185 protein-coding genes and 11 pseudogenes (2 of these 196 cut by a window edge) are annotated in these 230,686 nt (G+C 57.8%); 115 read left to right on the forward strand and 81 right to left on the reverse strand.

The genetic code is table 11. From position 1 onward, the window contains the following. The 3 genes in view from AX768_RS19790 to AX768_RS32855 are tightly spaced (at most 13 nt apart) and all read left to right on the forward strand, a layout consistent with a single transcriptional unit that may run on beyond the window. A protein-coding gene (locus AX768_RS19790; protein ID WP_062001762.1) for an amidohydrolase family protein crosses the window boundary here: on the forward strand, nt 1-51 show its final stretch. It extends 888 nt beyond the left edge of the window; 51 of the gene's 939 nt are visible here — the last part of the coding sequence; its start codon lies beyond the left edge, outside the window; its stop codon occupies nt 49-51. Continuing rightward, a complete protein-coding gene (locus AX768_RS34115) occupies nt 48-182 on the forward strand; it encodes a hypothetical protein (RefSeq protein WP_257722384.1) in 135 nt (44 codons plus the stop codon). The genes AX768_RS19790 and AX768_RS34115 overlap by 4 nt, the downstream gene beginning before the upstream one ends. 13 nt (nt 183-195) lie before the next feature. Next, entirely contained in the window at nt 196-420 is a 225-nt protein-coding gene (locus AX768_RS32855; RefSeq protein ID WP_144022052.1) for a hypothetical protein, read from the forward strand. Here AX768_RS32855 and AX768_RS19795 read toward each other — a convergent pair. From AX768_RS19795 to AX768_RS19810, 5 genes are all read right to left on the reverse strand, one after another. Then, nucleotides 414-1,871 (reverse strand): aspartate ammonia-lyase, encoded by a 1,458-nt coding sequence (locus AX768_RS19795; protein ID WP_062001763.1) that lies wholly within the window; start codon nt 1,869-1,871, stop codon nt 414-416. The two genes, AX768_RS32855 and AX768_RS19795, sit on opposite strands and share 7 nt — an antisense overlap. A 71-nt stretch (nt 1,872-1,942) precedes the next feature. Continuing rightward, nucleotides 1,943-3,349, reverse strand: coding sequence for an amino acid racemase (locus tag AX768_RS19800; protein WP_172811988.1), 1,407 nt, complete (start codon nt 3,347-3,349; stop codon nt 1,943-1,945). 21 nt (nt 3,350-3,370) lie between these two features. Continuing rightward, entirely contained in the window at nt 3,371-4,375 is a 1,005-nt protein-coding gene (locus tag AX768_RS19805; RefSeq protein WP_231941415.1) for an MFS transporter, read from the reverse strand. Further along, complete coding sequence (locus AX768_RS33775) at nt 4,350-4,622, reverse strand: hypothetical protein (protein ID WP_231941416.1); 273 nt, start codon at nt 4,620-4,622, stop codon at nt 4,350-4,352. Before AX768_RS33775 ends, AX768_RS19805 begins: the two co-directional genes overlap by 26 nt. Nucleotides 4,623-4,683: 61 nt before the next feature. Next, complete coding sequence (locus AX768_RS19810) at nt 4,684-6,117, reverse strand: N-acyl-D-amino-acid deacylase family protein (RefSeq protein ID WP_062001765.1); 1,434 nt, start codon at nt 6,115-6,117, stop codon at nt 4,684-4,686. Between the two features lie 176 nt (nt 6,118-6,293). On the opposite strand from AX768_RS19810, the gene AX768_RS19815 reads away from it, so the two are divergent. Further along, nucleotides 6,294-7,181, forward strand: coding sequence for a LysR family transcriptional regulator (locus AX768_RS19815; protein ID WP_062001766.1), 888 nt, complete (start codon nt 6,294-6,296; stop codon nt 7,179-7,181). Between the two features lie 368 nt (nt 7,182-7,549). After that, nucleotides 7,550-8,080, forward strand: a complete 531-nt coding sequence (locus tag AX768_RS19820) for a hypothetical protein (RefSeq protein WP_172811989.1) — start codon at nt 7,550-7,552, stop codon at nt 8,078-8,080. Between the two features lie 250 nt (nt 8,081-8,330). Here AX768_RS19820 and AX768_RS19825 read toward each other — a convergent pair whose 3' ends face one another. Both AX768_RS19825 and AX768_RS19830 read right to left on the reverse strand, forming a co-directional pair. After that, complete coding sequence (locus tag AX768_RS19825) at nt 8,331-9,080, reverse strand: sulfite exporter TauE/SafE family protein (RefSeq protein ID WP_062001768.1); 750 nt, start codon at nt 9,078-9,080, stop codon at nt 8,331-8,333. 389 nt (nt 9,081-9,469) lie between these two features. Further along, on the reverse strand, nt 9,470-10,180 hold the full coding sequence (locus AX768_RS19830) for an ArsR/SmtB family transcription factor (protein ID WP_062002352.1): 711 nt from the start codon (nt 10,178-10,180) through the stop codon (nt 9,470-9,472). 125 nt (nt 10,181-10,305) lie between these two features. Here AX768_RS19830 and AX768_RS19835 point away from each other — a divergent pair, with 125 nt between their 5' ends. Both AX768_RS19835 and AX768_RS33780 read left to right on the forward strand, forming a co-directional pair. Next, nucleotides 10,306-10,737, forward strand: coding sequence for a nuclear transport factor 2 family protein (locus tag AX768_RS19835; protein WP_062001769.1), 432 nt, complete (start codon nt 10,306-10,308; stop codon nt 10,735-10,737). A 190-nt stretch (nt 10,738-10,927) separates the two neighbouring features. Next, nucleotides 10,928-11,266 (forward strand): annotated as a pseudogene (locus AX768_RS33780) (MFS transporter); the annotation flags it as partial. 15 nt (nt 11,267-11,281) lie between these two features. Here the strand turns inward: AX768_RS33780 and AX768_RS33785 are convergent. Then, a complete protein-coding gene (locus AX768_RS33785) occupies nt 11,282-11,563 on the reverse strand; it encodes a GntR family transcriptional regulator (RefSeq protein WP_231941543.1) in 282 nt (93 codons plus the stop codon). 525 nt (nt 11,564-12,088) lie between these two features. Between AX768_RS33785 and AX768_RS33790 the strand changes: the two genes are divergently transcribed. From AX768_RS33790 to AX768_RS19860, 4 genes are all read left to right on the forward strand, one after another. Continuing rightward, on the forward strand, nt 12,089-12,235 hold the full coding sequence (locus AX768_RS33790) for a hypothetical protein (protein ID WP_155524287.1): 147 nt from the start codon (nt 12,089-12,091) through the stop codon (nt 12,233-12,235). Nucleotides 12,236-12,260: 25 nt separating this feature from the next. Continuing rightward, nucleotides 12,261-13,094: a PhzF family phenazine biosynthesis protein gene (locus AX768_RS19845; protein WP_062001771.1), complete on the forward strand. Its 834-nt coding sequence runs from the start codon at nt 12,261-12,263 to the stop codon at nt 13,092-13,094. Between the two features lie 26 nt (nt 13,095-13,120). After that, entirely contained in the window at nt 13,121-13,744 is a 624-nt protein-coding gene (locus tag AX768_RS19850) for a glutathione S-transferase family protein (protein WP_062001772.1), read from the forward strand. A 349-nt stretch (nt 13,745-14,093) separates the two neighbouring features. Then, nucleotides 14,094-14,444 carry a LysE family translocator gene (locus AX768_RS19860; RefSeq protein WP_144022051.1) on the forward strand — a complete coding sequence of 117 codons (351 nt, stop codon included), beginning with the start codon at nt 14,094-14,096 and terminating at the stop codon, nt 14,442-14,444. 213 nt (nt 14,445-14,657) lie between these two features. Here the strand turns inward: AX768_RS19860 and AX768_RS32085 are convergent, their stop codons facing one another. The 7 genes from AX768_RS32085 to AX768_RS33295 all read right to left on the reverse strand — a co-directional run bounded on the left by AX768_RS32085 (nt 14,658) and on the right by AX768_RS33295 (nt 20,808). Next, entirely contained in the window at nt 14,658-15,056 is a 399-nt protein-coding gene (locus tag AX768_RS32085; protein WP_082779029.1) for a VOC family protein, read from the reverse strand. Nucleotides 15,057-15,139: 83 nt separating this feature from the next. Next, on the reverse strand, nt 15,140-15,853 hold the full coding sequence (locus AX768_RS19865; protein ID WP_197672659.1) for a CTP synthase C-terminal region-related (seleno)protein: 714 nt from the start codon (nt 15,851-15,853) through the stop codon (nt 15,140-15,142). 257 nt (nt 15,854-16,110) lie between these two features. Beyond that, nucleotides 16,111-17,061 (reverse strand): alpha/beta hydrolase family protein, encoded by a 951-nt coding sequence (locus AX768_RS19870; RefSeq protein ID WP_062001776.1) that lies wholly within the window; start codon nt 17,059-17,061, stop codon nt 16,111-16,113. Nucleotides 17,062-17,138: 77 nt separating this feature from the next. Then, nucleotides 17,139-18,068 carry an AEC family transporter gene (locus AX768_RS19875; RefSeq protein ID WP_062001777.1) on the reverse strand — a complete coding sequence of 310 codons (930 nt, stop codon included), beginning with the start codon at nt 18,066-18,068 and terminating at the stop codon, nt 17,139-17,141. Then, nucleotides 18,065-18,952: an NAD(P)-dependent oxidoreductase gene (locus AX768_RS19880; protein ID WP_062001778.1), complete on the reverse strand. Its 888-nt coding sequence runs from the start codon at nt 18,950-18,952 to the stop codon at nt 18,065-18,067. Before AX768_RS19880 ends, AX768_RS19875 begins: the two co-directional genes overlap by 4 nt. A gap of 284 nt (nt 18,953-19,236) precedes the next feature. Continuing rightward, entirely contained in the window at nt 19,237-20,595 is a 1,359-nt protein-coding gene (locus AX768_RS19885) for a CoA transferase (RefSeq protein ID WP_062001779.1), read from the reverse strand. Between the two features lie 24 nt (nt 20,596-20,619). Next, complete coding sequence (locus AX768_RS33295) at nt 20,620-20,808, reverse strand: hypothetical protein (RefSeq protein ID WP_162916230.1); 189 nt, start codon at nt 20,806-20,808, stop codon at nt 20,620-20,622. Here AX768_RS33295 and AX768_RS19890 point away from each other — a divergent pair. Further along, nucleotides 20,807-21,946: a citrate synthase gene (locus AX768_RS19890; protein ID WP_231941417.1), complete on the forward strand. Its 1,140-nt coding sequence runs from the start codon at nt 20,807-20,809 to the stop codon at nt 21,944-21,946. The two genes, AX768_RS33295 and AX768_RS19890, sit on opposite strands and share 2 nt — an antisense overlap. A gap of 217 nt (nt 21,947-22,163) precedes the next feature. Here the strand turns inward: AX768_RS19890 and AX768_RS19895 are convergent, their stop codons facing one another. Continuing rightward, a complete protein-coding gene (locus AX768_RS19895) occupies nt 22,164-23,630 on the reverse strand; it encodes a sodium:solute symporter family protein (RefSeq protein ID WP_062001781.1) in 1,467 nt (488 codons plus the stop codon). Continuing rightward, entirely contained in the window at nt 23,627-23,842 is a 216-nt protein-coding gene (locus tag AX768_RS19900) for a DUF3311 domain-containing protein (RefSeq protein WP_062001782.1), read from the reverse strand. Before AX768_RS19900 ends, AX768_RS19895 begins: the two co-directional genes overlap by 4 nt. Nucleotides 23,843-24,655: 813 nt before the next feature. Between AX768_RS19900 and xdhA the strand changes: the two genes are divergently transcribed. The 3 genes from xdhA to xdhC are packed head-to-tail and all read left to right on the forward strand — an operon-like array spanning nt 24,656 to nt 29,119. Next, the gene (gene xdhA, locus AX768_RS19905; RefSeq protein WP_062001783.1) at nt 24,656-26,161 is read left to right on the forward strand and encodes a xanthine dehydrogenase small subunit; all 1,506 of its coding nucleotides are present in this window, start codon (nt 24,656-24,658) and stop codon (nt 26,159-26,161) included. Between the two features lie 26 nt (nt 26,162-26,187). Further along, the gene (gene xdhB / locus AX768_RS19910; RefSeq protein ID WP_062001784.1) at nt 26,188-28,566 is read left to right on the forward strand and encodes a xanthine dehydrogenase molybdopterin binding subunit; all 2,379 of its coding nucleotides are present in this window, start codon (nt 26,188-26,190) and stop codon (nt 28,564-28,566) included. 13 nt (nt 28,567-28,579) lie between these two features. Continuing rightward, entirely contained in the window at nt 28,580-29,119 is a 540-nt protein-coding gene (gene xdhC / locus AX768_RS19915; RefSeq protein WP_062001785.1) for a xanthine dehydrogenase accessory protein XdhC, read from the forward strand. A 20-nt stretch (nt 29,120-29,139) separates the two neighbouring features. On the opposite strand, the gene AX768_RS32865 is transcribed toward xdhC, so the two are convergent. Continuing rightward, entirely contained in the window at nt 29,140-29,280 is a 141-nt protein-coding gene (locus AX768_RS32865) for a hypothetical protein (protein ID WP_155524288.1), read from the reverse strand. Between the two features lie 446 nt (nt 29,281-29,726). On the opposite strand from AX768_RS32865, the gene hpnJ reads away from it, so the two are divergent. Genes hpnJ through AX768_RS19930 form a run of 3 tightly spaced genes read left to right on the forward strand, consistent with a single transcriptional unit; the run spans nt 29,727 to nt 33,434 of the window. Continuing rightward, the gene (gene hpnJ, locus AX768_RS19920) at nt 29,727-31,148 is read left to right on the forward strand and encodes a hopanoid biosynthesis associated radical SAM protein HpnJ (RefSeq protein ID WP_062001786.1); all 1,422 of its coding nucleotides are present in this window, start codon (nt 29,727-29,729) and stop codon (nt 31,146-31,148) included. A 31-nt stretch (nt 31,149-31,179) separates the two neighbouring features. Further along, nucleotides 31,180-32,415 (forward strand): bacteriohopanetetrol glucosamine biosynthesis glycosyltransferase HpnI, encoded by a 1,236-nt coding sequence (hpnI, locus tag AX768_RS19925; RefSeq protein WP_082778949.1) that lies wholly within the window; start codon nt 31,180-31,182, stop codon nt 32,413-32,415. Nucleotides 32,416-32,420: 5 nt separating this feature from the next. Continuing rightward, nucleotides 32,421-33,434 carry a lysylphosphatidylglycerol synthase domain-containing protein gene (locus tag AX768_RS19930; RefSeq protein ID WP_082779030.1) on the forward strand — a complete coding sequence of 338 codons (1,014 nt, stop codon included), beginning with the start codon at nt 32,421-32,423 and terminating at the stop codon, nt 33,432-33,434. Nucleotide 33,435: 1 nt separating this feature from the next. On the opposite strand, the gene hpnK is transcribed toward AX768_RS19930, so the two are convergent. Both hpnK and hpnI (AX768_RS19940) read right to left on the reverse strand, forming a co-directional pair. Further along, nucleotides 33,436-34,332, reverse strand: a complete 897-nt coding sequence (gene hpnK, locus AX768_RS19935; RefSeq protein WP_231941419.1) for a hopanoid biosynthesis-associated protein HpnK — start codon at nt 34,330-34,332, stop codon at nt 33,436-33,438. Nucleotides 34,333-34,353: 21 nt separating this feature from the next. Then, nucleotides 34,354-35,703: a bacteriohopanetetrol glucosamine biosynthesis glycosyltransferase HpnI gene (hpnI, locus tag AX768_RS19940; RefSeq protein ID WP_231941420.1), complete on the reverse strand. Its 1,350-nt coding sequence runs from the start codon at nt 35,701-35,703 to the stop codon at nt 34,354-34,356. 193 nt (nt 35,704-35,896) lie between these two features. On the opposite strand from hpnI (AX768_RS19940), the gene AX768_RS19945 reads away from it, so the two are divergent. The 9 genes and pseudogenes from AX768_RS19945 (at nt 35,897) to AX768_RS19985 (ending at nt 45,896) form a co-directional block, all read left to right on the forward strand. Further along, nucleotides 35,897-36,460, forward strand: coding sequence for a cytochrome b (locus AX768_RS19945; RefSeq protein ID WP_062001789.1), 564 nt, complete (start codon nt 35,897-35,899; stop codon nt 36,458-36,460). Between the two features lie 130 nt (nt 36,461-36,590). Next, a pseudogene (locus AX768_RS19950) lies at nt 36,591-37,717 on the forward strand (VIT1/CCC1 transporter family protein). Between the two features lie 235 nt (nt 37,718-37,952). Beyond that, nucleotides 37,953-38,492 carry a hypothetical protein gene (locus AX768_RS19955; protein WP_062001790.1) on the forward strand — a complete coding sequence of 180 codons (540 nt, stop codon included), beginning with the start codon at nt 37,953-37,955 and terminating at the stop codon, nt 38,490-38,492. Then, nucleotides 38,489-39,151, forward strand: a complete 663-nt coding sequence (locus AX768_RS19960) for a response regulator transcription factor (RefSeq protein ID WP_062001791.1) — start codon at nt 38,489-38,491, stop codon at nt 39,149-39,151. Before AX768_RS19955 ends, AX768_RS19960 begins: the two co-directional genes overlap by 4 nt. Beyond that, nucleotides 39,127-40,530: an ATP-binding protein gene (locus tag AX768_RS19965; RefSeq protein ID WP_062001792.1), complete on the forward strand. Its 1,404-nt coding sequence runs from the start codon at nt 39,127-39,129 to the stop codon at nt 40,528-40,530. Before AX768_RS19960 ends, AX768_RS19965 begins: the two co-directional genes overlap by 25 nt. A 1,213-nt stretch (nt 40,531-41,743) precedes the next feature. Then, nucleotides 41,744-42,373, forward strand: coding sequence for an SOS response-associated peptidase (locus AX768_RS19970; RefSeq protein ID WP_231941544.1), 630 nt, complete (start codon nt 41,744-41,746; stop codon nt 42,371-42,373). A gap of 148 nt (nt 42,374-42,521) precedes the next feature. Beyond that, nucleotides 42,522-42,728, forward strand: coding sequence for a hypothetical protein (locus AX768_RS19975; protein WP_062001794.1), 207 nt, complete (start codon nt 42,522-42,524; stop codon nt 42,726-42,728). Nucleotides 42,729-43,086: 358 nt separating this feature from the next. Next, nucleotides 43,087-44,436, forward strand: a complete 1,350-nt coding sequence (locus tag AX768_RS19980; protein ID WP_062000703.1) for an IS4 family transposase — start codon at nt 43,087-43,089, stop codon at nt 44,434-44,436. 323 nt (nt 44,437-44,759) lie between these two features. Continuing rightward, a complete protein-coding gene (locus tag AX768_RS19985; protein WP_062001795.1) occupies nt 44,760-45,896 on the forward strand; it encodes a YncE family protein in 1,137 nt (378 codons plus the stop codon). A 161-nt stretch (nt 45,897-46,057) separates the two neighbouring features. Here the strand turns inward: AX768_RS19985 and AX768_RS19990 are convergent, their stop codons facing one another. The 3 genes from AX768_RS19990 to AX768_RS20000 are packed head-to-tail and all read right to left on the reverse strand — an operon-like array spanning nt 46,058 to nt 51,554. Continuing rightward, a complete protein-coding gene (locus AX768_RS19990; RefSeq protein ID WP_062001796.1) occupies nt 46,058-49,108 on the reverse strand; it encodes an efflux RND transporter permease subunit in 3,051 nt (1,016 codons plus the stop codon). Further along, complete coding sequence (locus tag AX768_RS19995; protein WP_062001797.1) at nt 49,105-50,172, reverse strand: efflux RND transporter periplasmic adaptor subunit; 1,068 nt, start codon at nt 50,170-50,172, stop codon at nt 49,105-49,107. Before AX768_RS19995 ends, AX768_RS19990 begins: the two co-directional genes overlap by 4 nt. An 8-nt stretch (nt 50,173-50,180) precedes the next feature. Further along, the gene (locus AX768_RS20000) at nt 50,181-51,554 is read right to left on the reverse strand and encodes a TolC family protein (protein ID WP_062001798.1); all 1,374 of its coding nucleotides are present in this window, start codon (nt 51,552-51,554) and stop codon (nt 50,181-50,183) included. A gap of 154 nt (nt 51,555-51,708) precedes the next feature. Here AX768_RS20000 and AX768_RS20005 point away from each other — a divergent pair, with 154 nt between their 5' ends. The 4 genes from AX768_RS20005 to AX768_RS20020 all read left to right on the forward strand — a co-directional run bounded on the left by AX768_RS20005 (nt 51,709) and on the right by AX768_RS20020 (nt 55,582). Next, nucleotides 51,709-52,371 carry a response regulator gene (locus tag AX768_RS20005; protein ID WP_062001799.1) on the forward strand — a complete coding sequence of 221 codons (663 nt, stop codon included), beginning with the start codon at nt 51,709-51,711 and terminating at the stop codon, nt 52,369-52,371. Then, complete coding sequence (locus AX768_RS20010) at nt 52,368-53,723, forward strand: ATP-binding protein (RefSeq protein ID WP_062001800.1); 1,356 nt, start codon at nt 52,368-52,370, stop codon at nt 53,721-53,723. Before AX768_RS20005 ends, AX768_RS20010 begins: the two co-directional genes overlap by 4 nt. A gap of 216 nt (nt 53,724-53,939) precedes the next feature. Beyond that, entirely contained in the window at nt 53,940-54,707 is a 768-nt protein-coding gene (locus AX768_RS20015; RefSeq protein WP_062001801.1) for a DUF4118 domain-containing protein, read from the forward strand. 80 nt (nt 54,708-54,787) lie between these two features. Beyond that, nucleotides 54,788-55,582 (forward strand): alpha/beta hydrolase, encoded by a 795-nt coding sequence (locus AX768_RS20020; RefSeq protein ID WP_155524316.1) that lies wholly within the window; start codon nt 54,788-54,790, stop codon nt 55,580-55,582. Nucleotides 55,583-55,644: 62 nt separating this feature from the next. Here AX768_RS20020 and AX768_RS33795 read toward each other — a convergent pair. After that, nucleotides 55,645-55,851 (reverse strand): annotated as a pseudogene (locus AX768_RS33795) (RND transporter); the annotation flags it as partial. A 70-nt stretch (nt 55,852-55,921) separates the two neighbouring features. Here AX768_RS33795 and AX768_RS20030 point away from each other — a divergent pair. Further along, complete coding sequence (locus AX768_RS20030) at nt 55,922-56,518, forward strand: undecaprenyl-diphosphatase (protein ID WP_082778951.1); 597 nt, start codon at nt 55,922-55,924, stop codon at nt 56,516-56,518. A gap of 1,016 nt (nt 56,519-57,534) precedes the next feature. Here AX768_RS20030 and AX768_RS20035 read toward each other — a convergent pair. After that, the gene (locus AX768_RS20035; RefSeq protein ID WP_155524289.1) at nt 57,535-59,748 is read right to left on the reverse strand and encodes a hypothetical protein; all 2,214 of its coding nucleotides are present in this window, start codon (nt 59,746-59,748) and stop codon (nt 57,535-57,537) included. Nucleotides 59,749-60,075: 327 nt separating this feature from the next. Beyond that, on the reverse strand, nt 60,076-61,047 hold the full coding sequence (locus AX768_RS20040) for a glycosyltransferase family 2 protein (RefSeq protein WP_062001805.1): 972 nt from the start codon (nt 61,045-61,047) through the stop codon (nt 60,076-60,078). Between the two features lie 1,820 nt (nt 61,048-62,867). On the opposite strand from AX768_RS20040, the gene AX768_RS20045 reads away from it, so the two are divergent. Together AX768_RS20045 and AX768_RS20050 are read left to right on the forward strand one after the other, a co-directional pair. Further along, entirely contained in the window at nt 62,868-64,454 is a 1,587-nt protein-coding gene (locus AX768_RS20045) for a hypothetical protein (protein WP_062002355.1), read from the forward strand. Nucleotides 64,455-64,921: 467 nt separating this feature from the next. Next, nucleotides 64,922-65,485 (forward strand): acyltransferase, encoded by a 564-nt coding sequence (locus tag AX768_RS20050; RefSeq protein ID WP_062001806.1) that lies wholly within the window; start codon nt 64,922-64,924, stop codon nt 65,483-65,485. A gap of 125 nt (nt 65,486-65,610) precedes the next feature. On the opposite strand, the gene AX768_RS20055 is transcribed toward AX768_RS20050, so the two are convergent. Together AX768_RS20055 and AX768_RS20060 are read right to left on the reverse strand one after the other, a co-directional pair. Further along, complete coding sequence (locus AX768_RS20055; RefSeq protein WP_062001807.1) at nt 65,611-66,627, reverse strand: 2-hydroxyacid dehydrogenase; 1,017 nt, start codon at nt 66,625-66,627, stop codon at nt 65,611-65,613. A gap of 15 nt (nt 66,628-66,642) precedes the next feature. Next, a complete protein-coding gene (locus AX768_RS20060; protein WP_062001808.1) occupies nt 66,643-67,923 on the reverse strand; it encodes an MFS transporter in 1,281 nt (426 codons plus the stop codon). Between the two features lie 637 nt (nt 67,924-68,560). Between AX768_RS20060 and AX768_RS32870 the strand changes: the two genes are divergently transcribed. Beyond that, entirely contained in the window at nt 68,561-68,791 is a 231-nt protein-coding gene (locus AX768_RS32870; RefSeq protein ID WP_155524290.1) for a hypothetical protein, read from the forward strand. Between the two features lie 336 nt (nt 68,792-69,127). Here AX768_RS32870 and AX768_RS20065 read toward each other — a convergent pair whose 3' ends face one another. Beyond that, nucleotides 69,128-71,281 carry a xanthine dehydrogenase family protein molybdopterin-binding subunit gene (locus AX768_RS20065; RefSeq protein WP_062001809.1) on the reverse strand — a complete coding sequence of 718 codons (2,154 nt, stop codon included), beginning with the start codon at nt 71,279-71,281 and terminating at the stop codon, nt 69,128-69,130. A gap of 4 nt (nt 71,282-71,285) precedes the next feature. Between AX768_RS20065 and AX768_RS20070 the strand changes: the two are divergent. Beyond that, nucleotides 71,286-72,077, forward strand: a pseudogene (locus AX768_RS20070) (aminotransferase-like domain-containing protein); the annotation flags it as partial. Here the strand turns inward: AX768_RS20070 and AX768_RS20075 are convergent. Next, nucleotides 72,074-74,884: an EAL domain-containing protein gene (locus AX768_RS20075; protein WP_062001810.1), complete on the reverse strand. Its 2,811-nt coding sequence runs from the start codon at nt 74,882-74,884 to the stop codon at nt 72,074-72,076. The pseudogene AX768_RS20070 and the gene AX768_RS20075 sit on opposite strands and share 4 nt — an antisense overlap. 876 nt (nt 74,885-75,760) lie before the next feature. Between AX768_RS20075 and AX768_RS33800 the strand changes: the two genes are divergently transcribed. Further along, a complete protein-coding gene (locus AX768_RS33800; RefSeq protein ID WP_231941422.1) occupies nt 75,761-76,240 on the forward strand; it encodes a DUF2934 domain-containing protein in 480 nt (159 codons plus the stop codon). Nucleotides 76,241-76,642: 402 nt separating this feature from the next. On the opposite strand, the gene AX768_RS20090 is transcribed toward AX768_RS33800, so the two are convergent. The 8 genes from AX768_RS20090 to AX768_RS20125 all read right to left on the reverse strand — a co-directional run bounded on the left by AX768_RS20090 (nt 76,643) and on the right by AX768_RS20125 (nt 82,542). Beyond that, nucleotides 76,643-77,029 (reverse strand): hypothetical protein, encoded by a 387-nt coding sequence (locus AX768_RS20090; protein ID WP_062001812.1) that lies wholly within the window; start codon nt 77,027-77,029, stop codon nt 76,643-76,645. Nucleotides 77,030-77,093: 64 nt separating this feature from the next. Next, the gene (locus tag AX768_RS20095; RefSeq protein WP_062001813.1) at nt 77,094-77,501 is read right to left on the reverse strand and encodes an Hsp20/alpha crystallin family protein; all 408 of its coding nucleotides are present in this window, start codon (nt 77,499-77,501) and stop codon (nt 77,094-77,096) included. 31 nt (nt 77,502-77,532) lie between these two features. Beyond that, nucleotides 77,533-77,967, reverse strand: coding sequence for an Hsp20/alpha crystallin family protein (locus tag AX768_RS20100; RefSeq protein WP_062001814.1), 435 nt, complete (start codon nt 77,965-77,967; stop codon nt 77,533-77,535). Nucleotides 77,968-78,184: 217 nt separating this feature from the next. Then, the gene (locus tag AX768_RS20105) at nt 78,185-78,946 is read right to left on the reverse strand and encodes a DUF4410 domain-containing protein (protein ID WP_062001815.1); all 762 of its coding nucleotides are present in this window, start codon (nt 78,944-78,946) and stop codon (nt 78,185-78,187) included. 161 nt (nt 78,947-79,107) lie between these two features. After that, entirely contained in the window at nt 79,108-80,463 is a 1,356-nt protein-coding gene (locus AX768_RS20110; RefSeq protein WP_062001816.1) for an ATP-binding protein, read from the reverse strand. Next, complete coding sequence (locus AX768_RS20115) at nt 80,460-81,173, reverse strand: response regulator (RefSeq protein WP_062001817.1); 714 nt, start codon at nt 81,171-81,173, stop codon at nt 80,460-80,462. Before AX768_RS20115 ends, AX768_RS20110 begins: the two co-directional genes overlap by 4 nt. A gap of 26 nt (nt 81,174-81,199) precedes the next feature. Next, nucleotides 81,200-81,490 (reverse strand): hypothetical protein, encoded by a 291-nt coding sequence (locus AX768_RS20120; RefSeq protein ID WP_062002357.1) that lies wholly within the window; start codon nt 81,488-81,490, stop codon nt 81,200-81,202. A gap of 65 nt (nt 81,491-81,555) precedes the next feature. Then, nucleotides 81,556-82,542, reverse strand: a complete 987-nt coding sequence (locus AX768_RS20125) for a hypothetical protein (RefSeq protein ID WP_062001818.1) — start codon at nt 82,540-82,542, stop codon at nt 81,556-81,558. 289 nt (nt 82,543-82,831) lie between these two features. Here AX768_RS20125 and AX768_RS20130 point away from each other — a divergent pair, with 289 nt between their 5' ends. Next, complete coding sequence (locus AX768_RS20130) at nt 82,832-83,713, forward strand: sterol desaturase family protein (protein WP_062001819.1); 882 nt, start codon at nt 82,832-82,834, stop codon at nt 83,711-83,713. A gap of 210 nt (nt 83,714-83,923) precedes the next feature. Here the strand turns inward: AX768_RS20130 and AX768_RS20135 are convergent, their stop codons facing one another. Both AX768_RS20135 and AX768_RS20140 read right to left on the reverse strand, forming a co-directional pair. Beyond that, a complete protein-coding gene (locus AX768_RS20135) occupies nt 83,924-84,691 on the reverse strand; it encodes an oxidoreductase (protein ID WP_231941423.1) in 768 nt (255 codons plus the stop codon). Nucleotides 84,692-85,852: 1,161 nt separating this feature from the next. Continuing rightward, nucleotides 85,853-86,698: an alpha/beta fold hydrolase gene (locus tag AX768_RS20140; protein ID WP_062002359.1), complete on the reverse strand. Its 846-nt coding sequence runs from the start codon at nt 86,696-86,698 to the stop codon at nt 85,853-85,855. Between the two features lie 222 nt (nt 86,699-86,920). Between AX768_RS20140 and AX768_RS20145 the strand changes: the two genes are divergently transcribed. The 4 genes from AX768_RS20145 (at nt 86,921) to AX768_RS34285 (ending at nt 89,911) form a co-directional block, all read left to right on the forward strand. Beyond that, a complete protein-coding gene (locus tag AX768_RS20145; protein ID WP_231941424.1) occupies nt 86,921-88,033 on the forward strand; it encodes a GlxA family transcriptional regulator in 1,113 nt (370 codons plus the stop codon). 248 nt (nt 88,034-88,281) lie between these two features. Next, on the forward strand, nt 88,282-89,148 hold the full coding sequence (locus tag AX768_RS20150) for an STAS domain-containing protein (RefSeq protein ID WP_062001820.1): 867 nt from the start codon (nt 88,282-88,284) through the stop codon (nt 89,146-89,148). A 2-nt stretch (nt 89,149-89,150) separates the two neighbouring features. Further along, nucleotides 89,151-89,534, forward strand: a complete 384-nt coding sequence (locus AX768_RS20155) for an STAS domain-containing protein (protein WP_062001821.1) — start codon at nt 89,151-89,153, stop codon at nt 89,532-89,534. 80 nt (nt 89,535-89,614) lie between these two features. Next, nucleotides 89,615-89,911 (forward strand): ATP-binding protein, encoded by a 297-nt coding sequence (locus AX768_RS34285; protein WP_335340476.1) that lies wholly within the window; start codon nt 89,615-89,617, stop codon nt 89,909-89,911. A 93-nt stretch (nt 89,912-90,004) separates the two neighbouring features. Here the strand turns inward: AX768_RS34285 and AX768_RS20160 are convergent, their stop codons facing one another. Next, the gene (locus AX768_RS20160) at nt 90,005-91,330 is read right to left on the reverse strand and encodes an IS1182 family transposase (RefSeq protein ID WP_062001021.1); all 1,326 of its coding nucleotides are present in this window, start codon (nt 91,328-91,330) and stop codon (nt 90,005-90,007) included. 138 nt (nt 91,331-91,468) lie between these two features. Here AX768_RS20160 and AX768_RS20165 point away from each other — a divergent pair, with 138 nt between their 5' ends. From AX768_RS20165 to AX768_RS20175, 4 genes are all read left to right on the forward strand, one after another. Next, nucleotides 91,469-92,260 carry an ATP-binding SpoIIE family protein phosphatase gene (locus AX768_RS20165; RefSeq protein WP_231941426.1) on the forward strand — a complete coding sequence of 264 codons (792 nt, stop codon included), beginning with the start codon at nt 91,469-91,471 and terminating at the stop codon, nt 92,258-92,260. Nucleotides 92,261-92,263: 3 nt separating this feature from the next. Then, nucleotides 92,264-92,467, forward strand: coding sequence for a hypothetical protein (locus AX768_RS33805; protein ID WP_231941427.1), 204 nt, complete (start codon nt 92,264-92,266; stop codon nt 92,465-92,467). Between the two features lie 229 nt (nt 92,468-92,696). Then, a complete protein-coding gene (locus AX768_RS20170) occupies nt 92,697-94,145 on the forward strand; it encodes an ATP-binding response regulator (RefSeq protein ID WP_231941428.1) in 1,449 nt (482 codons plus the stop codon). Nucleotides 94,146-94,294: 149 nt separating this feature from the next. Continuing rightward, nucleotides 94,295-96,346 (forward strand): ATP-binding protein, encoded by a 2,052-nt coding sequence (locus AX768_RS20175; protein WP_062001823.1) that lies wholly within the window; start codon nt 94,295-94,297, stop codon nt 96,344-96,346. Nucleotides 96,347-96,474: 128 nt separating this feature from the next. Here the strand turns inward: AX768_RS20175 and AX768_RS20180 are convergent, their stop codons facing one another. Beyond that, the gene (locus AX768_RS20180; protein WP_062001824.1) at nt 96,475-97,281 is read right to left on the reverse strand and encodes a phytanoyl-CoA dioxygenase family protein; all 807 of its coding nucleotides are present in this window, start codon (nt 97,279-97,281) and stop codon (nt 96,475-96,477) included. 105 nt (nt 97,282-97,386) lie between these two features. Here AX768_RS20180 and AX768_RS20185 point away from each other — a divergent pair, with 105 nt between their 5' ends. Together AX768_RS20185 and AX768_RS20190 are read left to right on the forward strand one after the other, a co-directional pair. Next, nucleotides 97,387-98,295, forward strand: coding sequence for a LysR family transcriptional regulator (locus AX768_RS20185; protein ID WP_062001825.1), 909 nt, complete (start codon nt 97,387-97,389; stop codon nt 98,293-98,295). Nucleotides 98,296-98,660: 365 nt separating this feature from the next. Further along, nucleotides 98,661-99,932 (forward strand): glycosyl hydrolase family 28-related protein, encoded by a 1,272-nt coding sequence (locus AX768_RS20190; protein ID WP_144022212.1) that lies wholly within the window; start codon nt 98,661-98,663, stop codon nt 99,930-99,932. Nucleotides 99,933-99,941: 9 nt separating this feature from the next. On the opposite strand, the gene AX768_RS20195 is transcribed toward AX768_RS20190, so the two are convergent. Further along, entirely contained in the window at nt 99,942-101,003 is a 1,062-nt protein-coding gene (locus AX768_RS20195; protein WP_155524291.1) for a hypothetical protein, read from the reverse strand. 375 nt (nt 101,004-101,378) lie between these two features. Between AX768_RS20195 and AX768_RS20200 the strand changes: the two genes are divergently transcribed. Beyond that, entirely contained in the window at nt 101,379-102,728 is a 1,350-nt protein-coding gene (locus AX768_RS20200) for an IS4 family transposase (protein WP_062000703.1), read from the forward strand. A 462-nt stretch (nt 102,729-103,190) separates the two neighbouring features. Here AX768_RS20200 and fabZ read toward each other — a convergent pair whose 3' ends face one another. The 3 genes and pseudogenes from fabZ to AX768_RS20215 all read right to left on the reverse strand — a co-directional run bounded on the left by fabZ (nt 103,191) and on the right by AX768_RS20215 (nt 106,160). Then, nucleotides 103,191-103,649 (reverse strand): 3-hydroxyacyl-ACP dehydratase FabZ, encoded by a 459-nt coding sequence (gene fabZ / locus AX768_RS20205; protein ID WP_062002360.1) that lies wholly within the window; start codon nt 103,647-103,649, stop codon nt 103,191-103,193. A 182-nt stretch (nt 103,650-103,831) separates the two neighbouring features. Then, nucleotides 103,832-104,386 carry a general stress protein gene (locus AX768_RS20210; protein ID WP_062001828.1) on the reverse strand — a complete coding sequence of 185 codons (555 nt, stop codon included), beginning with the start codon at nt 104,384-104,386 and terminating at the stop codon, nt 103,832-103,834. Nucleotides 104,387-104,552: 166 nt separating this feature from the next. Next, nucleotides 104,553-106,160, reverse strand: a pseudogene (locus tag AX768_RS20215) (oleate hydratase). Between the two features lie 196 nt (nt 106,161-106,356). Between AX768_RS20215 and AX768_RS20220 the strand changes: the two are divergent. Genes AX768_RS20220 through AX768_RS20240 form a run of 5 tightly spaced genes read left to right on the forward strand, consistent with a single transcriptional unit; the run spans nt 106,357 to nt 113,489 of the window. After that, nucleotides 106,357-107,871, forward strand: coding sequence for a basic amino acid/polyamine antiporter (locus tag AX768_RS20220; protein WP_062001829.1), 1,515 nt, complete (start codon nt 106,357-106,359; stop codon nt 107,869-107,871). A 42-nt stretch (nt 107,872-107,913) separates the two neighbouring features. After that, a complete protein-coding gene (gene speC / locus AX768_RS20225) occupies nt 107,914-110,250 on the forward strand; it encodes an ornithine decarboxylase (RefSeq protein WP_062001830.1) in 2,337 nt (778 codons plus the stop codon). 31 nt (nt 110,251-110,281) lie between these two features. Further along, nucleotides 110,282-111,505 (forward strand): arginine deiminase, encoded by a 1,224-nt coding sequence (locus AX768_RS20230; RefSeq protein ID WP_062001831.1) that lies wholly within the window; start codon nt 110,282-110,284, stop codon nt 111,503-111,505. Nucleotides 111,506-111,544: 39 nt separating this feature from the next. Then, complete coding sequence (locus AX768_RS20235) at nt 111,545-112,549, forward strand: ornithine carbamoyltransferase (protein ID WP_062001832.1); 1,005 nt, start codon at nt 111,545-111,547, stop codon at nt 112,547-112,549. Between the two features lie 10 nt (nt 112,550-112,559). After that, on the forward strand, nt 112,560-113,489 hold the full coding sequence (locus AX768_RS20240) for a carbamate kinase (RefSeq protein WP_062001833.1): 930 nt from the start codon (nt 112,560-112,562) through the stop codon (nt 113,487-113,489). Here AX768_RS20240 and AX768_RS20245 read toward each other — a convergent pair. From AX768_RS20245 to AX768_RS20265, 8 genes and pseudogenes are all read right to left on the reverse strand, one after another. Next, nucleotides 113,473-114,345, reverse strand: a complete 873-nt coding sequence (locus AX768_RS20245; RefSeq protein ID WP_062001834.1) for a slipin family protein — start codon at nt 114,343-114,345, stop codon at nt 113,473-113,475. The genes AX768_RS20240 and AX768_RS20245 overlap by 17 nt on opposite strands. A 41-nt stretch (nt 114,346-114,386) precedes the next feature. Beyond that, a complete protein-coding gene (locus AX768_RS20250; RefSeq protein ID WP_231941429.1) occupies nt 114,387-114,971 on the reverse strand; it encodes a universal stress protein in 585 nt (194 codons plus the stop codon). 162 nt (nt 114,972-115,133) lie between these two features. After that, nucleotides 115,134-116,731, reverse strand: a pseudogene (locus tag AX768_RS20255) (bifunctional aspartate transaminase/aspartate 4-decarboxylase). Between the two features lie 19 nt (nt 116,732-116,750). Beyond that, on the reverse strand, nt 116,751-117,263 hold the full coding sequence (locus AX768_RS32105) for a hypothetical protein (RefSeq protein WP_172811990.1): 513 nt from the start codon (nt 117,261-117,263) through the stop codon (nt 116,751-116,753). A gap of 8 nt (nt 117,264-117,271) precedes the next feature. Further along, nucleotides 117,272-117,502 (reverse strand): TrkA C-terminal domain-containing protein, encoded by a 231-nt coding sequence (locus AX768_RS32110; protein WP_155524292.1) that lies wholly within the window; start codon nt 117,500-117,502, stop codon nt 117,272-117,274. A gap of 25 nt (nt 117,503-117,527) precedes the next feature. After that, on the reverse strand, nt 117,528-117,809 hold the full coding sequence (locus tag AX768_RS32115; RefSeq protein WP_082778957.1) for a hypothetical protein: 282 nt from the start codon (nt 117,807-117,809) through the stop codon (nt 117,528-117,530). Between the two features lie 183 nt (nt 117,810-117,992). Beyond that, nucleotides 117,993-118,442: a hypothetical protein gene (locus AX768_RS32120; RefSeq protein ID WP_231941430.1), complete on the reverse strand. Its 450-nt coding sequence runs from the start codon at nt 118,440-118,442 to the stop codon at nt 117,993-117,995. A 114-nt stretch (nt 118,443-118,556) separates the two neighbouring features. Further along, nucleotides 118,557-119,666 (reverse strand): asparaginase, encoded by a 1,110-nt coding sequence (locus tag AX768_RS20265; protein ID WP_062002362.1) that lies wholly within the window; start codon nt 119,664-119,666, stop codon nt 118,557-118,559. A gap of 1,039 nt (nt 119,667-120,705) precedes the next feature. Here AX768_RS20265 and AX768_RS34480 point away from each other — a divergent pair. The 24 genes from AX768_RS34480 to AX768_RS20380 all read left to right on the forward strand — a co-directional run bounded on the left by AX768_RS34480 (nt 120,706) and on the right by AX768_RS20380 (nt 149,634). After that, nucleotides 120,706-121,200, forward strand: a complete 495-nt coding sequence (locus AX768_RS34480) for a chemotaxis protein CheB (RefSeq protein ID WP_442857258.1) — start codon at nt 120,706-120,708, stop codon at nt 121,198-121,200. Continuing rightward, nucleotides 121,116-125,138 (forward strand): CheR family methyltransferase, encoded by a 4,023-nt coding sequence (locus AX768_RS20270; protein ID WP_442857269.1) that lies wholly within the window; start codon nt 121,116-121,118, stop codon nt 125,136-125,138. The genes AX768_RS34480 and AX768_RS20270 overlap by 85 nt, the downstream gene beginning before the upstream one ends. A 996-nt stretch (nt 125,139-126,134) precedes the next feature. Continuing rightward, nucleotides 126,135-126,734, forward strand: coding sequence for a hemerythrin domain-containing protein (locus AX768_RS20275; RefSeq protein ID WP_062001835.1), 600 nt, complete (start codon nt 126,135-126,137; stop codon nt 126,732-126,734). A gap of 43 nt (nt 126,735-126,777) precedes the next feature. Continuing rightward, nucleotides 126,778-127,059 carry a hypothetical protein gene (locus AX768_RS20280; RefSeq protein WP_062001836.1) on the forward strand — a complete coding sequence of 94 codons (282 nt, stop codon included), beginning with the start codon at nt 126,778-126,780 and terminating at the stop codon, nt 127,057-127,059. Nucleotides 127,060-127,413: 354 nt separating this feature from the next. Further along, on the forward strand, nt 127,414-128,796 hold the full coding sequence (locus AX768_RS20285) for an NAD-dependent succinate-semialdehyde dehydrogenase (protein WP_062001837.1): 1,383 nt from the start codon (nt 127,414-127,416) through the stop codon (nt 128,794-128,796). Between the two features lie 27 nt (nt 128,797-128,823). Continuing rightward, entirely contained in the window at nt 128,824-130,014 is a 1,191-nt protein-coding gene (locus AX768_RS20290; protein ID WP_062001838.1) for an NAD(P) transhydrogenase subunit alpha, read from the forward strand. Between the two features lie 28 nt (nt 130,015-130,042). Next, a complete protein-coding gene (locus tag AX768_RS20295; protein WP_062001839.1) occupies nt 130,043-130,405 on the forward strand; it encodes an NAD(P) transhydrogenase subunit alpha in 363 nt (120 codons plus the stop codon). Nucleotides 130,406-130,415: 10 nt separating this feature from the next. Next, complete coding sequence (locus AX768_RS20300; RefSeq protein ID WP_062001840.1) at nt 130,416-131,867, forward strand: NAD(P)(+) transhydrogenase (Re/Si-specific) subunit beta; 1,452 nt, start codon at nt 130,416-130,418, stop codon at nt 131,865-131,867. A 33-nt stretch (nt 131,868-131,900) separates the two neighbouring features. Beyond that, nucleotides 131,901-132,935: a zinc-dependent alcohol dehydrogenase gene (locus AX768_RS20305; RefSeq protein WP_062001841.1), complete on the forward strand. Its 1,035-nt coding sequence runs from the start codon at nt 131,901-131,903 to the stop codon at nt 132,933-132,935. 91 nt (nt 132,936-133,026) lie between these two features. Beyond that, a complete protein-coding gene (locus tag AX768_RS20310; protein WP_062002363.1) occupies nt 133,027-134,010 on the forward strand; it encodes a zinc-dependent alcohol dehydrogenase family protein in 984 nt (327 codons plus the stop codon). A 349-nt stretch (nt 134,011-134,359) separates the two neighbouring features. Continuing rightward, on the forward strand, nt 134,360-136,183 hold the full coding sequence (locus AX768_RS20315) for an NAD(P)H-dependent oxidoreductase subunit E (RefSeq protein WP_231941431.1): 1,824 nt from the start codon (nt 134,360-134,362) through the stop codon (nt 136,181-136,183). After that, on the forward strand, nt 136,180-136,920 hold the full coding sequence (locus AX768_RS20320; protein ID WP_062001842.1) for a 2Fe-2S iron-sulfur cluster-binding protein: 741 nt from the start codon (nt 136,180-136,182) through the stop codon (nt 136,918-136,920). The genes AX768_RS20315 and AX768_RS20320 overlap by 4 nt, the downstream gene beginning before the upstream one ends. After that, on the forward strand, nt 136,917-137,504 hold the full coding sequence (locus AX768_RS20325; RefSeq protein WP_231941432.1) for an NADP oxidoreductase: 588 nt from the start codon (nt 136,917-136,919) through the stop codon (nt 137,502-137,504). Before AX768_RS20320 ends, AX768_RS20325 begins: the two co-directional genes overlap by 4 nt. A 19-nt stretch (nt 137,505-137,523) precedes the next feature. Continuing rightward, nucleotides 137,524-139,038, forward strand: a complete 1,515-nt coding sequence (locus tag AX768_RS20330; protein ID WP_062001843.1) for a Ni/Fe hydrogenase subunit alpha — start codon at nt 137,524-137,526, stop codon at nt 139,036-139,038. Further along, nucleotides 139,035-139,529 (forward strand): hydrogenase maturation protease, encoded by a 495-nt coding sequence (locus AX768_RS20335; RefSeq protein WP_062001844.1) that lies wholly within the window; start codon nt 139,035-139,037, stop codon nt 139,527-139,529. The genes AX768_RS20330 and AX768_RS20335 overlap by 4 nt, the downstream gene beginning before the upstream one ends. Continuing rightward, entirely contained in the window at nt 139,522-139,869 is a 348-nt protein-coding gene (locus AX768_RS20340) for a hydrogenase maturation nickel metallochaperone HypA/HybF (RefSeq protein WP_062001845.1), read from the forward strand. Before AX768_RS20335 ends, AX768_RS20340 begins: the two co-directional genes overlap by 8 nt. 18 nt (nt 139,870-139,887) lie before the next feature. Then, nucleotides 139,888-140,811: a hydrogenase nickel incorporation protein HypB gene (hypB, locus tag AX768_RS20345; RefSeq protein ID WP_082778960.1), complete on the forward strand. Its 924-nt coding sequence runs from the start codon at nt 139,888-139,890 to the stop codon at nt 140,809-140,811. Continuing rightward, nucleotides 140,808-141,968, forward strand: a complete 1,161-nt coding sequence (locus tag AX768_RS20350) for a Kae1-like domain-containing protein (protein ID WP_062001846.1) — start codon at nt 140,808-140,810, stop codon at nt 141,966-141,968. The genes hypB and AX768_RS20350 overlap by 4 nt, the downstream gene beginning before the upstream one ends. Further along, complete coding sequence (locus AX768_RS20355; protein WP_062001847.1) at nt 141,959-142,174, forward strand: HypC/HybG/HupF family hydrogenase formation chaperone; 216 nt, start codon at nt 141,959-141,961, stop codon at nt 142,172-142,174. Before AX768_RS20350 ends, AX768_RS20355 begins: the two co-directional genes overlap by 10 nt. Continuing rightward, nucleotides 142,171-143,310: a hydrogenase formation protein HypD gene (gene hypD, locus AX768_RS20360; protein WP_062001848.1), complete on the forward strand. Its 1,140-nt coding sequence runs from the start codon at nt 142,171-142,173 to the stop codon at nt 143,308-143,310. The genes AX768_RS20355 and hypD overlap by 4 nt, the downstream gene beginning before the upstream one ends. A gap of 48 nt (nt 143,311-143,358) precedes the next feature. Beyond that, nucleotides 143,359-144,417, forward strand: a complete 1,059-nt coding sequence (gene hypE / locus AX768_RS20365) for a hydrogenase expression/formation protein HypE (RefSeq protein WP_062001849.1) — start codon at nt 143,359-143,361, stop codon at nt 144,415-144,417. Between the two features lie 462 nt (nt 144,418-144,879). Continuing rightward, on the forward strand, nt 144,880-145,917 hold the full coding sequence (gnd, locus tag AX768_RS20370) for a phosphogluconate dehydrogenase (NAD(+)-dependent, decarboxylating) (RefSeq protein WP_062001850.1): 1,038 nt from the start codon (nt 144,880-144,882) through the stop codon (nt 145,915-145,917). After that, complete coding sequence (gene zwf, locus AX768_RS20375; protein ID WP_231941433.1) at nt 145,823-147,319, forward strand: glucose-6-phosphate dehydrogenase; 1,497 nt, start codon at nt 145,823-145,825, stop codon at nt 147,317-147,319. Before gnd ends, zwf begins: the two co-directional genes overlap by 95 nt. A gap of 92 nt (nt 147,320-147,411) precedes the next feature. Next, on the forward strand, nt 147,412-149,634 hold the full coding sequence (locus AX768_RS20380; protein WP_082778961.1) for a copper-transporting P-type ATPase: 2,223 nt from the start codon (nt 147,412-147,414) through the stop codon (nt 149,632-149,634). A 126-nt stretch (nt 149,635-149,760) separates the two neighbouring features. On the opposite strand, the gene AX768_RS20385 is transcribed toward AX768_RS20380, so the two are convergent. Further along, nucleotides 149,761-151,143, reverse strand: a complete 1,383-nt coding sequence (locus tag AX768_RS20385) for an NAD-dependent succinate-semialdehyde dehydrogenase (RefSeq protein WP_062001852.1) — start codon at nt 151,141-151,143, stop codon at nt 149,761-149,763. Nucleotides 151,144-152,843: 1,700 nt separating this feature from the next. Here AX768_RS20385 and AX768_RS34485 point away from each other — a divergent pair. After that, on the forward strand, nt 152,844-153,149 hold the full coding sequence (locus AX768_RS34485) for a thioredoxin family protein (RefSeq protein ID WP_442857270.1): 306 nt from the start codon (nt 152,844-152,846) through the stop codon (nt 153,147-153,149). Nucleotides 153,150-153,535: 386 nt separating this feature from the next. Here the strand turns inward: AX768_RS34485 and AX768_RS20405 are convergent, their stop codons facing one another. After that, nucleotides 153,536-154,183 carry a BON domain-containing protein gene (locus tag AX768_RS20405; RefSeq protein ID WP_062001856.1) on the reverse strand — a complete coding sequence of 216 codons (648 nt, stop codon included), beginning with the start codon at nt 154,181-154,183 and terminating at the stop codon, nt 153,536-153,538. A 747-nt stretch (nt 154,184-154,930) separates the two neighbouring features. Between AX768_RS20405 and AX768_RS20410 the strand changes: the two genes are divergently transcribed. The 6 genes from AX768_RS20410 to AX768_RS20435 all read left to right on the forward strand — a co-directional run bounded on the left by AX768_RS20410 (nt 154,931) and on the right by AX768_RS20435 (nt 164,100). Further along, nucleotides 154,931-155,728, forward strand: coding sequence for a PRC-barrel domain-containing protein (locus AX768_RS20410; RefSeq protein ID WP_062001857.1), 798 nt, complete (start codon nt 154,931-154,933; stop codon nt 155,726-155,728). 166 nt (nt 155,729-155,894) lie between these two features. Continuing rightward, nucleotides 155,895-159,107: a glycosyl hydrolase family 65 protein gene (locus tag AX768_RS20415; RefSeq protein ID WP_082778962.1), complete on the forward strand. Its 3,213-nt coding sequence runs from the start codon at nt 155,895-155,897 to the stop codon at nt 159,105-159,107. Nucleotides 159,108-159,663: 556 nt separating this feature from the next. Beyond that, on the forward strand, nt 159,664-160,371 hold the full coding sequence (locus tag AX768_RS20420) for an ABC transporter ATP-binding protein (protein ID WP_062001858.1): 708 nt from the start codon (nt 159,664-159,666) through the stop codon (nt 160,369-160,371). Then, nucleotides 160,368-161,453 carry an HlyD family secretion protein gene (locus AX768_RS20425; RefSeq protein ID WP_062001859.1) on the forward strand — a complete coding sequence of 362 codons (1,086 nt, stop codon included), beginning with the start codon at nt 160,368-160,370 and terminating at the stop codon, nt 161,451-161,453. The genes AX768_RS20420 and AX768_RS20425 overlap by 4 nt, the downstream gene beginning before the upstream one ends. Continuing rightward, nucleotides 161,450-162,976: an efflux transporter outer membrane subunit gene (locus AX768_RS20430; protein WP_231941434.1), complete on the forward strand. Its 1,527-nt coding sequence runs from the start codon at nt 161,450-161,452 to the stop codon at nt 162,974-162,976. The genes AX768_RS20425 and AX768_RS20430 overlap by 4 nt, the downstream gene beginning before the upstream one ends. A gap of 2 nt (nt 162,977-162,978) precedes the next feature. Beyond that, a complete protein-coding gene (locus AX768_RS20435; protein WP_231941546.1) occupies nt 162,979-164,100 on the forward strand; it encodes an ABC transporter permease in 1,122 nt (373 codons plus the stop codon). On the opposite strand, the gene AX768_RS20440 is transcribed toward AX768_RS20435, so the two are convergent. Next, nucleotides 164,018-165,237, reverse strand: a protein-coding gene (locus AX768_RS20440) for an IS3 family transposase (protein ID WP_231941435.1) whose coding sequence is annotated in 2 segments (ribosomal slippage) — nt 164,018-164,952 and nt 164,952-165,237 — 1,221 coding nt in all. Because the reading frame shifts where the segments join, the coding sequence is not laid out codon by codon here. The two genes, AX768_RS20435 and AX768_RS20440, sit on opposite strands and share 83 nt — an antisense overlap. A 68-nt stretch (nt 165,238-165,305) precedes the next feature. Here AX768_RS20440 and AX768_RS33815 point away from each other — a divergent pair. From AX768_RS33815 to AX768_RS20465, 5 genes and pseudogenes are all read left to right on the forward strand, one after another. Beyond that, nucleotides 165,306-165,446 (forward strand): annotated as a pseudogene (locus AX768_RS33815) (ABC transporter permease); the annotation flags it as partial. A 344-nt stretch (nt 165,447-165,790) separates the two neighbouring features. Then, nucleotides 165,791-167,014 (forward strand): L,D-transpeptidase, encoded by a 1,224-nt coding sequence (locus tag AX768_RS33820; RefSeq protein ID WP_231941437.1) that lies wholly within the window; start codon nt 165,791-165,793, stop codon nt 167,012-167,014. A 715-nt stretch (nt 167,015-167,729) separates the two neighbouring features. After that, nucleotides 167,730-168,005 (forward strand): DUF1488 domain-containing protein, encoded by a 276-nt coding sequence (locus AX768_RS20455; protein WP_062001862.1) that lies wholly within the window; start codon nt 167,730-167,732, stop codon nt 168,003-168,005. Nucleotides 168,006-168,713: 708 nt separating this feature from the next. After that, the gene (locus tag AX768_RS20460) at nt 168,714-169,325 is read left to right on the forward strand and encodes a CYTH domain-containing protein (protein WP_172811991.1); all 612 of its coding nucleotides are present in this window, start codon (nt 168,714-168,716) and stop codon (nt 169,323-169,325) included. Between the two features lie 8 nt (nt 169,326-169,333). Beyond that, nucleotides 169,334-170,245: a CHAD domain-containing protein gene (locus tag AX768_RS20465; protein WP_062001864.1), complete on the forward strand. Its 912-nt coding sequence runs from the start codon at nt 169,334-169,336 to the stop codon at nt 170,243-170,245. A 102-nt stretch (nt 170,246-170,347) separates the two neighbouring features. On the opposite strand, the pseudogene AX768_RS20470 reads toward AX768_RS20465, so the two are convergent. From AX768_RS20470 to AX768_RS20485, 4 genes and pseudogenes are all read right to left on the reverse strand, one after another. Continuing rightward, nucleotides 170,348-171,449, reverse strand: a pseudogene (locus AX768_RS20470) (MMPL family transporter); the annotation flags it as partial. A gap of 302 nt (nt 171,450-171,751) precedes the next feature. Then, complete coding sequence (locus AX768_RS20475; RefSeq protein WP_062001865.1) at nt 171,752-172,294, reverse strand: hypothetical protein; 543 nt, start codon at nt 172,292-172,294, stop codon at nt 171,752-171,754. Between the two features lie 267 nt (nt 172,295-172,561). Further along, the gene (locus AX768_RS20480) at nt 172,562-173,332 is read right to left on the reverse strand and encodes a helix-turn-helix domain-containing protein (RefSeq protein WP_082778964.1); all 771 of its coding nucleotides are present in this window, start codon (nt 173,330-173,332) and stop codon (nt 172,562-172,564) included. A 110-nt stretch (nt 173,333-173,442) separates the two neighbouring features. Beyond that, nucleotides 173,443-174,102 carry a BON domain-containing protein gene (locus AX768_RS20485; protein ID WP_197672661.1) on the reverse strand — a complete coding sequence of 220 codons (660 nt, stop codon included), beginning with the start codon at nt 174,100-174,102 and terminating at the stop codon, nt 173,443-173,445. An 828-nt stretch (nt 174,103-174,930) separates the two neighbouring features. Here AX768_RS20485 and AX768_RS32880 point away from each other — a divergent pair. The 11 genes from AX768_RS32880 to AX768_RS20535 all read left to right on the forward strand — a co-directional run bounded on the left by AX768_RS32880 (nt 174,931) and on the right by AX768_RS20535 (nt 190,973). Beyond that, nucleotides 174,931-175,068, forward strand: a complete 138-nt coding sequence (locus AX768_RS32880; RefSeq protein ID WP_155524293.1) for a hypothetical protein — start codon at nt 174,931-174,933, stop codon at nt 175,066-175,068. 472 nt (nt 175,069-175,540) lie between these two features. Then, nucleotides 175,541-177,919 (forward strand): HAD-IC family P-type ATPase, encoded by a 2,379-nt coding sequence (locus AX768_RS20490; protein ID WP_062001866.1) that lies wholly within the window; start codon nt 175,541-175,543, stop codon nt 177,917-177,919. A gap of 444 nt (nt 177,920-178,363) precedes the next feature. After that, the gene (locus tag AX768_RS20495; RefSeq protein ID WP_062001867.1) at nt 178,364-180,709 is read left to right on the forward strand and encodes a PAS domain-containing hybrid sensor histidine kinase/response regulator; all 2,346 of its coding nucleotides are present in this window, start codon (nt 178,364-178,366) and stop codon (nt 180,707-180,709) included. A 705-nt stretch (nt 180,710-181,414) separates the two neighbouring features. After that, nucleotides 181,415-182,158: an HAD family hydrolase gene (locus tag AX768_RS20500; RefSeq protein ID WP_062001868.1), complete on the forward strand. Its 744-nt coding sequence runs from the start codon at nt 181,415-181,417 to the stop codon at nt 182,156-182,158. Then, complete coding sequence (locus AX768_RS20505) at nt 182,155-184,455, forward strand: glycoside hydrolase family 65 protein (RefSeq protein WP_062001869.1); 2,301 nt, start codon at nt 182,155-182,157, stop codon at nt 184,453-184,455. Before AX768_RS20500 ends, AX768_RS20505 begins: the two co-directional genes overlap by 4 nt. Before the next feature lie 349 nt (nt 184,456-184,804). After that, a complete protein-coding gene (locus tag AX768_RS20510; protein ID WP_062001870.1) occupies nt 184,805-186,433 on the forward strand; it encodes an acyl-CoA synthetase in 1,629 nt (542 codons plus the stop codon). Nucleotides 186,434-186,468: 35 nt separating this feature from the next. Continuing rightward, nucleotides 186,469-187,218, forward strand: coding sequence for an electron transfer flavoprotein subunit beta/FixA family protein (locus tag AX768_RS20515; RefSeq protein WP_062001871.1), 750 nt, complete (start codon nt 186,469-186,471; stop codon nt 187,216-187,218). Further along, nucleotides 187,219-188,160: an electron transfer flavoprotein subunit alpha/FixB family protein gene (locus tag AX768_RS20520; protein WP_062001872.1), complete on the forward strand. Its 942-nt coding sequence runs from the start codon at nt 187,219-187,221 to the stop codon at nt 188,158-188,160. It begins immediately after the preceding gene. 22 nt (nt 188,161-188,182) lie between these two features. Next, the gene (locus AX768_RS20525) at nt 188,183-189,970 is read left to right on the forward strand and encodes an acyl-CoA dehydrogenase (protein ID WP_062001873.1); all 1,788 of its coding nucleotides are present in this window, start codon (nt 188,183-188,185) and stop codon (nt 189,968-189,970) included. Nucleotides 189,971-189,997: 27 nt separating this feature from the next. Then, nucleotides 189,998-190,438 (forward strand): MaoC family dehydratase, encoded by a 441-nt coding sequence (locus AX768_RS20530; protein ID WP_062001874.1) that lies wholly within the window; start codon nt 189,998-190,000, stop codon nt 190,436-190,438. A gap of 112 nt (nt 190,439-190,550) precedes the next feature. Continuing rightward, nucleotides 190,551-190,973: a phasin family protein gene (locus AX768_RS20535; protein ID WP_062001875.1), complete on the forward strand. Its 423-nt coding sequence runs from the start codon at nt 190,551-190,553 to the stop codon at nt 190,971-190,973. A 1,436-nt stretch (nt 190,974-192,409) separates the two neighbouring features. Here the strand turns inward: AX768_RS20535 and AX768_RS20545 are convergent. Next, the gene (locus AX768_RS20545; RefSeq protein ID WP_062001877.1) at nt 192,410-193,771 is read right to left on the reverse strand and encodes an IS1182 family transposase; all 1,362 of its coding nucleotides are present in this window, start codon (nt 193,769-193,771) and stop codon (nt 192,410-192,412) included. Between the two features lie 44 nt (nt 193,772-193,815). Between AX768_RS20545 and AX768_RS20550 the strand changes: the two genes are divergently transcribed. Beyond that, entirely contained in the window at nt 193,816-194,733 is a 918-nt protein-coding gene (locus tag AX768_RS20550; protein ID WP_062001878.1) for a mechanosensitive ion channel family protein, read from the forward strand. Nucleotides 194,734-194,946: 213 nt separating this feature from the next. Here AX768_RS20550 and AX768_RS20555 read toward each other — a convergent pair whose 3' ends face one another. From AX768_RS20555 to AX768_RS34490, 3 genes are all read right to left on the reverse strand, one after another. Then, nucleotides 194,947-195,594 carry a BON domain-containing protein gene (locus tag AX768_RS20555; protein ID WP_062001879.1) on the reverse strand — a complete coding sequence of 216 codons (648 nt, stop codon included), beginning with the start codon at nt 195,592-195,594 and terminating at the stop codon, nt 194,947-194,949. A gap of 172 nt (nt 195,595-195,766) precedes the next feature. Continuing rightward, a complete protein-coding gene (locus AX768_RS20560) occupies nt 195,767-196,900 on the reverse strand; it encodes an alkene reductase (RefSeq protein WP_062001880.1) in 1,134 nt (377 codons plus the stop codon). Nucleotides 196,901-197,008: 108 nt separating this feature from the next. After that, complete coding sequence (locus AX768_RS34490; RefSeq protein ID WP_082778966.1) at nt 197,009-197,668, reverse strand: PRC-barrel domain-containing protein; 660 nt, start codon at nt 197,666-197,668, stop codon at nt 197,009-197,011. Between the two features lie 566 nt (nt 197,669-198,234). On the opposite strand from AX768_RS34490, the pseudogene grpE reads away from it, so the two are divergent. The 3 genes and pseudogenes from grpE to clpB form a co-directional block, all read left to right on the forward strand. Next, nucleotides 198,235-198,720: pseudogene (grpE, locus tag AX768_RS20570) on the forward strand (nucleotide exchange factor GrpE); the annotation flags it as partial. Between the two features lie 282 nt (nt 198,721-199,002). Beyond that, nucleotides 199,003-200,952: a molecular chaperone DnaK gene (dnaK, locus tag AX768_RS20575; RefSeq protein WP_062001882.1), complete on the forward strand. Its 1,950-nt coding sequence runs from the start codon at nt 199,003-199,005 to the stop codon at nt 200,950-200,952. A gap of 295 nt (nt 200,953-201,247) precedes the next feature. Further along, nucleotides 201,248-203,851 (forward strand): ATP-dependent chaperone ClpB, encoded by a 2,604-nt coding sequence (gene clpB / locus AX768_RS20580; RefSeq protein ID WP_062001883.1) that lies wholly within the window; start codon nt 201,248-201,250, stop codon nt 203,849-203,851. A gap of 764 nt (nt 203,852-204,615) precedes the next feature. Here the strand turns inward: clpB and AX768_RS20585 are convergent. Then, complete coding sequence (locus tag AX768_RS20585; protein ID WP_062000703.1) at nt 204,616-205,965, reverse strand: IS4 family transposase; 1,350 nt, start codon at nt 205,963-205,965, stop codon at nt 204,616-204,618. On the opposite strand from AX768_RS20585, the gene AX768_RS20590 reads away from it, so the two are divergent. Then, nucleotides 205,958-206,437 carry a hypothetical protein gene (locus AX768_RS20590; RefSeq protein ID WP_231941438.1) on the forward strand — a complete coding sequence of 160 codons (480 nt, stop codon included), beginning with the start codon at nt 205,958-205,960 and terminating at the stop codon, nt 206,435-206,437. The genes AX768_RS20585 and AX768_RS20590 overlap by 8 nt on opposite strands. 155 nt (nt 206,438-206,592) lie before the next feature. Then, complete coding sequence (locus AX768_RS20595) at nt 206,593-207,822, forward strand: CAP domain-containing protein (protein ID WP_082778967.1); 1,230 nt, start codon at nt 206,593-206,595, stop codon at nt 207,820-207,822. A 213-nt stretch (nt 207,823-208,035) separates the two neighbouring features. Here AX768_RS20595 and AX768_RS20600 read toward each other — a convergent pair whose 3' ends face one another. Continuing rightward, on the reverse strand, nt 208,036-208,380 hold the full coding sequence (locus AX768_RS20600) for a response regulator transcription factor (RefSeq protein ID WP_062001885.1): 345 nt from the start codon (nt 208,378-208,380) through the stop codon (nt 208,036-208,038). 865 nt (nt 208,381-209,245) lie between these two features. Here AX768_RS20600 and AX768_RS20605 point away from each other — a divergent pair. Further along, a complete protein-coding gene (locus tag AX768_RS20605; RefSeq protein ID WP_172811994.1) occupies nt 209,246-210,382 on the forward strand; it encodes a sensor histidine kinase in 1,137 nt (378 codons plus the stop codon). Between the two features lie 159 nt (nt 210,383-210,541). Here the strand turns inward: AX768_RS20605 and AX768_RS20610 are convergent, their stop codons facing one another. The 5 genes and pseudogenes from AX768_RS20610 to AX768_RS20630 all read right to left on the reverse strand — a co-directional run bounded on the left by AX768_RS20610 (nt 210,542) and on the right by AX768_RS20630 (nt 216,323). Then, on the reverse strand, nt 210,542-211,093 hold the full coding sequence (locus AX768_RS20610; RefSeq protein WP_197672636.1) for an IS630 family transposase: 552 nt from the start codon (nt 211,091-211,093) through the stop codon (nt 210,542-210,544). Then, nucleotides 211,090-211,596, reverse strand: coding sequence for a helix-turn-helix domain-containing protein (locus AX768_RS20615; RefSeq protein ID WP_231941265.1), 507 nt, complete (start codon nt 211,594-211,596; stop codon nt 211,090-211,092). Before AX768_RS20615 ends, AX768_RS20610 begins: the two co-directional genes overlap by 4 nt. 270 nt (nt 211,597-211,866) lie before the next feature. Next, the gene (locus AX768_RS20620) at nt 211,867-212,889 is read right to left on the reverse strand and encodes an isocitrate/isopropylmalate dehydrogenase family protein (protein WP_062001886.1); all 1,023 of its coding nucleotides are present in this window, start codon (nt 212,887-212,889) and stop codon (nt 211,867-211,869) included. A gap of 862 nt (nt 212,890-213,751) precedes the next feature. Beyond that, nucleotides 213,752-215,154: pseudogene (locus AX768_RS20625) on the reverse strand (ISNCY family transposase). 239 nt (nt 215,155-215,393) lie between these two features. Beyond that, nucleotides 215,394-216,323, reverse strand: coding sequence for a LysR substrate-binding domain-containing protein (locus AX768_RS20630; RefSeq protein ID WP_062001887.1), 930 nt, complete (start codon nt 216,321-216,323; stop codon nt 215,394-215,396). Nucleotides 216,324-216,458: 135 nt separating this feature from the next. Here AX768_RS20630 and AX768_RS20635 point away from each other — a divergent pair, with 135 nt between their 5' ends. Genes AX768_RS20635 through AX768_RS20650 form a run of 4 tightly spaced genes read left to right on the forward strand, consistent with a single transcriptional unit; the run spans nt 216,459 to nt 220,302 of the window. Next, nucleotides 216,459-217,508 carry an aromatic ring-hydroxylating dioxygenase subunit alpha gene (locus tag AX768_RS20635; RefSeq protein WP_062001888.1) on the forward strand — a complete coding sequence of 350 codons (1,050 nt, stop codon included), beginning with the start codon at nt 216,459-216,461 and terminating at the stop codon, nt 217,506-217,508. Nucleotides 217,509-217,517: 9 nt separating this feature from the next. Then, nucleotides 217,518-218,672, forward strand: coding sequence for a DUF2817 domain-containing protein (locus AX768_RS20640; RefSeq protein WP_062001889.1), 1,155 nt, complete (start codon nt 217,518-217,520; stop codon nt 218,670-218,672). Continuing rightward, nucleotides 218,669-219,448: an ABC transporter substrate-binding protein gene (locus tag AX768_RS20645; protein ID WP_062001890.1), complete on the forward strand. Its 780-nt coding sequence runs from the start codon at nt 218,669-218,671 to the stop codon at nt 219,446-219,448. Before AX768_RS20640 ends, AX768_RS20645 begins: the two co-directional genes overlap by 4 nt. A gap of 11 nt (nt 219,449-219,459) precedes the next feature. After that, entirely contained in the window at nt 219,460-220,302 is an 843-nt protein-coding gene (locus AX768_RS20650) for a phytanoyl-CoA dioxygenase family protein (protein WP_062001891.1), read from the forward strand. A gap of 51 nt (nt 220,303-220,353) precedes the next feature. Here AX768_RS20650 and AX768_RS32125 read toward each other — a convergent pair whose 3' ends face one another. The 5 genes and pseudogenes from AX768_RS32125 to AX768_RS20665 form a co-directional block, all read right to left on the reverse strand. Continuing rightward, nucleotides 220,354-220,857, reverse strand: coding sequence for a J domain-containing protein (locus AX768_RS32125; RefSeq protein ID WP_082778968.1), 504 nt, complete (start codon nt 220,855-220,857; stop codon nt 220,354-220,356). Between the two features lie 237 nt (nt 220,858-221,094). Next, on the reverse strand, nt 221,095-221,469 hold the full coding sequence (locus AX768_RS20655) for a DUF4148 domain-containing protein (protein WP_062001892.1): 375 nt from the start codon (nt 221,467-221,469) through the stop codon (nt 221,095-221,097). 189 nt (nt 221,470-221,658) lie between these two features. After that, nucleotides 221,659-222,282, reverse strand: a complete 624-nt coding sequence (locus AX768_RS33305; RefSeq protein ID WP_062001893.1) for a hypothetical protein — start codon at nt 222,280-222,282, stop codon at nt 221,659-221,661. Nucleotides 222,283-222,291: 9 nt separating this feature from the next. Continuing rightward, a pseudogene (locus AX768_RS34495) lies at nt 222,292-222,672 on the reverse strand (hypothetical protein); the annotation flags it as partial. Nucleotides 222,673-222,827: 155 nt separating this feature from the next. Next, nucleotides 222,828-223,712, reverse strand: coding sequence for a LysR substrate-binding domain-containing protein (locus AX768_RS20665; protein ID WP_062001894.1), 885 nt, complete (start codon nt 223,710-223,712; stop codon nt 222,828-222,830). A 130-nt stretch (nt 223,713-223,842) separates the two neighbouring features. On the opposite strand from AX768_RS20665, the gene AX768_RS20670 reads away from it, so the two are divergent. Next, the gene (locus AX768_RS20670; protein WP_062001895.1) at nt 223,843-224,178 is read left to right on the forward strand and encodes a cupin domain-containing protein; all 336 of its coding nucleotides are present in this window, start codon (nt 223,843-223,845) and stop codon (nt 224,176-224,178) included. Nucleotides 224,179-224,278: 100 nt separating this feature from the next. Here the strand turns inward: AX768_RS20670 and AX768_RS20675 are convergent, their stop codons facing one another. Next, complete coding sequence (locus AX768_RS20675; RefSeq protein ID WP_082778969.1) at nt 224,279-224,926, reverse strand: protein-L-isoaspartate O-methyltransferase family protein; 648 nt, start codon at nt 224,924-224,926, stop codon at nt 224,279-224,281. An 82-nt stretch (nt 224,927-225,008) separates the two neighbouring features. Beyond that, a protein-coding gene (locus AX768_RS20680; protein ID WP_231941439.1) for an IS3 family transposase occupies nt 225,009-226,228 on the reverse strand; the annotation gives its coding sequence in 2 pieces (ribosomal slippage) (nt 225,009-225,943 and nt 225,943-226,228; 1,221 coding nt in all). 274 nt (nt 226,229-226,502) lie between these two features. On the opposite strand from AX768_RS20680, the gene AX768_RS20695 reads away from it, so the two are divergent. Further along, nucleotides 226,503-227,696 (forward strand): FUSC family protein, encoded by a 1,194-nt coding sequence (locus AX768_RS20695; RefSeq protein ID WP_082778970.1) that lies wholly within the window; start codon nt 226,503-226,505, stop codon nt 227,694-227,696. Nucleotides 227,697-227,801: 105 nt separating this feature from the next. Here the strand turns inward: AX768_RS20695 and AX768_RS20700 are convergent, their stop codons facing one another. Together AX768_RS20700 and phnA are read right to left on the reverse strand one after the other, a co-directional pair. Next, on the reverse strand, nt 227,802-229,088 hold the full coding sequence (locus tag AX768_RS20700) for an MFS transporter (protein WP_062001900.1): 1,287 nt from the start codon (nt 229,086-229,088) through the stop codon (nt 227,802-227,804). Between the two features lie 51 nt (nt 229,089-229,139). Then, on the reverse strand, nt 229,140-230,363 hold the full coding sequence (gene phnA / locus AX768_RS20705; RefSeq protein ID WP_062001901.1) for a phosphonoacetate hydrolase: 1,224 nt from the start codon (nt 230,361-230,363) through the stop codon (nt 229,140-229,142). Nucleotides 230,364-230,458: 95 nt separating this feature from the next. On the opposite strand from phnA, the gene AX768_RS20710 reads away from it, so the two are divergent. Then, nucleotides 230,459-230,686, forward strand: partial view of a LysR substrate-binding domain-containing protein gene (locus AX768_RS20710; RefSeq protein ID WP_062001902.1) — the start only. The gene runs 678 nt beyond the window's last position; the window shows 228 of its 906 coding nt (coding positions 1-228); its start codon is at nt 230,459-230,461; its stop codon lies beyond the right edge, outside the window.

The raw sequence follows: 230,686 nt of genomic DNA on the forward strand, positions 1-230,686 counted from the left end.
GTGTATCGCCCGAGCGGTCTGACGGAACCGAAAACAAGGAACGCCTCATGACCTCGCAGCCGCACAACGAACTGGGCTTCGACCTTCCCATCTTCGATGCTCATCATCATTTCTGGGACCTCTCCGACGGCACGTTCCCGTGGCTTACCGACGAATACGACACGATTCCAGCGACGACCTGAATCACTGCCCAATATGTTCAAGCCTCCTCTACAAACCGAGTGGAAGGGCAAGTGGTCCTTTACCTCGACGATCGGTATGGCGGGTATCGCAAGGGCGTGGTCGCGAGATTGGCAAACTTATCAGTACCGCCAGCACGGCCGCCATCGTTATGCGTTCGACAACACTTACTCCTCGACTCGATGGACGGTGCATGGCGACACCCGCGTTCGCGAAGCGGTGGCGCTGCGCGATTACTGAACTATATCGCCGGACACAGGCGATTCGGCCCGACTGATCAGGCCCGCGTACACGCGTGGCTGGATCAACGCTTCCGGCCGCAGCGCTTCGTCGAGCTGCGCCTTGGTAAGCAGTCTTCGACGCAAAACGACTTCACGAATTGTTGTTCCCAGTGCATTCGCTTCAGCTGCGACGGACGTCGAGTTCTTGTAACCGATGTACGGATTGAGCGCCGTCGCGAGAGCAAGCGATCGATCGAGCGTTTCACGCAGTTTCTCTGGATTCGCGGTGATGCCCTTGATGCATCGCTCAGCAAGCGTCGTGCATCCGTTAGTAAGATGTTTGAAACTACGAAACAAGCTGCTCGCGATGATCGGTTCGAACGCGTTCAATTGAAGCTGACCGCCTTCGGCGGCGAATGTCACGGTAATGTCGTTGCCAAATACTTCAAATGCGATCTGATTCATGACTTCCGGAATGACCGGATTGACTTTACCGGGCATGATGGATGAGCCGGCCTGCATAGGCGGCAGATTGATTTCGCCGAATCCCGCGCGCGGTCCGCTTGATAGCAGGCGGAGGTCATTGCAGATTTTCGAGAGCTTGACCGCAATCCGCTTGAGCACGCCGGATATCTGCACGAAGGCCCCGCAATCCTGGGTCGCTTCGATGAGATTAGGCGCTGTGCTAAGTTCGAGTCCCGTGATGCGATTCAACGCAACTAGCGCCTTTTGCGCATAGTCGGGATGGGCGGTGATCCCAGTGCCAATAGCAGTCGCGCCCAGGTTGATCTCACGAATCAGCACGGACGCTTCGCCAAGGCGAGCCATGTCTTCCTCCACCATGACCGCGTAGGTCGAGAACTCCTGGCCGAGGGTCATCGGCACTGCGTCCTGCAATTGCGTCCGGCCAAGTTTGAGCATGCCCGCGAACTCGAGCGCTTTCGCGGCGAACGCTGCATGAAGTATCGTCATTGCTTCGATCAGATGCTCGATCGCAAAGAGAGTAGCGATGCGAAGCGCGGTGGGATAAACGTCGTTCGTGCTTTGCGCGAGGTTGACATGCTCGTTCGGATGAAGAAAGCCATACTCGCCGCGTTGGTGGCCCATCAGTTCGAGCGCGCGATTGCAGATGACTTCGTTCGCATTCATGTTCGTCGATGTTCCTGCACCGCCTTGAATGATGTCGACGACAAATTGGTCGTGCAGCCGTCCGTCTCTGATCTCGATGCAGGCAGCGGAAATCGAGTCGTACAAGGCCGGCGAAAGCAGACCGAGTTCTGCGTTCGCCTCGGCAACCGCCTGCTTGACGGCGGCAAGAGCAACGATCAGTTCTGGATATGACGACACGGTGCTCCCCGATATCTGGAAGTTCTCTTTTGCCCGTAGTGTATGAACGCCGTAATAAGCATCCTGAGGGACTTCCCTTTCGCCTAACAGGTCGGATTCGATGCGAAATTTCTGTGCTGCCACGATGTGTTCCTTGAGTGCTTTGGTTTGAAGCGGTCATGTGTCAGACCACCAACAGCGTTCGTTGACTATTGCTAATTGCCAAGCGCGTTAGCGATCAGAACGCAGCGTTGTGCAAGGACGTTCGTAGGATCGACGATCGTCACTGACACTCCACCAACGTCAAAAGCGTCCGCTTGCCCGATGATCAATGGCAGTTCGGTGCAGCCGAGAATCATGACCTTCGCGCCGCGGTCGCTGAGATGCTTTATCGCAGCAATCAGGTCTTCCCTGCACTTCCCTTCGGTGAAGCCGGCTTTCACACCGCAAGGCCCGTAGATCGCGGCCATAACCTTTTCCTGGAACTCAGGTTCGGGCGTGAGAACGTCGAGTTCACGTTCCGAGACGTTGTGATAGATGCGGCTTGCGACGGTTCCAGACGTCGCGAGAAGTCCGACTGTGCATCCAGCACCAAATCGATCGACGATGTAGGAAACAGTCTCTCTGAGCATGTTGATGATCGGGACGCCGAGGTATGGCTGAATCCTTTCGACAAACGCGTGTGCGGTGTTGCAGGGCAGCGCAATGGCGCTTGCTCCACCCGCCTCCAGCCGCACGCAGGTTGCGTACAGCGCGAGCGTCGGGTCTTCTGCTTGATGCAAAAGATGCGCAGTTCGATCCGGAATCTGAGGGTTATGTTCGACAAGCATTTTGATGTGATCCTGGTCTCTGCGTGCGACCGTGTTGCGTACGACCTTGTCCATGAAATCGACGGTGGCAGCAGGGCCGATACCACCGACGATTCCTAGTTTGAAACGCACCTTCCTTTGGTCGTCACAGAAGCGGATCGCGAAGTCCGCGTAGACCCGGTGAACGTCCACGACCTCAACTCCTTGAGTGGATCCGGAGCCGGCTGCCACAAGTTCAGAGAAGGTCGCAACGATGATCGAAGCACCTTGTCGCTTAAATTCAGCGCAGACTTCATCGCTGAACGTCAACGCGCTTTTCGCAGTGCCAGATCCGCCTGATTTCTGCAGCGCGCCAAATGAAGAATGTATGACGCGATATGTGTCGGACAGATATCTCTCAAACAATTCCGATTGACGAACGCAATCTGACGTCGCAATGCCGATTGAATCTCCCGGCGCGGCGACTGTCGCGAGGTGTTCGCGGATGGCAACCATCATGTCAATGACCGGCACATCAAGTTCCGACGTCAACTGATCGAGGAACGTATAAGCCTCGAAATCAGGAATTAAAATTCTGTCGACGCTTCGCGCTTCGAGCGATTGACACACCTTTAGTAGGCGAAACTTCTGGGCCGCGACCTCGGCAACAGAAGATGCCTGCCTCGAAACATCAAGAAAGAGACTCTGCTCCGTGACAAATCGGAAATCGTCACTGTTCTCTCGTACAATCGGGTTGTCCAGGAGACATGACATCAAGTCAAGGCTCCGCGAACCGCTCGAGCTGCTCGCCACACCGAGCGTTTTTGGATTCATGCCGGACCTCGCTTCCATGACTTAATGAGCCGCTGGCTTCGCGCGCCACGTGAGCGATACAAGGAGCGCGGCCAATCCGGAAACAAGAAGCGCGGAATATGCCCATACATACGAGCCTGGCCTCAGATCGACCAGCATGCCCACTAGGGCCGGCGCGATGGCGGCGGCAACCTGGCCACCAAAGTTGATAAGGCCGGCAGCCGATCCAACCGACTCGTCTGGCATGTGCTTGAGCGGAATCGCAAAGACAGTTCCGTAAATGACGGTGTAGCCCACAAGGCACAGTGTCCACAGAACAAGTAGCGAAGGCAACGAATCGGCGAAGGCCATTAGTGCAAAAAAGACCACAACCGCGCATGCGCCGCACATCATGAAGAGTCGCTCGCGTCCTTGGCCTACCTTGTCCAGCATCCAACCAACGATGTTCAGGCAGACGAACGCGACCACGTATGGTCCGGCAGACGCGAGGCCGGCGTGCAAGATATCAATGTGACGAGTTTTGACCAGGAACGAAGGCATCCACGAGATCAACGCTACATAGACGACGTTGCTGAAGAAGAAGATCAACATCGTCTTTCGAAGCATCGGCGAGCGGAATACCGTGCGGAATGCAAGCTTGCCAGCGATTTTCTGACGAGGCGGCGCACGTTTGATGGCCAACCAGAGCACAACCGCGACGACAATCCCCACGAGACCAAACACGTGATACGCGTAACGCCAGCCATGGATATGAACCAATGCGGCGATTGCGCTGGATCCGACTGCGCTGCCAAGGAACGAAGCGCCGATAACGAGCGATTTCGCCCGAGCCCGTTCGCCACGCGGAAATGCTTCGGCAACCGTCACTGTACTGGCTGGTACAAACCCGCCTTCTCCGATGCCGAACAAAACTCGGATCACTATGAGGGAGGCGAACGTTGCGGCAAAACCCGTGAGTCCTGTGAAGACCGACCAGCAAGCAACAGAAAAAACAAGAACCGTTCTTGATCCGAAGCGGTCACTAAGTTGCCCCGCGATCAATTGCATGAGCGAAGCTCACGTAGAACGCACTCAACAGTAAACCCGCAGACTGAGCATCGAGGTTGAAGTCCTTCGAGATAGGGACAATCGAGATGCTCATTGCCATGCGATCGGCATTGGCCAATATCCACGAAATCAGAAGCATTACGAGCACGAACGCTTTTCTCTTGCCAGGGTAATTCGTGATTTTTGTTGAGTCAGAATCAGTCGCTGACGAAGAGGGCATCGCGTTTTGTTCAATTGGATGGTTCATGGGCCTGGTCTCGCGAGGGGGAATGATTGCGCCGTTTAAAAAAACCTGATCGAACGTTGATCTAGGCGCCGCGTCGCCGGATAACCTGGCCGGCATGCATGTCCATCGATATTCCGTTTTCGCAAGCAAGCTGCCCGTTGACGAACACGACGTCGATCCCCACGCTCACTTGCGTCGGATGCTCAAAAGACGCGCGGTCTTCGATGCGACTTTCGTCGAACACGACGAGATCAGCGTAATGCCCTTTAGCGATCAGTCCGCGGCCCTTCAAGCCAAAGCGGCGCGCGCTCAGCCCGGTCATCTTGTAGATCGCCGTCTCAAGGGAAAACAGGCGCCGGGTACGCACGTAGTGGCCAAGCACACGCGGAAACGTGCCCCATAGGCGTGGATGCGGGCTCTGGTCGTGCGCTAAGCCGTCTGAACCTACCATCGCCATCGGGTGCGAGAGAATGCGCTCTACGTCCTCATCGCTCATCGCGAAGTACACCGCTCCCGCAGGAGACAAAGCGTCTGCCAAGGATTCGGGATCAGTGCCTCGGGCTTTCGCAAGCTTGAACAGGGATTGCCCGGCCGCGGTCGGGTCTGCTTTCGACCACGTCACGAGTACCTCATCCGACTGTCGCACGCGAGACGCCAACAACATGGTTGACGACGCGTTGTACGGATAACAGTCAAAGCAAACGGGTTGATGCCGGGACGCTTGCTCGATCATGGCGAGCGTTTGAGCTGAGCGGCCGTGGTTATCACGACCCACGAGCTTGTGATGCGAGAGCACGGTATCGATGTTCAATGCACGGCCGATATGCATTGCTTCGCGCATGGCATCGTCGATCGCATCGCCTTCGTCGCGTAAGTGCATCGTCACGATACCGCCTGCACGAGTCAGTGGAGCACCTACAGCAATGACTTCGGCGGCCGTTGCGTGTCGAGCGGGCGGATAGTAAAGCCCAGTCGACATGCCGATTGCGCCCGCCGTGAGCGCATCCTCCAAATCTTTCGACATGCGCACGGCTTCATCATGAGTGGCTTCGCGATCCAGGCGGCTCATTTGACGAACGCGCAACGTGGAATGTCCGACCAGGCACGCGGCATTCAGCGCCGGCCGAGCGCGTTCCAATTCATCCAGGTAGTCGCTGAAACGTTCAAAACGCCATGCGTCGTTGCCTAAAAGATCCAACGGTGGCGGCGGCTTTTGAAATACGAGCGGGGCGAGACTGATGCCGCAATTTCCCGTGATAACCGTCGTCACTCCTTGTGATAGCTTTGGATGTGGGCCGTCGGCCACATCAAGCAGCAGGCGGTCGTCGTGGGTATGCACATCGATAAAACCAGGCGCAACGATGCGCCCGGTCGCGTCGTAACGTTTGTCGGCAAGGAGTCCACTGAGGTCGCCAAGTTGGACAATCTCACCGGCACGAATGCCGACGTCGCACCGCCTCCGAGCGTCTCCCGTGCCATCGATAACTGTTCCGCCTTCTATAACGAGATCAAACATTCAAGTATCCAAATTAGTTCGGTAAAGCATCTTGCGAGCATCATCGATTCACCAATTTTGATTGGCAAACCACTTTTCCTCCGGTTAACATGAGGAAACCTCATGCAACGCCGCGAGCTTCACTGAACGGACGCGAAAAAGCTCGCAACATTCCTGCTTTTTCTTCATGGATAATCATGTTTCATGCACCTTCGACGCAGTCGCTGCTTTGCTTCGAGGCAAGCGCGCGGCTGCGGTCTTTCACTGCTGCGGCGAAGGAACTACACCTGACCCAAGGCGCAATAAGCCGACAGATTCAAACACTGGAGGAACGCTTGGGCGTACCACTGTTTGTCGGACGCCGCGACGCCATGGCGCTCACTGACGCCGGGCGTGAGTACCTCGCTGAGATTGCACCGCTGCTACAGCGACTCGAACGAGCCACCGTGAACGTCATGGCGCTCAAGGGACGGGGCGGCTCGTTGTCGCTGTCCGTGGGGTCATCGGTGGGAAATTATTGGCTCATTCCTCGACTGCCTGAATTCACGCGTGAGCATGGTGAAATCACGCTGAATTTGAGGACGCGCGTGGGCGCTGTCGATTTTGGAGCGACGACCGTGGATGCGTCGCTGGAATTCGGCGATGGCCAGCGACAGGGGCTGCATAACGACTTCGTGGTGCCGTTGCAACTGTCGCCGTATGCGGCACCTTCGTGGATCGCGATGCACGGTGAAAGGGTCGATGCGCGGACGCCAAAGTCAGCACTGATCCAGCATCTGACGCTTCCAGAAGCGTGGGAAGGGTGGTTCGAGCGTGAAGGCATAGCCGGCGCTGCAGGTCGGGATGGTCCGAGGTATGAGGTCATGTCGATGGCACTGAACGCCGCAGTCGCCGGAATGGGGGTCGCGCTTTTACCGTCATATATGGCCGACGATTTGGTCTCGGCGGAAAAACTGGAACGCATGTCGGACCAGATCTGGTGCTACCCCAAAGGTTACTACCTCGTATATCCGAAGGTTTCAGCGCAAATGAAATCGTTGCAGATTTTTCGGCAGTGGCTGCTCGGACAACACGAAAAGGCTTAAGCGACGCGATTCTGCTTTAAATTTACAGCGACACGCGAAACCCATGACCCGAACTAGCAGGCACTTCCAAAGCAAGTAGGTCGATTCCCGGCCAAACTCGCGGATCCCTGCTGACTGTGGTTATCTGCATGTGACAGGACTGATGCACGCGTACGGGTTTGTTGATTCAGCACTGCAGAGATCACTCACTGAAAAGAGATTTCAATTGAAAAATAAATCGCGCAGCAGAGATGCGGCGGATTTTCAACGAATCTCGGCCGGCCCTCTTCCTGGTGGGCGATCCTCAAGCGCATGCGGCCGACCATTGCCGTCTACTTCTGCATGGTCGGTCAAACACGCTGTTTTTCAGCTGGATGCCGATTTTCTTCATGCAGTCGCAGCACCTCGACATCAAGAGCTCGGCTATCTATTCATCGGGCGTGTTTCTGGCCGGCGTGCTGGGCGATGTATCGGGCGGACTGATCAGCGACTTCATTCTCAAGCGCACTGGCCGCATCACGCTGGCTCGGCAGGGCGTGATTGCGGTCAGCCTGCTTGGCGGCCTTGCGTTCTTCGTGCCGGTCCTCATCAGCCACAATGTCATGACGATCACGCTGTGCCTGAGCGCAGCATTCTTTTTCCTCGAATTGACCATCGGGCCGATCTGGGCTGTTCCAATGGACGTTGCACCGCGAGAAGCGGGCACTGCGAGCGGCATGCTTAATTTTGGCGCGGCGATTGCGACCATCATTTCGCCGATCGTGTTCGGGGCGATCATCGACAGCACCGGAAGCTGGACCTTGCCCTTTGCCGGCGCGATTGGTTTTCTTCTGGTGGGCGCGATCATGACACTCTGGATTCGCCCGGACCGGAAGGTGGCGGACCTGCAGGCATTTCATACCGTGGCGACCATGCGCTGACGGGAGTTTTAGTGGCCTACACGGTGACAGCGCAAAACCGAACAAAGCGCGAATGCTTCATTTGGTGCCCGCCTAGCTGACGAGCAAGCGCATCGAGCGCGGCCACAATCCGGGCTTGCGCGGAATCACGCTCGATCGTTCCCCTCGCGGCAAGCCCGCCATGTCGCTGCATAAAAGGTGCGGGCTCCGCTGATAGGACGGGGGCTTGGTCTGCGTCAGCTGTCTACCTGGCCGTGCAGCATCGTCGACATCAGAAAAAGGGCCGAACAACGAGTTCAAGGCCGAGGACGACGAGGAGGATCAGGAACCAGCGGCGGAAGGTGGTGATGCTTATATGCTTGCGAATTGCGGTCCCGCCCCACATGCCTAGCAGCGCCGGGACGACAGCAACTGTGGACAGCGCAATATTTCCAGGATGGAATGCTCCGCCGCGGGCCAGTCCCGCGGTAAGCGCTATGGTCGAGATCGTGAAAGATAGTCCCAGTGCCTGAATCAGGTCGTCCTTACTGAAGCCGAGTGCCTGGAGATAAGGGACAGCGGGAATGACAAATACTCCCGTTCCTCCGGTGATCACGCCTGTCATCAGCCCAATGACTGGCGATAACCAGCGCTCCGTACGCGCCGGCACCGACAATGGTTTTGCCAAGAGACTGTGTACGGCGTAGAACACCAGGGCGGCGCCCAGTCCAACGCCTGTCCATCTAGTGCTGGCGCTCGTCAGAAGCGATGAGCCGGCGATGGTGCCCACCACTATGCCAAGCATCATGAGCCACAACCTTTTGATTAGCGAAACGAAGTCCGGCCCTGTGAAGAGCTGCCAGAAATTGGTAACGAAAGACGGGATGATCAAAAGCGACGCGGCGCTGACGGGCGACATGACCACGCCGAGGATACCCATGGCAACGGTAGGCAATCCCATTCCTGTCACCCCCTTGACGCCGCCGGCGAAGAAAAAGGTCAATGCGATGATCAGGACGGTCGGAGAAAAGTAATCATTCATTTGATTCCTTGGCTTGGAATATTTCGCGTGAACAGAATTTGGTTGGTCCGATGACACTGCCAAGGTTACGGGCGCGATCAGATACGCAAGAAGCGGCTTTGACCAAAGCGTTGGCCTGTGTCCGTCTTTCTTGCGCGATTACCTAACTAAAGAGTGGTCTTGCGTGAAGTATCCTAAGTGCCATTCATGCTCTTCACAATCGGGCATTTCCGATGGCAGACTTAGACAAAGCCGAAGGCAGACTATTGCGTTTCGACTCGATCGATATGCGGTTGTTTCTGGCGGAAAAAATGCGCCGTGATGAGAACCGGGACTGCATCTAAGCCTCGGGGTATTGCAGGACCGGTGTGAGGTAGTTACAGCCGTTCGCTTGGTTGTGCTTCCAGACGTCAGGTGGCAATTGCAAGCGAGCCCGTATCAACGCCGAGCTGTTCTTTAAGGCCATTCGATCCTTTCGACGTAACCTGAACAGCGCGCGATGATTCAGAGCGCCGCAGCCAGCCGCTGGAACATAGCAAGCTCATGAATTGCGCACCCAGCGGGCCGGCGAGGTGATGCTCCCGCTCGGTCCAGTCGAGGCACTGGCGCGCAAGGCCGCGGCGGCTCGGCTTGAGTCTCGTCACATCCAGACCCATGCGGAAAAACCATTCGATGCCATCTGGCGTCATGTCGTATCGCTTGTCTGCCGAAGCAATCAGGAAGCCGCGTGCTAGCAGGCCGTGAGTGATAGCGACACCGATGCGCCCCGCCAAGTGATCGTAGCAGCAGCGCGCGAACTGAAGCCTTTGCGCCTCCTTACTTGGGGGCTTGCGTCGCATGACTTCTGTCACGCCGATAGAGGCGAGATTTTCCAGCACTGAGGCGACGTGAGAGCCGCCCAACCGGTAATAGCGGTGCCGGCCCTCCGTTTCGACTACCAGCAGGCCGCCCGCAAGAAGCTTTCCCAAATGCGAACTGGCGGTCTGTGGTGTTACGCCGGCGGCAAAGGCCAGCTCGCCGGCAGGCCGGGCACGTCCGTCGAGCAGGCTCATGAGCATGGCAGCACGGGCCGGATCGGCGATCAAGAAGGCGGCGGAAGCGATATTCGGTTGCGGGTTCATCGGCGAACTCCATGGATGTCCGGTCAAGATAGCACCGACGCTGCTCGCATGTTTCGATACGTGTCGAAACATCTTGCATCGAACCCACCTTAGACTTTCGATCATGCTCACGATGGGAGTCAACAATGACCGAAAGCTACGATGCCGAAATCCTCCACGTCTACGAACGCTGGCACGAAACGATCCTCGGGCGCGATCTCGACGGCCTGATGGCGCTCTATGCCGAAGACGCGATCCTTGAAACCCCTCTGATCCTGGCGACCCTGAAAGACAAAGCGCAGGGCATCCTGAAGGGAAAATCCGAGATCGGGGCATTTTTCGAGGCCGGCCTGAATAAGTTGCAGAACGATCTGGGTCGCTGGTATCGAACGGGAACGTTCTTCTCCAATGGCCGGCAACTCACCTGGGAGTATCCACGCAATACGCCCCAAGGCGATCAGGTCGATCTTGTAGAGGTGATGGACATCACCCACGGGCTGATCGCCCATCATCGGGTCTACTGGGGCTGGGTCGGTTTCAAGGCGCTCGTTGCCGCCCTCGACGAGCCCGCCACGTGAACGCGCCGGATTCGGAGAGTAACGGCGCTCTCCAACGTTGGGTTCTGGCGGCAACCAGCGTCAGCTACGTTGTCGTCCTTTTGGACACGTCGATCGTCAATGTCGCCCTGGATCGCATTTCAGCGCCGATGGCGACCCAGATCGCGGGTCTGCAATGGGTAATGACGCCTATACGTTGGCATTCGCCAGCATGCTGCTGACGGGTGGCACGTTAGGCGATCGCTGGGGGGCGCGAAACGTCTACTTTGCCGGCCTGGTGATGTTTACGCTCGCCTCGTCGATCTGCGGGTTAGCGCCGGGTTTGCCGAGTCTCATTGCCGCCCGTGTCCTGCAGGGAGTGGGCGCAGCCATGCTGGTGCCGTGCTCGCTGAAGCTCATCAACCATGCCTGTCCAGATCCGGAGCAGCGGGCACGCGCAGTCGGCATATGGGTTGGTTGCGGCGGGGTTGCGATGGCGGCTGGTCCTCTGATCGGCGGTGTTCTGATCCATCTGTTCGATTGGCGCAGCATCTTCTACGTGAATGTACCGATCGGATTAGTCGGCTTATGGATGACATGGCACATTGCGAGTGACGAAAGGCCAGCCGAGGTCGGCCGTTTCGATCCTCTCGGACAAGTGACTGCGATCGTCGCGCTTGGCGCGCTCATCGGGGTGCTTATCAGTGGACGCTCGATCGGGGTCGTCGGTGACGACGATTGCCCCTCGCCCCACATACCCCCGTACCAGGTCCCAGGCCTTCAACTCTTGATAGGCGGCAGTGACGGTGGTACGGCTGACGCCCAGTTGCCCGGTGTAAGAGCGGTCTGATGGCAATTGCGACCCCACTCAGATGCGGCCGGTACGGATTGCGTCAGCGAGGGCCACAGTCAATTGAACGTAGAGTGGCTGGGAAGCGTCGGGATTGGGCTGGAAACCAAGATTGTCCAGCGTTGCAGTCACCGCCATGTCGGGTTCCGTTCGTAGGTCCAATTTTGAATTGGATATTAACATTGGCCGGCAAACCATATAGATTTGCCAGACCTCTACTGCGAATGGCCTTCTGCCTGGGATTGCCGCACGCCTGAATACGCTTTTTTGCGCCGGCCAAGCGTCGCTGCGCGAGTGAGCGACCGTACGCACGCTGATCGGTGAGTGCGTCCATATGGAAAGCGTCGGCATTTGCTGCGCGGAGGTACGATAGTCATTGAAGATGGGGCGGTTGCTTGCTGCTACGGCGGCTTATTGGCTCGGATGGATACGACGATGATCACAGAATTTGCCGCCTGCGATTGCTTGCGCTAAGCGCACGGAGACGCCGCTTTAAAGAAGGCTTGGGAACACACCTTTGACGGGTTCTTCCATGGCCTCAACATGGACGTGGATCGGCTTTCCTCCAAAGGCGTCGTGCCGCGCGACCCTCGGGTAGCGTTGATCGAAGGTCAGGCCGTCGTGCTCGGAGCAAATGCAATGTTGCTGCGCCGCTCGGCGGACGCGCTTACGGCATGCTGTCTCGCTTGACACATCAGGAACCAGGGAACAACGAATGAATGTCCTCAAGATTGCTGCATTCTCAGACGGGGACGCCGGGGGGAATCCCGCAGGCGTCGTCATTGCCGATGAACTTCCGACGAGTACCGAAATGCAGCGAATCGCAGCGGAAGTTGGATTCTCCGAGACGGTTTTTGCCGCTGAGGCTGGCAGTAGCTGGCGGGTTCGCTACTTTTCACCGGCATCAGAAGTGCCGTTCTGCGGACATGCAACCATCGCCCTCGGCGCGGCGATGGCACTGAGGCATGGCGACGGTGCATTCGCCCTCGTGCTCAACCACGCTGAGATAACCGTCGAGGCACGGCGCACCGGCAACCTCATCCTGGCCACCCTGCAATCTCCGCCCACGCGCAGCAGCCCGGCGCCGGCCCTGCTCGTCTCCGCGGCGCTGCGTCTGTTCGGGTTCACGGACGACGACCTGGACCCCAGGATCCCGCCCGCCCTCATTCATGCAGGTGCAGATCATCTCGTGCTGATGCTCGAGAGCCGCCGGACATTGGCGGCGATGAAGTACAACTTCGATGCTGGTCGCGAGCTAATGATCCAGGAAGGATGGACAACCGTCCTGCTGGGGCACGCTGAGACACAGCAGCGGTTCAACACGCGCAATGCGTTCGCCTATGGTGGCGTGTACGAAGATCCGGCAACCGGCGCAGCAACGGCTGCTTTCGCCGGGTACCTGCGCGACATCCGGTGGCCGCATGCGGGTGCCATCGAGGTCGTTCAAGGTGAAGACATGGGTATGCGTTCTTGCCTGCGAGCGGAAATCACTCCGGCCTTGGGCAGTTCGATCCGCGTCTCCGGTACCGCGCGGATCATTCCATCCTGAACGGCCATGTTAAAGAGGTGACTACCATGCTCAAAATCTTCGGTAAGTCCTTGTCCATCAACGTGCGCAAAGTGCTTTGGCTGTGTGCCGAGATGGAATTGACTTATGAGCACGAGCAATGGGGTTCAGGTTTCAGGTCGACTGAAGCGCCAGAATTCGTGGCGCTGAATCCCAATGCAATGGTGCCCGTGATCAAGGATGGGTCGTTCGTGCTGTGGGAGTCGAACAGCATCTGCAGATATCTCGCGAGCCGTAACGGCCGAAGCGACCTTCTGCCGACGGATCCTGAAGGTCGGGCGCGCGTCGAGCAATGGATGGACTGGCAGGCCACGGAGTTGAACAACGCGTGGCGCTTTGCCTTTATGGCGTTGGTTCGCAAAAGTCCTGCGCACACCGATCCGCACGTGCTTGCTGCGAGCGTCGCCAACTGGAATCGACACATGCGGATGCTCGACGCGCAGCTTGAAAAAACCGGCGCATTCGCAGCGGGTCATGGCTTTACGCTTGCCGACGTGGTGCTGGGACTGTCCACGAACCGGTGGTATATGACGCCAATGGAGCGTCCGGATCTGCCCGCTGTGCACGCCTATTTCGAACGCTTGAGCCAGCGTCCGGCGTTCCTGCTGCATGGGCGAAATGGCAACCCGTGACGTCTCGCGACATCGCATTTACGACGCTGCGAACGAATCGGTGATTTCACTTCACCGCGTCATACAACTGGTTGAAGCGGATATCTCCTTACGACTCGGCGTGAAAGGGATCCGGCGGGCACGGCAGCCACCCTATGGAAGGTTGGAGTTGGAGGAATGCCATCTCGGGTTCAGCGAGGGGACGTGATTCGCCTGTGACGCGGCGACCGAATCTGGTTGATTATTGACACGGATGGATCCGCCGAAATCCGCTTGACGAACGCTTTTGATCAGAAGCGATGGGCACGTCGTCGATCGCGCGGTGTCGTTTTGGCGCGTTCCCCTCGGGGCGTTGCTGTTGCGCGGAATCATGACTAACGTAACGAATCCGAAGGTACTTCTCTTTTATGTCGCGTTTTTACCCCAGTTTGTTGAAACGAGCAGCCCGCAAAAAACCGCCGCATTTTTTGTGCTCGGCAGCGTAATGGTATTGCTGGGCTTTCTCAATGATTCCGTCGTGGCATGCTGCGCGGCCATGGTGGCGCATTCCCTCAGAAGGCGATCGATCGTCAGCCGCTGGCTTAACCGCGTCATCGGAGCGACGTTCGTGGGAATGGGTATTCGCCTTGCCGCAGCAACACGTCAAACCATTGACTGCCGGGAAAAGCCAAAACGCCGGAGTTACAACCTTGCCGGAATTCGATCGGCTCAACACAACTAGCGATTGGCTATTAAGCAGAGCAGCATATTTGATCGAGCTATTTTCGTGAGGTCGAAGCGTGGGACGCTGGAGTTCATTCCAAGGCTGGACGGCAGATCTTTTCCAGCAATAAATTCACGACGCTCATATCTTGTGTCTTGGTATAGCGCACATGAAAAAGCGGAGATGAAATATTGACGGCTGAAGCAAGTGTTTTGCAACTGCGTGTTCTCGCTATGGTTGCATTGCGTCGTGACAACAAACGCAAATCTTGTTTCTGTCCGGGTCTCGAAAGTATGCGCCGTAGTAGTGCGGGTGATACTGGGGCCTCAAGCCGGGTGCGCCTTCACATGAGCCTCCAGTCGCGAGAGCACTGGCGTGCGCGTTATTGACTGCGCTGCGATCAGGAGCAAGCAACGCGATCATGTGGCCATTTCCACTGCGTGCCGAATTGCCGTCATACGGCCGGCCGATCAGGAACAGGGGACGGGGGGTGGACTCCGCCATCCATCCCGCCCATTGTTTATCTCTCTCACAAAACTTCAACTGGAGTCGCAGATCTCCCAGAACTGCTGAGTAAAACGTAAAGGCACGGTCAAAGTCGGTAATACCCACGAATACGTGTGAAATCATTGTCATGTTCCTTGCAACAGGCGTTGGTTCCCGGCTGCGATCTCCTTAGTCCAAGGTAGCTCTGCGGTGCAATATGCGTGACGTCATGCTGCGCATGCCGATACGAACGCGTTGACGATCGGTGCAGGCTGCTCCCTGAGCGCTGCGCGCTCGGGTTGAAAAAGTGTCGCAACGAAAAACGGATGTTGAACCATTTCGATAACACGTACGTCGCCTGCCGCATCGTCTCCGGCGACCCGTAACGGGCCTGAAACCAGCGACGTTCTGAACTCGGGGTTAAGTCCATAAGGACAACGGTAGCCCTCAGCTATTTCGCTGACTCCATAGGCGGCAGCGATGTGAGTGCCTGGAAACAAACGCACGAGATCCATGGTTTCAACCAAGGCGCATTCAAGTGGTGAAATCACTGCGCGCGCGGCGCCCGGCGCCGTTTCCGCATGTTCTGCATCCGCCCAGCCAAGCACGTTGCGAGCGTACTCAATGATGGCATGCTGAAATCCCCCGCAGGTACCAAGGAACGGAGTTGCGCTTTCTCGGGCGTGGCGAATGGCAAGGAGTGCGCCTTCCATGTTTTGGTAAGGGCTCGCGGGGACACACCAGATTCCATCGAACGAAGCGATACGCGAAACCGATGCGATTTCGACAGTCGGAATCCATTCAAAATCGACTTCGATCTGCATCGTGTCGGCCGCGCGCTTTAAAGCGTGCGGAATAGCCAAGTGAGCCGGCACCGAATCATCATAGTCACCGACCAGGGCGACAGTAACTTTTGTTTGCATCCTTTTTGCTCTCTTCATTGATCTGCAGTGTGCGAGTACAGCGTGGTCTGCCCTTCGCGCCCTGCTGTGACTTCGAATTTTTCGAGACCATGCCGACGCACACATTCTAGCGGACGGCCGACTTAGAGAGTTCCCTTGATGTTCATGGAGTCTGCGCGGATAGCTACCATTATTGATGCGTTACTTCCTGAAAGGCGTGAAGCGCCGACAAGCTGCAGTAAAGGCCTCGTCTCGGTCTGCATCGCGGTTTCGTTTTTGCTCTTGCAAAGAGCAAGTCATCGGGCGCCAGTCTTGACGATAAACCCCGCAAGGTCCGTACGCACCGAGCGGGCTTTCAGCCATTCGAGCGGGATCTGCCATAGCGAAGCTTCGAAGCGGCTATGGAAAAATGCAAAGTGGCCTATCTCGGGATACCCCATCGTTTCCGGGGCAATACGCAAATGGGTAATCGGGCTGTTCCGGAAGTAGGCGAGCAAACGTTCGATTGCCGAAGCCGTGCCGAATTCGTCATCGGTTACGCTGAGTGCGAGCATGGGTCCATGAAACGTCGCAAAGCCCTCGACAAGTTTCGCCCGCTCCTCCTCCGTCAACGCATGGGGACCATTCCGGAACGCATCCTCGAAACGGGGTTCGCGCGCAGTCCAGTCGCGTACCACCCCGCGCGGCGTGTCTTCCATCCAGCCGAGCATGCCACCGGGGAAATAGCCGAGAATGGCCGTGAATGCCGGCATGACTGCGTGCCATTTTATCAGCATGCCTAATCGTTTATGACTGGCATAGTCGCGCCAGTGAGCGAATTGGGCGCCCATGGTGAAAACGCGGTCGATCAGATGATTGGATGGGGCCAGTCCTACCAGAACGCCGCCTATGCTATGCGCGACGACTTGCACGGGCTGGTGAGGAAACGTGCTGAATGCCATCTGCAATACCGCTTCGAAATCAAGACGTCCCCAGTCCAGCCATCCTGCTTGCAAGCAGCGGAGGGACGCCGGGCGCGAACCGCCTATGCCTCGATAATCATAGGTAACGACGTTGAATCCGTGCTTACACAGGAACGCGGCGAAGCGTGAGTAATAGCTGCATCGGACCGATGTGGCGGGTTTGATGATGACCACGGGCCGGGGTCCGCCAGCATCAGGCGCGTCGTGATGGAGCCATATCTGGCCCTTCAGCGGGTAGCCGTCCTCCGCATGTATCGTGATCGGCGCAGGCTGGACCTCATTCATTTTTTTCTCTTCTGTGAGGGTTTAGCGGATAGCTCGAATACCTGTTCATCGATTCGCTCTTCCAGGTCAGGCGAGTCTCAATGAAGAACGAGCCGGGCCGCACACGGAAACGTAACTACGCTGGCAATGGTAGACAGGAGAATGGCCGCCGACACCCGTGGCGGATCGGCGTCATACCGTTGCGCGAGCACGTAGATATTTCCGGCTGAGGGCAAGGACGCGATCAGAACGCCTGCCTGTACCCAGAACGGTTCAAGCTTCAAAACGTACTTGAGAACAAGCCATGTCAACAGCGGATAAAAAAATAGTTTCACGAGACTGATCAGGCATGCGGCAACGGCGGTGTTCCGGTCCAGACGCTGCAAGGCGAGGGCGCCCCCGAGCGCGAAGAGCGCCGTCGGACCGGCTGCGCCGCCCAAAAACGCGAGGAAGCGCGCGATCGCATCAGGCAGTGCGACGGCCGTGCCTGCAAGTACGGCGCCCAACACGATTGCCGCAACGACCGGATTCAACATCGTGCCCCGGAGGATCAGCGAAACGATGCCATGCCTGGCGTTGCCATTCGCGCCCATGAGCACGCCGCCGAGCGAAAGAAGCACCATGATCTCTGCGAGGATCGCCATCGCCAGCGGGCCCGCCCCACGCTCGCCGAAGAGGGCGAGCATCAGAGGCGGCCCGAGGAAACCCAGGTTGCTGACGGTGGCAGTGGTCGCATGCGCGCCCGCCGCCGCGACCGTGCGCGCAGCGGCCAAACGAGATGCGAGCAGAACCAGCACGAAGACGATTACACCAGACGCAAGGTAGCCCGCATAAAAGCTCGGATTAAATGTCTGACGCAGCGGCTGCGCCGCGATGAGCCGCAGAACCAGCGCTGGAAGCGCAAAACGAAACGAGAATACGTTGAGCGCATCCAGTGCGCCCGAGGTCAGGAGATGCGCACGCGTGGCTGCCCATCCCACTCCGATGACTCCGAAGACCGGCAAGCTGAGCAGAAAGAAGCCGATCATTCTTGCAGGCCGCTGCGCGCTTCGATTGCCGTGAGCACAGCGACCATGTCGGCCTTTCCGAGACCAAGTGCCAGTGTTTCGCCATAGAGTGCGTGGCAGACGTCCAGCAGCGGCGAGGCAATACCGTTCTCACGCGCCGCCTCGGCGATCAGGCGGTTGTTTTCCAGCACGTTGGAGATCGCGGCCTGAACCGCGAAATTCCGGTCGATGAGTTTCGGCGCCTTTACACGAGATACATCGCTTGCCATCGGCCCGGCATTCAGTACGGCGAGGAACTGGCTGAGATCTAGGCCGTTGCGCTCGGCGAAATGCACGGCTTCGGCTAGCCCGGTGACGAGTGCGATCAGGAACAGGTTGACCGACAGCTTCATCAGAAGGGCGTTGGGAACAGGTCCGCACACCATGGTCTCGCGGCAAATGGGAGCGAGCAGCGGGCGGAGCGCTTCCACGGTAACCGCGTCGCCGGCAAGCATGGCGACAAGTTGCCCCGCTTCGGCAGGTTTGCGCGATCCCGAGACGGGCGCCTCGACGTAGCGCCCGCCGGCCGAGCGGATCTCGGCCTCCAGGCCACGTGAATAGGCCGGAGAGGTCGTGCCCATGTGGACGATCGTACGGTCGCGTACGCGGGATGCGAAGTCGAGACCGCCACGGTCGAGTACCGCGTCAATGGCGGCGCCATCGACCAGCATCAGAATGACTGTCGAGGCGCGCGTAAAAACCTCCGCCGCATCTCGTGCAACCCATGCGCCGGCAGCGGCAAGCGTCCCGGTCTTCGCCTGAGTGCGATTCCAGACCACGAGCGACGTGCCGACTGTAGCCAGGTTCAGCGCCATGGCCTCTCCCATTGCGCCGAGCCCGATGAAACCGACCGTCTGTATTGTCATGGTCTTCCGTCAATCACTTAGGTGCATCGCACTGTATTCCTCACTTTCGAATTAGAAAAACGATATTTTTTGATATCGCACATTACGATACATAATACGTCCGTTCCGCGGAATCCCGACGTCAACCTTCTTTGGACTTTCGTAAGGGGCGGTGAGCCATCAGACCAAGCGGCTTGAGCGATCGTCCGATTGGTATCAATGAGGTGGCCATTCAGTCGCCGACAATTCGCCGCCAGCTCGCGAAATTTCTCAACGTCCGGGACACAAAACGACGGCTGCTCGCTTTACCAACCCGGTTCGGCAGAGCCCAGGCGCGATGCCGGAAGCCGCCAGGCCAGAGCTACGCCGTTCACTGACACAGGCGATCTGCAGCGTTTCGCCGGTCCCCATTCTGTCTGCTCGAGCGAAGCGCAAAAGTCGCCGTTGCTTATAGTCAAACCCTCAGCCGCACTTGGCGTCCGAGGCAGGTCGATCAACGACTGCGCGGTTCGCGCAAGCGATAGCCTGGCCGTCGTTGCCCGATTTTCTGTGAGGCGCCAGATGAAAGACCGGACCACAGCCGCAGCCATCAGATAGCCAGTTGCCTGGTCGATCGCTTGAACGGGCAGCGGCACCGGACGATCCGCCTGTTTCCATTGCATGCCGCCATGCGCAATTCCTGAGCTCATCTGCACCAGGCTGTCAAAGCCTCGGCGGCCACTCCACGGACCGCTCCATCCATAGGCGTCGAGTGACACATCGATGAGTCCTGGGTTGATTGCGCGGCGCGCGGCTTCTGTGTAGCCCAGTTGATCGAGGGCGTCGGGCCGATAACCATGAACCAACACATCGGCCTTCGACAATGACTGCTCGAATATCTCCCGACCATGTGGCGTTTCAAGGTCCAGTCGTGCACAGCGCTTGCCGAGCGTGACCTCGGGTATCAAAGCCGGCTCGTCCCATCCCGGTGGATCGATTCTCAAGACGTCCGCACCATATCCCGCAAGAAAGCGGGTTGCGACCGGACCCGCAAGAACGCGGGTCAGGTCGAGCACTTTCATGCCTGCAAGCGGTCTCGCTTCTTCAGGCTGCCACGCTGGCGGGTCGGTCGCAGCGGCGACGGACGACAACGCAATCAGCGGCTCAGATGCCACTGCCTTGCCTTGAGGATGGGCCTTCCATGCGTCGCTGGTTCGCATCGCGGCGGCACAGCCTTGCTGCTCGACGACCGCAGTTTCGAGTTCTTCGGCGGACCAGCCTGCGACTGCGCCTGCCACGGCAGACTTGTTGTCGGCACATTGCAGCGCACTCAGCGCCGCCGCTTTGTGATGAGGCGCGTTGGTATGCAGTCTGATCCAGCCATCGCGGGTTCGATAGTCCCCGGCGATCGTGTCCCAGGCGGCGGGCAAGGTCCAGCCAACGGGTTGAACTGACCAGCCGAACCAGAGCGAAGCAAGTCTTCGGTCGATGACGACCTCGGGCGCGCGGTCAAGCTGCATCTTGAGCAATTCCCCGATCGCGACGCCGGCTGCCGCTATTGCTTCAGCGGCAAAGTCGGCGACAGGGAACGCAGAAGTGAGTTCGCCCGAGCCTTCCGAGGTGACACGCGTCAGCGCATCGGTGGGGAATTGAAGCGCCTGTAAGGCGGTCTCCAGAAATCTCATCGATAAATTCGTCACGCTGCCCTCCTAAAAAAAACCGATTGCCGCCGCAACGGTTGTCGTCAAGCTGCCGCGAATTCCGATATCGAAAGACTGCGCAGCTGTTTCGACGCCCAGCATAAACTTGATAAAGTTGACGTCAATCTTGATTTGAATCGTCAATGTCAACACGGTGATTACGATGGGCTGGATTACGGCAGCAGAAGCACTTGGCATGTTGGGCGTCCGTCCGCAGACGCTTTACGCAAACGTAAGCAGGGGGAAAATCCGCGCGCAACCGGACAAGGCTGATAGCCGCCGCAGCCTCTACCATCGCGAGGACGTACTGCGAATGGCGAAGCGTAGCAACGGTCGAAGGAAAGTCGAGACGGTCGCCGCCCAAGCCATTGAGTGGGGTGACCCTGTGCTGCCGTCGGCCATATCCACGGTGATCGATGGACGGCTCTGGTATCGCGGTCTGGACGCTGTTGCGCTTTCAGGAACGGCCTCGCTGGAAGACGTCGCCGCTTTGCTGTGGGACTGCCCGGAGGCGCCCCGTTTGCGACCCGCGACCAGGGGCGATCGTGTCATTCATGGCCGTGGCGGTTTCGGTGGCGCCTTGCGTGCGGGACTCATTGCGTTGTCGGAGCGAAGCGCAAACGACCTGCCGTCAATAGGCCGTGCGCTGCCAGTTCTCCGCGAAGAGGCGGCAAGCGTGCTCGTGACCTTAGCCCAGGCGATGCTTGGAAACGAAGAGTCAAGCGGCGACCGCCCGCTGAGCGAACATATCTCGACCTTATGGGCACGCAGGGACGCGGAGGACATGATTCGCCGTGCGCTTGTCCTGCTTGCAGACCATGAACTGAATGCATCCACGTTTGCCGCGCGCGTGACTATTTCGACGGGCGCTTCCCTGGCGGCAGGGATGCTTGCGGGGCTTGCGTCACTGACCGGTCCACTCCACGGGAGAGCGTCGCTGTCGCTCAATGCGCTGATCGCATCGACAGAGCGTCTTGGCGTTGAGCAAGCCGTACGCGAATGGCTGGCGCAGGGACGGACGTTACCGGGGTTCGGACACCCGCTTTATCCGGACGGCGACGTCCGGGCCGCCGCGTTGCTGGAGTTGCTGCCAACGCGTAGGGCTTATACGGAACTCCTGGGCTATGTGGCGCGTTCTGTTGGTGAAGCGCCTAATATCGACTTCGCGCTCGCCGTCATTGCCGAGACATTCGACTTGCCAGCCGAGGCGCCGTTTATCCTGTTCGCGCTTGGCCGGTGCGTCGGGTGGCTCGCACACGCGCTGGAGCAAGTGGAAGCGCATCGTCTGATCCGTCCGCGGGCACGTTATGTCGGCGTCGTGCCGGACGTTGAATAGATGCAGGTTGCGTATCCGACATCCGGCGATCGAGGAGACGGGATGTGGTGACCGCAAGAGGTGCAGGGATCGCTATGGCGTCGCACAATCAGCGCATAGCGTTTTTCGGGAATCCTGCGCTCTGCCTGTCAGATGCGATGACGTGGCTTGGGAAGGCGAATATCTGTTCCGATCAACCGCGTCAGCGCCATGTCTGGTCGTCAAGCAGCCCCGAGCGTTACGCGTGCTCTTGAGCAAGCGCTCGCGACTGCGTCAGACCACTTACCAAACCGAACACCACGATATTCACGGCGAGTGCAAGCAACCCAATATTCGCATCCTTGATCGAATCGGGAAGAGAAGGGAACATCGTTCCGATGCTTAGATGCATCGTAGTGGTAACGACGACCACCGCCACCCCCGCCACGATTCCGCTCATCGCGCCATATTTTGTCGCTCGTGTCTGATGCATGAGACTCGCGATCAGCGCGGGAAACAGTTGAGTGACGAAGCTGTAGCCCATCAAAAGAAGTGACACGATCGTCGATCCGCCTTGAAGTGTGAACCAGATTGCGACCAGGGCAACGACGGGGACCAACCATCTCGCGAGCTTGCCAACCTGCGTATCGGACGCCTGGCGATTTATTGCGCCGCGGTAAATATCGTTTGCAAGAAGCGTTGAGGCGGACGTGAGAATCATGGAGCCGGGAACGAGCGCCGTCAGTACACCGGCGGCTCCGATCACGCCGACAACCCAAGGATCAAATGTCTGGATCGACAGCCGGAAAAGAGACAGGTCAATGTCACCGCCCGTCAGACCCGGAACCTTGAGTGTCGCTGCAAATCCGACGAAGAATACGAACAGAAGGATGAGCTGATAGATCGGCAGAATGATGGCATTGCGCCGGAAGGTCCTCTCCTCCCGAGCGGTAAAAACGGAACCGAAGGTGTGTGGCCACATGAAAAAACCGAGCGCCGTAAGCAGCACAGTGGATTGAAACCACGAAACGCTCGATCCTTTGGCGGGAAACGTGAGAAAGCCCGGTTTCGCAATGTCGATGGCGTGAAACATCGCGCCTATGCCGCCATAGAGGTGGTACGGAAGGTATATCCCGAGCACCAGTACTACGGTGAGGATCAGGATGTCCTTCACCACGGAATTCCATGCCGAACCCCGCACGCCGGAAAGAATCACATACGCCGTGACTACCAGAGCGCCGATCCAGACCGCAGTGGTCGAAGAGATCGCCCCATAAGACGCGGTGGCCACAATGATGCCCAACCCCTTGAGTTGCAGCACGAGATACGGAATGAGAGCAACGACGCCCACGACCGCGACAAGTACGCCGAGGGCCGGGCTGTCGTATTTGCGGGCGAAGTAGTGAGGCTGCGAGACAAGTCGATGCTGTTTCGCGTAACGCCAGATCGGTGGGAGCATCCAGTAAGAAAGAATATAGGCGAGCGTCCCGTAGGCGAGAATGTAGTAGACGGGTGCGCCCTTGCCGTACGCGAAGCCGCTCCCGCCGAGAAAAGTGAAGGTCGTATAGATCTCGCCTGCCATGAGCAGAAAAACAAACGCGGTGCCAAAGCTGCGGCCTCCAACCGTCCATTGCTCAAGATCCATGTCATGTCCGCGACGCGCGCGGACTCCGAGATAAAGCGCAAACAGGGTCGCTGCGGCAATGATGAATAATGCGCTGCTCATGACCGCACCTCGCCTACGTGATCAATCGGCCCTCGGTTTGCCGGATCAAGGCGATAAATGATCCCCATGATGACCGCGCTCAATACGATCCAGATGACGATCCATGCGAGAACGAATGGCATGCCGAGAATCAGTGGCTCAACGTGGTTCGCGAATGGAACGCCTACCAGGATGCCGATAAACGGAAGTGCAGCCATGATTCGAAAAAGCATGATGGACGGCTCCTTGAGCAAGCGCGGCCGATGCCGGCGGGCACCGCAGCGTGGCTAACTGTATGCCTGCTTCATCCATGTCGTAAAGCTAATCAAAATTATGTAGGGCGATCGAAAGGCGGTAGTACGGTCGCTGGTAGAAGGTCAGGTGTCGGATTCAAAAGACGTATTTTCGACAACTGCTTTACGCGAATGACGCCGCGATGTTATGCCGCCCAAGTTTAAAAAATACCTGCCATGTTGCGTTGCGGCTAAATCGAAATGCCGGGATGCAGGCCAATCAGCAGAGCGGCATCCTCGTGCGATTGCAGGTGCATTCTTTCCAAAGCCACGCGCAGTCAACACATGTCATTTCGCACATAGAATTGTTGCTCTCCCAAGGATGGGTTGCGCGACCGGTTCCCGATATGGTCTGGTTGCGCAGTCCGAAAGGCTGTGACGACCCAAATCGATATGGGGGGACACGCATGACTTCCGCCAACGGATCGCCTCATGCCTGCACGCGAATGGCTGACGCGAAAATATCTGAAGCGTTGATGTCCGAACCCGAAGTCATGTTGCAGCGTTTTTCATGCACCGTTGGCGCCGACATAAGGAGATTCCCGGCGCGACCGAATGCGGCCGTTATCGCCCTGGCAATATAACGCGCATTTCCCCGTGGCTATGGGTTCTGCCTTTTGATGGTGGTACTTTTCGGAGCGTCACTGCGGCGCGGTTCAGACCGACTGGTAGAAGCCGTAGCAGCGATGCAGCGATAACGCTACAACGACCCCCAAAAAAAGCCGCAGCGCAAACCAACGCGAGCACAGAGACATGAGCCAGCCCATCCGCTTCTACCACCGCGACGCGATCCGCGAAGTCAGCGACGCGCCCGTCACCCAGACCGTCCTCCAGTATCTACGCGAAGACGCGCGTTGCACGGGCACGAAAGAAGGCTGCGCCGAAGGCGATTGCGGTGCGTGCACGGTGGTATTGGGCGAGCCCGACGCCGCGGGCGGCCTCAAGTTCAAAGCTGTCAATGCGTGCATCCAGTTTCTGCCGACACTCGACGGTAAAGCGTTGTTCACCGTAGAAGATCTGCGTCAGCCGGACGGATCGCTGCATCCGGTGCAAGAAACGATGGTCGAATGCCACGGCTCGCAGTGTGGCTTCTGCACGCCTGGTTTCGTGATGTCGATGTGGTCGTTATACGAAAAGCACGGCCACGAACATTCATGCCCAAAGAAATCTGTACCGTCGCGCGCCGACATCTCCAACGCGTTGACGGGCAATTTGTGCCGATGCACCGGCTACCGTCCCATCGTCGACGCGGCGGTGCGGATGTTTGAATTGCCTGCGCCAAAAGCGCCAGTGGATATCGCTGCAATCGCTCGTACCCTCGCAACGCTTGAACGCGAAGACACATTTAGCTACCAACATGCGGGCCAACGCTTTGACGCGCCAAGCACCGTCGACGAACTCGCCCGCATCAAGGCTGCGCAACCGTCGACGCGAATCCTCGCTGGCAGCACCGACATCGGCCTGTGGGTCACGAAACTGATGCGCGATCTCGGCGACATTGTCTACGTCGGACGGATAGGCGCACTGCAGAAGATCGAAACGTCGGACAACTGGATTGAAATCGGCGCAGGAGTCTCGGTAGAACGCGCGTATGAAGAGCTCGCGAAGCACTATCCCGAGCTGACGGAAATGTGGAAGCGCTTCGCTTCGCTGCCGATTCGCAACGCAGGTACGCTCGGCGGCAACATCGCGAACGGTTCACCCATTGGCGACTCGATGCCCGGCCTGATCGCGCTGGGCGCGCATGTGGTAGTTCGCGGAAACGACGTCGAGCGCGTCATGCCGCTTGAAGACCTGTACCTCGCGTATCAGAAGAAAGACATGGCGGAACACGAGTTCGTTCTCGGACTGAAAGTGCCGACGCGCACTGGGTCGCGCGCGAATCTGCAGTTTCGCACTTACAAGTTGTCGAAGCGATTCGACTCGGATATCTCAGCCGTTTGCGCGGCGCTTTCGTTTGTCGCCGACGGCAACATGATTCGCGATCCACGCATCGCGTTCGGCGGAATGGCTGCGACCCCAAAGCGCGCGACGCACGTCGAAGCGGTGATGCGCGATGCTGAGTGGCACGAGGCCACTGCACAGGCAGCGATGGCCGCGCTCGCGAACGACTACGCGCCGTTGTCCGACATGCGCGCGTCGAGCGACTACCGGCTCGAAGCCGCGAAGAACACGTTGCATCGTTTCTGGCTCGAGACGCGACCGGACAATCCGTTGCCAAAAGCCGCGATCGACGTGCGCGCGGTCATTGCTTCCTGAACGTCAAGGACACGGAGAACAATAGAATGAACCAGCAAGCAGAACCGTTTCTGAGGGACATGAAGGAAGCACAGGACCTTCTCGAAGGAAACTTTACACAGGTCCACGTTTCCCGGCCGCACGAATCCGCGCATCTGCATGTCAGCGGGCGCGCAACCTACACTGATGACATTCCGGTGGTCGCCGGCACGCTGCACGCAGCGCTCGGGTTGTCGGCAAAGGCGCATGCGAAGATCGTATCGATGTCGTTCGATGCCGTGCGGGCGACGCCCGGCGTTGTCGCCGTCTTCACTGCCGACGACATCCCCGGCGCGAATGACGTCGGCCCGATCATTCATGGTGACGATCCGATCCTTACCGATGGAGTCGTGCAATTCGTCGGCCAGCCCATGTTCATTGTCGTCGCGATGTCGCACGACATTGCCCGGCGCGCTGCACGCCGGGCGGAGGTCGTCTACGAGGAATTGCCGGCGATCCTCACGCCGCAACAGGCACGTGCGGCCGACTCCAAGGTGCTGCCCCCGATGAAACTCGCGCGTGGTGACGCCGCCGCGAAGATCGAGTGGGCCGCGCATCGCGAAACAGGCGAAATGTTGCTCGGCGGCCAGGAGCAGTTTTACCTGGAAGGTCAGATTTCGTACGCCGTGCCGAAGGACGACGATGGCATGCATGTGTGGTGCTCGACACAGCATCCGTCGGAAATGCAACATATGGTCGCCCACATGCTCGACGTCGCGTCGCATAACGTGCTGGTCGAATGCCGGCGGATGGGCGGCGGCTTCGGCGGCAAGGAGTCGCAATCGGGTCTCTTCGCATGCTGCGCGGCGCTCGCCGCATGGAAGCTCCAGTGCCCCGTGAAATTGAGGCCCGACCGGGATGACGACATGATGGTCACCGGCAAGCGCCACGATTTTCATTACACGTATGAAGTCGGTTATGACGACACCGGTTTGATCGACGGCGTGTCTGTTGACATGACGTCGCGTTGCGGTTTTTCAGCCGACCTTTCGGGCCCGGTAATGACGCGCGCGCTGTGTCACTTCGACAATGCGTACTGGCTTCCGCACGTGTCCATTGACGGCTTCTGCGGCAAGACGAACACGCAGTCGAACACTGCGTTTCGCGGCTTCGGCGGACCGCAGGGCGCGTTCGCGATCGAATATATCGTCGATAACGTCGCGCGCTCCTTGGGGCTGGATGCGCTCGACGTACGCCGCCGCAATCTTTACGGAAAGACCGAGCACAACGTAACGCCATACGGTCAGGCGGTCGAAGACAATGTGATCCACGAATTGCTTGACGAGCTGGAAGCCACGAGCAATTACCGCGCACGTCGGGAAGCCGTTCGGGAATTCAACGCGAACAATGACGTGCTTAAAAAGGGCCTCGCGCTGACGCCGGTGAAGTTCGGCATCGCGTTCAACGTAACTCATTTCAACCAGGCTGGCGCACTGGTGCACATCTATACCGACGGCTCGGTACTCGTGAACCACGGCGGTACGGAAATGGGTCAAGGGCTTAACACGAAGGTTGCGCAGGTAGTCGCGCACGAGCTTGGCATACGTTTCAATCGTGTACGCGTTACGGCGACTGATACGAGCAAAGTTGCGAACACGTCGGCGACTGCGGCATCGACAGGAAGCGATCTGAACGGAAAAGCTGCGCAAGACGCCGCCCGGCAATTGCGCGAACGGCTGGCCGCGCTGGCCGCGGAGCACTATGGCAAAGGACAAGTCGACGCGCGCGATGTGCGTTTCGTCGACGACCGGATTGTAGTTGGCGACGCGGCGATCCCTTTCGACGAGGTAATCATGCAGGCGTACCGCGCGCGGGTGCAGCTCTGGTCCGACGGCTTCTACAAGACGCCGAAGCTCTACTGGGACCAGACGAAAATGCAAGGCCGGCCGTTCTCTTACTACTCCTACGGTGCTGCGGTCTCCGAAGTGGTAATCGATACGCTAACCGGCGAAATGCGTGTGCTGCGCGCCGATGCGTTGCATGACGTAGGCGCGTCGCTGAATCCGGCACTGGATGTGGGGCAGGTGGAGGGTGGATTTATTCAGGGAATGGGCTGGCTGACGACCGAGGAATTGTGGTGGAACGCAGGCGGCAAACTGATGACCCATGCGCCGTCGACATACAAGATCCCGACCGTCAATGATTGCCCGCCTGTATTCGATGTCCGGTTGTTCAAGAACCGCAATGCGGAGGACAGCATCCACCGGTCGAAGGCTGTCGGCGAACCGCCTTTGCTGCTGCCGTTTTCGGTGTTCTTCGCGATCCGCGACGCGGTGGCGAGCGTCGGCAATTACTCAGTGAATCCGCCGATGAACGCGCCCGCGACCAGCGAGGAAATCTTGAAAGCGGTGGGTGCCGTTCGCGCGGCAGTTGCTGCAGCGGGTTGATTGCAGGCTCGCTATGGAAATCATTCCGAGACCCGAGGTTATCAGCGGTCGCCGCGCGTGGCCGTCCGTACCACCGACCCATATCGTCCTGTTTGGCGCGGGGCACGTCGGTCATGCGCTTGTTACCTTGCTCGGAATGCTGCCTTGCGTGGTGCAATGGGTCGATGCCCGCGACGAACTGTTCCCTGATCAAGTGCCCGCCAACGTGCAAATCGAGGCGACCGATACGCCGGATGCCATTGTGGATTCGGCGCCGCCCGGCGCCTATTTCCTGGTGATGACGCATGACCATTCGCTGGATTTTTCTTTGGCGTATCGGATCATGCGTCGCACCGATTTCGCTTACTTCGGCATGATCGGGTCGAACACGAAACGCGTGAAGTTCGAGCGGAGGTTGATTGATCGTGGTGTGGACGCCGAGCGATTGACGGAGATGATTTGCCCGATCGGCGTTGAAGGAATCGTCGATAAAGCGCCTGGGTCCATTGCGGTCTCGGTCTGTGCGCAGTTGATGCAGGTCAGGTCGGCGGTTAATTCTTGTTCGGGGTCTTAGCGGTCACTTGAACCAATTCATCAGTTGGCGTTGAGGCCAAGCTGGCGCGACAGTGTGCTACCGACCTCGCCGAGCCGATCGGCGGCATCGAGATAGTGCTCGTCGCGCTGGCCGACAACGCGCGCATCAAGGCTGTAATTGTTCAGCCGTTGCGAATTCATATTGGAAGCGGGGCACGACCGATGCCCAAGCCCGCGACTTCCCCTGACTATTCGAGCCGGAGCCGTCGGACGGACATCCAGGTGTTAGGACACGGCCGCCTACCCTGACCACATTACCGTCATCAAACTAAGAAGCTGGCTGGGAGTTGATGCGCACTGTCCAATCTACATTTCAAATGTTCGACCAAGCCTTCTCCTGATTCGCAACCGTACGACTCCCAGCTTTCGGTTTGATCAGGGTCGTAATCTGCCCCTAAGTTACGGGGGCAATTGTTCGAGTATTCTGCATTCCACAATTCGCGCGTCCCTAGCCGGTGGCGCCGTGCTTGACCACCGGCTAGAAATCCAGTTTCGGTATCAAATGAAATACGTCCTGCTAAGCAGTTGGGGACGACGTCATTTTGACTGCTGCAAACACGCATATCATCGGCAAGTCCGGAGTGTTCATGAAAACACTTTTTCTGCAAGCGCCTTCGTACGATGGTTTCGATGGCGGAGCCGGATCGCGCTATCAGGCCAAGCGGGAAGTGCGATCATTCTGGTATCCCACGTGGCTTGCGCAGCCCGCGGCGCTGGTACCGGACAGCCGCGTACTCGATGCGCCCGCCGACGGTTTGTCGGTCGCAGACACGCTTGAAATTGCTGCCGGCTATGAACTCGTTGTCATCCATACCAGCACGCCCTCGTTCCCCACCGACGCGCTCTTTTCCGAAGACCTGAAAAGGAAGAACCCGACTGTCTTGATCGGCATGGTGGGTGCGAAGGTCGCAGTCGATCCGCACAACTCGCTGGCGGCGAGCGATGCTATCGACTTTGTGTGCCGGGAAGAATTCGATTTCACTTGCCGCGATGTTGCGCAGGGTATTCCCTTGGCCAATATCCAGGGCCTGAGCTATCGCGCAGCGGATGGTTCGCTTGAACACAACGAAGCGCGTCCAATCCTGGAAAACATGGACGAACTGCCATTCGTCGCGCCGATCTATAAACGCGATCTGAAGATCAAAAATTATTTCATCGGATATTTGAAACATCCGTATGTATCAATCTATACCGGTCGCGGCTGCCGGTCAAAATGCACGTTCTGCTTGTGGCCGCAGACCGTTGGCGGCCACCGGTACCGCACACGGTCGGTTGATAACGTGCTGGATGAAGTGAGGTGGATTCGCGACAACATGCCTGAAGTAAAGGAGATCATGTTCGACGACGACACTTTCACCGACTTCAAGCCGCGCGTTGAAGAGATCGCGCGGGGGCTCGGCAAGCTCGGCGTGACATGGTCGTGCAACGCAAAAGCGAACGTCCCTTTTTCCACGCTGAAGATCATGAAGGAAAATGGTCTTCGCCTCTTACTGGTGGGTTATGAATCAGGCGATGACCAGATTCTTCTCAACATCAAGAAAGGATTGCGCACGGATATCGCGAGGCGGTTCAGTGAGGACTGTCGCAAGCTCGGCATCAAGATCCACGGCACGTTCATCCTCGGCCTGCCAGGCGAGACGCGCGACACAATCGAAAAGACCATCGAATACGCAAAGCAAATCAATCCGCATACCATCCAGGTGTCGCTTGCCGCGCCATACCCGGGCACGACGCTTTATAGACAAGCCATAGAAAACGGCTGGATGCAGGAAAACAAGGTCATCAACCTCGTCAGTTCAAAGGGTGTGCAGCTGGCGGCGATTGGCTATCCGCATCTGTCGCGCGATGAGATTTATCACGGGCTTGAGACCTTTTATAAGCGCTTCTATTTCCGTCCATCGAAAATTTGGGAAATCGTGCGGGAAATGCTGGTGAGCTGGGAAATGATGTGTCGGCGCTTGCGCGAAGGCGTTGAATTCTTCAGCTTCCTCAGAGCCCACAAGGCATGAGGGTTCGTGTAACCCGGCGCGGCATTGGGCGATGAAGCATTCCCTCTGGATTGCCTGCGTTGTTGCGATCCTTTGTTCGACGGCATTGCTCGCCTATCTGCTTCCGGGCGATTTTGCGCAATGGGTGCAGGGCCCCGCTATGTGGATCACCGCGTCATGCGTGGTCTTCGGCGTTAGCTACACCGTAGTCGCTACCTTACTCGTGCGGCGCTTTTTCTCGCGGCCGGTGGTCGAGGCCACGACGTTTCCCGCAGTGACCATCGTAAAGCCGCTGCATGGCGCGGAACTCGCGCTGATGCAAAACCTCGTTTCGTTCTGTGAGCAAGACTACCCGGGGCCTATCCAGTTTCTGTTTGGCGTGCATGATTCGCGCGACGTTGCGCTCGACGTGGTCCGCCACGTACGCGGGCTTTTTCCGGATGCGGACATCACCGTAGTGTCCGACGCCCGCTTGTACGGGCCGAACCGCAAGATGAGCAACGTCCTCAACATGCTGCCCGAGGCCCGTCACGATATCCTTGTCTTCGCGGACAGCGACGTGGCTGTGGAGCAGAACTATCTGCGACGCGTGCTCGGGGAGCTGCATCAACCTGGGGTGGGTCTTGTAACGTGCTTGTACTGGGGGAAACCCGACGCCGGTTTCTGGGGCAGTCTTTCCGCCGATGCCAGCAATTATCAGTTTCTGCCGGGCGTTGTACTTGGCCTGGCGTCCGGTATGGCGCGGCCGTGTTTCGGACAGACGCTCGCCATGCGCCGCGCTACACTCGAGAAAATTGGCGGCTTTTCGCAGTTCGTCCGTCATCTTGCCGAAGACCATGCCATTGGCGAGGCGGTACGTCTTGCCGGGGAGAAAGTCGTCGTGCCTGCATTTGCGGTGACCCATGCGTGCGCGGAAAAAAACGCGGCCGAGTTTGTCGCGCACGAGTTGCGATGGAGCCGAACGATCCGCACTATCGATCCTGCCGGACACCTGGGTTCGGTGCTGACGCATCCGCTGGCCTTTGCCTTGCTGAGTGTGGTGGTGTCGGGCGGCGCAATGTGGGCGTGGACCACCGTCGGTACGGCAATCATCGCGCGGCTTGCGCTCAAGCTTCAGATGAACAAGGCGCTAGGACGACCGGCTGCGAGCATCGCGCTGTTGCCGATCTGGGATATTGTGCTGTTCGCGGTCTACCTGCTGAGTTTTGTCTCATCGCGTGTGGTTTGGCGCGGTTTCAATTTCACGGTGGGACGGGATGGCTTGCTGGTTCCGGTCACCGAGGAATGAATGTGGTGAAGCGTTATTTGGGAGGTGCGGCGGCGCTCGCCGGATTGATCACCGCGGTATGGCTGGTCGCGCACGAGAACCCCGGCGCGGTGGTCGCGCTCATGCGCACGGCCGGGTGGGGATTGTCTATCGCGGCGATGGCGCATGTGCTGTCCATGATCGCAAACTCGCGCGACTGGCAAACGCTGATTCGCGGGGCAAACCGGCCCACGCTGTGCCGCATGCTGCACCTGGTATGGATTCGCGAGTCGGTCAACAGCATGCTGCCCGTCGCGCGGATTGGCGGCGAAGTCGTGTCGTTCCGATTGATGGCGCGCCGTGGGCTGCGCCCAGCGACAGCAGCGGCGAGCATCATTGTCGATATGCAGTTGACCGTCATCAGCCAACTCGCGTTCACGCTTGGCAGCATCGGGTATCTGGCGGCGCAGTCGAGTTCGAGCATGCTGCGACTGTCCGCCGAACTCGCGCTTGGCGCGGCCGTGCTCGCGCCATTTCTCATTCTCTTCGCACTGGTTCAGCACGCGCGTCCGTTTGAACGCATGGCACGGTTCGTCAACCGCATGTGCGGCGGTCAGCTTGCCGAACTCGTTGGGCACTCTGGCCGTATCGATCAATCGATGAAACTGATTTGGCGCCGCCGCGGCGTCATACTCCGTTATGTCTTTTTCTGGCAGCCGGTTCAGTGCCTGCTGACTGCACTCGAGTTATGGCTTGCGCTGCATTTTCTCGGTGTCACGGCGGGTTTCGGGAAAGCGGTCGTGCTGGAACTGCTCATTCAGGCTGTGAGCAGCGCTGCGTTTTTCGTACCCGGCGCGCTCGGGGTGCAGGAAGGCGGGTTCGTGCTGATCGGTGGCGCATTGGGGTTCGATCCGGCAACAAGTCTCGCGCTTGCGGGCTCACGGCGCATCCGCGACCTCATCATGTTCCTGCCCGGACTGGTCGCGTGGCAAGTCGCCGAAGCAACCGGCGCATCCTATCCTCCCGAAAGCCGTCCCGCCGGCGCGCGCATCAGTCCCTGACTTACGACCTGTGCGCGACGCGTGCGGTATGTGCGAAGACATCGGCGAAACCGCCGCGCAAAGCGCCGGTGGTGCGCACCGCTGCCGCCACGCGCGGTGAGAGCAAAGCGGCGAGTTCATCGGCCGGGCGATAGCCGGCCATCGATGGCGTTACGGGCGCAGCGCTTTCGTCGGCGCTTGCGGGGTGCAAATAGATCTCTGTGACGCCATCGTGCAAGTGTTCCAGCGCCTCGATCAGCGCTGCTTCGTCCATCCGGCCGCTTTGGGTGATACCAATGACCCGATCGTTGTGCGCAATGCCGTGACGGTCGAGCCGTGCATTGACCAGCGATATCCATGGAACCAGCGCGGCGGGGATGTTATTTTCGCGAGGAAGCCGCATTGCACGCATGCCAAACTCGCGGCCAACCTTTAGGATGATCGTAAGCACTGTCGGATGGAGGTGAAAGTGCTTGTGGGTGTTCACGTGGTCGAGCGCAAGGCCGGTCGCAGCAAACGCCTCGAATTGCGCGCGAATCTCGCGTTCAAGCTGAGCGCGTACATGCGCCAGGAAGAAGAACCGTATGCCGTCCCGGACCATCGCGTCGCCGAAGCGCCCGTTGCGATTGACCAAGGAGGGTATCTCCGATGCCGCCAGGGTTGCCTGTCCGTCCGCCAGGACCAGATGCAAACCCACGCGCAGATCCGGCATCCGCCGCGCGCGCTCGATGGCGTCTGCCGCTGCATCTGCGCCGACCATGAGGCTTGCCGCGCTTAGCACGCCTTCTTTGTGCGCACGCTCCACGGCGACGTTGACGCGTTGGTGCAAGCCGAAGTCGTCGGCGGTGATGATAAGCGCACGGGATACGCGGCTCGTGTTTGCGAGGCGGGTGGCCAATGGCATGCGCAATATTTTCATGCGGACCTTTTTTTCGCGATGCTAGGTTCGATCAAAGGCTTCGGGACCATCCGGCTGGTTTTTGGCCGGAGCATTCTCGTCAATGCGAATCCGGCTCCCACGCCACATCACGTGCGATCCGAAGGCCGCGACTACCCACTCGGCCCAGAAGAGCAAGTCGCGCAGGGGAATCAGTGGCAAGTCGCGCAGAAACGCACGCCAGTCACGCGCCCGGCGCCAGTGCAACAAGACGCGCGCGCTGACGCCGAACGACGTGCAGAGGTCCGCCAGCATGTCTGCCATCCCTGCTGAGATCGAGCCGCCGTTTGCGTCATAACCGAGGCCGAGAATGAAACTCGTCAGCAGCCAAGGAGATGCAAACGAGATAAGAATAAATGCAAAGCCGAGTGGATGAACTGTTCGGATCGTGCGAAGCCAGCGGGTCTCGCGTTGCCAGAGCGAGACGAAATCGCGCTCGGTCACGTCGGTCGAAACAACGACTTCAGACAAATAAGTGCATAGCCCCTGTTGGCGGATTTCGTGAGCGATCGAATAGTCGTCGGCGACGCAGTTTTTCACCGCCGCCAGTCCGCCAATAGTATCCAGGGTCTCCCGGCGCATGGCGAGCGTCGCGCCGAAACCAAAGCGCTGCGAACCGGTGGCATGGGCGAGATAAACGGACGGCACAAACCATTCATCGATAAAAAGCGCACCCAGGCGCGTCCAGAAGTTTCCAACCCGGCGCGCGCGATACAGGCAGGTCACAATGCCGACGCCCGGTTGTTCAAGCGGCGCAGTGACTTTTACCAGGTAATCCGGCTGAACCGCGATGTCGCTGTCGGCCATGACAAACACTTCATGGCGCGCGTGCTGCTCCATGTTGATCAGGTTGCTGACCTTGTGGTTCGCTCCGTGGAGTGTTGCGTCCACAACCAGCATGATGTCGACGTCGGGATAGGTGGCCCGCAAGCGTTCCACCACTGCGACAGCAGGGTCGCTATGCGAAGACACACCGAAAATGAGCTGAAAGCAGGGATGGGTTTGTTCGCAGAAAGTTTCGAGGTTCGCGTAAAGGCGAGGCTCGAATCCACATAACGGTTTAAGCACGCTGACCGGTCGCGGCTTTGCCGGAACGGCGCTATTCACCATTGGAGGGGCGTATCCGTGTCGAACGAGTGCGACCACGGTGATGTAGCACGCCGAAAGACAGCATAGCGCAATCAGAATCCATTCCGTCGCGGGCAGCGGCGTCCAAGTCATCGCGATCCCCGTCAATCGTTGCGGCCCCCGCTCATTTGCACCGGCAGGCACGAATGACCGGGAATCCGGGATGTCATCAGGTCGTGAGGCGACTCGCCAACACCTCGATTGAACCTGGCTGCGTCCGATCATAGACAGACATTCAACGAATACAATTAGCGAGCGCTTACATAGGTTTGCATGAACGTAAGCATTGCTATGTGAAATGGATCGATGCCTGGATATTGCAAGCGGAACCTCAGAATCCCGTGCGCGCCACTATGCCTTCCCTAAGTATCCGGGCGCAGGCTTGCGGGTCCAGCCAGACCTTTAAGGACATACCGATATGCGGCAGAGCTCCTCGACCACCCCCTCTGCGTATGGCCGCCCCGCACGTTTTTTTCACTCGGCCACCGTGCTGCTTCTTACCGGCCAATTTGCGATTGCGTGGACCATGCCGGATGTTCATCGCGGCACCCAGCCGGTCGGGCTGATCGCTTGGCATTTGTCTGTGGGCATGTCCATCCTGCTGCTGGTGGCCGTGCGAATCGTTTGGCGCTTCACGCATCCGGCGCCCCGCGAATTGCCAGGCATTCCCCGTCCATTAGCGGTGGTTGCGCGCCTCACACACTGGATGCTTTATCTCCTACTGATAGCACTGCCGCTCATGGGATGGGCCAACGCCTCGTCCAGAGGGTGGCCGAGCTTCCTGGGCACTCTCTTGCCGTTGCCGGCGCTGTCACCGGAAGGCTCGCCATTCGGACACGTGCTTGGCGACTGGCATAAGGTTTTTGCCTGGGTTCTGCTCGCGCTTGTCGCATTGCACGCGGCCGCTGCGGTTTTCCATCATTTTGTTCTTCGCGACGCGACTCTTCGACGCATGTTCCCCACATCGCGTGATAGCGCATAGCAAGCCGCCGAGTGCGTGATGAGAAATACTTACATTCGCACTCAAGCGTGGTCAAAGGGTTATAGGGCCTCAATGCATACATGACCGTTATTCTGCGAATCTTTCAATCACGGAACTGCGGAGTTTCAGCATGGCATCGAAATCCGAGCTCAGACGATTTCGCAGCAACTTGTCCGGTGAACTCGATAGCGCCGCGCTCTATGAAACACTTGCCGGCGCTGAGCACGATAGCGAACGCAAGCAGGTTTATGCGGAACTTGCGGCATCGGAGCGCGACCATGCGCGCGTCTGGTCCGAGAAACTGCGCGCCAACGGCGTGAACGTGCGCACGCATCGGGCAAGCGTCAAGACGCAAATGATGCGTGCGCTCGTGCGGGTGTTCGGCCCGAACTTCGTGCTCAAGACGGTCGCAGCGTCGGAATACGCCGATCGGGACAAATACGCCGGTCAGCCGGATGCCGCGGGTATGTCGGAGGAAGAGCATCGTCATGCGGGCATCGTGCAGGAGGTCGCTAATCGCGGGGCGCCCGGACAGTCGCGTGGCAAACAGATCGCAGCGGCTGAGTCGTGGCACCGGGGGTATCGTCGGGAAACGATTTGCGTGCGGCCGTGCTTGGCGCGAACGACGGACTAGTGTCGAATTTTTGCCTGATCATGGGCGTTGCCGGGGCGGGCGCACCTGCCAGGACCATTTTGCTGACTGCGTTTGCCGGACTCGTGGCCGGCGCTTGTTCCATGGCGCTTGGGGAATGGCTGTCCGTCACGAACGCACGCGAACTCGCGCGTACCCAGATCGCGAAAGAAGCTGACGAACTCGAACACACGCCCGACGCCGAGCGACACGAACTCGCGCTGATCTATCAGTCGAAGGGGCTCGACGCAGCAGAGGCGCGTCGCGTCGCAGCGCAAATCATGCGCGACAAGGATAAGGCGCTCGATACATTGACCCGCGAAGAACTTGGACTCGACCCGGCTGAATTGGGCGGTAATCCGTGGACTGCCGGCCTTGTCTCGTTCTTTCTGTTTTCGATTGGTGCGGTGTTTCCCGCACTGCCGTTCGTCTGGGCGCATGGCGTGAGCGGGATTATTCAGTGCATCGTGCTCAGCAGCGTGGGACTGGCTGCCATCGGCGTGTTCACGTCGCTTTTCAATGGCCGCGGGGCGGTGTATTCAGCAGTAAGGCAAATTCTGATCGGCATGGTGGCGGCAGGGTTTACGTTCGGTGTTGGCAAGCTGCTGGGCGTGTCGATGTCCTGAGATCAACTTACCCAGGCCCGGCTGCTTTCGCATGCTATGTAAGCCTCTGCTAATTATTGTTTCGCCTTCTGAACCTATGATGAAGCGTGGGTCGGCTTCGAAGCGGGGAGGCCAACAAATGAATACAAACCCCGACTGTTAAGGTAAGACTGGCCGGCCCACCCATCTACGCCGACGCGTCTCGCGCCGGCGTGTTGCAAGCACAATGTTCCAACAGGTTCGAAGGTACGGCGTCATGTCAAACGGTTGGCTGGATGGGGTAGGGGCCGTTGCCGGGATTTTGCTCGGCGTCGCGATTCCTGCACAGGAGGCCATACGCGCGCGTAAAGCAATCGGCGCGCACCTGGCTGAGCGCATCCGCGAAACTACGGATGCTTTCGATGCTGCAGAAGCGCTCGCACGGCAAGCGTTGTACGCTATAAGCGGGCCGGCGCGCGAACGCGCCCGCTTCGCTGCGGCTTACAACCGTTCGTATATCGAGCATATCTTGAGACGCGTGGATGCCGCCGCCAATAACGCCGTGAAAAACATACCCGAAGACGCAACCGGTTTCATCATTGCGACGGCGCACGCTCGAGCCAGCATGCGCGATTTCTTCGACAACCTTTCGGCCGCGAATTTGACTACGTCCTCGCCGTCCGCGCTGCGCGCCTTGTTCGATCGCCTTGGCGGCGACCTGCGCGAGCTCCACACTGCAGGTGACCGTATGCTGAAGATGCGGCATGTCGGACTGGCGGCTATCGGCATGTGCCGCGCATTCTGGGATCCCCGATGAGAGTGCTGCTGGTTGAAGACGACTGGATGATCGGCGAGGTGGTCAGGGACGCGTTGAAGGACGCGTCATGCGGGGTGGACTGGGTGCGCGACGGACATCAGGCGCTAAGCGCGGTCAAGGTTCACTCCTACGAAGCCGTCCTGCTCGACCTTGGCTTGCCGAGGGCCGACGGCATGAGCGTCCTGAGTGCCATTCGCTCCAGCGACAATGCCACCCCAGTCCTGATCATCACGGCGCGTGACGGGGTCGCCGACCGCATTCGCGGGCTGGACAGCGGGGCCGACGATTACGTTCTCAAGCCGTTTGAAATGTCCGAAGTGCTCGCGCGCTTGCGTGCGATTGTGCGGCGGCGTGCGGGCGTCGCTGCGCCCGTGCTGACCAATGGCATCATGTCGCTGGATCCTGCCACCCATGAAGCGTGCTCGCCAGGGATAACGTTACGGCTTTCAGGACGCGAATTTGCGTTGCTGCATGCGTTGATGATTCGTCCCGGTGCGATCCTGTCGCGCACGGAACTCGAGGACCGCATCTACGGCTGGAACGAAGAGGTTGAAAGCAATGCAGTTGAATTTCTGATTCACTCGCTGCGACGAAAACTCGGCAGCGATACGATCAAAAATGTCAGGGGTGTCGGATGGATGGTATCGAAAGGCGGGTAGGGCAGTCGCTCCAGTTGCGCTTGTCCATGTGGCTCGCAATTGCCGTTCTTTTGAGTGCCGTCGCGGCAGGCATTTTTTCGTTCAAGGCCGCGTTCCACGAAGCCAACGAGATCCAGGATCAGCAGCTCAAGGAAGTGGCTACGCTCGTCACGGCGGAAAATGTGGACTCCATGGCGGAAGGCTCCGTGCATTATGTGCCGGAGTTCGAGCCGGAGGCGAAGGTCGTAGTGCAAAAGCTAGGCAACGTCAACACGCAGCGCCTGCTCAACTTGCCCCCTACGCTGTCTGATGGCATGAGGACGCTGACTCTCGGCAACCGCGAATGGCGCGTTGTGGTCCGCACACTGGCGCCGGGTACCCGCGTAGCCGTTGGCCAGCAGACTTCCGATAGAAATGAAATCGCCCGCAATAGTGCGGTCGCCACGTTAATTCCGTTTCTTGTACTGGCGCCGGTGTTGGTCGGGGTCGTGTTCCTGTTGGTCAGGCATATGTTCAAGCCCCTCGCGCGGCTTGCCGCAGAACTCGATGTCCGTCCTGATCACGATCTTTCAGAAATACGGGTTACCGGCGACCCGCAGCTTCCGGCCGAGATCGTGCCATTTCTTGTTGCCAATAACCGCATGCTCGCGCGCGTTGCCCAGTCGGTTGCGCTCCAGCGGCGTTTCATAGCCGACGCAGCGCATGAATTGCGCTCGCCGCTTACCGTGCTTTTGCTGCAGGCAGAGCGGCTGGATGTGTCGGAAATGTCCACGCAGGCGCGCGAACGCTTCACTGCCTTGAGCAATGGCCTCACGCGCACGCGCGCGCTCGTCGAGCAGTTGCTGACGCTCGCGCACGCGCAGGAGGGCAACGGCATTGAGGCGAATCTCAGCCCGGTCGCGCCGGCATTTCGCCGCGTGCTCGAAGACCTTATTCCGCTTGCGCAGGCGCGCCAGATCGATATTGGCGTGACCGGAGATTCAGACGTTTGGGTCCCCGCCAATGAAGCGGACCTGGGCACGGTGCTAAAGAACCTCGTCGATAACGCCATCCGCTATACGCCGGCGGGCGGGCGCGTGGACTTGTCGGTGCATACGAAGCACGGTCGTACGTCGATCGTTGTCGAAGACAACGGTCCGGGCATTCCCGAGGAAGAACGCGCGCGGGTGTTCGACCGGTTTTATCGTGTGCTTGGATCGGGGCAGAGCGGGTCAGGGCTTGGATTGTCAATCGTACAGACGATCGCGACCCGAATAGGCGCGTCACTCACACTAGGCGACGCGGTCTGGAGTGAGCGCGGCGGCCTTCGCGTCACATTGACTTTTCCGATAGTGGATCAGCCCAGTGCATCTCTTGAACCAGGTCACAAACGCCCAATGAGCCGGGAGCCTGTAGCGTAGTGTCAAACCGTCACCCTTGCGGGACAGGGCTGCAAGAGGATCGGTGACGTTTTGAGCGCCGCGCATTACGGGGTAGAGAACGGATGTCAATTTTCGATTGAGGGGCCAAAAGGAATGTCGACAAGGGAAAGAGGGCTTGTTCCTGTCAAGACGTTGGCTGACGCCATTCAGCGGAGATAGGCTGCATGCGCGAGAGGGTCGCTCCGGAAGGGGAGAAATTAAGCTTGTACCGTCGTGCCGTCCGCGGCCTTCATAGGCGTGAGTGTAAATTCGAAAAGTCGCTCGTCGCTGGAAAAGCTGAAAGCCGGATCCTTCCCGGGAGGTGAGTGGCCTTGTCGGGCAAGGAGCACAGGGGAAAGAATGAAAGCGGTGATAGAGTCGTATTGCTGTGTCCCCGACCTTCCAGATAATCGTGTGGAAGCATTCCATTATTGCTTGTATGGAGACTGTGGCATGTTGCACCGAGGTACGGTGACGATTCGTACCGCGAATGTCCTGGCAACGGAGATCCGCTCCGGTACCGCATTTTCAGCAATGATGCGCGCCATTTCGGAGGCGAACCCACGCAACCATGATTCGCTGGTTGGCGCGACGTTCTTTGATTAGCATCCCAAAGCAGTTCTCCGAAATCTGGCATGATGATGCTGGCTGGCTGGCCAAACGCAAATTTTCGCACTATCTGCCAAAGCGGTTGATTGAGATCGACTCAGGTCACGGTCATATGAGCGCTGCCCGACGGACTGATTGCAGCTTCGAGCCCAGGGACGTGCAAGTGGACCAGGGCTGGAACGGCTCCAACGTAAGATTTCCCGGCGGGCGTGTAGGGACGTAAGCGCCCCCTAAGTCTGAATCGCTAGACTTGGTGTCTCTCAGTTGTCCGTGCCCCTCGGTTCGGCCAACACTTTGCGGCGTGGAAATTTCACGCCGTTTTTTCTGTTCCTTCTGCTGCCGGTGGGTATATTTCCCGGCCCTAAGCATTCACTACGTCGAGTGTGCTTGATCGTCGAATCCTGCATGGGCAAGTCGAACAAGTAATGAGCAACTCGGAATCCGATGAATCACTTCAACGGACCTTCGGCGTTAAGGACTACGCGCGGTGTGCCACATCCGATACGTGAGAACTTGACTAGCATGGAATAACAAATGAGACATTGAGGTTCAAATGGTTTTGCGGTATTCGCGTGCCCGAGATGCAGCAATTTATACGCTCCCGATGTTTGGTGAAAGCCTTTTCGCGAAGGTGCCGTTTCCTCAATCCTGGAACATTGCTCCCGGAACGGTTCAACCCGTAATTTATTGCGGCGGACCGACGTCCGCCCGCTGGGGGTTCGTACCTGTCTTTGCAGGTACGAGACGACCTATGCTAACAAGCTCTCGTCTTGACGACAAAAACTCAGAGACATGGAAAACGATGTGTCGGATTGCACGTCTCATCGTTCCGGCAGATGGTTGGTACGAATGGTTGGCGACGGATGGTGTCGAACAGCCCTACTTCATAAAACCAAAAGATGGCGGCCCCGTGTTCTTGGCGGCGTTGAGTAGTTTTTCATTCGACGAAGAAGCCCAGGCGACCGACGGATTCGTAATGGTGTCGAGCAGTACGGACGTCGGGATTGTCAACAGTCGTTCGCATCGGCCCGTCGTCCTGAATGCATTCGATGCCGTCCGATGGTTGCATCCAAAGACTACGTTTGGCCTCGCGAAGAAGATAGCGGCTGATTCAATAATGCCAAGGCAAATGTTCCGGTCATTTCAGGTGAGCGTTGGCGTGAACAGTGTTCGCAACGATGAGCCTGCATTTAATGATCCGCTGCCCGATGGCATCGTTATGTCCCTTAAATAATATTTGAACGTGCAGGCCGAAGTACATCAAGCGTGATGGCGTTCGATGCCGCAACGCTGATTTAAAACTTTAAAAAATGAAGAATTCGACACTATTGGAATTGCGTTCGAGAGCGAGAGCGCTTCAGAACAGATCAAGAATAAGCGCGATGGATGACGTTGATTTTTTCGTTTCTGTGATGCGGCTTATCAATGACACGCAGCGAGCGTTCGAGGGGATTGAGCAGGCGACTTGTTTGTTATCTCAAGCCTCGTCGTATGCGACGAGTGCGCATGTGGAACTGGCACTCGCGGCGATTCAGGCTCTGTTCGTGACCATCGGTTGCTCAGGGGATGATCCGGAGGCGCATCTTTAGACTCGAGTCATGGCGCTGCGTCGAAGGTGGTGTGTGTAGCGTTACAACAAGAGAGCACGCGCCTCCATATCCCACTGGCGAAAGGCCGTGACGGGCATCGATGATGCAAGCGTCGACGTCGTGTGCTCACCGGGAATCAGGGACATCCGGTTACGTATGCGAGCCGCGTTCTTTCAGCTTGATTATTGCAACATTAACGCCCCGTATCGAGCTAAGCGTCCCTTAAGGCATTGCGTTATACACATCTCTGATCGGTGGTCGCTGAGCGCAGAGAAACATGTTTACTTTCAATGACATGGAGTGGGGGCTTGTAAACTTTCGGCAAATCGCGTTTACTTTCGCTTTTTGAGTGAACGTATTGGTCACCGAAACGACGCCCTGGACCCAGACGGAATTCGAGCAACTCGAGCTCGGCGATGCGCGCCTGAACAAGCGAGCGAGGCTTTTGATGCAACGATTGGCGGCCGACCCGATGGCCAGTGTCCCCAAGGCATGCCAGGGTTGGGGCGAGACGATGGCGGCGTACCGCTTCTTCGACAACGAGAACGTCGACTGGCACGCGATTCTCGAGCCCCATTGGCAGCACACGCAAAAGCGGATGGAAGCGCATCGTGTGGTGCTGTGCCTGCAAGACACCACGGAGCTGGACTTTAACGGTCAAGGCACGTTCGGACTCGGACCACTGAGCTATGAGGCCCAGCGCGGCATGTATCTGCATCCGACCTACGCGGTCACGCCGCAGCGCGAGCCCTTGGGTATTTTGGACGCGTGGATGTGGGCGCGCGAGAAGAAGGACGAATCGGGCAAGCGCGGCGGGCTGAAGGAAAGTCTGCGTTGGATCGAGGGGTATGAACGCATTGCCGAGATGGCACCGAGCCTGCCATCCACGCGCCTGGTGTACGTGGCGGACCGCGAAGCGGACCTGATGGCGCTCATGGAGCGCGCCCAAGCACTGGGTACGCCGGCCGACTGGCTGGTACGTGCCACGCATAACCGCTGCTTGCCGGAGGGAGACAAGCTGTGGGACCGCGCGACCCGTGGCGAATCCATCGGGCAGATCAGCTTCACAATGGCCTCGCGTCATGGTGTCAAGGCACGCACGGTGCGCCAGCACCTGTGGATGCAGCGCGTAGAGTTGCCCACAGGCCGAGGCAAGTGCGTGGCGGCCACCTGTCTGGTCGCGCGCGAGTTTGATGCGCCCGCGGGAGTCAAGCCGATCGAATGGCGCTTGCTGACCAACCGCGTGGCGACGACCTCGGAAGAGGCGATCGAATTGATCGACTGGTATCGAGCGCGCTGGGAAATTGAGATGTTGTTCAACATCTTGAAGAATGCTTGCCGCGTCGAGGCGCTTCAGCTCGGCTCGATCGAACAGCTCGAGCGCGCATTGGCGCTGTTCCTGGTAGTGGCTTGGCGCGTGGCCTATCTGATGCGGCTGGGACGCACTTGCCCCGATCTGGACGCGCATCTTTTCTTTGATCCAGACGAAATTCGCAGTGCCTACCTGTTCACGAAAGTACCCCGTCCGACCCAGCCCAAGCTCAATGAAGTATTGCGCCTGATCGCACGCCTGGGGGGATTCCTCGGACGCAAAAGCGACGGCGAACCCGGCGCGAAAACGATCTGGCTCGGACTCAGGGAAGTTCATATTGCCGCAAAAACACTGCGCCTATTACGCGAAGCCGACGGCGACGACACTTGTGTATAACGCGATGCCCTTAAGGGAGCCTCAAGCATCGTACGTCGGCGCACTGTCTATTGCGCTGCTTCAACATTCCCGATCCGATCAACTTGCGTGATTCCTATCAGATGGTCTTTCCGGACAACCAGGAGATTGTCCCGGATTTTTAATTGTCGGGTCTGATCGGCGATAAGCAATTGATGTATTAAACGCATTAACGTCGCGAAGTTTTTAAATAACCATGAGCATTTTTTCTGAGTGTTGATCCAATGCTTCCCGTTGATCGATTTGACGGCAGGCGCGCATGCCGGTCAGCTGGGAATACCCAATTGCCATTTCAGGAGACAAAAATGAAAAGACGGATAAAGCAATACGGCGCATTAGTCGCCGCCGGATCGATGGTCGCTCTGCTGCTCGCCGCGTGCGGTGGCTCGGACAACGGCGGCGGTTCGACGCCCCATCTGATAACCAACATTGCGGTGCCCAACTCAGCAAGCCCTGCTTTCAGTTTCGACATCAGCTACGCAGACCAAGGCAAATACTTCTTGGCGGACCGGAACAACAAGGCCATCGATGTCGTGGATACGACCACCAACAAGCTCATCGCACAGATACCGGGTGGTTTTGCCGGCAATGGCGCAACAACCACCGAGTCTGGGCCGGATGGCCTGATAGGCTTGCCAGGGACGAGCACGCTGTATGCGGGTGACGTCAATGGCGTCAAGGTTTTCAATACTTCTAGTCAGACTCTTACGAAGTCCATCCCGATCGCGACCACGGGTAATCGCACCGATGAAGGGTGCTTCGATCCGGACGACCACCTCGTTGCAGTGGCGAATCCGGCAGACACGCCACCATTCCTTACGTTCATCAACACGGACACGCAGGCTGTCGTGTCGAAGCTGAACTTCAACGGTTCGTCGGGCCTCGAGGCATGCGAGTACGACGCCAGCACGAAGAGCTTCCTGATCAACAACGACGGTACGGCAGTCGATCCGGACGGCGAGCTTGACCTCATCCCCGCGAGCTCGGTGACCGCGGGACAACCAGCTGTGACGAAAGCTTTTCCCCTCGGCGCGTGCGCACCAGCCGGACTTGCACTCGGACCGAATCAGGACGTCATGGTGGGCTGCGATCCTGGCGCCGGCGATCCGCTGATAACACTGATCCTCGACCGCACGAGTGGCGCTGTGCTGGCCAAATTACCGTTTGGCGGCGTCGACCAGATCGCCTATGACAAAACATCGAATCGCTATTTCCTGCCCGCGCGACATTGGGTGACGAGCGGCACGGCGGCGGCATCGGGATTCACCCCGGAGATGGCAATTGTAGATGGCACTAGTCGGACGATCGTCGCTCAGGTCGCTGTTGGCACAGGTGCACATTCGGTCGCGGTCGATGGTCCGTCAGGCCAGGTCTATGTGCCGTTCCAAGCGGGCAGCGCGGCGTTCCCGAACGGCGGTATCTCAGTGTTCTCTGTGCATTGAATGCAACGTGAGTGCGTCGCGTCGTGCTGCATGCCGGCGACGCACTTGACCGACCCGTCACCACACGGTCTTATCTCCAAACCAAGCGTCGGTGAATCCTGCGGCTGAACGACTCGGCTTCTTCCAGCTTTGAAAGATCCGTTCGACATCGCAGATTCACTTTAGAAGGCAGTCTTCTCTTTTAAAAACAGCTTCAGCAACGCCGGTAGCAGCAACAGCACAAGCGGCATCTGGATGATCAGCCCCGAGATGATCGCAATCGCGAGCGGCTGTTGCATGGCCGAGCCCTGGCCGAGTGCAAACGCAAGCGGCAGCAGCGCGAGGATTGCTGCGATCGTTGTCATGGCGATCGGGCGCAAACGGTTGCCGCCTGCCGTCACGATGGCGTAACTCAGGGGCATGCCTTCCTTGAGTAATCCCTCCAGCTCCGAGACATAAAAAATCGCAACCTCGGTCACGATGCCGATGATCATCGTCATCCCCATCATGGCCGAGATATTCAAGTCGATGCCTGTCAGCCACAAGCCGATGAACACCGCGCCCATCGCAAGCAGAGGCATGGCGAGCACGCAGAGCGCAATCACGAAACGCTCGTAGAGAAATAGAAGCAGGGCGAACACCAGCGCCACGGCAGCGCCGAACACGGTCATCAGACCCTTGAACGCGATCTGTTGCTGCTGATAAAGCCCGCCCAGTTCGTAATACACGCCAGCGGGCAATAGTTGTTTGCCATCGAGCAGCTTTTGCACGTCGGCGACGGTCGAGCCCAGATCACGTCCATCGATACGAGCCGTCACCGCGACCATGCGCTTGAGGTTGTCGCGGCTGATCTCGGGCTGACCCGTGACCACCACTTGCTCGGCCACGCGCGACAGCGCGAAGAGATGACCATCGGGCGCACGGATCTGTAGCTCGCCGAGCGCGGTATCGGTCATGTACAGAGCACCCGCCACGCGCACGCGGATACCAATGGTCTTCGGTCCAACCTGGTATCGCGTTGCCAGGTTCCCTTCCACCATGTCCGACACAGCCTGCGCAATGCTCTGGATGTCCATGCCCTCGGCGGCCGCAGCTTCGGGCAGGATATGCAATTCCAGCGCGTCCCCGGCCGGATTGATGCCGTCGTTGACGTCCACGATTCCCTGTACTTTGCCGATGGCCGCGGCGACCTTCGTGGCCGTGGCATCAAGCGTAGTCTGGTCATCGGAAAAGATCTTGATCTGCACTGGCTGAGGCACGGCGGTGAGGTCGCCGATCAGGTCGTCCATGAGTTGCGCCAGTTCAAACGAAACGCCGGGAACGTGTGATTCGATGGACGTACGAATTTCTTCCATGACCGTATCAATAGGCTCCCGCTTGCCCGGCTTCAGCTTTACGAAGAAATCGCCCTTGTTGGGTTCCTGCAGGTCGCCGCCAAGCCCGGCGCCGGTCCGGCGCGAGTAAGTTGCAACGTTGGGGTTCGCGCTGATGATTGCCTCGACCTGTTTTATCAGCCGGTCCGACTCGGTGATCGAGGTCCCGGGTTCGGTGTGATAGTCAAGCACGAATCCGCCTTCATCCATGGACGGCATAAAACCGCTGCCGACCCGCGTAAAGGCCAATACAGCCACGACCACAAGCGGGATCAATCCGGCGAGAACAAACAAAGGGCGCGTCGTCACGCGTTTCACGAGCTTGTCGTATCGCAGGTTTATCCATCGTGCAAAAGGGGTTTCGCGATGTTCTTTCGCGTCTTTTGCCGTGAGCCAGTGATCGCATAGTATCGGCACGGCAAGCCAAGTGACGAGGAAAGAAATGAACAGGGCGCTTGCCATGGTGACCGAGAGCGCCTTGAAAAATGCCCCGGTTACGCCCGACAAAAACGCGAGTGGAACAAAAATGACCAGCGTAGCCGACGACGATCCCGCGAGCGGGCGCGTGAACTCCGTCGCGGCGGCCATCACGCGGCCCTGGAACGGACGTCCGCCGCCTTCGCGCATCCGCCGCACGATATGCTCGATCATCACAATCGCGTCGTCGATCACAAGCCCGACCGCCGCAGCCATTCCACCGAGCGTCATGATGTTGAAGCCCATGCCGAAAACGTCGAGCAACAGGATGGTCGACGCCATCACGACCGGTACGAGGGCCACCGCGATGACCGTGATCTTCCAGTTGCGCAGGAAGGCGAATAGCGTGAGCGCCGCCAGCACCACACCGATCAGGATCGCGTCGCGCACGCTGGTTGCCGAGGCCACCACGAGTTCACTCTGGTCGTACCAGTTTGCCAGCTTGACACCGGGCGGCATCTGTTGCCGAAATGATCGAAGACGGGCGCGGACTGCGGCGGCCATCGCAACGCTGTTCGCCCCGGGTTGCTGATAGATGTTGAGCAGCACTGCATCATGGCCGTCCGCGGTCACGCGCAGCCATTGCGGCAACGTGCCCTGCGTGACGGATGCGATCTCACCGAGACGGATCTGGCTGGCGCCGGGGCTCGACACGACCACATTGCGCAACGCGGCCACGCTTGTGACGGTCGAGTTTGCAATGACGAGATATAGCTTGTCGTGGTCCTCGATACGGCCGGTCGCCATCAGCACGTTGCTCGCGCCAATCGCCCGGGCGACGTCCGCTGCAGATAACTTGTAGACCGCCAGCCGCGCCGGATCGATGGCGACTTCGAGTTCGTCTTGCGCACCACCTGTGACTTCCACGCGCGCGACGCCCGTAACCGACGACAACATGGGGCGCATCTGGAATTGCGCCACGTCGTGCAACACGGTCAGCGACTGCTGGGCCGAGGTCAGGCTGTATGCCAGCACCGGGAACACGGTCGGGTCCATCCTGCGAACCTGCATCGAAGTGCCTGGGGGCAGCGTCGCGAGGATTTCACTGATCGCCGATTGCGACTGCAGGGTCGCCTGGGCCATATCCGTCCCCCAGTCGAAGTTGATCGAGATTTCGGCTGCGCCGCGACTCGTTTTCGATGTGACATCGCGCACGTTGGGCACGCGTCGCAATGCTTCTTCTACCGGCGTGGTGACTAGCGTGGCCATCTGTTCGGCGGGACGGTCGCCGGCATCGAGTGAAACCACCGCGCGCGGAAACGCAACGTTGGGAAAGAGCGAGGTGGGCAACTGCAACCCCGTCAATGTGCCCGCAATAGCAAGGAGGGCGATCACGAACAGCAGCGAACGCCTATGAGCTTGCATCCAGGAGCCGAACGTCATTGGGCGGCGCCCCCGGCAGCGTGGACGGTCATACCGTCCTTCAACTCATAGTTGCCGCTGACAACGAGCGGCAGTGTGGCGTCGAGTGCGCCGTCAACGCCGTATCGATCGCCGTTTTCAATCACCGTCGCGACGTCGATCCGGTGCGCCTTGTTGTTTCTCGCGAGCTGGTAGACATACGCGTGTTTGTCGTCCTTCAGCACGGCAGCGCGCGGAACGATCCAGTGGACGCCCGTGCGAGTCGCGATATCGGCGGAAACCTTCGTGCCCGGGATCAGCGGCGTACCGCTGACCGGCACGGCCGCGCCGATATCGAGCAACTGCGTCTGGGTATCGATGGCCGCGCCAACCAGCACCACGCGGCCGGTCACGGCGGTGTCCGCGAGGGATGCTGACAGGGCATGCAGCGTCACGGCGTCGCCGGCACGGACCGACGTGGCGCCAGATGGCTCCACGCCGAGCGTAACGTTCAAACGCATTGCGTCCCGGCTATTCGATGCCGCCAGTTGCAAAACAGGCGCGCCCGCTGCAACCTGCTCGCCCTGCCCGGCGGTGACCTGGATGACCACACCGTCCACCGGCGACTTCACGGTCGCATTGCCATTGCCAATGCCCGTGCCCATCTGCGCGGCGAGCGCTTGCCGGGCGTCGTCCAACGCTTTTCTTGCCATGGCGAGTTGCGAGGTGGTGGCAAGCGATTGGTCGTACAACGCTTGCGTGCGCGCGAGCTCACCCTGGGCGAGTGTCGCTGCGCTTTTCGCCTGCGTGGCCGCAAGTGTGGCAGCAGGATCGGCGTGCACCACGAAAAGCGGATCGCCGCGTGTCACTTTTTGTCCTGCCTGGACGCGAAGCTGCACGATCCGCGCGACATAAGAAACGCTGACCGATGTCAGGTTCGCTGCCGTGGCGGCAACGACGCCGTAGCCGCGAACCGGCTGGGCAATCGAGCCACGCTGCACCGGGATGGTCTGCACCTGGACGGTGACGTCATCAGCGTGCGCGCCGAGCGAGACGCCAAGCGCGCAAATCAGGGCCCGCCGGACGGCGGAGGAAATTGTCTGCATGAGTGCGCTCACGAATGATCGTTTGAGAATGCGTCGGGAATGGCGCCGCCCAGCAGCGCCTGCAGGCCGATGCGCTGCTCGGTCAGGGACTCGCGCAAGGTGGCGATATCGACTTGCTTCGTTATGGCGGCGGCTTGCGCGTCGGTGTAGGCGCTCAGCGCCAGGTTGTGTTGGGCAAAGGCCGCGCTTGCGTGCCGCGCTGCGTGCTCGGCATCCGGCAATGCAGCTTCGGCCTCTGCGAGCTGGCGGGAAAGGATGACGCCGTCGGCGCGCAGGTGGTCCACGTCGGCGAACGCCTGGTTGAGGCGGACCTGGTATTCGTCCTTCATCCGTTGCCGGGTGCTTCGCTCGATCGCCACATTGCCGCGATTGCGATTGAAGATGGGCAGGCTCAGGTTGATCTGAAAGCCGGTCGTGTAGATGTTCGAGGTGTCGCGCGCCCGGTTGAAGCCGACCGTCAGCGTTGGAAACTGGCTCATGATCGCCGCACGGTACTTCTGTTCCTGCGCGTCGTAGCCCGCGCGCAGCGCAAGCAGATCGGGCCGGCGTTGTGGCAATGCCTCCAGCGCGTCGTCGAGGGTCGAGTCGGTGAGGGTGGTGTCGTTGAAATCTCCGACGAGCTGCAGTTGCACCGTCTGCGACAATCCCAGCAGCGCATTCAGGTCGTGGTGGGTCTGTTCGGCTGCACGTTCAGCGTTCGTAAAAAGTTTTCTTGCATCGGAGTAAGAGGTCAGCGCCGCCGTGAGCGTGTCCTCGGTCAGGTTACCTTCGCGTTGCGCGGCAGCCATGCGTTCGTAACGCATGCGGGAGAGGTCGCGTTGCTGCTGGAGAAGGGGGAGCGTGCTTTGTGCAAAACGTGCTTTGACAAATAACTGGCGTGCTTGCGCCACGACCTGCCACTCTTGCCATAGCAGGCCGAGATCCGTCTTCGCCACGGTTGCATCGGCGGACTGCTTGTTGGCGCTGCGCGTGAGGATCGCAAGCACATCCATGCTCAGCCCATAGTTGAATGCGCGGGTTGCACCTGCCGCGCCCGGATAATCGCTGGAAACAGCCAGTTGCGGGTCGGGCAGCAAGCCTGCAGAGAACGCTTGCGCCCGGGCAATTCCCAAGTCGTCGCGCGCAAGTTTCAGGTCAGGGTTGTTGGCGACTGCAAGCATTGCGACTTCGCCGATGTCGAGACCGTCCGATGGGTCAAAGGTATGCGCGGCAAGCTCCGGGAGCGGCATGCTGGCGGGATCGATACGGACCCGCTCGACGCTGTCCTGGCTGGTCGAGGTGTTGACAGGTTTGAGAGGATCCGCGTGATACCACGTACAAGCGGCGAATGACGCCACGACCACGGCAGATCCGCACAGGCGCAATGATCGAAGAACAAGCATGAAGATAGAATCGCCAAGTAGGATCCCGATGCAGAAGAACAACGCGCCGCAGTGGCGCGCCGACGAGTCAGACGGGGCGAGTCTACGAATCGCGTGCTTAAGGAACGCTTAAGTTAAAAGCCCGGACAATGCGTGCCTTAAAAGGAGAAATCCGATGCGTTTGCTACTGGTTGAGGACGACGACATGATTGCGGAGACGGTTGTCGACTTCATGCGCCGGGCGGGCTACGCCATCGATCACGCCGCTGACGGGCGGGCCGCTGACCTGTCCCTTGCCAATGGCGTGTATGACCTCGTCCTGCTCGACCTCGGCTTGCCCAAACGCGACGGCATCGAGGTGCTGAACACCTATCGCCGCGCCGGCGGGGCGGCGCCAGTGATCATCCTCACTGCGCGCGATGCTGTCGACGAACGCATCCGCGGCCTCGACGCAGGCGCGGACGATTACCTGATGAAACCGTTCGATATCGATGAACTCGCGGCACGGGTTCGTGCCTTGTTGCGCCGGCGCACAGGACAAAAGCAGCCGGTCTATACGCATGGCGACCTGGCGCTGGATCCGGCTGCGCACGAAGCCACGAAAGCAGGCGTGAAGCTGCCGCTCGTGCCGCGTGAATTTGCGTTGTTGCAGGCATTGATCGAAGAGCCGACGCGTGTGTTTCGCCGCCCGGAGCTCGAGGAAAAACTCTATGGATGGGGCGAGGAAGTCGGCAGCAACACCATCGAGGTACACGTCCATAGCCTGCGTAAAAAGATCGGCACGGACGAGATCATGACAATTCGCGGCGTGGGCTACCGCTTGAAGAGGCTTGGATGAAGTCCATCCGGCGATGGTTGCTCGGCTGGCTGATCTTCGGCCTCGCCGTCGCGTGTCTGATCGCAGGCTACGGCATCTTCCATTCCGCGCGTCATGAAGCGGGCGAGCTGTTCGACTATGAACTGCGAACGGTGGCGTTGTCGATGCCCGCGAACATCGCGACAACCAGCGGCGCCGAGCAGCGCGAGCACGATTTCAAGGACCTGGCCGACGACCGGATTGCCATCGATATCTGGGATGCGGCCGGCGCGCTCGTCTATCACTCGGCGAAGGAGCCGGTGCTGCCGAAGCTCTCTGAAGGATTCCGGACGATCGAGCGCAATGAATATCGCTGGCGTGTTTTTGGCGTGCAACAAGCGGGCCGCTATGTGCAGGTTGCACAACCTTATTCAGTGCGTGACAACCTCGCGGCGCGTCTTGCGCTACGCACGTTGTGGCCGCTCGCGTTGCTCGTGCCCGTCACCATTGCTCTCGTGCTTCTGATCGTGGCCCGCGGACTTGCGCCAATCGGTGGCTTGTCACGGGCGCTGGCCAATCGCTCGATCGAGTCGCTTGATCCGGTGGTGATCGACAACCGGGTGCCGGTCGAGATCCGACCGCTCGTCGACGCCCTGAATGATCTGCTTGAGCGGCTCAACGTGGCGTCGAAGGCGCAGCGCACCTTCGTGGCCGATGCCGCGCACGAGTTGCGCACGCCGCTGACCGCGCTCAAATTGCAGTTGCAGGCCGCGAAACGCGATGCACTCGCCAGCTCCGACGCGCGCGTGATCGAGCGTCTCGAGGGGCGCGTCAACCGCATCATTCACCTGGCGCAACAACTGCTGAGCATGGCGCGCGAGGACGCGTCGCATGAGAAGTCCATGGTCCCCGTGAGCCTGCGCTGTGTCGCCGAGCAATCGGTATCCGATCTGTCGTTGCTGGCCGAGGCCAAGCAGATTGACCTCGGTCTTGACGCGCATGGACCGGCAGGGCCGGACAGCGGGAATGATGCGTATTGCGTGCTTGGCGACGAACAGGCGCTGAGCATCCTTCTGAACAATCTCGTCGACAACGCCATCCGCTATACGCCGAGGGGCGGCCGGGTCGATGTCGTGCTAAAGCGCGACACGCAGACCGGAGGGGTGTCGCTGGAGGTGGCCGACACCGGCCCCGGCATTGCCGACGACGAAATCAAACGCGTCTTCGACCGGTTTTATCGCGGGGCTTCGGTGAAGGAGCAAGGCAGTGGTCTGGGGCTCGCAATTGCATCGAGCATCGCGGTGCGTCACCGCGCGGAGCTCTGCGTGAGCAACCGGACCGACGGATCAGGACTGAGCATCCGGCTGAGCCGGTTGCCGACATTGCCGGCCTGACGCGTCTGCGTCGTCCCGTCTTTTCTTTCGTCGACACGATCCGACCAATCATCACACGCGATCAACACATTTCCGACTTTCCAATGTTTTGCTTACTTAAGCGTTCCTTAAGCAACGCGACGCTATGCTCGTGCGGGACTTGATGGACTTCGTCAACAGCAGTTTCTTCCGTTTCACCGGTCGAGGTTCGTGAAAGCGCAACCCATACATCGCATCATGAGAATAAGAAATGCAAGGCGCTGGGCGCGGGGAGGTGTGCTGCCATGGCTCTACGCGGCGTTGTCGCTCGTGGTTGCCAGTGGCGTGCGCTGGCTGCTTCACCCGATCGTCGGCCCCATCATGCCCGGCACGGCGTTCTGTATCGCAGCAGCGTTGATTGGATATTATTTCGGCATTGCACCCGCATGCGTGGTCATGCTACTGGGGCTCGGCATCGCTGATTACCTGTTCGTACCGCCGTATGGACAGTTCGACGTACTCGATCAATCTGATCTTGCGCTGATCATTTCCTACCCGGTGGTCACCATCCTCGTCACTTGCCTGATCGAGCGCTTACGGCGAGCGCAATTTCAGGCGGAGCTGCTTGGGCAGGTTGCGCAGTCGCGCTACGAAATGCTGCTGCGTCTGGACAACGAGCGTGCCATCGCGATCCGCGGCAACGACGAAACGCACCGGCTGCTGCGGCATTTGCCGCATTATCACCATGACATTGTGCTGATCAAGGCGCTCGATCGCAAGCACAGCGCGGTGTTGGGCGATAACGGCGATGGCGCCGGCATCCCGGCGGCCGTTGCACCCGGCTTCCTGTACGAGAAGGTCGCAACTGAAGATCTCAGGCGACTGGCAGCAATCATGCATGCGGGCACATACCGCGTGCGTCTTGCCCTGGCAGGGGGCGCCGAAAAAGCGGTCGACTGCGCGTGCGAGCGTTTCAACACGCACGTTGGCGATTTCATCGTCTGCCGCGTCGGGGAGCCCGTTTGACTGAAGGCAAACCTGTCCATCTCGAAGCCGGCAATCACGCCGTTCTCCTGCTGCATGGCCTGTCGAGTTCACCGCTGGAAATGCGTTTCCTCGCCCGTGCACTGCATCGCGAAGGCTTCACCACGGTCGCGCCGGTGCTGCCGGGCTATAGCGCCGGCACGCGTGAACAGCGCATGGAAGCCTGGGTCGCCGCCGCTGTAAGTGAATTCGACGCGCTGAGTTGCCGGTACACGCACGTCTCTGTCTGCGGCTTGTCGATCGGAGCGGCGCTCGCAATGGCCCTGGTCAGCAAGCGGCCGTCGGCAAAGTCCGTTGCTCTGCTTTCGGTGACGCTTGACTACGACGGCTGGGCGATTCCCTGGTACCGGTTCTTGTTGGGCTGGGCCTATTTCACGCCGCTTCGAAACAGATGGCGGTATCGCGAGCAGGAGCCCTTCGGTCTTCGCAACGAGGCGTTACGCTCGAAAGTGGCTCGCGCAATGCTCAAAGGCGATCTCAGCGAAGTCGGTCCGGCGACCATCTCTTTGAATGCACTGCACGAAGCCAGCCGCCTCGCGCGGAGCGTTCGCCGGATCGTGCCGGGCGTGAGCACCGACTGCCTGATCGTCCATGCCATCGACGATGAAACCTCCAGTCCCGCTAATGCGAGATTTGTCAGTTCGCATCTGGCGTCGACGTTCATCCGCACGATCTATCTCGACGATTCGTATCACATGATTACATCGGACAACGAGCGGGAAACGGTGGCGCGTGAAGTAGTCATGTTCTTGCGCGAGAGTGAAGCGGCGGCTGAAGCGGGTGAGGGCGGCAAGGCGCCTGTGGTTTCAAAGGCGCTCGCCCGCCGGCTCAGGCAGATCGCAGCGTTAGCGAAGTAGACATGCAAAAAGGGATGTCGTACGGCCAACGTTGCCATCCGCTGCTTGAGGGGTGTCCGGGATCAGTGGCTGCTGCCGGCGCCGGATTGGCGGGTACCTCCCAGAGCGCGGATAAGGGACACGCTGGCATCGAGCCGGCGTGCGTCGATCTGTTCACGTGCGCGCTCGTTGTTCAACGCGATGGTATGCGCTGTGACGACATCCAGATAGCTGACGGTGCCCGCGTAGAAGCGGTTTGTCGTCAGCTTTAGTGCACGCGTGGCGGCGGATTAGGGCACCCAAGCGTTCGATAAGTTTCGGTCCGTACCATGCCACCGTTCCCCTTACTTCTTACATGCGATGAACACGTTGAATCTAGCGCTGTTTCACTTGCTTAACGCCTCGTCCCGTCCAATTCCATTTGTCGTTGGGATGGCGCACATATTTGCCGTATATGCCATATGGACGGCGCCGCTTGCATTGGTTGCGGGATGGCTTCGCGGAAACGACGTGTTGCGTCACCACATGGTGGAGGCTGCGTTGTCGACGGGTGTGGCGCTGGTGGCCGCACAAATCATCGGGATTGCGTGGCCGCAACAGAGGCCGTTCGTGCTTGGTCTCGGCACCAATTTGATGGCGCATTCGCCTGATGCGTCTTTCCCAAGCGATCATCTAACCTGTTTGTGGGGCGCAGCCTTCAGCCTCCTGGCATATAAACGCACGTGTCCAATTGGAACTGCGCTTGCATTGCTCGGAATACCGATGTCGTGGTCGCGGATCTATCTTGGCGTGCATTTCCCGATGGACATAGTCGGCGCGGCTGTCGTGTCGGGCTTGAGCGCCTGGGTTCTGGCAAACACAGGGCGGCGTCCTGTTCAATTCATCGTGGCGGTGACTTCTCATGTGTATCGACCGATGTTTAAAATTCTCATCCAGCGGGGCCGGGTATCGCCATAAGAGAAAATACGCAGCGCCCAGCTAGCAAGAATTCGACTCGATAAGCTCAAGGCTCACTTAGCATCATTCAGATTGATCCGGCTGGGAACGGGCGGGTTTCGAGCAGCACATGTCGTTGTACACGCCATTCAAAAGAACTTCGAGCCGAAGCGCTTGAATTAGAAAACCGACGCTTGATGACTTCAAAGCCGTTTCGAGCGCCATGCTGACAGTGAATCACAGCAAGTCCTGGCTCCGAACGCTAACTACCGGCTCCGGTCTCGCCGCATCAGTTCAATGGATCTGCGGCAACTACTGCTGCCGGCCAACCCCTGAAAAGTTCGTCACGCGTTGCATCAATTTGTTGCTCGTTCGCTTAACCTGATCAATGTCTGTGTGCGTCCGCACACACTACTGCTACTTAATCTTTTCGAGCTAGTGCAATCTCGGCGAGAGTAGAGTGTAATGAGCCGCGTAATTCAACTATTGGAGACAGATATTGGTGGTGCTTTCTTTCATCGGACACTGGTATTGGGTGTCGGTCAAGACGTTCTTTTGTGTTGCGAGCGTTATGTTCGTACTGCAACGATTTAGCTCGAATACTACACGGGCGATGCTTGTTCCGGTCCTGGGCTTCGTTCCAATATTGAATGTACTCGCCGCATTAATTCTCGTCGTGTACATGCCGCCGCCAACAATTGCGGAGTTATTTGGACACGAAGATTAGTCGGCGGTTACGGACGTGAAAGCGTTCAATGACTACCGCACGCTTGGCTTCGTGCTTCATCGGTCGAGGCCGTTAAACAAGAGAACGCGTTCACCTCGGATTCGAAGGCTTCCAAGAGGGCGCCGTTCAATCCTTCCAGTGTTAAAGGCAATTAAGCGCTGTGCAAAGGTTGTGACAATGCCGCCATCAAACGGTCAGTTAGGTGCTGTGCTTCACGTGACAGCGCAACAGGGGTAAGTCACCAACACCGCAGACAAAACGTCATGACACTTCGTTAGTTTGTGAACTTGGTCTCGGCTCTTCAACGCCGCTAATATCTGGCAGTTCCTGTCGCAACCCACACGTTGCCCGAAGCGCAAGTGACGTTGCAGATTGTCGACCCGCCGCCGACGTAGTTCGTCCCAAGACTACAAGACTCAGCATCCGAAACCGTTGCTGTCGCGTGGGCTGTAATGGAACTATTCAAGTTACATGCGGGCAAGGCGACGCCATTTGCAGAGAACGTGAGCGGTGAAAATGCGCTCTGCGGAGTGTAGTAATTGTCGCCTGTCACATGTAGACCGAGCATGCCGGCCACATTGTTGAAGATCTTATTGCTTTGTGATCCGATGTTGCCATCGGCTTCGAAATAGTTTGATGAAACCACACCACCAACAACGGTCCCCGTCGTGAAAACCTCCGCACCAGGCGCCATCACGTTGTTCCATTGAACCGTCGAATCCGACAACCGGAGGCCTTGAATGTTATCGCCGGCCAAGATGACGCCAGGTCCGCCATTTCCCTCGATGATGCAATAGACGCACTGAGTGTTTTCGATGTTGTAGACCGCGCGGGCGCTACCGACTTTAAGACCGCCACCACCGTTGTATGCCGCATAGAAATGTTTGAACAGCACGTTTTCGCTGTAGTCTCGATAGTCTTTCGCTGACAAAGCATCCACGTAGCCGCCGTATCGGACGAAGTTGAAAACAAAAACGTTGTCAACAACCGCGTTTTGCCAATTCAAAACATCGATTCCATCCTGGCCGCCCCCGTCAAGCGCAGTGCCGACGCCGCCAACGATGGAGAAGTTACTCAGCCTATCAGCTGCGGCCGTGCTCGTTACATGGAGGGATCCAGTGATTGAAACTGCAGGACCAGTCAGTGCCTGTGTAAGATAATGAAGCTGCGAACCGTTGTTCGCGTTGACGAGAACATTTCCGTTGATCAACGTGTTCGGGGTATTCGCAGCACTTGGTCCGACTCCAACAAGACTGATCGGGATATTGGCCGGTAGGATCAATTCTTCGGTCAGTATGTAATGCTTTGCCCCAAGTTCGATCCTGCAACCTTTAGTGCTACAAGGCGCGCTCGAAAGCATCGTTGTAAAAGCGGCGCTGTCATCTGTTCCGTAGGCAAATTGCAGATTGCCACCGGTTAGTTCAGTCGCAAAATCTACGGCAATCGAACTCTCGGTTTCGACGTTGATGATCTTGCCGCATTTTTGCTTGTTGAACGGTAAAGCCGCTTGTATGTTCGCAACGCAAATTTTTTTACCGACATCGTCAGAGGTGAAATGTGCCGTCGCCGAGTGCAGGGTGCTGCTCGTCTCGCCAAACTTAGTAGGATCAACTCCGCTAACATTGCGGTAATCAAGCATAAGCCCTGCGGCGCTACTCGAGCCGTTCCCGCTGAGGATGAAAGTGTAGGTCGATGGCTCATACTCACCGGTCACTTTGGTGAAGCAAGTCAAGCGATCTGCCGCATTTGAGCCAGTTGCAATGGGCTTGAATCCGATCGGGGGCGTTATGGTCCGAGTACCGTCGTGGTCAATGACAGTACAGGCTAATAAATAATCACCAGTGCGATGTCCGAGTGGCTTGGGGAGAGCGACATCGGCGGTACTCGCAGAGTAGTATGTCGTGCTGGCAATGAAGGAAGGCGTTCCGATCGATGCGAGCGCAATGGAAACTGTCTGCCATCCAGATGCAAACGGTGTGATTCCCGAGACTGCAGTTGTAAGAGCAGGCCTCGCAACAGTTTCATCCAGCGCCATGATGCCAAGGCTGCCATTTTCTGAAGACTGGTTGGCCCGGACCACCCCGAGCGATGGCGTAACTGAGTAAGCCTGCGCATTCGCAATCACGTGCACAACCATGTCGTTCGATGCACCGGTCGAAACCGGTGGCGCCGTCGGGTTCGCGTCATTTGCCGCATGCGAAGTTGCAATTGTCGCTGTCCCGCCAACTTGCATGCTGCCGTCGAAGTAGGTATTACCGTCACCGACTGCTCCATATGTTTCCGGCAGCACAACTCCATTAGTTAAACCCGCTTTAGACTGATCGAAGGGGCCAGCGTCAGCCTGATCGCGTCGAACATGTGCTTGGGACTGTCCGAGATGTACAGTGCGGGCTCCGGGAGCGTTGGCCGAATGCCTTGTTTTTCGATTCACTGCATCTGCACATGCGACGTTCGACAGCATTACGCACGCCAGAACAATAAGGTTTTTCAGCATATTCTTCGTTGGCTTATAGTTCAGGTGCATTGACCGATTCTGCGCATGCCGATCTTCTCTCCGCTTGTTCACTTGCTCGGCGCACGTGACATTCCAGCATGACGGACCTAGCGGCCGTGATGGTCAAACCATCCGCTTTAGGAACAAGTTCATATCTATGAGGAAATAATTTACCTTCACTGCATCGTTGCGGTTTTGTTGGGCGTGTTCTCGAAGCGAGACCGGCAGTCACGAAGACTTTGTCGATCCGCTTCGGACAACAACAATAAGCTGAAGCCAAGCGTCTTCAGTTCACTTGGCCGCCTGCGCGTCCGGAGATCTTTGCCATGCCCGGTCGCTCACCCACCCAACCCAATCTTAACGGTGCAACCTTGCCTCCGCTTTGAGACTGTACAGTTCGGGAACCAACGCGAGCAGGAGACGTTTTGGCGCAAACAGGCGCGGCGAAACATGCCGCGCGACGTGCCACATGGCGGTGATGTTCCTTCTTCGGAGGTTGATGCTGGCGCCAACGAGGGAACTAACGAAGTGCAGATCTCCGAGCGCGTTGCCGACGATCTCTTCTTTGATTGCTGATCTCTCAGGCGGCTTGAGAGCGAAGAACGATAGCTTCGATAATTCCCGGACCATGCGATTCATGCTGTCGTAATGGTGTTTCGTCTTCGATGAAAACATGATTGAGCCCGACCTCAACCGTCGTTTGTAGAGTTTTTCATGAAGTATTGCCACCTTGCGCTTTTTCTCCAGTAAGAGCGAGACAAAAAAGTGGTTGTCCTCGAACAACATGCCTTCGATAAACCGGAGTTCTCCTATCGCTGATTTGCGCGCAACGAAGCAGCACGCCTGCACGCAGTAGTGTCCTTGACGAAGTGACTCAACGATAAAATCGTCAGACCATAAAGGCGACTTTCCTACCGGCCGTTTATAATAGTTTTCTTCGATCTTATAAACAGGCGAGTCAACCGGAAAAACTTCGGCCTCAAACATTACAACGTCGATCTCATTATTTTGGAACTCTCGGTAGCATGAAGCTAGCGCCTCCGCATCGATGACATCGTCACTATCAAAATAATAAATATACGTGCCAATCGCGACATCTGTGCCTGAGTTTCGTGCAGCCGAAAGACCTCCGTTTCGCTGATGAAGATATTTGAACCGTGTATCTGTCGAACAAAACTTCTTAGCAATATCCCCAGTGCCGTCGGTTGATCCGTCGTCCACAACGATAGCCTCGAAGTCAGCAAACGACTGTCTTGCAATGCTTTCCAGCGCTTCCTCAATAAAATCCTGCACATTGTAGGCCGGGACAATAATCGAAAAAACAGGCACGTGTAGTCCTTAAGATTTAGTAAGAAGGAAACGTGCGAACGTCATCGGGAGCAACTTGGATGGGAATCAAACGCAGACGGGGCAACCTGTTCCGAGCTTTTGCTGCCTTCGGAACTATCGGTCGCAGCCCCAGTAGCACGCACTCATATCCGACGTTACCGTATCCGCGCCCCAACTCAGCTAGCTAATTCAACTGAGGATTATGGAAGAGGTGTTCACTTACATATCGGATATTGCATTACCGCGCTTACTCAATTAAGGACAGCGGGAAGCTCCAGTAACCGCTCATTAATCACACAATTGATATTAAATGATGACTTCAGCTGAAGCTTACACTTATTGCAAGGTGGATTAGTGAAACGGCTAAAACTCGTGTGCTATTGGCCGAAAGCGTCGATCAGACGATATGCCGGATTTCACTCGCGACTTCGCATTGTTTGCGAAGAGCGTGCAACCGACATTATGTTAAAGCCTTAGTGTTCAAATCGGATTGGGCCGCTAGGTTGCTGGCACGTCGCTTCTTCTGAAATAAGTAACGATCAACACGTCACACGAATGATATAGGAATGAATAGTCAGTTACGACCACGCGACGCGCGTAGCTTCCAGCTAATTTTTCTAGGCTTCTTGATCGTCTGGGTTGTGAATCACATATGGTTTCTCACCCTGCCATTGCGCCCCTGGCGGGGCCAGGAAAATATCGCTCGCGGAGCAGGCGCGGTCTCGGTTGCCCATTCGCCCTGAAATGAGCTCTTCAAATTTTGCCAACTACTCAACGTCTTCAAACGCACGAGACTCGCCGATGCGCCGGGCATTCTGAACCAAGCATCGACGTGCGATCCGTTAATAACACGGTGCTGGCTGGACCGTCGCACAGATGTTCACTGCAGGTGACATGTGGACCTGAAGGCCGATCTGATCGAGAGCGAGTCGGGCCACGCAAATGCTTGGCGACAAGGATTTCTTTCCAGTTGACCTGCATGGTGGCCAGCAAGGCTGACGCCTTTAAGTCTTCTTTGGTTCCCGAGCAAGCGGGGGATTTGGCAACAGTTCTGCTGCATCTACAGTGAATTTGGGTGTGCCTCCTAAAGCTCACGGCCACGCTACGGATCTTTTCGCGATCAGATCAACGACCAGAATCGGTAATATATATTCGTAGTATAAATTAGGAGCGCGGACTTTACCCGCATTTCTGACTCATATTATTTGTCAGGGTAGAATCTACGACCGAATTTTTAATTAATTTATAGATTAAATATAATATTGACCGAAATCTTTCGATTAATGTCAGGCACCTTTGAGCAGTTCTTTTTGCATCGCAACAGCGCCTAGGGAAAATTTCACTATTTAACAGAATATTACTTATTCGTTTGTGGTCTACCGCACATTCCGGGTACATTTACACCCGTGGTCAGACGAAAAGGTAGACTTTGCCGAATCGCTGAAGTATGCGGCATTCTCGGTTAAACGTTTGCGTAATAGACGATAAGGCGACTGTCTCGGCAAGTCGCGATACCGGGGTCGGGGTTCGCACGCAAGCGTTCCGAATACACGACGAAGGCATGTGGTCGCTTCTGTGACCGCATCGGGAAGGTGTGCCTTCGCGTTCGTGTTCCCAGGTCGCACGCCGTCCCAATCGTTTAAAGCGCCATCCGGTACTGAGCACGGAATGGGTCAATAATTCATTGGGTTAGTTAGATATACGAAGTAAAGAAAAAGCGGTTCGGGTGCCCACGCTCCCAACAGCATTTCGTGTGTCGAAGACTAAAAATCATTTGCTTATTTTCTGTCGGGCTTTTCTCGACAGTGGACGAACTCGCCATGATCAAACGACGTCAATTTCTCGGTTGCCTTACCGCGTTCGGCGGTAGCTATCTTCTGACCGCCTGCGGCGGTGGCTCCAGCGATGGAATCGGCAATGCCGCCGGTGCAGTCGCAAATAGCGCAACAAACAATGCCGCAGTTGGAAATGCAGTTGTCAACGCCGCTACGACTGCGTCGGCCGATGGAACGAGTCTGCCTTCGTCTGCAAAGATCGTCGATAACTCAGGCAATGTCTGGACGCTTTCCGGGGGCGTGGTGTACAGGAACGGCGCAGTCGCAGGCGTGAACTACAACGTCGCCTTGGCGCTGTGGTACGCCGGCACCGTGTACCATCAGAATACCGGGGGCCAGTTCTACTCGTGGAATGGTTCTGGGTGGACGGCATGCCTCGATCCACGCACCGCAGGAATCTCTCCCGACGGCGCCACGATTCCGTCGGGTACTGTCCTCATCGACAAGCAGGGTCGTAAATGGACAGTGAATGCCGGTGTTATCTATAGAGACGGTGCCGTTGTCGGTGTCAACTACAACGTCGCCTTGTTGCTCTGGTACGGCGGCATGATGTGGCACAAAAACACAAGTGGTCAGTTCTACGTATGGGCCAACGCGGGGGGATGGCTTGCTTCCACCGATCCGCGTATCTCTGGTTCCGCTGCCGCAGGCAGTTTCTTCGGCGTCAACGGACATTGGGACTACACCTATACCCCGGCCCAGATCGTTTCAATTCTCAAAAGCATGGGTTGCACCAGCTACCGCGTGGGCTGCAGCTCCGATCCGTCGCAGATTGCTGCAGTGGCCAAGCTGGCCGCTGCTTTCCAGTCTGCCGGCATGACCCTCTTGGTGTTGATCAACCAGGGCATGAACGACAACAATGGCAACTTGCTGAGCAGCGAGGGCGTTGCCTATAATCAAGCATATTCGGTTGGATCGGCGGTCGCAAACGCACTTAAGCAGTACGGGGTCACGATGTACGAATGCGGCAATGAGCTGACTCGTCAGAGTTCGACCGTCGTAGACTCGACTCAGGCGGGCTGCAAGGTTGCAGACTTCAATAACGCAAACTGGCCAGCCATGCGCGGCGTGATGCGCGGAATGATCGATGGCGTGAAGTCGGTCCAGCCTGGCGCCAAGTGCGGCATCAATTTCTGCGTGGCAGATGTGGGCGCGTCAGATGCCTTATGGGACGGCATACAACCAGATGGATCGCAGGGGCATCCTAAGGTTCGCTGGGACATCACGACATGGCACAACTACGAAGTGTATGGCGACATCTTTAATATAGGCATCGACGGCGCCGGACCAGGCTTTGATTTGCCAACGTACTGCAAGGCTCGCTATGGAGTTCCGTTCATGATCACGGAATGGAACACGGGCCCTGAGCAGACGCAAGCGTACAGGGCAAACTACGTCACGACTCAGTTGTCCAATTTCTACGCAAACAGAAAGAGCCACAACATTCAGTCTGTGATGTACTACGTGCTCGATAGTGGAAACAGTACGTACGGCATCATGATCAACGGCGCTCCCTTAAGCGCTCCTTACGCAGCGTTCACGGGATTCACGGCGTCACATGCGGACGTCTGAATCTAAGCCTTGATGTGATAGAGAGCTGGAAAAGCGGGGGTAGCGTTTGCTACCCCGTTTGCTTATTAGCTGCGCGTAATGTGGTTAGACGCACCCGTACGGTAACGCTCATTGTATTGGCTTAGCGTCGATGATGCCGACAGGGGTGGTTGCATCGATGGTAAAACTATCTCCGTCGTGGAAATCATTCGATTTCTGCGATGTCTTGTCAGGCGTCTTCGTCTTTACTTGTTCGCGTCCCAAAACAAACCCGTTTGATTGAACCCGATCAGGCAAACTTGCCGATGCGGTAATTCTTTTGTGACGCTCGCAAAAGTTTTGCTGTCACACTGATGGGTGTTTACGGCGGGTTATTCATCATATGTATTGTTCGTTGATTGGCTAATCTGAAAACACGTATCACTGCCTTGCCCGATAGTCGACGATTCAAGCTAACCAGCCAGCGACCTACTTATTTGGACTAATGCATGAAGAGAGCGATTCTTAGAAGTTTGTCCAGCGTGAAGAGCGTCTTCATCCGAGTAGCTCTTACGGCAAAAAACGTACGCTTCGATGGTCCACCGGCCTTTTCGGGCAAGTGGCCGAGAATCAGCAACAAGGGGTACATCCACTTGGCTAAAAACTGTTCCTTCCGCTCTTACCGGACGCGCCCGTTCATCTGGGTTTCAGAGGGCGCGAGTTTAGAGATCGGGCAGAACGCGTTTTTTAACGATGGTGCGAATCTTTGCGCGACAACTTCAGTGAAAATAGGTAGCAATTGCAAGATTGGAGACATGACTTTTATTTTCGACACCGACTATCACCAAGTAACGCCCGAGCGCCCTACGAAGCAAGCGCCTGTAGAAATCGGCGACAACGTCTGGATTGGCGCGCGGTCGACGATCTTGGCGGGAGCTAAAATTGGCAGCCATTCTGTAATCGCTGCAGGGTCGACAGTTGTAGGAGAAATCCCTCCCAAGAGTTTAGCCGCAGGCTCACCGGCGCGGGTCATACGTCAGCTCAACGTACCTGACGACTGGGTCAGAGCTTAATCAAAGTCGCATGCGTCGCGACGCGGCCACAATGCCAGCAGATTTTTCTCAGTCGTTGCGCTACCTGCTTCCTTAAAGCATCCGTCTCCAAAGTCGAAGTTCCACAGTTAGAAAGCGCGTGCCTCTCATTCGGTCGTGATCTGGGCTGGCGCTGCAATACGGCAACTCAGTGCGCGGCCTGTATCCGCCTCGGAAAGACTGTTGAGTGTCGTCTGAGCGATTGAGGCCATGGCCTCGGCTGTGAAGAACGCCTGATGTCCGGTTACGAGGACGTTCGGGAACGTAAGAAGGCGCTGGAAAACGTCGTCTTGCACAACGTCCAGCGACAGGTCTTCGAAAAACAGCGCTTCTTCCTGCTCGTAGACGTCGAGCGCGACGCCGCCGAGCTGTCCTGACTTGAGCGCCGTGATCAACGCCGGCGTATCGACGAGCGCGCCGCGGCTCGTATTGATCAGCAGCATACCCGGCTTGCTTGCAGCGAGCGCCGCTGTGTCGATGAGATGCAGCGTGTCGCGTGTCAGGGGGCAGTGCAGGGAGATGACATCGGACGCTTCGACTAGCGCGCGCATCGTGACATAGCGCACGCCGATGTCCACGAGCGCAGCGTCCTCCACGACATCGCAGGCAAGCACGTCGCACCCAAATCCGAGTTTGAGTGCACGCGCGACGAGCATGCCGATACGCCCGGTACCCACCACACCGACCGTCTTGCCGTGCATGTCGTGTCCAAGCAAACCGTCGAGCGAGAAGTTGTCCTCGCGAACACGCGCATAAGCATGGTGGATCTTCCGGTTAAGAGAAAGGAGCAGGCCTATCGTGAACTCAGCCACTGCGTAAGGCGAATAAGCGGGCACGCGCACTACCTCGATACCCCGCTCTTCAGCCGCCGTCAGGTCGACGTTGTTGAAGCCCGCGCAGCGCAACGCAATCACGCGGGTGCCCCCATCGGCCAAGATCCGGATTGCTGCGGCATCGACTCGGTCGTTCACGAATACGCAGACCGCCGCGAACCCCTTCGCCAGACTTGCGGTGGTGGCGTCGAGTCGCGGCTCGAAGTAGGTCGGCGAATGCAGGCCGTGTGCATTGGCTGCGTCGAGCGCTGCACGGTCGTAAGGTTTGGTACTGAAGATTGCAACTCGCATGACGTGGTCTACCGGTTAGTTAGCTGGAACAGCGGTGCGCACGGCCGTACCCGTTTCACGCAGGAAAAACGATAGGACGACCGCGATTACCACACCGAACACGAGTGGAATGAAAGCATGCTGAAACGCCTGCAGGTTCATGGTTCTGCCTGGCTGTGCCACCATCAGGCGCGAAATGAACGGCGCAAGCAGGCCCGTTGTCAGGAACACGAGGAAGTTCATCACGCCCGCCGCGGTACCTTTCACCTCGTGCGGATTGACCTCCTTCATGGTCGAAAACGGAATCATTGCGGCACCGGATGCAATGCCGAATAACAGCGCCACTGAATATCGCGGGAAAGTGCCTGCTGGAATGAAGACCGCGACGAGTCCGAGCGCGAGTACTGCCAGTGCGCCGCCAATCAGCACTGGCTTCCTGCGTCCCGAGCGGTCCGAGAGATAACCGAGCAGAGGACACCCGATTACCCAGCCGATCGGCACCATGGATGCGTCGGCAGCGGCTTGCGCCATGTCCATATGCTGGCCATCGTGCAGGAATGAGGTCACCCAGACGAGGGCGCCGATGGTGGTCGGCGCGAACAAAAGGCCGCCGATCACACCGGCGAGCCAGCTCTGCGGGTTCGACAATACGATTCGGTATGGCCGCAGCACGTTGGCGATGCCAAGCGTGCCGTGATGACTGTCCGCTCCTTCATCGGGCATCGCGAACCATGTGCCCACCGCGAGCAGCGCGCCGATCACCGCAAAGGCGATCCACACGTGCTGCCAGGGCATCTGCAAGCTGCCGGCGGGATCGATCAGCATGTGCACGGGCTTTGAGCCAAACGCGGCACCCGCCATGCCGAGACACTGCGTAAGTCCGATGAACATTGCCAGCATGCCTGCCGGCAGGTAGCGCGCAGCGACGTAAGACGAGCCAATGAACGCGAAGATGGCGCCCACGCCCTGCAGGATGAAGCCGGCCATGCCTGCCGCGCGGCTACCCTGTGCAAACACGAGGCATCCGATCGCGACGATCGCGATGCCATATGGAATCGTCCGGCGCGCGCCGTACCGGTCGAGCAGGACGCCTGCGACCAGCGCCATTAGTGCGTACACCATGTAGTAGGCCGAAACGATCGATCCAATATGGTTTCCGCCCCAGGCTTGTGCCAGTTCATTCTGCATTACGCCGGGCGCGGAGCGGACCGCGTACTGGTAGAAGTAAAAGATTGCGCAAAGGAGCCAGGGCAACACGCCGGCTATGGCGAGTCGATTAGCTGCGGGGGCGGCCGGCAAGACGGTTGAGGTGGACATGATAGGTTCCAGGCGCGGGCGCGCCGCTTATGTCAGTGAGACAGCAGAATCGGCAGCGTGGCCGGAGGGAGGCTTTCGGCGAGATGTTCGCTCAAAAAGTTTCAGGGTTGTCGGGCTTGACTTGGCCGGTCACGAGCAATCGACGCAGCGCATTGGTCGTGAGCCGGGAAAAGTCTTCGTCCAATGCACATAGGGTCCATTCGTCCTCAACGTCCGGGGTGCAAGCTCGGACTCGAAATCCTCGCGCACGACGCGCGCTCGCTGCGAGCGCATCTTTCTGATGCATTGCGTAATATTCAGCCAAATCTGCCTACACTTAGAACGTTCGCGGGTACCGATAGAACGCGGCATAGACCGCGTCGAGATGCGCGCTGGATTGCCTGGCAAAGCTCATCTCAATAGAGGTTCTGGCACGGGACTATCAGGTTGTATCGACATATACGGCGATACTTTCCAGCTCATGATGAGCCCTTGGTAAAGAAGGACGAATCGATCGGAGTTCGAGGCAATCCGGGCAATGAGTCAACGAACATGACTAGGCTATCCGCTAGCGCTCTTCGTTGAGATGATCTAGATCATGCCGGGCCCCGACAGCCCTCCGATGCTGGCTTGTCATGCAAAGTAAGGAGAGACTCCGATGTCTGAAGATCAAATCGTCTACCGCGAACGGGGTAAGTTGAATACGCCCGGCGCACTGTTGAACCTTCTCGAGATAGATGCCACGGGCCTGCACAGCGTAGTCCTCGAAGGTGACAGCCGGTTGATCCGGTCACCGCACAAGCGAGTCGATGCCGTCAGCACTGTCCAACCTTTCATCGGCTCCGCATCTGCTGCTGTCCGGCATGCCCGTACCGGCAAAACTTCGTGATAGCAATTCCTCGATGCGATCAATGGATGATCAGCAGGGCGGCTGTGCACAGCACAGCTGCGGCTTCACGATGATCAGCTGAGTTTGATGCCACAACACCGGCTGGAGAAAGCCGGGCTTAGCTTGGGTAAGCTGCTCATGGCGAGGGCTTCCCACGCTTCGGTTTCTGAGCTGTCATCCGGGGAATCCAGGTCTTAGACGCATCGAACTCGGTGCCTCATCACTCGATATGCGTATTCCGCCATTGAAGGCTATCGTCGCCTTCGAAAGTCGCGGGAACGAAAGTGTAGGTATCGTGGCGCACTTAAGTTCAACCGCTGCCGAAGCGGTCCCCTATCAGGATTTCAGAGGGTCGCCAGCGATCGGCAGGTCCCTCACACGTCTGCCGGTAGCGTCGGCAACCGCGTTGGCAAGCGCTGCGGCGGCCGGGCCTTGTGACGCTTCGCCCACGCCGAGGAACGGTGTGCCGGGACGGTCGATCAGGTCGACATCAATGCGTCCCGGCAATGATGAAAACCGCAGGATTGGATAAGTGCTCCAGTCGAAGCTTGTGATGCCGTGAGGTTCAAAGGTCGTCTGCTCAAAAAGCGTCCAGCTCAGGGACTGCACGATTCCACCTTCAACCTGATTGCGTGCCCCGTCGGGATTCACGATCTGCCCGCAATCCACCGCGCACGCGACGCGGTCAACCCTCACGGCGCCGGAGTTGCGCTCCACCGTGACTTCCATGGCAATGGCGCAGTAGGCCATCAAATTCTTGTACTTCGCGAAAGCGAAGCCCACCCCGTGATCCGGCCTGCGAGCAACAGCTCGCGCCGCTGCCCAGCCGAAGCGGGTACTGGCTCTCTGGATGACATCGCGTGCACGCGGATCGTCCAGATGGCGCAAGCGAAACTCGACCGGGTCGAGCTGTGCCTCGGCCGCCAGTTCATCGATGAAACTTTCTATCGCGAATACATTCAGATACGCGCCGAGTGAGCGCATGGCGGAGCCACGGATCGGCATGTCGAGCAGGAAATGCTCGTGCACATGCAGGTTCGGCACGCGATAAATCGGCACGCTGTTGCGGTCGCCGCCGCCTTCCGGCATCGGAATTTCCTTCGACGGCGCGGGCGTCATCGGTGTGGCGAGCGACCACGTGGGCATCAGGCGACCGGCGTTCTCGATGCGCTGGTTATGCGAGTTGCTCCAGATCTCACAGGTCCAATCGACGATCTGGCCGCTTGCATCGAGCGATCCAGTCAGGTCGGTCGTCATCGCCGGGCCGAAAGGTTCCCACATGTGCTCCTGTTCGCGCATCCATTGAACCCGAACGGGCCGCCCGGGGACTGCACGGGCGATCAGCGCGGCGTCGGCGGCGACATCGTCCGCGCCGTTGTGACCGTAGCATCCCGAACCTTCCACGTGCACGCAACGGACGTTGTCCGGCGGCATCGACAGCATGTCGGCCAAACCGTGGCGCAGCGGAAAAACGCCCTGAGTGTGGGTCCAGACCGTCAGTCGATCGCCGTCCATCAGTCCCACCGCGCACGAAGGCCCGATAGAGCCGTGGGTGAGGAAAGGCTTCGTGAAGCGCCGCTGCAAAGTCTGCACGGCAGGCGCGGCAGGCGCCGAGCGGTCGGCAACCGCGATGTCCTGCGCGGGCAGCGCGCGCAAGGCCGCATGAATGGTTGCCTGCGCGGGCAGGGGCGGACCGGCGTTCCAGCGGGCCCCTGCCGATAACGCGCGCATGGCTAGGATCGCGCGCCATTCGTCGTCGGCGACAACAGCGAGATAGCTGCCGTCGCGCACGACCTTGACCACGCCGGGCATGGCCTGCACGGATGCAATGTCGACCGAGGCGAGGGTTGCGCCGTAAGCGGGCGGGCGCACAGCGCGTGCGTGAAGCATGCCCGGCAGATGCAGGTCCTGCACGTAGCTCGCGCCGCCGGTGACCTTGCCCGGAAGATCGACGCGCTGCATCGGACGACCGATGCTCTCATACGTGCGCGGATCTCGGCGCGGCAGTCCCGGCTGCGCCTGCTGATGCAGATTCACGCCGCTGACGGCTTCGCCAAATCCAAGGCGGCGGCCATCGGCGGCCATCACCGCACCATCCCGGACCGTCAGTGTCGCCGCATCTACGCCGAGCTTGGTCGCCGCCGATTGCAGCAGCAGAGCGCGCACTTGCGCTGCTGCGTTTGCAATCGCGGTGCCGCTGTCGGCGACCGAGTGGCTGCCAGCCGTGTAGCCTTCGTTCGGGGTGGCGGCGGTATCGGCGGTGATCAGTGTGAGCGACGACGGCGCAATGCCTAGTTCGTCGGCCGCGATCTGCATGAATGCGGTGCGGATGCCAGTGCCAAGCTCCGCTTTTCCGGTGAATGCCGTGATGTGACCCTGCTCGTCGATACGGATCCAGGCGTCGAGCATGGGCGAGGTCTTGAGGCTGCCAGGCAGATCCGGCGCGGCGGATGTGAACGTGCCTGCCTCCGTGGTCGAGGTCTGCGCCACCGCCCCGGTTCATCCTGTGGAAGGTCACGACATGGAGGCATTGACGCGTGCGCTCGACCGGCGTGCGATCCGCGCTTGCTGGTTCATGACCTCGTTTCAGAACCCTACAGGCGCGACGCTCTCCGACACGAAAAAGCAGGCCCTGGTCGAATTACTCGCGAAGTATGAAGTGCCGCTTATAGAAGACGACGTGTACAGCGAGCTGCGATTTGGATTGGCGCCGATACGCCCGGCAAAGTTTTTCGACCGGCAGGGACTGGTGCTGCATTGTGGTTCGTTCGCGAAGTGCCTCGCACCCGGTTACCGGATCGGCTGGGCGGCGGGGGGACGATTCACGGAACAACTGGAGCGAGCAAAGTGGATGACGACGCTATCGGCCAGCGCCCCGGCGCAACGCGCGATAGCTGATTACCTCGAACATGGCCGCTACGACCGGTTTCTGCGCAAGCTTCGCCGGGAGCTGGCGGCCCAGCAGGCGCACATGCTGAGCGCCATCGACCGGTATTTCCCCGCGCAAAGCACTGCGACGCGGCCAGACGGCGGTTACTTCACGTGGGTAGAGCTGCCACGCCACGTCGATTCACTACGCCTGTTCGAAGCGTCGCTCGAGCGGGGGATCAGCTTCGCGCCCGGCCCGATCTTTTCCGCCAGCGGCGAGTTCCGCCACCACATCCGGTTGAACTATGGATATCCGTGGACCCAGGAGACAGAGCGCGCAATGGCAACCCTTGGTGCGCTCGCTCGGGACGAATCGCTCGTCTCGGCTAATCTGGCAGGACCCATGCGGCCGTTCTAACGGGCAGACGCTGCGGCTTGGGGCGCCGTGTCGGGCGCGGGAATCTCATGCAAGACGAAACGTCCTTTACCTGCCTGCTTGGCGCGATACATCGCGTCGTCCGCGGCCTTCAACAGGACTTCGCTCGACAGCGGCGCGCCCGCTCCGGGCACCAGGACGCCAATGCTGGCTGACAATTGGATGACGGCCCCATCGATTCGCATCGGCTGGCTGAGTGTTTGCAAAATGACTTGTGCTATGCCCGCGACCGAGTGTTCTTCGAGCCCGCTGCCGCTCAGCAGGACGGTGAACTCATCGCCGGCAAGACGCGCGACGACATCGCTGTTACGCACGCAGTGGCGAATGCGCGCCGCGACTTCGACAAGCACATTGTCGCCGGAAAGGTGCCCGTAGGTGTCGTTGACCGCCTTGAAGCCGTCGAGGTCGATGAACATCACGGCGGCAAAACTGTCACGGGACTCGCGCAAGGCGGTATCGAGCTTCGACAGGAACGCACGCCGATTGGGTAGTCCGGTCAGCGCATCATGGAAGGCGAGATCCCGGAGGCGATCGATCAAGGCCTGGCGCTCGGTGACGTCCTGCACAAGCAAGTAATAGCCGCCGGCGGAGCGGCCGTGGATGTGGCTCGGGACCAGCAGTCCGCGCAACACGCGCCGGCCTGTTTTGATAGCAGCGCTGATTTCATACTCGACGCGTTCTCCCGCGAGCGCGCGCCGCACGTATGGCTCTACGGACGCCACATAGTCCGGATCGAGCACTTCATGCGTGAGGCGTCCGAGGATCGCCTCGGAATCCGGCCCGAACCAGTCGCGGTAGGTGGAGTTCGCAAACCGAAAGCGTCGCTCGCTGTCGACGTAGGCTACCAGCACCGGTAAATTAACAGCAATAGCGCGCAGGTCGACGCGGGTAGTGACAAGCTGATGCGCAGTTTCGGCGAGTTGCCCATAAGATTTGCGCAGATCTTCCGAGGCCGATTGCGCGGCCTGTTGAAGTTCAGCTTCACGCGCATCGCGCGCAGATTTTTCCTGTTGCTCAGCGTGGGTGTCGTGAAAGACGAATAGAAGCTCGTCGTCGCGGACTTGGCGTTCACGCTGCAGTGCGATCTGCACGCGCGCACCCTTCTGGCGCCCGTCAGGGAGCCGCAGCGTGATTTCCATCACAGTCGAGCCAGCGTGATACGGTTTTCCGAGGTCGTTCACAGCTTGCTGCAGCGCGTTGCGTTCCGTTTCATCGAGGAGCTCGGGCAACTTCGTCCTTGTCAGGCTTTCACGCGAGCTGCCAAACAGTCTGAGGCAGGCCGCGTTCATGCGCCTCCATGTCCAGTCGCGTCCAATATGAGCAATGGCGACCGGGGTCTGGTAAAACGTATCGAAATAGAGCGCGTGCTGGTTTTTGAGCCGCTCGATAGTCTGTTGGATTGGCAGCCCCGAAGGGGCTTCCAATTCCCGCAGCCGTAGTTCGTGTTCAATCATTCTGCCGAGATCCATTAATATCTCACGCTGTTCGAAAGAGAAGCGGCGCGGCACCCGGTCCATCACGCACAGCGTACCAATTGCGATGCCAGATAGCGTCCGTAACGGAATGCCCGCGTAAAAGCGGATTTGCGGCGCACCCGTCACCAGCGGATTGGCTGTAAAGTCCGGGTGAGCGGATGCGTCGCGAACGACCAGCAGGCGATCGAGGTCAAGCGCACGCTGGCAAAACGCGATATGACGCGGCGTGCTCTGAATGTCGAGTCCGACCGATGCCTTGAAGGTCTGCGTATGCTCGTGCAGAACCGACACTGCGGCAATCGGCATTTTCAGCGCGCGCGCTGCAATGCGCGTGATTCTGTCCAGGACCTCCTCCGCGCCACTCTCGAGCAGTCGCGTCGCATCGATGGCCGACTCACGATATCGTTCGTCGGCGGCGCTTGCGGTATCTTCCGACACGACGGGCGTGGCGTTCTGCTGCGTCGCCACGAGCTGACGCTGCATCCTTTCGACGGATGCAAACTCTCGCAGTTGTTCAATTGTCATTGGCATCCCATACCGATATCCTTGTGCCAGATCGATGCCCGATTGTTCTACGGAGCGATGTTGTTCGACGGTCTCCACGCCTTCCGCAACCACCTTTGCACCGAGTGCGTGGACGAGGGTAGCGACTGCCTTGAGAAAAACTGGGCGATTCTCGTCATCGGTCACGAGGAACCGGCGGTCCACCTTGACTAGATCGAAATCAAGATCGCCGAGCAGGTCCAGGTTACTAAAACCGGTCCCGAAATCGTCGAGAGACAGGAGTACACCGTCCTGCTTGAGACTGCGTAATGCCGCGCGAACTTGTGGCGTGCGCGCGGTACAACTGCGCTCGGTGATCTCCAGAACGGTGCGGTCAAGCATCGTTCCCGCTGCCTGCCGGATATCATCCACAAAACGCTTGCTCGTCAGATGTCGCGCGCAAATATTCACGGAAACATGCCAGTGATCAACGTCCGGCGTCTGCCTGATATCAATGCTTGCCTGGCGCAGTACAAACCGGGTCAACGGGCCTATCAGCGAGGTGCGCTCGAGATGCACGATGAAATAATCAGGGCCTTCTCCACCGAAGGTTTCGTTGCGCCATCGGACCAATGTCTCGACGCCAACGCATGCGGAGGTGCCGACATCGAAGATGGGCTGGTATACGACGCGGAACTCGCCGCGAAGAAGGCCTCTTCGTGCGGCCCGCAGGAGCTTTGCCCCCAAGACGAAATGGGCCGCCCGCGCGAGAGCGGAGTGGTACACGCCAGATCCTGCTGCGAGCGTCGCAATGAGGCGTCTCATGAACATGACGAAGATGTGTTCAAACGAAATCGAGCGTTCAGGACAATACGATCACCTAGCCGAGGCGGATTCCTCGCACCGGGCGCTTGGCGCTGTTGCCTTGTCCACGCAGCGCACGGGGCAAATGAACTGCGCAAGCCGATCAAGCCGTATGGAAGCGTTAGCGCGATCGTCGCCTCGGCTGATAGTGGGCAAGTCCCGTCGAACTGAATCTGGCGAACGACGACCGTGGCCGTGCTCGCGAGAATGACGGTAATCGTTCCGTTTGCTGGTTTGATGAACTTGCCGGTATCCGTGACTGGCCCGAACTGTCGTTGTGTCTCGGGGAACTGCTTAAAGCGCATATTTGTCCTGTTGCGGGAAACGAGCAGGAACGCGCCTGCGCTGCAGCGACTGTTTGCGGCCCAAGGTCATGCCGATGCAGCGCACGGTTCGCAGAGGGAGTGACTATGACTGAGATCTTGTCCAGAAACGAGTATCACATGCACCCAAAAAAAACCGGATCAGTGCGCGCCGTCGCTGAAATGTGCCCTCGTTGCTGCTCCCGGATGCTTTGACGCACGCTCCATTCGACAACCGCCCAGCCAGGGAAGTCTTACTGCGCAATCTTCGAGAAAAGAACGCTGAAACCGATCAGGCCATCCCGAAGGGACGGAGGATCAAGCGGAGTTTCGCCGTGACGGATCTCTCCGGTCATTCAGTGATTGGTCGGTTTGAGTCATTCACCGTTCACCCCGAAGGGACGGTTTTGGAAGAAAATCAATGCACGAAGATTCATTGCACAATCGACATAGCGGGTAAATATTTGACGTTTTTGCGGGGTCCGATCGGAAACCACGTATGCTGTAACCGGGCCAAATGAGCATTCCTATAGGACAAGGAATGATCAACCAATGGGGTGGTGAGATGACCGAACGACTAGTCGACATTCTGGATCGCAGCGGATCTGTGCTTCACACATATCCGATCACGCTTGAGGAGCTTGGAGATTCCGCGGATGACGCCGCTTACGAAAAAAAAGCGCTAGAAGCCGCGGCGAGCGGGCGACTCGTACCCAATGACGAACTCGGCGATCTGACTGCCCGGATCCACGTCAGTCGAGGCGGCCAGATGTCGTCTTATGGAGATGACTTGCAAGGCAACTCGGAGACCAAGCTCGGGCTCGAGCAGGCGGTCCGACTGCGCGCCTACGCACTTTGGGAACAGGACGGCGGTCCGGAAGGCCGCGAGGATGAATACTGGCATCAAGCTTTTGACCAGCACCTGCGCGAACGAGCCTATGTACTGTGGCAACAGGATGGGAGCCCCGAAGGACGTGCCGATGAATACTGGAACCGGGTAATCAAGTTTCAGGCGCAGTGAGCGAGTACTACGCGGCCCCGGTAGCGCCAACGCTGGTTAGGGCCTTGTCCGCCGTTTCGGCCGGGTTTGAAGTCCGGGACCAGCGCCTGCCCGGTGTGCGCACATCGGGCGGCGACGCTAGCCTGTTCGATCCGGCGGCTGCAAGAAAACTGCAACGCACCACTCCCATGGCGGAGATGACCGACGCCGCGCTGCTATTCGAATCTCAGCTCGTTGCAGGCCGTCCAGAGCGCTGGCGAGCGCCCGGCGATTTTCATAAAGATGATCGACACCAACATTGCAGACCCGAAATCAGCGTGGGCATCACGATGCCGCCACCGCGCGTTTGGCGTGCGCGGCGTCATTTCGCACGCCGCTTCACACACTTGCGATCCTAAGCATCTCCACGCGGCGCGGTAGCGCTCACTGGATGGGTGGCACGGAGCCGATCTTCTGTGCAAGCAGTCGTTCGTAAATACCAAAATTCAAGTCGACTTCTGCCTGTTCGACCGTGTTGACCGTCATCGTAATCTGCTCAGGCAGCAAGCCGAGCACCGTCGCGATTGCAACTTCCAATTGCGCCGCACAACGCCGGTCGTCGGGTACGGTGGTCCCAACGAAGACGTCGTATGCCTTGTCTTGGTCCCGACAAACGATCTCAACAAGCCGTGCACGCGCGCTCATGTTGTTCTCGATCGAAAGACGTGCGAGCTCAGCCACGGTGTGAAGCGTTTCGGTCGGAAACCCACGAGTCGCATGCAGGCGCACCCGGTGTTTGCCGAAGGTTTTCCAATCAGTCTCAAATTCCACAGGCTTCTCCCGATTCGTTGGGCGCTCGCTGTTGCTACTATCGCCGGCGAGCGCCCCCTCATGCTTATCCAACACTCACTTCTACCCGGCGCGGTTTCGCTTCCTCGCGGCGCGGGATGCTCAGCTTCAACACGCCGTCGTTCAGGTTGGCTTCAATTTTCGACGTGTCGAAATCGGTGCTCAACGAAAAGGCACGCGCGAACCGCGGTTCACGGATCTCTGCATGGTGCAGGCGGAGCCCGTCCGGCGTATCGATCAAAGCCTCGCCTTCGATGAAAAGCGTCCCGTCCTGCACATGCACGTTCAAACGATCACGCGACACCCCGGGAAGATCGGCCCACAGCGTAATGCCATGAGCGTCTTCATGGATATCGACGGCCGGGGCGATCGTGGGTCCCTTTCGAGCGTTTTCTTCGTTGGTCCGCGCAAGAGCGTTGAGCTTGCGCTCTGCGAGTTGAGTTTGCGTATTCATGTTTTCCTCCTCGAATGTTGTGACAGGCTGATTACTGAATCGCGATGGTGCGCGGCCGTGACGTTTCGCGTTTGCCCACGCTGATGGCAAGGCAGCCATTTACATAGCGCGCCTTCACTTTGTCGGGATCTGCATCGCGCGGCAACTCGATGGCCCGACGAAAACTTCCCGCGAAGCGCTCCTGCGCATAAGCGCGGCCTTCGGATGGAGATTCGACGCCTGCACGCTCACCGCTGATGGTGAGCAGCCCCTTGTCTACGGTCACTTCGATCTTTGCCGGATCGATGCCTGGGGCGAATGCAACGATCTCGACCGAATCGTCGGTGCTGCCGAGGTTGATCTGGGGAAAGGCGCTGAAACGCGATGCCCGGATGCTCGTTGGCAGGCCACCAAACACCGACGACATCTGGCGTTGCAGACGGTCGAACTCATCGAACAGGCTGGTATTGAAAAGAACATCACTCATGGCTGCAATCTCCTATAGGTGGCAGGAGACGAACCGGCATACGCGCTCCAGTTCGTCTGCCAAGTCTCTGACAAACCAATCGAAACACGCAGCGCGAAAACCGCGGCTGCTTTCGAATCCAAAATAGGAAACAGCCAAAAAATTTCAAGGGGGGATCGAGAGATTTTTTTTGTCATCGAACTGAAAAGATGCATGCGTCCGTGTTGCACGGCACAAATCAGTCTGTCCGTCCGATTGACATCCATCCATTCCCGACACTTGCCGCTCCAAGCTGCGTCGCGATCAAGTCACCCAGCTTTTTCGCGTCACCGGCGACGCCGTTGTGTTTTGCCTCGGACACGCCATGCAGGGACCCGCCGGTCGCGGCCGCCGTTGCAACATTGCCGGCAACCGCGCCAACCCCCACTGTTTCTGCGACACCTGGCATGTGGCCGCTGTCGGCTTCGAGGGTGAAACTTCGAAGTGGCATGAGTGCGCCATCGGCGGACTTGTAGAGGATCTGGATCGACGCACTCACTTCGCTTTTGCCTGCGCCAAGACCGATCAGGACGCGGCGGCGTCGCTTGCCTTCGTCGATGGTTTGAAAGTTGCCCTCCACAATTAGCGCGTTCTGACTGGGCGGTGCAGCGCAGTCTGCGCGTACTGCACGCAATCCTGTTGATTGCAGCTTGCGCACGATTTCGTCCGCGACCTGCTCACGTGTATCGGTTGCTGTTTGATCTTGTTCTTGAGCCAACGATCCGCCGCTGATGAGCGATTTGCCTTCGTGTGCCAGCCCGCTATCCATTTTCACCTGGCTGGACGTGGCGCCGAAAGAACATACGTATATAACGTCTGCGTGAACGTTCGGCGCGGGGTCGATCTTCATGGTCTCGGTGGCGGCCGAGGCGCACCCACCCAGGATTAGCGACCCCGTCACGAGCGCGGCGGCCGTCAAATGCTTGGCATTACGAATGAAAAATTTGAGTGTGATTTGCATGGTGGTGTGTTACGGCACTGTCGTGCCGAGATGTCGGAAGATAGGTGTGCCGTAGCACGCGAACGTGAGTATGGAAGGAGGCGGCTGTGCGCGCCATTCAGGAATTATGTCGCGCGATGTCGCCGTGATCTGACACGTGCGAACGGCAGCGACCCGCGTCCTTATGAGGAATGCCGGTTCATTGACAAGGTCACGCACGCCTCGAGACCGCCGCCTTCACGCGCGCGAAACACCAGGGCGCCGCCGTGCAGACGCGCGATGCGCTCAACGATGGCAAGCCCCAGACCCGAGCCACCCGAATGCGTCCGGGCGTTCGTACCCCGGCTGAACGGCGTCTTCAGGTTTTCCATTTCCGAGGCGGCGACTCCCGTGCCGCGATCGCACACGGCGACGCACGCGGCGTTGCCTTCCGTCCATGTTCGGACGGCGAGACCGGCGCGCCCATAGACGATTGCGTTCTGCATCAGGTTCATGAGGAGCCGCATCAGGCTCACGGGCCGGTATGCGAACACGGGAACGTCTCCGAGCGACAATTCGAATTCGTGCCCCAGCCCGGCAAAATCCGCGGCGAGCTGGCCGATTAGCGCGTTGAGTTCACCGGCTTGCGGCAGCTCGCGTTCACCGCTGCCGGCGTAGTCCATGAACTGCTGAAGAATCGTGTCGATGTGGTCGATATAGCTCTCTGCCGACGCCACGAATGTATCGTCGGCACCGCGCGGAATCGCCATCGCCATTGCGAGACGAAGCTTGGTGAGTGGCGTGCGGATGTCGTGCGAAACGCCCGCCAGCATCAGCGCGCGTGTTGATTCGGCCTGCCTCAGCGCTTGGGTCATCTGGTTGAACGCGCTGCTGACCTGGGCGATTTCAGTTGGCCCGTCGGTTGGGAGCGTGACCGACGCTTCACCGGCGCTCACGTGGCGCGCGGCGCGCGCGAGATCCTTGAGGGGACGGTTGATGTGCAACTGGATCAGATATCCCGTCAGAGCGGCCAGCAAAGCGAGACCCGCGCAGAGCGCGAGTGTCGTCACGATGCCGCCTGCTTGCGCATCCTCGGTCATCGGCAACGCGATCCAGCGGGGCTCTCCTGCGACGTGCACACGAATCCAGAGCCGCTCGCCGTCGCTGGTCTGCCAGCGGACCTGCATGTCGGGCGGCAGGTGGCGCTGCAGCGCACCCACGAAGACATCGCGTTGCCAAGTGCGAAACAAGCGGACCGGGCTCGGCTGCGGTTCGCGTTCGAGATGTTCGGGCAAGTCAGTCTGGCCACCCAGGCGCGCGGCCGCGGCGCGGCCTTCTTCGGGCGGCATGGCGGACAGCACGCCATCGAGCGTCTTCACGTAATCGGAAAAGATGATCGCGGCGCGGTCAATGCGCGGGCGCTGCACGAAATTCAGCAGCACCGCGAACGAGCACGCCTGGGTCAGCGCGACAAGCGCCACCAGCAGTGTGATATTGCGGGCCAGCAGCGAACGTGGCAACCATCCGGCGAACCGGTTCGAGAGCGATGACGTGCTCACGGCTCGATGCCCGCAACGAGCATGTAGCCGACACCCCATACGGTCTTGATGAAGAGCGGTTTGGCCGGATCTTCTTCGACGATCTGGCGAAGCCGGAGGATTTGCACGTCAATGCTGCGACCGAGTGCTTCATGATCTCGGCCGCGCGCCCGCGCAAGCAAGTTTTCCCGGCTGACCGGCCGATTCGGCGACGAACCGAGCGCATGCAACAGCAACATCTGCGCCGAGTGAATCTCGACGGGCTCGCCGCGAAGCAACAAGGTCTGCTTTGAGACATCGAACTGGTACTCGCCGAAGCGCAGCGTCTGCGAGGTCACAGTCGGCACGCCGGCGGCCATTTTTTGGCGGCGCAAGAGCGCACGGATTCGCGCGATGAGTTCATCGGGGAGAAAGGGCTTGGCGAGGTAGTCGTCGGCGCCGGTTTCGAGGCCAACGACGCGGTCGACCGCATCGCCCTTCGCGGTCAGCATGAGAATGGGAAGCGTCTGTCCTTCGGCGCGCAACCGCGTGCACACCGTCAGCCCGTCTTCCGGTTCCATCATCAGGTCCAGCACCAGCACGTCATACGGTTCGCGCTGCAAGTAGCGGTCGAGTTGCTTGCCGTCGGCGACGACGCGCACGTAGAAGCCGTGGCTTGTCAGGAACCGTTGCAGCATGTTGCGCAGCTCGGCTTCGTCGTCCAGCACGATAACCCTGTTCACTTGCTCCATGACGCGTCTCCCACGGTCACTTACATTCAGCGTGCCATTGCTTTTTGCTTCATCAGGTCCTCGATCTGCGGCAGCGTGACATAGCCGACCCGCTGTGTATCGATTTCGTCGAAGTGCTTCGCCACCATTGGCATGCCGGCCGCTGCCTGGTCCCGAGTCAGCTTGCCGTCGCTTGTGGTGTTGGCGCTGGCAAAGCGAGCCTGCAATTGCTGCGTTGCACGCTCGCCGCGCGCGGGTTCGCCAAGCGGCAGCGCGACCTGGGCGGAAGCCGTTGCCGAAACAATACACAAGACAAGGACCGCGATCATCTTTTTCATCATTTGCTCCGTGGTGTAGCCGACGCTCATGGGCGGCAGGTTGATTCATTAATCTGACGTTTTCGCTACGCCCAGTGTGCCGGAACCCAGACTCGGCCGGCCCAGTGCCCCGGCACCATCACTGCGGCACGCGGGACGGGTGCGACATACACCGGACGCGGCGTGAGATACAGCGTTCGTACTTGTGGCGCGATGTACACAAGGCGCGGCGGAGGTGGCGGCGCGACGTAGACGACCTTGGGCGCGGGCGGCGCAATGTATACGGTCTTCGGCGGAGGAGGCGCGACGTAGACAGCAGGTGGCGGCGGGGCAACGTACGCGGCCGCCGGCGTCACCACCACCGGTACCGGCGCCGACACAACGGCAACCGGCGGCGCGACAACGACCGGTGCTGTGCCCACCGCAACCGTCGCGCCCACTGCGGTGACGGTGCCGCCCGTGGTCACCGCACCGCTGTGTACAACCGTCGTGCCGCTGCCGGTTGTCACCACGCCTGCGGCTACGCGCGTCGCGCTGCTGGAATGAGTAACGGTTCCGCCGTCGCTGCCCGTCACGGTGCCGGAACGCACGCAGGTCGAACCCACGCAGTCGGTCGATGCCGAGTGATTAGTCGTGTTGCCGTTCGCGCCGGTGATCGATCCCGAAGACGAGTATTGACCCGGCGCGTTGCGCGTCAAGCTGCCTGATGTGGTGGCGCTGTGGCCGTCGGAGCCGGTCAGGCTGCCAGTGTGGTCACACGTGCCGCCGGCGCAGCTCGTGTCGCCCGAGTGCTGGACCTGACGGCCGTTGGGACCCGTGGCCGTGCCGGAATTCGAGAACTGGCCGGGTGCGGTGCGGGTCACTGAGCCGGTGTTCGTGGCTATGCCGCCGTAGGGGTTCTGGACGCCGCCAGCGTGCGTGCACGTGCCGCTCGCGCAGGAGCCGTAGTGCGCTCCGTTATAGGTGCCGTGCGGCGTGTAGGCCGTGCCGTGGCCTGCCCATCCGGCGAAAGCGGGCGTGCTGACGGCAATGAGCAGCGAAGCGGTGGCTGAGGTGAGGTAGCGGAGTTTCATCAGTGATCCTTCAAGATTCGATTCAGTCACGCTCTGCGGCGTGGCAACGGGACGAACTATAAAAGGAGTCCGCGAAATAATCGCGCTCGGAAAGATGTCGCGGTGTTACACCGCCGTGGCAAGGTTCCCGCGCCTGGCGTGCGCCGGTGCGGGACGAATTTCGTGACATCCGGCGACATGGTTTTCGCATGGTTTTTTGCCGGACAGCCCACTACATTAGCTTCAGCCGAAGCGACAGCGGCCGTTACCCGCCGACCACGCGTCCCCTCTCACCCATAAGCTGACCATCATGCTTACCACTGAAAAAATCGCACTCTTTGTGTTGTTGTTCGTTGTTGGCGTCTCGTTGATCGAGGCGTGTGTGCTCACCCGCAAACAGCGCAATAGCGACACGCCATTCGACTGGTATGAAGTGTGGATTTCGCTGGCCGACGTGGCCGGCCGCAAACTGCTCGCACTCCTTCCGCTCTCGCTTGCAGCGCCGGTTTTCGCCCTTGCCTGGGATCACAGGATCTTTACCGTCACGCTCAACAGCGCGCTGATGGTGTTCCTGCTTTTTATCGGCCAGGAATTCTGCTACTACTGGTACCACCGCGCGTCGCACCGTATCCGCTTTTTCTGGGCAACGCACGCTGTTCATCACTCGCCGAACCAGTTGACGCTTTCGTCTGCTTATCGGCTTGGGCTGACAGGCAAGTTGACGGGCTCGGCAGTATTTTTCACGCCTCTCGTCTGGCTCGGCGTGCGTCCGGAAATCGTGCTCGCAACACTGAGCTTCAATCTGCTCTATCAGTTTTGGCTGCACAACACGTGGACGCCGAAATTGGGCTGGCTCGAATGGGTGTTCAATACGCCATCCGCGCACCGGGTGCACCACGCATCGAACGTCGATTATCTCGATGCGAACTTTGGTGGCGTGCTCGTCATATTCGACCGGCTGTTCGGCACGTATGTAGAAGAGCACGCAGATGAGCCGTGCCGCTACGGTCTCACCACTCCAACGCGCTCGCGCAATCCGCTTGTCGTCGAATTCGAGCACTGGATCAGTCTTGCACGCGACATTGCGTCGGCGGGCAACGTCTGGACTGCCATTCGCTACGTGATCCTGCCGCCGGGTTGGCGCGCGGATGGTTCAGGCGAGACCACCGAAGCGCTGCGTCAGCGCATCTGACCGCGGTGCGCGAATGACGCGATAGGCTTTCGGCGTAGCGTGAATAGCAACTGCCCGATCGCCACCGCTATCCGGGTCCACGAAAATCAGTCATGCGAGCCCAGCCCAGCCCAGCTCTACGCCGCGGGGTGCGTGTGCTGCCGGGAGGTCGTCGATTTCCGCAAAGCCGTCGCTGCAGTAGTAATTCCGCCCGTCCCACCGATTGCTAGCTCATCTAAATCCAGTGAACGAACTGTTTTTTCCACCACCTAAGACGATTCGGTGAATGTTATCTGGATACACCCAGTGGCGAGCTTGGCGCTCGATGAGGTCCATAAAAGCAGGAGGGCCACTGCAGTAGATCTGAGTGTTCGCATGTGCCGGGCTCATCGCGTGAGAAATTGTCTGCGCTACTTGGTCAGCATCCAAACCAAAATGGTGATTGACCTTGCCGTCGCTTCCAAGCGCTTCAAGTTCTTCCCGGAAGACTGCGCGTCCAGGTGATCTAGCAAAGTTGTGCAGCTCGAAAATTTGACCTGCCTTGGCGAGTTGATTCGCAATCCCCGCGATAGATGCAACCCCTACGCCATCAGAAAAAAGTATCGATCGTGTGCAACTGTTCAAAACAACAGTAGGGTTCCGTAACGCTCCAATAAACATCTCGTTTCCTTGGTTTAATAGAAGGTCCGCTGTTTTTGTGTTCGCGCCACAATCATCTTGTTTCACCGCGATTACATATGCACATGGCTGGGAGCGAAAACAGCACAGAGGATAAATCCTCTCCTTATAAGTGACGTTGTCGAGAACTATCGTGACGCAAGCTCCATCGTCAAACGAGGGAAGCTCCAATCGGGTCTTAGTCTGTAGTTCAACGGCATGGTAAATCTCAGCAAGTTGCCATTTTCGCGTAACGATGACGGAGAGGAGGTTGTCACGCATGTCTTCCCCAACGGAAGTTTGGTCTTCCGAAATCGGACTTTTGAGGAGTATGGATTGCATGAGATAGCCGGTACGGAAACTATTGGAAGGATAGCTGAACGTCAAATACAGGTTAGGGCGGAAGATATCCCCAGAGCAAGGCGTTCAAGGCGAATACTGCGTATATAACGACTCTGATAGTCCCCTGCACCACAGTGCAAACGCCTTAGCACTTGTCTCAATGACATTAACGGACTGATACACGCCAGTCGCTGCTAACGGACCATGAAAACAGGAAATTGGGCCTCTTAAATCTCTCCATGCATTTGTCCAGGCTGATTGCCGAGGCTGTACATCGCGCTGCCCGACAGGCCGCTGAAGTCGGGCGTCTTGTATCAAACGGATTTGTCCCGCCTTGAGTCACCTACTGCGCCCTGATTGTTGTCTATGTCAGGAACATGCTGTCGAGCCCGGCGGTCACTTCGGCTATCGCCAATGCCATTTATGGTCTGACGGGGCAACGCAAGCGTTCGACTCCGTTTGATTTGCGGAAAGAGAACACTAGCGCAAGAAGCACATAACGACGATTGGGGCGCTGCTTGCCTGGTGATACCACGCTCATTCTTTGTAGACAATGCGCCGGCTGCGATCGACCAGTTTAGAAGCGCCTGATCAACCCAACACTCCAACCTGGAATCTCACTTACATCAATGCAAAGCGCATTTTCGATGACCGAGTGCTACTCTCACTGTAAGGATCGCCTTCCTTTTTGGATCTTGTTTTTGCGATGCAGCGGTCGCTAATTCACGGAACCTGTTGAGACATGAGGTGTCCATGTTGACGCCATGTAACTGTAAGCGCAGTCGTTCCTGGCTTGTTCAATACCGAATCGACGTGTAACTGGAGCCGCTATACCCAGGCGCTGATGGAAGCGCGAAAGGCGGCAAGATTCCCGAACCGCCGCTTGAGCTGAAGTTGGTGGAGGCACTCACGCAGAAAACGCCGCTCGACGTGCACCGGATCGACCCGCAGATGTCGCCCTCGCCTACGCATACCTTGCAGCAGTGCTTTCCCAGCAGGGAAGTCATTCTGGAACGCCGTGACCCAGTCTTCGATCGAAGGCGGGGTCACGGCGTGTTTGTTTAGTGTCGGCGACGCCGTTCCTGTACGCTGCTTCGCCGGTCAACGAGGTGGCAATATTGCCTTGACGAGCGGTGAGGGGAGCGGGGCAACCGTCACCAATCAGGACCTGATAAAAGCGAGCAAGTCGGCGTTGATCTGCTCCGCATGGGTGGTCGGCATCCCGTGCGGCAATCCTGGATACGATTTAAGTGTCCCGTGCTTCAAAAGCTTTACCGACTTTGCGCCCGTGGTCGGAAACGGGCAGATCTGATCGTCCTCGCCGTGCATCACAAGTACTGGGACATTGATTATTGCCAGATCGTCGTAAAACTCGGTTTCCGACAGTACCTTGACGCAATCGTATTGAGCCTTGATACCGCCCATCATGCCCTGCCGCCACCAGTTCTCGCGGATTCCTTCGGACACCAAAGCGCCAGGCCGGTTGAAACCATAGAACGGAATCGTGATGTCCTGGTAAAACTGCGATCGATGATTCGCCGTGCCATTGCGTATCTCGTCGACAACTTGCCGTGGAACGCCATCAGGGTTCTTTTCCGATTGAATGAAAAGTGGCGGAATTGCGCTGATCAGCACCGCCTTCGCTACGCGACCGTTTCCGGTGCCGTGTCGGGCGACATCCCGTGTCACTTCGCCTCCGCCTGTTGAATGACCGATATGCACCGCGTTCTTAAGGTCGAGCGCCTTGGCAAGCTCGGCGACGTCTGCCGCGTAGGTGTCCATGTCGTTACCACGAATGGTTTGGGTGGACCGGCCATGACCTCGGCGATCGTGAGCGATTACCCGGTATCCATGGTCCAGGAAAAACATGAGCTGCGCGTCCCAATCATCTGCGGAAAGAGGCCATCCGTGATGAAAGACCAATGGATCGCCTGTGCCCCAGTCCTTGTAGAAGATTTGCGTTCCGTCTGCGGTCGTGATGTATGAACTTCCAGAATTCGCTTCCATTTCGTATCCTTGAAAAACGGTGTTGACGAAGAGATAACTGTTGTTCAAGCGCAGACGCTACTTCAAGAAGCTGGGTACTAAGCATTGAGTCGTAAAGTGGACGACAGCGTTGGCCCAAGCATCTGGGCGCACCAGCCGCGCTGCCCACGCCTCGCTTTTTGTTGAAATCTGGTCTGCCGTCGTCAGGGTATTCGGCGTGCCTCAACAACACAACGGACGAAAATGACAGAAAACATGGCAAAAACGGCACTGACTTCGAGTCCCTGGGTTGAGATTGGACTTGCTTGCGATGCGGGTACATCGAACACAGGTATCTATGGTCTGACAGACTTGTTCACCTATGCTGGCGAGTTCGCTGCGAAACGGCATGGCGGCTGTGCAGGGTCAGCTGTCCGCATTACGCACTGGCGGGCGGACGACGAGGACGCAACTGAGGTCCGCTGTGCATACGACAGTTGCCCGAGTTCAACTCATACGCTGTCACTGCTGGTGATTCCGGGAAACGTGCAAGCTCCGGAAAAGACCGGACGAATTAGCCCGCTGTTGCATTGGCTTCGTGAAAAACATGCTGAAGGGGTGGTCCTCGCAGCGGTATGTGGTGGTGTCTTCATCTTGGCAAGAACGGGGCTTCTTGCTGGCCGGCAAGCGACGACGCACTGGTCCTTCAATGAAGTATTTGCTGAGCAGTTTCCTGACGTCTTAACGGAAACCGATCACATGGTCATTGACAATGGAGACGTAGTCACGGCCGGAGGCGTGCTCGCCTGGGCGGACCTCGGGCTGAGACTCACTGAAAGATTCCTGGGTACAGCAGTCATGTTGGAGACAGCGCGTTTTATGCTCGTCGATCCTCCTGGACGCGAGCAACGTTTCTATTGCGAGTTCGATCCAAAAACGAAACATGGGGACAGAGCAATATTGAAGGCACAGCTATGGCTTCTCACTCAACGCGAGCGTCACGTCAGCGTTGCTGACCTGGCACGGCATGCAGAACTCGAGCAGCGGACATTTCTGCGTCGTTTCGCTGCAGCCACCGGTATGAAGCCAAATAAGTATCAGCAGCGGCTGCGGATTACTCGAGCCCGCGAAATGCTTGAGTTCTCGCAAGCTTCCGTTGAAGACATATCCTGGAGTCTTGGCTACGGTGACGCCACTGGGTTTCGTCGCGTGTTCCGCAAGGTCATGGGACTTACGCCATCCGATTATCGGAGACGGTTTTGCCAACCGGCGCCGCAGCGAGCCCTATCTCCACATAGTCGTCTCATGTCGACTTCACAGCCGTCGCCTGAAGAAGGGGCGCAATCGGCCGTGCAGGGGCGAACCCGCGACGAATGAAAGCGCAAGACGAAGCCGCCGGCGCTTGTTTGAACTGCCCTTCCCGACAAGAAGGAATGCCGACGTTGAGCGTCACATTGGCGCTGCTGCCTTCGTCAATGCGAGCGGTCAATGCGGTCCCGCCCGCGGCGTTGAATCCCGTGTATGCAGGGAGCTACGGCGCCCGACCGCCTTAAATTGGGGTCCGAGGAGATGTCCCATATAATCACATTCTGAAAAAATCCGCAAAACAAGATTAGGAGAGTGACTTGAGTAAGCACGCAGGGTTAGCAGGCATTTTCGAAAAAGACGAAGCAAAAATTCTTTCAAGCTGGGTAGCGGAGCAACTTTCCGGCGAAACGCGCCAGGGTGCGTTGTCAGAGGCAGACGTCAAGGAGGCATCGCGGGCATTCCTGTCGGTATTGGCAAATGCAGTAAAAAATGGATACGACGAGCAGCTTAGCGGTGCGCATTGGGACGACGTCAAAGCCCATCTTTCGAGATTTTCGCGAGAACGTGTGGTGCAAGGGTTTTCCCCGGAAGAAACCGCAACCTTCATTTTCTCGCTGAAAAAGCCGTTGTTTGACGGCTTGCGCGATTCGGGCGAGGACGTCGATCGTCTGAACGACGAGTTCTGGAAGCTGACGCAGATGATGGACAAGCTGGGTCTCGTCACGATCTCCGAATATCAGAAGAGCCGTCAACAGATCATCGAGCGGCAGCAGCAGGAATTGCTCGATCTCACTACGCCAGTCGTCAAGCTGTGGGATTCAATCGTTGCATTGCCGCTGATTGGCACGCTCGACAGCGAGCGCACCCAGGTCGTGATGGAGAGCCTGCTCGATTCGATCGTTGAGAACGAAGCCGCGATTGCGATCATCGACATCACGGGCGTACCGACCGTTGACACGCTGGTCGCGCAGCACCTGCTCAAGACCGTCGCCGCCGCGCGGCTGATGGGCGCAGAGTGCATCATCAGCGGCATTCGACCGCAGATCGCACAAACGATCGTGCACCTGGGTGTCGATCTTGGCGATGTCGTGACCAAGGCCACCTTGGCCGAAGCGCTCAAGATCGCGTTGCGCAGGGTAGGTTTGGTAGTCGGCAAGCTGGGCAGCGTCAAGACAGGCGAATAAGTATGGAGCAAATTCCGGTTCTCAAGCTCGGCGACTTCCTGCTGGTATCGATTCAGGTCGAGCTACACGACGAGTTGGTATTGAATCTGCAGGACGACCTGACCTCGCGCATCGAAAAGACGAGGGCGCGCGGTGTGCTGATCGACATCTCTGCGCTCGAGATCGTCGACTCCTTTATCGGACGGACGCTGGGGCATATTGCTGCCATGGCGCGCGTGCTGGACGCCACCACGGTCCTTGTCGGCATGCGCCCGGCCGTGGCGATCACGCTGGTCGAACTCGGCATGTCGTTAAAAGGAATTCGCACGGCGCTCGACGTTGACAAGGGCATGGCGCTGCTGCGGCGGGCGCTCGACGCGTCGGACGGGACGGGAGAATCCTCATAATTGCACTGAGCCCTGCCGTTCTTGAAATACGCACGTCCGACCAGGTCAACGGTGCGCGTAAATTCATACAGGAACTCGCAATAAAACTTGCTTTCGGGACGCTCGAACGAACCAAGTTCGTCACAGCGGCGAGCGAGCTTGCGCGCAATACGCTTGTACACGGCAAAGGGGGCACGGTCACGATCACCGAGGTCGAACGCGACGGGCGCACCGGAATCAAGCTCGTGTTTGCGGACGAGGGGCCAGGGATCCCGGATATCGAACGGGCGCTGGAAGACGGTTACAGCACGGCGAAAAGCATGGGGCTGGGACTAGGAGTCTGCGCGGCAGATAGAAATTGGGATGGTGAGCGACTGACATCGAATGCATACGTGTGAGCGCCGCCGATTTTCACCCGGGGACGGCGAGCGATGCGGCCGATTTGATCACGTTTCGATCCGAACGTTGAAGCAATCGCCGCTTTGGCACGCTTATGCAGCCATCATATTGGCCATTCTTCGCAGGTTGAGCGCAGCGCAGACGAGTTTCCATTCGGCCTGGGCCTTGGTCAGACCGCGCATGCTGAATTGTCGGAACCCCAGAACTTGTTTCACCCAACCGTTGGGCGGTTCGGACAACCATTTTCGCCGACGGTAAGCCTCCTGCGTGGCCATTGACTTAAATCGTTCTGCCATCGCGGCGCACAGCGGCCGTTTCTTCGGATCAATTGCTACGTTCTCCTTTCCTTCCTTTCCAAGAGCGACGATCAACTCGGCGGGGTGCTCGCGCAGCGCCTCAAACACGTCCTCCGAGCAATAGCCAGCATCGGCGAGAACCTGGCGCGGATCGGCTCCGGTGTTGTGCTTGAGCGCCGCGAGCACGCCCGGCAATTGACGGCTGTCGGCGGCGCTGTTGGTCAGTTCGGCCGCGACGATGATGTGCGCCGTGTCGTCCACCGCAGCCTGGGCGTTGTAGCTGTAGTCGAAGCCACCGCCGGCACGCGGCATAATCCGGCTGTCCGGATCCGTGAAATTCTCCTGCGCCGTCGGCTTCGGTTCGCCAAATTTGTATTTGAAGCGGGACTTCTTCTTTGGCTTGCCTGCGCCACCCGGCGGGGTGTCATCGTCGGATGAACGTCCGCGTGCAGTGTCCGCTTCGCGCTGGCGTTCTTCCAGCCGTGCGCGCGCAGCCGCAATCACGGCGAGCCGATCTTCGCGCCGCTTGATCTCGGCCGGAATGTCCAGCTCCAGCTCGTTCTTCTCGCGATCGTCGGTCGCCTGCGCCTGGGCCAGCAAGGCATCGATTTGCGCCTTCAGTTCCAATTGCGCCTTCTGCATGCGCTCAAAGCTCATCGCCTTGTGGCGCGAGGCGTTGGCCTTGATCTTAGTGCCATCGACGGCGATGGTCCCCAGCTTGACCAGTCCACATTCCTGCGCCAACTTCACCACCTGAACGAACAGATCGGACAATGCCTTCAGATGCAACGCACGGAAATCACAGAGGGTTCGGTGCGCCGGAAAATTGTTCGCCGCCAGAACACGAAACGCGACGTCCTCATGCAGTTTCCTGGCCAGTTTGCGCGACGAGAATACGCCCGTCGCATAGCCGTACATCAGCACCTTGACCATCATCAACGGATGAAACGGCTGATTGCGTGACCCGCCACCGGCATACCGAGCGTGAAATGCGCTCAGGTCCAGCGTATCAACCGTATCGCTAATGAAATAGGCAAGATGCCCTTCAGGAAGCCACTCCTGCAGGGCCTGAGGCAGAAGCATCTGCTGCTGCGGATTGTAGGGGAGATAGCTGGTCGTCATCATTCAACAACGTTTACCCCATCCATTTGGATGACATATCGTTCTGCCGCGCAGACTCCTAGGGGGCGCGCGCCGCCTGGTCAACGAATTCGAAATAACATCGACCGTCAATGGCGGCACTAGAGTGAGCATTACGCAATGGAAGAGGCGCTGAGTCTCACGGATCAAAGCGGGGTGGCGCAAGCGCGGCGCGCAACGATCAAGCTTGCGCAAAGCCTCGGATTTTCCGAGCGTTATCAGGCTGACGCCGCGCTGGTCGCAACCGAGGCCGCAACCAACATCATCAAGTACGCCGGGAGCGGTGAGATCCTGCTGCGGCGCTATGCAAGCGGCGACGTCCTGGGCCTCGAATTGCTCGCTCTCGACCGTGGGCCAGGTATCGCGAACCTCGACGCGGCCCGGCGTGACGGATTCTCGACAGGCGGTAGTCTGGGTGCGGGATTCGGCACAATGTCGCGTCACTCGCACTTGTTCGACATCTATTCCGTTGCAGGGGCCGGCACCGCCGTCCTGGCACGCATCCAGAACTCGAAATCGCATGCGGCCGACACGTCGTCACATGCCGTCGGGGCACGGTCGACTCCGAAGGCTGGCCAGGAAATTTGCGGTGACGCCTGGGGGGCCGACGAGCGGGGCGGTCTAATGCGCGCAGTACTTCTGGATGGCCTGGGTCATGGTCCCCTCGCGTCCGTTGCATCAAGTTGTGCAGTGGACATCTTCCGTCAGTCCGACCGGAACGACACTCCGGAAAGCATTCTCCGTCGCTCGCATGAAGCCCTCAAATCGACTCGCGGCGCTGTGATGGCGGTGGTGCAAATCGATACATCAGCCGGCTCGATCAAGTTTGCCGGAGTAGGCAATATCGTGGGGATCGTGGCTTCTGGCGAAAGCATTCAGCATCTGCTTTCCACCGATGGAACAGTAGGCTAGAACATGCGCCTTGTCCGCCAGTCTTCGATCGATTGGACGCCCCGAAGCGTCATCATCCTGACAACGGATGGCTTGTCGACCCGCTGGAACCTGAACCGCCATCCCGGTCTGATTCAACATCATCCAAGCCTGATTGCCGCAGTCCTGCATCGCGACTTCGCGCGCGACACGGACGATGCGACCGTTGTCGTCGTCAAGGCGGTTTGAGATGCTTCATCGAATTCTTTCCACGCCGATCAGCACCAATCTGAGCCTCGTCGCGATCCGCGACCGGTCGCGCCAGGTGGGCGAACTATTCGGGCTCGACAATCTGCAACGCACGCGGTTCATCACGGCTATCTCTGAAATCGCACGCAATGCCGTGCAGTTTGCTGGTGGAGGTACGCTGACATTCCTTGTCGGCGACGCCAGCGAAGCAATCAACATGCAGTGCGTGGTGGCGCAGATTTCGGACAAAGGGCCGGGTATTACGAACATCGACGAACTGCTTGCCGAGGGGGCACGCCCCGAAAGGACGTCGACCATCGGGATTCCGGGCAGCCGACGTATGGCCGATGGATTCTTTATCCATTCGCAACCGGGTCAGGGGACGACGGTATCGTTGGAAATGTTCCTTCCTCGCGATACGCCTCGACTTACCACCATCCAGTTGAATCGATTGGTCGAGCAGCTGATGCGCAGGAAGGCACAGACGCCTGTCGAGGAGCTCGAGCGGCAGAATCGTGAGATGCTCCTTGCGCTCGAGGAACTGCGCCGCAACAAGGCCGAGCTTGAAGATGCGGATGCTCGCAAGAACGAGTTTCTTGCCATGCTCGCGCACGAGTTGCGCAATCCGCTCTCGGCAATCTCGTTATCGCTTGAAGTCGCGCAGCGCAGCGCCGAGCCGCTCAGCGCGAATCAGACAAAGACCCTGGCGGTGATCGGCCGCCAGACGCAGCATCTTTCCCACATGGTCAACGACCTCCTTGATGTATCTCGGCTTACACGCGGCAAGGTCGAGTTGAGGACTGAAATTTCGCGTGTTGATACGCTGATCGATGGAGCAGTAGAAATGACTGCTGCTGAGGTGGCACGCCATGGACATCGCGTAATCACCGAGTATCCGCCTGAGCCTGTCATGGTCCGGGTCGATGTCGGCAGGTTGAAGCAAGTGTTCGGCAACATCATTCACAACGCTGCGCGCTATACGTCACAAGCGGATGCGATCACCATTCGAGTCGATTTCGACGACCATAGCGTGCGCGTGGAGATCGTTGACCGAGGAATCGGCATCGATGCCAACATGCTTCCGCGCGTGTTCGATTTGTTTGCTCAAGCGTCCATGGGCCTTGGGCGTCAGGAAGCCGGCCTCGGCATCGGGCTGACGGTCGTGCAGCGCCTGGTGAGCGATCATGGTGGCACCGTGCGGGTACATAGCGCGGGCATTGGGCAGGGCAGCGCCTTTGTAGTCGAGTTGCCGCGTGTTCACAACCTTGCGCCCGACGTACCGGACCACTTCGCATCAACATACGGAGGGCAACCGCAGAGAGTGCTGCTCGTGGATGACAACGAAGACTCGCTCAGTTCACTGGAAGCATTGTTGAACATGAATGGTCACGAATGTCGCATCGCCCTTAGTGGGAAAGCCGCGCTGAGCCTGGATGCGGGATTTCGACCAACATTTGCAATAGTCGATATCGGGTTGCCGGACATGTCTGGTTTCGATGTTGCGATCAGTTTGCGGGAACGATTCAATAACGAGCCGCTGACATTGATTGCCTTAAGCGGGTACACGACGGCTGAATTTCATAAGGAAGCGATCGAAGCCGGTTTCGACTACTATTTTGCAAAGCCGGTGCCGATCAGCAAGATATTTGAATTGATGGAGGCGTTACCGCCCAAGTGAATCGCGTGTTCGCACAAGTGGGTTTTTATCGTTGCTACATACGAACTCACGGCTGGGTGCATGGCGCCCTTGGATAGCCATCCGTGTCGGTAGCTTTTGATTCCCGTAACGCTGATAACGAAAAGCCGGTGAACCTTATATACGTCAGAATGATGACCCGATCCGCGCAGGTTCTAGCCGCGCTGACGCTGTTGGTCGTCTCAGCTGTCTTCATTGGGTATGTCACCCACTCTGCGCTGCTCATTACGTTCGCACCTTCGTTGCAGGGCATGTCGCTGTTGACGGCCCTCGGTATAGGATGCGCCGCCCTTGCGTTCTTCGTCCGGCACCGGGCAGCGTTGGTCGCCGGCTGGGCTGCACTCCTGGCCGCCATTGCCGCACTGGCTTCCCATGCGGCTTTCGGGCGAGACGTCATCAGTCCAAACCTGGCACACGCTGTTTTTGGCCTGCCGCCGGGGCAGAGTGGGCGTACATCGATCGCTACCGCGATCGCAATTGCGCTTGTCGGGCTCGCGCAAAATCAGCGGCTCCTGCGACGGCATCTCCTGGCCGATATGCTCGCGAGTGCAGCGTTGTTGCTCTCAGGCACGGCGCTGCTAGGCTACGCGTACGGCATTCGAGACCCGCACGGCGTTCGAGACCTCTACGCGCTCTTTCTTTTCAACACGATGGCGGTCCACACTGCCGCCGCGCTATTCGCGCTTGGACTCGCCACGGTGTTTGCGCAAGCAGACCACGGCTGGGCGCGGATGATTGCATCTTCGCGCACGGGCGGCGCGGCAACCCGGCATCAGCTTGCATTCACGCTGCTGCCGCCAGTCGTGGGCGGTGCGCTGCTAGAAGCCATGCACAGTGGCAGGCTAGGGACGGCCGTCGCGATGGCACTGCTTGTCATGATCACGATTGCCCCTTTGATTGCGCTGATCTTGCACGACGGCAAGACGCTTGACACGCTCGACCTCGAACGCGAGTTGTCAGATCGACTGAAGCAGCAGACTGCAGACAGTCTCACCGCCCGCCTTGCCGAGCAGGCGGCGGCACTCAATCATGAGAGCGCCGAGCGCGCAAAGGCCGAATCTGCAATGTACGGCGCGCAAAGGCTGGAGGCGGTGGGGCAATTAACCGGCGGTATCGCGCACGATTTCAACAACTTGCTCATGGCTGTCTCGGGCAACCTCCACCTTGCCAGAAGCCGGCTGGGTGCAGAGCATCCAGCACGTACCTACGTGGACAATGCTGTAGTCGCCACTCAGCGTGGAACGAAACTGACCGCCCAATTGCTCGCGTTTTCACGTACGCAGCGGCTCGACATGCGGCCAGTCGAACTCGACGCGGTCGTGCAAGATGCGCGAGGTTTGCTGGATCATGCGTTTGGACCAACAGTTGCGATCGACATCGAGTTGCTCGCGCCCGGTGCCTGGATCCGCGCCGATGCCGACCAGCTTCACCTCGCCATCTTGAATCTCGCGCTCAATGCGCGCGATGCCATGCCTGCCGGCGGCACGTTCAGCATCCTTACACTGGACAACACTTCGCCACGTCACGACCCAGGCGATGCAGGCTTTGCCATGATCCGCGTGAGCGACAGCGGCGTGGGCATGACGCCCGAGGTCATCGAGCGGGCGATCGACCCGTTTTTCACCACGAAAGAGCGTGGCAGGGGCACGGGCCTCGGCTTGGCGCAAGTGTACGGGGTGGTGAAGCAGTGTGGTGGCGATCTGCGCATTCGAAGCGCGCCGGGAGGGGGCACCACGATTGATCTGCTGTTGCCGCTCACTGCCGAGCGGGCAACAGCGGGGCCGCGTACTCTCGAACCGGGTGCGCCACCTGTTCTCGCAACATCGCGCCCTGGGCCACTTCTTGTGATCGACGACGACGACCATGTACGTATTGCGCTCGCGGAAATGTTCCGTAGCGCCGGTTACGACGTGACCGAAGCAGAAAACGGCGCGGACGGACTACGCGTGCTCGACGAGATCAAACCGGTGCTGGCTGTCATCGACTTCATCATGCCGGGGCTGAACGGGGTGCAAGTCGCGCGCCTTGCTCGCCTGAAGCAACCTTCGCTTCCGATCATATTCGTGAGCGGCTACGCAGATACGCTCGCGCTGGATGAAATTGGCAATGCCATCATTCTACGAAAGCCGGTCGGGCCGGAAGCGTTGCTCAACGCAGTCGATAATGCTTTGCGAGCGGCATAACCTATTGCGCATGGCGTGCGTCGGCTTAAGTCAGTGCAGACACCGTCGACCCAGCTCGGTGAAAAAATTCTTGCAGATGTCGACTTGTGCTGGCAAGTTCGCTTAGACCTTCGCAGCCCCAAAACGGGTTATGGCGAGTGCGGATGGTTCAGAATGTCGTCGCTACCTAGTTGCAATGGCACGAAGTTAGTCGAACGCACATAATCCGGGCGTGGCTTCTCCACGTCGGCGGGACGATTTGCGACCTGGTTGTACACGATATATGCCTGCCAGCGGTCGTCCCCCGAAAGATTATGGCCAGACGAATGCACGATATTGGCATCGAAAAATACGACCGTTCCCGGCGCGCCGATGATCGGTACCGCTTTCGGATGAGTTGATAAAACTTCGAGCATTTTCGGCTTTGGCACGACGTAAAAGCGGTATCCAGTCGCGTCGTCGAAAGCGGGTTGCAGCGAGCCGAGCTTGTGGCTTCCTGGAATGAAATACAGACAGCCCCCCATTTCAGTGGGTTCATCCAGCATGACTAGCGCGGTGGTCATCGCCGGGTTTGGCACACCGTCTATGTGCCATGTTCCGAAGTCCTGATGCCATTGCCATACAGACCCATCGATTGCGGTTTTCAGATTGCACTTCGTGTGATGAATGTAGAGCGCCGGATCATCCAACAACTGTTGTGCCGGTTCGAGCAGTCGCGGCGCGCGCGACACTGCATGAAACACGGGCGACGCCGTTGGACTCTCTGTTTCATGCACCTTGTAGATCGTCTTCGCAATGCCACCGGTTTTTTCGCGAACCAGATGGTCGGTATCGATTTGCTGGATGCGTTTCAGATCGCGCTTCATCTCCTGAACTTCAACGTCGGACAGCAACGACGGCAGCACGACAAAGCCGTCGCGCGCATACGCGGTCAGTTGTACATCACTGAGCTTCATGATGAATCTCTCCTGAGTTGGTCTCTTTCAAGCCGGATCGTAGCGGCATCGGGAAGTGTTGTAAAAGATATAATAAGTTCGTTTTCAGTACCTTAAAGGTATGACATGGAACTTCGTCATCTGCGCTATTTCCTGGCTGTCGCGCAAACCCTGAACTTCACCAAAGCCGCCGCGCATCTGCATATGGCGCAGCCGCCGCTGAGTCGGCAGATTCGTGAACTCGAAGATGAACTCGGCGTGGAACTATTCGACCGGCGGGGCAAGCGTGTGACATTGTCGTCGGCGGGAATGGTGTTTGCGGACCGCGCCCAGCGCATCCTGGCATCGGCAGATGCTGCCGTCATTGACTCACAACGCGCGGCGCGCGGTGAGATTGGGCGACTTGCGGTCGGCTTCTTCGAACACATCGCGTACACGCTGTTGCCTGCGCTCATTCGCGAGTTCCAGCAGAGCTTTCCTGATGTATCTGTTGAGTTGCGCTGGTTCACGGCCGCGGAGCAGTTCAACGCGCTTGCGCGCGGTGAAGTCGATGTCGCGTTCGTGCGCGCCGTGCCGCCCGACACGGAACTAAGATCCACGATGATCCTGCGTGAGCCGTTCGTCGTTGCCTTGGCGAAAGATAATCCGCTTGCCACTGAACGCACCATTTCGATCGTCGATTGCGCGAGCATGCGCGTGATCAACTACCGCAAGGATGTCGCGCCTGACTATCACGCGATCATCAATCAACTCTGCGCGCTGGGCGGCTTTTCGCCATCGCCGTTATTCGAAATGGGGCAGATCTATGCATCGCTCGGACTTGTCAGCTCGGGTTTCGGCATTGCGCTGGTGCCCGCCTCGGTGCAGCACGTGCACATGGATAACGTGGTGTACCGGCCGCTTCGCGAACGCCAGGCGGTGAGCGAGTTACAGCTCGCATGGACGAACCCATCGCCGCCTGCGGTGTTGAGCGCGTTCGTGGAACTCGCACGCGAAATCGCCGCGCGGCCGGGCAAGCGCGTCACTCATCATTGAGCAAATCCCATTCACAGCATGGATGCTGGCCCGCATGACACTGCGCGCCTACTCACCATAAAAGGCTTGAGGCTGTCGATGGTGCCCCATACCGCTCACACAATCATGCTGGATGCGCCGCGCGCCGCTTGGATTGAACGTGCGGCTAACCCGAAACGGTGATCATGCTGAAAATTCGCGATCGTCAGGCTTCAACTCTAGTTGCAAGTGGACAGAGAGCAACAACTTTGATTGGCGACTTGTCCATGTAAGACAAATTCGAGCGCTTTGAAGAGTAGAGATTGTTGGAGGATTAACTACAATCGGCTGCATATTCATCGCATAATCGAACGCCCGCGAACGTCCTGTCTTGTCAATGTCTCTCAATGAAGCGTCCACGAAACCCACGCCGCCTTTTTTGTACCAACGCCGTGCTGAGCGGCATGTTCCTCGCGACTCGGCACATTGCGCATGCGGCAACACGAACGCCGCAAACCGGAACGTTTTCCCACGAAGTGGCCGTGCGAAACGCTTCCATTGTCACGCCGATGAGTTTCGGCGCGAAAGGAGACGGTGTATCTGACGACACCGCCGCGTTGAATGCTATGTATGCGCACGTCCGGGGCACTTCGCTTCGCACGGTGTTCTTGCGTGGACGCACTTATCTTGTCAAGGGAAGCATCTACGCTCGCGATGTCACGACTGTCGGTGAAGGGGCGATCCTGACTTGTAAAGTCGACAGTGCGAAAGCGAGTTGCGCCTTTGAATGGGGTGGATCCGATACGTTTGTCACGGAGGTGGTCTTTGATCTCTCCAACATCGGCAAGGACACAATGCAGGGCGTGCTCAACGCGGTCAACGACGCTTCCAACCAGCGTTTCTTTCGAAACCGTGTCTTCTCGCGTACAACGGAAGCGTCGAAGTTACAGTCAAACATCTTTGGCCCGTGGTTCCTCGGCACCGGGCTCAACGGTCTGTATGTACAGGACAATCTGTTTGAAAAATGCTCATATGGGGTTCAAATCAACAATCAAGACGGCATGGAAAGGCGGGTCAGGGAGAACCCGCTGGGCAAACCATCCCGGCATCTGCACATCAGCGGCAACAGCTGCGTGGACGCGAGCATCGGCGTCAACACGCCTCATATCATGTGCTCCAACGTTGTCATTGAAGGAAATACGATCGCGCCTGGCAGCCTGCAGCTCGATCTGCCGCTCAATGTAGCGCACGTGACGGATCTCGTCATTCGCGGCAACACGGTCGCTTCGAACAGCGCGAGCGCGAATGGTACGCTTCATGTCGAAGATGCGAGCGGCGCGATCACCATAACCGGGAACGTGGTGACCGCGATGGGGGCGAACAATGGGATTCAATTCGGCGTGGATCCGAGCGTCAGTCACGACGTGCGGGCGGTCACCCGGGCGGTCATTGCCAATAATCATGTGCAAGGATCCACGACTCGCGGCGGTAACACTGGCATCCTGCTGCCTGACCCCGGGACCACCGACACGATCATTACCGGCAACTACATTTCAGGATTTGCACAAGGCATCAACGCAGTAGCGGAAAGCTCGGTTTCTGGAAATACGATTATTGATTGCCCAACGCCGCTGCGCCTCTCAAAGCGCAGCGCAGTCGGGCAGAACGTCGTCAAATAAATGGTGCGATCACTGATTAACCATCGTAGACGCCGGCAAAGGCAGTTCCAATGACGTTTGTTTAGCTGCAAGCGCCGCGGACATGCCAGGCTTCTTCAGGCGATGCACTACGCGACCCTTTCGATTGACGACGCGTGGAACAAACGCCATGCCGATCACAAGCATAACCGGCGCTCCTGCGATTGGCTGCGACACGAGCGCCGTGATCAACAATGGCGCGCAAGTCGCGACTTTCTTCCAGTTCAGACCAGGGCCCAGTCTCAATCCGGAGAGAAGCAGGACCTTGCACGCGAAACCAAACAGTCCGATCATTCCCAGCTCCGCGAGCAGGCAGATCCCATCGTTCTTGCCAAGGCTCGAATAAAGGCCATTGCCAAATGGATTGCGCCGCACATCCTGGAGACCCCGCTCGATTGAACTCGAGCGGTCGGAGAGTGAGGCGCCGTGCGTGAGTGCCTTGTCTTCCAGTCCGATATAAGGCGTGTACATCGACACTGGGTACACTAGCCCAATCATGACCGCTGTGATCACTACACGCCATGACGCGACTCGCGAACCCGAGAATAGAAAGATGGTTCCAATGCTCATTGCAAGCAGAGCGATCCCTAGAGACGAAAACGCACAGATCGTCCCGCCAACAAGCCCAAACATAACAAGTTTGGACCGTCGCGTGAACGCTTCATACGCAAGGCAAAAACATGCAACTGCCTGATAGATGCCCGCTTCGCGGAAGAAGGCACAATATCGGTCGAGCTTGACGGTGCCCGACACGTAATCGCCGTAGAGCATTGAAAAGGGAAAATAGATAGCGCCTGTCGATGTCTCCTGGTGCAGGGTGATCTCGGTATATCCTTTCACGTTCAACGAGAAAAGAAACAACGCATCCTTGCTACCGAGTATTGCCGTCAATACGACAGTAATGACACTGGAAAGACCGAGCACGGAAATAACCGTACACAAAGTCCTAAAGAATCTGCGGTTGGCTTCCACATCGATAAGAAACATGCCATAGACAAGCGCGATCATGAGAGTGGTGACGAACTCTTTTAATACCCAGTCGAGTTGCGACATTTCGAAAACTATCGAGATCGGACAAATGTACACCCAATACACACCTAGCAGGCTCAGCAGCGAGGCAATGTCCCATCGGATCACGGCATTCGAATAACGGGTCCGTTTTGTGTTGTGCCATATATGAAGGTATACAAGCGGAACCGCCAATACCATGCCCAGAGACGTATATGTTTCACCAAGCGCCATCGGGCGCATCAAGAATAAGTTGAGAACCAAGCCCAGGCTCACGACCCCGGTAAAGTCATTGCGTTATACACATCTCTGATCGGTGGTCGCTGAGCGCAGAGAAACATGTTTACTTTCAATGACATGGAGTGGGGGCTTGTAAACTTTCGGCAAATCGCGTTTACTTTCGCTTTTTGAGTGAACGTATTGGTCACCGAAACGACGCCCTGGACCCAGACGGAATTCGAGCAACTCGAGCTCGGCGATGCGCGCCTGAACAAGCGAGCGAGGCTTTTGATGCAACGATTGGCGGCCGACCCGATGGCCAGTGTCCCCAAGGCATGCCAGGGTTGGGGCGAGACGATGGCGGCGTACCGCTTCTTCGACAACGAGAACGTCGACTGGCACGCGATTCTCGAGCCCCATTGGCAGCACACGCAAAAGCGGATGGAAGCGCATCGTGTGGTGCTGTGCCTGCAAGACACCACGGAGCTGGACTTTAACGGTCAAGGCACGTTCGGACTCGGACCACTGAGCTATGAGGCCCAGCGCGGCATGTATCTGCATCCGACCTACGCGGTCACGCCGCAGCGCGAGCCCTTGGGTATTTTGGACGCGTGGATGTGGGCGCGCGAGAAGAAGGACGAATCGGGCAAGCGCGGCGGGCTGAAGGAAAGTCTGCGTTGGATCGAGGGGTATGAACGCATTGCCGAGATGGCACCGAGCCTGCCATCCACGCGCCTGGTGTACGTGGCGGACCGCGAAGCGGACCTGATGGCGCTCATGGAGCGCGCCCAAGCACTGGGTACGCCGGCCGACTGGCTGGTACGTGCCACGCATAACCGCTGCTTGCCGGAGGGAGACAAGCTGTGGGACCGCGCGACCCGTGGCGAATCCATCGGGCAGATCAGCTTCACAATGGCCTCGCGTCATGGTGTCAAGGCACGCACGGTGCGCCAGCACCTGTGGATGCAGCGCGTAGAGTTGCCCACAGGCCGAGGCAAGTGCGTGGCGGCCACCTGTCTGGTCGCGCGCGAGTTTGATGCGCCCGCGGGAGTCAAGCCGATCGAATGGCGCTTGCTGACCAACCGCGTGGCGACGACCTCGGAAGAGGCGATCGAATTGATCGACTGGTATCGAGCGCGCTGGGAAATTGAGATGTTGTTCAACATCTTGAAGAATGCTTGCCGCGTCGAGGCGCTTCAGCTCGGCTCGATCGAACAGCTCGAGCGCGCATTGGCGCTGTTCCTGGTAGTGGCTTGGCGCGTGGCCTATCTGATGCGGCTGGGACGCACTTGCCCCGATCTGGACGCGCATCTTTTCTTTGATCCAGACGAAATTCGCAGTGCCTACCTGTTCACGAAAGTACCCCGTCCGACCCAGCCCAAGCTCAATGAAGTATTGCGCCTGATCGCACGCCTGGGGGGATTCCTCGGACGCAAAAGCGACGGCGAACCCGGCGCGAAAACGATCTGGCTCGGACTCAGGGAAGTTCATATTGCCGCAAAAACACTGCGCCTATTACGCGAAGCCGACGGCGACGACACTTGTGTATAACGCGATGCGGTAAAGTCCGGGCCCTTCACTGAATATCTCCGCATCCACATTTTTATTATCACCAATGCCAGTTTTGAAGGATGAATGACGGCGGCCACCTGCACCGGTTGAATTCGGTAATGGTCGCGGGCGTCCTCCGCGCAGCAACTGGGGCCGCACGATGCACTTTTATAATATTAGTAAGCTTCCGACAGGATTACCGTATGCTTCCGTACATTGGAAATTGGAAGTGATTTGTTACCTGTATCGAGCAAGCGTCGCTCGACTGGCGCGCTGCTGGTCTCTCGGTCCTCCTAGACCGGCGGTAGGTTGGGGTAAGTCTGGTTCAAAACTGATAGCTTATTACAGGGATCGTGTTAATCCGTTCGAACGTAATCCGGGTGCAGACGGCAGTGTTGACTCGAGCGTTGATCGTTTGCGCGGCCGGTGGCTAGGCGGGTGTTGGTGAGTTGCCTTTTGGCGTTACACCGCGACGTCGGTCACCGAACATATGGGCTTCGCTTTTGCGGCGACGACGCCATCTACCTCGGCGTGTGCGTCAAATTTCCAAACTCCTCGCATGTTTCGACCCGCACTTACATAAAGAATCAACTGGTCGCCTGGTTCGACGACGCGTTTGAAGTGCGCGTTGTCAATACCCAAAAAGTAGTATTGCTTGCTCTCCGGATTGCGAGGCTCTCGCGCAATAGTGAGCAACGCGGCCGCCTGAGCAAGCGCCTCAAGGATCAAGACCGCGGGCATGATGGGATGTCGTGGGAATTGACCTGTCAAGAATGGATCGCTGATCGAGACATTCTTTAGCGCCTTGATCCTCTTTGCCGGAACGAGCTCAAGCACGCGGTCCACCAGCGAAAATGGATATCGATGGGGCATGAACGCGAGAATGTCGCGAATTTCCAAAGAAGCTGAGACGGTGTGCATTTTTTGACGCAAGGTGGCCGTTGTTAGGATCGTGTAGACGGCTTGAAAGGGCCGATACTAGTTGGTCGGCGCGTTGCCCGCATGCACCTGTATGACAGTACCGAAAGCATCGAAGCGAGGCTCTTCGTCATTCGGTCTTGCGATTAACGGCATGTCCAACGTGCCAATACGGGCGAGTTACATCAGAGGGCTGATGCGACTGGAACTTCGTTCGCAGGCGTGGCGCCTTCATGAAGATCTAACCGCGCTGGCTTATGCGCTTGCAGGATTGCACGGGCGCGCGCCATCTCTTCGGCAGGGCCGTTCGCCATGACGATAAAACCGTTTGCCTGCAGCGCTGTCTCGTAATGGATAACATGATCCTTCGGAACGCCCGCGTTGAAGAGCGCCGCGCTTAAGGCACTGACCCCGCCTACTACAACCGCGCCTTCGACAGCGGAGACCACGATGGATGCGAGATAACCCACCACGACGACCGGTCCGATGATCGGCAACGTCAGAAAAACACTACCGAACAGAGCGCCCCAAAGTGCTCCCCAGAACGCACCGTATTTGCCCCATATCTTCATGCGGTCGCCGATGTTGTAGAAACCGACTACTTTTTCTTCAGTGTGATAGCCCTTGCCGACCACACTGAAATGTTTCATATCGAAGCCGTTTTCAATGAGCTTTCGGACGGCCGCATCGGCTTCGGTGTGGTCATTGAAGGTGGCGATCAGAACGTCATTGCCAGTCATATGCTTCTCCTTTTAACGCGTTGAATAGGGAGCAGAAGGGGCGCGGCTGCAAACCCTTTTTGCTCCAGTGTGTTTCATGGTACCCACATAGACCGCGCACGCGCAGGCTCGGAAACTACTCAGCGCGTGCCGTGCGTAGTAGAGCAACAGGCGTGTTTCCCGATCTTTACAGGTCGTGCAAAGCCTCGAACGCCTTGAACAGGACACGCGGATTGAACTTTCCCTTATAGACGGCTGGCGGCGTTTTATCGATATCAAGTAGCTGATAGACCGCTGCCTGCGCCGAGCGAATCGAATACTCGACGGTGAAGACAACGTCATCCGGCAGTTCGCAAAACTGGCCGGTAAACGCAAGATTCACCGATCCCTGCGGCACGACTTCCGGCCGGTCGCCGTGTTCGCGCGGCATGAACTGGCTGGTAATGAAGGGCATCAGGCACGGGATACACACGGCGTGGTCGAGAACCGGAGCCGTATTGCCGGCCCGCAGATGCCCCAGTACCTCGGTCATGATCTCCCGACCTGAGCATTCTGCCATCGGTTTCTTTACGAAGTCGCCGGGCCGATCAATATGGAGGCCGTATCCCCAGAATACTTGCACGTCGCTTGGCTGATCGATGAAATGCGGTTGATGCGGAAGGACGATCGACATGAGCCAGTTCGAATCCGCGAAGGTGATGAGCCCACCTTCTCAAGGCACATTGCCGGTGAAATCCCGGACCAGGTTGAAGAATGCGGGATCATGCAAGGTGGTTGTGAACGACAGCCACTTCGATTCATCGATGTGGTCAGTGAACACGTTCGGGCGGCCGAAAGCTGGGCGGTTCACGGCGATCTTGTTCCAGAGCGCCCAGGAACCGGTGTTGGCGCCGCTGTCCAGTGCGACGGCGCGATCCATACCGCCGAGCGTCGAGCCTTCGGTCATCGATCCCAGCGTGACGATCACCGCATCGCAAGGCCCCACCGGGATCGATTCGCTGTGCCCCTCTCGCTCGCAGACGATTCCCTCCACGCGCGTTTCGCTGTCGGCTTCGTTAAACACCAGATCGCTCACACGTGTGCCGAACTGGAACTGGAAGCCGCGGTCGTCGAGCCATTTTCTCAGCGGTCGGACCATCGAGTCGTATTGGTTGTAGACCGTGCGCATGATCCCGTGCAACTGATTGAATCCCGATACCATGTGCACGAAGCGCAGCAGATAGCGCTTGAATTCAACCGCGCTATGCCATGGCTGGAACGCGAAGGTAGTGCACCACATCAGCCAGAAGTCGGTCTTGAAGAAGGCCGGGGCGAAGTGGTCCGCTATGCGGCTGCGGCCGAGCAGGCGCTCCGGTTCGATTGCGAGCCGTTCGAGCGTGAGGATGTCTTTTTCGGCGAGCCCGAACTCGGGTTTGTCGATCCGACGACCGATGCGTACCAGACGAGACTTCGACGAAGTCTTCATCGTTTCATTCCAGTCCAGGATTTCCTGCGTGACCGTCTTGCTTTCATCGAGCGTAGGGATCGATGAGAACAGGTCAAACGTACACACGTACTTGCTCTCGATCATGCGGCCGCCGCGCAGGACATAGCCGTCTTTCGCCGAGCCCGCTGCGTCCAGACTGCCTCCTGCTACATCAAGCGCTTCGAGGATCGTGATGTTGCGGCCAGGAACATCGGCATCGCGGATCAGGAAGGCGGCCGCGGCCAGCGACGCAATCCCACCACCCACCAGATAAAACTTGCTGTCTTCGGAGCAGAACGGCCCCGCAGGGCCCGGGTACGCACGATGCATGGAATCACCCTGGTTGGGATTGGGTTGAGCGGTGTTGACCAATGAACAGTGAACCACCGCTTTGAAAGGTATCGGTCCCACTTAAACCGGGGTTGATAAAGATCAACGAGCGAGCTGATGCAGTCCCTATGCTGGATCGGGTCAAACGCCGAAGGGCGCTTGCAACGGCACACCAGCAGCAGGGAGAAAACACCTTATGGACCAGACGCATAGCAGTTTGCCGCTCAAGCCCGCTGCCGCCGATACGGTCGTTGCTCAACCCGCCGCTCAACCCGGAGGCCGCAAGCTGAGCTTGCCCCTCCTCACGGGTGTTGTGATCGCCTCGATGATCGGCGGCGGCGCCTTCAATCTGCCGCAGAACATGGCACAGGGGGCAGGACTGGCGGCAATCGTGATTGCGTGGATGATCACGCTTGTCGGCATGTTCTTTCTGTCGAACACGTTCCGCACGCTGGCCGACAAACGCCCTGATCTGAAAGCGGGCATCTACTCGTATGCGAAAGAAGGCTTCGGCTCGTTCGCCGGCTTCGAGATGGCTTGGGGCTACTGGCTGTCCGCTGCTTTCGGCAATGTTGCATTCGCCGTGCTGATCATGAAGACGGTCGGCTATTTTTTTCCCGTGTTCGCGGCGGGCAACACCTGGCCGTCGATTGCCGGCGCGTCGCTGCTGATCTGGGTCATGCATTTTGTCGTGCTTTATGGTGTTAAGCGGGCAGCCATCCTGAGCGTCATCTCGAGCGTACTAAATATTGGCACCATCACTGTGGCCCTGTGCGCGATGGCGGTGGCGATCAAGGGCGGCATGTTCTCCTACGACTTCTGGGGCGCTCAGGAGCATTTGGGCAGCCTCCTGGCGCAAGTCAAGAGCACGATGCTTGTCACCTTATGGGTGTTCATTGGCATCGAGGGTGCGGTAGTGGTTTCGGACCGCGCCAGCAAAACCTCGCAAGTGGGGATCGCGACCTTTCTCGGCCTGACGGTCTGCACGATCCTCTATTTCCTGCTTTCGGCGCTGCCGTTCGGTGTGATGCATCAGGCGCAATTGGCGGGGCTCGCTTCACCGTCGGCAGCTTATGTGCTGAAGGCAGCGGTGGGCGACTGGGGTGCGGTGTTTATCGTTGTCTCGCTGCTGGTGTCGCTGCTGGTGTCGCTGCTGAGTTGCTGGCTTGCCTGGACCATCCTTGTTGCGGAGTTGCCGTTCGAAGGGGCGAAGGACGGTGTATTCCCCAAGTTCCTGGCCAAAGAAAACCGTCACCATGCCGCGGCGCCGTCGCTGTGGGTATCGAGCGCAATCATGCAGCTCGTGATCTTCGTGGTGCTGTTCGCCCACGACGCCTGGATGTGGCTGATCTCGATCACCGGGATCATGATTCTGCCGCCGTATCTGGCGAGCACGGTCTTCCTGTGGCGCTACGCGACGCAGTCGAAGTACGCACCGACCGCCGGCGAAACCTCGAAAGAATCGATCTGGACCGGCGTGTTGGCGACTGTCTATTCCCTCTGGCTCGTCTATGCCGCGGGACTGCAGTTCCTTCTGATGTCCACAATTCTGTTCGCACTCGGCTTCCCCGTCTTCTGGTGGGCACGGCGTGAACATGCAGCCGCCGAGCGTGTGTTCACGGGGCGTGAGGCATCGGTCGCGGGCGTGCTCGTGGTCGTGGCGAGTGTGGCTGTCGTCCTGTTCAGCAGGGGCTTGGTGAAGATCAGTTGAGGTCGTGAATGACGCAATACGATTGCCAATACAAGGATCAAGATGATGTACGACCAGATGTTCGGTTTCCTGTTTTGCTGTGCGTTGCCCTTGCCACCCGCGTTGCCGCCGTCACGCTTGCAGCGCCTTGTCGATGAACTCGGACGCCTGGGGTATGCCAGCACGGTCACCGTCACGGTGGCAGAAGCGTCCTCCGCCATCCGGAGCGAGGCCGCGGTTGGCTGTGTGATCGTGGAATGGTCGCTGACCGAATCTGAGACGGACGTTGAGGCTTTCGTGCGCTTTGTACGCGAGCGGGGTCTTGACGTACCCATCTTTATTTTGGTCGAGCGCCATCTGCTCGCGGAGATTCCGGTTGCGGTGCTGGGGCATGTGACGGGTTATGTGTTCATCGAAGAGGATACGCCTGAGTTCGTCGCCCGCAATCTGGTGAGCCATTTGCGGACATACGCGGACTCGCTCAAGACGCCGTTCTTTGGCGCGATGGTCGATTACGCGGAACAGGCGAACCAGATGTGGACCTGTCCGGGCCACAACGGCGGCGTGTTTTACCAGAAGAGTCCGATCGGCCGTGCGTTCGTCAAGCATCTGGGCGAAGCAGTATTTCGTAACGACCTGGATAACTCCGTCGTCGAACTAGGTGACCTGCTAGTTCATGAAGGCCCCGCGCTCGCTGCGCAAAAAGCGGCGGCGCGGATCTTCGGCGCGGAGCGGACTTACTTCGTGCTGAACGGTACGTCCACGTCCAACAAGATTGCATTGACTGCACTCGTGACACCGGGTGACCTGGTGCTTTTCGATCGCAACAATCACAAGGCGGCACATCACGGCGCGCTGCTGCTCGGCGGGGGCATCCCCGTCTATTTGCAGACGCAGCGCAATGCGCACGGGATGATCGGTCCGATCGACTTCGACGCGCTCGACGAAGACCGCATCCGCGACGGCATCCGTTACAACAAGCTCATCAACGATCCTAAGGCGTGGCAGCGCGAGCGGCCATTTCGTGTTGCGGTGATCGAGCAATGCACCTACGACGGCACGATCTATGACGCGCGAATGCTGATCGAGAAGATCGGGCACCTGTGCGAATACATTCTCTTCGACGAAGCCTGGGCGGGTTTCATGAAGTTCCATCCGCTATTCAAGGGACGTTTCGCGATGGGCATCGAGGGACTGGATGCCAACGCGCCGGGCATCCTTGCCACGCAGTCGACGCACAAGCAGCTCGCCGGCTTCTCGCAAGCGTCGCAGATTCACGTAAAGGACGCGCATCTTGACGGTCAGCGCCGTCAGGTAAGCCACCGGCGCTTCAACGAGACTTTCATGCAGCACTCATCCACGTCACCGTTCTATCCGTTGTTCGCCTCGCTCGATGTGGGCGCGCAAATGATGAAGGGCCGCTCCGGCGAAGTGCTGTGGGACGACACGATCAAGCTCGGGATCGAGATGCGCAAGAAGATCCGTGCGCTGAAACACGACTACGAAGCCACCGAGACGGACCCCGCACGGCAATGGTTCTTCGATCCGTTTGTTCCTGACAAGGTCACGGCCACGAGCGGCATGCAACGCTGGGAAGACCTGTCAACGGACGAACTCGCGAGCGATCCGCGTTACTGGGAGCTTGCGCCGGACGCGAAATGGCATGGCTTCGGCCACCTCGCGCCCGGCTACGCGATGACGGACCCGAACAAGCTGACGCTCATCACGCCCGGGTTCGATCGAAGCACCGGCGAATACGCGGAGCACGGTGTTCCGGCAGCGGTGCTCGCCGAGTTTCTGCGCGAACGGCGCATCGTGCCCGAGAAGAATGACCTCAATAGCATTCTGTTCCTGCTGACACCGGGGCTGGAGTCGAGCAAGGCGGGCACGCTCCTTTCGGCACTGGTGCGCTTCAAGCAATTGCACGACGAGAACGCGCTTCTCGACGATGTCATCCCGACCTTCGTCGCGGCGCATAGCGAGCGTTACGCGGGAATCGGCCTGCGCGATCTTTGCGCCGACATGCATGCGTTCTATCGTGAGCGCAATGCAAGCCGCCTGCAACGCGAGCAATTCCGCGCAGCTCACTTTCCCGAGATGGCGATGACCCCGCAAGCCGCCATGCACGAACTTGTGCGCAACAACGTGGAGCTGTTGCCGATCGACCAGATCGAGGGACGAATCGCGGCAACACTCGGGCTTGTTTATCCGCCGGGCATTGCGGTGGTGGTATCCGGCGAGCGCTACACCGAGCGCGCGATGCCTACGCTCGATTACTTCCGGATGTTCGAGGAAGGCGGCAACCGCTTTCCCGGTTTCGAGAACGAGATCCAGGGAATTTATCGAAAGAAGGCGACCGACGGCAGCGTGCGGCTCTATACCTACGTCGTTAGTTCATGAAGAGCGGGAAGACATTGAGGGGGAATCGCTGATGGCTCTGGGTGTTCATTCGGAAGCGGGGAAGCTGCGCACGGTGATGGTCTGCCGTCCGGGTCTTGCACACCGGCGGCTGACTCCCGCCAACGCGGCATCCCTTTTGTTCGACGATGTCATCTGGGTCGACAAGGCAATCGAAGACCACGATGTTTTCACGGCAGCGATGCGCGAGCGCGGTATCGAAGTACTGGAGTTTCACGACCTGCTTGCAACCATCTGCGGCGACCCGGTCGCGCGTGACTGGATTTTGGATCGACGGATTGTCGAGGAGGAAGTGGGCACCGGGATGCTCAAGGAATTGCGTGCGTGGCTCGAACAGATGCCGGCCGTACAACTGGCCGAGGTGCTGGTCGGCGGTGTGGCAAAGGCTGAAATGCCTTTCGACGCCCGTGGCCTTTTTGGCGGCTATCTGGAGCAATCTGACTTTGTGATCCAGCCGCTCGTCAACCTGATCTTCCAGCGCGACACAAGCGCGTGGATATACGGCGGTGTCACGGTTCACCCCATGTATTGGCCAGCGCGCCGCAAGGAAGCATTGCTGGTCGCGGCCGTTTATCGTTTCCATCCACGCTTTGCCGGAAAGGTGAACACGTGGTGGGGTGACCCGGATCGCAACTTCGGCGTGGAGACAATGGAAGGCGGTGACGTCATGTCCATCGGCAACGGTGTGGTGCTGATCGGCATGGGCGAGCGCTCGAGTCCGCAAGCGGTCACGCAGGTCGCGCGGCATTTGTTTGCGGGCGGCGGCGCCAAGCGGGTGATCGCGTGTGAGTTCCCGAAGCGGCGCGCCTCGATGCACCTGGACACGGTGTTTTCATTTCTCGATATCGACTTTGTCAGCATCTATCCCGAGGTTGCCGACGAGATCCGATGCACCAGCCTGTATCCGGGCGATGCACCCGGCGAAATTCACTATGAGCGCCATAACGCCAAGTTCCTGACGGTCGTGAGCAATGCCCTCGGGGTGGGGTCACTGCGTATCCTGACGACTGGCGGAGACGCATATGAAACCCAGCGTGAACAATGGGACGATGGCAACAACGTGCTGGCACTCGACCGGCGCGTGGTGGTCGCGTATGACCGCAACACTTACACCAATCGCAAGATGCGGCAGGCGGGCGTGGAGGTCATCGAGATCCCGGGCGGGGAACTCGGACGTGGACGGGGTGGCACGCATTGCCTCAGTTGCCCGATCGAGCGCGACGCTGTCGACGCCTAAAACACTCACCCGCCTTTCACCCATTCTCAACCGGATCTCATCGTGTTCAATGTACATAACCGCAGTTTCCTGACGCTGATCGAATACACGCCGCGTCAGATTCGGTACCTGCTGGATCTGTCGCGGGATCTTAAACGCGCCAAATATGCCGGCACGGAAATCGCGCGGCTGGTGGGCAAGAACATTGCGCTGATCTTCGAAAAGACCTCGACTCGTACGCGTTGCGCATTCGAAGTTGCGGCTCATGATCAGGGCGCCCATGTCACCTATATCGACCCAGGCGCTTCCCAGATCGGTCATAAGGAGTCGATGAAAGATACTGCCCGCGTACTCGGCCGCATGTACGACGCAATCGAATACCGGGGCTACGGGCAGGAGATCGTGGACGAACTCGCCAAGTACGCAGGGGTACCCGTGTATAACGGGCTCACTGATGAGTTCCACCCGACGCAGATGCTCGCCGACGTGCTGACCATGCACGAATTCAGCGACAAGCCCATTCACGAAATCAGCTATTGCTATATAGGCGATGCCCATAACAACACGGGCAATTCGTTGATGATCGTGGGCACGAAGCTTGGCATGGACGTACGCCTGTGTGCCCCGCGCCGGTTGTGGCCGCACGACGACCTGATCGCGCAGTGCCGCACGTTCGCGGCGGCTAGCGGAGGTCGTGTGACGCTGACGGAAACACCGGCGGAAGCGGTGAAGGGTGTCGATTTCATTTATACCGACGTCTGGGTATCGATGGGTGAGCCGTTCGAGAAATGGGGTGAACGGATTGAGGAGTTACTGCCTTTCCAGGTGAACGCTGCCTTACTTGCGGCCAGCGGCAATCCGCGTGTGAAGTTCATGCATTGCCTGCCCGCGCTTCACGACACCAAGACGGAGATCGGCAAGCAGATCAGCGATAAATACGGCTTGCTGAATGGCGTGGAAGTGACAGACGACGTATTCGAGTCGGACGCATCGATTGTCTTTGAACAGGCTGAAAACCGCCTTCATACGATCAAGGCTATTCTCGTCGCCACGCTGGCCGAGTGAGGAGAGCACAATGTTAATGGTAATCGCATTGGGCGGCAACGCGTTGCTCAAGCATGGCGAAGCGGTAAGCGCGGAAGCACAGCGCAACAACGTGCGGATCGCTGCGGCACAACTCGCGAAGGCAGCGGCCGGCAACGACCTCGTGATCGTGCACGGCAACGGACCACAGGTTGGCATGCTCGCGCTGCAGGCGGGCAGCTTCCCGCTCGATGTCCTCGATGCGGAAACGGAAGGCATGATCGGTTACATGATCGAGCAGGAAATGCGCAACCTGCTGCCTGCAGGACGGGCTTGCGTGACCTTGCTGACCATGGTTGAAGTGAGCGTGTCCGATCCGGCTTTCGAACACCCCGACAAACCGATCGGGTCCAGGTACACGGTGGCCGAAGCGGCGGTGGCGTCGCAGGGGAAAGGCTGGACCCTGGCGGCACAGGGAGACAAGTTACAGCGTGTCGTACCGAGTCCAAAGCCGGTGCGCATGCTCGAGATAGAGCCTGTACGCTGGTTGCTCGAACACAGTTGTGTGGTGATCTGCGCCGGAGGTGGTGGGATTCCGGTAGTCGCTGACGCACAAGGGCGGCATCGGGGTGTCGAGGCAGTGGTCGACAAAGACCGCAGCGCCGCGATGCTCGCGGCGGAACTCAAGGCAGATCTGTTCGTCATCGCGACAGACGTGCAAGGGGTTTATCTCGACTGGGGCAAGCCCTCGTTGCGCTTGGTCGCGCGTGCGAATCCAGCAGCGCTTGGCGAGCTGGCCTTCTCGGCAGGATCAATGGCGCCAAAGGTCGAAGCGGCGTGTGATTTTGCAAGCCGCACGGGTCGGCGCTCGGTCATTGGTGCGTTGAGCGACATCGAGGCAATGATCGCCGGCAATGCCGGGACATCTATCGATGCAACGGCGGCCGGCATTGAAGAGGCACTTGCTACGCAGCGGTCTTGATGAGCGGCTTGACTTCGGCGCCGGGCAGATCACGTCCGGCGATCGCAAGCGCGAGCGGCGGATTCAGACTGTCGACCATTGACGTTGGCATGAGGATGGTCGCCCCGCGCTCTTTGGTCGTTTCGTAAATGATGTTCATCGCGCGCAACTGCAGCGCTCCCTGTTGAGTCTCGTACACCTTTGCCGCCTCGACAAACTTCGCCGCAATTTCCGCTTCCGCCGAACCCAAAATTACGCGAGCTTGCTTTTCGCGCTCGGCTTGCGCCTGGCGCGACATGGCGTCCTGCAATGCCACCGGGATCGCCACATCACGAATCTCGACAGAGCCAACGGTCACGCCCCATGCAGCCGTCTTGGCGCCGATCTCGTCCCGCAACTGGGCATCCGCTGCTCGTCGGTCCGACAGAAGCGCCGACAGCATCGATGAACCGATCATTTCCCGTAGCGATGTCTGTGCTACCCGGTCGATCGCCTGCCGATAGTCGGTGATGGCCAATGCCGCCTTTTGCGCATCGTGGATGTGCCAGAAAATGATCGCGTCGACGTTCACCGGCACCGTGTCTTTCGTGAGCGCCTGCTCGGCATTAAACGAGGTGGTTTGGATACGCTCGTCAATGACGGCAACTACGGTATCGATTACCGGGATGATCATGAAGAACCCCGGTCCCCTGACGCCCTGCAATTTGCCAACGCGCAACACCACGAATTTTTCCCAGACGTTCGCGACCCTCACGGACAGGAAGATGAGCACGGCTGCGACAAAGAACAGCGGAGCCAGCCACACGCTTACAAATTCGCCGGTCGCCAGCCCGGCAAGTACCAGTACCAACGCAAGGAACAGGGTGATGGGATTCATGATGGTCACTTCCTGAAAGGCTGCCGGCCACGATTACTCAATCAGACCGGATGTTCGATGGATTTCGCAGCAGCAGGCGCTGCGGTGTCGAGGGCGCCCGGATGGGGGGCAGGAACGAGCAGGACTGGGCACGTTGCCATTCGGACGAAACGCTCGGCAACGCTTCCTAGCAAGAGCCGCTGGAAACCTCGGCGCCCGTGGGTACCCATGACAACAAGATCGGCTTTCAGTTCGTCCGCCGCGACCAGCAGGCGTTGTGCAATGCCGTCGCCATACAGATCGACCTCAGCGATCCGCGCGACGCCTCTGGTTTTTTGCAAATGCATCTTCTCGAGCGCCGCGTTCGTTACTCGTGTTCCATCTTTGGTCAACGCGTCACGCAGGATCGACGGGTCGTAGCCTGGGGCGTCGTAGGCCATCAAGGGTGCGTCGATGATGTAGACGGGCTGCAGTTCGGCATCGGCTTCCCGAGCGATCTGCAGGGCTGAGTCGAGCGCCAGGAGCGACGTCTCGCTTCCATCTATTGCGACCAGAATGCGCTTATACACGGTGTTCTCGCTTCGGTAATACACAACGCTTGCGGCCGCGGCGGTCGATGCATGCGGGCGTTGCGTGACGGTTTCCATAGACGAGCGTAGCGCTTGAACGCGCCGCAACGCCAGCCTCGGAAACTACTCAGGCAGCGGCCCGCGACGACTTGCGACCATGTCGCTCGCCGGCCGCAAATCGTGTGACGAAGTGAACCGCCGTCTGGTGGTTCCGGGAAAAACATGCCAATCCGCGGTGTACTAGCGCTTCACTGCCTTTTCGTAGTCTTCGCGGTATTCATTCAAGATCTGTCGGGTAAACTTCCCGATCGCGGCATATTCGATATCGGTCAAATTTGCGAGCGATACCCTGGCCGATGTATCGACAACTTCAAAGCCGTTCCCAGGTAATAAGACTACGCCTGTCTCTTCTGCGAGACGGAACAAGAAGTTAGTTCCGAGATTGCTCTTGATAAACCAGGCCTCGAAGGCGGGTCCGTAGAGCTTGCCGCCGATCTCCTGGAGGTCGATCAAGCTGTAATAATTGACGTCGTTAGCATCCCGTTCCACCTTCACTCCCATCTCGCGGTAAAGCGTTTGATGCCTCTTGCGTATGAGTTGTTTGGCCGAATTCTTGTAGTGATGGTCCCGGTCCATAAGTCCGTTCAGCGCGAACAGAGCCATCTGCAACTGTTGCGGCACAGAGAGCCCCGCTGTGTGGTTCAATGCGACGGCGCGACTGTCGGCGACCAGACGATCAATGAAACGCAGTGCCCGAGGTTCAGTCGTAAGCGTGGAATAACGCTTGTCGAGCAGTTGTTTCTGCGGTTCTGGCAGCTTTGCAAGCGATGCGTCGAAGACATTGTCGTCATGTACGCCAATGGTGCCCAGGCGCCAACCCGTCGCGCCAAAGAACTTGGAAAACGAGTACACACAAAGCGTGTTGTGTGGGCATTTGGCAAACAGGGAAACGAAGTCATCTGCAAACGTCCGTAGACGTCGTCGGTGATAATCATCAGATCCGGGCGATGACTGGCGACAAGCCCCGCTAACTGATCCAGCGAGGCATCCGATAGCTTTGTCGACGGTGGGTTGCTCGGATTGACGAGGCAGAAGAGCTTGACAGCCGGGTCCTTCAGTTTGGCGACCTCGGCTTCCGGGAATTGCCAGTCAGCGTGTTCGTCCATCCGGATGTCGACTACCTCTAGCTGGTAATCGCTTAAGACGGGAATCTCCAGGTACGGCGAGAAAATCGGCGTTGCGATAGCGATCTTGTCTCCAGCCTGAATCAGGCCATTCTCGTGAAGCGTCTGGAAGATATAGGCCATCGCGGCCGTTCCACCCTCTGTGGCGAACAGGGAGAAGTCCCCGCTCTTCGGCTGTGCACCGAACATTTCCTGAGTGAGATACGCCTTGACGATCTGTTCCGTGTGTTCAAGCATGCGCGGCGGCGTGGGATAGTTGCAGCCGAGGAATGCACTCACCATTTCATAGAGAAACGAATCACGGTCGAGGCCGAGCTGATCTCTGACATAGGAAATTGCGGAGCGCAAGAAGATAACGCCGTCACTCTGTCGATGATCGTTAGCGTAGGCTTCGAACCTTTGCACGATACCGTCATGTTCGGGAAGACCGCCGAAGCCGCTGTTTAAATAGGAATATGACCGTTCCGATTCTCGCAGGGAAAAGTCACCCAGGCTCAGGAACGCCCAACGCGGCAATGTTGCGAGGAAATTCGGATTCCCCCGGCCCGCGTTCAGCATGATTCGCTGTGCATCGGATGAAGCAATTTCGATGAGCCGGTCCTTAAGTTCGAACGGGCTCAGACCAGAAAATTTACTATAGTCTTGCTCTGCCATGATGGTCTCGCTAAAAGTTTTAGCCTGCGTTTTTCGAAATAATGCCGACAATGACCGGTCCCCACAGCGTGAGGAAGACGTTGGCAACGGCGTAGGTGACGGTGAAGGAAACGACCGGCGTGGCATTGCCCGCCTTGGATAGCAATGCCGCAAACGCGGGATTCGCGCTGCGACCGCCTGCGACGCACGCCAGTGCTTCAATTGGATTCCGAATGCGTAGAACGAAGTAGGAGAAAAAGAACGTGACGATCTGAGGGATAAGGGTGACGGCGACGCCGAGCAGCAGCAGGGTCAAACCATATTGCCGAATCGCGACCAGTGCTTGGGGACCTGCCGCAATTCCGACAATTCCGACAAAGACGGCAAGCCCAAAGTCGCGTAAAAAGTTCGAGGCCCCGATTGGCAACGCCGCGAACTTCGGATGGACACTGCGAAGCCACCCGAAGAGCAAGCCTGACAGCAGGCAGCCGCCACCGCTTCCGATCGACACGGGCACGCTCCAGAGCTTGAACTGGATCAGTCCGATCAGCATTCCAAGTATCATGCCGAGGCCAAAGAATACGAAGTCGGTAACGGATGCAGCCGTAATTTTGTAGCCGATTTCGGCTGCACGCGGTTGAGATCGGCAGAGCTGCCGACGAAATGCAATTCATCGCCCGTTTTCAACTGAAGGTTGCTCAGCAAGGGCAGGTCGCGTCCCATGCGCTTGGCCGCGGTCAGGAAAACACCGTGACGGGTGGCGACATTTATGTCGTCATGCATTTTGCCCACTTCCGGCCAGTCATTTCACGATTGGTCAGGATGATCTCTCGCTCTCAAGCACGACGGTCATATCGGGGCGCGACGACTTCGGACCAAGCATGCTGGAAGCAGCGTCCATGACTCCCACCGCGCCGCTGATCGCGACGTTATCGCCAACCTGGACCAATGCCGTGTCGGTGACATCGAGCGCTTTGCCCCCGCGATAGATTGCTTCAACCGCTGCATCGAAAGCTCGGTATCGATCGTAGCGCAGTTTTCCCGACGCGGTACTTGCTTTGGAGATTGCAAAGAAGCGTGTATTACCGGGTAATAGCATTGAATTGCCCCGGGTCGAGTTCGGCCTTGCCGCCCGACAAGAGTTGGCGAGCTTCACCGCTCTTGCCGGATATCCCACTTCATCACCATGGCAAGAACCATGTCACCATGATGATTGGGCCAAGCGAGCCAAAAATGTAGCAGACGGCGTATCCGACCGCGACGTTGGTTTGCATGGTTTTTATCACTGCCGGCGCCAGTCCAGCCGGCTGATGGCGTCACCAGCTGTTCCAATGATTGCAGACTGCGTCAGGCCGCCGGCAGCCAGTCCCGCGGCCATTCCCCGGTCGAGCCCAAAAGCCCACGCTGCGACGAGAACGCAAAGGAGTCCTGTAACACACATGACGACTGCAGACGCCAACTGGTTCAACGACCGTCTGTTCAGCGCGTGAAAGAATTGAGGACCGCCCTGAAAGCCGACCGCATAGATGAACAATGCAAAGAAGATTGCCTTGATCCCTGGGTCAATCTGAATGTTCATTTGGCCGATGACCACGCCCACCAGAAGCGTTCCGGCGACACCGCCCAGCACGAAGCTTCCGATTTTGATCTTGCCGACCAGGTAGCCAAGCGCGATCGTCGCAAATAGCGCGAGAAGCGGCTCCTCTGTGAACAGGTGTTTTAGGATTTCCATTGATATTTTTCCGAAGGGTCGTAGCTGCCGTTGATCGTTTGGGGGAGGACGAGTCGCTATCGTGACTCGCCGCTGCGGCTGTCCGGCTGCCGCTGATGGTGCCCTGAGCAGGCGTTACCAGGTGGCTGAAAATCGCTGCTGCATTTGAGCGGCGGACGTTACCCCGTTAGCGATGAGAAGCTGCGTAAGAATGCGCGCCTTCTGAGGATTCAAGTCCAGTGAGACGATGAAACCGCTTTTGTCGTCGTCAACCTCGACATTGCGATTCACGAATCCGGATCCAACGCGCGTCGAGCGGACGACGACCACGCCCTTTTTGACTGCTCGTTCAAGTGCGGAAAGCGCTGCTATCGATGTGTTTCCATCGCCGACACCCGCTAAAACTATGCCCTTCGCGTTGTTGGCGACGGCGTCGTCTATCTGCATGCCGTCCATATTGCTATGCCCGTAGATGATCTCGACCCGTGGCAACGTTCCCGCTGCAGGCAGGGCTAGCCCGGCATAGTGAGGCGCATGCTGGCTGGTCATGAATCGCACACTCGCCGGGTCGACATAGCCTATCGATCCGCTGTCCGGAGACCGAAACGTTTGCACGCTCGTGGTGTTCGTCTTCGTTGCCCACCTTGCACCTTCGATCCTGTCGTTGAGGACAATCATGACGCCTCGACCGCTCGCCTTGTTGCAGGCGGCAACTTCGACGGCTTCATAGAGATTGTTTGGTCCATCGGCACTAATGGCGTTGGACGGGCGCATCGATCCGACAAGAATGACGGGCTTGTCAGTATGGAGAACCTTGTCGAGGAAGAAGGCAGTTTCCTCGAGTGTGTCGGTGCCGTGCGTGATGACCACCGCATCTGCCTCGTTCTTATCAGAAACCTGTTGAATGCGTCGTGCAAGCTGAAACCAGACCGTGTCGTTCATATCCTGCGAACCAATCGATGCGACTTGCTCGGTCGAGAGACGGGCTAACTTTTCAATCCCCGGAACAGCCTTGATGAGCTGTTGGGCGCCGACACTGCCTGCGTTGTATGCGTCGGCGGCGCGAGGGTCGGATTGGCCTGCGATCGTTCCTCCTGTTGCTAAAACGATGACGCGAGGCAATGTGGACAATCCACCTGAACCCACCTTGGCGTCGACCGGACACGTTGTGGCTGGTTCCTCTGCGTGGGCACAAGTCGAAAGAAGGGCCGCTGCTGTGCAACTCACCGCTACGAGCGCTTTCACTATGCGATGGTGCGCCTTCAATGTAAGGGGGCTTACTAACGAGCGCATTTTCCGGGATCCTAAAGAGCATAAAATTGGTGGTGCGCGATTCCGCATCTCGGGCAACTATGGGGTGGCCGTGTTCGGAATGATCACGCTTGGATAAAGAAAACGGTAGGTCGGAAAGTACTCAGAACCGTTAGCGGGAGCGCATTGTCATTGGCAGAATGGAAGCCCGTCGGTGTGGGCCCTTGAATGCCAGTGGCGCGGGGAGTTCGCGGTGGCGTCGCGAGCTTGGAGGCAGCGCGCCAGAGATAGGGCATCCGCAAATCTGTCGTCACATGTATGGCGACAAACGTTGGATCTGACCGATAAAAATGCGCCTGAGTAGTTTCCGACCCTTTCGACTCGACGGGACCGGATCATCATAGCTGCGGTATGGGAAGCGGCATTTCCGTCGTCAGATAGCGCTGAGAGATTGCGATACTTGCGGCACATTCGCGCGTCGATCTTGCGATCAGCTAATCTGTCGATCTTTTTGCTCCCAACGGGATATTTCTTCTAGAGCATTCTTCAATTGTGAATGAAGCACAAAAAAAATAGCATCTGTCGCATTGAGTTTAAGAGTGAACGAGCAGTCTGTTGATCGGCGCAAGAATGAAGCGGCGCACAGCCGCGTGATTTTCGACCCGTCACGCTAACCTGACCCTAAGCGACAGCAGTGAGATAGGCGAGTACGATGAATGAATTGAATGCAGGGGCTGCTCCGCGGGTACCCATCTGCATTCGCTCCTGAATCCGCAAACATACGCTGATGTAGCCTGGTTTATGCGTTACAATGGGAATCCCGATTGGTTTTTGCAATCGCGTGATTATTCTCCGATCCCGCATATCTGCGCATATCGACGTGTTTGTCACTGCAAGGTCGCTACGGCTTTCTGCCTGGGATGTTCGTCGAATGCCAGAGATCTGCACTTACGCCACTGACGGCTTGCATTTGTGAGTCTGAAGGCTCGAGGAGCGCAGGCCGCTTCGAAACAATTCTCTCCGGATGCACAAGATGCCTGCAAGTATCGTTCGTCAGGCTAGCCTCTCTCGACCCAGGTCGAAGCGCAAGCCACTTTCAAACGCTGGTCCTGCTGCTAGGAGCGACGAGCTTTTTGTCGTCGGGATCGGCGCATCGGCAGGCGGGCTCGACGCGTGCCGTAAGCTTGTCGAAGCGTTGCCGCCGAGAACCGCGACAGCGTGGATCTTTGTACAGCATCTGGATCCGGCTCACGAAAGCTTGTTGGTGAGCTTGCTTACCGGTCATACACGGATGACCGTCATGCAAGCGGCAGACGGTATGCTGGTTGAGCCGGAACACCTCTACATTATTGCCCCGGGTACGTATTATCCGTCGCCAACGGAGTGTTACGCAGTTCCATTCCACAAGCACGTCACGGCGCGCGGCTGCCCTTTGACTTCCTGCTGCATTCACTCGCGAAAGAGTATGGCCCACAGGCTGCGTGCGTTGTCCTGTCGGGAACCGGCGCGGATGGAAGTCTCGGCCTGAAGGCGATCAAGGAGCAAGGCGGAATGATCATTGCCCAGGATCCGCACGAAGCGGGATCCGACGGAATGCCACTGAGCGCGATTGCCACCGGGGCAGTGGACCGGGTGCTGCCGCTAGCAAAAATTCCGGAAGCGCTCATGGAATACCGGCGGCGAACTCCAGGCAGAGAGCGGGCTGACGAAGATTCAAACGAGGGCGCCGGGCCGGCTTGGCTGGCTCCGATAATTGAGTTGTTACGCACGAGAACCGATCACGATTTCACGCTCTACAAGCGCGGCACGCTGGAACGTCGAATAGAGCGCCGCCGCGCAATGGCGGCAGTCGAGACGCGCGACATGGCGGGCTACATTGAGGTTCTCGCTAACGACCCTGCCGAACTGGAACTTCTCGCCAAAGACATCCTGATTAACGTCACGCAATTTTTTCGCGATCCGAAGGTTTTTGATTTGCTGGCGAAAACCGTTGTGCCCGAGCTTGTCCGTAATCATGCGCCAGGTCAGGACATTCGCATCTGGATCGCAGGGTGCAGTACCGGAGAGGAAACCTATTCGCTCGCCATGCTTTTTCTCGAGGAGATCGCGGCATCGAGGCGAAGCATCAAGCTGCAGGTCTTTGCTTCAGATGCCGATCCGGATGTGCTTATCAAGGCCCGCGAAGGCCTGTATCCGGAAACCATTGAGACGAATGTATCTCCAACTCGACTGGCTAATTTTTTTATGAAGGAAGGTAACACCTATAGGGTGTTGGCCGAGCTGAGGTCGTTGGTGGTGTTCACCGCTCATGATGTGCTTGTGGATCCGCCATTTTCCCGGCTTGACATGGTCTCGTGCCGCAACCTGCTCATTTATCTGAATCCCGAGGCCCAGACGAAGGTCGTATCCCTTTTCCACTTCGCGTTGCGCGACGGCGGCGTTCTTCTCCTCGGCAGTGCAGAGACAGTCGGAAAACCTGACGGCCGTTTCGAGATTCTTTCAAAGTCAGAGCGAATTTATCGGCATACCGGTCGCGGCCGATCGCACGACGTCGGCTTTTCGATGAATTCTACCAATGCGGTCCGTATTGCCTCCCGGCAACAGCAGGGCCACGGTGTCTCGCGCCAATCCGCCATGGCAGAGCTGTGTCGACGACTGGTCATCCAGTCGCATGCACCTGCGACCGTCCTGATCAACGGGGACCATGAATGCATCCATTCTGTCGGACCCACCGACCGGTATCTGCATGTCGCGTCGGGCCCTCCCACGCAAGATATCTTGGCAATGGCGTCCCAGGACGTGCGAAGCAGGCTCCGGCTCGCCATCCAGCGCGCGAAGCAATCCAATGCGCGCGTGGTCATCACCGGGGGCACGACGGAGCGGAACGGCCAAGTTGTGGGCTTCAAACTCGACGTCGAGCCTGTCTCGAACGACGGAGAGGAAATGTTTCTGGTTTGCTTTGTCGACGAGCCGCATCATGACCATCATGACAGGAAGGCCGTCACTACGTCGCCGGAGGACGTGCCTCGAATTACAGAGCTTGAGAGCGAGCTTGAGGCAACCAAAGGGGAACTGGCGAGTGCAATCCACAGCCTTGAGATAATCAGCGAGGACCATAAGGTGGTCAACGAAGAGGCGTTGTCGGTCAACGAAGAATACCAATCGACCAACGAGGAGTTGCTGACCTCCAAAGAGGAATTGCAAGCGCTGAACGAAGAGCTGACTGCGCTCAACAGCCAGCTACAAGAGACGCTGGAGCGGCAGCGCACGACGTCCAACGATCTCCAGAACGTCCTGTATAGCACCGAGGTAGCGACGCTGTTCCTGGACGTGCAACTCAATATTCGTTTCTTCACGCCGGCGACGAGATCGCTGTTTAAGGTCCTCCCGGGTGACATAGGCCGGCCACTGGGAGATCTCAGGTCGTTGGCTCCGGATGACGATCTGCTAGCCGACACACGCACGGTACTGCGCACGTCGGTCCCCTCCGAACGTGAGATACAGACGCAAACCGGTGTCTGGTTTATTCGTCGGATCTTGCCGTATAGAACGGAGGACGGCCGGGTGGAGGGCGTCGTCATTACGTTTGCGGACATTACCGAACGTAAGTTGGTAAAGACCTCGTTGAGGGAAGCCAAACGGCTTGCAGACCAGGCCAATAATGCGAAGTCGCGATTCCTGGCTGCGGCGAGCCATGACCTGCGCCAGCCGCTGCAAGCGCTTGTCCTGCTGCAAGGTTCCCTCGCGAACGCAGTGCAAGGCGACGCCGCCAAGAAGATGGTCGAGCGTTTCGAGCATATCCTGAGCTCAATGTCCGGTATGTTGAACGCGTTGCTGGACATCAACCAGATCGAAGCCGGAACCGTTCATGCGGAGCTGGCCAGTTTTCCAATTGGCGAGCTTCTTGATCAAATGAAGGATGAGTTCAACGACCGCGCTCTCCCGTCGAACCTCACTTTCCGCGTTGCCCCATGTAGTCTTTTGATTCGAAGCGATCCGCATTTGCTGATGCAGGTGATTCGTAATCTGCTGTCCAACGCCTTCAAGTACACCAAGCGGGGGCGCGTGTTGTTAGGTTGCCGCCGCAAAGGCGATAGACTGCGCATCGAAATCTGGGATACAGGTATTGGTATTCCGAACGATGAGCTAAAGGCAATATTCGATGAATACCATCAGTTGGACAACGCGGCGCGTGAACGCAGCCGGGGTTTGGGTCTTGGCCTGTCTATAGCGAATCGTCTGGCTGATCTTCTCGGCGATCAAGTGACGGTGCGCTCTCAGCCTGGCAAGGGCTCCGTTTTCTCGATTGAAGTCGCGCTTGTGCCGCCCGAAACGAGCGGGCCTCCAAAGCACGATGGCGAGCCCGTTGCGGAGGTCGCAACCCCGGAGCCGAACGCGCACAATGGCTCGATACTCGTTATCGAGGACGACCCTGAAGTACGAGACCTAATAGGGTCGATGCTCAAGGCAGAGGGTTATAACGCGAGGACGGCATCCGACGGTGTCGAGGGTTTGGAACTCGTGTTACAGAACGTCATCCGACCCAACCTCATCCTGGCGGACTACAACCTGCCCGGAGGCATGAATGGGCTCCAGGTTGTTGCCAGCGTTCGCAAGATCGCCCGTTGGGAGATTCCGGCGATCATCTTGACGGGTGACATATCGCTGGAGACTCTGCGCGACATTGCTCAAGGGAAATGCCTGCACCTTAACAAGCCGGTGAAGGTAGGGGACCTCATCAAGGCGATCGAAGGTCTCATGGATACTTCGCGTCATTCAGTTCCGCTGCGGGCTTCAGAGCCTGTCGCGCGGTTGACGGGGCAGACATCGTCCGTCGTGTACATAGTCGATGACGACCAATATGTCCGCACGGAAATTCGGCAGGCGCTTGAAGACGACGACCGCACCGTCGAAGATTACGAGTCCTGTGAGGCGTTCCTGGAAGCCTACAAGCCGGGACGAGAGGCATGCCTGCTTGTGGATGCCTACTTGCCCGGTATGAAAGGTGTCGACCTGCTCAAGCTATTGCACGACCGGGGAGACCGGTTACCCGCAATCATGATCACGGGAAACAGCGACGTACGAGTGGCGGTGCAGGCCATGAAGGAAGGCGCTTCAGACTTCATTGAAAAGCCGATCGGCACTACCGAGTTACTCGAAAGCGTCGGGCGTGCGTTTGAACAGTCACTGAATTCGCAAAAGCTCTTTGCTTGGCGTGAAGCTGCGGCCAGTCACATCTCGGGCCTGACACCGAGACAACACCAGATAATGGATCTCGTGCTTGCGGGATGCCCTAGCAAAATCATCGCAGCGGACCTTGGCATCAGCCAGCGTACGGTCGAGAATCACCGGGCGTTGATCATGAAGAAAACCGGCTCGAGGTCTCTGCCGGCTTTGACTTGCCTGGCACTTGCGGCACAGTTGGTGCATGCCAATAGTGTCGACGACCCGTCTTCCAGTAGTTAGTAGGGGCCTGCGTCGCAGATAGCGGAGAGGGCGGTAGCGACTACGTTCTCTCAGTCTGCGCGGCATTGCTCAGCCGTTTCCCGAACGGTTGAGTACATCGAGCGACATTGACGAAGGAGGCTCGCGGACCATCCCCGGTACGAATTCCGCTTTGTAGATTGAGGGAATTTCATGCTCCGCATAGTCGGTCTTATTTTGTGCCGTTACGCTTGGACACCGCTCTGCGAGGTTCGAGCATTTTCTGCCCGCGCAAAAAAAGAGCCGAGAAGAATAATGCTGTCATACCACCCAAGATGCCCCAAATTGGTAGTGCCATGGTTGTACTCCTAGTTTTATGATTATAGGTTGACGCGTTTGCACTGTGCAGGACAGCGCCTCCCGCGACCAAACGATGAAGCCTTCGCGGTGCTATCTGACCAATGTAATCCCCAAAGAATTGCTTAGGCAGGATCGGAAACTACTTAGTTTGCCGAATCCGACGTGACGAAGTCATACGACCTCGCAACCGGAGACGGCCAGATCATCCGCTGTCTTGCAAAGATCCAGCAATCAAACCTGCGCTTATGTCGCAGGCCCCGAGCCGGGGAATCGCTCGTGCCGATGGTGCTGGAAAAGCTGTGAATCACGATGCTGTACGGTCTTACGCAGGCCGAAAACTGTTCATTCAAAAGTATTGTGGGACGGCGGCCTGAGTAGTTTCCGAATCTGCCTTTGTTGCGCACTCGGCGCTATTGTGAGGGCGAGTACAGAGACATTTATGAGCTCGTGTTCACACTGCGGCTTCGAGCGAGTGCAACGCTTACGGCAACACAGGCGATGTCTCGGTCGACCGTTTGTCGAGGACTGATACCTGATGCCCTATCCGATGCGTAACGTGAGGGGGCGTACCCGTCCGATGAAAACAATCAAACATGTTGCTGGAATTGTTGGCTACGTGCGGGCGAAGCTTCCATTGTCGTACCAAGACAGAAAACGAAGAATAGGGGATGGCGCGCCATGTCCAATGTTATTGAAAGGCTGATTACGGAACATTCGAGGCTCACACAAGTGGTGCGCCTGCTCAACGACCAATCAAATCTCCGGACTGATGCAACTGCGCCAAATATCGGATTGCTGGTCGATGCGCTTTGTTATCTGACGCGTTTTCCCGACGTGACCCATCACGTGCTGGAGGATCGTATGGTCGAGAGGTTGCTGGCAAAGAAGGCGCTCCCGGTCGAGTTCGGGCATGAGATCGAGGCACAACATACGAAGTTGATCCGGGATGGACTCGATTTGCTGAGGGATTTGGAGGCGGCAACCCGGGGAGAGAATATGTCGCAGGAGCTCGTCGACATCCGGGTCCGGCTTTATGCCGAGCGACTCCGGCACAACATGGCCATCGAGGAGTTGACGCTGTTCCCGGCAGCCAGAAAGAGCCTCGACGAAGAAGACTGGCACGCGATCGAAGACATTGGTCTGCAAGGGCAGGCGGACCCGCTTTTTGATGGCGAGGTGGACGAACAATTTTCTCAACTGTATCGGGTCATTACAGAGGAAGCGACGAGCGAGCACGCTGATCCCGCTTCTGGGCGGGGTTCTCGGCCCAATGCTTGAATCGGCTCCGTCTTACTCATTGCGTGAATCTCGGGAGACTGTCATGTCAAAGCAAGTTTTTACTGCCGAACAAATTCGAGAGGAAGTGCTCAGACGCTTGATTCAAGAGTCTCCCGCGCCCGGAGACGGTTCGCAGATTTTCGTCTCGTTGCCAACAGCTCATTCGCCCGACGCTGAAGCGCGGAACTGGGATATGAAGAATGAGGATCACGACCCTCAAGATACCTACGCGAGACGAGTGATTGAGGAGGCCCGACGAGACTTTTTGTTATCGGATTCCGCAGAACGAGACGAAATATTAGGCGACTCTTTCGCGCACAGCTGAGCGGGCAAGGATGGGCGATTTTTTGAATAAGCTCTACGGCTTAAATGGTACGGTGCCGCGCCCAAATTCACGTCGTTGCGCATTGCCGGTAAGCCCGCAATTGTACTGAGTAGTTTCCGAGGCTGGTTTCGGTGTCGACACAGCCTATGATTGATCATCAATTCAAAAGTCGACGTCGAAAGATGCCGCTTTGTTGAAGCGGCTACGCCGTGCGTAGCGTGGCTTCACTAAGCCCGGATTTAACATCCCAATAACTAATAATTAGTATTACGTATTTAATTATTAAAATTGTTTAAGCACACTTGATGTCATCTCCCTGACCTCCGGAACACTTCTACCTGAAGAGAGCAAGACATGGCCTACCAAAGCGTTAACCCGAGCAACGGTGAAGTCCTGAAGAGTTTTGACCAACTGAACAACTCGCAGCTGGAACAGTCGCTCGCTGCGGCCGAATCATGCTTCCAGACCTGGAAGCACACCACCTACGCGGAGCGCGCTGCGATCGTAGGGAAGGCCGCCGCACTGATGCGCGGCCACGTCGATGATTTCGCGAAGCTGGCGACGCTGGAGATGGGCAAGCGGATTGACGAAGCACGTGGTGAGGTGAAGTTCAGCGCCGACATCCTTGCTTACTACGCCGAGCATGCTGAAAAGTTCCTGGCACCAACCAAACTACATCCTAAAGTCGGCGCAGCCCACATGGAAAGCAGCCCGTTTGGTGTGCTCTTTTGCGTGGAGCCGTGGAACTTTCCGTTCTATCAGCTTGCACGTGTCGCCGGACCGCAACTAATGGCGGGCAACACGTTGGTGGTCAAGCACGCGGGCTGTGTGCCGCAATGCGCCATTGCGTTCGAAAAGCTCTGGATCGACGCAGGCGCACCTAAAGGCGCTTACACCAACCTGCTGATCTCGCATGAACAGTCCGAGAAAATTATCGACGATCCGCGGATCAAGGGTGTGGCGTTGACCGGCAGTGTCGCGGCAGGCAAAAGTATTGCGGCCCAAGCCGGACAGAACCTCAAGAAGACTTCGATGGAACTGGGCGGCAGCGACGCGTTTATCGTGCTCGACGATGCTGACCTCGAGAAGACCATTCCATGGGCGGTATGGGGGCGGATGTACAACGCCGGCCAAACCTGTTGCGCGGCAAAGCGATTCATTGTTCTCGATTCCATCGCCGACAAGTTCCTGGAGAGGTTCAAGCTCGCTCTCTCGGCCCTGACACCAGGCGATCCAATGGACGAGAAGACCACGCACGGTCCCTTGTCGACCGAAGCGGCGCTGGTACAACTGCTCAAGCAAGTTGACGACGCAGTGGCCAGCGGCGCGAAACTGGTGATGGGCGGCAAGCGCATCGACAGGCCCGGCTCGTTCATGGAAACGACGATCCTCACCGATATCAAGCCTGACAACCCGGCCTTTCGTGACGAGTTCTTCGGCCCGGTCGTCTCGTTCTTCCGCGTCAAAGACGAGGCCGCCGCGATTGCTCTTGCGAACGACTCCGACTTCGGATTGGGCGGCTCCGTCTTCACCAAGGACGAGGCGCGCGGTAAGCGTGTGGCCAGCCAGGTCGACACCGGGATGATGTTCATCAACAACATTGACTGGTCCGACGCCGAACTGCCGTTCGGAGGCATCAAGTATTCCGGCTACGGGCGGGAGCTTGGCAACATGGGAATTCAGGAGTTCGTCAATAAGAAGCTGGTTCGCACCGCTGATCTGAACGCTCCGGCCTGACCACGACTCGCCACGGGAAACTCCGACATGTACATCAACGTTGCCGTGCTAAAGGAAACACACGCACACGAGCGCCGGGTGGCGCTCGTTCCCGCCGTCATTCCTAAACTGATCAAGCTGGGTGCGAAACTGCACATGCAAACCGGCGCAGGGGCGGCCATCGACCTGGACGATGCGGCCTTCGAGAACGTGGTCTTCATGGCTGACCGGAGCGCATTGGTCAAGGATGCGGACGTTGTACTTGCCGTTCAACCACCCGCGCTTGAGGTGATCAATGCGATGAAGGAGGGCTCGATCCTGGTTTCCTTCATCTATGCGCACAACGAGCCTGCACTGGTGAAGCGTTTGATCGAGAAAAAGATCACCTGCTTCGCGATGGAGCGAGTGCCGCGCATTACCCGCGCGCAAGCAATGGACGCGCTCTCAAGCCAGGCGGCGCTCGCCGGATACTACGCGGTACAGCTTGGCTCCACACATCTGGCGCGCGTGCTGCCGAAAATCACGAGTGCGGCAGGTTCTCTCGGGCCTGCCCATGTACTCGTGATGGGAATGGGCGTGGCGGGACTTGAAGCCATCGCCACGGCTCACCGGCTAGGTGCGATCGTGGAAGGCTACGACGTGCGCCCCGAAACCGAAGAGCAGGCACTGTCATTAGGCGCCACGTTCGTGAACACCGGCGTCGATGCACGCGGAAAAGGCGGTTATGCGCGCGAGCTGAGTGCGGAGGAAAAGACCAAGGTCGCAGCAGTACTCACAAAACATATTCAGGCAGCGGACCTGATCATTACGACGGCGGCCATTCCAGGTAAGGCTTCGCCCAAGCTGATCAGCCACGAGCAGGTTGCTGGCATGAAGGCCGGCGCCGTGATTGTGGACCTGTCAGCCGAGGGCGGCGGTAATTGCGAAGACACGCGCCCCGGCGAGACGGTGAAATTGGGAGGGGTGACGATTGTCGCTCCGCTCAACGTGCCTTCAATGCTCGGTGAGGACGCGAGTGAACTGTATGCGAAGAATCAGTACAACCTCCTTGCGTTGATCATGAAAGACAACGTGATCGAAATCGACTGGAGCGACGAAATCCTCGCCAAGACGGTTCTCACGCATGCGGGCGAGAACAAAGCTTCCGCGAGCAAAAAAGAAGACAAAGGAGACAAAGCCGCAAGCCCGGACGCGCCGGCCGCACGGCCGACAAAATCGACACCGGCCACATCCAGGTAGACATCACGAGCCGACAGAGGACACACGCATGGACTTCCAGATCAGTATCTCAGGCTTCGTCGCCCTTTATATCTTCATGCTTGCCGCGTTCGCGGGCTGGGTGATCATCGGGCACGTGCCGGCTATCCTCCATACGCCCTTGATGTCGGGCTCGAACTTCGTGCACGGTATCGTGGTGGTGGGCGGGATCTATGCGCTGCTGAATGCATCAACGGTGCAGCAGCAGGTGATTGGTTTTTTCGCCGTGCTGCTGGGTGCGGGCAATGCCGCGGGTGGCTACGCCGTTACCGACCGCATGCTTGCGATGTTCAAGACAAGCGGCCCTCCCGCGAAGCATGCCGCCCACGGCAAGACCGCTCGCGTGAAGTCTATCCACGCAAAGAAGCAGTGAGGACGCCGCCATGCTAACTCTCATTGAACAACTCGGCATTGGTACGGCTGATCTGGCGGCGGCCTTCCTCTTCCTGTATGGCCTGCATCGTATGTCATCGCCAGTGACGGCGCCTTCGGGCATCTTCGTCGCCGGTATCGGCATGGCCGTGGCTGTGCTCGCGAGCTTTCTCTACGCCTTCGGCGTCGGCACTGCTGCGCGGTCGAACCTGCCGGTGAACATCGGCCTTGCTGTCGTCGCGCTGGGCCTTGGCGGAGGCGCGGCTTGGTGGAGCGGCCGTCAAGTCGCAATGACGGCCATGCCGCAGATGGTTGCGATCTACAACGGCATGGGCGGCGGTGCGGCCGGCGCTATTGCCGCTGTGGAGCTGTTCGGCATTAAGGCCCAAGGCAAGACTGAGCTCATCGTCACTTTGCTGGGAGCGTTAATTGGCGCCGTGTCGCTGTCGGGCTCGCTGATCGCATGGGCCAAACTAGACGGGGTGATCAACAAGCCGTTTCGTGTGAAGGGACAGCAAGCCTTCAACGCGCTGGTGATGCTCGCGACTGTCGCGGTCGGCGCATACATCGTCGTAGCGAGCGCGGACAAGGCTGTCCTGGTACTGGCCATGCCGACTACGATCTACCTGTTCTTCGGTTGTGCATTGGCGCTAGGCATCCTGATGACGTTGCCGATCGGTGGTGCCGACATGCCGGTCGTGATCTCCATCTTCAATGCCTTCACGGGCCTGGCGGTTGGGCTCGAGGGCTACGTGCTTCAGAACCCGGCGCTGATGATCGCGGGGATGGTGGTGGGCGCGGCCGGTATGCTGCTGACGCTGTTGATGGCGAAGGCGATGAACCGCTCCGTCAGCAACGTGGTCTTTACGAACTTCGGAGAAGTGGCGAAGCACAAGCAGGGGAAGATAAAAGGCAGTTTGAAGCCAATGCAGCCGGGCGACGCAGGCATCGCGATGCGCTATGCGGCGTCAGTCATCATCGTGCCGGGTTACGGCCTCGCAGTTTCGCAAGGCCAGGGCAAGCTCTTCGAGTTCGTCAAACTGCTGCAGGCAGGGGGCGTATTGGTCAAGTTCGCAATTCATCCGGTTGCCGGCCGGATGCCGGGCCAGATGGACGTGCTGCTGGCCGAGGCGGGTGTGCCCTACGACCTGATTGTTCAACTGGAGGACATCAATGACCAGTTCGCGAGCACCGATGTGGCGCTTGTGATCGGCGCGAATGACGTGGTGAATCCAGCAGCGCGTACTGATAAATCCTCCGCTATTTACGGCATGCCGATCCTCAATGCTGATCAGGCCAAGAAAGTATTCGTGATCAAGCGCGGAGAAGGCAAAGGCTATGCCGGGATTGTCAATGCCCTTTTCTATGCCGACAACTGCGACATGGTATATGGCGATGCGCAGACGGTGCTTATCAAGATGATCGAGGCGGTTAGAGGCCTGAATTTGCCCGCAGTGGCGTAAAGCGCCAGACACGTTTTAATTGAGGGAAAGATCATGAAAGGCAAGATGCAAGCCGCTTTTGTCGAAGCGTTCGGCAAGCCACTGGTACTGAAGGAAGTCGACATTCCAACGCCCGGGACGGGGCAGGTGCTGGTCAAGACCGAGGCCTGTGGCGTTTGCCATACCGATCTGCATGCGGCAAACGGAGACTGGCCCTTGAAACCCACGTTGCCATTCATCCCGGGCCATGAGGGTATCGGCATAGTCACCGCCATCGGCGCGGGTGTCACGGCCGTGAAAGAAGGGGACCGCGTTGGTGTGCCCTGGCTCTATTCCGCCTGTGGACATTGCGAATATTGCCTCGCGGCGCGCGAACCGGTGTGTGCGGAAGCGCAGTTCGGCGGCTATACGAAAAACGGTGGCTTCGCCGAGTACATCCTCGCGGACCCCAACTACGTAGCACACATACCGGCGCATCTGGCCGCCCGGGATGCGGCCCCGCTTATCTGCGCCGGCATCACGTCATACAAGGGCATCAAGGAGACGCAGGCCCGTCCGGGCGAATGGATTGTCATTTCAGGTGTCGGAGGCCTGGGTCATTTGGGTATCCAGTACGCCAAGGCCATGGGCTTGCACGTGTGCGCGGTTGACATCGACGATGGCAAGCTCGCACACGCTAAACGTCTGGGCGCGGACGCGATGGTCAACGCGAAGGACGAAGATCCGATCGCAGCTGTCAAGAAGGCCACCGGTGGCGGCGCTCATGGTGTGCTGATTACCGCACCATCGCTAGGAGCGTTCAAGCAGGGTGTAGGCATGACCCGCAAGCACGGAACCTGCGTTTTGGTGGGCTTGCCGCCGGGCGAATTTCCGACTCCCTTGTTCGACGTGGTAGCCAACTGCATCACGATCAAGGGCTCCTTCGTCGGCAATCGACGCGACATGGCCGAAGCGCTTGCCTTTGCCGCGGACGGCAAGGTGAAGGCGGATATCGAGTTGCAGCCGCTATCGGCGATCAACGACGTGTTCCATCGGCTGGCCCATGGCGACGTTCCTTCGCGCGTGGTGCTGGAGTTTGCAAGTCACTGAGTGCAGCGCTTCGGCGAGGTTCAGGCTTTGAATAGTCGTCAAACCTCGAAGCGGGCCACCTGCGCTCGAACTCATGCAAACGGAGAAATCGATGCATGCAATGGTGCTGAACAAGGTCGGCGGTGCGCTTGAATGGACCGAACTCGCCGACCGGGAACCTGGTCCGACCCAGATTCGGGTGAAGGTGGGCGCGTGCGGTGTCTGCCGCACGGACCTTCATGTTGTAGACGGTGAGCTCGAGCATCCGCAGGTACCCATCATTCCTGGCCACGAGATTGTTGGGCGCATCGACGCTCTCGGGGCGGACGTTAAAGGCCTGCAGTTGGGTGAGCGGGTCGGTATTCCATGGCTGGGTCACACCTGTGGCGTCTGCCCGTTTTGTGCCGCGCACCGGGAGAACCTGTGCGATCGGCCGCTATTCACCGGCTACACGCGCGACGGCGGTTTCGCCACCGCGACGATTGCAGATGCACGCTTTGCGTTTCCGCTAGGCGATTCCGGCACCGATGAGTCGCTCGCCCCCTTGCTCTGTGCGGGACTCATTGGCTGGCGCTCATTAACCATCGCGGGTGACGGCAAGCACTTGGGGCTTTACGGCTTCGGGGCGGCTGCGCACATTCTCGCCCAGGTCGCTAAATGGCAGGGCCGGTCGGTCTTTGCTTTCACCCGTCCGGGAGACCTGGCGACGCAAGCCTTCGCTCGTAGCCTTGGTGCAATCTGGGCAGGCGGCTCGGACGAAACGCCGCCACAAGCGCTCGACGCAGCCATCATCTTTGCACCCATAGGCAACCTGGTACCGAGCGCCCTGAAGGCGGTGCGCAAAGGCGGGCGCGTGGTGTGCGCGGGCATCCATATGAGTGACATTCCTGCGTTCCCCTATAAGTTGCTTTGGGAAGAGCGGCAGTTGCTGTCGGTTGCCAACCTGACGCGTCAGGACGGGGTCGATTTCCTGCGTTTGGCACCGCAGATCGGCATTGTCACGAAGACAACGCGCTATCGCCTGCAGGAGGCTAATCAGGCTTTAGCGGATCTACGTGCGGGCCGGTTTGAAGGTGCTGCGGTTCTCCTGCCGTGAGCAAGGGTCTCAGCCCAGGCTTTAAGAGGGTACATGTGGGAGAAGAGTCAGGATTGAAGTCTGGACCGCCTGGATATGAAAAGCGGAGTGCTCGATCTTTCGGCTTGTCGATTTCTTTCAAGTCCGAAGTAGGTCCATGAATGACCCGAAATATTTGATAGATGGACGCTTCTCTCGCTGAGCGGCGTAATCGACCAGATCTGAGTATTTTCCGAGGCTATCGTTACCCGCAGATGCGGGCTACTCTGTCAGCTCAAAACGAGCGATGAAAGAGGGTGCTTTACCGTTGGCTTGAACTCCACCGCCCGAAGCGATTAGCGCATCGGTCTAGACATGGGAGCGATCAATCGTGGCCACTGCACACGGTCTTCTGTCCAAACCCGCTGAAATCCAGAACGAGGCCATCGATTCGCTCGTCTCGCGCTACGCGTGTGATCCGCACGCACTGGTGCAGATCCTCCGCGAGGCACAGGCGCAGCATACCTGGCTGCCGCGCGACATGCTGTCATACGTGGCGAGTGCGCTGGGGCTGACGCTTGCCCATGTAGAAGGCGTCGCGACGTTCTACCGCTTCTTTCACACCCAGCCGGTGGGCGAGTACCGCGTACTCTTTAGCGACAACATCACCGACCGTATGCAAGGTAACGCGGCATTGATGGCCGACTTGTGCCAACGACTGGGTGTCGAACCGGGCCGCATGCGGGCCGACGCACGCGTCAGTGTGGATTTTTGTTCTTGTACCGGTCTGTGCGATCAAGGACCGTCCTTGCTGATTAATCACCATATAGTTGTCACTCGGCTCGACGCCGAGCGCGTAGGTGCGATCGCCGACTTGATCGAATCAAGGGTGCCTGTCACTGCGTGGCCGGCCCATTGGTCTCTCGTGGACGACCATATCCGACGCGCTGATGTCCTCCTCGGCACTCCCTTTCCGCCCGGCGCAGCCATCGCTGCTGCGCTGGCGCGCGGAGCCCATGACCTGGTGGACGAGATGACGATCTCGAACCTGCGTGGACGCGGTGGCGCGGGTTTTGTCACGGGCAAGAAATGGGAACTCTGCCGTGACGCGAAAGGCAGCGAGCACTACATGGTGTGTAACGCCGACGAAGGAGAACCCGGAACGTTCAAGGACCGCGTGCTGCTGACACGCCATCCAGATATGGTGTTTGAAGGGATGACGATCGGCGCACTCGCGATAGGAGCCCGGCATGGATTGATGTATTTGCGTGGTGAATACCGCTACCTGCTGGAGCCGTTGCGCAATGTCCTGCAGCGCCGCCGCGACGCTCACTTACTGGGGACCGCGATCCAAGGGCATTCGGGATTCGATTTCGACATCGATATTCACGTAGGCGCCGGCGCTTATGTATGCGGGGAGGAGTCGTCTTTGATCGAATCCCTCGAAGGCAAGCGCGGCACTCCGCGCATCCGTCCGCCGTTTCCCGCGGAGCACGGTTATCTTGATCAGCCGACTGCGGTGGACAACGTTGAAACCTTGTGCGCCGCGACGCATATCGCATTGCAAGGCGGCGCGTGGTGGGCGGTCATCGGCACGCCTAAATCAACGGGCACAAACATACATTCTGTATCGGGCGACTGCGATCGGCCGGGTATCTATGAATATCCGATGGGTACAAGCATCGATCGCATCCTGGAAGATTGCGGGGCGCACGACGCTCAGGCGGTGCAGGTCGGCGGACCATCGGGAAAGTGCTTATCGGCGATGGAGTTTGGTCGCCGCATCGGGTTCGAGGACGTACCCACGGCAGGCGCATTCATGGTGTTCAACCGGTCGCGCGACATGTTCGAAGTGGCACGCAACTATGCGGGGTTTTTCGCCGAGGAGAGTTGCGGTTTTTGCACGCCGTGCCGTGTGGGCACGGCGCTGGTAGTCAAGAGCATGGACAAACTCGCAGCCGGTCGAGGCTCGCGTCATGACGTCGATCTGCTCAGCGGCATCGACACGCTGATGCACGGCACCACCCATTGCGGGCTGGGCGGCTCGGCCTGCAACGCCCTTCACGATACCATCGTCAAGTTCAGGCCCGCCTACGAGCGACGTCTGAAGTCGCTGCATTTCGAGCCGGCATTCGATCTCGACGCAGAGCTTGCGGACGCACGCCGCGCGACCGGGCGAGACGATGCAGCCGCGCATTTGGAAAGTACCCCATGACTACGCTCGGCAAGACCGGCAATACCAGCGATATCGGCGCCACGTTCTCGCTCGACGGTGTAGACGTGCTCTTTGAGCCGGGAGAGACCATTCTGCAGGCAGCACGGCGGGCGGGGCGTTACATCCCGCACTTATGCTGGCATCCGGATTTTCATGCGCAGGGCTCCTGCCGCGTTTGCACCGTCAAGGTCAAGGGCCGGGCTGGCTCCGCATGCACCTTGCACGCCGCAGCGGGCGAGGTAGTCGAAAGCAACACGGACGAGCTGAACGCCGAGCGCAAGATGTTGCTTCAGATGCTGTTCGTCGAAGGCAATCACTTTTGCCCCTCATGCGAAAAGAGCGGCAACTGCCTGCTGCAGGCGACGGCCTACGAGATGAAGATGGAGGACGTGCTGTTCGAGGAGTTCTATCCACTACGCCCGATCGACGCGAGCCACGCCGACGTCATGATTGACTTCAACCGCTGCATCTTGTGCGAACTGTGCGTGAGGGCAGGTCACGATGTCGACGCCAAAGACGTTTTCGCTATCGCGGGACATGGGATCGGAACACATCTTGTGGTCAACAGCATGAGCGGAAAGCTGGTCGATACCGATATGGCGCTTGCCGACCGTGCTGCGAGCATTTGCCCGGTCGGCGCGATCCTGCCCAAGCGGCGCGGCTTCGTTATCCCGATTGGTGAGCGTCGGTACGACCCGCACACGGCGGCCGACCCGGACATGCAGGAGGCTTCATGAGCCCTGTCATGAATCCGGCAATGATCGTCGATGTGCCCCCCCGGGGCGCCAAGTTAAAGGTCGCTACCGTTTCGCTGGCGGGCTGTTTCGGCTGCCACACGTCCTTCCTCGACATCGACGAGCGTCTGCTGGAGTTGATCCAGCACATTGAGTTTGACCGCTCGCCGCTGACCGACATCAAGGAAGTCGGCCAGTGCGACATCGGACTGATCGAAGGCGGTGTATGCAATTCCGAGAACGTGCTGGTACTACGCGCGTTTCGTGCCCACTGCAAGACGCTGGTGGCCATGGGGGCTTGCGCCATCAATGGCGGCTTGCCGGCAGAGCGCAATCGGTTCGACGTAGGCGTCCTGCTCAACGAGGTTTATCACGATCGCCCGGGGTTGAGCGAAGGCAGCGAGATTCCGAACGACCCCGAATTGCCGCTGTTGCTTCGGCAGGTGCGTCCGATCCATGCGATCGTGCACGTCGACTACTTCTTGCCCGGATGCCCGCCGTCGGCGGATGCATTCTGGAGTTTCCTGAACGACCTGATGGCCGGGCGCACGCCGCAACTGGGCCACGCCTTGATGCACTACGACTGAGAGCGAGGACCCAAACGCGATGAGCTTCGATCTCGAAACCGCGGCAGATTCCAAAGGCCTGCGCCGCGTGGCTATCGACCCGGTGTCACGTGTTGAAGGGCACGGCAAGGTGACGATCCTGCTCGACGAGCAGAATCGCGTGAAACAGGTGCGTCTGCACATTGTCGAGTTCCGCGGCTTCGAGAAATTTATCGAAGGGCGTCCGTACTGGGAAGTCCCGGTGATGGTGCAGCGTTTGTGCGGTATCTGCCCGGTGTCGCATCAACTCGCGGCGGCCAAGGCGATGGATCTGGTTGTAGGTGCGCAGCCCGTCACGCGAACTGCGGAGAAGATCCGCCGGCTGATGCACTACGGCCAGGTCATGCAATCGCATGCGCTGCACTTCTTTTATCTCGCGTCACCGGATCTGCTTTTCGGCTTCGACTCTGAAGCTGACCTGCGCAACATTGTTGGTGTGGCGCAGGCGCATCCGGACATCGCGAAGAAGGGCATTCTGTTGCGCAAGTTTGGCCAGGAGATTATCCGCGTTACGTCGGGCAAGCGCATTCATGGCACGGGCGCGATACCGGGCGGAATGAACAAGCACGTGAGCCAGGTCGAACGTGATGCGCTCTATCAGGACGTGGACCAGATGATCGCCTGGGCCGCCGATGCCGTGGACATCGCCAAGCAGTTGCATGCGCAAAACCCTATCCTTTACGACGGCTTTGGGAGCTTTCCCTCCAACATGATGTCACTCGTTCGAGCCGATGGCGCGATGGATCTCTACGATGGCGTGCTGCGCGTGCGCGACGCCGACGGCAAGATTATTCTCGATGGCGCGAGCGACCAGCGCTACATGGACTTGATAGAAGAGGAGAGCAGGCCCTGGACGTATATGAAGTTTCCGCACCTGCGAAGCCTCGGCCGCGACGCGGGATGGTACCGGGTCGGACCGCTCGCACGCGTTCAAAATTGCGACTTTATTCCGAGTCCACTTGCGGAAGCGCAGCGCCAGGACTTCGTCGCCTGGGGCAAAGGCGCGCCGGTGCACGCGACCCTTGCATACCACTGGGCTCGGATGATCGAGGTGTTGCACACGGTAGAGGTCATCAAGGAACTGCTCGACGACCCGGACATCCTGCAAGGCGAATTGATGGCTGGCGGTGAGCGCCGGGGAGGGGGCGTTGGCGTCATCGAAGCGCCAAGGGGAACGCTCATTCACGATTACGAAGTGGGGGCGGACGACCTCGTCACACGGTGCAATCTGATTGTCTCCACTACGCACAACAACCAGGCGATGAACGAATCCGTGCGCTCGGTCGCGCGTCAGTATCTGGATGGGCATGAGTTGACCGAAGGGCTCCTCAACCGTATTGAAGTGGCCATCCGTGCATTCGACCCTTGCCTTTCCTGCGCCACGCACGCACTGGGCCAGATGCCGCTCGATGTCGTACTGCTTGGACCCGACGGTGGGCTGGTCGATCACGTAGTGAAGTCGCCGCACGGCGAAATAGTGCGCCACGGCAAAGCGTCGATGGAGCCGTTCGCATGACTGCGCCCTTGCTGATTTTCGGGTGGGGCAACCTGAGTCGTGGCGACGATGCACTAGGCCCGTTATTCGTGCAGCAATTGTCTGCGCTGGCCGGGTCGGCGAGTGGCCATCGCGTGGAGTTTCTCGAGGACTATCAACTTCAAATCGAGCACGCGCTTGACCTCGTGTGTCGCGAGCGCGTGCTATTCGTCGATACCAGCCTGAACTGCGCCACTCCGTTCGAGGTGACCACGCTAAGTCCGGCGCGTGATGTCAGTTTCACTACGCACGCCATGTCTGCACAGTCAGTCATGCAGGTCTATTGCGACTTGTACGGCGTTGATCCGCCGCCGTGCACGCTGCTGGCGATACGAGGCATGCAATTCGAACTCGGGGAGCCGCCTGCGCCAGTTGCGCTTATAAACCTCGCGCGAGCGCTAATTTGGGGGCAGTCCTGGATGCTCGATAAAGCTGCTCCGCCCGCCATCGTGCCCGAGGCTATGGATGCATGAAGTCAGCATGGCGGCCGGCATCCTGCGCATGATCGAAGAGGCTGCTGAACGCGAACACTTCGGGCGGGTTTCATTCATGCGGCTTGAAATTGGTGCGCTGGCCGGTGTCGAACTACAGGCCCTGAGTTTCGCGCTCACGGCCATGATGCCCGGCACCTGCATGGAAGGCAGCGAGCTCGCGATAGACGTGATTCCTGGCACGGCCCGCTGTCTGCACTGCGCGGCCGGCGTGGAGATCAAAAGCCATCTTGACGCCTGTCCGTCTTGCGGCAGCTACACCTTGCAGGCCACCGGAGGCTCCGAGGTACGAATAGTCGACCTTGTGGTGTTCGACGACTGAACTTTAAAGGAGAAGGCCATGTGTGTCATCTGCGGCTGCAATGCCGAGTCGGACCCCGGGCGCACCAATGCGCGGAAAACACCCTCCGGAGCCCACCCTATTCCTGCGGTGTCGGTCGGGGGCGATCTTCACTATGGCATTGGCGCCGCGCGGGTGTCGGTGCCCGGTATCAGTCAGGCGCGCGTCATCCAGATGGAAGCCGATGTACTGGGCGAAAACAAGCGGCTGGCGAGCCATAACCGGGCTCATTTCGCGGCGCATGGCGTGAGCGCGTTCAACCTTGTCTCCAGCCCCGGTTCGGGCAAGACGACACTGCTTTGCACGAGCATCAACGCACTCAAGATCCGTCATCCCGGGTTGGGCGTGGCGGTGATCGAGGGCGACCAGCAAACCAGTATGGACGCGGACCGCATTCGCGCTACGGGTGCCCCGGCGATCCAGGTCAACACGGGCCGCGGCTGCCACCTGGATGCGCAAATGGTGGGCGACGCTTTCTCGCGCCTCGATCTGCACGCAAGGGCGCATCACGGCGACGGTGGTGAAGCGCTCTTGTTTATCGAAAACGTCGGCAACCTGGTTTGTCCGGCTCTTTGGGATCTGGGGGAGGCCGCGAAGGTCGTGGTGTTGTCGGTGACCGAAGGCGAGGACAAGCCTCTCAAGTATCCGGATATGTTCGCCGCAGCCACCCTGATGGTGATCAACAAGATCGACCTCCTGCCTTATGTCAGTTTCGACCTGTCCAGATGTATTGGCTATGCCCGTCAAGTTAACCCGGGCATCGAAGTGCTGCTCTTGTCGGCCACGACGGGTGAAGGCATCGAACCCTGGCTGGACTGGCTGTTGCCGAAGCGCGGTGACCCGGAACATGGACCGGCGGCCAATCCATTGGAACACGGCACGGCTGCACCACGAATCGCAAAGTCACCGGCCGTGACGTCATGATCCGTTCAGCCGTCTTGCCGAAACCCGCCCCCGCGCGCGTGCTGGCCTGCGGTGCGTATCTTAAGAATACCGCCTGCCTGATAGAGGGCACGAGGGTACTGTGGTCCGACCCCCATGGAGATCTGATCGGCGCAGCCAACCGCGAGGCGCTGAACGTCTCGGTCGAGGAACTGCTTCGGGAGGCATCGGGGCCGGTGCAGGCGGTGGCACACGACCTGCATCCGGACTTTCACAGTACTCACATAGCTCAGGCGGTGGCGGACCGTCTGGGCGTGCCTGCGATCGGTGTCCAACACCATCATGCGCACATTGCAGTGGCCCAGGCCGAGCAAGGCGTGGCCGGTCCCGTCATCGGCCTCGCACTGGATGGCGTGGGCCTGGGCGACGACGGCAGCGCATGGGGTGGCGAAGTACTTTGGGTGGACTCGGCCGCCAACCAGTGGCGTCGACTGAATCATTTGGCGCCTTTGATGTTGCCTGGCGGCGACGTGGCTGCGCGCGAACCCTGGCGCATGGCCGCGGCCGTATTGCAGCGTCTGGGCCGTACCGACGAAATTGAAGCAAGGTTCGCTCCGTCGGTTGGCGTGTTCGCGGCACGCCTCGTGCGCAGCCTACTGGAGCGTCAGGTCAACAGTTTTCCCACGACCAGTGCTGGCCGCTGGTTCGACGCTGCCGCGGGCGGGCTCGGGCTGTGCGTTCACCAAACTTTTGAAGCCGAAGCGGCCATCGCTCTCGAGCAACAGGCGCGAACGTGGCTGCAAGCACACCCTGAATATGTCGTGCAATGGACGTCGCTCGACCTCGCGCCTCTCGTCGCCAAATTATTTGCGATGTCCGACGAGGGCGTCGCGTCGAGCGGCGAAGGAGCAGCGCTTTTTCATCTGGGCCTGGCCGGTGGTCTGGCGCATGCGGCCACTGAAGCTGCGCGCGCACATGGCACCCGCACCGTCATTCTGGGGGGCGGCTGCTTCCTCAATCAGGTCCTTAGCGAACGTGTGAGCGCAGCACTGCACGGTGCCAGCCTGGTGGTGTTGCGACCACAAGGCGTGTGTTGCGGCGATGCAGGCCTCGCGCTGGGTCAGGCGTGGGTGGCTGGCTGCACCCTGCATGCCGGTCAAGTCATGGCATCTTCAGCGGAGGTCGCATCATGTGCCTAGCGTTACCTGCTTGCGTCATTGCGCTCGAGGGACCCGACATGGCGGTCGTCGACCTTGGCGGTGTGCGCAAACGAATCTCGATTGCGCTGGTGCCCGAGGTTCAGGTCGGCGACTACGTGATTGTTCACGTGGGTTATGCCATCGGCATGCTTGACATAGAGGAAGCGCAAGCAACACTTAAACTGTTCGCGGAGCTGACCACATGAAATACATCGATGAATTTCGTGACGGCGCGCTCGCCCGTAACATCGCCACCAACATCGCGAGAGAAGTCAAAGCGACTCGGCGATACAGCTTCATGGAGTTCTGCGGCGGTCACACACACGCCCTGGCACGCTATGGCGTCGCGGATCTGCTGCCCCCAAATTTACGCATGATCCACGGCCCCGGCTGCCCTGTGTGCGTGCTTCCCATTGGCCGTGTCGACATGGGCTTACGCCTCGCGCTCGATGCCGGCGTGATCTTGTGTACCTACGGCGACGTGATGCGCGTGCCGGCGTCGGACGGCTTGTCCTTGATGCGCGCGAAGGCTCGCGGCGCCGATATCCGCATGGTGTATTCCCCGCTCGATGCGTTGAAGCTCGCCGTCGATAACCCACGGCGCGAAGTGGTATTTCTCGCCATCGGTTTCGAGACCACTACGCCGCCGACCGCGCTCGCTATCCAGCAAGCAGCGCGTGAAGGGCTGAAAAACTTTAGCGTGTTGTGCTGCCATGTGCTGACGCCGGCGGCCATTACTCACATCCTTGAATCCCCGGAAGTGCTTCAGTACGGCACGGTCGAGATCGACGGCTTTGTCGGGCCGGCCCACGTGAGCATCGTGATTGGATCGGGCCCGTATGAAGGGTTTGCAAAGACCCATCGCAAGCCGGTGGTGATCGCCGGGTTCGAGCCACTGGACGTGATGCAGGCTATCCTGATGTTGGTGCGCCAAGTCAATGACGGCCGCGCCGAGATCCAGAATGAATTTACGCGTGCGGTGAGCCGCGAAGGCAATGCTCGCGCCCAGGCGGTGATGGCGGACGTGCTCGAAGTGCGCGATACGTTCGAGTGGCGCGGACTGGGTGAGGTGCCGATGAGTGCGCTTCAAATTCGCCCGGAATATGCGCTCTTCGACGCCGAGCAGCGCTTCGATCTGAACTATCGTGCGGTGCCCGACCATAAGCAGTGCGAGTGCGGTGCAATCCTGCGCGGGGTGAAGAAGCCGATTGACTGCAAGCTCTTTGGCACCATCTGCACGCCCGACAATCCGATGGGATCGTGCATGGTGTCGAGCGAAGGCGCGTGCGCGGCGCACTACTCATACGGACGGTTCCGGGACATTCCCGTGGTGGCTGCATGAAGTTGCCGTGCCCAGCGTGATGTAGTTGCCAATGAGATCGCCCAATCCATGAATACACCAAAAAGACACTACACCCGTCCTCTGGATCTGAGGCATGGCTGCATCGACATGAACCACGGTGCGGGTGGGCGCCTGTCGGCGCAGTTGATCGAGGAAGTATTCGCGCGCGCTTTCGACAACGAATTTCTGCGGCAGGGCAATGACGGGGCTCTGTTGCCGGTACCTGTCGGACAGCAACTCGTCATGGCGACTGACGGGCACGTGATTTCACCTCTGTTCTTTCCCGGCGGGGACATCGGCTGCCTCGCGGTGAACGGGACGCTCAATGATGTCGCGATGCTGGGAGCGACGCCGCTCTACCTCAGCGCATGCTTCATCCTCGAAGAAGGCCTGCCGTTGGCGGAGCTAAAACGCATCGTGCAATCGATGGCCAAAGCCGCACTCGATGCTAGCGTTCCCATTGTCACTGGGGACACGAAGGTAGTGGAACGCGGCAAGGGGGATGCCGTTTTCATCACTACGACAGGGATCGGCATAGTGCCCGAGGGACGCATGATTGGCGGGGCGCAGGCGCGGCCTGGCGACGCGGTGCTGCTCTCTGGAACGATCGGTGAGCACGGCGTCGCGGTGTTGTCTCAACGCGCTTCACTCGAGTTTGAGACCACGATCAAATCCGACACGGCTGCATTGCACACGCTGGTTGCGGCGATGCTGGCGGTTGCAGCGGCTGGCGAGATTCGCGTGCTTCGCGACCCCACTCGCGGCGGCCTCGCGACGACGCTTAACGAGATCGCCGGGCAGTCCAACGTGGGAATGATGCTGCAGGAGTCTGCGATTCCTATACTGCCCCAGGTCGATGCGGCCTGCGAATTACTGGGCCTGGATCCGATGTATATCGCTAACGAAGGCAAGCTGGTGGCGATCGTCGCGCCGGAGGCTGCATCCGCGGTGTTGGCGGCGATGCATGCGCACTCTTTGGGCCACGCAGCCGCGTGTATAGGTAGCGTCACAGAAGACGCGAATCGTTTTATCCAGATGGACACACGCGTTGGTGGACGGCGCGTTGTCGACTGGCTGAGCGGCGAGCCGCTGCCGCGGATCTGCTGACTGCGCGCACATCGCTGCGCCCTGACATTTTGTTCTGCTACTTCAACATAGACACTAGCGATCAATGCGCGAAAGTCGCGTTCGGCACCGTAATCGAGATTGGCGTAACGATCGATGGCTTTCAACCTTCACGCCCGGCACTCGTCTCTGTTCATCCATCCCCCAGCGAACAGTCCAAATCTCGACGCGCAACATTCTGGGATTCCTCCTCACAGCACCTGTTTTCCGCCTTGCATTTTCGCTTGATTGGCTCCAGCCGATTTACATCCGACTTAGCAGGCAGTAGCGCCAACAGTCCAAAAATGAGTAGTTTCCGAGCCTGCACAGTCCAGCACGCGACGACTATCATCAAAATCGATGGTGGTGCGATAGCGTTTCAATTTGCGTCCATCGACAACACTTCGAGACGGAACCATGTGACACCCTCTCGTTTGCTTCAACAGACCTCCAAGGAGATTCACGATGCAAGTAGGAATGATTGGACTCGGGCGTATGGGCAGTAATATGGTTCGCCGGCTTCTGCAGAAAGATCAGCAGTGTGTCGTGTACGGCTCCCACCCAGACGTAGTGAAAGAGCTTCAGGATCTGGGCGCAGTCGGCGCTGATTCTCTGAAGAATTTTGTTTCCCGGTTGACCAAGCCACGCGCGATCTGGCTAATGGTACCCGCTGCAGTAGTCGACCAAGAGCTGGCGAAACTAACCCCGTTGCTCGATTCAGGCGACATTGTGATCGATGGAGGAAATTCGTACTATCGCGACGATATTCGGCGCAGCGCCGAGCTGAAATCCAGTGGAATTCATTACGTCGATGTCGGCACGAGCGGTGGTGTCTTTGGACTCAAGCGTGGCTACTGTCTCATGATTGGCGGCGAAACAAACGTCGTGAAACACCTCACCCCAATTTTTTCCGGACTTGCACCGGGAGCAGGCGATGTCTCTGTCACGCCCGGACGAAACAGTCACCGCAGCCCCGATCGCACCGCCGAGCAAGGCTATTTGCATTGCGGACCGCATGGCGCCGGGCATTTCGTCAAGATGGTTCACAACGGCATCGAATACGGGATCATGGCGGCCTATGCCGAGGGATTGAACATCCTGCATAACGCGAACGTTGGTAAGCGCTCGGGCGACGTCGATGCTGAAACGACACCGCTGCGAAACCCGGAGTATTACCAATACACGCTTGATTTGCCGGAAATTGCCGAAGTCTGGCGCCGAGGCAGCGTCATCGGTTCCTGGTTGCTGGACCTTACCGCTGCCGCTCTCCAGGACGATCCCGCGCTAGCGAAATATGAGGGCAGGGTTTCCGATTCCGGCGAAGGACGTTGGACGATCCTGGCCGCCATTGATGAAGCGGTGCCGGCTCCCGTGTTGAGCGCTGCGCTGTTTGAGCGTTTTAGCTCGCGTGGTGACGCAGATTTTGCTTCCAAGATATTGTCCGCCATGCGAAACGAATTCGGAGGTCATCTGGAAAGATCGGCCCCGAAAGGCGGGGTATGAGATGGTCGCACCTCGGTCGGATGCATTTGTTTTTTTCGGCGCTACCGGCGATCTGGCATACAAACAGATCTTCCCGGCGTTACAAGCCATGATCCGACATGGCCACTTCGACATGCCGATAATTGGTGTGGGCAGATCGCAGTGGGATGATGATCGTTTCATCGCGCGAGCGCGTGACAGCATCGAAAAGCATGGCACGCTGGATCGTGCGGCTTTCGCAAAACTCGCTCCCCGACTGCAATACGTTGTAGGCGATTGTCGCGACGAGCAGACATATCGGAGCTTGCGTGAGGCGTTAGGCAACGCCGAGCAGCCCTTGTACTATCTTGCCCTTCCCCCTGAGATCTTCGGGGACGTGGTAGATGGCTTGTCGAAGTCAGGCAGCGCCAAAAATGCCCGCGTGATGGTCGAGAAGCCATTTGGGAGCGATCTCGCTTCGGCACATGCCCTGAATGAGTTGCTCATGAAATCGTTCTCGCCATCGGCGGTGTTCCGTGTCGATCATTACTTGGGCAAGGAACCGGTCCAGAACCTGCAGTACTTCCGTTTTGCGAATGCACTTGTCGAACCGGTATGGAATCGTCGTTATGTGGCGAGCGTTCAGGTCACCATGGCGGAATCGTTCGGCGTACAGGGCCGCGGCGGTATGTACGAAGGCGTCGGCGCGATTCGGGATGTCGTGCAGAATCATTTGCTGCAAGTTGTCTCGTTACTGGCGAGCGAGGCCCCGGTGGATGGTCATCCTGATGCGATGCGCGATGCAAAACTGCGCGTATTCGAAGCGATGCAGCCAATTTCAGCGGACGAGACAGTGCGTGGACAGTTCAGTGGATACCGCAACGAGCCGGGCGTCGCCCCTGATTCCCAGGTTGAGACGTTCGTTGCGTTGCGTCTGCGTATCGAGAACGAACGGTGGGCCGGTGTGCCGTTCTATATCCGCGCCGGCAAACAGTTGCCGGTGACCGGTACCGAGATCATGGTGAGACTTAAATCGCCGTCGCACGCAGTCTTCGATACCGCAGCATCTGGCCAGTCAAACTACTTCCGCTTCCGGATCAGCCCCGATGTGTTGATCTCCGTGGGTGCGCGCGTCAAGGTCCCTGGCGAGGTCATGGCAGGCGAAACGGTCGAACTTGTCGCGCATCGTCATCCTCGCGATGAAATGTCGCCATACGAACGCCTGTTTGGCGACGCGATTCAGGGCGACGCCTCACTTTTCGCACGCTACGACAGTATTGAAGCCGCTTGGCGCACCGTCGCTCCCATTCTTAGGAACACCGTTCCCATCAAGTATTACGGACCATCGAGCTGGGGGCCCGACGAAAGCGATCAGCTTATCTCGCGTGATGGCGGCTGGCATGAGCCCGTCGCAATCGATGCCAAAGAGGGCGATGCTGGGTGACGTGGCCGTTTGCGCCCCCGACGAGACAATGCCGTAGTGATACGCCCGGCAACCTGAGGGCGGATCGCAGGTTTATCTATCGGATATGGACTATGAAATCTGCCGCCTCAGCAGTATCCGCGATGCCCGCCTATGCGCCAAAACCTGCAGCGGTGTACACCTGCGCCATGCATCCCCAGATAAGGTTGCCGAATCCGGGTGCATGCCCGATCTGTGGCATGACGCTGGAGTTGGTTGCCCCTGTCTTGACGGAGCAGCCTTCTACCGAGCTTAGGGATATGACTCGCCGCTTCTGGATGGCGGTGGTCTTTTCCGTGCCCCTGCTGTGGCTGACCATGGGACATGAGGTCGGGCTCCCAGACCCGAACGCAGTCATCAATCACATGGCGCAAGTGTTCAAACTTCCGCATCTCCTGTCAGGCTCGTGGTCGCAATGCCTCCAGGCGTTACTCGCGACGCCGGTCGTTCTGTGGGCAGGCTGGCCTTTTCTCGCGCGGGGAGGGAGATCGTTCGTGACCTGGCAACTGAACATGTTTAGCCTTGTCGCCATAGGGGTTGGAGCGGCGTATATCTTCAGTATTTATGTCCTGTTCTTCCCTGCCAGCGTTCCCGGGGCATTTCGGCACGGCGGTGAACTGCCTTCATATTTCGAAGCTTCATCCGTCATAGTGGCGCTTATATTGCTCGGGCAGGTGCTCGAACTTCGGGCGCGGTCGAGAACCACTAGCGCAATAAAAGACCTGTTGAAGCTGGCGCCGCAAACGGCAGTCAGATTGCGTGTCGACGGTACTGAAGAAGTTGTTGCGCTCGAGAAGGTGATTGCCGGCAATACGCTGCGCGTCAAGCCCGGCTCGAAAATCCCGGTCGACGGCGTGGTCACAGACGGGGAATCAAGCGTCGACGAATCCATGATCACGGGGGAACCGATTCCCGTCGAAAAGGTAGCCGGCAACAAAGTCACAGGAGCCACCGTGAATCAGACAGGGTCGTTTCTGATGAAGGCGGAGAAGGTCGGGTCAGAGACCTTGCTCGCAAGGATCGTGCAATTGGTCTCGGAGGCCGGGCGCTCTCGCGCGCCAATTCAGAAGCTTGCCGACGAGGTTTCAGGATGGTTCGTCTCAGCGGTGCTGGCGATCGCCATCGTCTCATTCGCGGTGTGGGCGATTTTCGGACCCCATCCCGCGCTGGGAAATGCGCTCATCGTGGCCATCAGCGTACTCATTATCGCGTGTCCATGTGCACTTGGGTTGGCAACGCCCGTATCGATTATCGTAGGTGTCGGACGCGGAGCAAAACAGGGTGTCCTTATCAAAGATGCGGAGGCGCTGGAGTTGATGGAAAAGGTGGATACCCTGGTGGTCGATAAAACCGGGACACTAACGGAAGGAAGGCCGCGGGTTCGAGTGGTCGCCGCGCTTGACGGATTCACCGACTCTGTCGTGCTCGGCTATTCAGGTGGCCTTGAGGGGCAGAGCGAACACCCGCTCGCGCAGGCTATCGTCAGCGAGGCGCGCGAGCGGAATGTCACTCTTCCATCTGTGTCCGCCTTCAATTCCGTGACCGGCAAAGGGATAAGCGGAACCATCGACGGCCATGTAGTCTTGCTTGGCAACGCCCGGCTGATGGAAGATGCGAAGGTTGACTATTCTGCCTCCAAAGTAGAAGTCGACCGTCTGCGTACAGACGCACAAACGGTTATGTACTTGTCTGTCGACGGGAGGCTGGCCGGTTACCTCGGCGTGTCCGACCCGGTCAAGGCCACGACACCGGAGGCTGTCAAGCTGCTTAGAAAGTCCGGGATCAGAATAATCATGCTGACGGGCGACAATCCGGTCACGGCCAACGCTGTTGCGAAGGCACTGGCTCTGGACGGCGTGATAGCGGGGGTGCTTCCGCAGGACAAGCATAAGTATGTGCAAGAGCTGCAGCAGCAAGGACATGTCGTCGCGATGGCTGGAGATGGCGTCAACGATGCACCGGCCCTGGCGCAAGCCAACGTCGGCATAGCGATGGGAACAGGGACGGATGTGGCGATGAATAGCGCGCGAATCGTCCTTGTCAAAGGTGACTTGAGGGGCATCGCGACCGCAAGGCAACTGAGCGTAGCTACCATGAAGAACATCCGGCAAAACCTGGTCTTTGCTTTCGCTTACAACCTGGTGGGGATTCCCGTCGCGGCAGGTGTTCTTTATCCGTGGTTGGGCATCCTGCTAAGCCCTGTCATCGCGAGTGCGGCAATGGCATTCAGTTCCGTGTCGGTAATTGGAAATGCCCTGCGCCTCAAGGCTGTCAGCTTCCGGGGCGCGCCAACCTGACTCCATATCGACGCATCGGGATACCTAGCGAGTGTGCTGCCACATCCAACACCTGTGAATTCAGAAAACTGAGTGCTGGCAACTTTTGCGAGCGGTGCCAGCCAGCGGGCGAGACCAATGTGACGCCTACACCGGTGCATTGATGTCGGCGACCCTGACCAGCTTCTTGTTCACGAACTCCTGAATGCCCATCTCGGACAGTTCGTGGCCGTAACCTGAGTTTTTGACGCCACCGAAGGGCAGCTCCGGCGTCGTCCAGGTCGGTTGGTTAACAAACATCATGCCGGTGTCGATACGGCTCGCCACGCGTTTGCCCCGTGCAATATTCCTCGTGAAGATCGAACCGCCAAGACCGAAGTCCGAGTCGTTAGCGAGCGCCACAGCTTCGTCTTCGTTTTTCACGGTGAAAAACAGGGCAACTGGTCCGAAGAATTCATCACGGAACGCGGGATTGTCCGGCCGGATATGGGTGAGAATCGTGGGCTGCATGAATGCGCCCGGACGATCAACGCGTCCGCCACCCGTGACGAGCTTCGCGCCGTGAGCAACCGCTTGTTCTACCTGAGCGAGGAGCTTGACGAGAGCCGATTCGGTCGATAGCGGACCCAGGGTCGTCAGGGGATCCATTGGATCGCCTGGCCTGAGCGCCTCAAGTGCCGTTTGAAACCTGTGCAGAAAGTGGCCCGCTACTTCCTCGACAACGATAAAGCGCTTTGCAGCTACGCAGCATTGGCCCATGTTGTTCATCTTGCCCCACACAGCCCATTTGACCGTCCTTTCCAGGTCTGCATCTTCGAGCACGACGAAGGCGTCGCTGCCGCCAAGTTCCATTGTCGACTTCTTAAGGTTCATTCCAGCCCTGGCGGCCACCACTCTTCCGGCGTCCACACTCCCGGTCAGCGCTACGCCCTTGATCCGCGGATCGTCGATCACCTGATTCACCTGGTCATAGGAAATGAGAAGGTTGGTGTAGGCGCCTGCCGGTGCACCTGCGTCAAGCCATAGTTGCTCGAAAGCGATGGCACACTGCGGCACGCAGCCAGCGTGTTTTACCATCACGACATTACCGGCCATCAGATTCGGTGCGGCAAAGCGTGCGAGCTGATAGTACGGAAAATTCCACGGTTGTACGCCGAAGAGCACGCCCAATGGGCTACTTTCGACTTGCGCTTCCCCAGTAAGCGGTTGCAGGACGCGAGGCGCAAGGAACGACTCAGCATTCCTAGCGTAGTAGTCGAGGATGTCTGCACTTAGCTCCACCTCACCTCGCGCCTGCGCGATTAGCTTACCCATCTCCAGGGTTATCGGCTGGGCAAACTCATAGACGCGCGTGCGCATCAGTGCTGCGGCTCTTGCAACAATTGCCGCTCGTTCGTAAAAGCTAGTGTGCCGCCAGGTTTCAAAGCAAGCTTGCGCATGCTCGATTGCCATCTGAAGCCGCTCATCGTCAAATTCTTCGAATGTTTTCAGAATCGTGCCGTCGTACGGGTTCACGCTTTGATAGGACATGATCGGTTCTCATTGGTAAGGGTTGGCTAGCGAGGTGAAAGCTCCTATCGCTCGACCTCGAAAACAGACTCCGACGCACGTTTGATCCGTATGGTCGAATGTTTCTTGACCATCAGGAAACTGATCGGACAGGACTCGATGTGCGGTCGAACCATAGGGTCGAACTTCCTGCTTCGCAGCGTGGGGAAGATAGTTGTCTCTAAGCATGCAATACGCGAGGGCGATGGTGGACGACGATATTTTTTCGATGCATCGGTCTCGCCCGCAATACTGGCATGCGCATCTCCATGGGAGATGCGCATGCATCCCCGCTGCTTACAAGAGCAAGCATGAGGCCGGCCGATCATGTGCGATAGAGTCGGAAACTACTCAGGGCGTCTGGGCATAGGAGGCGGACCGGGACCCATGCCCGGCGAAGTATTTCACACAGCCTTTCGGTCCACCGTATCGGGCGGAGCGGATGAACGTGCCTCTAGCCGTGTGTTCCTGCGGCGACGCGCCATTTCGCTCGCTCTCATCGAATCTTGAGCCGGCACGCTCGAAGAAAGACGCGCGAATTCTTGGTCCACCATGCTGGCGAGATCGCTTTCGCTCACTTCCACTCCGGGCCGAAGCGAAAGCAACGACTCGAGAAATGTTTGCGTTGTCATGGGAGACTCCTTTGCTGGCTACGGCCAACTTGGAACGACGTTAATGAAATGCAGCTCTTATCACCGGGCGATAGTTCACGATTCTTGCCGCGGTGGAAATTGAATGCTCGGCGCAAAAGTTGTGCGCAGTTAATCAGCGCCATGAGACGAGAGTCGGGTTTCGGTGCTAGCTTCGGGCCGCCATAGGCTTAGGCCGGTAGTCGCTCGACGTGCTTTAGCGTCAAGTTGAGAGGCAACCGCCATAAAAGCGCTTAGTTTGCCACCGAGTTCTATAGTCGAAAGAAAAGCAAGGGCACGGGAGTTCGCGTATTCCGACGACACTGCAACAGCGATCACGGCTACGCTTACCAAACACAGAAAAGCAAAAGCATATCTCGCCAGGGTAATTCCCTTAAAGGAAAGAACGGCGATCGCAACCAGCAAGAGCTTCGAAGTCAGTATTGCGGAAGACTCTTCAACGCTCATCCCTCGATCCATTTCCCATGGAAGTTCGACGAAAGACCACAGCACGACAAAGCAGATTGAAATTATGGCCCACCTTTCCACGCCAGCGGATAGGTGTCGAGCAGTTCGACCGTTATTCAGGTTCATATGGATCGGCTGTACATGAATTTTACTTCTTATAAGAGCTTGCCAGGCCCAGCACCTAAGTCGTGAACAACTTAAGAATTTGTAGGGCACATTCGTGAATGATGCCGCCAAACGACCGTTAACCCTCGAATCGAACATGCCATTGCATCTAAAAGAGAACGCGTAGAAACTCACCACAGGATAGCTTCCGAAGTAGTAAAGCGAAAGACTCGGAATCTACTCAGATCAACTTGACCCGAGTAAAAAGCGCCCAAGTCCGCCAGCCTTCACTAGTTGCGTGAATTAACCGTGATTGATCTTGATCTGGCGCAAACCATTCGCGGTTGTAGGGGATATTGTTATGCGCGCTGCCGGAAGGTAAGCAACCATGGGTGGCGATTGAAATGACCAACATCGGAGTGGTGTATGAACAGGCTTTATGGATACGTCCCCGTTTTCAAGGACTACGCGCCCGAATCGATGGCGGCAACCCCTGCCCACATCGTTGCCCGCAAACGGGCGCTCCGCGGTGGTCCGATTTCACTAAGCGCGGACACGTTCGATCAGTATGTGGGTGGGGCCAATTTGCCAGTGGTGGTTAATTTCTGGGCTCGATGGTGCAGCCTATCAAAGGCGATGGCACCTCACTTTGCCACTGGCGCACGCAAGCTCGCTGGGCGCGCGATGTTCGCAACAGTGGAAAAGGACGAAGAGGCGTCACTCGCACACGCTACGGAATTGAATGTGTCCCTACACTCATTGTGCTCCGCAATGGACAGGAGATAGAGCGCCACTGCGGAGCAATGACTGCGGGGCGGCTTGCTGTTTGGCTGGCACCGCTTCTCCGAAAGACAATTTAGCGCGACTACCCAGCCAAGCCTGAAAGGTTTCTGTCGCCGCGAGACCATTGCAGGTCAGCCGTGACGGCCGACTATCTTGTCATAAGCGCCCGATCCTACTCTGATCACCGCTATCAAGAAGAGGCGATCGCGAGGAGCGCCGGGTCAACGCATAGTCCTCGATATGCTTCAGCACGGAAGCTGTACTTGACTAACCTCGAGCGAAATTGAGATCTCCGACGCGAGATTGATCCGGCAATGGATGATAGGGATGAACCTTCAGGGTGGCTGCTGCGCGCCCCGTAGGGGCGTCGGTCTTGGACTAAAGCACCGTTACAGAATGCAAACCTCATTTTCTACTGAAGTGACCCCTTTCGCGCCCCACGCGGTCGCCGTAGCCACGTCTCGATCGTGGATCGAATGAACGGTGCCAGAAAGGCGGACCACACCTCCTTCGGCTTGGACGGTAATCGTCCCGCGATCGAACCATGACCGGTGTAGCGCTCGGACAATATTATTTTGTATGTCTGTCGCGTTGACTCTTGGCCTAATAGAAATTTCGTCGATTACACCGAGCACACCGAGAAGACGTCTCACGTCTTGGGACGCGGCCTCTTTCTGAAAATAATGGTCTACTACACCTGTCAAAGTAATCCACCCCTTTTCGACTTTCACCTCGATTGTTTCGGGGGCGATGAAAACGTCCCATGCGAGACGGCTTACCGCCTCATTTGCTATCTGATCGTCGCGCCAGCTAGCCGTTAGCGGTAGCCTAACCTCGATCTCCTCGGCTACCGCCTTGACGCCCTTCACCCGGCAAGTAGCTACCTCCGCCGCGCGCTTTTGTGCGAAATTTTCGACATGTCCAGTGAGCGTCACAACGCCTTCACTCGCGGTAACGCCGATATGGCCCGATTTTATGCTTGGCTCCCAATCCAACTCAGCCAAGACAGCTTGTTGCAAGTCTTTGTCGTTCTCCATGCTCTTCCTTCATTTGTGATTCAAACTGTTGCGGTCAAGAAAGTGGCCAGTGGCGCCGTTGCAGAAGTCAGTGGGTGTTGGGACGAAGCCGAGACATTGATGGGTTAGACCGATGCCGGCCGCTCATGGCCACTCGCGGAGTCGAGTTGATTGCGCTTCTCGGGCAGAGTGCCCTTTACAACAGTTTCGAATGACATGCGGTCTCCTTTAGGACTCTGACAACGTCGGATTCCTAATAATCTACGTGATTTCCTGATGGAGAGCGAGCGATCGATTCAATTCGTGCAGTGTATTCCAAAATCACATCCTCACTACCATTCCGAGGCAGCTAGCCTCGCGGTCCACGAAAACCTTGCCTCGGGGCTCGGGGAGGCATGGATGACGGCGCTTACGATGGATCGAACAATTGGTTACGTAGACGGACAAATCGAACTCGCGTGCGGTCAGCTGGAAGATCTATTTTGCGAGACTGCGTGGCGGAGATCGCGTTGATCACAATCGGCGGCGATCAGCAGATGTTGTGTTCTTGGCGCGAAACTGAGTAGTTTCCGACCCTATCGGGAAACATTTTATCGAGTCTATCCTGCACATGTCGCTTCTCGAAACAAGTGAATGGTGCAACAGGGACGTATACATCCCGACTTTATGCGATTTAGTGCATTTCGTTGCGCGCAGCGCGCGGTACGAGCGTTGTATCAACGTACGACTGGGTTTGTAACACGCTCGAAATTTGAGGGAGTATCGAACATGTTGAGAAGCATACAAAGCCTTAAAGGTAGCGCGGTCGCTGCGAGCGATGGATTATTGGGTAGCGTTGATGAAGTCTATTTCGACGACGAGGCGTGGGGTGTGCGTTACCTCGTCGTTGATACGGGAACTTGGCTCAAAGGGCATCGTGTATTGATTTCGCCCTATTCCGTAAAGCATACGGACCCGGGGGCGAGCACCGTGTCCGTGGATTTGACGCGCGACCAGGTGAGGAACAGCCCTAGTATAGACACGCGACAGCCCGTGTCCCGTCAACATGAGGTCGACTATCTCCGTTACTACGGCTATCCAGCGTACTGGGGCGGGCGGGACTCTTGGGGAATGGGCGGTTTCCCAATACTTGCTCCAATGCAGATAGGTCCGGGTATCCAGCCGGGACTATTCGAGCCGGTCGAGCCAGACGCGGATGCGTCACCAGAGGACGTGCATCTGCGAAGTACGGATGCCGTGACGGGTTACCACATCGAAGCACGTGATGGCAGCATAGGCCACGTGTCAGGCTTCATCTTCGACGATGAGGCATGGGTCATTTGTTATCTTACAGTCGACACCCGAAACTGGTGGCCTGGAGGGAAAACGGTGCTTTTAGCGACTGCGTGGGTTGACTCTGTCGACTGGTTCGGGTCCAGCGTTTTTACAGACCTCACACGTGAGGCGATCAAGAACTGCCCGGGCTACGATGATCTGGTGCCGCTAAGTCGTACCTACGAAACGGCGCTACACACGTTCCATAGCAAAGACGGATATTGGACGAAAGGCAACAGTGCAGCGAGGTGAGGAGACTCTTGACTGGACTCCCGATGAACGGCGCGCGAGACTCGATCTCATGGAAATATCTGGACGTCGTTTGTTTTTGGGTAGCACGTGTGGGCCCGGTGCGGCAGGGGGCTAATGTCTCGGTGAAGATGCCGGGACCGTTTGAAGTTTACGTCTTCGGATCATTATGATTTCTTATCCGGTCGTAACGCTGTCGCCGCGCGACTACGACGCAGTCTTGTTCGATCTGGATGGCGTACTGGCAAAGACAGCGAACCTGCACGCCTGCGCGCGCAAGAAACTGCTTGGGATTCTCCTTGAGCAGCATGATGTTCAGACCGGTACGCCATCGGTTCCGTCTAACATTGACGCGGACTATGCCCGCTATGCGGACGGAAAATCGCGCTACGACGGTGTTGCAGCGCTCCTTGCGGCGCACGGGATTCATTTGCCGGTCGGCTCGCGTGATGACGGGCCCGAAGTGCAAGGTCAACGCTCACTGGGCAAATTAGAAAGTGGATACTTTCTTCAGAACCTGAATGCAGACGGCGTCGAGCTCTATGACGCGTCGATTCAGTTGGTGCGTAAGCTCCGTGCGCTGAACATCAGGACGGGCGCCGTATCCTTTGTTGGCAATTGCGCGGAGGTGCTCGAAGCAGCTGGTATTGCAAAACTGTTCGACACAACGATGGACTGCCCCGACCTTGATGGCGGCAGCTCGGACGCGCAACCAGAATTCGACGTTTGGCGGGAGGCGCTGCAGCGCCTCGGTGCAGACATCTCAAGAGTGGCTGTAATAACCCAGTGGGTCGCAGGAATAGAAGCGGATCATGCAGGCCGATTCGGGTGCGTGATCGGGGTTGATCGAGGTGGGCGCACACAAGAACTGCGCGACGCCGGTGCTGACGTCGTTGTTACAGACTCATCCCAGGTGCAAGCGACGGCGGAACCGCCTCCCGAATGGTCATTGGTATTCACAGGCTTCGAGCCGGCTCATGAAGGCGTTAGGGAGACGTTGTGTACCTTGGGCAACGGTTACTTCGCGACTCGTGCGGCCGCGCCATGGTGTATTGCGGACGACGTGCATTACCCTGGGACGTACCTCGCGTGTGGGTATAACCGGCTGCACACCGACATAGCCGGAAGAGTGGTCGAAAATGAAGACCTCGTTAATCTTCCCAACTGGCTGCAACTGAAGTTTCGCATCGGCACTGAGGACTGGTTCGACATGCGAGCCGTGACGCTCTCGTCGTACCGCCAGGAGCTTGATCTTCGTCGCGGCATGCTCTTGAGGTCGATATCGTTTGAGGACGACAAGGGACGCCGCAGCACGCTTAACGAGCGCCGCTTTGTTTCGATGAGAGACACGCATCTGGGCGCGCTGGAGCTTACGTTGACCGCCCACGATTGGTCAGCGCCGGTCACCGTGCGCTCAAGCATCGACGCACGCATCGTCAACAGCGGCGCCAAGCTATACCGCAAGTTCAATAATAAGCACATCGAGCCGCTAGGGGCACAGGTCATCGGGACAGATGGCGTGGTGATGAACGTTCGCACAAGTCAGTCGCACGTGGACGTATCGCAGGCCTCGCGCACCCAGGCAACGCACAACGGGATGCTATTGGACCTACCGCGGGGTGTGATCGAAGAGCCGGGATACATTGGCCATGAGTTTTGCAAGGATCTGGTCCCGGGCGATTCGCTTGTCGTCAATAAAATTGCCGCACTCTATTCGTCGCGTGATCCGGCTATTTCGGAGTGCGGATTTGAAGCGCGCAAAGCTGTATCGCGTGCAGGATCTTTCGATGAGCTCGCAGCCGCCCACGCGTTGACCTGGAAGCACTTGTGGCGGCGTTTCGACGTGCGCATTGAGCCGGCGGACCCAAGCTTCAAGTTGAATGTGTCCATGTTATTGCGCTTGAACATGTTTCATCTCTTGCAAGCCGTGTCGCCTAATTCCATCGGTCTTGACATTGGCGTACCTGCTAGAGGTTGGACCGGAGAAGGGTACCAAGGGCATATCTTTTGGGACGAGTTATTTATCTTTCCTTTCTTCAACTATCGCTTGCCGGAAATCACGCGGTCTCTGCTGATGTACCGTTACCGGCGCCTTGGGGAAGCCCGTGCGGCGGCTGCGGCGGCGGGCTACGCGGGGGCCATGTTCCCTTGGCAGAGCGGAAGCGATGGCAGCGAAGAAACCCAGGCATTCAATCTTAACCCGCGCTCGCAACATTGGGTGCTTGACAACTCTTACTTGCAGCGTCACGTAGGCAGTGCGATTGCGTATAACGTCTGGCAATACTTTCAGGTGACGCACGACGTCGAATACCTGTACGCCTACGGCGCGGAACTGATCCTCGATATCGCCAGGTTTTGGTCGAGCATTTCGAAGTTCAACCCGGCGCGCGGACGCTTCGAGATCCACTGTGTGGTTGGACCCGATGAGTTCCACGACGGTTACCCCGGGTCCAAAACGCCCGGCGTTAATAACAATGCCTACACGAACGTCATGGCGGTCTGGGTGCTGCGCCGAGCCCAGGACGTGCTCGATCTTCTGCCCGAGATACGTCGCGCCGAGCTGATGATCGACCTTGACTTGACGGCGGCCGAGATAGCCCGTTGGGACGACATCAGCCGGAAAATGGTCATTCCATTTCACGATGAAGGAATCATTAGCCAGTTCGAGGGCTATGAAAAGTTACGCGAACTTGACTGGGATGGCTACCGTGCTCGTTATTCGAATATTCAGCGGCTCGACCTGATCCTCGAAGGCGAGGGTGACAGCGCGAACGGCTACAAGCTTTCGAAACAGCCTGATACGCTGATGTTGTTCTTCCTGTTTTCCGCCGAAGAACTTACTGAACTGTTCCTCCACCTTGGCTACCCGTTTCCGAGCACTACCATTCCGCGGAACGTTGACTACTATACGGACCGGTCATCGGATGGCTCTACGTTGAGCCGGGTGGTCAACGCGTGGGTCCTCGCACGATCGGACCGGCCACGGTCCATGCGATTCTTCGCTCAGGCGCTGCAAAGCGACGTGGCTGACATCCAGAATGGCACGACCGCCGAGGGTGTCCACCTCGGGGCAATGGCGGGGACTGTCGATATCGTGCAACGGGTCTGGACCGGTATCGAAATCAAGGATGACGTCTTGCGGTTCAAACCCCAATTGCCACATGACATCGACCACCTCGAGTTGCGCATTCGTTATCGCGGGCACTCGATCGAAGTGAGGCTCGATCACGACACGCTGACGCTACATGCCCATACAGGGGCTGCAGCGCCCATATCGCTTCTCGTTGGCGGGCAAACGTATGAACTGAAAAGCGGCTCGACTCGCGTTGTTCCGCTCACCACCCAGGCAACGGACTCCACCATGCAAGCGGATGGCGCCTAGACGCACAGTTAACGTGATGTTACCCAGGGCGACAAACCTGCAAACGCTTTAGGCATTTTCTTGTGAGTTGATCTGACTTCAACGACTTTCAAGACTTCACGGATGACCCCGGCGGCGTCGCCGATTCGGTTACACCCTCAGGTCGGAGTGGGGGAAACTGTCGCGCGTCCTGGCCTTGACGATTGCTTGGTCGCCTGCGTGGCGATTTGCCGGCAAGCTTACGTCGCAATCGATAGTTGACTCGATATGCGCCCCTCTGAGTAGTTTCCGATCCTTTCGAGGAAGGCACACTCGCCTCTATGATCAGCCCGTCCGTTTCGTAACAAGTCGCGACTCGGCACGGACACCGCACGAGATCGTCGTAATATTTTCGAGGCTTCGATTCTCGCGAAGCGTTTTCCAGTCACCCGTCGCTATCTCTGGCCTTACGCACCTTCGTCGGGATGTTCGTCACCGGAGGAGATTCTCTAGCCACTGGCGGAGTCAAATGGGAGTTGGTACTTAGAGTGCATCTGGCGATTGGCCCTCAAGCGCACCGCGAAGACTGACTACAAAAATGACTGAAGAAGAAAAGCATGAGGCGATTGTCGCCGCCGGTGTTACCAAATGGTTTGGGGAGGGTGCGACACGCACGACAGCAGTGAACGGCGTCGAGTTCGTTGCCCACTTCGGCGAGATGCTGTTTATCGTCGGCCCGTCCGGTAGCGGCAAGACCACGTTGCTCAGCATGATTTCCGGCATCCTGCGTCCCAACGCTGGCACGGTGACAATCAATGGCGCCGATATCTGGAAAATGAACAACGATCAACTGGCGGATTTCAGGCTGAATACTATCGGCTTCGTCTTCCAGGACTTTCATTTGTTTCCGCGGCTTACCAGCGCCGAGAATGTAGCGATTCCGTTGATTCTCAAGCATCACGACTGGGCGGAATCTATTGCCGCGGCGACGACGTGTCTTGAGATCGTCGGGCTTAAAGAGCGCAGCGAGATCCTGCCGGTGAAGCTATCGGGGGGAGAACAACAGCGCGTAGCGATTGCCCGCGCCATCATAAGTGGGCCGCAGATTCTGATCCTCGACGAACCCACCGCGTCGCTTGATGGCGACACCGGCAAGAAGGTCATCGCATTCGTCAAGGAGAAGATACTCAATCAAGACCGCTGCGTCATCATCGTGACCCACGATGCACGCATCAACGAATATGCTGATCGGATCATACACATGGAAGACGGACGCATCACTGGGTTGGACAAGGGTACAGAATGAGAAACAAGATCATCTTTGTCCTGTCGATAACCGGCATCCTGGCCGCGCTGGTGGGCGCCTATCTGTTCGGTATCACGCGCAAAGCCGAACCCCCTGTGTTCGCGCCGACAAGCAATCCGTATGCAACCGCAATCTACGCCGACGGCATTGTCGAGAGCGAGCAGGGCGGGGGCGAGAACATCAATATTTATCCAGAAGTCTCTGGTCCGATCACCCAGGTGCTGGTGCATGAAGGCCAGCAGGTGGCGGCCGGCACGCCGCTGATGAGCATCGACGATTCGGTGCAGCGAGCGACCACCCAACAACTGCGGGCGCAGTCCGAGGCGGCGCTGGTCGTCTTGCAGGAGCTCAAGGCGGAGCCTAGAAAAGAAACCCTTGCTGTTGTCACGGCCCAGGTCGATCAGGCTCAGTCCAACCTGAAAGCAGCCCGCGATCAGTATGACAAACGCCTTGCTTCCTACAACTTCGACCAGCGATCGATCAGCAAGGACGTCGTGGACACGGCGCAGGATGCGGTCGCGCAGGCACAAACCGCGCTGGAAGTTGCCCGCAAGCAATACGAGTTGACGCGGGCGGGCGCCTGGAGATATGACATCAGCAACCAGCAGAAGCAATATGAGGCGCTTACGCAGTCGTACAACGCTTCCTATGCCTTACTGAAAAAATATTCGATTCGGGCACAGGCCAACGGCATCGTACTGGCGATCAACGGCGGGACGGGAAGCTATGTGTCGTCGCAAGGTGTCTACGACGCCTACACACAGGGACTCGATCCGTTGGTGGTAATGGGCACGCCGCAGGACTATCTGTCCGTGCGCTGTTATATCGACGAGATACTGGTTTCGCGCCTGCCTGCGCCGGAGCATATCAAGGCCGAGCTATCGGTGCGCGGCACCAGTACCAAGGTGCCCTTGGAATTCGTTCGCGTGCAGCCTTACGTCTCGCCAAAAATCGAACTGTCCAATCAACGCGAGGAGAAAGTCGATCTGAGAGTCCTGCCGGTGATTTTTCGCTTCAAGAAGACAGACTTGCCCATGATTTATCCGGGCCTGCTGGTGGATGTCTTCATAGGGACAAAATGATGCTCGTGCTCAAACGAAGCCGAGTTAAACGGCATGCACATCACACCTTGCGAACACAGGTGCTTGGTGGCGTATCCGTCAGTGTAATCGCTGCTACGGTGCTTGGCGGCTGTGCGGTGGGCCCGGATTTCGTGCGCCCGGCGGCGCCCTTAGTCAGTCAATACACGAGAGAGCCGCTACCGGTGGCAACTGTCTCAGCCGACAGTAAAGAGCAGCGCTTCATATCCGGCGCTGAAATTCCGGCTGACTGGTGGCGACTTTTCCGATCAGACTCCCTGGACGCGATCGTCCAGCAGGCTATGGCGAATAACCCGACCCTTGAGGCATCCGAAGCCAGCCTGCGGCAAGGCCAGGCTAATCTTCAGGCCGGCTACGGCGTGTTCTTTCCGCAAGTCGGTGCTGAGGCAGAGGGTGGGCGACAGCGCGTCGCTCCGTTGGAAAACGGTTTGCAGACACCGGGTACGGACTTTAATCTAATTACAGTCAGCGGTACCGTCAGCTATGTGCTGGATGCGTTCGGCGGCAAGCGCCGGGCGGTGGAAGGACTGCGGTCCCAGGCAGACTACCAGCGCTATGCCACCAAAGCGGCCTATCTGACCTTATCCGCCAATGTTGTGAACGCCGTGATTGCACGGGCGGCCTATGCGGCGCAGGTTAATGCGACCGAGACGTTGATCGAACTGGAAACCGAGCAACTCGAGGCAACTGAAGCGCAAGTTCGCGCCGGTACCGCAGCCTACGCAAACGTCCTTAGTGTTCGAAGCCTGATCGCTGCCAACCGTGCGTTGCTAGCACCGCTGAAGCAGAGGATCAGCCAGGCGGAACACCTGCTTGCGACGCTGGAGGGCGTGCTTCCATCCGAGGCGGCGTTGCCCGACATCGACCTCGGTTCACTCTCATTGCCCGTCAATCTTCCCGTGAGCCTGCCGTCCGATCTTGTGCGAAAACGCCCGGACATCCTGTCGGCCGAAGCGCAATTGCACATAGCGAGCGCAAACATCGGTATAGCGACCGCCGCGATGTTTCCGAGCATCAGCCTGAGCGGCACCTATGGCGCCGGCGGCACGAGTTTTGGCAATCTGTCGGCGGACAGCTTCAGGTTCTGGAGTTTCGGCCCGTCGATTACGGTGCCGTTATTTCAGGGGGGCAGCTTGTGGTACGGCCGCAAGGCGGCAATTGACGCATATCAACAGTCACTCGCCACCTATCGCCAAACCGTCCTGAGCGCATTCCAGCAGGTCGCAGATTGCCTCAACGCGCTCGAACACGACGCCCAGTCGCTGCAGGCGCAGGTCGGAGCGCAGAGCGATGCCAGTGCGGCGCTGTCTTTATTGCAAGCTAATTACCGCGCCGGCATGGTCGGTTACCTGGACGTGCTGACTGCCGACGTGCAGTTCCACCAAACAACAATTGCGTATGTGCAAGCGGTTGCGCAGCGCCATCAGGACACTGTCGCACTGTTCGTTGCGTTGGGTGGAGGATGGTGGAACGAGCAAGCTGGACCCCATGGCGAGGGCCAATGACAATGAAGTACTCCGGAATCATGCGCATCGGCTTCAAGCTGCTGGTCAATGATAAGGCCAAGTTCTCCGCGCTGTTGATCGGCATCACTTTCGCCGTATTTCTAATGATGCAGATGACTGCGATGTTCGCCGGTATCCTGAACCGTGCATACTCGACCGTCACCAATATCGGCGCAACAATGTGGATTATGGATCCGGCTGTCAATACGCCCACTACGCCATTTCCACTGCCGGACTATCTGCTGGACGCGGTACTCAGTATGGACGGAGTTCGCTACGCGGTTCCGCTGTTTATGGGCGGAGCGCAGGTCAAGCTCGCCAATGGCACCTTCCAATCGGTCAACGTAGTCGGCCTGGACGATGCGAGCCTGTTTGGCCGCCCTCAAATGCAACAGGGCAACATTCTCGACATCTATGCTGACGACGCCTTCATCGTGGTCGACGACCCTGAATTCTCAAAGATGGAGAATCCGAAGATCGGCACCACATTTGAGATCAATGATTATCGTGGTGTCATTGTAGGCATTGCGTCGGTTGCCGCGAACGGATTGAACGGCGTACCGACGCTTTACACCACTTACAATCGCGCCATCCAGTACATCCCAGGAACGCGTTTCACCATCTCCTATGTTCTGGTGCAGGCGAAGAACGACGCTGCGATTGTGGGTATCAAGAAGCAGGTGGCGAAGCTCGGCTACCTAGCGCTGACTAAGGATGAATTCAACCAGCGTATCGCCGACTACTATACCTATCAAACGGGCATCGGCACCAACATTCTGTTGATGACGATCATCAGCTTTATCGTAGGATTATCGATTTCGGGCCAGACTTTTTACACCTTTATCCTGGAAAACCTGGATAAATTCGGTGCGCTGAAAGCGATCGGCGCAAAGGGCCGCGAACTGGTCTACATGATCCTGTTCATGGCAACCTTTACGGCGTTGACTGGTTACGGCCTAGGGGTTGGTCTCGTGACACTGACGATCTCGATTACTCGAAGCCTAAAGTGGACCCGTCCGTCAAGACAGTTTTTGTTTGAATTTAAGCTGTACTCAGATCCGCGCTTGCAGCGGAACAGCGCTGCCCTGTTTTTTCTTTTCCAGAGCCAAACTTGTCGACGATGAGAGCGCCGCCACCATGCCCGCTCGCGTACACGATGTTAGGTGTTTGGTAGTCCAGTGACTGGTGCGGTCGTTCGCTATTGTAAAAATCGAAGTAACGCGTCATGCCGAGCGTGAGCTCGCCCATCGTTTCATATCCGTTCAAATACACGTCCTCGTGCTTGACGTTGCGCCACAGTCGCTCGACAAAGATGTTGTCGAACGCTCGGCCGCGCCCGTCCATGCTGATTGCGATTTGTTCGCGTAGCAGCACCCCCGTAAAGGCCGCACTTGTGAATTGCGACCCTTGATCGCTGTTGAAAATCATCGGCTTGCCATGCAGAATAAGAGCTTCTTCCAGGCAGTCCACGCAAAACGACACATCCATGTTGTTGCTGATACGCCAGGACAGCACGCGACGCGAATACCAGTCGATCACTGCTACCAGATACGCGAAGCCACGTGCGAGCCTGATATACGTAATATCCGTGCTCCACACATGGTTGGACCGTACGATCGGCAAACCGCGCAGCAAGTACGGATAGACCTTGTGCCTCGGATGTTTGACGCTCGTCGCGGGGCCCGGCGCCATGCCTGTCAGACCCATTGTGCGCATTAGACGCTGCGCCCGTTTTCGGTTGACCAGATGGCCCTGCCTTAGCAAAAATACCACCATGCGTCGGCTGCCATAAAACGGATGCCGCGTATATTCCTCGTCAATCAGGGCACACAATTGCAAATCGGTTTGATCAGCTTCATGCACCATGCCCAGGCGATATGCGCTCGAGCGCGCGACGCCGGCCAGCTCGCACTGCCGGACAATCGGCAGGGTCTCGTCATGATCAATCCAGCCAAGTCGGACCAGACGACTTACAAGCCGGACTTTTTTTTAAGCCAGTCCAGCTCCATCTTCAGCCGCCCGATCTCGCCATACAAACGATCCTCGCCGTCTCGTGCCGCCTCCGGTTTCGGACCGCGCTTGTTCTCAAACAACGCGCCGGCGTTAGCGAGAATTTCCTTCTTCCATTGCCCAACCATCACTGGATGCACGTCATACAGCTGCGCTATCTCGTTGATCGTCTTCACGCCGCGCACCGCTTCCAAGCCCACCTTCGCCTTGAACTCTGCGCCGTGAATCTTCCTCTTTTTGCTTTCCACCATTCGCCTTCATCCACTTTCAGACCACAGCTTAAACCGTTGTCTCAAAAGCAGGGGCCACTTTAAATCTGTTGCCTAACTACGCTGCGATCACGACGTTCTGGAACCTGGCACTGGCATTCGGCATGGTCGTTCTGATAGCCGGTATCTCCAGTTACATCGGAGTGCGTAAGATACTTAAAATAGAGCCGTTCGACATCTTCAGGGGTTAGTCAGTATCCCGGCAATTTAAATCATCTTGCGAAAAACCTTGGATCTCGCTGGAGTCGTGACGCTCATGCGAGCCCGTTTCAAAGATTTCACAAATCACAGCCTGCCTTGCGCGAATCGATGTCACCGCATCGCCGGCTTGAGGAAGCTTGGCCGAGTTCGGGCCAAGACGGTTGGCCGCCCCCGACGCAAGGCGAATGGAGTACCAAATTTAGAGGATCGTTTCTTCGCCTGACGTGAGCGCCAGTCTGCGTAGTTTCCGAACCTACCGTTCATGCCACGTTTGCCACTATGATGGCATGCCAGTGCGAACCGAGGAATAGACACAGATGTGCCGGAGCTTAAAGTGAAAAAGGCAATTGTTTGGGCTCAGATTGGCGCTACTGTCTTAGCGGCAACAGCGATTCTCATGGGTGCCCAGAAAATCGACGGGGCAAGCAGTGGTTGGCGAGACAGTTACGGAGATCAGTCGTTCAACATACGTTACCGTGCAGTGACGGGAGCCCACGACACCGCGGTGACCCACGAGCTGTATGTGCGGCACAATACCGAACGTGCCCTAAAAGTCGGGGCGATGCCAACACCGTGGGTTTTGCGAGATTCGCGTGTCTCTTACGTGGCTGGTGATATCTATTCGTTGGAGAGTGACTTTACGTCCGGTCGGGATTCGCCCAATCCGTCTATGATCCACACTTCGCTACGCAATCCCATCGGCGTTGTGGGGGCATCGGAGCTTGCAGTTTCTGGGGCTGAAAATCCCGACGCGATTTCGCCCAATGTCGCACAGTCCGAAGAGCTTGATGCTACAGGTGCGTCTGAGATGGATAAGGCTTTCACGGACGAAGTACAGAGACGACTGACCGTGCCTCCGGCTGACCAATTGCTCTACGGCTCCAGGCTGCAACAAGCTTTGCAGGAAAAGTCTCTTGGCGCGATCGCGAACGAGTATGTAGTGCTGGTCGATCGCAACCAAAATGTGCAGGCGTTGTTTATCTACTTCCGGGCTAAAGCTGATGGCACTTGGCATATGGTTGGCGCCACACCTGTGTCAACTGGTCTTCCCGGAACCTACGACCATTTCACGACGCCGCTCGGTGTTTTCGAACATACGCCGCGCAACATGGACTTTCGCTCGGAAGGGACGCTCAACGAATTCAAGATCCGCGGCTACGGAGCGCGCGATATGCGTATCTACGATCTCGGTTGGGCTCAGGGTGAACGTGGCTGGGGAAAGGGCGGTATGTCTCAGATGCGCTTTCAGATGCATGCAACCGACCCAGACAAACTAGAGCCTGTCCTCGGTACTCGCCATTCAAAGGGTTGCGTTCGGATCCCCGCAGCGCTCAATGTATTCTTTGATCATCACGGCATCCTCGACGCGGACTATGAGGCTCGCGTGGCTGCGGGTGAATCGCTATGGATATTAAAGCCCAGGCGTGAGCCGACCCCATGGGCAGGACGCTATCTTGTGGTCATTGATTCCGCGCAGAATGTCCGCCCGGCATGGTCGCCGCTTCCCGACGGAAAAGCCCGCTCGCAATTTCCGGCGCACGGGGACTCGGCAGACTAAATCGAGCCCTCAGGATGTCACATATCGTCATGGTGAAAGCCGTTGCGTACGGCGTTGTGACTGTGCGGTGTTTTCTTCGATCCTCGGTAGCGCACCATGAGGAAGCCAAATTGCTGTTGATCACCAGGAACAGGTGCTCGACTTTGGTCCGGATGATTGCTTTAAGGTAGAGGTTGCAAGGGTGAAGTGCCACAGGGGGCTAATGTTTAGAGCTTGAATTCGGCGCACCCCGAATCCGCGATAGACGCATTGCTGCCAAAGTGTTCGAACGACCGGATTCTGCAACGAGTTTCGGGTCGTATGTCGTACTTGGCGGGCAGGCAGGCTTGTGGCGTGCAAGTTGCGCGGCTGGCAAAGAAACGACTGTCCGTTCATTTTTTTTCAAAACCTCGCGATCTCCAGGCCACGCTCTTTCTCATCAAGTTGACAAATGTCACGGTGTGAGTTTCTGCCGTGCCTATGCTCAGATATGCCTGTCTGAACAAGGCTTCGTGCAACTCGCCGTGGTCGCAGATCTGTCTTCTTACCTTGCAGATGCACGAATCTCATGAATTGGCAATTGTTCGGGGTCCGACGTCTTGCTGCCTTCGCATTCGACATAAATGATTGGAGCACCGACCTTATTAAAATCGCCCGTGAAAAAATTCAAGTGTGCTTTGGAGTGTTCGAAACCAAGTTATAAAGACAATGCAGATAAATCGTTGAGTGGATCACAATGAAGATCTCTTTCCCGCCTGAAAGTCCCGCTTACTGTGCAGTTGACCCTGCCTTGGCGTTTTCCGCCGTAGTCGACGGCGTCCGCCTCAAATGTACTATTACTGCCGAGGCACTCGAAGACCATTTTGGTGCGAGGTCGGTTCTTGAAGAGGATCTCAAAAAAGCATTCGGAGCGCATATCCATGCCATCCACGTAGCGGCAAGGCGGATTTTCACCGAGCTCGGCGTGATGCCCGTAGCGCTGCACAGTGGTTATTTTAGATTCGTTGAATGAAGGTGGCCCGATATTCCGACCTGACTCGGTTGTCTCGAGGATGACTCTCACTTCGTTCGGACAGTTTCGTTTGGGCAGATCGGGATGCAAGCCTGGTTTGCGCGGGAAACCCTTGATGTCCCCACGGTCGGTCGCCGCGGGAGCGCCTAGAGTCGCTTGCAATAGAATTAAGGCGCTTTGCTAGTCAGACGCAGTCGCCCGATGATTGCAGCTTTCCGAGCAGCGCCAACGTTAGCGCTGCAGTCCAGATCACTTCCGTCTATGACCGCACTCCCGTCAAGTCACAAGCAACAATGCCGAGCATGCGAGAGCAACGTTGCCGGTCCTCGAGACATCCATGCTCCAAAATAGGCCGGTCTTGGCGCGATTAACTTAACAGCGGCAAGGCGCCAACCGATTCCAACGCTGTGCCATCAGTGTCAACTCGCTAAAACCGTTGCATGTTGCTCAGGTCGTTTCTGCCATAGCGGTTGTGGCGATCCAGGTTGCAGGGGTGCTCCGCGATGTGAGCGCCGGCATCGCCGCCGCGGCAGTTGCAAGCGGGCATAGATGGCACGATTTCTTCCTTATTCCTCGTGGTGCTGGCCGATGGCTATTCTGGTTGCAAACCCGGCGCTGCGGGCAACGCCGGGCGATCGCGAAAGCCTCTCGCGAAAGCCTCGTATTCGGCCAACAAAACAGCGGGCCTCGACAAACGGAGAGTCGTACATGGAACGCGAAATCAAGCTTCAGGCAAGTAAAGACCAACTCAATCAGATTCGTTTGCTGCCAGTGCTGGTCCCTTTACTGGATCGACCGCCTCGAACCGAGCACCTTGTCAGCACTTACTTTGATACCCAAGATCTGATCTTCCACGAACAAGGTCTTGCCCTACGCGTAAGAGCCATCAGCGATGCGTTTGTGCAGACGCTCAAGACAGAAGGCTCGACCAAAGCAGGCATGTATGTTCGAGAAGAGTACGAGACGCCCGTAGACGCGAATGCGCCCGAAATCAACGTGCTCCGAAACTGCATCCCAAAAAAATCACTTGTTGCCAGACTCCTGGCAATGACCGACGTAGGTACGGCTCTCGTTCCGCAATTCACGACCACGGTCAAGCGTACCGTCTTGTCCCTGCGATTCCCGGATGGAGATGAGGTCGAACTCGCGCTTGACGATGGCGTTATTGAAAGTGGTTCCTCGTCCGAGGTTTTGCAGGAAATCGAACTGGAGTTCAAGAATGGTAAGCCAGATCGTCTTTATCATCTCGCGTTGGACCTGTTAAGAGCGGTTCCGATGCGCATCGCTACTCTGAGCAAAGGCGAGCGCGGCTCAACTTGATCCGCCCAATGTCACACGCGGCGACGGGGGCCCAGCCAGTTGAGCTGAGAAAGAAAGATACAGCCGAGGCCGCCTTTGAATGCATCGTGCAGAATTGCCTTGCACAAATTCAGGGTAACGAACTCGGCGTCATAAAAAGCGCCGATGCCGAACCGGTTCATCAAATGCGCGTGGGCATTCGACGTCTGCGCTCAGCGCTTGACTCGGTCGAAACCCTCATAGTCTTTCCTGTTTCCCTTGAAGTGGAGCTTAAATGGATAGCTGGGAAGCTGGGCGCTGCACGTGATTGGGAAGTCCTGGTCACTTCATCGTTGTCCGGAACGTTTGGCGATGCGCACAGCGACTTTGATGCGCAATCAATGATCGGAATTGCCAGAGAAACCGCCCGGCAACATCGTACTGAGGTTGCAGCCGCGGTGGATTGCACCCGATATGCTTGTCTCATCATTGAAGTGACGCGCTGGTTTGAACAATCGCAATGGCGCGAAGGCATGGATGAAGAGCGACGTGATGCTCTGAGCCGACCCGTGAGCGAGTTCGCGGCCGAAGCGTTGCATGAACGGCACCGCAAACTAATGAAGCGGGGACGGCATCTTCCGGACCTTGACCCCAACACTCGCCATCGCGCACGGATAGCGGCGAAAAAACTCCGCTACGCGATGGAATTTTTCGCCACGCTTTATGAGAAAAAGACGCTTCGAAATTACGCCGCAACGCTCACGCAACTGCAGGATGATCTAGGGTGGCGCAATGACTTGGCGGTTGCCGACCGCTTACTTCGAGATCTGGCTGCGACCGCACCCCATGCCGTGGTTAGCGCGGCATATGCGAGGGGATTCCTAGCGTCGCGTATGGCAGAGGACTACGGCAATCTCAAGATGCTGTGGAGTGAGTTCAAGCGACTGTCTGCACCGAAATGACACTTTGACACTGGTTCGGTTCGATCGAGCAGACCCAATCTGTACCGGTCGCCGCCGGCTTTTGCTGAGCGGCTAGCTTCTCAATATTTCGGCGGTTTTAGGTTTAAAACTCAGCGAAACAGCTTCCCACGGCGGATTGAAAACCTTCAATAGTGCGGGTAGGAGAGTGATATCGGTCACATATGCGACAAGCATGCCTGTGCCAGCAATCTCGCCGAGCTCCGACACCCCCGATAGGCCGTCGGCAGAAACGAGAAGAAGCTAGCGGATACGGCCACCGCCGCAAGCGTGAGCGGCACGCCGATGCTGTGCGCGTTCTTGGCCAGCGAGGCTGCAAGCCGGTCGTCGGAATGCCGCTCCTCGCGATATTTGACGCAGAACTGTACACCGAAATCCACCCCGAGTCCGACAAACAGCACCATGAACGCGACTGAAATCATGTTCAATGAGCCGACTATCCTCAGTCCGAGTGTCGTCGTGACAGCGAGTCCGACGAACCGCGCAATGAACACCGCTGCGATCATGCTTCCCGAGCGCAACGCGAGCCACAGGATCACCAGCATGACGATAAGAGCGGCGACCCCGTGGAGTGCCGCGCCGTCCCTTACTGATGCGAACTCTTCGTCGGCGAGCGGCTGTTCGCCAGTCAATCGAGTTGTCGCGCCGTAGCGTGCAATGAGTTGCAGCGAAGCCGCGGTTGTGCGGATCGCTTGCGACGCGCGCGCCTGATTCAAGCGCGCCATAGTCGACTAGCGGCTGCACTGTGATGAACGCGCGGGCTGGTTGTATCGAGGCATCCTTGTCGACAGTGCACGCCAGGAAAACGCCGCTGGCTGGTCTGCCAGCACCCGATCGACCACAGCGGCGCTTTGCGACAACAGATAGCGCATGTCGCTGAGCTTCACCTGACCGGTCAGTAGTGGAAGCAACAGACTCGTTGTCAGCACGCCGGCCAGTCCGCTCACGCTCGAATCGTGCGCCAATGCGTTGACGAGCGGGCGCGCCTGGACGAGCTGTGTGGTGGTGGATCGGACCTCATCGAGTGGCAGGAAAAGCAGGCCGTTGCGCTCAAAGAACGGGCCACCCGCCGGCTGCATGGCGCTAACGAAGTCTTTGGGGTGCTTTTTAGTGCTGTGGTCACCAAACCCGCCGCAACATCCGCGATTTCAGGGGCTTGCGCTTCGACGACGACAAGGATGACTCGCCCCGCATGACGGACCGACCACGCTACAAGACCGACGATGGATGACTTCAGCATCTAGGCGAGGTGCGATCTGTCTCGGATAATCCATGAATATCTTCGAACATCGCTTTTCTCGTGTTGATAAGAGGGAGAAGGGATTCGCTCAGACCTGTTGGATGGTTTCGAGATTTGGGTGGTGTTGAATATGCATGGCGTCCCACAAGGTTGAACGCCTGTTTTCAGACCTGGGTGAACCTCCGGGCGGATTGCCGACGGCGCGACCGGCAGACCGCGAGCAGCCTGCAGTGAGATGCGATGAGAACCTAGGCGGCCACCGCAATTGCGCTGTTTGCGACGGGCTCGACGAGACAGCAACGCATCGCGTGATGTTTTGCTGCTTCGTTGCTGTGATCAATCGCGCAAAGCGCGATGGCATGCGCAGCTTGCACTTCATGTGCCGCTAACGCTACGTCCCCATCTTCGTAGTGTTTAGCAGCCTGGCGTAGGTATCGGGCGGCATGCTCATGTAACTCTGCTGCCGCATCATGATGCTCCACTACGTGCAGGCTGCTTTCCAGCATTTCGGAAGAGCCGAGCGACACGGGATCAGAATGCGAAATGGGCTCTTCGACGGTCGCCGTCTCGCCACTCGCCCTCTTCCGGTAACGATCGGACACTGCCTTTCCCTGGGCGAGAGCAAGCAACGCATGACCATGTGCTACGAGAGCTTGGTGTGCTGCATGCGAATAGTCTTTTCCTGCAAGGTAGTGCCTGGACGCGTCGATGTGAAGCCGTGCTGCAAGCTCATGACTCGACGGAGCCGAAGTTTCCCGCGCGTTTTCACTGTGATTCGTCTTCATCTTCATTCCACCTATGCTGTTAGCCCTCGTTGCAACACAATGCGCCGTCGGCCTCAAGCGCGATAGCCTCGGATACTACTCATCGTTGCTACTGTAAGGATAAATCTGACTGGCGTTGCTTGTAGTAGCCGATACAAGGCTCTTGGTCTTAAGGCGTGGGTGGCCGAGGGATTGTAGCGTTGCGACATATGCCAGGGTGCAGCTAAGACTGTTGCTGTCGTCGATAACTTGAGCAAGGCTGCAGCGACCGTCGAAGATACGGTGCACAGCGGATTACATGTGTGACAAACCGGGACGGTCGACAATTCGTATTCCCTTGCCTTGGACGTGAACAAGCCCTCGCTTTTGCAACTTTGAAAACATTCGGCTCACGGTTTCAAGTTCAACTCCTAAGTAGCTGCCCATTTCTTGCCGCGTCATGCGAAGGTTGAATTCTTTCGGAGAGTACCCCTGCGCTTTCATCCGGTCGGATATATCAAGAAGGAATGCGGCAACGCGTTGTTCGGCAGACATCGTTCCAAGCATCAAGAGGAGACCGGACTCTCGCACGATTTCACCGCTCATCAGGCGAATTAAATGGTTTTGCATGGAGCTGACTTCGCGGCACAGTGATACCAGAAGCGCAAAGCGGATGACGGATGCCTCACTGTCTTCGAGGGCAATTGCATCGCAGTTGTGCCGTTCGGCGAAGATGCCGTCAAGGCCCAGTGTCTCGCCCGCAAGGTGAAATCCGGTTACCTGCTCGCTGCCGTCCCGATGATTGACGACTGTCTTGAAGCAACCAACGCGAACGGTATAGATACTATTGAATTGATCGTTCGCACGGTACAGAACCTCGCCGCGTCTTACCTTTCGTGTTGTGGATAACAGTGCATCCAAACGATTGAGGTCCAGCGGGATGGAGGATTTCGCGACGTAGAAGTTCGGTGTCGGGTTGTTAACGCGATTCGTAGAAGCATGTGTAAAAATTGGGAGTTGAGCACGGAGTTGCGTGCTCGAAACCGAAGTTTCGTTGGCAGCATTTTCTAGTTGGAAGGAAGGCATGATCGACTCCTATTCTTGCATCGCACGAATGCAGGTGAATCTTTTACCGTTAGGAAAGCGATTTATCCGTCTAGAATGTTTCGCTGACCTGCGCTCACATACCGGTTTCGTCAACGCAAGATGATAAGGTCGTTCTCCACGGCGGTAGCGCCGGGAGCGGACCAAGCGGCCGCGACCGCCAGGTCACGGTCATGTGGGCAGCGGACGCTTCCGGCTAGCCTTACCGTTGCGCCGTTCGCCGTGACGGTAATGTTGCGGGAGTCCGACCACGAACGACTTAAGGCGTGCATTAGGTCTCCGCGCACTTGTAAGACATTAATAGGGGGCTTGAGCGTAATCTGGTTGCTCACGCCGATTACGCCATGAAGCCGGCCAACGTCCTGAGCGGCGGCCTCTCTCTGGAAGTTCCGGTCTACTTCTCCGCTAAGTGTTATCCACCCGTCTTCCACCTTCACCTCAACCGCGCCTCTCGGAACAGCGACATCCCACTCTAGCCGGTTCACGACTGCCGCTGCGATATCGCCGTCGCTGCGTTTTGCATCGAAGGCAAGTCGGACTTCGATATTCTCCACGACCGCCTCGACTCCCTTTACCCGTGATGCAGCAGCTTCGGCCGCGTGTTTTTCTGCGAAGGTCTCTACGCGCCCTGTCAGCGTCACGATGCCAGCAATAGCTGTAACACCGATGTGGGCAGCAATCACGCTGGGTTCCCAGGCAAGCTCAGAAAGGACTGCCTGTTGCAATTCGGTGTCGTCGTAAATAACTGCCATGATGTCTCCAGGATGAGTAAAGGTAATGCATGTGACGAGAGAATCGCTACACGTCTACATGTGGCCCCAGCGGTCAGTATTTCGTGGCCCGTCTTTCCTCGATGCGATCAATCAAAGTTGACGCTTTTGATGATAGGGGGTTGAAAGCTGCCCCGATAGACTCGGAAACTACTCAGTTTGGCGCGCTCGAACTTGGGGCCGCTGCTGTTTTACGTTGGGCGTCTCGGGCAGTCCCGGACTCGCCATGTTTTCGCACAACGGCACCACCATGCAGAGGCGATCGGCGTCAAGAGGCGGCACGCACTTGCAACATCGCAACCTTAAGTACGCCTCGAACTTCTTTTAGGGCGTAGGAAGAATGGTCCAGGCAGAGAGGGTCGGGTATCCAGATGGTAATTGTGCGAGTTGCTTAGGTTGTCGATCTGCTTGAGCTCCTCATTCCATCACGTCCTCCCGGTTCGGTTATCCGACTTATTTCCGGCGCGACAGAAAACATAAATATGAATCACCTTGAAGCTCCGATTCGCTGGCTAACAGCGTCCTGATCCGATCAAATGTCCGCTCCATCTGTGCGCGCTTCTTGAGGGTCATCATTGTTCAACCCCGTACCCGTCAGTTGGACGTCCGGTTGCATTCGCTATTACCCGAATACATTGCACGCGACCCAGCACACCAGGAACCTCTCCTGAGTAGTTTCCGAGCCTGCTCGCTCCGATGAATCATAGCTATCATGGTAGTACGGTCGAGGTATGACTAGCGGACTGTGGTCACGGATCAACCTTCGCTTTTAAGAGTCGAGGTCTGCGGCGCGCGAGGCGGGAGGTGATCGTGCAAAATGAAGTAGGCGGTTCCTGGATATTATTGAGTTATGTGATGTTGCTCCCGCTGCTGATCGGTTATTTGGCATTCATTGGTTGGGCAACGGTCATTTCAGATTTGGAAAAACGCAAGGAGCTACGAAAATAATTTCTAGTTTGCGATAGCAATAAACGTATTTCATGGCGTTTTTTCATACTGAGTTGAAGATCTAGCCGGCGTTCGAATGGGTTCATTTGGTCAGTCCGACGCACGTTTCGAGAGACGTGTCGCGAGACACGCGAAAGTCACGTCGGCCACTAAATCCGGAGTGCGGCAAACCGTAATTACGAGGCAACGACCTATGGCGTACCGTGGCTGCGTCGCAATAGACTTCTGGCCGCTGCCTCCAGAGAAGAAATTGCACATTAAGGAAAACTACGCGTCGGCTGTAATGCATTAACCCTATCGGATTCGAAGCGGGTCGCGAACACAGAAGGGTTCCCTATGAATGCACGTTTAGTACAGCAACAATCACCTGCAAGGTTCCTGAGCAGCTTGTTGAAAATACACCGCCCGTTCCTCCTAAAGTCTTAGTTGTTTGACGATTCGGCGAACGTAAGCTCGATCGACGAGATTATTTATGACGCTTAACCCCGCCGGCGCGACAGTCAGCGCCCCAAAGAACAACTCGCTTCCGTTTTCGAAGGAAGACTTACCTGCCGGTCTGACTACTGATGAGGCACAACGCCGACTGGCGACGTCCGGTCGGAACGCTATGCCGGATACGTCGGTGCATCCTGCGCGCATGGTGCTTATCAAGTTTCGGGCACCGGTCCCATGGATGCTGGAAGCCGCCGTTGTGCTCGAAATTTCACTCGGTAAGTATGTCGAAGCGGCAATCATTGGAGCGCTTTTGTTGTTCAATGCGGCCCTCGGGTTTGTCCAGGAGAGCCGTGCACAGGCGACGCTGGCTGCTCTGAAATCACGGCTCGCGCTTACCGCAACAGTCCTGCGAGACGGTAGATGGGCTAACATCCCCGCAACTGAACTGGTGACTGGCGATATAGCCAAGCTGTCACTCGGTGGTGTCGTCGCCGCTGACATGCGCCTGAGTTCTGGCGAGGTTCTCCTGGATCAATCCATGCTTACGGGAGAGTCCGTTCCGATCGAGGTTGGGCCTGGCGTGGAGACGTTCGCGGGCGCGCTGGTAAGGCGGGGTGAGGCCATGGCAGAGGTCACCGCGACTGGGGTACGTACCAAATTTGGCCGCACGGCTGAGCTGGTCCGGGGGGCTCACGTCGCGAGCTCCCAAGAGAAAGCCGTTTTGCGTGTAGTGCGCAATCTCGCCGCGTTCAACGGTATTGTGATCGCTGTGTTGATGGTCTACGCATACTTTCTTGCGCTGCCCTTGGCGGAGATTGTCCCGCTTGTATTGACTGCTGTACTGGCATCGATCCCGGTGGCGTTGCCGGCAACCTTCACGCTCGCGGGCGCACTCGGCGCGAAGGCGCTTGCGAAACGCGGTGTATTACCTACGCGTCTATCGGCGGTTGACGAAGCGGCAACGATGGATGTCCTATGCATCGACAAAACAGGAACGCTGACACTTAATGCGTTGAAGGTGACGACGGTACGTGCTATGAGCGGTTTTGACTCGCCGCACGTGTTGGCGCTCGCATCCCTAGCGAGCGCTGACGGCGGTCAAGATCCGGTTGACGCCGCGATCCGGACGGAAGCTTCGCAGAATAGTGTTTCTGATGCTCCAACCATGATCAACTTTTTACCATTTGATCCGGCCAAGAAAATGTCAGAAGCGACTGCGACCGATGCAAGCGGAGCACGCGTGCGTATTGTGAAGGGAGCATACGCGGTGGTTATCGCGCTCACGCAGCCGTCTACAAGCGCGAATGCATCTGCCGATGACCTCGAAAAACAGGGTTTCCGGGTGTTGGCCGTAGCCGTGGGGCCGCAGGGAGCCATGACGCTGGCAGGCCTTATTGCGCTCAGCGATCCACCCAGACCAGACTCGACGGCACTCATCGCCGAACTACGCGGCTTGGGTGTCCAGCCGCTAATGGTAACGGGCGACGCGCCGGCGACCGCAGCGATCGTGGCCCGCGCGGTCGGACTCAACGGCGCGGTCTGCCCCGCAGGCGCCATTCCAAGTGGCGTCGAACCTGAAAAATTTGCAATATTCGCTGGCGTCATGCCTGAGGATAAGTACAAGCTCGTCAAAGAGTTCCAGAGAGGCGGCCATACGGTCGGTATGTGCGGAGACGGCGCCAACGATGCGCCTGCTTTGCGACAGGCGCAGATCGGAATTGCGGTGTCAACTGCAACGGACGTAGCCAAATCGGCCGCAGGAATGGTACTGATCCAACCGGGGCTTGCCGGTATCGTTGCCGCCGTGAAGGAGGGCCGAGTTACATTCCAGCGCATCCTCACTTATACGTTGACATCGATTATGAAAAAAATCGTCACCGTGCTCTTCCTGGCGACCGGGTTGGTCATGACTGGGCACGCCATTCTCACTCCGCTACTCATGGTTATCGTAATGATCACCGGTGATTTCCTGTCGATGTCGTTGACCACCGACAACGTCGAACCATCCGCTAACCCTAATGCCTGGCGTATTAGCAATTTGACCATAGCGGGCGTAATCCTTGGATTTTGCTTGCTTGCCTTCTGCGTAGCAGTGCTCGGCATCGGGAAATTTAACCTTGATCTCGGCGCCGGAGCGCTGTGTACTCTGACGTTCATTGTTCTCGTATTCGGTGGCCAGGCAACGGTATATGCGGTGCGTCAACGCCAACATTTGTGGCGGGCTCGGCCGAGCCGCTGGTTAGTCGCCTCGACTTTTGCAGACGTGCTGATCGCCTCAACGTTGGCTGTCGTCGGAATAGCAATGACGCCACTACCGGTAAGCGTGGTCGCGGGTGTACTTTTGGCGTCGGTAGTTTTTTCATTTGGGTTGGACGTGGTAAAGATCCCAGTATTCGCTCGGCTGAGGATCTTGTGAGGTCTACCGGTTCTCTGCCGAACATTGTCCTGTGGACTTCGGATTTCGGTTAAAAAACGACGGCGCTGGTCAGTGCAGGGGGGAGCAGACTCGAACGTTGCAGATAAGGATTGTCCGGGACCTGGATGCGCAGCCCTCTCTCCAGGTCCAAGGGATAAGGCTAGAATTTTTTACTTAGTTTTACGTATATATTGTTCGCCGCACTCAATATCCCAAGTATTCAAGTTGGACCGTTCTTCGCTTTGCTGAACAGAGTATGTAGTGGTTTTCGTCTTAGGGGACGCCTCCGTTTGAAGAAGAGGACAGACTGCACGCGACTCGTCGCCCAACGTTCAACAGATCACCCATGGCAATCGTGGTCAGTATATTTGGTTGCGGTACTGAGCTCCGAGCTTGATGTCAAAAATGCGCTTAGCAAGCAATCGAAAAACAAAGTGGGGGAGTATGACTGCATCTAATGAAGGTCTGGCCGGCGCGTTGCCCTTTGAATTCGACCATTTTCACGCCGCGCTCGCAAACATGGGTGAAGGGATAATCACGACGGACGCGCATGGACATATCACCTTCCTGAACGCTGCGGCACAGCTATTAACCGGTTGGACGCAAGCGAAGGCGGTGGGAATGGCGGTCGAGAAGGTCTTCAATGTAGCCGATCAAGACACTTGCTTAGTGCCGGAGAATCCGATTGCAAAGGCGCAGAGTGAAAATCGGGTCGTTAGAATGAGCTTGACCTCGATAATGATCGGGAAAACGGGTGGTCGACAGCAGATCGACGGTAGTGCAGCGCCGGTTTTCAACGACGCTGGAGAACTGGCGGGAGCCGTGGTTATATTTCGAGACGCCACTGAACGTGCTCGGCAATCACGGTGCATGCAGCTTGCTCTCGATGATGCTAACGACCTGGTCAAAAGTATTCGCGCGCCATTTCTCACGCTCGATGGCAATCTTCGCGTCGTACGGGTAAATGCAGCATTCTGCGAGGCATTCGCCGTTTCAAAAGTAAGTGCGGAGGGTCTCGGGATTTATGAGCTAAACGAACAACAATGGGATACTCCAATTTTCCGAGTTGCGCTGGATGAAATCCAATCGGGCCATCGTACCACCAGAGATTGCTGCTTCGAAGTGGACTTCCCTGGGGTAGGAAGGAGGATCATCGCGCTGAATGTACGGCGTCTGGGAGCGGATGATGGCGGCGGGCACTTTATCATGGTGACCTTTGACGATATCACGGGTGGCCATCGTTCAGAAACCTCCGCTTTGGTTTCCGAGGTTCCGTACAAGCGCTTATTTGAAAGCGCCAAGGACGGAATAATCGTGCTCGACGCGAAAACGTTGAAAATCACCGACGCAAACCAATTCCTCCTTGATTTGCTTGGCTACTCTGTCGCAGAGCTACTCGGCAAGGAACTCTGGGAACTTGGCTTTGTTGCAGATAAGTCGGCGAGCCAGTCCGTTGGTCGAGAGCTGCAGGATCACGGTTATGTTCGCTACCGTCACCTGCCGCTGGAAACAAAAGACGGGAAGTGCATCGATGTAGAGGTGATCAGCAACATTTACTCGGTAAATCAGCATGCCGTGGCCCAATGCAACATTCGCGACATCAGTGTCCAATCCAGAATGGAGCGAAAACTTCAAGAGCAGACAGATGCCTTGGCCGAACTGCATAGCAGAAAAGATGAGTTTCTAGCGATGCTCAGTCATGAGCTTCGCAATCCTTTGGCGCCAATGGCCAATGCAGTGCGCCTTCTGAAGCTGCAGTGTGACGAGGACCCCGTTCAGGGGCGTGCGCGGGGAATAATCGAGCGTCAGTTGATCCAATTGACCCGACTTGTCGACGACTTGATGGAGGTGTCTCGCATCACAACCGGCAGAGTTCTCTTGCGCAACGACCTGGTCGCGGTAAGCATGATTATCGAGAATGCGGTGGAGACCGTCCGACATCTGATGGACTTGCGGCGACACCAGCTGCGGGTGTCGTTGTCCCCACAAGTCGTCTGGGTGTACGCCGACGCCGCTCGTCTGGAACAGGTTTTTGTGAACCTGCTGACTAACGCCGCCAAATATACGGAAGAAGGTGGTCATGTGACGGTGACTCTTGAGCAGGAGGGTGAAGATTGCGTGGTGCGCATCCGCGATACTGGCGTGGGAATCGGCCCAGAGCTTCTGCCACACGTCTTCGATCTCTTTACGCAAGCGGAGTTATCCCTGGATCGATCGCGAGGCGGCTTGGGGGTTGGTTTGGCTTTAGTGCGAAGTCTCGTGGAAATGCACGGAGGACGCGTCGATGTTCGAAGTGTTGAGGGCCAGGGAAGCGAATTTGTTGTCCGTATTCCGGCGGTGGCCTCTCCCGCACCGCAACCATTTTTAGCACGATCGGAGACGAACAAACAGGGCGACGCCAAGTTACGTGTCCTGGTGGTTGATGACAACCTCGACACCGCTGAAAGCATGTCGATGCTTGTAGAAACCTTGGGGCACGATGTCCTCATCGCCCATGAGGGAAACGCGGCGCTGCAGGCGTTTCGCGAGTTCAAAGCAGACGTGGTGCTATTGGATATTGGCTTGCCGGGGTTAACTGGGTACGAGGTAGCGGCCTGCATAAGGGCACAGGAAACTAGTCACAAGGCCGTGCTGGTTGCCATCACCGGGTACGGTCAAGAATCAGATCGGCAGCTAGCGTTGGCGGCCGGATTCGATCATCACCTCGTCAAGCCAGTGGATTTTGACAAAGTAATTGCAATTTTAAGAGTTGCTTCCGAAAGTGGCGTTGGAGTTGCTGCGCGAGCATAGCTATAGCAGGGTCATAGAACATCATCAGATTACGAACCTGATTCATCTGCTATAGCGAGCGGAGTTCCGCCCCGTACCATCCTCGGTAGTGCCGATCGCTCTGACATCGTTCTGGCCTTTGGAGCCCGAGCCCTTCGTCCACTAATCAGCTTTTGTGGAGGGGCTCTCGTTGGTCGATGTCCCTCGACCTAGACCAGACTGGATCGCGCGCCTCTCGACGAAGGCATGGCGGCGGACATGGGGCCACATACAGCCACATTGGCGGTCATTGCCGTAGGATTGGCCGGTCTGCCGCGTATTTTTGGGCACGCGATACGACGGTGAAAGGATTGCGCCAGGTGTCACAGCGCCGCGCCTTCCCGCCGTGTGAACGGCAAACCACCCCTTGGCGATGCAGACTGTGCGCCTCCGCGAACACTCCAGGTTTTCCAAGTGCTATTGATTTCGGTTGAGTCAGTCTGAGTATTTTCCGAACCTTTTTCTGACTGTCTTTTCGCCGGATACTATGTTTTTTTGTCGCAGCGAATTCGTGCCGGCGCTTTGAGTGGACGTGGATGTCTCCGTTTTCGCAGTACGCAGCCTGACATTCTGGAGCTTGGATATGTATTCAACTGAATATGCAAGTCGTGACGCAGTCGGCGCTGAAAGCACCTCAGATTCTGTTAGCTCAAACATCGGTATTTGCGTCTTCGGCATGGGCCGAGCATGACGCATAGCAAAGAGCCGGTTTCCGTATCACAAGGGCCTCGAACATTATCGGCGGGGATCTTTGACGTCGACGGCGTCCTCCTTGCCTCGCCTCACGAGCGCGCCTGGCGTGAAGCGCTAGGAAACTCGGGCGATGAAGCTCGCTTCACCACGGCCATGTACCAGTCTCAGGTTGCAGGCAAACCGCGGCTCGCCGGCGCTCTCGCTGCGTTGCAGGCGTTGGATCTGCCCCACGCCGGTCCACTGGCCGAAGTCTACGCCGAGCGCAAGCAAAGACGGTTGGAGGAACTGATTCATGCGGGGGCGGTGAGTGCGTTTCCCGACGCGCTGCGTTTCGTGCGGGACGTGATGGCGTTAGGTTGGCCCATGGCTGTCGCGTCGTCGTCAAAGAACGCTAACGAAATGATGAAGCGCGTTCAACTGGACACGCACCATACTCTGCTTGATGTCTTTGGATCGAATGTCTGCGGCCGGGATTTACGACAAGGTAAGCCAAACCCGGAGATATTCCTCCTGGCTGCCGCGGATTTGGCAGCAGCGCCCAGGAACTGCTTCGTGGTGGAGGATGCGCCAGCGGGTATCGAAGCCGCGTGTGCCGGTGGGATGACGGGGCTGGGCGTCGCCCGGCTTCATGATGCAGACCTGCTCTGGGCGGCAGGCGCAAGCCTCGTTGTGACCAGCCTCGACGAAGTTTCCATCGATGAACTTGCGCGAGGGCGGCTCTGCCGACGCGCGCCATGACCGTCGCTACTACCCTCAGCGGCGCGTTGACTCCAACAGACGATTGCGAATGGATCATAGAGGAAGCCGGATACGATCCATTGCGCGAAGGCAGCCGCGGGTCGCGCTTCGCAATCAGCAATGGCTTCCTCGGTGTGCGCGGAGCACGCGCCATACACCGGGGTGGGAGATGGGTTGGCGCGTCGCGTACCTTGGTAGCCGGACTGTTCGATACGGCAGACGAAGAACATGCCATTCCAGGTTTGATTGCAGCCCCTAACTGGCTTCAAGTCCGGATTCTGCGCGACGGTGTTCCATTGACGCACCGGGAGGGCGATGGGAAGTCCCAGCATCGGATACTGGATCTACGCAGGGGCTTGTTGCTGACCGATGCACGGCTCTCCAATGCAGACGTCGTCTGGGTCCGGTTACGAAGCCTGCACCTTGCTTCTCTCAGCCATCGCGCGATCGGCCTGCAGCTCATTCAGATGGAGTTCGAGCGGGGCGAAGCCGAGATCACGCTCAACGCGTCCCTTGAGGTGTCGGACACGAGTCTCTTGCCAGAGCGGGTCGAGCAGGGTTTGGGGGTATGGAATACAACCTCGTCCGGAAAACGCCTTGCAATGGCGACAACTTTGACGCTGCGCATCGACGGCGTGGATATTGATCCGACATCAAGCAGCCCATTGCAATGGTCATGGCGCTGGACGTCGCATCCTGGCCAGGTCGTTTGTCTTGCGCGGACAGTGGCCGTGACGTGCGGCGTTGCAGGAGAGGTTCATCCGGGCCAAGATGCCGTAGGGGCGCTTGATGTTGCCCGCAAACTTGGGTGGTCGGACGTCGTGGCGGCGCATGAGACAGCGTGGACCAAGCGCTGGCATTGCAGTGATGTCGAAATCGAAGGAGACGCAGCCGCGCAAAGAGCGTTGCGGTTCGCCCTCTACCATCTGAACGGGGCAGCGAACCCTGACGACGAGCATGTGTCTATTGCGGCACGGGCGTTGACCGGCGACGATTATCGCGGACACGTGTTCTGGGATACTGAGATATACCTTCTTCCGTTCTTTACCCTGACATGGCCTCTCGCGGCGCGGGCGCTGCTTATGTACCGATTTCACACGCTCGATGGTGCCCGCGCGAAAGCGGCTGAACTGGGGTGGCGTGGGGCGCTCTACGCATGGGAGTCTGCGGATACCGGCGCAGAGACGTGCCCCTTGCACGTGATCGGGCCTGACCGCAAGCTGGTGGAGGTCAAATGTGGACGGCAGGAACAGCACATCAGCGCGGACATTGCTTACGCCGTCTGGCAATACTGGCAGGCCACAGGAGACGATGGTTTCATGCGCGATGCCGGCGCTGAAATCCTGATGGAGACCGCCCGGTTCTGGTCGAGCCGTGCGCGGCCGGAGCCGGATGGTCACTGCCACGTGCGCAGCGTCATCGGTCCAGATGAATATCACGAGTCAATCGACGATAACTCCTTCACCAATGTCATGGCACGATGCAACATCCGGCGCGCGCTTGACGTGGTGGAATGGTTGCGCGCACGTTGGCCCGAACAATGGGGAAGCCTGGCAGCCCGTCTCGCCTTGAGCGATGCCGAGTTGGGGCAATGGCGTACCGTCGCCGAAACAATAATGACCGGCTTCGATCCGAAAACGGGTCTCTTTGAGCAGTTTGCGGGGTTTTTCTCGTTGGATGACGTGGATCTTTCACGTTATGCCGGTCGATCGGTGCCCATTGACGTGGTACTTGGCCCAGAACAGACGCGTCAATGCCAGATCGTCAAGCAGGCCGATGTGGTGGCGCTTCTCGCGTTGCTGCCGGACGAATTTCCCGGAGACACAGGCGCAAAAAACTTCGGCTACTACGCGCCACGCTGCGCTCATGGCAGCTCACTCAGCCTTGCGATGCACGGGGTCGTCGCAGCGAGACTGGGAGAGACAGAAGCCGCACTGGACTATTTTCGCCGCACGTCGGCCATTGACCTCGAAGACAACCATGCGGCTATTGACGGCGGCGTGCACATTGCGGCCTTGGGTGGCATTTGGTCGATGGTCGTATTCGGCTTTGCGGGGCTAGCGTTGCACGCGGACCATTTAACCTTGAATCCCCGCATCCCAGCGGCTTGGCAGAGTCTTCGTTTTGGATTGCAGTGGCGGGGGCGGTACCTGAAAATCAAGATCGAACACGCTACCGCAAGCCTTGAGGTGACGCTGGATGTGGGAGAGCCAATGACGCTTGTTGTCAATGGAAAGGCTTTCGCGTTAAGTCGAGAGCAACCGCTTTGGGTGTTGACAAACTTTAGTAGTCGATGACCCGCATGGCGTACGACACTATCCGCTGTATCTGAGCGCTGCTGGAAGGTCGTGCCAGCGATAAGACTCATTTGCGTTCTGCGTAGCGCTCTCTTATGCGGTCGCCCACAAACGTGAAGATCTCACACAGGGTTGACGTAGATCAACGCCGTGGCTCCGGATGGTGCTGGAATGAAAAGAGAGAGCGGATTCCATTCGAGCGCGCTTTCGCGTCACAAGGCGAATCTGGAACCGAAAAGACCTTAATAAAAAAACCGAAGTCGAAAATACCGTAATAAAAACCAGGTTTAATTATTCTGAAGTACTTATTAAATGTTTTTTAAAAAATACATACCGAACGGAGACCGCTGTGGCCAGCATAAACCCCTACGACTTCGGGCTCGAAAAGAACAGTGCTAACTATGTTCCCCTGTCGCCCATCAGTTTCATCGAGCGCGCCGCCTTGGTTTACCCGAACCATGTTGCCGTTATTCATGGGGATTTTCAGTTCACGTGGAAGCAATGCTATGAGCGTTGCTTGCGCCTTGCCTCCGCGCTCAAAAAACGTGGTGTCGGGGTGGGCGATACGGTGGCGCTGATGGCGCCGAACGTCCCGGCCATGTACGAGGCCCACTTCGCGGTGCCGATGATCGGTGCGGTGCTGAATACCCTGAATTTGCGCCTTGATGCAGAGGCTATTGGTTTCATGCTGCAGCATGGCGAAGCCAAGGTTGTCATCACCGACCGAGAGTACTCCGGGATTATGGCGCATGCTCTGCCAATGCTTGAAGAGCGACCGCTGGTGATCGACATCGATGACCCGGAATATGAGGGCGGAAAGCTTCTTGGTGAAAAAGACTACGAAGCATTCCTGCTGGAAGGCGATGCGAACTTCGAGTGGTCATTGCCCTCAGATGAATGGAATGCAATTGCGCTCAATTACACGTCTGGTACCACCGGTAACCCGAAGGGAGTGGTCTATCACCATCGTGGAGCGTACCTCAACGCGGTGTCGAACATCCTGTCGTTAGGCATGCCGCAACACGCAGTGTATTTGTGGACACTGCCGATGTTTCATTGCAACGGCTGGTGCTTCCCCTGGACCATGGCGGCCAATGCCGGCACCAACGTGTGCTTGCGTCGCGTGGATGCAAAGGCCATATTCCATGCAATCAAGAAGTACAAAGTAACCCATTTCTGTGCCGCACCGATCGTGCATACCATGCTGATCAACGTGCCGGAAGAGGCCCGCAGCGGTATCGAGCACAGGGTTTCGGGCTGTATCGCAGGCGCTGCACCGCCGGCTTCTGTCATCGAGGGGATGGAGCGGATCGGTTTTGACATTACGCATGTCTATGGGCTGACCGAAACCTATGGCCCCGCTGCCGTATGCGCCAAGCAGAACGGTTGGGACGAACTTCCTTTGGAGCAACGCGCCGAACTAAACGGACGTCAGGGTGTGCGAGCGCCAATGCAGGAAGACATGGTGGTCATGGATCCGGCAAGCATGGAGCCCGTTCCATGGGACGGTGAGACGATGGGCGAGATCATGTTCCGCGGCAATCTGATCATGAAGGGATATTTGAAAAACCCGCATGCGACGGAGAAGGAGTTTGCTGGCGGCTGGTTTCATAGCGGTGACCTGGCGGTGGTCGGACCAGACGGGTACGTCAAGATCAAGGACCGTTCGAAGGACATCATCATTTCAGGCGGTGAGAACATTTCGTCGCTCGAAGTGGAGGACGTACTTTATCGGCATGCCGCGGTAGTCGGCGCCGCGGTCGTGGCGCGGCCCGACGAGAAATGGGGTGAGGTCGCATGCGCCTTCGTCGAACTCAGGGATGACGGACAAGTCACTGAACTGGAACTTATCGACTTCTGTCGCGAACGCATGGCACGCTTCAAAGTGCCGAAGAAGATCATCTTCGGACCGCTGACAAGAACGGGATCCGGCAAGATTCAGAAGTTCCTGTTGCGCGAACAGGCCCAGGCGCTCTAGCAGCCTAAACTCGGCACACAAGCAGTGAGCGGACTATGAAGATACTGGTTAGCGTGAAACGCGTGCTTGACTACAACGTCAAGGTTCGCGTCAGCCCGGATGGGCGCGGTGTCGACTTGGCCAACGTCAAGATGTCGATGAACCCGTTCGACGAAATTGCGGTGGAAGAGGCGGTACGACTCAAGGAGGCCGACATTGCGACAGACGTGGTAGCGGTGTCGTGCGGCACGTCCAAGTGTCAGGAGACGCTGCGCACTGCCTTAGCGATTGGCGCTGACCGAGCGATTTTGGTTGAAAGCGATGTCGAACTTCAACCGCTGGCGGTCGCCAAACTCCTTAAGGCGATGGTAGAGAAAGAGCAGCCACAGATTGTCTTTTGCGGCAAGCAAGCCATTGATGACGATGCCAACCAGACCGGCCAGATGCTCGCTGCGCTCATGGGCTGGCCTCAAGCCACCTTCGCGTCCAAGGTGTTCGTCAAAGACAACACGGCCACCGTCACGCGCGAGGTCGATGGCGGACTAGAGACGTTAGAGCTTCGGCTTCCTGCCGTCATCACCACCGATTTGCGGCTGAACGAGCCGCGCTACGTGACGCTGCCCAACATCATGAAAGCGAAGAAAAAGCCGCTCGAGACAATTGCGCCCGAAACGCTTGGCGTGGACGTCACGCCGCGACTGGAGACCCTCGCAGTGGCGGAGCCGTCCAAGCGCACTGCCGGCATCCGCGTGGCGGACGTAAAGCAGCTTATCGATAAGCTCAAGAACGAAGCGAAGGTGATCTGAATGGCGATTCTCGTAATTGCGGAGCACGACCACATGTCGATCAAGAGTGCGACGCTGAATACCATCGCTGCTGCGAAGGAGATCGGCGGCGATATCGACGTGCTGGTTGCGGGCCACGGTTGCGATGCGGCAGCGCGGGCGGTTGCCAAGATCGACGGGGTCGTGAGGGTGCGCGTTGCGGATGCGCCGCACTATGCCGACCAGTCCGCCGAGAACGTCGCCGCGCTGGTTGTCGCCCATGCTGGCGGATACAGCCACATCGTGGCGCCGGCGACCACCTTCGGAAAGAACGTGCTGCCGCGCGTTGCAGCACTGCTGGATGTAGCGCAAATCTCCGACATAGTCGCCGTGGTGTCGAGCGACACTTTTATACGCCCGATCTACGCGGGCAATGCGCTTGCCACCGTCAAATCCCGTGACGCCGTGAAAGTAATCACGGTTCGCAGCACTGGGTTCGACGCGGCTCGCCCAGGCGGGTCCGCGGTGGTCGAAACTTTGCCAGCGGGTGCCGATTTCGCTCTGTCAAAACTGACAGGGCGCGACCTCACGAAGTCGGAGCGCCCTGAACTTGGTGACGCCAAGATCATCGTCTCCGGCGGTCGAGGACTGGGAAATGGGGAGAACTACCACAGGCTGCTCGATCCCCTGGCCGACAAACTCGGCGCCGCGCTCGGTGCTTCGCGCGCAGCCGTGGATGCCGGCTTCGTACCAAACGACTATCAGGTTGGCCAGACCGGCAAAATCGTGGCACCTGATCTGTACATCGCCGTCGGTATATCGGGCGCGATCCAGCATTTGGCCGGCATGAAGGATTCCAAGGTAATCGTCGCCATCAACAAAGATGCTGATGCACCGATCTTCCAGGTAGCGGATTACGGCCTGGTGGCTGATTTGTTCGTGGCATTGCCGGAACTTTCCGGCTTATTGACTGAAACCGGGTAGGCCCGGACCGAAGGACACAACGATGACGACGTACGTAGCACCGACACGCGACATGCTGTTCGCGATGAGCGACCTGGCAGGCCTTGCTGAGATCGCAGCGCTGCCAGGCAATGACGAGGTAACGCCGGACCTCGTGGAAGCGATCCTCGACGAGGCGGCGAAATTTGCGTCCGAAGTGCTTGCCCCTATCAATGCTCAGGGCGACCGCCAAGGCTGCCAATGCAAGGATGGAGAAGTCACGACCGCCGACGGGTTCAAGGCCGCCTACAGCAAGTTCATCGAAAGCGGCTGGAACGCCATGCCGGCAAGTCCCGACTTCGGCGGTCAGGGCTTGCCTTCACTGGTGTCCACTGCGGTGCTTGAGATGTGGAAGGCGTCCAACATGGCTTTTTCCTTGTGCCAGATGCTGACCCTCGGTGCAGTTGCAGCTATCGCGCACCACGGGCGTGAACAGGACAAGCAACTGTACTTGCCGAAGATGGTGTCGGGCGAATGGACCGGAACCATGAACCTCACTGAGTCGCAGGCGGGCTCGGATCTGTCCGCGGTTCGCTCCAAGGCGCAGCCCGAGGGGGATCACTACCGCATCTCAGGCACCAAGATCTTCATCACGTGGGGCGAGCATGATATGGCGGAGAACATCGTCCACATGGTCCTCGCACGCCTGCCAGACGCACCGGAAGGCACGAAGGGGATCTCGTTGTTTGTCGTACCCAAGTTCCTGGTGAACGCCGACGGTAGTCTGGGCGAGCGCAACGATCTCATTTGCGCTTCAATCGAGCACAAGATGGGTATCCATGGCAGTCCGACCGCGGTCATGGCCTTCGGCGAAAACGAAGGCGCGATCGGCTACCTGGTGGGCGAAGCAAATCGTGGCCTCGCGTGCATGTTCACCATGATGAACCACGCTCGCCTCAACGTCGGACTCGAAGGCGTAGCCATCTCCGAGCGCGCTTACCAGCAGGCCTTGGGGTATGCGCGTGAGCGCGTGCAGAGCAGTCCCATCGGCTCTCCAGGCGGCGCTCCCGTCGCGATCATCCGCCACCCCGACGTACGGCGCATGTTGATGAACATGAAGGCGCGTATAGAAGCCATGCGGGCGCTCGCTTATTTCACCGCTGCTCAGATGGACAAGGCGCACTCGCATCCAGACGCAGTCGAGCGCAGGAAGCGCCAAACCATCACGGATCTGCTGACGCCCGTTGTCAAAGGGTGGTGTACTGAAAATGCCATCGACATTACTTCCACTGGCATTCAGGTGCACGGCGGTGTTGGCTTCATCGAAGAGACGGGCGCTTGCCAGCACATGCGCGATGCACGCATCACCACCATCTACGAGGGTACGACCGGAATCCAGGCAAATGACCTCATCGGACGGAAGGTGGCTCGCGATAAAGGAGCCGCGGTGAAAATTCTGCTGGATGAGATGAACGCCACCTTGGCTGCTCTCGACGCTGCGGGGGACAAAGAGCTCCAAGTCATCGGTGAATCGCTGCAAGGCGGAACATTGGCGCTGGAGCAGGCAACCGAATGGCTGCTCGCGAACTACGATCGCAATCCAGCCAGCGCGGCGGCCGGAGCGGTGCCTTACCTCAAGTTATGCGGCACCGTGATGGGAGGATGGCTCATGGCGCGCGCTGCCTTGGTCGCCACAACCAGACTTTCGACGGCCGACGCCGACTTCCACCGGGCGAAGTTGGTCACCGCGCGCTTTTATGCCGAGCATGTGTTGCCTGAGGCGCAAGCCTATCGCCAGGCCATCGTCAACGGCGCCAGCTCGGTTCTCGCGTTGGAAGAATCACTGTTCTAAGCAGGCCGAACCAATAGGTGTAAGGTGATGAACGAACTCAACGGCTACGACTACGAAGATTTGAAACCGGGCATGAGCGCCACATTTGCAAAGACGATCACTGAGGCAGACATCGTGTTATTCGCCGCCGTGTCCGGCGACAACAACGCCGTGCATATCAATGAGGAGTTCGCTCAAACGACCCGGTTTAAAGGCCGAATTGCTCACGGTATGCTGACCGCCAGCGTGATCTCAGCTGCGATCGCCGGTCGGCTGCCCGGCCCGGGGACGATCTACCTGAGCCAGAATCTGCGTTTCACAGCGGCGGTGAAGCCCGGTGACACCGTCCATGCCACTGTAACCGTCAAGGAAATGTTAGCTGAGAAGCGGCGCGTAACGCTCACCACCGTCTGCCGCGTGGCCAACAAGGTGGTGATCGACGGAGACGCGCTGGTTATGCCTACTTCGAACCAGGCCCGCGAGACCTAGTGACGGATGCGAACGCTTTGACCGGCACTCGCGTCCGCCGCAACAAACCGGGCGGCCATAGCATGCCTCCTGCCTGTAAAACCGCAACGAACCTACTTACCGAGAGACGATCATGGCAACTGAAACCACCACCCCATTCGCCGACGTAACCAAGCTGATCCAGCAGTTCAAGGTCCCGGGCCTCGACATGGCGCAGATCATCGAGTCGCGTCGCAAGGATATGGAGGCCCTCGTTGAGGCCAACAAGGCCACCTATGAGGCGATGCAAGCGCTCGCACGTCGGCAAACAGAGATCCTGACCCGGGCCATGCAAGAGATTCAGGAGTCTGCTAAAGCCTTGGCCGCTGGCGGGTCCGTTGGGGCGAACCTCGCGAAGCAGACTGAGTTAGTGCGCGGCGGCTACCAGAAAGCGCTGGCCGATACGAAAAGCCTAGCGGAAATGGCACGCAAATCGCAGACCGATGCGATGGATATCATCACGCAGCGGGCCACGCAAAGCTTGGAAGAGATGAAAAAATTGATGCAGCCAAACTAAAGGCGCCCCATGGACGCGGCGGCCGAAGGTCGCCGCGTGGCCACACACCTTGAAAAAAAGATGGTATCGCATTCCAAATATTCCATAGATCGGTCGGGCAGCCCTCGCGACGCACCCGTGCCCTGGAAGGGAATGCGATAACCCGATCGAGAGGCGCACCGCAGTGGGAGCGACCCGCAACGCACACAAAAACTCCTCCCGTGCTTCGGGTCGATTCAGCAACTCTTCACACTGAAGGCGCATGTGAAACGCGCTTCACTCTATCGCGAACAACTCGTAGCCACGGTTCGTCGCATGGCGCAAATTCATCGAGCTGGCCCACCGTCGGATGCTCTCTGACCATTTAGCACACTTACCGCCATGCCGTCTCCCTCTCGGCAAGTTGATATTGACGCTTGGACCGGTGCAGTCTCACGCCAATGCACGAAATAGATTCCGACCTTTCGCACAGCCATTTCATTCGAATTAAATTCCTGCATAACCCGTTGGCGTCCACAGCTTCCGACCGTACCTCCTCTCAGTAATTTATCGACATAGCTCAATCGGCCGTTAGTCGCCCCTGCATTCGAATCCGCGAACCTGAGTAGTTTCCGAGCCTGCCGCAGGTTCGTGGCAAAGCCCATAATCGGCTGAGCGCCGCGAAATGATTGGCTGCGGCTCTATTGCTGTCGTCGCTTGAGAACCTGCTCGGCGAGGTCAGTCAGTACGTCGCCGGCTCTTGTTCTGCACCGGCCGGCTGGCGTTTCCCGATTGGGCAGCTCCCGCGAGACTTCGCTTTTGCACTTCGATGCAGCGATCTTCTTCGCGACCGTCAGGGAGGTCGTCCCCCGACGCTGAAGCCAATTCGCGCGGGGGAGGCTGCGTTTGCGCAAGCATTCACATGAGCGACGTCTAGAGCTTGCCATGAGTTTCTTTGAGAGGAGCGTCAGTTCTTGCTCGTCGCCGATCTCGCACGGCATGACTGTATTGACTTTCTGTGCCAAGTGGTAGAGATGGGCATCTTCAAACAAACGAACTATCCCGTCTACAAGGTGAACCGGGATCGAGCGGGTCTCAGTGCAGGCAGCTTCAACGGCGCTGCCGCTCCCGTACTTGGGACGGCTCTTCGAATCACATCAATTGACGCGCCGACGCCGAGGACGAAACGGCACTCCGGGGCAGGGGACTAAAGCAAGATGATTGGTTTGACAGAGATTTGCCTCCTATCGACTGCGGCCGTGCTTCTGTTGCTTCGTGCACTGCCATACCTTCGACCTTCCCACCCACTGTTTGGCGGCGGTGGTGTGCTACTGCTGATTACCGCAGTATTTCCGCGGACAGGTAATCCTCTAGCAGCGTGTCGGAGTTGAACAGGAAAAGTGCCACCCAATGGTCGACGTGCTTAAAAAACAGCAGGAAAGGTGAAATTTTGACGGGATTCCCCGTTATTTCCTTAGTTATCCAAATTCTTGATGTAATTTGGCCATGCGCTTCACATTCCAGGCCAGGCAAACCAGACTCCATTCGCCATTGACCTTTTTCAGACCGCGCAGAGAGAACTGCCGAAAGCCCATCACCGACTTGATGATGCCGAAGACGGGTTCGACCGTCTGCTTGCGCAAGGCATACAGGGCACGCCCGGCTTTTGTCTTCAGGCGATGCGCCATGCTTTGCATCGGGGTGGCCGTGTCGGGCAACGGTCCCGGCTCGCTGTGGCGCTCCCGCCAACCCGGATGGTGTTCGTCCCGAGCCAGCGCGATCAGGGGCTCGACCCGGGCTGCCTCACAGGCCTGGTGATTCTTCTCGCTGGAGAAGCCGGTGTCAGCAATCAGGCACTCGACTGCGCCCAGCATCTGCTGCGCCCTGAGTGTCTCCAGCATCGGGCTAACCTGTTCCTTGTCGTTGGGCGCCTGCGTTACCCGCGTCGCCACCACCAGCATCGTAGCGGCATCCACTGCCGCCTGGGCGTTGTACGCTTGCTCGAAGCCACCACCAGCCACTGGCATGATGCGGGATTCTTCGTCGGTGAGATTGATCTGGTCGCTATCCTTCGGCCCGGGTTCCGGTGCCTGGGGCAGCTTGCCCGCCGGCTTCTTGCCGCTGTCCTTCTCCTTGGCCGCGCGACGGGCCATCTTCTCGTCGTGCTCCGCCTTCTCCCGCTGATAGCGTTCTTCAGCCCGCGCGGCAATCTTAAGCTTGGCGGCGGCCATCACCGCCAACCGATCTTCCCGCCGCTTGATCTCCTCCGGCAGACTGACCCCGTCCGGAATATCGGCCTGATCCGCCTGCTCGGCCAGGGCCAACAGTTCCTGAACTTCGGCTTTGAGCTGGACCTCCAGCTTCTCAATGTGCCCGTGCGAGAGTGCACTGTGGCGCGAGGCGTTGGCATGAAGCTTGGTGCCGTCAAGACAGAGCGTGCCTAGCTTGAGCAGTTTCATTTCCTGGGCCAGTTCCAGCACCTGCACAAACAAGCCTTCCAGTTCGCCGAGAAAGCGCCGGCGGAAGGTGGCCAGCGTGTCATGGTCAGGATGGCTGCCGGCGGCGATATAGCGAAAGGCAACCGAATCATAGGTCGCTCGTTCAAGCCTGCGGCTGGAGAACACGCCCGTGGCATAGCCATACACCAGGATCGCCAGCAGGGTGGCCGGATGATGCGCCTTCGAGCCTCGTCCCGCGTACTGACGGGTCAGGTTCGACAGATCCAGTTGATCGACCACCTCGACCACGAACCGCGCCAGGTGACCTTCGTTCAACCAGTCGTCCAGTGACGGGGGCAGCAGATAGTCGGTGTTGCGGTCGGTGACGATGAAGTGAGACATGACAAAACTCGCTTAGTTATACGAATATAATTTTCTCATATTTCATGCTGGAATGCCCGAGAAAGCCCGACAGGCTGCTAGGACAATTTCTCTTCGGGACGACGGAAGGTGGGCTGCGCCTGCCACGCGAATTGTTCGGGATCGTGTGGTGGATTCTGGGAGCGTGGCTGTTCAAAAGCCTGCTTGATCTAGTGCTGCTCCGAACGTTTTTCCCTGATAATGACGAGCCTCACGCGCGACGCCTGTTCGCGGACCTTGCATCGGGTCTCATCTATGCCCTTGCCTTCGTCGGCATCGTCGGCACTGTGTTCAAAGAACCGGTCTCAACCTTCCTGGCCACTTCTGGCGTTCTGGCAATTGTCCTTGGCCTCGCACTGCAAAACACCTTGGGCGACGTGCTTTCCGGTCTCGCGATAAACATCGAGCGTCCGTTTGGAGCAGGAGACTGGATTACCCTCGCCGACCTGGTTTCTGGTCAGGTCATGCAGGTCAATTGGCGGGCCACCCGCCTTAAGACGTGGTCACATGACACTGTCGTCATACCGAATAGCTTCATCTCGAAGTCTATCGTGACAAATCACAGCCGTCCAAAAGGTCCTCACCGCTGCATCATTAGGCTGAAGGTCGATCTGGCTGTAGCGCCTTCGCATGTGATCGAGACTTTAATAGCGGCGGCTACCGGTAGCATGGACATCGCTCACGGCACGACACCTCAGGCCTATGCATGCGCCTTCACGGATTCTCTACTGGAGTACGAGTTGGCCTTTGCGATCGACAGTTTCGCACTGACGCCTGATGCAAAGTCGGAGATGATCGAGCGCATAGTGAAGTCCTTTAGGGATCTAGACATCCGTATTGGGAAACCGGCGATGGATGTCCGCATTGTCGCGCCGGGCGATCTCGCCGCCGCAACCGGCGTGCTACGCAGCGCAGTCTCATTACAACCGCGCGAACGCCGATGAGACCGATCGGCAAATGCAAAGGCGACAGGAAGCCAGATCGTCCCAGCGCTGTCCGTATCGTAGATGGCGAATTGGTTTCTGATGCCTTCTGGGTCGGTCCTGTAGATAGTCTTCTCTTTCATTTGACTATTAGGCTAATTTAGTCAACTCCGCGTGCCGCTGTGGTCCATTGACCCGCCGAGCCAGTGCGTCGGTCGGCAGGCGCGGGACTAGTCAGATCACGGCGATGTCGTTCTCGACATTAGTCGTGCCAGCTGCGGCCCAAGCGGCGGCGGTTGCCTCGTCCCGCTCACACCAGGACTTTACGTTCCCAGTCAACGTCACTTTTCCACCCTGTGCGGTGACGTTGATCGTCGCGGGATCAAACCACGACCTGTCCAGTGCGACGATAATATCGTCTCTGATTTCTGACGTATTTGGCCGCGGCTTGATGGTGATCTCGTTTGAGACGCCGACTACACCCCATAGTCCGCGTACATCGTACGCCGCGGCGTCTTGCTGATAATGCCAATCGACTTCGCCGGTGAGAGTAACCCAGCCTTCTTCCACTTTAGCCTTAACCGCGTCGCTGGGGATCGCTGTGTCCCATTTCATACGACTTACCGCCGCGGAAGCAATTTCTTCGTCGCCATGTTTTACGTTGAAGGGCAAACGAACCTCAAGTTCCTCGGCGACTGCCTTGACGTCCTTAAGCCGGCGCGTAACTTTCTCCGCTGCAAATTTCTCCGCATAGCTATCTACATGACCCAAGAGAGTCACGACACCAGCTTTCGCAGTTACGCCGATGTGAGCAGCGTTTACGCTCGGTTCCCACTTCAGTCCGTCAAGCACAGCTTGTTTCAATTGTTTATCGTCAGACACGATGATTCTCCTAATTTGATACAGAACTCATGACGCCCTGAATGCATGAGGCACCACCATGCAAGGGCACGCTCGGAAAACAAATACCGGCCTGTCCCTTCCGATGTAGGGGATGGCACCGCGACCGGTGACGGCTGTTCATATCCTTGGGTCGTATTCGAGCCAAGGCTTTTCACGCAAGCGCTATCGCGGCGCCGCTATCTTCAAGCGTGGGGTAGTCGATATAACCGTGGGCGCCACCACCATAGAATGTTTCCGGCCCCATCAGGTCGTTAAGCGGACCATTCACTCTAAGCCGCTTCACGAGATCGGGATTGGCCATAAATAACCGTCCGAACGAAACCAAATCAGCGCGGCCGCTCGCCACCGCATCGATCGCCATCTGTCGGTCATAGCCGTTGTTGACCATCCAGACGCCGTCAAAGCAGTCATGCAGGGCGCCATAATCAAACGCAATACTGTCCCTGGCGCCCCCAGTCTCGCCCTCCACAATGTGCACATACGCCAAACGAAGGGGATTGAGGGCTCCTACGACATGCTCAAAGAGCGCCTGCGGGTCACTGTCCCGTGAATCGCCGGCGGTCGAAACAGGGGATAGCCGAACCCCGAGGCGGTCTGCGCCAATGGCGTCAGCGCAAACCCTAGTAACTTCGAGAAGGAGTTTCGAGCGGTTCTCTATGGAGCCACCATATGCGTCGGTCCGGTGATTGGTGCCATCGCGCAGAAAAGCGTCAAGCAGGTAGCCGTGGGCTCCATGCAGTTCAACTCCATCGAATCCGGCCTCGACGGCTCGCATGGAGGCGTGACGGAAATCCTCGATGATGCCCGCGATCTCCTCTAACCGGAGAGCGCGCGGCATCGACACATCGACAAAGCCCTCTTTAGCCAAGAAAGTTTTGGTTTTCGCCCTAATCGCTGAAGGGCCTACGGGCGCCTGCCCGTCTGGCTGGAAGCTAGTGTGAGAGACACGCCCCGTATGCCACAACTGAACAACGATTTTTCCGCCTTTCGCATGCACGGCGTCAGTAATTTTCTTCCAACCTCGTACTTGATCGTCCGTATAACATCCGGGCGTACCCGCGTAGCCCTGCGCCTGTGCCGATATCTGGGTTGCTTCTGCGATGATCAGGCCTGCCGTGGCGCGTTGGACGTAATACTCGAGAGCAAACGGACCTGGCACCAAGCCTGTGCCGGCTCGGTTTCGCGTAAGGGGCGCCATGACGACGCGATTGGCGAGTTCGAAGGCACCTGCACGCATGGGCGCGAACAGGGCCTCGGCTGAGCGGGTTGGGTAGGTTTTTTTCATTCGATGGCTCACAGATTGTGGATAGCGGATTTGTGTACTTATGCCTTGACGGCAATAGGAAGCACCTAACGACCACGACGACTATCGAGTCCAGTATGCTTCTCGACCTTAGAAATTATGGAGCTGAGTCTCATACATGCGGTTCAGAGGAAGTGCGTCCACGTACGCTGGACAATGCTCAACGGCGTCTCGAGTAAGCGACGTTAAAACGGTAGAGCGGTCCGAGTCGACACTCTCGACCCAATCGGTCGAGACTAATACTTCTCTTGGGCTGTTCCACCAGTCTCGCGTATCGACAGTCAAGTAGCGCACCACCCATGCCTCATCGTCGAACACAACGTCAGCTACGTGCCCAATGATGCCGTCAGTGGTTGACACGGAAAAGCTTTCCACCTGCCGCCCGCTCAGCAAATGTATGTTCTCTCGTGAGCCTTTAACGTGAAGCGTTGGACGCAATTGCAACGATTCGAGTCCCGGCCGCGAGTCCTGAGACGCAAAGCAAGACATATAGGTCGGTGTCGCTCTGGCGGTCCAATATGGTCTGCATCCGTAATAGTTGAAGAGCCTGGTTTCCTGAAGGCGGGAGACTGGTCTTCCGGTATCGATGGGAGGGCTTTCCTTCATCTGCCGCTGTGTCAGATTGAATGTGACAACGCCTGCCTCGAAATCGACCCCCCCCAATAGAAAGAGGCGATACCCATACTTCCTGCCAGTCGTTCCATCCTGTGGCCTCAATAACGATAAAGCGGATTCCCCAAGTTTCGTCATCGAAATAGATATGCTTCACCTCGCCGAAATTGCCATCCGGGCAAATAACTCTGCAGGATTTAAGATCTTCTACACTTCGCAACATACCGGGGTCCTGTTAAAAAAGATTAGCTAATCTGCCTGCTCGCCGGAGCAACCCGCGAGGTTTATACAAGCTGTTAAATCACTGTCGTCAGCTTGTTGCATACACGCCGCCATGCCGTTGCGCGAATTGGTAAGCGTAGAGATGAAGTGCTACAGCCGCTAGAGTCGGAATCTACTCATGAAGACTTGCGGCTTGATCGAAAGGGACTGCGCACTTTCCGGCGATAAAGCAGGAGGGATATAGATCCTCTCTCAACTCGCGGACTACGAAAGAGGGTTAGACACCTTTGACTGAGTAGTTTCCGATCTCCCGTGCAGTGGACGATCACAACTAAGATAGGAGTGTTGGCTATCCGGCTCGATTTCATCGAAGCAAAGTCCCGAATGATGTGGAAACCATGCCAGAAAAGTTCGATTCTCAGTCTCCGGTGAGCAGTTCCGCCACCGACACTCACGTTGTACGGCAGTCGGACGGGCCAAGCGCGATCGGCGCACCTCAAGCCCGCGACCTCCCCGACTCTACCGCGCTACTTCTGGAAGCACAGGCCGAGGTCGCGTCATTGCAAGATGAGTTTTTACTCGCTAAAGCCGAGACGGAAAATGTGCGACGCAGGGCCCGGGAAGATGTGCAGAAGGCACGCAAATTCGCCATTGAAAGCTTCGCTGAGAACTTGCTGCCCGTACTCGATAGCTTGGAGGCAGCGCTTGCTCATTCATCCGGTGACTTTGAGAAGGTCCGCGAGGGACTTGAAATCACTCTGCGGCAGTTGATTAGCGCATTAGAAAAGGGCCGTATTGTCGAAGTGAATCCTGTCGGCGAAAAGTTTGATCCCCATATACATCAAGCGGTTTCGGTCGTGCCGGCAGATCAAAAAGCTAACACGGTAGTGAAGGTGCTGCAAAAAGGCTACGTGATAGCAGGGCGCGTGCTGCGTCCGGCGCTTGTTACGGTCACCGCCCCAACTTGAAGCTCTTCCTTGGAAAGTCTGATTTCATCTCAGACATCGCAAGGTGTGAAAGGCGGCTGCTCTTTGCCGACATGGCGCTTGTTACAGGCAGATTTTGTGAGAATGTTTCCAAATGAACAGGAACTATGTAGAGGCGCATCAGTGTTCGCAATCGGGCAAGACGCGAACGCTCAAACTTGGCGTACAGGGTTGAATATTAAGCGACCGTTTGAAGTTCAATGAGAAAGCACGGTGAAGTCCGATGCAGGACGCGCCACAATCAAAGTCAGGAGAGTGATTAACATGGGCAAGATCATTGGTATCGATCTGGGCACGACGAACTCGTGCGTCGCGATCATGGAAGGCAACACCGTCAAGGTGATCGAGAACGCGGAAGGCACGCGTACAACGCCATCGATCATTGCATATGTTGACGACAACGAGATTCTTGTCGGCGCGCCAGCGAAGCGCCAGTCGGTCACGAATCCGCAGAACACGCTCTACGCCATCAAACGGCTGATCGGACGCCGGTTTGACGAAAAGGAAGTGCAAAAGGACATCGCTTTGATGCCCTACAAGATCGTGCGCGCCGATAACGGCGACGCCTGGGTCGAAGTCCGTAGCAAAAAACTCGCACCGCCGCAAATCTCGGCCGAAGTGCTGCGCAAGATGAAGAAGACCGCCGAAGACTATCTCGGCGAAGAAGTGACGGAAGCCGTGATCACTGTTCCTGCTTACTTCAACGACAGCCAGCGTCAGGCCACGAAAGACGCCGGCCATATCGCGGGTCTTGAAGTGAAGCGCATCATCAACGAACCGACCGCAGCCGCACTGGCGTTTGGCCTGGACAAGAACCAAAAGGGCGACCGCAAAATCGCGGTGTACGACCTAGGTGGAGGCACGTTCGACGTATCAATCATCGAGATTGCAGATATCGACAAAGAAAAGCAGTTTGAAGTACTTTCCACGAATGGTGACACGTTCCTGGGCGGTGAAGACTTCGACCAGCGCATCATCGAATACATCATTGGCGAGTTCAAGAAGGAACAAGGCGTCGATCTGTCGAAGGACGTACTCGCGCTACAACGCCTGAAAGAAGCGGCGGAAAAGGCGAAGATCGAGTTGTCGTCAACTACCCAGACTGAAATCAACCTGCCGTACATCACGGCGAATGCTTCAGGTCCGAAGCACTTGAATCTGAAGATAACCCGGTCGAAGCTGGAGTCGCTGGTTGAAGACCTGATCGAGCGCACCATGGAACCGTGCCGTGTCGCTATCAAGGACGCAGGCGTGAAGGTCGGCGATATCGACGACATCATTCTGGTCGGCGGTATGACGCGTATGCCGAAGGTGCAGGACAAGGTCAAGGAATTCTTCGGCAAGGAACCGCGTCGTGACGTGAACCCGGACGAAGCCGTGGCTGTTGGCGCCGCGATCCAAGGCCAGGTTCTCTCGGGCGATCGCAAGGACGTGTTGCTGTTGGACGTGACGCCGTTGTCGCTGGGTATTGAAACCCTTGGCGGCGTGATGACGAAGATGATCAACAAGAACACGACCATCCCGACGAAGCACGCACAAGTCTATTCGACCGCCGACGACAACCAGAGCGCCGTGACCATCAAGGTGTTCCAGGGCGAGCGCGAGATGGCGGCAGGCAACAAGCTGCTGGGCGAGTTCAACCTCGAAGGCATTCCGCCGGCAGCACGCGGCACGCCGCAGATCGAAGTGAGCTTCGACATCGACGCGAACGGCATTCTCCACGTCGGCGCGAAGGACAAGGCGACCGGCAAGGAAAACAAGATCGTCATCAAGGCAAACTCGGGTCTGTCGGACGCCGAGATCGACAAGATGGTGAAGGATGCTGAAGCGAACGCTGACGAAGATCATCGTCTGCGTGAGTTGGCCGACTCGCGCAATCAGGGCGACGCGCTGGTGCACAGCACGAAGAAGGTTGTGGCTGAACACGGCGACAAGATCGAAGCGGCTGAGAAGGAACAGATCGAAGCCGCGTTGAAGGATCTTGAAGAAGCGCTCAAGAGCACGGCGAGCGACAAGGCCAGCATTGACGCGAAGATCGAAACGCTGTCCACAGCGTCGCAGAAACTTGGCGAAAAGATGTACGCCGACATGGCTGCAGCGCAAGGTGCGGCGGGCGCGGCGGCAGGTGCAGCAGGCGGTCCCGGCGCGCAGGCGGCGCCGGAGCAGCACGACGACGTTGTCGATGCCGACTTCAAGGAAGTGAAGGAAAGCTAAACGATCGAGCTGCCGTTCGAGCTTCACAACATGGCAGAAAATATACATGGCAGGTAAAGGTCTGCGTATGGACTGTGAGCGAGACTGGAAGTAGAAACCGCTGGCTTTTCTTACGGGGGGCGGTTTGCCAGTCAACGACGAGTTTCGTAGGATGACTCAAAGCACTTTACGAACGTCCATGCTTTAGGTTTGGATCGAGGTCGCTTTATTTTTTTGGATTTTAGGGAATTGGCTGTGCGCTTTATGGGTAGAACTCGAACCCAGCAACGCAGTTTAACGTTTGAGCATGGACGCTATGAGAATCGACAAGCTCACGACCAAGTTTCAGGAAGCACTGGCCGACGCGCAGAGTCTCGCCGTCGGCAACGACAATCAATACATCGAGCCGGTTCATCTGCTTGCTGCGCTGATCGCGCAACAGGACGGTTCGGCGCGCTCGCTGCTCTCGCAGGCGGGCGTTCAGGTTCAGGCGCTGGAAACCGCGTTGAAAGACGCGATGACGCGTTTGCCGCAAGTCCAGGGCACGGACGGCAACGTCCAGGTCAGCCGCGACCTTGCCGGCTTGCTGAACAGCGCGGATAAAGAAGCGCAAAAGCTCAACGATACGTTCATTGCGAGCGAGATGTTCCTGCTCGCAGTCGCCGATGACAAAGGCGACGCGGGCCGTCTTGCCAAGCAGCATGGCTTGACGCGCAAGGCGCTCGAAGCCGCGATCAACACCGTGCGCGGCGGCGGCCAGGTGCATAGTCAGGATGCCGAAAGCCAGCGCGGCGCGCTCAAGAAATACACCGTCGACCTGACCGAGCGCGCTCGCGCCGGGAAGCTCGATCCGGTGATTGGGCGTGACGACGAAATCCGCCGTTCCATCCAGATCCTGCAACGGCGGACGAAGAACAATCCGGTGCTGATCGGCGAGCCGGGCGTGGGCAAGACCGCCATCGTGGAAGGGCTTGCGCAACGGATCGTGAACGGCGAAGTGCCGGAATCGCTCAAGAGCAAGCGCGTGCTTTCGCTCGACATGGCCGCGTTGCTGGCCGGCGCGAAGTATCGCGGGGAGTTTGAGGAGCGGCTCAAGGCCGTGCTGAGCGACATCGCGAAGGACGAAGGGCAGACCATCGTCTTCATCGATGAAATCCATACCATGGTCGGCGCCGGCAAGGCCGAAGGCGCGATGGACGCGGGCAACATGCTCAAGCCGGCGCTCTCGCGCGGCGAGCTGCATTGCATCGGTGCGACCACGCTTGACGAATATCGCAAGTACATCGAAAAGGACGCGGCGCTCGAACGCCGTTTCCAGAAGGTGCTCGTCGACGAACCTTCGGTGGAAGCGACCATTGCGATCCTGCGCGGCTTGCAGGAAAAGTACGAACTGCATCACGGCGTGGAGATCACCGATCCCGCGATCGTCGCGGCGGCGGAGTTGTCGCATCGCTATATCACGGACCGTTTCCTGCCGGACAAGGCTATCGACCTGATCGATGAAGCCGCGTCGCGCATCAAGATGGAAATCGATTCGAAGCCTGAAGAGATGGACCGGCTCGACCGTCGTTTGATCCAGTTGAAGATCGAGCGCGAAGCTGTGAAGAAGGAGAAGGACGAAGCATCGCAGAAGCGCTTGCAATTGATCGAAGAGGAAATCGAGCGGCTGGATCGCGAGTATTCCGACCTCGAGGAAATCTGGATGGCGGAAAAAGCCGCCGTGCAGGGCAGCGCGACGCTGAAGGAAGAGATCGAGAAAGTGCGCGCGGATATCGTGCGTTTGCAGCGCGAAGGCAAGCTCGAGAAGGTCGCCGAATTGCAGTACGGCAAGCTGCCCGGGCTCGAGGCGCAATTGAAGCAGGTGACGCAGGCCGAGACCGCCGAGCAAAGCAATCCCACGCGGCCGCGCCTGTTGCGCACGCAAGTCGGTGCTGAAGAGATCGCGGAAGTCGTGTCGCGTTCGACCGGCATTCCTGTGTCGCGGATGATGCAGGGCGAGCGTGACAAGCTGCTGCAGATCGAAGCCAAGCTGCATGAACGCGTCATCGGTCAGGACGAAGCGATTGGCGCCGTGGCCGATGCAATCCGCCGCTCACGCGCCGGTTTGTCGGACCCGAACCGGCCGTATGGTTCGTTCCTGTTCCTCGGGCCGACGGGCGTGGGCAAGACCGAGTTGTGCAAGGCGCTCGCCGCGTTCCTGTTCGATTCGGAGGATCACCTGATTCGTATCGACATGAGCGAGTTCATGGAGAAGCACAGCGTCGCCCGTTTGATCGGCGCACCGCCGGGTTATGTCGGTTATGAAGAGGGCGGGTATCTGACCGAGCTCGTGCGGCGCAAACCGTACAGCGTGATCTTGCTCGATGAAATCGAGAAGGCGCATCCGGACGTGTTCAACGTGCTGCTGCAAGTGCTCGACGACGGTCGCATGACCGACGGGCAAGGGCGCACCGTGGACTTCAAGAATACGGTGATCGTGATGACATCGAATCTTGGATCGCACGTGATCCAGTCGATGGTCGGCGAGCCGCACGAAGCGGTGAAGGATGCCGTGTGGGAAGAGGTCAAGCTGCACTTCCGGCCGGAGTTCCTGAATCGTATCGATGACGTCGTGGTGTTCCATTCGCTCGACCGCAGCAACATCCAGTCGATCGCGAAGATCCAGCTGCAGCGGCTGCATGAGCGGCTTGCGAAGCTGGAGATGCAGCTCGATGTGTCGGACGCAGCGCTCGAGTTGGTCGGCAAGGTGGGTTACGACCCGGTGTTCGGCGCGCGGCCGTTGAAGCGCGCGATCCAGCAAGAAATCGAAAATCCGTTGGCCAAACTCATCCTCGCAGGAGCATTCGGTCCCAAGGATGAGATCCGTGTTCATATCCGAGAAGGGCAATTTGTGTTCGATCGAGGTACTTCGAAAACTTGACGAAGCAGAGGAATACATCGGTTGAATTGCTAACACGGGGGGAGGGTCTAGCTGCTCAATCAAATGAGACAACGGGACGAGCTAGTAGCCGAAAAACATGAAACAAATACTTTTATGGTGGATTGCTGTAGCGCTTCTCTGTGCGTGCACGACAGACAGGTCCCCATACGCCAGTCAGCGATACGACGTCGCCTTGGACGAAGCTCGCGATGACGCGTCAATAAAGTGTGTGGATCGTGCGGCATGCGACACCGCATGGCAAAGGACACTGGAATTCGTTGTGCGCCATTCAGCGACAAACATTCGTCGCGCAGACCAAACAAATATTGAGACAGGTCGTCCACATGAATTTGGGGTGCTTTATATGTGGGCGTCCCGCACCGCCGCGGGCGATGCCATCGGCGGTTCGACGATCCGAATAAAAGGACTATGTCGCGGTATGTACAACAGTGACGGCGCTCCCGCATGGATGTTCGCAAGGTGCGCCGGACTCATTACTCAAGCGGAGAGGGAGTACCACCTCTATCTTACTGGTGCATACCCGAATTCCAGGAGCGGGTCAAGGTAGCGGCAATTGCCTCGGTCGCCGCGAAACACGGGGAGACAGCTGTCACAACGAGTACCTCGAATGCGGCCGCGGGTTGCTACTTCTAAACGTCTAAGATCGACGCGTCGCTGGTACTCACGTGTCGAACGTTATGAGCATAAATCAAGCTATAGCGAGCTTGGACAAATATACGTGGGTGGGGGTTATATGCATCGCGTTATACACAAGTGTCGTCGCCGTCGGCTTCGCGTAATAGGCGCAGTGTTTTTGCGGCAATATGAACTTCCCTGAGTCCGAGCCAGATCGTTTTCGCGCCGGGTTCGCCGTCGCTTTTGCGTCCGAGGAATCCCCCCAGGCGTGCGATCAGGCGCAATACTTCATTGAGCTTGGGCTGGGTCGGACGGGGTACTTTCGTGAACAGGTAGGCACTGCGAATTTCGTCTGGATCAAAGAAAAGATGCGCGTCCAGATCGGGGCAAGTGCGTCCCAGCCGCATCAGATAGGCCACGCGCCAAGCCACTACCAGGAACAGCGCCAATGCGCGCTCGAGCTGTTCGATCGAGCCGAGCTGAAGCGCCTCGACGCGGCAAGCATTCTTCAAGATGTTGAACAACATCTCAATTTCCCAGCGCGCTCGATACCAGTCGATCAATTCGATCGCCTCTTCCGAGGTCGTCGCCACGCGGTTGGTCAGCAAGCGCCATTCGATCGGCTTGACTCCCGCGGGCGCATCAAACTCGCGCGCGACCAGACAGGTGGCCGCCACGCACTTGCCTCGGCCTGTGGGCAACTCTACGCGCTGCATCCACAGGTGCTGGCGCACCGTGCGTGCCTTGACACCATGACGCGAGGCCATTGTGAAGCTGATCTGCCCGATGGATTCGCCACGGGTCGCGCGGTCCCACAGCTTGTCTCCCTCCGGCAAGCAGCGGTTATGCGTGGCACGTACCAGCCAGTCGGCCGGCGTACCCAGTGCTTGGGCGCGCTCCATGAGCGCCATCAGGTCCGCTTCGCGGTCCGCCACGTACACCAGGCGCGTGGATGGCAGGCTCGGTGCCATCTCGGCAATGCGTTCATACCCCTCGATCCAACGCAGACTTTCCTTCAGCCCGCCGCGCTTGCCCGATTCGTCCTTCTTCTCGCGCGCCCACATCCACGCGTCCAAAATACCCAAGGGCTCGCGCTGCGGCGTGACCGCGTAGGTCGGATGCAGATACATGCCGCGCTGGGCCTCATAGCTCAGTGGTCCGAGTCCGAACGTGCCTTGACCGTTAAAGTCCAGCTCCGTGGTGTCTTGCAGGCACAGCACCACACGATGCGCTTCCATCCGCTTTTGCGTGTGCTGCCAATGGGGCTCGAGAATCGCGTGCCAGTCGACGTTCTCGTTGTCGAAGAAGCGGTACGCCGCCATCGTCTCGCCCCAACCCTGGCATGCCTTGGGGACACTGGCCATCGGGTCGGCCGCCAATCGTTGCATCAAAAGCCTCGCTCGCTTGTTCAGGCGCGCATCGCCGAGCTCGAGTTGCTCGAATTCCGTCTGGGTCCAGGGCGTCGTTTCGGTGACCAATACGTTCACTCAAAAAGCGAAAGTAAACGCGATTTGCCGAAAGTTTACAAGCCCCCACTCCATGTCATTGAAAGTAAACATGTTTCTCTGCGCTCAGCGACCACCGATCAGAGATGTGTATAACGCAATGGGTTATATGGCCGTTGGAATGCAAATACGATACTTGGGATTTATTGGAACTCCAGAAATTGAGTCGGACGCAGCCATTCAGTTGCTCAAGCTAGCTCCATTTGGCAAACTCATTAGAGGGTGCCATCTTGCAATTGAAGCATTTCGCGACACCGCTAAAGTCCAGCTTTACGACACGCGGCTTGACTTGATAACCCAGGACTACAGCCTTGTTCCAATCGAACACAGCACAAACAGCGATCCGCACGAGGGGATGCTGCACGCCTTCGATGGCGCAGTTCGAGTGTTGGGAAACACCAGAACTACTGCCAGACCAGTCGTCGCCGCTCGAAAATCAACTTAACCTGACCGACAAGCTGTTGACGACAATTCTTGATCGCGAAGGTTAGTTTTTTAGAGAGACGGTCCTGTCGAAAGCAACGCCTCGCTCGATCGCTATCTTCCTTCGGTGTAACCGTTGTAGCCGGGCTTTGGGCGTGCGAAAAAAACTCAAGCTCAATGAGCGGTTCCGCTTGCGACAGCGCGTGGCGCGTTTTCGTCGCTCCCAAATTTATAGACCGGTTGCCAGGCAATCTTTACCCGATGCAACAGACGAAAACAACTACAACAGCTTTGGCCATATTTTCGATCTTGCTTGCTGCGTGCACCGGGCTCGGCGAGCATGATTCGTTTCAAGCAGCAAATCAGTCCGAAAAGAATGACAATACGACCCATCAGGGGGAGCCTTTTAGCCATCGGCGCGCGCTGCAAAATAGCGTGCGGGCTCCAACCTACGAGACATCAAGCTATCAAGCGAAAGCGTTTGAGCTAGTCAACGCCTATCGTGTCTCAGTGCATGTCGGAAAGCTTCGCCAAGACCCGAGGCTCGACACGGCGGCGCAGGCCCACGCGTTGTATCTGGCTTCAAATCTCGCATCGGGCGGGCTCACCGAGTTGTCACATGACGAAGCGTCCGGATTTGCGAATTACTATGCTGACACACCGCTCTCGCGCGCCCGCAAGGCGGGCGTCGCGATGAAGGAGTGGGTAGGGGAAATCATCGCGGCGGGGCGTCACCAGATGGATCCTGCCGCTTACGCGCGCGACTGCATAGGACAAGCTATTAATTCAGTTTATCATTTAGTACCGCTTTTAAAAAACCAAGAATCCATTGGACTTGGTTTCGTTCCGGAAAGTGCTACGTATCCGATCTACGTTTGCACTACCGAGTTCGGGACTGCGGGTGGGGTAAAAGGGGCGCCGGGACCCAACACGGGCATTTATAGCGGCGGCCAGCAGATACCTCCAACTGCAGTGGTTCACGTTCCCTACGATGGCGAGACCCAGGTTTTACTCACTATGGCTCCTGAATTGCCACACTTGGGATTCGGACCCTCCGCCCTAGGTCGGCCGATCATGGTCATGGTAAATGCGCAGGATCGAAATACTTTGTCCGTCGCAAAATTCACTCTTGAAGACTCCACCCGTGGTCTCGTAATTCCCGCTCATATTTTGATCTCGAGAGGCGGGAAGCTTAATTCCGTGATGACTGCCGTCGTCGATCCAAACAACCTGCTCGCTGACGGCGTTGTCTTTTTGTTACCCTGCACTCCGCTTGTCGCAAATACGACCTACACGGCGACATTTTCTGGCGCACGTGACAAAGCTCCGATCAATTTGACTTGGAACTTCACCACGGGGAACGCGTCAGCACACCTCCAGCATGTCACTTTTGGTGCCGGCCACTGACCGCAATTTCTCAGTACCCCGGGTGAAACTGGGGAGATGGGACGCGTTGCAACGCTAAGGAACATGCAAGCCACGGCGGTCGATGCATGGAGGAAAGTAGTAAGCGGTTCAAGACGGTGGTGACAGTCTTCAAGACGTCTTCGCAGATTTCGATTCCTCGAGCGCAGGTTCCAACGTCGGCTTGGCGAATTTTGTTGTGCCGATCGGTGCGGTTTAGGAGCGATCCAGGATCCCACGTAGTTGTCGAACAGTGATCGGCTTGAGAAAGCGGTTATTGAAGACCGAAATATCGTCAAGCTTACTGAGATCGCGGTGTCCAGTAAGTGCGATCACCTGTGCTTCTTTGGATCGGCCTTTTCGGATCAGCCGGCATAGTTCTTCCCCATCAAGGTCAGGCAGGGAAATGTCCAGAACTACAACGTCAAACGCTTCGTGCGAGGTACGTTCGAGAGCAGTTGCTCCATCATAGGCGCATTGCGTCTCGTGACCAAACCCTGAGGCAAGGTCTGCCATCATATCCGCCAAATCTCTCTGGTCGTCAACGAACAGTACCTTCAACTTACTCTCCTAATGGTCTTGATACGGACTACCTAGATCATTTTCAGTTAAACAAACATCCGATGGGAGTACGACTCAAAATAGTAACACTTTCGATGAGCGATCAATAATGAGAATTCCGGGCGACCCCTATTTTTGGGCTTATGTCATGTCGCGAGCGTTTTCATCCTGGTGTCGATTTTGTAATGTCCAGACGAATGCCGCCAATCTTACATTTTCATCTTTCAGTAGGTAGTTTCCTTTAGTTCAAATCACTGATTTTCGAATGAGATGAAGGAGCCACACAAAATCGAGTAAGATTGTTGGTTTCCGGGCGTCTTTTTTTGCTGAAAAATTGCTGCACTTATCGGTGCGTTTTTTCAGGAAAAACAGTTGTGGCGTCCACCAAATCAGTTGGACACCAGTAGGCACCGGAGCAATCGGCTCAGAACATGTCTACTTTTGTTGCCTTACAGCGGTCAGAGTGAGCATTGTTGGACTAGCCCAAAAAAAATCTTTCCCCGTTAAGGGCGTGCCTAAGCAATTTATGATCGGGTTTATGTTGTAGTGACGAACGGGTGCGAAGTAGGACAGTAGAGGCGAATGTTAATCACTCCGCAGATTGAATTTAATTCTCCTTCCCGATGCGCTCGATAAACGGTTAACGTCCACCTCTGATCGCTGACGGCCCTAGAAAAGGCGTTGGGCTCGACTTGTTCGGTTGGTTCTTGTCTGAGCATGCTATGGAAGGGACCGCCGAGATGCCTATTGTCTCGGTATGCGCCACCGTTTAAAGGGGGCATACAAATTGGCGTTTGTAATATCAACGACCGGAGCCGCATGCTGGTGATGCTACGCATACAGCATTCTTTAGGAGGTGCTGCACATGATGCATGATTTCCTTACCAATAATCGAAGTGATCTGATCGATCGTTGTCGAATAAAAGTGGCGCAGAGACCCGAGCGGGCAGCGACAGCGCAGCAACTTCAGGACGGAGTCCCTACTTTTTTGGACCAATTGATTCGAACGCTTTGTATTGAGCAATCGATCGATCCAATGGAGAGCCGAAAAATTTCGGGCCCGTCGGATGGCACTTCGGCGCGGTCAGAGATGGGCGTGTCGGCAGCGCTTCACGGACGTACGCTGCTTGATCTTGGGTTCTCAGTTGACCAGGTCGTCCATGACTACGGCGATCTATGCCAGGCTATCACGGACCTTGCATACGAACGCGACGCTCCTTTCTTGGTAGATGAGTTTCGAACACTAAATCGGTGCCTTGATAATGCTATTGCTGACGCCGTTACTGAATTTAGTTACCAGCGTGATGTGGCCGTGGCAAGTGAAAAGATTATCGAAATGAACGAACGGCTAGGGTTTTTTTCACACGAACTGCGAAACTTTCTAGGTACGGCAACGCTGGCGTTCGCGGCCGCCAAAGCGGGTAACCTAACATTATCTGGTGCCACGGGGACCGTTTTGGAGCGTAGTCTTGACGCTCTTACTGATCTCATCGACCAATCGCTGGGTGAAATTAGAAATACCGCCGAAAAAAGCCTTAGACCCACCATTTTCTCGCTGGCGGACCTTATTGCTGATGTGAGGCAATCGGCAGACTTGGCGGCCACCGTGAGCGGATGCGTATTTCACGTTTCTCACGTTGACTCTCGGTTGGGTATTCGTGGAAACCGCGATCTGCTTTATGCATCAGTAATAAATCTATTGCAAAATGCATTTAAATTTACACGGTTGCATACCGAAGTTACATTAGACGCTTATGCAGAGTCCGACCGAATACTCGTAGATGTAAAGGATCATTGCGGTGGATTGCCAAGCGGATCCGCGGAAAGGATGTTTTTACCATTTGTCCAGAACGGAATTAACAAGTCTGGCCTCGGCCTCGGCCTTTCGATAGCCCGGCGTAGCATTGAGTCAATGGGTGGCACTCTCAGTGTGCGAGACGAAGCCGGTAAAGGCTGTGTCTTTACGATCAGCCTGCCTCGATACGCAATGACGCCGGAGTAGAAGGTTTTTCGGCGAAGATCCTTGTATCGTTCATCGACTCGGTCCGGTACCCGTGCATTAGGTCGGAAAAAAAAATCGATTGCTTTACAGCGTAGCTCACGGAGTGTGATGCGGTTTTATTAAATTCGAGATTGCATAGACCGGCGATAGTGTAAGTGTTCAGGCGAAACGGATTTCAAATTCTGAGCCGTAGGCGGCGAGCAGTTTGCCGATCTCAGCATCGATGGTTTCCTTGGTCCAGGTAACGAAACGTCGCCAGTGATACTTTGCATGCTTCCAAACGATTTCGATCAGGTTCAGCTCGGGACTGTAGGGCGGCAGATGGAAGAGCACCATGCGATGCTCGAGAAACCACCGGTCGATCGTTTCCTGCTCGATGTTGTGATGAATCGAGGCGTTGTCGAGGACGACCACCGTCATCAGACCGGGCGAGCCGTCCTTCGCGATCTGGTCAAGAAACTCAACGACGGCGGGGCGTTTGATGGTCGCCTTGCTGACTTCATGCTTCAGAAGGTTGGCGCCGAAATCAAATGCGCCGAGGACCGAGCGTCTGCAATGCGGCCGAGGAACAACACGGTGTGGCTCGCCGATGGGCGACCAGCCGCGTTGCACCGGCGGTGAAGCGCAGAACCCTGATTGGTCAAAGTAGACCAGGCGGCACGCCCCATCACGAGCGGCCTGCTGCAACTTTGAGAGCGTGCCTGCTTTCACGGCGAACTCCAGTTCGTCGCGCTTTTTTTGAGCGAGTAGCGGCCACGTTTGTAGGAAAACCCCGCGCGCTTGAGCGCCACCGACAGCGTTTCCAGGCGGCATGGCAAAGGCTGGCCATGCACCTCCTCAATGCGCAGCGCGATCTGCTTGAGCGTCATCGATTCGGTGCGGGCCGCTTCGATGGCAGTGGCGATCAAGGCATCAGACAACGCGCGAGGCCGCCCGCCTTTATGCCCGGTCAGCAAACCACACAGGCCCCTGTCGTTCCAGGAATGCACCCAGTTGTACACCGACTTGTCGCTCACATCGAGCTCGACGGCGATCTCATGAACCCGTCGGCCGCTGCCAAGCTCCAGCAGACCCAGCCCTCGGGTTCGAAAGTCTTGATGAGGATGCTTGCGCGAGAGTTGTTGCAAGGTCTTCGTCTCCGCTTCGGTCAGTTCAACAGCACATTTCATCGGCAGGCAGGTAATCAGGATGGGATTGCCTGTCAGACTCGCCATTCTGAAATTCGTTTACTCCGCACACTTAGATTCCCTTTTCGATGGGATGTACATCACGGTAAAATTCTTCATGCTTCGTGCGGCAGCGCAGATGCCTAGGTCATTGCGCCATAGTAAGTGACGCTGGGTACCGCAAAGCAACGTATCACCGCCCGCACGGAGACAGCGTTGCGGCTTCCAAGATATGAATCGCCGCTTGGCTGCTACAACGTTGCGGTGCGCCAACATAACGGCCTGACAGCGGAAATGAAACTTAGGCACTTACCCACGCTACGTCGTCGCAAGCCGACGAATCACTGCCTCGGAAAACTGGCCCGTCGACGCAGTGCCGTTAAGATCACGAGTCCATATCCGGTCCGTCCTTAATGTTGTGGTTATCGAGGTTCGCAATCGGCTAGCGAGTTCACCCAGCCCTACGTGCTCCAGCATCAAAGCTGAGGCCAGCAATACGGAGATTGGATTGGCAACTCCTTTGCCTGCGATGTCCGGAGCGGACCCATGAACGGCTTCAAATATTGCGATGTCGCTGCCGTAGTTGGCACCTGGAGCCATGCCAAGACCGCCTACTAGCCCCGCTAGCTGGTCCGAGAGAATATCTCCGAATAGATTTGTGCATAAGAGCATATCGAACTTCCAAGGGTTCAGCACGAGCTGCATCGCACAAGCGTCAACAATTATGTCGTCCGTTTCAACTTGATCTTTGTACTCTAAGGCGACCTCTCGAGCAGCCTCGAGAAACAACCCGGTGAGAGCCTTTAAAATATTTGCTTTATGGACAATCGTAATTTTCTTTCTGCCGTGCTTTACGGCGTATTCGAAGGCAAATCTTGCGATCTTTATGCAGGCGTCGCGTGTATTGACTCCAGTCGCAACCGCGACTGCTTTGGGATCGTCACCGACTGGGATATAGTACTCGTGCGCAACGTAGAATCCCCCCAAATTTTCCCTGACAAGCACCAAATCGACCTTATCGTAGCGTCCAGGAATGAGTGTACTTACGGGTCTGACGTTCGCAAAAAGATTAAATTCCTCACGAAGGCGTACGTTAGACGATCGGAATCCGTCTCCGATTGGCGTCGTCAACGGCCCTTTTAGTACGAGTTGGGTCTTACGTATGCTCTCGAGTGTCTTCACTGGCAGTGAGTCGCCACAATCCGTGACTCCCGCGATGCCCGCTTGTTGAATATCCCAGACGAAAGGAGAGCCGAGGGCATCCAGGACGTGGACTGTGGCTGCAACGACCTCGGGCCCGATACCATCTCCGGGGATGAGTGTAGCGGGAATGCTTTCCATTTGAGTTTGTTCCGTAGAGATGGAATTGGATGTCACGGGTGACTCTGTCAACGCGCTAGCGGTGCTTCGGCTCCGTGCTGCTTTGAGCGGAATATCGACAAAGTGTTGCGACTGCTCTGTCAGAGTTTGCAGCGTGAGTTCAGAATGGTCAGCAAGCACCTTCTGGGAATATGCTCAGCCTCACACAAGTCAGTGTCGCAGGAACAAGCGGCGAGTGTAGGCTGCCAGCGTGACAGGGTGAGCTCAGCCATGGACGAGCAGTGCCCACCCGCAGTTGCAGCGTGGACGCAGGGGGAAGGAGCGGATCCGATCAAACGAGCATATCTAATGCGGCTAGTATAGAACGGGCTGTCCCAAGGCAAGGGATCTCCGCGTTAGCGACACCTGAGATGAACGCGAGCCATCGTCCGATGGCGTCGATTGTTCTGGTCGAGACGTTTCGGCCGTATGAAGCTCCGCAGATAAGAAAAAGCTTGTCATTGCCGACATCTGTGTCCGTGTTGCGACATGACGACCGGGTGCGGCCGCGGTACCTGTCCTTCACGACACGAGCTTTCATCAAGGGTAGTATTTCTGAACCAAACCCAGCGGCTACTATGAGAGTAGCAAGATCGTGCTTTTCCCGTTTGACTAAGATCAATCAACAATCGATCCTTGGTCGTCCCATTGGTGTTCACCGCCCGCGCTCCACACGCGCTTGCCCGACAATGAAACTACGCCTAAACCCGACATTTCTATTTAGCGGAAAGGGGATATTTCTAAAAAGCCCTAACATGTGGGTGTCGAGGCTAAGTTCAGATGTCGGGGTTCAAACTTTTTAGAAATGTCGGGTTTTGACTTTATCAATCTCTCTTTAAAAAGCTCATTTCCCCACCGCGGCTGCCCGCAGTTCGGCGCTTCTTAGCATCATCGCGTTCATGTCGATTCGCTTGAGCTCGCGTTGTTTGCGCGTGTTGTTGGCCCGCATCTTCGGTTTCACCGGTTCACCCTGATTGGTCCGCGACGGTGAACCCGAGATACGTCGGTTGTCGCGCTCCATCTGCACCTGGCGCGATAGCGCCAACACATGCTCAAGGCGCTTGTTGTCGACCTCGGCACCCTGGTCCATCGCCGATAGCCTGTCGTATTGACGATACGCCAGCGCGCTGCCATGTGCCCGGATTTCGATACGCCCATCCGGGTATTCATAGACATCGATGTAGTGATGGGCGAGGGCACGTGTTTGCGGCGTGTCGTCAAGCATGTAGATGACCCGGTCGTACTGCAATGTCAGGCTGTTCGACACGCAACGCAATACCCGGTGCGTCAGAATCAGGTCGAGGTCTTCATCGCTCCTGAGCGCCCGATGCGCGTTAAATGCGCTCTTCGGGATCTTGGCGAAGCGCCCATTAAAGTCGGCCATGAGTGGGGCGCATACGCGTTGGCGGCCTCCTTCGTATCGATCTTGCGCAGCCTCAACTCTTTGACCAACCGGTCCTGCAAGGTGAGATTGGCCCGCTCCACGCGTCCCTTCGCCTGACTGCTGTTGGCACACAGCGTGTCCACGTTCAACTCGTACAAGGCCCGCCCGTATTGGGTCACGCCCTTGTCGGGCGTGCTCGCGTGCTGGTTGCAGTGAAACACGCTGGCCTTGTCGCTATAAAGTGCCACGGGCTTGCCGTGCGCCTCGATGTATTTGCGCGTGGCCTCGAAATAACTGAACGTCGATTCGGTCGCCGTAAAGTGCAACGTCATCAGTTGGCTTGTGGCATCGTCAATAAACACCAGCAGCGTGCACGCTGGCGCCCGGTCTTCAAACCATCGGTGATCGCTACCATCGATCTGGATCAGCTCGCCCAGGCACGAACGCGGGTTCCTCGGCTGATGGATCTTGGGCGGGCGCTGCTTGCGTGGAATCCACAGGCCGGCGTCGGTCATCAGGTGGCGAACCGTTTCCTTTGAAAGCGTTAAACCATGGCATTCGCGCAGCTTCTCGCAGGCAAGCGTTGGGCCAAAGTCGGCGTATCGGTCGCGAATCAAAACCAGTGCCCGGCATGCCGTTACCTCATCAAGCTTTCGATTGCCTGGACGACCTCGCGCTGCCGAGCCCACACCGGCTGCGCCCGTTTGCTTGTACCGCAGCACCAAACGCTCGACCTGGCGCACCGTCAAATTCAAACGCTCAGCCGCCAGGCCCGGTTTGAGCATCCGGTCCACGACAGCCTGAATCACTTTGAGACGATCGAGTTCGCGCATATTTAGTGTCACCAGTCCGATTGGTTTCATGGCGAACTCCCATCGTCTGATCGGAAGTTCCCAGCTTGGCACCAACAGCAGAACACGACATTTCTATATTGCTAAAACACGACATTAGGATATTGCCCCTACATGCAAAAAGTGGATAATTTATCTTATGTAAAATTACGTTTTGGAATTTAACGCGTGGTCGTTGCTGAGAAACCGGTTTCGATTCTCCGGGAACGTATTTCAACCGACCCCCATGAATGGCCTGCTGGTCGAACCGCTCAACCGGCGAGCATGTCGTTGACTGATTGTTGCTCCCTTCCCTGCGTCAGAATCCATCGATGAAACGCGCGGCAGTGCGAGTGATCGAACGCACTAGCCTGCCAAGTAACGAAGTACGGTGACAAGAGCGTCACGCCGGCGGGAAAAGGCACGACAAGCCGGCCAGCCGCAACATCGGCGGCAATCATGGACGTCTGCGCGAGTACGAACCCTTCGCCATCAATGGCCGCTTGTATTGCCAGGCTCGACAGTGAAAAGACCAGCCGGGTGGCGCGAGCGCCATCGTCGTCCACGTCATTTACCGCACACCAGTCCCGCCATGACGGTGGCGACGAAAATTTGGGCAGCCAGTCAATCGACAACAACGGATGATTGAGTATGTCGCCAGGGTGAGCCAGCACCTTCCCGTCAATCAAAGTGGGACTGCACGCAGGCACGACCTTGTCGCGGAACAGTTCAGCGCGCGTTCCGGATTGATCGAGGCTTTCGCCATAGGTAATGCGGAAATCGATGTGATGACCATCGGGTGACGGTTCCGAATGTGTGCCATCGAGAAAGATGTCGATCTCGGGATGCTCCCGCTGCCAGGAATAGATGCGTGGCGCAAGCCACTTCGACAAGACCGACGGCAACGCGCTGATGCTCAGGCTACGCTTCAGTTTGCCCCGCTCCAGTTCCGCACGCGCCAGCCGCAGACTTTCGAACGCCTGCGCGCAACTGGCGTGATAAATCCGCCCGGCTTCAGTCAATCTCAACCGCTTGCCTTCTTTAGCAAGCAAACGCATGCCAACCGCGTCCTCCAATTGCTTAATCTGCTGACTGACGGCGCCCGGAGAAACACCCAATCGTCGAGCGGTTTCGATCACGCCCTGGCAACGCCCCAGCGTATCGAACACTTGCAGTGCACGCAGAGGCGGCAACGTATCCATCAGAGTTCTCCGGCTGTGTCATTTTAGAAATTCTAAACGAACTCGCAAAATCACCCCTCTATTCTTTTGAATATTGACTTCCTAAGCTTTGGACATCGACCGGATAGAAACCGGTGAAAGTCAAGGAATGCATTCATGTTCGTCAGAAACGCATGGTATGTCGCTGCCCGCAGCGACGAAGTCGGACCCGGGCTCCACGCAACGCGGCTGCTGGGCGAGGCGGTCGTGCTGTACCGCCAGCACGACGGGTCCGTAGCCGCACTGGAAGACGCCTGTCCGCATCGCAAGTTGCCGTTATCGATGGGGCGCCTGAAAGGCGAACACGTTGAATGCGGATATCACGGACTGACATTCGATGGCTCGGGCACGTGCGTTCGCGCGCCTGGCAACGCGCGCATTCCGCCTGGTGCACGGGTACAAAGCTATCCGGCGCACGAGCGCTATGGTTTGGTGTGGCTATGGATGGGACCGCCGGAACATGCGGATCCAGCCGCCATTATCGAGGTGCCGGAATGGGGTGACCCCGCGTGGGGCATCAATCAGGGCGACGCAATGACTGTCGATTGCCACTACCTGTATGTCACCGACAACCTTCTCGATCCGTCGCATGTCGCATGGGTGCATCCATCGTCGTTTGGCAATGCAGCGTGCGAGGGCGAACCGCTCAGCACCCTGGAAAACGGAAAAGGTGTGACGGTGTCGCGCTGGATGCGCAACGTGGAGGTCGCGCCTTTCTACGCACGCTATGTCAAGTTCAGTGGGCGCTGCGACCGGAAACAGCAATACGAAGTGCGCTTTCCATCGCACGCTGTGATCAAGGCTGTTTTTACGCCTGCGGGCAGCGGCAGCGAGTCCGGACCCATGCATCCCGATGTGTTCCTCATGAACTCCTATAACTTCTTGACGCCTGTAGACGAATCGACCACGCGCTATTACTGGTTCCAGGCTCGAAATTTCGACCGGAGCGACGCGCTCGTGTCGGAGCAATTCAATGAAGACGTGCGCCACGCATTCGATGAAGATCGCGTGATCCTCGCCGCCGTGCATGCCGGGATGGCAAACCGGCGGACACCGAATATCAACCTCGCGCTCGACGCGGGACCAACACGATTTCGCCGGGGCGTGCAACGCCTGATCGACGCGGAGCAACACGATAATGCGGAACAGTCATCTTTTCACATTTAAGATACCTAAATGAATTCGTATTTTCTTGAAGCGCCCTCATTCGATCGCCAGCGTGAGCGCTTTCTGAGCGCTGCCCGCATGGCAGATGCATCCATGACAGAGTGGCTGCATCCGCTGAAAGGACCGCGGGAAGAAACGCTCGTCACGGATGTCGCAGTGCTTGGCGATCCGTGTGCGCCCTCCCGCTTGGTCGTGCTGTCGGGGACCCATGGCGTCGAAGGCTTTTATGGTTCCGACTGCCAGATCGCGCTACTCGATTCTCTTCGAACACACGGCGTCCCCGAAGGCGTGAGCGTCGTGATCGTCCATCTCGTGAATCCGTGGGGAACGGCGTGGCTGCGGCGCGTAACGGAAGATAACGTCGATCTGAATCGAAATTATGTCGCGTTCGACCGCCCCCTCCCGGCTAACGCCGGTTATGAATTGATGCACCCAATTTACCTGTGTCCTGAACTCGAAGGCCCGGCTCGCAGCATTGCCGACGCAACATTGGCGGCGTGCATTGCCCGCGATGGCAATGCTGCAGTGATGAGCGTCGTGGAAGCGGGACAGTACGTGCACGCCGACGGCCTGTTTTTCGGTGGCCGCGAGCCGGCCTGGAGCAACCGCACTCTGCGCGCGATCATGGAAAAGCACGTTGCCGACGCGCAGACGGCAATATGCTTTGACTTGCACACTGGCGCAGGCGCATTTGGCCATCCCATGCTGATGGCGATCACTGCAAAGGCTTACCCGATGCTGTCGCGCATGCAGGCACTCTACGGTCCGTGGCTGCATACCATTGTCACGAGTCCATCATCCACCACTGACACCGGCATTGCTGCCACTGCAACGGGCTATACATCGCAAGCCATGCTCGACCAGCTCAGTGACGTGGACCTGATGCAATTCGTTATCGAATGCGGGACATACGACCCTGCGCGCTCGCATCGATTATTGCGTGACGACCACTGGCTGCACCTGTTCGGCGATCCCTTCGATGCAACGGGCCGTCGCATCAAGGCCGCATTGCTGGAACATTTCTTCCCCGCCGATACTCACTGGCGCGAGTTGACGGCATTGCGCGCACAGCAGGTCTTTGCTCGCGCGATGAGTTCCCTCGTTTCAACGCCCCCGGATAAAGACGCGCCGGACCGATCCACTCACCCAGGAATCGCACCATGAAACGCTATAGCTTACTGAATCTGCTGCTGCTCGCGCTACTGCCTCTCGCTGCCCACGCGCAGGATTCGAAAGTGATCCGCTTCGGGGTCGATCCGACTTATCCGCCGTTTGAATCAAAGGCGCCGGACGGGACGCTCGTCGGGTTTGACATCGACCTGGGCAATGCAATTTGCGCGAACCTGCATGCCAGATGCGTCTGGGTCGAACAGAGCTTCGACGCCATGATCCCGGCTTTGCAAGCGCGGAAGTTCGATGCCATCTTGTCGGCCATGTCCGCCACGGCGGTACGCAAACAGCAGATCGATTTCACCGACAAGATCTATAACGGCCCTTCCCGTCTGGTAGCGGCAACAGGCTCAACGCTCGTGCCTGAAGCCGCGTCGCTAAAAGGCAAGCGAATCGGCGTGGACCAGGGTTCGATGCAGGAGACCTTCGCCAAGGCGGAGTGGGCTCCGCAAGGCGTGACGGTCATTTCATATCCTACGCAGGATGCGATTTATCAGGACCTGACCACGGGTCGCCTGGATGGAGCCTTCCAGTCTGCAGTGCAAGCGGACATCGGCTTCCTCAAGACCCCGCGTGGCAAGGGTTATTCGTTTGCAGGAGAAGAGGTCAAAGACAAGCGAGTCGCGGGCGACGGTGTGGCCATTGGTGTACGCAAGGACAACACCGCCCTGGCTGCGAAACTGAACACCGGCATTGCCGCGATACGACATGATGGCACTTACAACCGGCTTGCCCACAAGTACTTCGATTTCAATATTTATGGCGACTGAGGGAGCCGGAGATGACGTCAGACTTTGAAGCGCGCGTGGCGAAAGCGGTCACGCCGAACACGGTTCGAGAGTTTCGCCAGAATGGCGCGGTATGCATCCGGGGTCTGTTCAACGCGGACGAGATCGCTCGGCTTCGTTCCGGAATCGATCACAACATCGCGCAACCCAGTAGTCGCGCGAAGACTGCTAGCCGCCCCGACGACCCCGGCTGGTTTTTTGAAGACTTTTGCAACTGGCAGGAGAACGTGGCATATCGGCATTTCATTTTCGAGTCGCCGGCGCCGACCGCCGCGGCGGCGTTGATCGGTGGGAAGACAGTGCGGCTCTACCATGATCACGTGCTGGTTAAAGAACCGAACACTCGGCAGCGGACGCCCTGGCATCAGGACCAGCCCTACTACAATATCGTGGGATCGGATAACGTCAGCATGTGGATTCCTGTGGACCCGGTGTCGCGCGAATCCACGCTCGAGTTTGTCATGGGTTCACATCGCGGGCCGTGGCTGATGCCCCGCACGTTCATGGAAAACGAGGCGAAGTGGTTTCCGGAGGGGAGTCTCGCGGATTTGCCTGACATCGATGGCGATCGTGAAGCTTTCGATGTACGCGGCTGGGCGCTCGAGCCTGGCGACATGGTGTGTTTCAACATGCTGACGCTGCATGCATCGGGCGGCGTCCCGGGTGCGCATCGTCGCAGGGCTTTTTCAGTACGGTTCATTGGCGACGATGTCCGGCATGCACCGAGACCGTGGAGAACCTCGCCGGAATTCCCAGGCCTTGCGGCAGACTTGCCCGAAGGCTTGCCCATGGAACATCCGCTGTTTCCAATGGTCTGGAATATTCATGAGGGATAAGGAAGCGCCTCTCCCCTTCCTTGAGTCCTTGTCTGCTGTCAGGCTGTCGGCCTACTCGGACGAGCGATCTGCCCGCGATAGTTGCAACGCGGATTGCTTGTAGTGCGCTGCATTGATTGGGAAAGATTGCTCATGCGTGCCCATGCTTAAGGCATAAGCGTGTTCCGATTGAATAAAAACTGCCGCTACGGCAGAACTGAACACGAGGCACATCAGCAAGGAAAAGCGGGTGACGGCTCTCTGCCGTCGGCGTGCTCGTGTTCTGCCTCGGGGCCAATAATCTTCGCTGGATGGATTCGTTCGACGAGCAAGCGTGCCCGCCGGCGACTTATGTCTCGCAAGCGCCAGCTCATACTCATATTCCTGGCGCTTCAGCGGATCACTCAAGATGCTGTAAGCAAGATTGAGCGAGCACATGATCTCGGCCGCTTCCGGTGCAGCATTCCGGTCCGGATGGTAACGCTGACTTAGCGCCTTGTACGCCGCGCGAACGACTTCCGTGGGTGCATCGTGTGCGAGTTTGAGAGTGTCGAAATGGTTCGGTCGATGATTCATGATGTCCCGACTATTGCTAGCGCTTCATCGGGTTAACGGTCGTCCATCGACAATCTTGAGCAAGGTTCGCGCTACGCACGCAACACGATTTTTTGGCTGGTCTCATTTCATGCGAACCGGAGGCGGCCGCGGCAATTGGCTGGGCAGGCAACGCCGATTGCCGGTCCAGCGCTAAAAAGAACAAGGCGCGCAATCTTTTGCGCGCCTTCAGTTTGCATCTTTGACCAGTCTCAATCCTTACGAACCGAAATACACCGGTTGCATTCCATCGTTGGCATCCGGGCGGACCGACGAGCCAATCTTGTGACCGACGCGAGCGACGTCGCCTTCGACCGCGCGCATTGAATGATGGCTACCCGATGCCGATGTGCCATCCGCCACGCCGCCAAAACTGTTGGCTGCCACGTTGTCGCTATTCACGCGCGCTTCAGCCGCTTGAATGTTCGCCGGATATTGCGTTTGATCGCCAGTCGGGTTATAGCCTGCTTTTTCCAGTTGGACCAGTTGCGCCTTCACTTCGGCGCGGGTTACGGGTTGATTTGATTGAGCGAAAGACGAGACAGCCGGAACGACCAACGCAACGGCAACGATGAGCGATTGAACGAGTTTCATGATGCTTTACCTCCAGACTTGGTTTTTCGCAAACACCCGTTTGCGTTTCAGTGATTGAAGTCTAGACCGGGGGCCGCACCGTATTAAGCATCGACAGGACAAAGCATTATTGTTGAAACTAAGTGTTAACCCTTAATTCTTTTGGAAGCTTGCCGTGAACGGCCGCGTATTCGTAATCGCGTTCGATTGTCACGCATGCGAGGCGGAGCCGAGTTCCCCAAGGATCGACTCGCGGTGGAAATCCCCGCGCTGCAACCGCTCCTCCAGCGGACGCCAGAGCAAGCTAATCAGTTTGGTCAGCGGTCTTGCCGATGGTCGCTTCCCACCCGCGGACGCATCGCACAACCAGTTGCACACGCGCTCAGAGTCCCACCCGCGTGAATGCGGTTCCAGGAATGCATCCAGTTCGGCCGGTATCAACGCGAGTCGTCCGCCGTGTTGCCGCATGACCCACTGTGCCGCTGCATGGCAGGCGAAATATTGGGGTGCATGGCTGAAACCCTGCAACAAGGCTGGGATCGTCACTCCCTTCACTACGTGGTCAATATCGCTGCGGCCGTCCGGCATGAGCATGGCACTGAAGGTATGGAACCAGTGCGTCATGAAGACACTACGCGCAGGCGCCGCCAAAAACCAGTTCTCCAGCATTGGATACGCCGTGTCGTACGTGCGCTCCGAGTTGAAATAGCCGATAAGATCCGGCCGGTCGAGCGTGTCCAGAGCCTCGACAAAGGATAGCGGCGAGGGAGGCATCTTGTCGTCTGCTGATGCCGAGGTGTGCGGCAAGCTGGACAAAAGCGTCGTCGCGTCCATCCAGACGCCTCCGAACGTCGTCAATACTGCCAGCCTTACCCAGTCCGATTGAACCTGTGGCGCCCACAGCGCAAAACCGCGTGGCAACGGCGGCAGGCCTGACGGCAGACTGTCAGGACCTAGCAACCTAACACGGTATCCCGTCAAGTGTCTGCGCCAACTCAGCAAGCAAGCATCGACGATACGCGGCAGTGGCGTCCCATTCCAGTAAGTCCAGACGACGTGAGGTATCGCCGTTGATCCGTATTCCGGAGACCGGCATGGCGTACGCCCCTCACGCGTTTCAGGCGTGGCGTGCGCGCCCCCTTTGGACGACCAGTGGAGCACCGGCGGTGGGTCGACCATGGCCACGGATGGTCGCACAGCATCGTCTGGCACCGTAGTGCGCATAAAGCTCGCTTGGTTGTCATGATTTCGAAAAGCAATCTTAGCAGGCGATGGCGAATGCGTTCGCGTGTCTGCTTGCCCGCATCGACTCGCGCAATTGATCGCTCCACATTGCGGTTCCGGTTTTTCGGTCGGCTGCCGGAGGCGCCCACTTTAAATCAGGTGGTTGTCGCCGTATGCAGCCTCTGCGTCTTGAGCCACTCGCGCAGGCGGAGAAGTGCTTTGTCGGGCCGGCCGCGCATCGTGCAGAAAGCGAAAAAGGCGTCGCTCGGTCCGAACCCGAGTGGAGCGATCAATCTTTCCTTCGATAACTCGCGCTCGACCAGTAACGCAGGCGCGATCGCAACGCCAAAACCGGCGGCCGCCGCTTCCAGAAGCAACGACAAGTGGTCAAACCGACGACCGCTCGCAAACAGCGCTGGATCGACTCCATTCCGAGCCGCCCATTCCACCCACGCGTGGGGACGCGAAGTTGTATGCAGAAGCGGCTGCCCGATCAGATCGGCCGGCGTCGCAATGCCATGAGGCCAGTCCGGCGCGCAGACAGGACCAACGGTTTCTTCAAAGAGGTTCACAGCCTCGACATCCGCTGGCCACGTTCGGTCACCGACGATCAGGCAATCGACAACATGCCGCTGCAGATCGTCCATCGACGTACTCATTTGCAAGCGGACCCGGATGTCCAGATTGGCCGCCTCGAACCGGTCGAGCCGCGCAATGAGCCAGTGCGACAAGAAGCTGCCCGGAGCGCCCAGTACGATTTCGGCTATCGGCGCGTGCTGCGCGATCTCCGCGCAACGGGTCTCCAGCAGCGCAAAAATCTGGTCGGCGGCCTGCTTCAGGCTCTGCCCTTCATCCGTCAACCGCACGCCGCCCGCGTGGCGCACAAACAGTGACTTGCCGAGCCACTCCTCCAGTTGGCGAACTTGATGGCTCACGGCACTGTGGGTCACGTGCAGTTCCTGCGCGGCGGCCGAGATGCTGAGCTGCCGAGCGGCTGCGTCAAAGGCGCGAAGCGCGTTGAGAGGGGGAAGTCGGCGCATGCGGTTTGGACGTCGATTTAACTCACAGCATTGTGCACAAATTTATCGCTACCCGTGGAACGTCGCCGAACTTACATTAAGGCCGCGTCAACGAATAGTTCATCGCATCCGCGAGACATAAGGAGCTCAAATGACAGATACAAACATCCCGCTCGCAAACAGCAAGGTTCTCTACGAAACCTTGCTGACAGAGGAAGACTACAGCGTCTCCAGGACCACGGTCCGCGCCGGCGGCGAAACGCAATGGCACTTCCATACGACCGTGCGTGACCGCTTTGTCGTCGTTCGAGGCGTGTTGACCGTCGAAAAGAAAATCGGCGATCTGATCGACAGAACCCAAATCTTCGATCATCACACGGTCGAACCGGGTGTCATGCATCACGTCAGGAATGAGACGGCCGACGACGTGGTGTACATCATGATTCAGTCCGGAGGCGCCCGCGACATCGTGCTCGCTCAAACGTGAGTCGGTTGAGTCTGACCGCAGAGCTGGTCGGAACCAAAGATGCCGTGACGTCCTCCCGGCAGTAATGCACTGAACGTCGTCAGGCGATGCGACCTCGATATCAATCAGCGGCATCGAGCGGCTCGGAGGTCGACAGCCACCAATCGTCCCCCACGAACCACGCAGATTGGTCCGCGGAAGTTTTGCGCCTCAGCGACTTGACGGCATCGTTAGTATTTGATTCGAACGCGTTGACCAAAGATTCCCCGGTCGCATCATCGCGAGCGCCGATGCAATCGATGAACGTCGCCGGGCAAATGAACTTTGCCGCGTATGAGTCTGCGGCGACGCGTGTCACAAGCAGCATGCCGCCCAGACCGCGGTTCGGCGTCAATGGGAAGATCAGACGGCCACCTTCATTGAGTGCTTCGATCCAGCTATTCAATGGGTGCGTCGCGCCCGCGCTCACGTAAATCAGATCCGATCGCGGCAGCACCGCATCAGCTCCGCTTTCTTCCAGCACCCGAACGTGCGCCAGATGAGCAAGGTTCGACGTCGCATGCGCACCGAGCCCCGGGTTAATCTCATAAGCGGTTACGCGCCCGGCTTCCCCGGTGAGACGCGCGAGAAGTGCCGTGTAATAGCCGGTTCCCGAACCAATGTGTGTGATGGTCTCGCCCGGCGAGATGGCTGCAGCGTCCAGACAGCGTGCTTGCAGGCTCGGCTCGCCGTTGTTGATGCCTTGGTCGGTCTTGAGCCCGATTAGAATGTCCTGATAGAGAACGGCAGGGTCGGATGTGTCGGTCGAGACGTAAAGTGGACCCGTCCGTCAAGACAGCTTTTGATTGGATTTAAGCTGTACTCAGATCTACGCTTGCAGCGGAACAGCGCTGCCCTGTTTTTTCTTTTCCAGAGCCAAACTTGTCGACGATGAGAGCGCCGCCACCATGCCCGCTCGCGTACACGATGTTAGGTGTTTGGTAGTCCAGTGACTGGTGCGGTCGTTCGCTATTGTAAAAATCGAAGTAACGCGTCATGCCGAGCGTGAGCTCGCCCATCGTTTCATATCCGTTCAAATACACGTCCTCGTGCTTGACGTTGCGCCACAGTCGCTCGACAAAGATGTTGTCGAACGCTCGGCCGCGCCCGTCCATGCTGATTGCGATTTGTTCGCGTAGCAGCACCCCCGTAAAGGCCGCACTTGTGAATTGCGACCCTTGATCGCTGTTGAAAATCATCGGCTTGCCATGCAGAATAAGAGCTTCTTCCAGGCAGTCCACGCAAAACGACACATCCATGTTGTTGCTGATACGCCAGGACAGCACGCGACGCGAATACCAGTCGATCACTGCTACCAGATACGCGAAGCCACGTGCGAGCCTGATATACGTAATATCCGTGCTCCACACATGGTTGGACCGTACGATCGGCAAACCGCGCAGCAAGTACGGATAGACCTTGTGCCCCGGATGTTTGACGCTCGTCGCGGGGCCCGGCGCCATGCCCGTCAGACCCATTGTGCGCATTAGACGCTGCGCCCGTTTTCGGTTGACCAGATGGCCCTGCCTTAGTAAAAATACCACCATGCGTCGGCTGCCATAAAACGGATGCCGCGTATATTCCTCGTCAATCAGGGCACACAATTGCAAATCGGTTTGATCAGCTTCATGCACCATGCCCAGGCGATATGCGCTCGAGCGCGCGACGCTGGCCAGCTCGCACTGTCGGACAATCGGCAGAGTCTCGTCATGATCAATCCAGCCAAGTCGGACCAGACGACTTACAAGCCGGACTTTTTTTTAAGCCAGTCCAGCTCCATCTTCAGCCGCCCGATCTCGCCATACAAACGATCCTCGCCGTCTCGTGCCGCCTCCGGTTTCGGACCGCGCTTGTTCTCAAACAACGCGCCGGCGTTAGCGAGAATTTCCTTCTTCCATTGCCCAACCATCACTGGATGCACATCATACAGCTGCGCTATCTCGTTGATCGTCTTCACGCCGCGCACCGCTTCCAAGCCCACCTTTGCCTTGAACTCTGAGCCGTGAATCTTCCTCTTTTTGCTTTCCACCATTCGCCTTCATCCACTTTCAGACCACAGCTTAAACCGTTGTCTCAAAAGCGGGGGCCACTTTAACGTATCCCGTCAGCGTGTAAGCGTTCCATGGACCGGGGCCCAGGTACTTTTCCCTTTCGACCATCGCAAATGCGTCCTCGATTCTCGGGTCTCTGCACGCGCCTTTCGCTGTTATATATCGCGCATAAAATGCGCGAAGCGCCTCTACGTTCGTCATCGACCGCTTCTCCTTGAATGGACAAAGTCATCGTAGCAGGTAAAGTCGTGCGGAATGATCGGTTGGCAACGACCCAGTCCGCGATCTCGAAGGCCGAAATCGTTACACTGCCGCCAGTCGCATTCGCGAAAATCAGACGGTCACGGTCCCGAATTGGCGGCTACCTATCTCACGCGCCGGCAGCGTGAAGCGCTGTTGCGACAAGCGGCTGAACGGACGGACCAGACAGCAACTGCCATTGCCTTTGCGGCAAGCGCCATCGCTCGCCTCACAGACGATCGATACGCGCTTGATATGGCCCCTGGGACGCCCTCGCCTCCCGACACTCATGCGGTCAAAATCGAAAGACTGGTCTATGTCCATGCGCTGAGGGTGGCTGTCGCATCGGTGCTTGCTTTCGCGATCGGCACATCGCTCAGTGTCACGTTTGCATACTGGGGCGCGATCGCTGCAATCGTCGTGACTCAACCGGTCTCCACCAATACATGGTTGCGCGTGCTGGAGCGTGCATGCGGCAGCCTCATCGATGGAGCGATCGCCGCTGTTCTTCTGACGAGTCTGTCCGGACCGCTGGCGGTAACGTTGGCAATTTTGCCGCTCGCCGCGGTGACCGCTGCAGTGAGGCTGGTGAACTACGGCCTGTTCGTTGTCTTCCTGACGCCGATGTTCATGCTGATGTCGGATTTCATCCATCCGGCAGAGGGATTGATTGTCGCTCGTCTTACAAACGAATTTGTCGGCGCCTGCGTTGGTGTGGCGGCGAGCTTTCTTTTCTGGCCGCCGAAGGCGAGTGATGCGCTGAATGCCGCGATCTCAGCCGCGCTTTCTGCCAACATGGCGTTCGCATCCGCCGCGCTTCGGATGACTGGAGAATCGACTGCCATGCTCGATAGCCTGCAACGCGAAGCCGGTCTGGCCAGCTCACGGCTTGAAGCTGCGAGAGAACGTATGCTCCTGGAGGGCCAGCGGCGCTCTGCACGGCTCGAACAACTGCGGAACTTGACCGTCGCGGTGCGAGTGGTTCGTGGCGCCGCCGCGGTGATCGAAGTCCTTCGGCGCGGAGAACCCGACGCAGACGACCGGGAGCGGGCCAATCGCTACGATGAGCTGACCGCCGGGTTGCTGAAATCCTTGGCGTCGAAGGAAGCGATGCGCCTGACTCAGCCTTTAGGAGCGCCGGCAGATGAACTCGATCAGGCGATCCAGCAACTCGTGGCCGCATTTGATCATTACATGAGAACCGTATAAGAGCGCCCCCCGCCAGGTTGAGCGCTATTCAACACCAAAATTGGCGAAGTGTGATCGTCGGACAGTCCGAAACGTCCTGACCCGCAGCGCAACCGGTTTGCACCCTCATTGTTTGATCGACATGGACAGCACGGCGCTGGCCGCGCACAGTCCTGCGACGATCGGGAAGATGATTGCTGTGTTTCCGGTCGAGTCGATGATGCGGCCGATCACCGGCTCGCCAATGCCTGCAAAGATATAAGACATGGTGTTGAGAACACCAGTCGCGGTACCTGCAACGCGACGTCCGAAAATATCCGGGCAAAGCGCCCAGAACGACGACGCCGGCCCGAAGACGAAGAAACCGCAAAGAAACAGCAAACCGATTGCGAGCATGCTGGCGTGCGGGATGAACATCATGATGATCGCAGTGGTCGATGCCAGCACCATGTACCAGACGATGGCCAGGTAACGCTTTCCCTGAAACAGCACGTCGGATATCCAGCTATTCGACAGCGAACCTAGCGCCATTCCTATGGGCAAGGCAATGGTGATCCACTTCGGATCGATCAGCGCCGCCGAACTCTTCCAGTCCATGCCGAGATAATGCACGGGCACCCAGACGACCAATGCATAGCGTGCGGCGTTCTGCAAACCAATGGCGAGCCCGGTGATATAAAGCTTCCAGTTCCGCAGCACGATCGAGTATCGCTGCGCGCTGGTCAGCTCGTCTTGCGCTGGAAGACGGGGTGTATCGTCCGCGGGGTCTGCCGAACGTATTGACCGGTCTTCCGGACGCTCCGATACGAACAGCAACAAGACCAGTGCGCCGAGCAGCATCGACAATGGCGCAAGCCTGAAGATCCAGATCCAGTCGAGATGCATCGCGCCCAGGATGACGACCGGGAAGACGTAAGCGAGCACCGAAGAGAAGCCGGAAAAGCCGATGTACACACCATAAACGAAACCGCGATTCGTGTGACCCCACCAGTTCGACAGCAAGCGGCTGCCGGGCGCAAAACCCATCGACTGGAAGTAGCCGTTTGCTCCCCACGCGAGAAGAAAGAACAAAAAAGTGTGGCCGAAACTGAAGACCCAGTTCGCCGCCAATGACAGGACCGCTCCACCGATCATCATGGCCTTGCCGCCGAGTTTGTCGCCGAGATTGCCGTTGACGAACTGGCCGCCGGCGTAACACCAGAGCATGGTCGCGCTGATCCAGCCAATCTGATATTTCGACAAGCCGTAATCGTGCTGGATACCGGCGACGGCGAAGCCGAGGGTCTGGCGTCCGGTGTAGTAGAACAAGTAGCAAAACGTGACACCGACCAGCGCGCGCCATTTGTACTGGGCAAAGGTGGCGCTTCGCAACACAGCCTGGGATTCCAGGCTATTTGATGTATCTGAAGGCATGCTTGTCTCCGTGCGGGGCGCAGTCTTCGCTGCGCTAGCCGGGTTGTTGTATCAGCCGAGGTGATTGAGCGCGATGTCGATCACGTCGAAATTACGCAAGCGCCGGGCGTCATCTACATCCACCAGCTTGCGGTTGAAAATGAGGGGGACTCGCTGCTCGGACAGTCCGCCGTGGGAGCGCAATGGAACGGTCAGGCCAGTCAGGTCGTGTTTGTCGGCAGCGCTGCCCAGCACCGTCAGTCGCTCTCCGAGCACGACGAGATCGCCGATCCGATCTTGAGGCACTTCGAATTTTTCGCTCGCTTGCGCCCGCGTGAATACCGCCTCCACACCCGCGATGCCGGCAAGGAAGGCAGTGACATCGCGCTGACTTTCGGGGTCGCGCAAGTAGATGGTCGCGTATCCGCCCAGCGCGCCGTGATGCACTACATAGGGATCGGTGATAGGCAGGAGCACGCGCGCGAACGCCTGCCCATAACGAGCGTCCAGCAAGTCTTGCAGGAACACGATATTCGGCCTGCCGATCGCATCGGTCTTTGCGTTCATTCCGTGGTCGGCCGTAATCGCCACGACTGCGCCGAGTTCGTGGTATCGGCTGAAATAGCCGTCCATCATCTCGTAGAACGCATTCGCTTCAGGCGTGCCTGGCGCGTGCTTGTGTTGTACGTAGTCGGTCGTCGACAAATACATCAAGTCGGGACGCTCGTTGTTCAGTAAGGAAAGGCCTGCGGCAAACACAAATTCCGACAGTTCCGCGCTATACACAGGGGGCACCGGCATATCCACCCGTGCCACGATGTTCTCGATCCCATGCTCGACAAGATTGACTTGATCTGCCTTTTCCGCTGAAAAGCAGATTCCTTTCATCTGATGTCCAAGCAGGCTGCGCAGCTTGTCCTTGGCCGTCACCACCGCTACGCGCTGGCCGGCCCGGACGAGTTCAGCGAGGATTGTCGGGGCTCGAAGATATTTTGCGTCGTTCATCAGGACCTCTTCATTCGCTTCCTGATCGAAGAAGAAGTTGCCGCAGATACCGTGGACCGAGGGCGGCGCTCCGCAAACAATCGACAGGTTGTTCGGGTTGGTGAACGAGGGAACCACGCAGTCCCCTGCGGTCACCGTGCCAAAGGCAGGAAGACTCGCAAGAAAAGGCGCCTTGCCCGCCTGGATTGCCTGATTGATGTATTCCTGCTCGCACCCGTCGATGCAGACGATGATCGTGGGCACTGACGGCAGTCGATAGGACCGGGAATTCACGTTGATTCGTTCAGTCATGGTTGTCTCCTTCAGGTGAATGAGTACAGCGTATGATGTTCAATCAGCTCACACAATCGATAAAATATCGCTCCCCCTGTGCATAGAACTCACATATGAGACAAAAACTGCCGCCTCTGAACGCGCTGCGTATCTTTGAAGTGGCCGCCCGAGCGGGGAGCTATTCGGCCGCAGCCAAAGAGCTGAACCTGACGCACGGCGCCGTCAGTCGGCAGATCGCAATTCTTGAGGAGTGGCTCGGACAGCCTTTGTTCTTCCGGGACGGGCAAAGCATGGCGGCGTCTCCCCACGCCCGCGCGCTCGCCCGCGAGATCACAGCGGCG

This window comes from Burkholderia sp. PAMC 28687 (assembly GCF_001577465.1).
GTDB lineage: Bacteria > Pseudomonadota > Gammaproteobacteria > Burkholderiales > Burkholderiaceae > Caballeronia.

Coding starts and splice junctions, on each gene's coding strand:
- AX768_RS34115 (WP_257722384.1), top strand. CDS start 48: ATGACCTCGCAGCCGCACAACGAACTGGGCTTCGACCTTCCCATCTTC.
- AX768_RS32855 (WP_144022052.1), top strand. CDS start 196: ATGTTCAAGCCTCCTCTACAAACCGAGTGGAAGGGCAAGTGGTCCTTT.
- AX768_RS19800 (WP_172811988.1), bottom strand. CDS start 3,349: ATGAATCCAAAAACGCTCGGTGTGGCGAGCAGCTCGAGCGGTTCGCGG.
- AX768_RS19805 (WP_231941415.1), bottom strand. CDS start 4,375: ATGCAATTGATCGCGGGGCAACTTAGTGACCGCTTCGGATCAAGAACG.
- AX768_RS33775 (WP_231941416.1), bottom strand. CDS start 4,622: ATGAACCATCCAATTGAACAAAACGCGATGCCCTCTTCGTCAGCGACT.
- AX768_RS19810 (WP_062001765.1), bottom strand. CDS start 6,117: ATGTTTGATCTCGTTATAGAAGGCGGAACAGTTATCGATGGCACGGGA.
- AX768_RS19815 (WP_062001766.1), top strand. CDS start 6,294: ATGTTTCATGCACCTTCGACGCAGTCGCTGCTTTGCTTCGAGGCAAGC.
- AX768_RS19820 (WP_172811989.1), top strand. CDS start 7,550: ATGCAGTCGCAGCACCTCGACATCAAGAGCTCGGCTATCTATTCATCG.
- AX768_RS19825 (WP_062001768.1), bottom strand. CDS start 9,080: ATGAATGATTACTTTTCTCCGACCGTCCTGATCATCGCATTGACCTTT.
- AX768_RS19830 (WP_062002352.1), bottom strand. CDS start 10,180: ATGAACCCGCAACCGAATATCGCTTCCGCCGCCTTCTTGATCGCCGAT.
- AX768_RS19835 (WP_062001769.1), top strand. CDS start 10,306: ATGACCGAAAGCTACGATGCCGAAATCCTCCACGTCTACGAACGCTGG.
- AX768_RS33790 (WP_155524287.1), top strand. CDS start 12,089: ATGGACGTGGATCGGCTTTCCTCCAAAGGCGTCGTGCCGCGCGACCCT.
- AX768_RS19845 (WP_062001771.1), top strand. CDS start 12,261: ATGAATGTCCTCAAGATTGCTGCATTCTCAGACGGGGACGCCGGGGGG.
- AX768_RS19850 (WP_062001772.1), top strand. CDS start 13,121: ATGCTCAAAATCTTCGGTAAGTCCTTGTCCATCAACGTGCGCAAAGTG.
- AX768_RS19860 (WP_144022051.1), top strand. CDS start 14,094: ATGACTAACGTAACGAATCCGAAGGTACTTCTCTTTTATGTCGCGTTT.
- AX768_RS32085 (WP_082779029.1), bottom strand. CDS start 15,056: ATGATTTCACACGTATTCGTGGGTATTACCGACTTTGACCGTGCCTTT.
- AX768_RS19865 (WP_197672659.1), bottom strand. CDS start 15,853: ATGAAGAGAGCAAAAAGGATGCAAACAAAAGTTACTGTCGCCCTGGTC.
- AX768_RS19870 (WP_062001776.1), bottom strand. CDS start 17,061: ATGAATGAGGTCCAGCCTGCGCCGATCACGATACATGCGGAGGACGGC.
- AX768_RS19875 (WP_062001777.1), bottom strand. CDS start 18,068: ATGATCGGCTTCTTTCTGCTCAGCTTGCCGGTCTTCGGAGTCATCGGA.
- AX768_RS19880 (WP_062001778.1), bottom strand. CDS start 18,952: ATGACAATACAGACGGTCGGTTTCATCGGGCTCGGCGCAATGGGAGAG.
- AX768_RS19885 (WP_062001779.1), bottom strand. CDS start 20,595: ATGAGATTTCTGGAGACCGCCTTACAGGCGCTTCAATTCCCCACCGAT.
- AX768_RS19890 (WP_231941417.1), top strand. CDS start 20,807: ATGTTGGGCGTCCGTCCGCAGACGCTTTACGCAAACGTAAGCAGGGGG.
- AX768_RS33295 (WP_162916230.1), bottom strand. CDS start 20,808: ATGCCAAGTGCTTCTGCTGCCGTAATCCAGCCCATCGTAATCACCGTG.
- AX768_RS19895 (WP_062001781.1), bottom strand. CDS start 23,630: ATGAGCAGCGCATTATTCATCATTGCCGCAGCGACCCTGTTTGCGCTT.
- AX768_RS19900 (WP_062001782.1), bottom strand. CDS start 23,842: ATGCTTTTTCGAATCATGGCTGCACTTCCGTTTATCGGCATCCTGGTA.
- xdhA (WP_062001783.1), top strand. CDS start 24,656: ATGAGCCAGCCCATCCGCTTCTACCACCGCGACGCGATCCGCGAAGTC.
- xdhB (WP_062001784.1), top strand. CDS start 26,188: ATGAACCAGCAAGCAGAACCGTTTCTGAGGGACATGAAGGAAGCACAG.
- xdhC (WP_062001785.1), top strand. CDS start 28,580: ATGGAAATCATTCCGAGACCCGAGGTTATCAGCGGTCGCCGCGCGTGG.
- AX768_RS32865 (WP_155524288.1), bottom strand. CDS start 29,280: ATGAATTCGCAACGGCTGAACAATTACAGCCTTGATGCGCGCGTTGTC.
- hpnJ (WP_062001786.1), top strand. CDS start 29,727: ATGAAAACACTTTTTCTGCAAGCGCCTTCGTACGATGGTTTCGATGGC.
- hpnI (WP_082778949.1), top strand. CDS start 31,180: ATGAAGCATTCCCTCTGGATTGCCTGCGTTGTTGCGATCCTTTGTTCG.
- hpnK (WP_231941419.1), bottom strand. CDS start 34,332: ATGAAAATATTGCGCATGCCATTGGCCACCCGCCTCGCAAACACGAGC.
- hpnI (WP_231941420.1), bottom strand. CDS start 35,703: ATGATCGGACGCAGCCAGGTTCAATCGAGGTGTTGGCGAGTCGCCTCA.
- AX768_RS19945 (WP_062001789.1), top strand. CDS start 35,897: ATGCGGCAGAGCTCCTCGACCACCCCCTCTGCGTATGGCCGCCCCGCA.
- AX768_RS19955 (WP_062001790.1), top strand. CDS start 37,953: ATGTCAAACGGTTGGCTGGATGGGGTAGGGGCCGTTGCCGGGATTTTG.
- AX768_RS19960 (WP_062001791.1), top strand. CDS start 38,489: ATGAGAGTGCTGCTGGTTGAAGACGACTGGATGATCGGCGAGGTGGTC.
- AX768_RS19965 (WP_062001792.1), top strand. CDS start 39,127: ATGGATGGTATCGAAAGGCGGGTAGGGCAGTCGCTCCAGTTGCGCTTG.
- AX768_RS19970 (WP_231941544.1), top strand. CDS start 41,744: ATGTTTGGTGAAAGCCTTTTCGCGAAGGTGCCGTTTCCTCAATCCTGG.
- AX768_RS19975 (WP_062001794.1), top strand. CDS start 42,522: ATGGATGACGTTGATTTTTTCGTTTCTGTGATGCGGCTTATCAATGAC.
- AX768_RS19985 (WP_062001795.1), top strand. CDS start 44,760: ATGAAAAGACGGATAAAGCAATACGGCGCATTAGTCGCCGCCGGATCG.
- AX768_RS19990 (WP_062001796.1), bottom strand. CDS start 49,108: ATGACGTTCGGCTCCTGGATGCAAGCTCATAGGCGTTCGCTGCTGTTC.
- AX768_RS19995 (WP_062001797.1), bottom strand. CDS start 50,172: ATGCAGACAATTTCCTCCGCCGTCCGGCGGGCCCTGATTTGCGCGCTT.
- AX768_RS20000 (WP_062001798.1), bottom strand. CDS start 51,554: ATGCTTGTTCTTCGATCATTGCGCCTGTGCGGATCTGCCGTGGTCGTG.
- AX768_RS20005 (WP_062001799.1), top strand. CDS start 51,709: ATGCGTTTGCTACTGGTTGAGGACGACGACATGATTGCGGAGACGGTT.
- AX768_RS20010 (WP_062001800.1), top strand. CDS start 52,368: ATGAAGTCCATCCGGCGATGGTTGCTCGGCTGGCTGATCTTCGGCCTC.
- AX768_RS20015 (WP_062001801.1), top strand. CDS start 53,940: ATGAGAATAAGAAATGCAAGGCGCTGGGCGCGGGGAGGTGTGCTGCCA.
- AX768_RS20020 (WP_155524316.1), top strand. CDS start 54,788: ATGCGTTTCCTCGCCCGTGCACTGCATCGCGAAGGCTTCACCACGGTC.
- AX768_RS20030 (WP_082778951.1), top strand. CDS start 55,922: ATGAACACGTTGAATCTAGCGCTGTTTCACTTGCTTAACGCCTCGTCC.
- AX768_RS20035 (WP_155524289.1), bottom strand. CDS start 59,748: ATGCACCTGAACTATAAGCCAACGAAGAATATGCTGAAAAACCTTATT.
- AX768_RS20045 (WP_062002355.1), top strand. CDS start 62,868: ATGATCAAACGACGTCAATTTCTCGGTTGCCTTACCGCGTTCGGCGGT.
- AX768_RS20050 (WP_062001806.1), top strand. CDS start 64,922: ATGAAGAGAGCGATTCTTAGAAGTTTGTCCAGCGTGAAGAGCGTCTTC.
- AX768_RS20055 (WP_062001807.1), bottom strand. CDS start 66,627: ATGCGAGTTGCAATCTTCAGTACCAAACCTTACGACCGTGCAGCGCTC.
- AX768_RS20060 (WP_062001808.1), bottom strand. CDS start 67,923: ATGTCCACCTCAACCGTCTTGCCGGCCGCCCCCGCAGCTAATCGACTC.
- AX768_RS32870 (WP_155524290.1), top strand. CDS start 68,561: ATGTCTGAAGATCAAATCGTCTACCGCGAACGGGGTAAGTTGAATACG.
- AX768_RS20075 (WP_062001810.1), bottom strand. CDS start 74,884: ATGTTCATGAGACGCCTCATTGCGACGCTCGCAGCAGGATCTGGCGTG.
- AX768_RS33800 (WP_231941422.1), top strand. CDS start 75,761: ATGATCAACCAATGGGGTGGTGAGATGACCGAACGACTAGTCGACATT.
- AX768_RS20095 (WP_062001813.1), bottom strand. CDS start 77,501: ATGAATACGCAAACTCAACTCGCAGAGCGCAAGCTCAACGCTCTTGCG.
- AX768_RS20100 (WP_062001814.1), bottom strand. CDS start 77,967: ATGAGTGATGTTCTTTTCAATACCAGCCTGTTCGATGAGTTCGACCGT.
- AX768_RS20105 (WP_062001815.1), bottom strand. CDS start 78,946: ATGCAAATCACACTCAAATTTTTCATTCGTAATGCCAAGCATTTGACG.
- AX768_RS20115 (WP_062001817.1), bottom strand. CDS start 81,173: ATGGAGCAAGTGAACAGGGTTATCGTGCTGGACGACGAAGCCGAGCTG.
- AX768_RS20120 (WP_062002357.1), bottom strand. CDS start 81,490: ATGAAAAAGATGATCGCGGTCCTTGTCTTGTGTATTGTTTCGGCAACG.
- AX768_RS20125 (WP_062001818.1), bottom strand. CDS start 82,542: ATGAAACTCCGCTACCTCACCTCAGCCACCGCTTCGCTGCTCATTGCC.
- AX768_RS20130 (WP_062001819.1), top strand. CDS start 82,832: ATGCTTACCACTGAAAAAATCGCACTCTTTGTGTTGTTGTTCGTTGTT.
- AX768_RS20135 (WP_231941423.1), bottom strand. CDS start 84,691: ATGCAATCCATACTCCTCAAAAGTCCGATTTCGGAAGACCAAACTTCC.
- AX768_RS20140 (WP_062002359.1), bottom strand. CDS start 86,698: ATGGAAGCGAATTCTGGAAGTTCATACATCACGACCGCAGACGGAACG.
- AX768_RS20145 (WP_231941424.1), top strand. CDS start 86,921: ATGACAGAAAACATGGCAAAAACGGCACTGACTTCGAGTCCCTGGGTT.
- AX768_RS20155 (WP_062001821.1), top strand. CDS start 89,151: ATGGAGCAAATTCCGGTTCTCAAGCTCGGCGACTTCCTGCTGGTATCG.
- AX768_RS20160 (WP_062001021.1), bottom strand. CDS start 91,330: ATGACGACCAGCTATCTCCCCTACAATCCGCAGCAGCAGATGCTTCTG.
- AX768_RS20165 (WP_231941426.1), top strand. CDS start 91,469: ATGGAAGAGGCGCTGAGTCTCACGGATCAAAGCGGGGTGGCGCAAGCG.
- AX768_RS33805 (WP_231941427.1), top strand. CDS start 92,264: ATGCGCCTTGTCCGCCAGTCTTCGATCGATTGGACGCCCCGAAGCGTC.
- AX768_RS20175 (WP_062001823.1), top strand. CDS start 94,295: ATGATGACCCGATCCGCGCAGGTTCTAGCCGCGCTGACGCTGTTGGTC.
- AX768_RS20180 (WP_062001824.1), bottom strand. CDS start 97,281: ATGAAGCTCAGTGATGTACAACTGACCGCGTATGCGCGCGACGGCTTT.
- AX768_RS20185 (WP_062001825.1), top strand. CDS start 97,387: ATGGAACTTCGTCATCTGCGCTATTTCCTGGCTGTCGCGCAAACCCTG.
- AX768_RS20190 (WP_144022212.1), top strand. CDS start 98,661: ATGAAGCGTCCACGAAACCCACGCCGCCTTTTTTGTACCAACGCCGTG.
- AX768_RS20195 (WP_155524291.1), bottom strand. CDS start 101,003: ATGTCGCAACTCGACTGGGTATTAAAAGAGTTCGTCACCACTCTCATG.
- fabZ (WP_062002360.1), bottom strand. CDS start 103,649: ATGCACACCGTCTCAGCTTCTTTGGAAATTCGCGACATTCTCGCGTTC.
- AX768_RS20210 (WP_062001828.1), bottom strand. CDS start 104,386: ATGACTGGCAATGACGTTCTGATCGCCACCTTCAATGACCACACCGAA.
- AX768_RS20220 (WP_062001829.1), top strand. CDS start 106,357: ATGGACCAGACGCATAGCAGTTTGCCGCTCAAGCCCGCTGCCGCCGAT.
- speC (WP_062001830.1), top strand. CDS start 107,914: ATGATGTACGACCAGATGTTCGGTTTCCTGTTTTGCTGTGCGTTGCCC.
- AX768_RS20230 (WP_062001831.1), top strand. CDS start 110,282: ATGGCTCTGGGTGTTCATTCGGAAGCGGGGAAGCTGCGCACGGTGATG.
- AX768_RS20240 (WP_062001833.1), top strand. CDS start 112,560: ATGTTAATGGTAATCGCATTGGGCGGCAACGCGTTGCTCAAGCATGGC.
- AX768_RS20245 (WP_062001834.1), bottom strand. CDS start 114,345: ATGAATCCCATCACCCTGTTCCTTGCGTTGGTACTGGTACTTGCCGGG.
- AX768_RS20250 (WP_231941429.1), bottom strand. CDS start 114,971: ATGGAAACCGTCACGCAACGCCCGCATGCATCGACCGCCGCGGCCGCA.
- AX768_RS32105 (WP_172811990.1), bottom strand. CDS start 117,263: ATGCTGATCGGACTGATCCAGTTCAAGCTCTGGAGCGTGCCCGTGTCG.
- AX768_RS32115 (WP_082778957.1), bottom strand. CDS start 117,809: ATGCTATTACCCGGTAATACACGCTTCTTTGCAATCTCCAAAGCAAGT.
- AX768_RS32120 (WP_231941430.1), bottom strand. CDS start 118,442: ATGGAAATCCTAAAACACCTGTTCACAGAGGAGCCGCTTCTCGCGCTA.
- AX768_RS34480 (WP_442857258.1), top strand. CDS start 120,706: ATGCCTGCAAGTATCGTTCGTCAGGCTAGCCTCTCTCGACCCAGGTCG.
- AX768_RS20275 (WP_062001835.1), top strand. CDS start 126,135: ATGTCCAATGTTATTGAAAGGCTGATTACGGAACATTCGAGGCTCACA.
- AX768_RS20280 (WP_062001836.1), top strand. CDS start 126,778: ATGTCAAAGCAAGTTTTTACTGCCGAACAAATTCGAGAGGAAGTGCTC.
- AX768_RS20285 (WP_062001837.1), top strand. CDS start 127,414: ATGGCCTACCAAAGCGTTAACCCGAGCAACGGTGAAGTCCTGAAGAGT.
- AX768_RS20290 (WP_062001838.1), top strand. CDS start 128,824: ATGTACATCAACGTTGCCGTGCTAAAGGAAACACACGCACACGAGCGC.
- AX768_RS20295 (WP_062001839.1), top strand. CDS start 130,043: ATGGACTTCCAGATCAGTATCTCAGGCTTCGTCGCCCTTTATATCTTC.
- AX768_RS20300 (WP_062001840.1), top strand. CDS start 130,416: ATGCTAACTCTCATTGAACAACTCGGCATTGGTACGGCTGATCTGGCG.
- AX768_RS20305 (WP_062001841.1), top strand. CDS start 131,901: ATGAAAGGCAAGATGCAAGCCGCTTTTGTCGAAGCGTTCGGCAAGCCA.
- AX768_RS20310 (WP_062002363.1), top strand. CDS start 133,027: ATGCATGCAATGGTGCTGAACAAGGTCGGCGGTGCGCTTGAATGGACC.
- AX768_RS20320 (WP_062001842.1), top strand. CDS start 136,180: ATGACTACGCTCGGCAAGACCGGCAATACCAGCGATATCGGCGCCACG.
- AX768_RS20325 (WP_231941432.1), top strand. CDS start 136,917: ATGAGCCCTGTCATGAATCCGGCAATGATCGTCGATGTGCCCCCCCGG.
- AX768_RS20330 (WP_062001843.1), top strand. CDS start 137,524: ATGAGCTTCGATCTCGAAACCGCGGCAGATTCCAAAGGCCTGCGCCGC.
- AX768_RS20335 (WP_062001844.1), top strand. CDS start 139,035: ATGACTGCGCCCTTGCTGATTTTCGGGTGGGGCAACCTGAGTCGTGGC.
- AX768_RS20340 (WP_062001845.1), top strand. CDS start 139,522: ATGCATGAAGTCAGCATGGCGGCCGGCATCCTGCGCATGATCGAAGAG.
- hypB (WP_082778960.1), top strand. CDS start 139,888: ATGTGTGTCATCTGCGGCTGCAATGCCGAGTCGGACCCCGGGCGCACC.
- AX768_RS20350 (WP_062001846.1), top strand. CDS start 140,808: ATGATCCGTTCAGCCGTCTTGCCGAAACCCGCCCCCGCGCGCGTGCTG.
- AX768_RS20355 (WP_062001847.1), top strand. CDS start 141,959: ATGTGCCTAGCGTTACCTGCTTGCGTCATTGCGCTCGAGGGACCCGAC.
- hypD (WP_062001848.1), top strand. CDS start 142,171: ATGAAATACATCGATGAATTTCGTGACGGCGCGCTCGCCCGTAACATC.
- hypE (WP_062001849.1), top strand. CDS start 143,359: ATGAATACACCAAAAAGACACTACACCCGTCCTCTGGATCTGAGGCAT.
- gnd (WP_062001850.1), top strand. CDS start 144,880: ATGCAAGTAGGAATGATTGGACTCGGGCGTATGGGCAGTAATATGGTT.
- AX768_RS20380 (WP_082778961.1), top strand. CDS start 147,412: ATGAAATCTGCCGCCTCAGCAGTATCCGCGATGCCCGCCTATGCGCCA.
- AX768_RS20385 (WP_062001852.1), bottom strand. CDS start 151,143: ATGTCCTATCAAAGCGTGAACCCGTACGACGGCACGATTCTGAAAACA.
- AX768_RS34485 (WP_442857270.1), top strand. CDS start 152,844: ATGGCGGCAACCCCTGCCCACATCGTTGCCCGCAAACGGGCGCTCCGC.
- AX768_RS20405 (WP_062001856.1), bottom strand. CDS start 154,183: ATGGAGAACGACAAAGACTTGCAACAAGCTGTCTTGGCTGAGTTGGAT.
- AX768_RS20410 (WP_062001857.1), top strand. CDS start 154,931: ATGTTGAGAAGCATACAAAGCCTTAAAGGTAGCGCGGTCGCTGCGAGC.
- AX768_RS20415 (WP_082778962.1), top strand. CDS start 155,895: ATGATTTCTTATCCGGTCGTAACGCTGTCGCCGCGCGACTACGACGCA.
- AX768_RS20420 (WP_062001858.1), top strand. CDS start 159,664: ATGACTGAAGAAGAAAAGCATGAGGCGATTGTCGCCGCCGGTGTTACC.
- AX768_RS20425 (WP_062001859.1), top strand. CDS start 160,368: ATGAGAAACAAGATCATCTTTGTCCTGTCGATAACCGGCATCCTGGCC.
- AX768_RS20430 (WP_231941434.1), top strand. CDS start 161,450: ATGATGCTCGTGCTCAAACGAAGCCGAGTTAAACGGCATGCACATCAC.
- AX768_RS20435 (WP_231941546.1), top strand. CDS start 162,979: ATGAAGTACTCCGGAATCATGCGCATCGGCTTCAAGCTGCTGGTCAAT.
- AX768_RS20455 (WP_062001862.1), top strand. CDS start 167,730: ATGAAGATCTCTTTCCCGCCTGAAAGTCCCGCTTACTGTGCAGTTGAC.
- AX768_RS20460 (WP_172811991.1), top strand. CDS start 168,714: ATGGAACGCGAAATCAAGCTTCAGGCAAGTAAAGACCAACTCAATCAG.
- AX768_RS20465 (WP_062001864.1), top strand. CDS start 169,334: ATGTCACACGCGGCGACGGGGGCCCAGCCAGTTGAGCTGAGAAAGAAA.
- AX768_RS20475 (WP_062001865.1), bottom strand. CDS start 172,294: ATGAAGATGAAGACGAATCACAGTGAAAACGCGCGGGAAACTTCGGCT.
- AX768_RS20480 (WP_082778964.1), bottom strand. CDS start 173,332: ATGCCTTCCTTCCAACTAGAAAATGCTGCCAACGAAACTTCGGTTTCG.
- AX768_RS20485 (WP_197672661.1), bottom strand. CDS start 174,102: ATGGCAGTTATTTACGACGACACCGAATTGCAACAGGCAGTCCTTTCT.
- AX768_RS20490 (WP_062001866.1), top strand. CDS start 175,541: ATGACGCTTAACCCCGCCGGCGCGACAGTCAGCGCCCCAAAGAACAAC.
- AX768_RS20495 (WP_062001867.1), top strand. CDS start 178,364: ATGACTGCATCTAATGAAGGTCTGGCCGGCGCGTTGCCCTTTGAATTC.
- AX768_RS20500 (WP_062001868.1), top strand. CDS start 181,415: ATGACGCATAGCAAAGAGCCGGTTTCCGTATCACAAGGGCCTCGAACA.
- AX768_RS20505 (WP_062001869.1), top strand. CDS start 182,155: ATGACCGTCGCTACTACCCTCAGCGGCGCGTTGACTCCAACAGACGAT.
- AX768_RS20515 (WP_062001871.1), top strand. CDS start 186,469: ATGAAGATACTGGTTAGCGTGAAACGCGTGCTTGACTACAACGTCAAG.
- AX768_RS20520 (WP_062001872.1), top strand. CDS start 187,219: ATGGCGATTCTCGTAATTGCGGAGCACGACCACATGTCGATCAAGAGT.
- AX768_RS20525 (WP_062001873.1), top strand. CDS start 188,183: ATGACGACGTACGTAGCACCGACACGCGACATGCTGTTCGCGATGAGC.
- AX768_RS20530 (WP_062001874.1), top strand. CDS start 189,998: ATGAACGAACTCAACGGCTACGACTACGAAGATTTGAAACCGGGCATG.
- AX768_RS20535 (WP_062001875.1), top strand. CDS start 190,551: ATGGCAACTGAAACCACCACCCCATTCGCCGACGTAACCAAGCTGATC.
- AX768_RS20545 (WP_062001877.1), bottom strand. CDS start 193,771: ATGTCTCACTTCATCGTCACCGACCGCAACACCGACTATCTGCTGCCC.
- AX768_RS20550 (WP_062001878.1), top strand. CDS start 193,816: ATGCTGGAATGCCCGAGAAAGCCCGACAGGCTGCTAGGACAATTTCTC.
- AX768_RS20560 (WP_062001880.1), bottom strand. CDS start 196,900: ATGAAAAAAACCTACCCAACCCGCTCAGCCGAGGCCCTGTTCGCGCCC.
- AX768_RS34490 (WP_082778966.1), bottom strand. CDS start 197,668: ATGACGAAACTTGGGGAATCCGCTTTATCGTTATTGAGGCCACAGGAT.
- dnaK (WP_062001882.1), top strand. CDS start 199,003: ATGGGCAAGATCATTGGTATCGATCTGGGCACGACGAACTCGTGCGTC.
- clpB (WP_062001883.1), top strand. CDS start 201,248: ATGAGAATCGACAAGCTCACGACCAAGTTTCAGGAAGCACTGGCCGAC.
- AX768_RS20595 (WP_082778967.1), top strand. CDS start 206,593: ATGAGCGGTTCCGCTTGCGACAGCGCGTGGCGCGTTTTCGTCGCTCCC.
- AX768_RS20605 (WP_172811994.1), top strand. CDS start 209,246: ATGATGCATGATTTCCTTACCAATAATCGAAGTGATCTGATCGATCGT.
- AX768_RS20615 (WP_231941265.1), bottom strand. CDS start 211,596: ATGGCGAGTCTGACAGGCAATCCCATCCTGATTACCTGCCTGCCGATG.
- AX768_RS20620 (WP_062001886.1), bottom strand. CDS start 212,889: ATGGAAAGCATTCCCGCTACACTCATCCCCGGAGATGGTATCGGGCCC.
- AX768_RS20630 (WP_062001887.1), bottom strand. CDS start 216,323: ATGGATACGTTGCCGCCTCTGCGTGCACTGCAAGTGTTCGATACGCTG.
- AX768_RS20635 (WP_062001888.1), top strand. CDS start 216,459: ATGTTCGTCAGAAACGCATGGTATGTCGCTGCCCGCAGCGACGAAGTC.
- AX768_RS20640 (WP_062001889.1), top strand. CDS start 217,518: ATGAATTCGTATTTTCTTGAAGCGCCCTCATTCGATCGCCAGCGTGAG.
- AX768_RS20645 (WP_062001890.1), top strand. CDS start 218,669: ATGAAACGCTATAGCTTACTGAATCTGCTGCTGCTCGCGCTACTGCCT.
- AX768_RS20650 (WP_062001891.1), top strand. CDS start 219,460: ATGACGTCAGACTTTGAAGCGCGCGTGGCGAAAGCGGTCACGCCGAAC.
- AX768_RS32125 (WP_082778968.1), bottom strand. CDS start 220,857: ATGAATCATCGACCGAACCATTTCGACACTCTCAAACTCGCACACGAT.
- AX768_RS20655 (WP_062001892.1), bottom strand. CDS start 221,469: ATGAAACTCGTTCAATCGCTCATCGTTGCCGTTGCGTTGGTCGTTCCG.
- AX768_RS33305 (WP_062001893.1), bottom strand. CDS start 222,282: ATGGACGCGACGACGCTTTTGTCCAGCTTGCCGCACACCTCGGCATCA.
- AX768_RS20665 (WP_062001894.1), bottom strand. CDS start 223,712: ATGCGCCGACTTCCCCCTCTCAACGCGCTTCGCGCCTTTGACGCAGCC.
- AX768_RS20670 (WP_062001895.1), top strand. CDS start 223,843: ATGACAGATACAAACATCCCGCTCGCAAACAGCAAGGTTCTCTACGAA.
- AX768_RS20695 (WP_082778970.1), top strand. CDS start 226,503: ATGATCGGTTGGCAACGACCCAGTCCGCGATCTCGAAGGCCGAAATCG.
- AX768_RS20700 (WP_062001900.1), bottom strand. CDS start 229,088: ATGCCTTCAGATACATCAAATAGCCTGGAATCCCAGGCTGTGTTGCGA.
- phnA (WP_062001901.1), bottom strand. CDS start 230,363: ATGACTGAACGAATCAACGTGAATTCCCGGTCCTATCGACTGCCGTCA.